At 50.9% G+C, this 230,686-nt stretch carries 201 protein-coding genes, 5 pseudogenes and 1 CRISPR repeat array (2 of these 207 only partly in view); of the genes and pseudogenes, 77 read left to right on the forward strand and 129 right to left on the reverse strand.

The window, feature by feature from the left end; genetic code table 11:
• From HQ50_RS05525 to yihA, 18 genes are all read right to left on the reverse strand, one after another.
• A protein-coding gene (locus tag HQ50_RS05525) for a YgcG family protein (RefSeq protein WP_235317938.1) crosses the window boundary here: on the reverse strand, nt 1–1,096 show its 5' portion. The gene continues 155 nt to the left of window position 1, outside the view; the window shows 1,096 of its 1,251 coding nt (coding positions 1–1,096); its start codon is at nt 1,094–1,096; its stop codon lies beyond the left edge, outside the window.
• Nucleotides 1,097–1,174: 78 nt separating this feature from the next.
• Nucleotides 1,175–1,771, reverse strand: coding sequence for a LemA family protein (locus HQ50_RS05530; protein WP_018964298.1), 597 nt, complete (start codon nt 1,769–1,771; stop codon nt 1,175–1,177).
• A gap of 37 nt (nt 1,772–1,808) precedes the next feature.
• Nucleotides 1,809–2,396, reverse strand: a complete 588-nt coding sequence (locus HQ50_RS05535) for a flavin reductase family protein (protein ID WP_018964297.1) — start codon at nt 2,394–2,396, stop codon at nt 1,809–1,811.
• Between the two features lie 28 nt (nt 2,397–2,424).
• Nucleotides 2,425–2,880, reverse strand: a complete 456-nt coding sequence (pyrI, locus tag HQ50_RS05540; protein WP_039418896.1) for an aspartate carbamoyltransferase regulatory subunit — start codon at nt 2,878–2,880, stop codon at nt 2,425–2,427.
• 12 nt (nt 2,881–2,892) lie between these two features.
• On the reverse strand, nt 2,893–3,807 hold the full coding sequence (pyrB, locus tag HQ50_RS05545; protein ID WP_018964295.1) for an aspartate carbamoyltransferase: 915 nt from the start codon (nt 3,805–3,807) through the stop codon (nt 2,893–2,895).
• Nucleotides 3,808–3,850: 43 nt separating this feature from the next.
• Complete coding sequence (locus HQ50_RS05550) at nt 3,851–4,588, reverse strand: SIMPL domain-containing protein (RefSeq protein ID WP_039418897.1); 738 nt, start codon at nt 4,586–4,588, stop codon at nt 3,851–3,853.
• 28 nt (nt 4,589–4,616) lie between these two features.
• On the reverse strand, nt 4,617–5,543 hold the full coding sequence (locus HQ50_RS05555) for a hypothetical protein (RefSeq protein WP_200880428.1): 927 nt from the start codon (nt 5,541–5,543) through the stop codon (nt 4,617–4,619).
• 1,276 nt (nt 5,544–6,819) lie between these two features.
• Nucleotides 6,820–7,176 carry a hypothetical protein gene (locus tag HQ50_RS05570; RefSeq protein WP_039428937.1) on the reverse strand — a complete coding sequence of 119 codons (357 nt, stop codon included), beginning with the start codon at nt 7,174–7,176 and terminating at the stop codon, nt 6,820–6,822.
• A gap of 120 nt (nt 7,177–7,296) precedes the next feature.
• Nucleotides 7,297–7,695 carry a hypothetical protein gene (locus HQ50_RS05575; RefSeq protein ID WP_039428940.1) on the reverse strand — a complete coding sequence of 133 codons (399 nt, stop codon included), beginning with the start codon at nt 7,693–7,695 and terminating at the stop codon, nt 7,297–7,299.
• Nucleotides 7,692–8,825: a hypothetical protein gene (locus tag HQ50_RS05580; protein ID WP_039428943.1), complete on the reverse strand. Its 1,134-nt coding sequence runs from the start codon at nt 8,823–8,825 to the stop codon at nt 7,692–7,694. The genes HQ50_RS05575 and HQ50_RS05580 overlap by 4 nt, the downstream gene beginning before the upstream one ends.
• 12 nt (nt 8,826–8,837) lie before the next feature.
• Nucleotides 8,838–9,281, reverse strand: a complete 444-nt coding sequence (gene tssD / locus HQ50_RS05585) for a type VI secretion system tube protein TssD (RefSeq protein WP_200880429.1) — start codon at nt 9,279–9,281, stop codon at nt 8,838–8,840.
• On the reverse strand, nt 9,266–9,691 hold the full coding sequence (gene tssD, locus HQ50_RS05590; RefSeq protein WP_039426152.1) for a type VI secretion system tube protein TssD: 426 nt from the start codon (nt 9,689–9,691) through the stop codon (nt 9,266–9,268). Before tssD (HQ50_RS05590) ends, tssD (HQ50_RS05585) begins: the two co-directional genes overlap by 16 nt.
• 332 nt (nt 9,692–10,023) lie before the next feature.
• The gene (locus tag HQ50_RS12560; RefSeq protein WP_152566883.1) at nt 10,024–10,116 is read right to left on the reverse strand and encodes a DUF1661 domain-containing protein; all 93 of its coding nucleotides are present in this window, start codon (nt 10,114–10,116) and stop codon (nt 10,024–10,026) included.
• Between the two features lie 161 nt (nt 10,117–10,277).
• The gene (locus tag HQ50_RS05600) at nt 10,278–11,786 is read right to left on the reverse strand and encodes an exo-alpha-sialidase (RefSeq protein WP_039428948.1); all 1,509 of its coding nucleotides are present in this window, start codon (nt 11,784–11,786) and stop codon (nt 10,278–10,280) included.
• Nucleotides 11,787–12,068: 282 nt separating this feature from the next.
• Nucleotides 12,069–12,839, reverse strand: a complete 771-nt coding sequence (locus HQ50_RS05605) for an HAD family phosphatase (RefSeq protein ID WP_039428950.1) — start codon at nt 12,837–12,839, stop codon at nt 12,069–12,071.
• Nucleotides 12,839–14,935, reverse strand: coding sequence for an ATP-dependent DNA helicase RecG (recG, locus tag HQ50_RS05610; RefSeq protein ID WP_039428953.1), 2,097 nt, complete (start codon nt 14,933–14,935; stop codon nt 12,839–12,841). Before recG ends, HQ50_RS05605 begins: the two co-directional genes overlap by 1 nt.
• A 42-nt stretch (nt 14,936–14,977) precedes the next feature.
• Nucleotides 14,978–16,006 (reverse strand): UDP-glucose 4-epimerase GalE, encoded by a 1,029-nt coding sequence (galE, locus tag HQ50_RS05615; protein ID WP_039428955.1) that lies wholly within the window; start codon nt 16,004–16,006, stop codon nt 14,978–14,980.
• 9 nt (nt 16,007–16,015) lie between these two features.
• On the reverse strand, nt 16,016–16,621 hold the full coding sequence (gene yihA, locus HQ50_RS05620) for a ribosome biogenesis GTP-binding protein YihA/YsxC (protein ID WP_018964287.1): 606 nt from the start codon (nt 16,619–16,621) through the stop codon (nt 16,016–16,018).
• A 102-nt stretch (nt 16,622–16,723) separates the two neighbouring features.
• Between yihA and HQ50_RS05625 the strand changes: the two genes are divergently transcribed.
• The 3 genes from HQ50_RS05625 (at nt 16,724) to megL (ending at nt 20,151) form a co-directional block, all read left to right on the forward strand.
• Entirely contained in the window at nt 16,724–17,317 is a 594-nt protein-coding gene (locus HQ50_RS05625; RefSeq protein WP_039428958.1) for a hypothetical protein, read from the forward strand.
• Nucleotides 17,318–17,319: 2 nt separating this feature from the next.
• A complete protein-coding gene (locus tag HQ50_RS05630) occupies nt 17,320–18,789 on the forward strand; it encodes a metallophosphoesterase family protein (protein ID WP_039428961.1) in 1,470 nt (489 codons plus the stop codon).
• Nucleotides 18,790–18,951: 162 nt separating this feature from the next.
• On the forward strand, nt 18,952–20,151 hold the full coding sequence (megL, locus tag HQ50_RS05635) for a methionine gamma-lyase (RefSeq protein WP_039418905.1): 1,200 nt from the start codon (nt 18,952–18,954) through the stop codon (nt 20,149–20,151).
• Nucleotides 20,152–20,276: 125 nt separating this feature from the next.
• Here megL and HQ50_RS05640 read toward each other — a convergent pair whose 3' ends face one another.
• From HQ50_RS05640 to HQ50_RS05665, 6 genes are all read right to left on the reverse strand, one after another.
• A complete protein-coding gene (locus tag HQ50_RS05640; RefSeq protein WP_081960052.1) occupies nt 20,277–21,116 on the reverse strand; it encodes a T9SS type A sorting domain-containing protein in 840 nt (279 codons plus the stop codon).
• A complete protein-coding gene (locus HQ50_RS05645) occupies nt 21,113–21,673 on the reverse strand; it encodes a hypothetical protein (RefSeq protein WP_152566884.1) in 561 nt (186 codons plus the stop codon). Before HQ50_RS05645 ends, HQ50_RS05640 begins: the two co-directional genes overlap by 4 nt.
• Nucleotides 21,674–22,686: 1,013 nt before the next feature.
• Nucleotides 22,687–23,644: a CRISPR direct-repeat array (repeat unit 36 nt; unit sequence GTTGTGTGTACCCTTCAAATAGAGGGTAGATCCAAC).
• Nucleotides 23,645–23,853: 209 nt separating this feature from the next.
• Nucleotides 23,854–24,399 (reverse strand): CRISPR-associated protein Csx28, encoded by a 546-nt coding sequence (gene csx28 / locus HQ50_RS05650; protein WP_018964283.1) that lies wholly within the window; start codon nt 24,397–24,399, stop codon nt 23,854–23,856.
• Nucleotides 24,400–24,403: 4 nt separating this feature from the next.
• Complete coding sequence (gene cas13b / locus HQ50_RS05655) at nt 24,404–27,931, reverse strand: type VI-B CRISPR-associated RNA-guided ribonuclease Cas13b (RefSeq protein WP_039428968.1); 3,528 nt, start codon at nt 27,929–27,931, stop codon at nt 24,404–24,406.
• Between the two features lie 262 nt (nt 27,932–28,193).
• Complete coding sequence (locus HQ50_RS05660; protein WP_039418913.1) at nt 28,194–28,931, reverse strand: glycosyltransferase family 32 protein; 738 nt, start codon at nt 28,929–28,931, stop codon at nt 28,194–28,196.
• Entirely contained in the window at nt 28,928–30,571 is a 1,644-nt protein-coding gene (locus HQ50_RS05665) for a lipopolysaccharide biosynthesis protein (protein ID WP_039446249.1), read from the reverse strand. The genes HQ50_RS05660 and HQ50_RS05665 overlap by 4 nt, the downstream gene beginning before the upstream one ends.
• 153 nt (nt 30,572–30,724) lie before the next feature.
• Here HQ50_RS05665 and HQ50_RS05670 point away from each other — a divergent pair, with 153 nt between their 5' ends.
• The 3 genes from HQ50_RS05670 to HQ50_RS05680 are packed head-to-tail and all read left to right on the forward strand — an operon-like array spanning nt 30,725 to nt 33,227.
• Entirely contained in the window at nt 30,725–31,294 is a 570-nt protein-coding gene (locus tag HQ50_RS05670; protein ID WP_039419795.1) for a hypothetical protein, read from the forward strand.
• 19 nt (nt 31,295–31,313) lie between these two features.
• Nucleotides 31,314–32,216, forward strand: a complete 903-nt coding sequence (miaA, locus tag HQ50_RS05675) for a tRNA (adenosine(37)-N6)-dimethylallyltransferase MiaA (RefSeq protein WP_039428972.1) — start codon at nt 31,314–31,316, stop codon at nt 32,214–32,216.
• 51 nt (nt 32,217–32,267) lie between these two features.
• Nucleotides 32,268–33,227, forward strand: a complete 960-nt coding sequence (locus HQ50_RS05680) for a glycosyltransferase family 2 protein (protein ID WP_039428976.1) — start codon at nt 32,268–32,270, stop codon at nt 33,225–33,227.
• A 10-nt stretch (nt 33,228–33,237) separates the two neighbouring features.
• Here HQ50_RS05680 and HQ50_RS05685 read toward each other — a convergent pair whose 3' ends face one another.
• Both HQ50_RS05685 and rho read right to left on the reverse strand, forming a co-directional pair.
• A complete protein-coding gene (locus tag HQ50_RS05685) occupies nt 33,238–34,146 on the reverse strand; it encodes a DMT family transporter (protein WP_039428978.1) in 909 nt (302 codons plus the stop codon).
• Between the two features lie 227 nt (nt 34,147–34,373).
• Nucleotides 34,374–36,347, reverse strand: a complete 1,974-nt coding sequence (gene rho / locus HQ50_RS05690) for a transcription termination factor Rho (protein ID WP_039428981.1) — start codon at nt 36,345–36,347, stop codon at nt 34,374–34,376.
• A gap of 675 nt (nt 36,348–37,022) precedes the next feature.
• Between rho and HQ50_RS05700 the strand changes: the two genes are divergently transcribed.
• The 9 genes from HQ50_RS05700 to HQ50_RS05740 all read left to right on the forward strand — a co-directional run bounded on the left by HQ50_RS05700 (nt 37,023) and on the right by HQ50_RS05740 (nt 45,982).
• Nucleotides 37,023–37,541, forward strand: coding sequence for an HU family DNA-binding protein (locus HQ50_RS05700; RefSeq protein WP_039428988.1), 519 nt, complete (start codon nt 37,023–37,025; stop codon nt 37,539–37,541).
• Nucleotides 37,542–37,573: 32 nt separating this feature from the next.
• Complete coding sequence (locus HQ50_RS05705) at nt 37,574–38,569, forward strand: DUF6624 domain-containing protein (RefSeq protein WP_039426188.1); 996 nt, start codon at nt 37,574–37,576, stop codon at nt 38,567–38,569.
• A gap of 40 nt (nt 38,570–38,609) precedes the next feature.
• Nucleotides 38,610–39,512: a glutamate formimidoyltransferase gene (ftcD, locus tag HQ50_RS05710; protein WP_039428991.1), complete on the forward strand. Its 903-nt coding sequence runs from the start codon at nt 38,610–38,612 to the stop codon at nt 39,510–39,512.
• 100 nt (nt 39,513–39,612) lie between these two features.
• Nucleotides 39,613–40,884 carry an imidazolonepropionase gene (hutI, locus tag HQ50_RS05715; RefSeq protein WP_039419801.1) on the forward strand — a complete coding sequence of 424 codons (1,272 nt, stop codon included), beginning with the start codon at nt 39,613–39,615 and terminating at the stop codon, nt 40,882–40,884.
• Between the two features lie 94 nt (nt 40,885–40,978).
• The gene (locus HQ50_RS05720; protein ID WP_039426196.1) at nt 40,979–42,133 is read left to right on the forward strand and encodes a nucleoside recognition domain-containing protein; all 1,155 of its coding nucleotides are present in this window, start codon (nt 40,979–40,981) and stop codon (nt 42,131–42,133) included.
• A gap of 19 nt (nt 42,134–42,152) precedes the next feature.
• Nucleotides 42,153–43,301, forward strand: a complete 1,149-nt coding sequence (locus HQ50_RS05725; protein WP_039418928.1) for an OprO/OprP family phosphate-selective porin — start codon at nt 42,153–42,155, stop codon at nt 43,299–43,301.
• 24 nt (nt 43,302–43,325) lie between these two features.
• Nucleotides 43,326–43,955, forward strand: coding sequence for a cyclodeaminase/cyclohydrolase family protein (locus HQ50_RS05730; protein WP_039418930.1), 630 nt, complete (start codon nt 43,326–43,328; stop codon nt 43,953–43,955).
• A gap of 2 nt (nt 43,956–43,957) precedes the next feature.
• Nucleotides 43,958–45,451, forward strand: coding sequence for a histidine ammonia-lyase (gene hutH / locus HQ50_RS05735; RefSeq protein WP_039418931.1), 1,494 nt, complete (start codon nt 43,958–43,960; stop codon nt 45,449–45,451).
• Between the two features lie 201 nt (nt 45,452–45,652).
• The gene (locus HQ50_RS05740; RefSeq protein ID WP_005874159.1) at nt 45,653–45,982 is read left to right on the forward strand and encodes a cupin domain-containing protein; all 330 of its coding nucleotides are present in this window, start codon (nt 45,653–45,655) and stop codon (nt 45,980–45,982) included.
• Between the two features lie 122 nt (nt 45,983–46,104).
• Here HQ50_RS05740 and HQ50_RS05745 read toward each other — a convergent pair whose 3' ends face one another.
• The 5 genes and pseudogenes from HQ50_RS05745 to HQ50_RS12110 all read right to left on the reverse strand — a co-directional run.
• Nucleotides 46,105–47,283, reverse strand: a complete 1,179-nt coding sequence (locus tag HQ50_RS05745) for a dicarboxylate/amino acid:cation symporter (RefSeq protein WP_039428994.1) — start codon at nt 47,281–47,283, stop codon at nt 46,105–46,107.
• A gap of 28 nt (nt 47,284–47,311) precedes the next feature.
• A complete protein-coding gene (gene meaB / locus HQ50_RS05750) occupies nt 47,312–48,418 on the reverse strand; it encodes a methylmalonyl Co-A mutase-associated GTPase MeaB (RefSeq protein WP_018964266.1) in 1,107 nt (368 codons plus the stop codon).
• Between the two features lie 75 nt (nt 48,419–48,493).
• Nucleotides 48,494–49,582, reverse strand: coding sequence for a DUF1573 domain-containing protein (locus HQ50_RS05755; protein WP_039428996.1), 1,089 nt, complete (start codon nt 49,580–49,582; stop codon nt 48,494–48,496).
• A gap of 31 nt (nt 49,583–49,613) precedes the next feature.
• Nucleotides 49,614–49,997 carry a DUF1573 domain-containing protein gene (locus HQ50_RS05760; protein WP_039428998.1) on the reverse strand — a complete coding sequence of 128 codons (384 nt, stop codon included), beginning with the start codon at nt 49,995–49,997 and terminating at the stop codon, nt 49,614–49,616.
• A 190-nt stretch (nt 49,998–50,187) separates the two neighbouring features.
• Nucleotides 50,188–50,241: pseudogene (locus HQ50_RS12110) on the reverse strand (hypothetical protein); the annotation flags it as partial.
• Nucleotides 50,242–50,248: 7 nt separating this feature from the next.
• Here HQ50_RS12110 and HQ50_RS11705 point away from each other — a divergent pair.
• Both HQ50_RS11705 and HQ50_RS05765 read left to right on the forward strand, forming a co-directional pair.
• Nucleotides 50,249–50,401 (forward strand): DUF1661 domain-containing protein, encoded by a 153-nt coding sequence (locus tag HQ50_RS11705; protein ID WP_161780803.1) that lies wholly within the window; start codon nt 50,249–50,251, stop codon nt 50,399–50,401.
• A gap of 150 nt (nt 50,402–50,551) precedes the next feature.
• Nucleotides 50,552–53,212 (forward strand): DNA alkylation repair protein, encoded by a 2,661-nt coding sequence (locus HQ50_RS05765; protein WP_039429002.1) that lies wholly within the window; start codon nt 50,552–50,554, stop codon nt 53,210–53,212.
• A gap of 12 nt (nt 53,213–53,224) precedes the next feature.
• Here HQ50_RS05765 and serS read toward each other — a convergent pair whose 3' ends face one another.
• The 3 genes from serS to rplU form a co-directional block, all read right to left on the reverse strand.
• The gene (gene serS / locus HQ50_RS05770) at nt 53,225–54,496 is read right to left on the reverse strand and encodes a serine--tRNA ligase (RefSeq protein WP_039426211.1); all 1,272 of its coding nucleotides are present in this window, start codon (nt 54,494–54,496) and stop codon (nt 53,225–53,227) included.
• A gap of 98 nt (nt 54,497–54,594) precedes the next feature.
• Entirely contained in the window at nt 54,595–54,852 is a 258-nt protein-coding gene (gene rpmA / locus HQ50_RS05775; RefSeq protein WP_018964261.1) for a 50S ribosomal protein L27, read from the reverse strand.
• A 27-nt stretch (nt 54,853–54,879) separates the two neighbouring features.
• Complete coding sequence (rplU, locus tag HQ50_RS05780; protein WP_004584799.1) at nt 54,880–55,197, reverse strand: 50S ribosomal protein L21; 318 nt, start codon at nt 55,195–55,197, stop codon at nt 54,880–54,882.
• Between the two features lie 381 nt (nt 55,198–55,578).
• On the opposite strand from rplU, the pseudogene HQ50_RS12565 reads away from it, so the two are divergent.
• The 4 genes and pseudogenes from HQ50_RS12565 to HQ50_RS05795 all read left to right on the forward strand — a co-directional run.
• Nucleotides 55,579–55,692: pseudogene (locus tag HQ50_RS12565) on the forward strand (hypothetical protein); the annotation flags it as partial.
• Between the two features lie 355 nt (nt 55,693–56,047).
• Nucleotides 56,048–58,075, forward strand: a complete 2,028-nt coding sequence (locus HQ50_RS05785) for a transketolase (RefSeq protein ID WP_039429005.1) — start codon at nt 56,048–56,050, stop codon at nt 58,073–58,075.
• 86 nt (nt 58,076–58,161) lie between these two features.
• Nucleotides 58,162–58,599, forward strand: coding sequence for a ribose 5-phosphate isomerase B (gene rpiB, locus HQ50_RS05790; protein WP_018964259.1), 438 nt, complete (start codon nt 58,162–58,164; stop codon nt 58,597–58,599).
• Nucleotides 58,600–58,634: 35 nt separating this feature from the next.
• Nucleotides 58,635–59,072 carry a hypothetical protein gene (locus HQ50_RS05795; protein WP_018964258.1) on the forward strand — a complete coding sequence of 146 codons (438 nt, stop codon included), beginning with the start codon at nt 58,635–58,637 and terminating at the stop codon, nt 59,070–59,072.
• A gap of 226 nt (nt 59,073–59,298) precedes the next feature.
• On the opposite strand, the gene HQ50_RS05800 is transcribed toward HQ50_RS05795, so the two are convergent.
• The 5 genes from HQ50_RS05800 to HQ50_RS05820 form a co-directional block, all read right to left on the reverse strand.
• The gene (locus HQ50_RS05800; protein WP_235316832.1) at nt 59,299–61,581 is read right to left on the reverse strand and encodes an NADP-dependent malic enzyme; all 2,283 of its coding nucleotides are present in this window, start codon (nt 61,579–61,581) and stop codon (nt 59,299–59,301) included.
• 338 nt (nt 61,582–61,919) lie between these two features.
• Entirely contained in the window at nt 61,920–63,248 is a 1,329-nt protein-coding gene (locus HQ50_RS05805; protein ID WP_039423215.1) for an ABC transporter permease, read from the reverse strand.
• 21 nt (nt 63,249–63,269) lie between these two features.
• Entirely contained in the window at nt 63,270–64,556 is a 1,287-nt protein-coding gene (locus HQ50_RS05810; RefSeq protein ID WP_235317795.1) for an ABC transporter permease, read from the reverse strand.
• 310 nt (nt 64,557–64,866) lie between these two features.
• Nucleotides 64,867–65,538, reverse strand: a complete 672-nt coding sequence (locus HQ50_RS05815) for an ABC transporter ATP-binding protein (protein WP_004584758.1) — start codon at nt 65,536–65,538, stop codon at nt 64,867–64,869.
• 78 nt (nt 65,539–65,616) lie between these two features.
• Complete coding sequence (locus HQ50_RS05820) at nt 65,617–66,867, reverse strand: HlyD family secretion protein (RefSeq protein ID WP_039429010.1); 1,251 nt, start codon at nt 66,865–66,867, stop codon at nt 65,617–65,619.
• Between the two features lie 262 nt (nt 66,868–67,129).
• On the opposite strand from HQ50_RS05820, the gene HQ50_RS05825 reads away from it, so the two are divergent.
• The 9 genes from HQ50_RS05825 (at nt 67,130) to HQ50_RS05865 (ending at nt 76,583) form a co-directional block, all read left to right on the forward strand.
• Entirely contained in the window at nt 67,130–68,635 is a 1,506-nt protein-coding gene (locus tag HQ50_RS05825) for a TolC family protein (protein WP_039429014.1), read from the forward strand.
• 188 nt (nt 68,636–68,823) lie between these two features.
• Nucleotides 68,824–69,045, forward strand: coding sequence for a DUF2795 domain-containing protein (locus HQ50_RS05830; protein ID WP_005874189.1), 222 nt, complete (start codon nt 68,824–68,826; stop codon nt 69,043–69,045).
• 81 nt (nt 69,046–69,126) lie between these two features.
• Nucleotides 69,127–70,068 carry a type IX secretion system membrane protein PorP gene (porP, locus tag HQ50_RS05835; protein WP_039429017.1) on the forward strand — a complete coding sequence of 314 codons (942 nt, stop codon included), beginning with the start codon at nt 69,127–69,129 and terminating at the stop codon, nt 70,066–70,068.
• A 56-nt stretch (nt 70,069–70,124) separates the two neighbouring features.
• Nucleotides 70,125–71,600, forward strand: a complete 1,476-nt coding sequence (locus tag HQ50_RS05840; RefSeq protein ID WP_039418951.1) for an SUMF1/EgtB/PvdO family nonheme iron enzyme — start codon at nt 70,125–70,127, stop codon at nt 71,598–71,600.
• A 40-nt stretch (nt 71,601–71,640) separates the two neighbouring features.
• A complete protein-coding gene (gldL, locus tag HQ50_RS05845) occupies nt 71,641–72,570 on the forward strand; it encodes a gliding motility protein GldL (protein WP_026292049.1) in 930 nt (309 codons plus the stop codon).
• A 3-nt stretch (nt 72,571–72,573) separates the two neighbouring features.
• Nucleotides 72,574–74,124, forward strand: coding sequence for a gliding motility protein GldM (gene gldM, locus HQ50_RS05850; RefSeq protein ID WP_018964249.1), 1,551 nt, complete (start codon nt 72,574–72,576; stop codon nt 74,122–74,124).
• Nucleotides 74,125–74,132: 8 nt separating this feature from the next.
• Nucleotides 74,133–75,224, forward strand: a complete 1,092-nt coding sequence (gldN, locus tag HQ50_RS05855; RefSeq protein WP_039429021.1) for a gliding motility protein GldN — start codon at nt 74,133–74,135, stop codon at nt 75,222–75,224.
• Between the two features lie 189 nt (nt 75,225–75,413).
• Entirely contained in the window at nt 75,414–75,971 is a 558-nt protein-coding gene (locus tag HQ50_RS05860; protein WP_039423230.1) for a chromate transporter, read from the forward strand.
• Nucleotides 75,972–75,989: 18 nt separating this feature from the next.
• Nucleotides 75,990–76,583, forward strand: coding sequence for a chromate transporter (locus tag HQ50_RS05865; protein ID WP_039423231.1), 594 nt, complete (start codon nt 75,990–75,992; stop codon nt 76,581–76,583).
• A 129-nt stretch (nt 76,584–76,712) separates the two neighbouring features.
• Here HQ50_RS05865 and HQ50_RS05870 read toward each other — a convergent pair whose 3' ends face one another.
• Complete coding sequence (locus HQ50_RS05870) at nt 76,713–77,291, reverse strand: glycoside hydrolase family 108 protein (protein ID WP_039429024.1); 579 nt, start codon at nt 77,289–77,291, stop codon at nt 76,713–76,715.
• Between the two features lie 153 nt (nt 77,292–77,444).
• The gene (locus HQ50_RS12570) at nt 77,445–77,651 is read right to left on the reverse strand and encodes a DUF1661 domain-containing protein (protein ID WP_152566894.1); all 207 of its coding nucleotides are present in this window, start codon (nt 77,649–77,651) and stop codon (nt 77,445–77,447) included.
• On the opposite strand from HQ50_RS12570, the gene HQ50_RS12115 reads away from it, so the two are divergent.
• From HQ50_RS12115 to HQ50_RS05915, 9 genes are all read left to right on the forward strand, one after another.
• A complete protein-coding gene (locus HQ50_RS12115; protein ID WP_235317940.1) occupies nt 77,584–77,790 on the forward strand; it encodes a DUF1661 domain-containing protein in 207 nt (68 codons plus the stop codon). The two genes, HQ50_RS12570 and HQ50_RS12115, sit on opposite strands and share 68 nt — an antisense overlap.
• A 5-nt stretch (nt 77,791–77,795) precedes the next feature.
• On the forward strand, nt 77,796–79,088 hold the full coding sequence (locus HQ50_RS05875) for a lipopolysaccharide assembly protein LapB (protein ID WP_039429026.1): 1,293 nt from the start codon (nt 77,796–77,798) through the stop codon (nt 79,086–79,088).
• A 351-nt stretch (nt 79,089–79,439) separates the two neighbouring features.
• Entirely contained in the window at nt 79,440–79,862 is a 423-nt protein-coding gene (locus tag HQ50_RS05885; protein WP_018964242.1) for a SoxR reducing system RseC family protein, read from the forward strand.
• A gap of 9 nt (nt 79,863–79,871) precedes the next feature.
• A complete protein-coding gene (locus HQ50_RS05890) occupies nt 79,872–80,744 on the forward strand; it encodes a Fe-S cluster domain-containing protein (protein ID WP_018964241.1) in 873 nt (290 codons plus the stop codon).
• A 35-nt stretch (nt 80,745–80,779) separates the two neighbouring features.
• On the forward strand, nt 80,780–82,111 hold the full coding sequence (rsxC, locus tag HQ50_RS05895) for an electron transport complex subunit RsxC (protein ID WP_039418963.1): 1,332 nt from the start codon (nt 80,780–80,782) through the stop codon (nt 82,109–82,111).
• A 15-nt stretch (nt 82,112–82,126) separates the two neighbouring features.
• Nucleotides 82,127–83,110 (forward strand): RnfABCDGE type electron transport complex subunit D, encoded by a 984-nt coding sequence (locus HQ50_RS05900; RefSeq protein WP_018964239.1) that lies wholly within the window; start codon nt 82,127–82,129, stop codon nt 83,108–83,110.
• On the forward strand, nt 83,107–83,784 hold the full coding sequence (locus HQ50_RS05905) for an RnfABCDGE type electron transport complex subunit G (protein ID WP_039424791.1): 678 nt from the start codon (nt 83,107–83,109) through the stop codon (nt 83,782–83,784). Before HQ50_RS05900 ends, HQ50_RS05905 begins: the two co-directional genes overlap by 4 nt.
• Nucleotides 83,781–84,371 carry an RnfABCDGE type electron transport complex subunit E gene (locus tag HQ50_RS05910; protein ID WP_039418969.1) on the forward strand — a complete coding sequence of 197 codons (591 nt, stop codon included), beginning with the start codon at nt 83,781–83,783 and terminating at the stop codon, nt 84,369–84,371. The genes HQ50_RS05905 and HQ50_RS05910 overlap by 4 nt, the downstream gene beginning before the upstream one ends.
• Nucleotides 84,372–84,392: 21 nt before the next feature.
• Nucleotides 84,393–84,965 (forward strand): electron transport complex protein RnfA, encoded by a 573-nt coding sequence (locus HQ50_RS05915; RefSeq protein WP_039429031.1) that lies wholly within the window; start codon nt 84,393–84,395, stop codon nt 84,963–84,965.
• 289 nt (nt 84,966–85,254) lie between these two features.
• Here HQ50_RS05915 and HQ50_RS05920 read toward each other — a convergent pair whose 3' ends face one another.
• From HQ50_RS05920 to HQ50_RS05935, 4 genes are read right to left on the reverse strand one after another with little or no spacing between them, the layout of a single operon-like run.
• Nucleotides 85,255–86,268, reverse strand: coding sequence for an FAD:protein FMN transferase (locus HQ50_RS05920; protein WP_039429034.1), 1,014 nt, complete (start codon nt 86,266–86,268; stop codon nt 85,255–85,257).
• Nucleotides 86,265–86,804: a nitroreductase family protein gene (locus HQ50_RS05925; RefSeq protein ID WP_052074899.1), complete on the reverse strand. Its 540-nt coding sequence runs from the start codon at nt 86,802–86,804 to the stop codon at nt 86,265–86,267. The genes HQ50_RS05920 and HQ50_RS05925 overlap by 4 nt, the downstream gene beginning before the upstream one ends.
• A complete protein-coding gene (locus HQ50_RS05930) occupies nt 86,804–87,754 on the reverse strand; it encodes a glycosyltransferase family 2 protein (protein ID WP_039429234.1) in 951 nt (316 codons plus the stop codon). The genes HQ50_RS05925 and HQ50_RS05930 overlap by 1 nt, the downstream gene beginning before the upstream one ends.
• Complete coding sequence (locus HQ50_RS05935) at nt 87,754–88,293, reverse strand: DUF4199 domain-containing protein (protein ID WP_039429038.1); 540 nt, start codon at nt 88,291–88,293, stop codon at nt 87,754–87,756. Before HQ50_RS05935 ends, HQ50_RS05930 begins: the two co-directional genes overlap by 1 nt.
• Nucleotides 88,294–88,663: 370 nt before the next feature.
• Between HQ50_RS05935 and HQ50_RS05940 the strand changes: the two genes are divergently transcribed.
• Nucleotides 88,664–89,275 (forward strand): nitroreductase family protein, encoded by a 612-nt coding sequence (locus HQ50_RS05940; protein WP_039419819.1) that lies wholly within the window; start codon nt 88,664–88,666, stop codon nt 89,273–89,275.
• 99 nt (nt 89,276–89,374) lie between these two features.
• Here HQ50_RS05940 and HQ50_RS05945 read toward each other — a convergent pair whose 3' ends face one another.
• Both HQ50_RS05945 and HQ50_RS05950 read right to left on the reverse strand, forming a co-directional pair.
• Complete coding sequence (locus HQ50_RS05945) at nt 89,375–89,773, reverse strand: DoxX family protein (RefSeq protein WP_039418976.1); 399 nt, start codon at nt 89,771–89,773, stop codon at nt 89,375–89,377.
• A gap of 43 nt (nt 89,774–89,816) precedes the next feature.
• On the reverse strand, nt 89,817–90,536 hold the full coding sequence (locus tag HQ50_RS05950; protein WP_039418978.1) for a pirin family protein: 720 nt from the start codon (nt 90,534–90,536) through the stop codon (nt 89,817–89,819).
• Between the two features lie 234 nt (nt 90,537–90,770).
• Between HQ50_RS05950 and mfd the strand changes: the two genes are divergently transcribed.
• Nucleotides 90,771–94,133 carry a transcription-repair coupling factor gene (gene mfd, locus HQ50_RS05955; protein ID WP_039429041.1) on the forward strand — a complete coding sequence of 1,121 codons (3,363 nt, stop codon included), beginning with the start codon at nt 90,771–90,773 and terminating at the stop codon, nt 94,131–94,133.
• Here mfd and lpxE read toward each other — a convergent pair.
• The 3 genes from lpxE to pheS form a co-directional block, all read right to left on the reverse strand.
• Nucleotides 94,110–95,447 carry a lipid A C1-phosphatase gene (gene lpxE, locus HQ50_RS05960; protein ID WP_039429043.1) on the reverse strand — a complete coding sequence of 446 codons (1,338 nt, stop codon included), beginning with the start codon at nt 95,445–95,447 and terminating at the stop codon, nt 94,110–94,112. The two genes, mfd and lpxE, sit on opposite strands and share 24 nt — an antisense overlap.
• 61 nt (nt 95,448–95,508) lie before the next feature.
• The gene (gene nth, locus HQ50_RS05965) at nt 95,509–96,183 is read right to left on the reverse strand and encodes an endonuclease III (protein ID WP_039418981.1); all 675 of its coding nucleotides are present in this window, start codon (nt 96,181–96,183) and stop codon (nt 95,509–95,511) included.
• Nucleotides 96,184–96,201: 18 nt separating this feature from the next.
• On the reverse strand, nt 96,202–97,224 hold the full coding sequence (pheS, locus tag HQ50_RS05970; protein WP_018964230.1) for a phenylalanine--tRNA ligase subunit alpha: 1,023 nt from the start codon (nt 97,222–97,224) through the stop codon (nt 96,202–96,204).
• Between the two features lie 125 nt (nt 97,225–97,349).
• Between pheS and HQ50_RS05975 the strand changes: the two genes are divergently transcribed.
• A complete protein-coding gene (locus HQ50_RS05975) occupies nt 97,350–97,946 on the forward strand; it encodes a hypothetical protein (protein ID WP_235314671.1) in 597 nt (198 codons plus the stop codon).
• A 155-nt stretch (nt 97,947–98,101) separates the two neighbouring features.
• Here HQ50_RS05975 and HQ50_RS12120 read toward each other — a convergent pair whose 3' ends face one another.
• The 5 genes from HQ50_RS12120 to purN all read right to left on the reverse strand — a co-directional run bounded on the left by HQ50_RS12120 (nt 98,102) and on the right by purN (nt 102,048).
• A complete protein-coding gene (locus tag HQ50_RS12120; RefSeq protein ID WP_369794171.1) occupies nt 98,102–98,209 on the reverse strand; it encodes a DUF1661 domain-containing protein in 108 nt (35 codons plus the stop codon).
• A 326-nt stretch (nt 98,210–98,535) separates the two neighbouring features.
• Nucleotides 98,536–98,859 carry a hypothetical protein gene (locus HQ50_RS10715; RefSeq protein WP_080732478.1) on the reverse strand — a complete coding sequence of 108 codons (324 nt, stop codon included), beginning with the start codon at nt 98,857–98,859 and terminating at the stop codon, nt 98,536–98,538.
• A gap of 4 nt (nt 98,860–98,863) precedes the next feature.
• Nucleotides 98,864–100,405 (reverse strand): YifB family Mg chelatase-like AAA ATPase, encoded by a 1,542-nt coding sequence (locus HQ50_RS05980; RefSeq protein ID WP_039429050.1) that lies wholly within the window; start codon nt 100,403–100,405, stop codon nt 98,864–98,866.
• A 24-nt stretch (nt 100,406–100,429) separates the two neighbouring features.
• On the reverse strand, nt 100,430–101,470 hold the full coding sequence (locus HQ50_RS05985) for a redoxin domain-containing protein (RefSeq protein WP_039429053.1): 1,041 nt from the start codon (nt 101,468–101,470) through the stop codon (nt 100,430–100,432).
• Nucleotides 101,467–102,048, reverse strand: coding sequence for a phosphoribosylglycinamide formyltransferase (gene purN, locus HQ50_RS05990; protein ID WP_039419639.1), 582 nt, complete (start codon nt 102,046–102,048; stop codon nt 101,467–101,469). Before purN ends, HQ50_RS05985 begins: the two co-directional genes overlap by 4 nt.
• Nucleotides 102,049–102,217: 169 nt before the next feature.
• Between purN and HQ50_RS05995 the strand changes: the two genes are divergently transcribed.
• Genes HQ50_RS05995 through rnc form a run of 3 tightly spaced genes read left to right on the forward strand, consistent with a single transcriptional unit; the run spans nt 102,218 to nt 104,518 of the window.
• Nucleotides 102,218–102,454 carry an acyl carrier protein gene (locus tag HQ50_RS05995; protein WP_004584733.1) on the forward strand — a complete coding sequence of 79 codons (237 nt, stop codon included), beginning with the start codon at nt 102,218–102,220 and terminating at the stop codon, nt 102,452–102,454.
• A gap of 10 nt (nt 102,455–102,464) precedes the next feature.
• Nucleotides 102,465–103,721 carry a beta-ketoacyl-ACP synthase II gene (gene fabF, locus HQ50_RS06000; protein ID WP_018965481.1) on the forward strand — a complete coding sequence of 419 codons (1,257 nt, stop codon included), beginning with the start codon at nt 102,465–102,467 and terminating at the stop codon, nt 103,719–103,721.
• A 20-nt stretch (nt 103,722–103,741) separates the two neighbouring features.
• Complete coding sequence (rnc, locus tag HQ50_RS06005; RefSeq protein ID WP_230587852.1) at nt 103,742–104,518, forward strand: ribonuclease III; 777 nt, start codon at nt 103,742–103,744, stop codon at nt 104,516–104,518.
• A gap of 131 nt (nt 104,519–104,649) precedes the next feature.
• Here the strand turns inward: rnc and secDF are convergent, their stop codons facing one another.
• The 5 genes from secDF to rpsO all read right to left on the reverse strand — a co-directional run bounded on the left by secDF (nt 104,650) and on the right by rpsO (nt 110,350).
• The gene (gene secDF / locus HQ50_RS06010) at nt 104,650–107,595 is read right to left on the reverse strand and encodes a protein translocase subunit SecDF (protein ID WP_039429055.1); all 2,946 of its coding nucleotides are present in this window, start codon (nt 107,593–107,595) and stop codon (nt 104,650–104,652) included.
• Between the two features lie 301 nt (nt 107,596–107,896).
• Nucleotides 107,897–108,451 (reverse strand): GNAT family N-acetyltransferase, encoded by a 555-nt coding sequence (locus HQ50_RS06015; RefSeq protein ID WP_230587171.1) that lies wholly within the window; start codon nt 108,449–108,451, stop codon nt 107,897–107,899.
• A complete protein-coding gene (locus HQ50_RS06020) occupies nt 108,399–109,028 on the reverse strand; it encodes a metal ABC transporter ATP-binding protein (RefSeq protein ID WP_018965477.1) in 630 nt (209 codons plus the stop codon). Before HQ50_RS06020 ends, HQ50_RS06015 begins: the two co-directional genes overlap by 53 nt.
• Entirely contained in the window at nt 109,018–109,965 is a 948-nt protein-coding gene (locus HQ50_RS06025) for a metal ABC transporter solute-binding protein, Zn/Mn family (protein WP_039429058.1), read from the reverse strand. Before HQ50_RS06025 ends, HQ50_RS06020 begins: the two co-directional genes overlap by 11 nt.
• 115 nt (nt 109,966–110,080) lie before the next feature.
• Nucleotides 110,081–110,350, reverse strand: coding sequence for a 30S ribosomal protein S15 (gene rpsO / locus HQ50_RS06030; protein WP_004584741.1), 270 nt, complete (start codon nt 110,348–110,350; stop codon nt 110,081–110,083).
• Nucleotides 110,351–110,623: 273 nt separating this feature from the next.
• On the opposite strand from rpsO, the gene HQ50_RS06035 reads away from it, so the two are divergent.
• The 3 genes from HQ50_RS06035 to HQ50_RS06045 all read left to right on the forward strand — a co-directional run bounded on the left by HQ50_RS06035 (nt 110,624) and on the right by HQ50_RS06045 (nt 113,189).
• Complete coding sequence (locus HQ50_RS06035; protein WP_039429060.1) at nt 110,624–111,655, forward strand: hypothetical protein; 1,032 nt, start codon at nt 110,624–110,626, stop codon at nt 111,653–111,655.
• A gap of 255 nt (nt 111,656–111,910) precedes the next feature.
• Nucleotides 111,911–112,003: a DUF1661 domain-containing protein gene (locus HQ50_RS12575; protein ID WP_158487791.1), complete on the forward strand. Its 93-nt coding sequence runs from the start codon at nt 111,911–111,913 to the stop codon at nt 112,001–112,003.
• Nucleotides 112,004–112,307: 304 nt separating this feature from the next.
• Nucleotides 112,308–113,189: a fructose bisphosphate aldolase gene (locus HQ50_RS06045; protein WP_004584745.1), complete on the forward strand. Its 882-nt coding sequence runs from the start codon at nt 112,308–112,310 to the stop codon at nt 113,187–113,189.
• Nucleotides 113,190–113,331: 142 nt separating this feature from the next.
• Here the strand turns inward: HQ50_RS06045 and HQ50_RS06050 are convergent, their stop codons facing one another.
• From HQ50_RS06050 to HQ50_RS06070, 5 genes are all read right to left on the reverse strand, one after another.
• Nucleotides 113,332–115,857 (reverse strand): prolyl oligopeptidase family serine peptidase, encoded by a 2,526-nt coding sequence (locus HQ50_RS06050; RefSeq protein WP_039429063.1) that lies wholly within the window; start codon nt 115,855–115,857, stop codon nt 113,332–113,334.
• Between the two features lie 18 nt (nt 115,858–115,875).
• The gene (selD, locus tag HQ50_RS06055; RefSeq protein WP_039429065.1) at nt 115,876–116,922 is read right to left on the reverse strand and encodes a selenide, water dikinase SelD; all 1,047 of its coding nucleotides are present in this window, start codon (nt 116,920–116,922) and stop codon (nt 115,876–115,878) included.
• The gene (locus HQ50_RS06060; RefSeq protein ID WP_018965470.1) at nt 116,919–117,143 is read right to left on the reverse strand and encodes a DUF3343 domain-containing protein; all 225 of its coding nucleotides are present in this window, start codon (nt 117,141–117,143) and stop codon (nt 116,919–116,921) included. Before HQ50_RS06060 ends, selD begins: the two co-directional genes overlap by 4 nt.
• The gene (locus HQ50_RS06065; protein WP_039429068.1) at nt 117,127–118,257 is read right to left on the reverse strand and encodes an aminotransferase class V-fold PLP-dependent enzyme; all 1,131 of its coding nucleotides are present in this window, start codon (nt 118,255–118,257) and stop codon (nt 117,127–117,129) included. Before HQ50_RS06065 ends, HQ50_RS06060 begins: the two co-directional genes overlap by 17 nt.
• 144 nt (nt 118,258–118,401) lie before the next feature.
• Nucleotides 118,402–120,225, reverse strand: a complete 1,824-nt coding sequence (locus tag HQ50_RS06070; RefSeq protein WP_039429071.1) for an alpha-L-fucosidase — start codon at nt 120,223–120,225, stop codon at nt 118,402–118,404.
• A gap of 415 nt (nt 120,226–120,640) precedes the next feature.
• On the opposite strand from HQ50_RS06070, the gene HQ50_RS06075 reads away from it, so the two are divergent.
• The 5 genes from HQ50_RS06075 to carB all read left to right on the forward strand — a co-directional run bounded on the left by HQ50_RS06075 (nt 120,641) and on the right by carB (nt 130,598).
• Nucleotides 120,641–122,260 (forward strand): CTP synthase, encoded by a 1,620-nt coding sequence (locus tag HQ50_RS06075; protein WP_039429073.1) that lies wholly within the window; start codon nt 120,641–120,643, stop codon nt 122,258–122,260.
• A 127-nt stretch (nt 122,261–122,387) separates the two neighbouring features.
• Nucleotides 122,388–124,271, forward strand: a complete 1,884-nt coding sequence (gene yidC / locus HQ50_RS06080) for a membrane protein insertase YidC (protein ID WP_039429076.1) — start codon at nt 122,388–122,390, stop codon at nt 124,269–124,271.
• A 90-nt stretch (nt 124,272–124,361) separates the two neighbouring features.
• On the forward strand, nt 124,362–126,245 hold the full coding sequence (locus HQ50_RS06085; RefSeq protein WP_039429079.1) for an amidophosphoribosyltransferase: 1,884 nt from the start codon (nt 124,362–124,364) through the stop codon (nt 126,243–126,245).
• A gap of 33 nt (nt 126,246–126,278) precedes the next feature.
• Complete coding sequence (gene carA, locus HQ50_RS06090; protein ID WP_039420461.1) at nt 126,279–127,352, forward strand: glutamine-hydrolyzing carbamoyl-phosphate synthase small subunit; 1,074 nt, start codon at nt 126,279–126,281, stop codon at nt 127,350–127,352.
• A gap of 18 nt (nt 127,353–127,370) precedes the next feature.
• Nucleotides 127,371–130,598 (forward strand): carbamoyl-phosphate synthase (glutamine-hydrolyzing) large subunit, encoded by a 3,228-nt coding sequence (gene carB, locus HQ50_RS06095; RefSeq protein ID WP_039429081.1) that lies wholly within the window; start codon nt 127,371–127,373, stop codon nt 130,596–130,598.
• A 194-nt stretch (nt 130,599–130,792) separates the two neighbouring features.
• Here carB and HQ50_RS06100 read toward each other — a convergent pair whose 3' ends face one another.
• The 3 genes from HQ50_RS06100 to HQ50_RS12580 all read right to left on the reverse strand — a co-directional run bounded on the left by HQ50_RS06100 (nt 130,793) and on the right by HQ50_RS12580 (nt 133,937).
• Nucleotides 130,793–132,736, reverse strand: a complete 1,944-nt coding sequence (locus HQ50_RS06100) for an NAD(+) synthase (RefSeq protein ID WP_039420465.1) — start codon at nt 132,734–132,736, stop codon at nt 130,793–130,795.
• A gap of 108 nt (nt 132,737–132,844) precedes the next feature.
• Entirely contained in the window at nt 132,845–133,693 is an 849-nt protein-coding gene (locus HQ50_RS06105; RefSeq protein WP_039420468.1) for a VanW family protein, read from the reverse strand.
• A gap of 154 nt (nt 133,694–133,847) precedes the next feature.
• Nucleotides 133,848–133,937, reverse strand: coding sequence for a DUF1661 domain-containing protein (locus tag HQ50_RS12580; RefSeq protein WP_369794172.1), 90 nt, complete (start codon nt 133,935–133,937; stop codon nt 133,848–133,850).
• Between HQ50_RS12580 and HQ50_RS12130 the strand changes: the two are divergent.
• Nucleotides 133,897–134,022: pseudogene (locus tag HQ50_RS12130) on the forward strand (DUF1661 domain-containing protein); the annotation flags it as partial. The gene HQ50_RS12580 and the pseudogene HQ50_RS12130 overlap by 41 nt on opposite strands.
• A 12-nt stretch (nt 134,023–134,034) precedes the next feature.
• Here the strand turns inward: HQ50_RS12130 and mnmD are convergent.
• The 8 genes from mnmD to HQ50_RS06140 all read right to left on the reverse strand — a co-directional run bounded on the left by mnmD (nt 134,035) and on the right by HQ50_RS06140 (nt 143,034).
• Complete coding sequence (gene mnmD / locus HQ50_RS06110; protein WP_039429083.1) at nt 134,035–134,721, reverse strand: tRNA (5-methylaminomethyl-2-thiouridine)(34)-methyltransferase MnmD; 687 nt, start codon at nt 134,719–134,721, stop codon at nt 134,035–134,037.
• A 30-nt stretch (nt 134,722–134,751) separates the two neighbouring features.
• The gene (locus HQ50_RS06115) at nt 134,752–135,399 is read right to left on the reverse strand and encodes a polysaccharide deacetylase family protein (protein WP_018965459.1); all 648 of its coding nucleotides are present in this window, start codon (nt 135,397–135,399) and stop codon (nt 134,752–134,754) included.
• Nucleotides 135,400–138,699, reverse strand: coding sequence for a DUF2723 domain-containing protein (locus HQ50_RS06120; RefSeq protein WP_039429086.1), 3,300 nt, complete (start codon nt 138,697–138,699; stop codon nt 135,400–135,402).
• 51 nt (nt 138,700–138,750) lie between these two features.
• Nucleotides 138,751–140,064: a ribosome biogenesis GTPase Der gene (gene der, locus HQ50_RS06125; protein WP_018965457.1), complete on the reverse strand. Its 1,314-nt coding sequence runs from the start codon at nt 140,062–140,064 to the stop codon at nt 138,751–138,753.
• A gap of 64 nt (nt 140,065–140,128) precedes the next feature.
• A complete protein-coding gene (gene era, locus HQ50_RS06130; protein WP_018965456.1) occupies nt 140,129–141,028 on the reverse strand; it encodes a GTPase Era in 900 nt (299 codons plus the stop codon).
• A 79-nt stretch (nt 141,029–141,107) separates the two neighbouring features.
• Nucleotides 141,108–142,115: a beta-ketoacyl-ACP synthase III gene (locus HQ50_RS06135; protein ID WP_018965455.1), complete on the reverse strand. Its 1,008-nt coding sequence runs from the start codon at nt 142,113–142,115 to the stop codon at nt 141,108–141,110.
• A gap of 175 nt (nt 142,116–142,290) precedes the next feature.
• Entirely contained in the window at nt 142,291–142,476 is a 186-nt protein-coding gene (rpmF, locus tag HQ50_RS10730) for a 50S ribosomal protein L32 (RefSeq protein ID WP_080637703.1), read from the reverse strand.
• A 6-nt stretch (nt 142,477–142,482) separates the two neighbouring features.
• On the reverse strand, nt 142,483–143,034 hold the full coding sequence (locus tag HQ50_RS06140; RefSeq protein ID WP_039429089.1) for a DUF177 domain-containing protein: 552 nt from the start codon (nt 143,032–143,034) through the stop codon (nt 142,483–142,485).
• Nucleotides 143,035–143,293: 259 nt separating this feature from the next.
• On the opposite strand from HQ50_RS06140, the gene HQ50_RS12375 reads away from it, so the two are divergent.
• Nucleotides 143,294–143,419, forward strand: coding sequence for a hypothetical protein (locus HQ50_RS12375; protein WP_255327689.1), 126 nt, complete (start codon nt 143,294–143,296; stop codon nt 143,417–143,419).
• A gap of 456 nt (nt 143,420–143,875) precedes the next feature.
• On the opposite strand, the gene HQ50_RS06150 is transcribed toward HQ50_RS12375, so the two are convergent.
• The 8 genes from HQ50_RS06150 to HQ50_RS12585 form a co-directional block, all read right to left on the reverse strand.
• Nucleotides 143,876–145,315 (reverse strand): DUF3868 domain-containing protein, encoded by a 1,440-nt coding sequence (locus tag HQ50_RS06150; protein WP_039429092.1) that lies wholly within the window; start codon nt 145,313–145,315, stop codon nt 143,876–143,878.
• Between the two features lie 39 nt (nt 145,316–145,354).
• Complete coding sequence (locus tag HQ50_RS06155; protein ID WP_018965451.1) at nt 145,355–145,948, reverse strand: DUF3575 domain-containing protein; 594 nt, start codon at nt 145,946–145,948, stop codon at nt 145,355–145,357.
• 455 nt (nt 145,949–146,403) lie between these two features.
• Complete coding sequence (locus tag HQ50_RS12135) at nt 146,404–153,012, reverse strand: T9SS type A sorting domain-containing protein (RefSeq protein ID WP_039429095.1); 6,609 nt, start codon at nt 153,010–153,012, stop codon at nt 146,404–146,406.
• 125 nt (nt 153,013–153,137) lie between these two features.
• Nucleotides 153,138–154,445 carry a fimbrial protein gene (locus HQ50_RS06165; protein ID WP_081960055.1) on the reverse strand — a complete coding sequence of 436 codons (1,308 nt, stop codon included), beginning with the start codon at nt 154,443–154,445 and terminating at the stop codon, nt 153,138–153,140.
• 8 nt (nt 154,446–154,453) lie between these two features.
• Nucleotides 154,454–155,791 carry a FimB/Mfa2 family fimbrial subunit gene (locus HQ50_RS06170; RefSeq protein WP_039429098.1) on the reverse strand — a complete coding sequence of 446 codons (1,338 nt, stop codon included), beginning with the start codon at nt 155,789–155,791 and terminating at the stop codon, nt 154,454–154,456.
• A gap of 195 nt (nt 155,792–155,986) precedes the next feature.
• Nucleotides 155,987–156,943, reverse strand: coding sequence for a fimbrial anchor subunit Mfa2 (mfa2, locus tag HQ50_RS06175; protein ID WP_039429100.1), 957 nt, complete (start codon nt 156,941–156,943; stop codon nt 155,987–155,989).
• 121 nt (nt 156,944–157,064) lie between these two features.
• Nucleotides 157,065–158,045 carry an Mfa1 family fimbria major subunit gene (locus tag HQ50_RS06180; RefSeq protein WP_161780804.1) on the reverse strand — a complete coding sequence of 327 codons (981 nt, stop codon included), beginning with the start codon at nt 158,043–158,045 and terminating at the stop codon, nt 157,065–157,067.
• Nucleotides 158,046–159,893: 1,848 nt separating this feature from the next.
• Nucleotides 159,894–160,010 (reverse strand): DUF1661 domain-containing protein, encoded by a 117-nt coding sequence (locus HQ50_RS12585; protein ID WP_152566886.1) that lies wholly within the window; start codon nt 160,008–160,010, stop codon nt 159,894–159,896.
• Here HQ50_RS12585 and HQ50_RS10745 point away from each other — a divergent pair.
• The 3 genes from HQ50_RS10745 to HQ50_RS06195 all read left to right on the forward strand — a co-directional run bounded on the left by HQ50_RS10745 (nt 159,955) and on the right by HQ50_RS06195 (nt 163,196).
• Complete coding sequence (locus tag HQ50_RS10745) at nt 159,955–160,077, forward strand: DUF1661 domain-containing protein (RefSeq protein ID WP_152566887.1); 123 nt, start codon at nt 159,955–159,957, stop codon at nt 160,075–160,077. The genes HQ50_RS12585 and HQ50_RS10745 overlap by 56 nt on opposite strands.
• Before the next feature lie 253 nt (nt 160,078–160,330).
• Complete coding sequence (locus HQ50_RS06190; RefSeq protein WP_039429108.1) at nt 160,331–162,772, forward strand: FAD-dependent oxidoreductase; 2,442 nt, start codon at nt 160,331–160,333, stop codon at nt 162,770–162,772.
• Nucleotides 162,773–162,815: 43 nt separating this feature from the next.
• Nucleotides 162,816–163,196 carry a winged helix DNA-binding protein gene (locus tag HQ50_RS06195; protein WP_196246896.1) on the forward strand — a complete coding sequence of 127 codons (381 nt, stop codon included), beginning with the start codon at nt 162,816–162,818 and terminating at the stop codon, nt 163,194–163,196.
• Between the two features lie 58 nt (nt 163,197–163,254).
• Here the strand turns inward: HQ50_RS06195 and HQ50_RS06200 are convergent, their stop codons facing one another.
• From HQ50_RS06200 to HQ50_RS06225, 6 genes are all read right to left on the reverse strand, one after another.
• On the reverse strand, nt 163,255–164,037 hold the full coding sequence (locus HQ50_RS06200; protein ID WP_039429111.1) for a 3'-5' exonuclease: 783 nt from the start codon (nt 164,035–164,037) through the stop codon (nt 163,255–163,257).
• The gene (locus HQ50_RS06205; protein ID WP_039429114.1) at nt 164,037–165,806 is read right to left on the reverse strand and encodes a bifunctional UDP-sugar hydrolase/5'-nucleotidase; all 1,770 of its coding nucleotides are present in this window, start codon (nt 165,804–165,806) and stop codon (nt 164,037–164,039) included. The genes HQ50_RS06200 and HQ50_RS06205 overlap by 1 nt, the downstream gene beginning before the upstream one ends.
• A 28-nt stretch (nt 165,807–165,834) precedes the next feature.
• Nucleotides 165,835–167,877, reverse strand: coding sequence for a methionine--tRNA ligase (gene metG, locus HQ50_RS06210; RefSeq protein WP_039429115.1), 2,043 nt, complete (start codon nt 167,875–167,877; stop codon nt 165,835–165,837).
• Between the two features lie 582 nt (nt 167,878–168,459).
• A complete protein-coding gene (locus HQ50_RS06215) occupies nt 168,460–169,068 on the reverse strand; it encodes a YigZ family protein (RefSeq protein ID WP_039429121.1) in 609 nt (202 codons plus the stop codon).
• Between the two features lie 3 nt (nt 169,069–169,071).
• Nucleotides 169,072–169,620 (reverse strand): DUF4924 family protein, encoded by a 549-nt coding sequence (locus HQ50_RS06220; protein WP_039429122.1) that lies wholly within the window; start codon nt 169,618–169,620, stop codon nt 169,072–169,074.
• On the reverse strand, nt 169,617–170,852 hold the full coding sequence (locus HQ50_RS06225; protein WP_018965254.1) for a nucleotide pyrophosphatase/phosphodiesterase family protein: 1,236 nt from the start codon (nt 170,850–170,852) through the stop codon (nt 169,617–169,619). The genes HQ50_RS06220 and HQ50_RS06225 overlap by 4 nt, the downstream gene beginning before the upstream one ends.
• An 885-nt stretch (nt 170,853–171,737) precedes the next feature.
• Here HQ50_RS06225 and hemH point away from each other — a divergent pair.
• The 3 genes from hemH to HQ50_RS06245 are packed head-to-tail and all read left to right on the forward strand — an operon-like array spanning nt 171,738 to nt 174,922.
• A complete protein-coding gene (hemH, locus tag HQ50_RS06235) occupies nt 171,738–172,775 on the forward strand; it encodes a ferrochelatase (RefSeq protein ID WP_039429145.1) in 1,038 nt (345 codons plus the stop codon).
• 7 nt (nt 172,776–172,782) lie between these two features.
• Nucleotides 172,783–173,757 carry a lipopolysaccharide kinase InaA family protein gene (locus HQ50_RS06240; RefSeq protein ID WP_039429147.1) on the forward strand — a complete coding sequence of 325 codons (975 nt, stop codon included), beginning with the start codon at nt 172,783–172,785 and terminating at the stop codon, nt 173,755–173,757.
• Between the two features lie 16 nt (nt 173,758–173,773).
• Entirely contained in the window at nt 173,774–174,922 is a 1,149-nt protein-coding gene (locus tag HQ50_RS06245; RefSeq protein ID WP_039429149.1) for a glycosyltransferase family 1 protein, read from the forward strand.
• A gap of 138 nt (nt 174,923–175,060) precedes the next feature.
• Here the strand turns inward: HQ50_RS06245 and gpmA are convergent, their stop codons facing one another.
• Together gpmA and HQ50_RS12140 are read right to left on the reverse strand one after the other, a co-directional pair.
• Nucleotides 175,061–175,807, reverse strand: coding sequence for a 2,3-diphosphoglycerate-dependent phosphoglycerate mutase (gene gpmA / locus HQ50_RS06250; protein ID WP_005875265.1), 747 nt, complete (start codon nt 175,805–175,807; stop codon nt 175,061–175,063).
• 13 nt (nt 175,808–175,820) lie between these two features.
• Entirely contained in the window at nt 175,821–176,000 is a 180-nt protein-coding gene (locus HQ50_RS12140) for a hypothetical protein (RefSeq protein WP_369794173.1), read from the reverse strand.
• 42 nt (nt 176,001–176,042) lie between these two features.
• On the opposite strand from HQ50_RS12140, the gene HQ50_RS12145 reads away from it, so the two are divergent.
• Nucleotides 176,043–176,132 (forward strand): hypothetical protein, encoded by a 90-nt coding sequence (locus HQ50_RS12145; protein WP_235317943.1) that lies wholly within the window; start codon nt 176,043–176,045, stop codon nt 176,130–176,132.
• On the opposite strand, the gene HQ50_RS06260 is transcribed toward HQ50_RS12145, so the two are convergent.
• Genes HQ50_RS06260 through rsmA form a run of 4 tightly spaced genes read right to left on the reverse strand, consistent with a single transcriptional unit; the run spans nt 176,091 to nt 181,085 of the window.
• Nucleotides 176,091–177,401 (reverse strand): hypothetical protein, encoded by a 1,311-nt coding sequence (locus tag HQ50_RS06260; RefSeq protein WP_039429151.1) that lies wholly within the window; start codon nt 177,399–177,401, stop codon nt 176,091–176,093. The genes HQ50_RS12145 and HQ50_RS06260 overlap by 42 nt on opposite strands.
• On the reverse strand, nt 177,398–178,903 hold the full coding sequence (locus HQ50_RS06265; protein WP_039429154.1) for a polysaccharide biosynthesis C-terminal domain-containing protein: 1,506 nt from the start codon (nt 178,901–178,903) through the stop codon (nt 177,398–177,400). The genes HQ50_RS06260 and HQ50_RS06265 overlap by 4 nt, the downstream gene beginning before the upstream one ends.
• Before the next feature lie 20 nt (nt 178,904–178,923).
• Nucleotides 178,924–180,276, reverse strand: coding sequence for a magnesium transporter (gene mgtE, locus HQ50_RS06270; protein WP_039429157.1), 1,353 nt, complete (start codon nt 180,274–180,276; stop codon nt 178,924–178,926).
• 32 nt (nt 180,277–180,308) lie between these two features.
• Nucleotides 180,309–181,085: a 16S rRNA (adenine(1518)-N(6)/adenine(1519)-N(6))-dimethyltransferase RsmA gene (rsmA, locus tag HQ50_RS06275; protein WP_039429158.1), complete on the reverse strand. Its 777-nt coding sequence runs from the start codon at nt 181,083–181,085 to the stop codon at nt 180,309–180,311.
• Between the two features lie 130 nt (nt 181,086–181,215).
• Between rsmA and HQ50_RS06280 the strand changes: the two genes are divergently transcribed.
• The 3 genes from HQ50_RS06280 to fabD all read left to right on the forward strand — a co-directional run bounded on the left by HQ50_RS06280 (nt 181,216) and on the right by fabD (nt 184,738).
• Nucleotides 181,216–182,265: a lysylphosphatidylglycerol synthase transmembrane domain-containing protein gene (locus tag HQ50_RS06280; RefSeq protein WP_052074900.1), complete on the forward strand. Its 1,050-nt coding sequence runs from the start codon at nt 181,216–181,218 to the stop codon at nt 182,263–182,265.
• Between the two features lie 30 nt (nt 182,266–182,295).
• The gene (locus HQ50_RS06285) at nt 182,296–183,750 is read left to right on the forward strand and encodes an aminoacyl-histidine dipeptidase (protein ID WP_039426933.1); all 1,455 of its coding nucleotides are present in this window, start codon (nt 182,296–182,298) and stop codon (nt 183,748–183,750) included.
• A gap of 106 nt (nt 183,751–183,856) precedes the next feature.
• Nucleotides 183,857–184,738 carry an ACP S-malonyltransferase gene (fabD, locus tag HQ50_RS06290; RefSeq protein ID WP_004583782.1) on the forward strand — a complete coding sequence of 294 codons (882 nt, stop codon included), beginning with the start codon at nt 183,857–183,859 and terminating at the stop codon, nt 184,736–184,738.
• 182 nt (nt 184,739–184,920) lie between these two features.
• Here fabD and HQ50_RS06295 read toward each other — a convergent pair whose 3' ends face one another.
• The 16 genes and pseudogenes from HQ50_RS06295 to HQ50_RS11845 form a co-directional block, all read right to left on the reverse strand.
• Nucleotides 184,921–186,267, reverse strand: coding sequence for a lytic transglycosylase domain-containing protein (locus tag HQ50_RS06295; RefSeq protein WP_039429159.1), 1,347 nt, complete (start codon nt 186,265–186,267; stop codon nt 184,921–184,923).
• Nucleotides 186,268–186,285: 18 nt separating this feature from the next.
• Nucleotides 186,286–186,993 (reverse strand): DUF5683 domain-containing protein, encoded by a 708-nt coding sequence (locus HQ50_RS06300; protein WP_039429160.1) that lies wholly within the window; start codon nt 186,991–186,993, stop codon nt 186,286–186,288.
• 19 nt (nt 186,994–187,012) lie between these two features.
• On the reverse strand, nt 187,013–187,882 hold the full coding sequence (locus tag HQ50_RS06305) for a ParB/RepB/Spo0J family partition protein (RefSeq protein WP_039429163.1): 870 nt from the start codon (nt 187,880–187,882) through the stop codon (nt 187,013–187,015).
• Nucleotides 187,883–187,890: 8 nt separating this feature from the next.
• Complete coding sequence (locus HQ50_RS06310) at nt 187,891–188,667, reverse strand: ParA family protein (RefSeq protein ID WP_018965238.1); 777 nt, start codon at nt 188,665–188,667, stop codon at nt 187,891–187,893.
• Between the two features lie 215 nt (nt 188,668–188,882).
• On the reverse strand, nt 188,883–189,761 hold the full coding sequence (locus HQ50_RS06315; RefSeq protein WP_039429165.1) for a carbon-nitrogen hydrolase: 879 nt from the start codon (nt 189,759–189,761) through the stop codon (nt 188,883–188,885).
• 17 nt (nt 189,762–189,778) lie between these two features.
• Nucleotides 189,779–190,804: an agmatine deiminase family protein gene (locus HQ50_RS06320; protein WP_039429167.1), complete on the reverse strand. Its 1,026-nt coding sequence runs from the start codon at nt 190,802–190,804 to the stop codon at nt 189,779–189,781.
• A gap of 350 nt (nt 190,805–191,154) precedes the next feature.
• Nucleotides 191,155–191,541 carry a preprotein translocase subunit SecG gene (gene secG / locus HQ50_RS06330; RefSeq protein ID WP_018965234.1) on the reverse strand — a complete coding sequence of 129 codons (387 nt, stop codon included), beginning with the start codon at nt 191,539–191,541 and terminating at the stop codon, nt 191,155–191,157.
• A gap of 2 nt (nt 191,542–191,543) precedes the next feature.
• Nucleotides 191,544–192,251 carry a hypothetical protein gene (locus HQ50_RS06335; RefSeq protein ID WP_039429169.1) on the reverse strand — a complete coding sequence of 236 codons (708 nt, stop codon included), beginning with the start codon at nt 192,249–192,251 and terminating at the stop codon, nt 191,544–191,546.
• Nucleotides 192,252–192,263: 12 nt separating this feature from the next.
• Complete coding sequence (lptE, locus tag HQ50_RS06340) at nt 192,264–192,803, reverse strand: LPS assembly lipoprotein LptE (protein WP_039419580.1); 540 nt, start codon at nt 192,801–192,803, stop codon at nt 192,264–192,266.
• Nucleotides 192,790–194,043 (reverse strand): sigma-54-dependent Fis family transcriptional regulator, encoded by a 1,254-nt coding sequence (locus HQ50_RS06345; RefSeq protein WP_039419582.1) that lies wholly within the window; start codon nt 194,041–194,043, stop codon nt 192,790–192,792. Before HQ50_RS06345 ends, lptE begins: the two co-directional genes overlap by 14 nt.
• 27 nt (nt 194,044–194,070) lie before the next feature.
• Nucleotides 194,071–195,339 (reverse strand): LysM peptidoglycan-binding domain-containing protein, encoded by a 1,269-nt coding sequence (locus tag HQ50_RS06350; RefSeq protein ID WP_039429171.1) that lies wholly within the window; start codon nt 195,337–195,339, stop codon nt 194,071–194,073.
• A gap of 36 nt (nt 195,340–195,375) precedes the next feature.
• Nucleotides 195,376–196,680: a 30S ribosomal protein S12 methylthiotransferase RimO gene (gene rimO, locus HQ50_RS06355; RefSeq protein ID WP_039429173.1), complete on the reverse strand. Its 1,305-nt coding sequence runs from the start codon at nt 196,678–196,680 to the stop codon at nt 195,376–195,378.
• Nucleotides 196,677–197,630: a signal recognition particle-docking protein FtsY gene (gene ftsY / locus HQ50_RS06360; RefSeq protein ID WP_039429176.1), complete on the reverse strand. Its 954-nt coding sequence runs from the start codon at nt 197,628–197,630 to the stop codon at nt 196,677–196,679. The genes rimO and ftsY overlap by 4 nt, the downstream gene beginning before the upstream one ends.
• A 26-nt stretch (nt 197,631–197,656) precedes the next feature.
• Nucleotides 197,657–198,793 carry a carboxynorspermidine decarboxylase gene (gene nspC / locus HQ50_RS06365; RefSeq protein WP_039429178.1) on the reverse strand — a complete coding sequence of 379 codons (1,137 nt, stop codon included), beginning with the start codon at nt 198,791–198,793 and terminating at the stop codon, nt 197,657–197,659.
• Between the two features lie 9 nt (nt 198,794–198,802).
• Entirely contained in the window at nt 198,803–200,566 is a 1,764-nt protein-coding gene (gene aspS, locus HQ50_RS06370) for an aspartate--tRNA ligase (protein WP_039429180.1), read from the reverse strand.
• Between the two features lie 185 nt (nt 200,567–200,751).
• A pseudogene (locus tag HQ50_RS11845) lies at nt 200,752–200,898 on the reverse strand (hypothetical protein); the annotation flags it as partial.
• A gap of 43 nt (nt 200,899–200,941) precedes the next feature.
• Between HQ50_RS11845 and HQ50_RS12150 the strand changes: the two are divergent.
• Nucleotides 200,942–201,043: pseudogene (locus HQ50_RS12150) on the forward strand (hypothetical protein); the annotation flags it as partial.
• Here the strand turns inward: HQ50_RS12150 and ribD are convergent.
• Nucleotides 200,997–201,989: a bifunctional diaminohydroxyphosphoribosylaminopyrimidine deaminase/5-amino-6-(5-phosphoribosylamino)uracil reductase RibD gene (gene ribD / locus HQ50_RS06375; RefSeq protein ID WP_039429183.1), complete on the reverse strand. Its 993-nt coding sequence runs from the start codon at nt 201,987–201,989 to the stop codon at nt 200,997–200,999. The pseudogene HQ50_RS12150 and the gene ribD overlap by 47 nt on opposite strands.
• Before the next feature lie 24 nt (nt 201,990–202,013).
• On the opposite strand from ribD, the gene prmC reads away from it, so the two are divergent.
• Genes prmC through HQ50_RS06390 form a run of 3 tightly spaced genes read left to right on the forward strand, consistent with a single transcriptional unit; the run spans nt 202,014 to nt 204,101 of the window.
• Complete coding sequence (prmC, locus tag HQ50_RS06380) at nt 202,014–202,895, forward strand: peptide chain release factor N(5)-glutamine methyltransferase (protein WP_039429186.1); 882 nt, start codon at nt 202,014–202,016, stop codon at nt 202,893–202,895.
• A complete protein-coding gene (locus tag HQ50_RS06385; RefSeq protein WP_039420032.1) occupies nt 202,892–203,377 on the forward strand; it encodes a regulatory protein RecX in 486 nt (161 codons plus the stop codon). The genes prmC and HQ50_RS06385 overlap by 4 nt, the downstream gene beginning before the upstream one ends.
• A complete protein-coding gene (locus HQ50_RS06390; RefSeq protein WP_039426903.1) occupies nt 203,361–204,101 on the forward strand; it encodes a ComF family protein in 741 nt (246 codons plus the stop codon). The genes HQ50_RS06385 and HQ50_RS06390 overlap by 17 nt, the downstream gene beginning before the upstream one ends.
• 118 nt (nt 204,102–204,219) lie before the next feature.
• On the opposite strand, the gene HQ50_RS06395 is transcribed toward HQ50_RS06390, so the two are convergent.
• From HQ50_RS06395 to HQ50_RS12590, 10 genes are all read right to left on the reverse strand, one after another.
• Nucleotides 204,220–206,289 carry a M13 family metallopeptidase gene (locus tag HQ50_RS06395; RefSeq protein WP_052074901.1) on the reverse strand — a complete coding sequence of 690 codons (2,070 nt, stop codon included), beginning with the start codon at nt 206,287–206,289 and terminating at the stop codon, nt 204,220–204,222.
• 18 nt (nt 206,290–206,307) lie between these two features.
• Entirely contained in the window at nt 206,308–207,210 is a 903-nt protein-coding gene (locus HQ50_RS06400) for a nucleotidyltransferase (RefSeq protein WP_039429190.1), read from the reverse strand.
• Nucleotides 207,211–207,391: 181 nt separating this feature from the next.
• Nucleotides 207,392–207,526 (reverse strand): hypothetical protein, encoded by a 135-nt coding sequence (locus tag HQ50_RS12380; protein WP_255327691.1) that lies wholly within the window; start codon nt 207,524–207,526, stop codon nt 207,392–207,394.
• A gap of 105 nt (nt 207,527–207,631) precedes the next feature.
• Nucleotides 207,632–208,213, reverse strand: coding sequence for an RNA polymerase sigma factor (locus HQ50_RS06405; protein WP_039420030.1), 582 nt, complete (start codon nt 208,211–208,213; stop codon nt 207,632–207,634).
• A gap of 146 nt (nt 208,214–208,359) precedes the next feature.
• Nucleotides 208,360–210,009, reverse strand: coding sequence for a diphosphate--fructose-6-phosphate 1-phosphotransferase (locus HQ50_RS06410; RefSeq protein WP_039420029.1), 1,650 nt, complete (start codon nt 210,007–210,009; stop codon nt 208,360–208,362).
• A gap of 195 nt (nt 210,010–210,204) precedes the next feature.
• Nucleotides 210,205–210,519: a DUF1905 domain-containing protein gene (locus tag HQ50_RS06415; RefSeq protein WP_018965216.1), complete on the reverse strand. Its 315-nt coding sequence runs from the start codon at nt 210,517–210,519 to the stop codon at nt 210,205–210,207.
• Nucleotides 210,494–210,931 (reverse strand): RNA-binding S4 domain-containing protein, encoded by a 438-nt coding sequence (locus tag HQ50_RS06420; protein ID WP_018965215.1) that lies wholly within the window; start codon nt 210,929–210,931, stop codon nt 210,494–210,496. Before HQ50_RS06420 ends, HQ50_RS06415 begins: the two co-directional genes overlap by 26 nt.
• A 6-nt stretch (nt 210,932–210,937) precedes the next feature.
• On the reverse strand, nt 210,938–211,495 hold the full coding sequence (gene pth, locus HQ50_RS06425) for an aminoacyl-tRNA hydrolase (RefSeq protein WP_039425115.1): 558 nt from the start codon (nt 211,493–211,495) through the stop codon (nt 210,938–210,940).
• Nucleotides 211,496–211,636: 141 nt separating this feature from the next.
• Entirely contained in the window at nt 211,637–212,215 is a 579-nt protein-coding gene (locus tag HQ50_RS06430; protein WP_018965213.1) for a 50S ribosomal protein L25/general stress protein Ctc, read from the reverse strand.
• 296 nt (nt 212,216–212,511) lie between these two features.
• Entirely contained in the window at nt 212,512–212,643 is a 132-nt protein-coding gene (locus HQ50_RS12590; RefSeq protein WP_369684642.1) for a DUF1661 domain-containing protein, read from the reverse strand.
• Here HQ50_RS12590 and HQ50_RS12155 point away from each other — a divergent pair.
• Nucleotides 212,615–212,740 carry a hypothetical protein gene (locus tag HQ50_RS12155; RefSeq protein ID WP_235314710.1) on the forward strand — a complete coding sequence of 42 codons (126 nt, stop codon included), beginning with the start codon at nt 212,615–212,617 and terminating at the stop codon, nt 212,738–212,740. The genes HQ50_RS12590 and HQ50_RS12155 overlap by 29 nt on opposite strands.
• Before the next feature lie 112 nt (nt 212,741–212,852).
• Here HQ50_RS12155 and bioA read toward each other — a convergent pair whose 3' ends face one another.
• From bioA to HQ50_RS06455, 4 genes are all read right to left on the reverse strand, one after another.
• A complete protein-coding gene (gene bioA, locus HQ50_RS06440; RefSeq protein WP_039429193.1) occupies nt 212,853–214,133 on the reverse strand; it encodes an adenosylmethionine--8-amino-7-oxononanoate transaminase in 1,281 nt (426 codons plus the stop codon).
• Nucleotides 214,123–215,115, reverse strand: a complete 993-nt coding sequence (bioB, locus tag HQ50_RS06445; RefSeq protein ID WP_039429194.1) for a biotin synthase BioB — start codon at nt 215,113–215,115, stop codon at nt 214,123–214,125. Before bioB ends, bioA begins: the two co-directional genes overlap by 11 nt.
• A gap of 191 nt (nt 215,116–215,306) precedes the next feature.
• Entirely contained in the window at nt 215,307–216,839 is a 1,533-nt protein-coding gene (locus HQ50_RS06450; RefSeq protein ID WP_018965208.1) for a peptide MFS transporter, read from the reverse strand.
• A 25-nt stretch (nt 216,840–216,864) separates the two neighbouring features.
• Nucleotides 216,865–217,956, reverse strand: a complete 1,092-nt coding sequence (locus tag HQ50_RS06455; protein WP_039429196.1) for a DUF4831 family protein — start codon at nt 217,954–217,956, stop codon at nt 216,865–216,867.
• Between the two features lie 973 nt (nt 217,957–218,929).
• On the opposite strand from HQ50_RS06455, the gene trpS reads away from it, so the two are divergent.
• The 7 genes from trpS to folB all read left to right on the forward strand — a co-directional run bounded on the left by trpS (nt 218,930) and on the right by folB (nt 224,956).
• Nucleotides 218,930–219,913, forward strand: coding sequence for a tryptophan--tRNA ligase (gene trpS / locus HQ50_RS06465; protein WP_039429199.1), 984 nt, complete (start codon nt 218,930–218,932; stop codon nt 219,911–219,913).
• A gap of 55 nt (nt 219,914–219,968) precedes the next feature.
• Nucleotides 219,969–220,388, forward strand: coding sequence for a DUF3127 domain-containing protein (locus HQ50_RS06470; protein ID WP_018965790.1), 420 nt, complete (start codon nt 219,969–219,971; stop codon nt 220,386–220,388).
• Nucleotides 220,388–220,861, forward strand: coding sequence for a 23S rRNA (pseudouridine(1915)-N(3))-methyltransferase RlmH (rlmH, locus tag HQ50_RS06475; protein ID WP_039429200.1), 474 nt, complete (start codon nt 220,388–220,390; stop codon nt 220,859–220,861). The genes HQ50_RS06470 and rlmH overlap by 1 nt, the downstream gene beginning before the upstream one ends.
• A 92-nt stretch (nt 220,862–220,953) precedes the next feature.
• Complete coding sequence (gene msrA / locus HQ50_RS06480) at nt 220,954–221,991, forward strand: peptide-methionine (S)-S-oxide reductase MsrA (protein WP_018965792.1); 1,038 nt, start codon at nt 220,954–220,956, stop codon at nt 221,989–221,991.
• Nucleotides 221,992–222,048: 57 nt separating this feature from the next.
• Nucleotides 222,049–223,236: a hypothetical protein gene (locus HQ50_RS06485; RefSeq protein ID WP_052074903.1), complete on the forward strand. Its 1,188-nt coding sequence runs from the start codon at nt 222,049–222,051 to the stop codon at nt 223,234–223,236.
• Nucleotides 223,237–223,651: 415 nt separating this feature from the next.
• On the forward strand, nt 223,652–224,560 hold the full coding sequence (locus tag HQ50_RS06490) for a cation diffusion facilitator family transporter (protein ID WP_018965794.1): 909 nt from the start codon (nt 223,652–223,654) through the stop codon (nt 224,558–224,560).
• A gap of 42 nt (nt 224,561–224,602) precedes the next feature.
• The gene (gene folB / locus HQ50_RS06495) at nt 224,603–224,956 is read left to right on the forward strand and encodes a dihydroneopterin aldolase (protein WP_018965795.1); all 354 of its coding nucleotides are present in this window, start codon (nt 224,603–224,605) and stop codon (nt 224,954–224,956) included.
• Nucleotides 224,957–225,026: 70 nt separating this feature from the next.
• On the opposite strand, the gene HQ50_RS06500 is transcribed toward folB, so the two are convergent.
• Nucleotides 225,027–226,286, reverse strand: coding sequence for a DUF5103 domain-containing protein (locus HQ50_RS06500; protein WP_039429202.1), 1,260 nt, complete (start codon nt 226,284–226,286; stop codon nt 225,027–225,029).
• Nucleotides 226,287–226,398: 112 nt separating this feature from the next.
• Nucleotides 226,399–230,686 carry the 3' portion of a translocation/assembly module TamB gene (locus HQ50_RS06505; protein WP_235317944.1) on the reverse strand. 230 nt of this gene lie beyond the right edge of the window, so only the last 4,288 of its 4,518 coding nucleotides appear in the window; the start codon falls outside the window, past its right edge; the stop codon is at nt 226,399–226,401.

A 230,686-nucleotide genomic window follows, 5' to 3' on the forward strand; every position in this document is an offset into this window, starting at 1 on the left:
GGTACTGTTGGGTATGATTCTCTCCGCAGTACAGACAGCGCCATTCCTTGCGAATCATCATCCCCCTATCGGTACGCACACGCTTTTCTCCCATGTAGCGCAGGGCAACCGTTCCGCAGTTAGGACAACGCTTGTAGGAGGTAGCCGGACGATCGTAGCCTATTACCTGCGCATGGTCGCAAGAAGAGCAAGCGTAGATCCTGAACTCCCGACTCTTGAGCTTATGCTCCATCTGCTGCGAAGAAGTCAGATAACGGTCTTCCTCCAAGCTCCGTTCGAGCAGATGCACCGTGTGCTGATGGCAGCTCGGACAGAGAGTCATCTCTTTCTTCAGCTTATTCTGTCTCGATTTGACGATGGCCATCACAACGATAAAACCCGGGGGAAAGAGTAGTAAGAGCAGACATCCTACCATCGACACCCGCCTACGAAGGAATTCATACTCCTCCACAGCCGTTGCACGCGGATGTTGCCTGCGATATGAAGTCAGTTGATAGAGTACCGAGGCAGAAGCCAAGAGCATAAAGAAGCAATAGAATATAAATATGGTACCCCAGCTCACATTGGAAACAGCAGACCGATCTCCACCGTCAGGCTTCACATCATAAGATCCGTCCAACACCTGCTGAACAGCAACAACTCCCTCGGATAAACCTTCGGCATAGTTCCCCGATCGAAAATGAGGGATCATGCGATCATGTATGATACGGCTCAGCAAACCATCGGGCAAGTAACCTTCCAGACCATAGCCCGTCTCGAAGCGTACCCGTCGCTGATCCAGCACGAGTACGAGCAAAAGGCCGTTGTTGTTCTTTTTATTACCGACTCCCCATTGACGCGCCAGCTTCAAGGTAAAATCCTCCAATGGAGCATCACCGATAGACGGGAGAGTAACGACGGCAAACTCGACGGCATAACTGCTGCGGATGGCTCGTAGCCGTCCGTTCATGACCTCCTCCTGGGCATTGCTGAGCAAACCCGCTTCGTCCGTCACGAGCCGAGTGCTATCGGCAAGTTGGACGTTGGGTACATCCTCCGGCTTATATACCCGCTGTGCCGATACACTGGAATGCATCAGAAAGAAGAAAAAGGCCATTAGGAAAAAAGGCCACTCTGCAAGGCTCCGTAACCTGATCTTTGACGAACGCATCATTCGCAAGAGCGAAAAAGAGGATTAGAATTTTACTTGAGGAGCCTTCTCTGCACCTTCATCAGCCTTGAAATAGGGACGCTGATCGAAGTTCATCATACCGGCAATGATATTGGCCGGGAATCTGCGCACAGCCACGTTATATGTCTTGGCTATGGCATTGAAGTCCTGACGTGCTACCGTGATTCTGTTTTCCGTACCCTCAAGTTGCACTTGCAGATCGCGGAAGTTCTGGTTAGCCTTGAGATCGGGGTAACGCTCTACTACGACCATCAAACGGGACAAGGCACTCGATAGCTGATCCTGCGACTGCTGAAACTTGGCCAAGTTCTCTTCCGTCAGATTGTCGGCATTGATATTGGTAGCAGTGGCTTTGCTACGTGCTTCGATCACGGCAGTAAGCGTTTCGCTCTCGTGAGCGGCATAGCCTTTGACGGTCTCTACGAGATTCGGGATCAAGTCCAAACGACGTTGATATTGGTTTTCCACTTGACTCCAAGCCGTATTGACGGCTTCCTGCTTGTCCACAAAACTGTTGTATTTGACCACACCCCAGCTAAATAGCAGTACAAAAACTGCAATAATGGCAATGATGATTACTGTTCCTTTTTTCATATTCATTCTATGTTTACGTTACTATTAGGTTTATCAGAATGTGCTACTTACGACGTCTGACAGGCGTTTTGTCTTTCTTGACCGACCAGCCGAAATAGCCGAGAAAGTCCCCAAGTGAGAAGTATTCGCCATGCGAATATGCCAGCAGGTTTGCTTTCTCCATATCGAAAGAACCTGTCTCCGGGTCGATATATTGTTGGTCGGCACGCACATTGACCACATCGGCCATAAACATGTCATGGCTACCGAGTGGAATGATCTGTCGTACCTTGCACTCTATGCTGACCGGCGATTCGGCCACCAGAGGAGCTTTGATCAGCTTGGCAGGTTCCACGGTAAGGCCTGTCTCGGCAAACTTGTCATAGTCCTTGCCCGAACGAACACCGCACCAGTCCGTCTGTCTGGCCATGCCGACCGTAGTCAGGTTCAGACCGAACTCGCCACTTTCCTTGACGAGAGCATGGGAGTGACGTTCCGGACGAATACTGACATAGCACATAGGTGGCTGGCTGCATATCGTCCCCACCCAACTGGCCGTAAGCAAATTATAATCCTCCGGCCGAGAGCCGCAACTCACCAATATGGCCGGTAGCGGATAGATAAGTGTGCCGGGTTTCCAATCTTGTCTCATTGTTTTGTTCTTGGAAAAGTTACGCGAACTATAGCAGTTCGATACGTTCATTGGAGAGCTTTCGCTCACAATAGTCGCATCGGAGCGTACACTGTTCGGCATCGATCACACGGAATCGGGTTTGCATCAGTTCGTTGTTCGTAATACACTTCGGATTCGGACAACGGACAAGGCCTACCACCTCCTGTGGCACTTCCACCTGACGTTTTTCTACAACTTCATAGTCCCGAATAATGTTCAGACGTACATTCGGGGCAATAAGGGCGATACGGTTCAATTCCTCCTCGTCGAACGTTTTATCCTCTATCTTGATAACCCCCTTCGACCCATGGCTCCGACTGCGCAGATTGTTGCCGATAGTGATCCGCTTGTCCAAATCATCCAGCTGCAAGAGCGTAGCCACTTTGAACAACTTTGTCGGGGGGATATGGTCTATCACGATGCCGTTTCTAATCGCGGCGACGAGCATTTCTTCCTTTTTCATCACAATATCTGCTTAGTTTGCAACGTCTATGCCGAGCACTTCACAAATAATGGACTGCCTCGTATAAAGTCCGTTCAGTGCTTGCCGGATAAAGTAGGCCTTAGGATTGTCATCCACATCGTAGGCAATCTCCCCCACACGAGGAAGTGGATGCAGTACGCGCAGATTCGGACGGCTGTCGGATAGCATATCGTTGGTCAGCACATAGACATCTTTGACCCGTTCATATTCCTCCATATCCGTGAATCGCTCGCGTTGTACACGCGTCATATAGAGAATATCGCAGTTATTGATCACCTCCTCGTCGAAATGTTTGGTTTCCATATAAGGCAGATCATGCTCTCGACAAAACTGCTTGTATTCTTCAGGAAGAGACAGCTCTTCGGGAGCAACGAAGATAAAGCGAGGACGGAAGTGCGACATACCCTCTATCAGGGAGTGGATGGTGCGCCCGTACTTAAGGTCACCTACCATAGCTATGGTCGTATCGTAGAGAGTGCCCTGCGTCTTGCGAATCGAATAGAGATCGAGCAAAGTCTGTGAAGGATGCTGGTTGGCTCCATCGCCGGCATTGACTACCGGCACACGGCTTACCTCCGAAGCATAACGAGCCGCCCCTTCCAGATAGTGGCGCATAATAATCAGATCGGCATAGTTGCCCACCATGGAAATGGTATCCTTGAGCGATTCGCCTTTCGTAGAGCTGGAGGTGGATGCATCCGAAAAACCGATGATACGGCCTCCGAGACGGTTCACAGCCGTCTCAAAGCTCAGGCGTGTACGGGTCGAAGGCTCAAAGAAGAGAGTGGCTACGACCTTACCTTCCAAAAGGTGCCGATTAGGATTCTTTTCGAATAGCTCTGCCCGATCGAGAATGCGAAGAATGTCCTCGGCCGAACACTGGTCAATAGATACGATATGCTTCATTTTTTATGGAATATAATTGAATGATGTGGACGGGGAATAAAGCTCACCTCAAAGCGAAAGAAGCCTTAACCGTTATGCTCGCTGTCTTCATCTTGGAAGATGTATTGAACGAACCGCCCCAGCTGTAATCTTCGTTCGAGTTGAGTCCCACTATCTGGAACACACCCATCGAAGAAGATAGCATCTTGCCTACGGAAGAACCGCTCCCTTCGGCAATAACCGAAGCACGATTGAAAGCGTCTTCGGAAGCATTGCGCAGCATCTCCACCTTCAGATCATTGAGCTTGGTGTAGTAATAGGCCGGATGGTTGGAGGTAATCTCTACCCCCTGATTGATCAGCTCCGTTATATCGCGAGATATTTTCTCCACATGTTCGATGTCCTGTGAGGTCACCGTAGCTGTCTGGCTGAGCAGATATCCGGCAAAGGTCCTGACGTTTTGTTCCTGCCGCGGATCGTAATAATAGTTGTACTCTTTAGAGATGGCTACGCTTGAGAAGATATAAGACGAATCCGGCAGCTGCTTGCTTTTCAAATAGTCTGCCACCAATATCTGTTTTTCCTTCAAAGCCTTGTAGGCCGATTCGATATCCATCATCTGGAGCTGGTACGAAGCACTCCAAACGATCAGATCGGATTTAAAATTACGCTCGGCCATACCGGTCACAGTCACCGAAGGCTGAGAGCGACGTAGCTGAGCGACACTGCGGCCAAGAGCATAAAGGCCCAATACGAAAGCCAATCCGGCGACGATCGTAATCCAAAGTTTTTCTTTTTTCATCACAAAGCACTGTATTGATTGTATATTACTACTTCTTATCACCATAGAATACGGGATAAGCAAAGTAATGCGTTTCCCACCGGCGAGTCCAGATATTGTATTCGCGCTCTGCCCCGACGGCAAAACCGAATCGTTCGGAGACCTTCAGCTCGATCGAACCACCGTACTGAGGGCCGAATCCATGCATCGGCACCGCCATATTGAGTCCTGAGCGCGTACTACTGTAGAGAGGATAAGTGCCGAATCCATTGATAAAGACATTGTCTATCAATTCGTATCGAGCAGTGCCCCCGAGCGAGAGCGTTCTATTATCGAAAGCATTCCACTGCACCTGTCGATAATCGACACCGGTGGTAAAACTCAACCTATCGGTGGCTTGCCAGCGGAATTGACCACTGACAGTCCTCATAGGCATAAAACCGAAGTTCTGCTGCCAACCGCCTTGAATATGCGCCGTAAGATTTTGACTCAGCAAAAAATCGGCACCGGCATTCCATCCAAAGTCCTTGCGTACACCGGTCAATAAATCATGACCAAGACCGATATTGCCGGATGTATAAAAACGCATCCGGTCGGTCGGTCGCCAAGAAAAGACACCGGCAGCGTGGCGAGTTTGCAAGAGGGGGGATACGAAATCCCGGCGTTCTGCCGTGAAGTCGAGCTCATCGTTCAATCGCAAAGATGAGCGATGAGGCTTCAATCCATTGAGCAAAGCATCGGAAAGATGTTTGTCTCTAAACCCTTTCAGCGTACGGGTATTCTGAAAGGAAGCGGGCAGGACAGGACGATCGATGGAGAGAAGAGGGCTTTGCTCCACCATGCTGCTATTCGGCACAGGCTGAACCGTGGAGAGACTATCCTTTTTCTCTTGCGCCATCGCAGAGAAAAGACCTGCCACGAATATCAACCCGAACAGGACGGTTCTCGGCCGACTGATAAGACACCGGATTATCATGAGTCTTGCATAATTTGATATACCGCAAAGATAAATTATTATAGGTACAACAGACACACCGTACAGGTCCTAGGTTATCCCTAATCTACAAGACCAAGCAGACAGAAGGAGGGAAAGAAAGATCAAGCCTACAAAAGAGCAGGATACATCATCTTATATCCAGCTGGTTTTCAAACCGAAATTTTGCATTTACTGTCCAAAAACATAGCACTAAAACAACCTAAAAACTATTTTTTCCAATCAGACAGTTACAAGATGATAGCAAGCTAACAGTTCAAACCCACTAATTATCTGAAGTAAAATCATCTAAACAGCCCCTATCTTCTGAAGAACCAATCTATCATAGATGCCAAAACAATACAAACTAAAAAGCATGAGAAACATGCTGTAATTATCAGCCATCCCTTTATTTTTTTATTGTTTCTGCTTTTTCTAAACTTGGGACTTAAAACTGTGTTGATATACTTCTCTGTATATTTCCTCTTGACACGCCAATAAACCAGTCCATAAATGCTAAACATATAGATCAAAAGAGGTATACGAGAGCCATCTGGAGTTATATCATGCGCCGAAATTCCAAAAATGATTCGTAACACAAGAATACTTATGAATACCCAGAAGGCACCCATGGCCAATATCACCAAAGATGTAGCTGTAGCTAATGGAGCCGGGTCTCTATGCAGGTAAATATTATATAGTCGGTAGACTATGTAGTCGATTAAGCGTTTCACCTTATAATATCAAAAAATGCCATCACTCCTCGAAAGTCCACCTTCGATTATAATTCCTAAATTACTATCGAAGGGACTCACTTTCTCAATATTATGCTTAGTATTTCTTCTCTCCCAATTACCTAAATAATGGAGGACGGTTAATCCCAAAACAAATGAAATTAGCAGATACAGCACTACTAAATATCCATTTCTTCTCTTTTTATATTTAGATTCTGACTTCCATCTATTGTGTAATTTATCATAATTAGTAATCTTCCAAAAATAGATTGCATTGCAGGTTGTGAAGCCGATATGTACTATCATCCACGACAATTTAGAGGGAAGAAAATTGATTCCCAATGCATAGCAGATTGGAATTATAACTGTATTAAGATTTAATAATTGAGCGATGGAAAGTATGAAAAGTGCATAGAGTCCGGCAATATCGCTCTTCCACTTTATCTGGTAAGTTGAATATATTCTGTAGTATATGTAAGAGAACATAACACTTGGTCATCCTTTCTAAACATACCATAAAACGACCAAACCCAAAATAGGCAGAATTATAACGAAGAAAAGAGTAACAAAAGTCTTTTGTTTTTTTCTTTGGAGGAATCGCGATCAAATTTATCAATGAGACCTTGATAATTAGCGTCTTTTACCCCAAACACATAACGAGTATTTATTGCCAACATTATATATCCAATCAACAACGCCAACAACTTTCCCAAAATGGAATTTTCAAAAAACATCTTTAACGCTGGGAACAAGCCAAAAGGGTAAAGAAACCCCACAAAAAAAGCAAGATGAATAAATTTTACTGCTGTCGTCACACAAACTGCTGCGAATGCCGGATTTGGAGTTTTTATTTTTACCCCAAATTTGTAAGACAAATAAAATGTATATTTGTAAATATTCATAGTATTTTCAATTCCATTCCTCTTGACAACACCTCTTTATGGAACATCATCCAGCAATTCGACATATAAAAGAAGCCTGCATTTATTTCCCCGGAAAGCATTCCACACTTGCACCTCGCACTAACTTATTATTGAAGCCAAAATCATAAAGGCAAGAAACCATATGGGTATTAGGACAATAAGCATCCATCCCTTTATCTTTTTATTGTACTTACTTTTTTCAAATCTTGGTGTTAAGTTTTTTGTTATGTATATTTCTGTATATTTTTTCTTGATACGCCAATAAAAAATCGCAAAAACAAAAAAGACATAGATCAAAACAGACAGATGAGGTGCATCCGGATTAATTTCCCGCACAGAAACATTAAAAAATATCCGCAAGATTAAAGCTCCCAAAAACACATAAAAAGAGGAAACAACAATGATTGTAAAAGCAGTAGCACTTGCTAATGGATCTGGGTCTTTATGTAGATAAATATTATATAGTCGGTAGACTATATAGTCGATTAAACATTTCATTTCTTTCTCAATAAAGATGGATCAAAGTTCGGTTTAGCGACACGAGTCTTATCTTGTTGTATAATAAATGGTGAAGGAGGAAAGTCGATCGGATCCACTCGTTGAGAAGATTTGAACACATGTGGATCCTTTTTTTGATGCTTCCACTCTAATATCTCTCCATTTTCTGTTTTCAGAACCTCATCGGATAGGCTATCCAAATGCCCCCCGATAGTTTCTCCCGAGACAATTAAGGAGATAATATCGGCAGCAAAAGCCGTACCTCCGATAATCCAACCGACGGCAGGAATAGCTGAAGCTCCCAGAATCACACTATTATATACGTGAGACACTCTGAAAGAGTGGGAATTCATTATGTCTGCTCCTATAATTGCAATCGACAGTATTCCTAAATTACGGCTGGTTCTTGTTAGTTTACTCGGAATATATTCTTTCCTAACTACACTGGGTTTTATCTTGATGCCTTTTGCTTTCAGTTTCTTGGATAGTTCATGCGCCTGCTTGTGGCGTTCTGAATTTTTCATCAGTCCGCGCGACCAAAGCTCGGTCTTTCTCACCATAGGCACTTTGCGCCATGCGCGTGGCACCTCCACACCCCAGCGAGCAGCATCGAATCCGGCTTTGGCACCACGTGCTGCTACGCCCAGATTTGTCCAGTCGATGATTCGCTTCACCGGATCTACTTCATGGTATGAGGTTTCGCGATAGTCGTTTGTTTGTGTATTCTTAGCAGAAATTTTCAGGAATACACTGAATTCATCCCTTTGGTAGGCAATTTGGACTTCACTGTGCTTCTCGGGTAGGACGTAGTAGTCATTCTCTCCCATCTGCACTTGGATCATACCCCCGGGAAGTCTCTTGACCAAGCGGTCGTATATATCCGGTTCTACCTTGCCGAGACTTTTGCGGAAAGCTTCTTCAGTGGTTTCTATCTTTTGCCATTGTAGTACGTCGTACGCCGAGGTCGTTGTGGCAAACCTATTTCTTGCTCCTACAAGTTCCGGAGGTGGTACGGCTACCGTATCGAAGTAGGCATACCCCACTCCCTCAACGAACCCTTCATAAAGCACGCCTCGCTCCATGCGTGCCAGATAATCGTCTTGGCTAATATAGGATTCAAGATATGCCATGGCCTTTCGTCATTATTCTACCCAGTTGTTGTTCATTGTGAAGCCATTGAGCGAAATCTCCTCGGGAGAGATGAGCAGAGAGGTCTTCAAGCCGCCCCCTGTACAATCTATTACTCGCTCGAAGTGTACACAATATCCTCTTTTGAACGATATTTTAAGAGGAGAGCTTCCTGTTTCTTTGGAGAATATTACTTCTCCATCCTTTTGCATCCATCGGTTCATAGCCCAATTATAGATTTCGTCACTCACGGTTTGCCCCAAAGTGATCATCAGGCGTCCGCCTCTTATCTCGGCCTGTGGTTCGCCTTTTTCGTCTGTCGGCTGTGTAAAACCAAGATTGAACTGAAAGACTTCATAGGTCTGTCCCATCACCCGAAACGTGACGGTTATTTCGCTATCCAATATATCTGAAAAGTCCATGCCGTATTCTTCTCTTGCGGTTAGATATTTTTCCATTCATTGTCCAAAACAGCACTGCCCACAACCAGTTTCTGCGCCTGAATGGTTATTTCCGTGCCTACATAGCTCTTTCCACGGCGAGTATAACTCAAGTTAATACCCGTGCAAGCAGCCTTCGTAAAGTAAATTTTCTCCAATGGCTCATCGTCCATATTACAGATTACAATCGCCCCATCCTTATACTTGCGAGGATCGAGCATCCAATCGATAATCTCATCGGAGGGGGTATTGGGGAAAGTCATGCAAATGCTTCCTCCCCTTACTTCGCCCTGTGCTTTCCCCTTGCTGTCCATGGGCTGACTGAACGAATAACGGCAATTCTCCAGCTCCATGCCTTCCGAGAGCAATCCTTTTATACTTGCATCATCCAGCGAACCGATGCGTAAAAAACTTCTGTGTCCAAACATAATTAGTCAAATCTTAAGGGAACCATATCCCAAATTTTCGCATTTCTCAGCAGGAGCCACCTTTCTATATACCGGTTTTATTTCTAACCTGTATATGCACTCCTTCCAAAGCTTAAAACTCCGCAATTGTACAAACAATCTCTCGAATACCAAAAAACAGATCTTTGTATTTCTCTGTCCCCTCTACTGCTGATTCCATTCGAGGAGTCTATCGAGCCCGTCGTTGCCCTTGCTATTGGGGAATACGTACTACGAGATGAAGTGGAGACGATGACGATGGAAAAATCAATCCGCTGAAAAGTGTAGCAGGCATCGTCTCACAGCCGATTGGTTTACGTGCCGGAATTTTTGTGTTTGCAGTCTGGAAAAACGTGGCGCGTAAACTTTTTCGTTCCGGTGCGGGAAGTAAAAAAATCTCGAACCAAAACGAAAAAATTCCGGCACCACCTTCTTCAGAAAAGACGCGCCACAATCAGAGGTTTTTTGGCTCGTATCGGTGGGATAGCGGTTGATGGATATTGACTCGATAGTAGAGCTGTCCTCCAACGGCAGCCCTAAGAAAAACTCGATAAAAAATGCACCATTCTCATTGTCCGGCATCAAAGAGATCGTCCAGGGCGAACCGAATGAAAACCAATGAGATCTCATCGTCTTCTTCGACGAAATAGCCGATCGTTCCATCCGCCAGTAGAGTCATATCCGAGTAGGCACTCGATCCCGAATTGACGACTACGGGGGTAGACCAGCGGCCGGAGGTATGATCGAAGAGATAGACCGCTCCATCGCGACGTCCATCCGGGCCGAGAGGCAGGGAGTGCAGCATTTGATTCCTTCCGCTCCGCTCCACCTGAAGCATGGCACCATTACAGCCGGGGTCATGGATACTCTCGAATTGCTTGGCCCTCTCCCAAGTGAGGCCATCGTCAGAGGAGAGAGCGAAAAAACGCTGCCGTTCCTCCTGCCGACCCTGATTGCGCACACTCATCAGCACTCTGCCATCGGGCATGAGTGAAAGCTTTGCCTCATCACCTCGGCGGTACGCACAGTCGGACAGGTGCCAAGTGCTGCCCTCGTCATCGCTATAGAGGACATAGTTGTTCAGGACGTACTCCTGCCCTGATTCGCGGATGGCGGCTACAAACATAATACGACCGGATGGCAGCAAAAGCCCTTTTCCCGATGCACAGAAGGAAGCCAACCAGCGACTGCGTCCCGGATCGGCACAATCCTTGCCGAAGATGAAACGGGTAATATCCCGAGGAGGAGACCAGGTGAGGCCTTCGTCCCGACTCTCCGACACATAAGTTCGTTGGGGACGATCGGGGGTGGACTGCCAGAGTCCTACTCCGCCGACGAAGATCATCAGGAGCTTTCCGGCCTTGGTCTGTACGAGAGCTACATCGCCAAAGCCATGATTGCGCCCCTCTCCCTGTACGATGATTCGTGGATCGCTCCACGATCTCCCTCCGTTCGTACTGCGCCGCATGACTATGTCTATATCCTCCGGCAGATCCGTCTGATTATACTTCCGTCTGTCAGCCATGGCGATGAGCGTCCCTTTAGCTGTTTTCAAAATGGCCGGAATACGGTAGTTGCGCGAACCGCCATCACCGGGCACAAATAGAGCTTCATACCCTCTATACAGCCTACGGGAAGCAGGCGAAACCTCTTTGAACGGCAAAGGGCGACCATCGACAGCCACCTCTTCCACACGGGCAGTCAGCGTATCGGATGGGGAAAAAGAAGCGACAGGCCCTATATCGGCAGCCAGATAAAAGAAACGGCGGCCGGCAACAGAATCGGCAGAAAGAGTGATGACGCAGTCTTCCTTTGAGATCGGGAAGCTATCGTAGGAGACTCGCCCTTTATAGTCCGGCAGATCGCGTACTGCCAAAGAATCACTCACAAGGAGATACAGGGCAGTGACTTTGTCTTTTGTATCTTGTGGAAAGGAGTACCTGATTCGGATCTGTTTGGCATTCGGCGGCAGAGGTTCGCTCAGTGCTATTTTCACCAAAGTTCGATGTGCCTGATCGGGTGCCACACCATGCTTGTCTCCCCACACTGCGACCTCCTGTGCAGTAAGGCGCAACATCGCCACAAGACAACAAAAAACGACAAGGCAGACAGAACGCCGAGTCCTCGCCAAAAGAGTATTATTAGCCATCGAAAACAATTTTATACCATTTTGGGAATCAAAGTTATGAAATCATAGCAGTTGCGTCCGCGCAAGGCATTGGAACGAACATTGTAATCCTTTCCGGATTCTTCTGATCGATTCACCAAGCCTCAGCACAAGCCGTTCCCACTCCTGTCGATGGCGACCGCTCATGGGGCAAAAAGAGACCAATGTGGAGTGTAAAATCAAAGAAAAAAATCAGGCCATAGAGGTCCAAGATTCAGCAAGCAATGCTCCCAATAGCGAGCGAAGCACAGCCATAGAGGGAAGGACAAGTGATGCACCGGCATCCCACAAATCGGCATCGGGCAAGCAACCTGTATTTACCGCAATGGTAAAGATACCGGCATCGACAGCTGCACGAACTCCCAGCGGAGCATTCTCTACCACAAAAGCCTCGGAAGGCGACATCCCCACACATTCCAACGCTTTGAGATAAGGCTCCGGATGAGGTTTTCCACGGTGTACATCGGCACCTGTCACCATATTCGCAGGCCCGAAGCTGTCACCATAACCTCTTTGCAAACGCTGCAATATATCGGTCTGGGACGAACCCGTCACCAGCATGATACGCAAGCCCTGTCTACAGACATCCGACACCAGAGCCGGAGCACCGTCGATCACGTTTCCCGAATTATACAAAGCGAAGAGTTGGCTCTTGCGTCCGTACATATCGGCTATTTCTTTTTCTGTCGGCTGCCGTCCGTATCCCCGCTCGAACAGGATCTTGATGGTATCGCTACCCTTCTGCCCTTCCCAGCGATAGAAATCCAGTGGCTCCGCAGCGATACCGTATTCTCCGGCAGCCTCCACCCAACTGCGTGCATGCGCGGGCATGGAATCGAACAGCACTCCGTCCATATCGAAAAAGCACGAACGGAAAGGGGCATGCCGGTATGCCTTCTCTGTTCGGAATGTCTGCAATGCTTCCGCTATATTATTGTAGTCCATCGATTCTTTTCTCTCCATTAACTTATGACGCTCCAGTCTTCCTCCTTGGGGAAGAGTTTATTCAGACGAAGAGCGAGCATTTGATTGTCAGGGTGGCGAAGTTCGGGGTCGCGCTCCAGTAGTCGCTCCGCTATACTTCGGGAGAGGGCTATCAGCTCCGTATCTCGTGCAGGATTGGCTATCCGAAGGCTGATCTGACGACCGCTCTGGCGCGTACCCTCCAAGTCGCCGAAACCACGAAGGCGCATATCTTCCTCTGCTATTTCGAATCCATCGTTCGTCTCCACCATCACCTGAATACGCCGGCGCGAGTCCTCACCGATTTTTGTCCCTGTGATCAGGATGCAATAGCTCTGCTCTCCACCGCGGCCTACACGTCCTCTGAGCTGGTGTAGCTGCGACAGGCCGAAGCGATCGGCATTCTCCACCACCATCACCGTAGCATTGGGGACATTCACGCCGACTTCGATAACCGTCGTAGCCAACAGGATACGGGAGCGACCGCTGACGAAGTCTACCATACGTGCCTCCTTTTCCTTGGCTTTCATCTTGCCGTGTACCATCGTCACACCCTCATCGGGGAAAATGGAAGAGAACAGCTCGAAGCCATCCTCAAGATTTTTCAAATCGGTCGTCTCCGATCCCTCGATCATCGGATACACCACATACACCTGCCGGCCGGCAGCAAGCTGAGATCGCAGGAAACGAAAGACCGGTGCCATATCGTTGTCGAAGTGGTGGAGCGTCTGTATGGGCTTACGGCCGGGAGGCAATTCGTCGATGATGGAAATATCCAGATCGCCGTACAACGTCATGGCCAAGGTACGCGGTATGGGGGTGGCACTCATAATCAGAATATGGGGCAGAGTGTCGAGGTTCTTTTCCCACAGACGTGCTCGCTGCTGTACACCAAATCGGTGCTGCTCGTCTATGACGGCCATTCCCAAACGGTGAAAGAGCACTCCCTGCTCCAATAGGGCATGCGTGCCGACGACGATGGAGAGCGAGCCATCGGCCAGAGACGGGAGTAAGCGTTCTCGCTGACGTGCAGTACAGCTTCCGATGAGCAAGCCAACCTCTACGCCAAGCGGTCGCAGCAGCTCGGACAGGGTATGATGATGCTGTCTGGCGAGAATTTCGGTCGGAGCCATCAGGCAAGCCTGACAGCCATTGTCCAGAGCCAACAGCATGGACAGCAAGGCTACCAAAGTTTTACCGCTACCCACATCGCCCTGCACCAGCCGGTTCATTTGATGTCCGCTGAGGGTATCCTGCCGGATCTCCCGTACCACCCTTTTCTGTGCGCCGGTCAGTTCGAAAGGCAGATGCTCCTTGTAGAATGTATTGAACAAGGCTCCTACTTGGGCAAAAACAATTCCCTGAAAGCGAGCCTTGCGTTCCAGCTTGCTGCCGATCAGATGCAGTTGTACATAGAACAGCTCTTCGAACTTGAGTCTTGTACGGGCAGCTTCCAGCTGTGCCACCCCCTGAGGGAAATGAATCTGTCTGATGGCCTCCTGATAGGAGACGAATCCATAAGAAGAAAGGATGTAAGGCGGCAGTGTCTCTGTCAGTGTAGCCGACACCTGATTGAGGAGTATGTACAGGAGTTGCTGGAGTTGTTTGCTGCCCAGCCCCATACTCTTCATGCGCTCTGTGGTGTGATAAATCGGAGTCAGTCCGCCGGCTACCTGCTCTGCCTTCTCCTCCGCATCTATTTCGGGATGTGCTATGTTATAGCCGGAAGCGAAGAAAGCAGGCTTGCCGAAAACAATATATCGCCGACCTTCCTGTAGCTTGTCGCGTATGTACTTGATCCCCTTGAACCAAACCAGCTCTATGCTTCCCGTACCGTCAAAGAAGGTAGCCGTCAGCCGCTTGCGCCGTCCTTCGCCCACCTCGGAGAAGTTGCGAAGGACACCGCGCAGCTGGATATAGGGCATATCGGAGCGTATCTCCCGTATGGCATAAAACCGACTCCTATCGACATAGCGAAAGGGGAAATAATGAAGAAGATCCAGATAGGTACGTACTTCTATTTCCTCTTTCAGCACTTCCGCCCGCTTCGGCCCTACGCCGGTCAGGTAAGTGATCTTGGTCGATAGCATATCCATCTGCCAGAAGATAGGGTATCGCGTACGTTAATGCGCCGGGGATTACTTCTCCGACAAGCGTTGCTGCCAACGCCATGCACTCAGCAGTGTGTCCTCCAACGACTCCAAAGCCTTCCAACCCAACACCTCATTGGCTTTCTTCGGCTCGGCCCATACCTGTTCGATGTCGCCTTCGCGCCTTCCTACTATCCGATGAGGAACGGCAACGCCTGTCACCCGTTCGAAGGTGCGGATAAGTTCCAGCACACTCACTCCCCTACCCGTACCTACATTAAAGACTTCGAGCGAATCGCTCGCTTTCTCTTCGTTCAGCATCCGTTCGATGGCAGCCACATGCGCTTTGGCCAAATCCGCCACATAGATATAGTCCCGGATACAGGAGCCATCGGGCGTGTCGTAGTCATCGCCGAAGACGCTCAATTCGGTTCTGATGCCTGCCGCCGTTTGAGTCAAATAGGGGATCAGATTCTGAGGCACCCCGTTAGGAAGCTCTCCGATATGCGCTGTGGGATGTGCCCCGATCGGATTGAAGTAGCGCAGGAGTATGGCCTTGTATCCTGCTCCGGCATGGATGGCATCGCGGATAATCTCCTCGTTGATTTGCTTCGTATTGCCATAGGGAGAGAGAGCTTCCTGTATCGGAGCCTCTTCCGTTACGGGCAATACCTCCGGCTGTCCGTACACCGTACAGGATGAGGAGAATACGATCCCACGAGTGCCGAATCGCCCCATCAGTTCGAGGATGTTCAGTAGAGAGAGGATATTGTTCCTGTAGTACAAAAGCGGCTTCTGCACCGATTCGCCTACGGCCTTGCTTGCAGCAAAATGAATGACGCCTGCTATATCGGGATGCGCCGTAAAGATGCGCACCATCGCCTCCATATCGTTACAATCGGCCTCATAAAAATCGGGGCGAACCCCTGTGATCCGGGCTATACCGTCGAGCACAGCAGCATGGGAGTTGGAGAAGTTGTCCACACTCACGACCCGATAGCCTGCCTGCTGTAGCTCCACAGTCGTATGGGATCCTATATATCCTGTCCCGCCGGTAACGAGAATCTTTTGTTTCATTTCGGTTTTTTATTTCGTAGCTAATTCTTGATTGATCGAGTCGATATAATCCAGCAATTCTTCTTTGCCTGTTTTCTTTTCGGAAGAGGTAATAAATACCGGAGGAAGCTCCTCCCACGTTTCCAGCAGTTTTTGCTTGTAGGCCTCCGTATTCTCTTTCAATCGGCTGAACGAGAGCTTGTCCGCCTTGGTGAATACGATGCTGAACGGAATCCCGTTCTCACCCAGCCATTGGAGAAACTCCAAGTCGATCTTCTGCGGTTCGTGCCTGCAATCGATCAGGACAAAGAGACTCGAAAGCTGCTCGCGACAGAGGATGTACGTCTCGATGATCCTGCGCAAGGACTCCCTGTTGGACGCGCCCAAACGGGCATATCCGTAGCCGGGCAAATCGACCAAATACCACGAATCGTCGATGATGAAATGGTTGATCAGCTGCGTCTTACCCGGCTTTTGGGAGGTCATGGCCAGTCCCTTTTGGCCGGTAAGCATATTGATCAGAGAGGATTTGCCCACATTCGAACGGCCGATGAAAGCATATTCGGGGAGCTTCGTATCAGGACATTTGCGCACATCGGTATTACTGATTACAAATGCCGCCTTTTTTATTTCCATTCGGTTCTGTCGTTATTTATTACGGATAGCCGTACAATAATAATTATATCTTTGTGACATACAAAGATAGCTTTCTTTTACCGGTTAAGCCTCAATTAGAATATGAACAAATCGCTTACAATTCTTATCTATACCCTCGTTTGGGTTTTGCTCATTGTCTTGCAAAGTCTGGCATTGGAGAGCACCAACCCGGGTACCCCCTCCTTTTGGAATACGCCCTCCGCCTACTATGCCGTATGGATCGTGGATGCTTATATCATAGCCCTGTATTATATCAATTACTTCCTGATAGCTCCGGCCATGATCAAGAGACTCCTCTTCCGTCCCTATATCGTGCTGTCGCTGGCCTTGGGAGGAATAGGCATGTTGCTTCCCGTCATCTTCCACCACGCTTGGCAATGGACCATACCGGGCACAGCCGAGGGGCAGATGCCCCTTTACGGAGAGGGCTTCATAGCCGCCATAGCTGCCATAGCCGTAGGGCTGTCCGTCCGTGGAGTGCGTGAGTGGGTGCGTCTGGCTCGACAGAATACCAATCTGGAGATAGCACTCAAGAACAAGTCCATCGCATACGATCGTGCCGAAGCACGGCTCCGTTCCTTGGAACAGCCGGTTTCCTTCCGCGACCTCGGTACGGGAGCGAAGGTGGAAAATGCACCTTCCTCCACACCTGTCAGTCCTCAAACAAACGAATAGCCATGCGAAAGAAACGCTCCAATCCCTACTACCAAGTCAGCAGGCGGAAGTTCAGCAAACGAAATTCCGGACGCAGATATTCGAGAAAGAGGAGAAGAAACGGAAGGCGATGGGGGCTGATGATCAGTCTGCTCCTGCTTGTCGCCCTCGGCATCTGGGTAGCCAAGCGGTACAGAACTTGGTTCGTTTCTCCGGCCGAAGTCGCCTACACCGTACCGCATACGATAGACAGGCTCACCCTGACGCCGGGTGAGGATTTCCTCACCCAAAGGACGGTCAGCTGGCGGTGCGACACCCTGCCGCAAGACTCTTGGCTGGACTATCGCTCTTTGGACGGAACGGATGCAGATACCCTGCTGATCTCGCTGCCGGCCGAGGGGAAAGAAGTCGTCACCCGTGCAGGACGCAACTACTATTACCACGCTAAGATAAACGGGCTCAAGCCCGGCCGCACTTATACCTACAGGGTCAAGACGGGAGAGCAAACATCGCCCTGGTACCGATTCTCCATTCCCGATAGTTCGGCTGCCACCGACTTCATCTACATCGGAGACGTTCAGGATCCGGGCAACGGAGGCAGTCAGGCACTGCTCCAACGGCTGCGTTCCCTGCATCCCGACCCTGATTTTCTGACTTTGGGTGGGGATCAGATCGAGGGCCCCACGGATTTCTATTGGGAAGTATGGCATCGTGCCATAGGCGACTGGACGGCATCGACACCCGTCATCGCCGCCACCGGCAACCACGAGTATATCAAAGGACTGAAAAGACAGCTCGATCCCCGTTGGGTACCTCAGTACAACTATCCGGCCAATGGCCCCAAAGGCTTCGAGCAACGTTCGTACTACATAGACTTCCCCTATATGCGGCTCATCGTCATGGACTCCAACGACATCCAATGGCCGGCATCCGTATTCAACCACCGCACGTGGTTGAAAAATGCACTCGAAACCACCGTACAGCCGTGGAAGATAGTCATGTTCCACCACGGAGTATACTCGGTGCGGCAGGGACGCATGAATCCGATCATCCACTACGGCTTCCGCTCCATTCTGGAGGAAGGCGGTGCCGACCTCGTCCTGCAAGGACACGACCATGCCTACTCCCGCATCACCACGAAGACGGAGTCCGGCACGAAGACTACACCCGTATATATCATCAGTAGCGCATCGCCCAAGCACTACCGCAACGGATTCTCCGACCGGCACGACAGGATCGGCTCCGGTCTCTACCTCTATCAGACCATCCACGTCACGCAGGGAGAGATCCGCTACCGCTCCACCACCTTCGACAATCGCCCGTACGATGACCTCCACCTGAAGAAGGTGGGAGGCCTAACCACGGTCAAGGACAATGCCGAGGACTGGAAAGAGATCTTCGCTTTCGACAACTTTGCCGACAGCAAAAAAGGCCGTAAGAAGCGTGCCGACTATCGGCAGGCAGCCCAAGAACGAGCAGCCGGCCATCGGTAAGCGGACGATCGGTGGCGCGTAAAATCGGATCAAAAACGAACGAACAGCCACACCACCAACAACTTTTCACTACCTTCGTTGCCGTAACCACAGAATAGAAACATAGACGATACTCGGCCGAAAGGCTGTGCGATCGTCGATTTTTCGATTAACTAACAAACAATGAAAAAAGAAGACCTTATGCGTAGTGGCTTTGCCACACGTGCCATCCATGGAGGCGCTATCGAGAACGCCTTCGGCTGCTTAGCCACCCCCATCTACCAGACATCGACTTTCGTTTTCGACAGTGCCGAACAGGGAGGCCGCCGCTTTGCCGGAGAGGAAGGCGGATATATCTATACCCGTCTGGGCAACCCCAACTGCACCCAAGTGGAAGAGAAACTGGCCATGCTCGAAGGCGGAGAAGCCGCCGCATCGGCTGCATCCGGTATCGGAGCCATCAGCTCTGCCATCTGGGTATGCGTGAAGGCCGGCGACCATATCGTAGCCGGCAAGACGCTCTACGGCTGCACCTTCGCCTACCTCACCCACGGACTGAGCCGCTACGGTGTGGAAGTCACCCTCGTGGATACCCGCAATCCGCAAGAGGTGGAGGCCGCCATTCGCCCGAATACGAAGCTCGTCTATCTGGAGACTCCGGCCAACCCCAATATGTACATGACCGACATCAAGGCAGTCTGCGACATCGCTCACAAGCACGAAGGCGTACGTGTCATGGTGGACAATACCTACTGCACGCCCTACATCTGCCGTCCGCTGGAGCTGGGTGCCGACATCGTCGTACACAGCGCAACCAAGTACCTGAACGGACATGGCGACGTCATCGCCGGATTCGTCGTGGGTAAAGAGGACTACATCAAGGAGGTGAAGCTCGTCGGCATCAAAGACCTCACGGGTGCCAATATGAGTCCGTTCGATGCTTATCTGATCAGCCGCGGTATGAAGACATTGCAGATACGTATGGAGCAGCACTGCCGCAATGCTCAGACCGTAGCCGAATTCCTCGAAAAGCATCCGGCCGTAGAAGCAGTCTATTTCCCCGGACTTCCGAGCTTCCCCCAATACGAATTGGCCAAGAAGCAGATGGCACTGCCCGGAGCCATGATCGCCTTCGAAGTGAAGGGCGGTTGCGAAGCCGGCAAGAAGCTGATGAACAGCCTGCACCTCTGCTCCCTCGCCGTGAGCCTGGGCGATACGGAAACCCTCATCCAGCATCCGGCCAGCATGACCCACTCACCCTACACACCCGAAGAGCGTGCTGCCAGCGACATATCCGAAGGATTGGTACGCCTGTCCGTGGGTCTGGAGAATGTGGAAGACATCATCGCCGACCTCAAGCACGGTCTGGACAGCCTGATCTAAACGCGCCAAAGGCTGCATAAAAGCCTGACAACAAACAGCATGAACCCCGAAAGTCTTTGACGGACTTTCGGGGTTCGCTTTTATATATCTACTCTGTCTATTTTCTGTCACGAGCTGTGCGACAACTATTCTTTTATTATTTTTCTAAACTCAAAGGTTTTACCATTTCCGAACTTGACGACATATACCCCCGGAGCAAAATCACCTGTCCGAACAACTTGTTTTTCAATTAAAGACCCTTTGAAGACAATCCGGCCTTTCGTGTCCAAGATATAAAAATCAATTTCACTATCATTCCCCTCTACTTCAATAACCAAATTATTCAAGACCGGATTGGGGTATACTTTAATGTTGTCCGAAACATCTCCGGCATTTACAGGCAGAAGATCTGACGGGGTAACAGACAGTCTATTGGTATGTGTCCATTTATGTTTACCGCCTGAAACGACCCAACTGTAATCAGCTATTTTGAGTCCTTCACCATACCATGGATCCATATAATACATTTTATCCCCGACAAGACCATGCCCAACGACAAAATGCCCACCTCCGGTGGACCAACCCCAACGGATAACGAATAACCTGTTTTTTTGGATGTCGGATGCCACTTGCTCTTGGGTGAGTGGCGCACTCACTCCGAAATTCAAAATGCTACCAAAATGAACCAATATATCCTGAACACTTCCTTTACCTCCCCAATTATAATTCCAATGATTACAAGAAGGAGCCGACATACAACAGTCTATATTTCCCAAATCGACATCAGGGAATGTCTCCACAGTTCTTGTGTACTCTGCGATTTCGCACTGCGATACAGAAATAGAATAATAGTCCAGAATACAAGCCGAAACCCCGGCCCAGCACCATTCAGATTGTAGTTGAGTTATTTCAGTTACAGGCAGAACCTGTGATCTCAAATGGCCGGTAGCTATTAAAATCAACAGCCATAAAAACACACGTCTCATAAACCTTCTCGCTTTATCATTTCGATTATTTCATCCATTCTGTATCCCTTTTCTTTGCTGCTTGGAACAGGATAAAATAGATATTCACCGGCCCTTTTCGAGGAAATAAAAAAATCTTTTCGCAGCTCATATACCCGAAGCATCGCTGAAAAATCATGTTCTTTTTCAAACTTAAAAAACTCCTCTGCCAATAGCACGGCTCCAAATTCAACGATTTTATATTCATTATTACAGCTCTTAAACACCGTGAAAAGGGCTCTATACTCGTCATCGACGATCAATGGGATTCGCCATGTGTCTGTAAACGACAAAGCACCTTGCTCAAGGGTGTAAACCGCGATGGGTCTACCGATAGTCGATTTTCTTATTTCATCCCTGTTTTTAATTCCATAATCAGGCAAAACATCATCGGGTATATCTTCCAAAAATGGCATTATATAGCCCTCTATCACCTCGATGGGAAAGTCTTTTCGTATTTCCATGTTTTGAGAAAAAGCGAGATTAGTCCCAAAAACAATTACCGATAGAAAAAAGACCCAAATTCTTCTTTGATTCATATTTTTCCTCATTAAAATTATAATAAATACCTCGGTCGATCATCGACCTCTCTTTGTAAAGATAAACATAAATACCCATTAGCAACGTTTTTCACTATCTTATTTTGCGTAGTATCGGCTCAACTACCGCACAGAAAGCAACCCTGTAAAAAAGCACTTATCCGTCATCCGCATTACTCGCAGCATCGGGTTCGGGATGAGGCTTTCCGTTTCCCTTGAGCCGATGTCCGTCTCTTCTCGATTTATCAGGAAGTATAAAGTATTTCATTGTTACCCGATCGGCTGCCGCTGTCTTTTGCGTGGTCGTTTTTGGAGGTGAAAACAGGCGCGAAAAAAGTTTTCAACAACGAAGATGAGTTTGGAATCATTCCAAATAAGCACCTGTGAGAGAGTGGATCCTGAAGCAGAGGAGATCGGAAAGCTGGGTCTTTCCGATCGGGATTCGCTTTTCCAAGGGTCGAATTACGATTTATATACAAAGCATTTTCGATTTGTATATATATAGTTTTCATTTTGTATATAAATCGTTTTTGATTTATATATAAATCGATTGCAATAAATATATAGATTACAAGCCGGTTTGATATAAATCGGACATTTCAAAAAGCCTTTAGCGGAGGTATAAATAAAGAGGCACCCACCAAGTTCGTGCAGGAACTTGGCGGGTGCCTCATCTATTTCGAAGGGGTACGAAACGGCTCTCAGGCTCTACCGCTCATACAGCAGGTTTGCATCAGCCATACGCAATGCCGGCATATAACCACACAGGCCGAACGAAACCGGCCGAATAAGAATGCAGGAAAGAGAGGGATCGGAGCACATATCTATCATTCATTTAGTCGTTTACAAAGTCATTCCATAAAAAGGGAAAGCACTCCCCGACACAAATTCACCGAAGAGGGGAGCACCTCGTCCGCCTGCAAATGTAGCGAAAAAGCCCCAACACGGAAGAATCCCCATGCGCTACTCTCTCCCTCTACACTCCAACGCCCAAGCCACCAATCAAGAATCATGTTGTGTGTACCCTTCGAATAGAGGGTAGATCCAACCACGATAAGACTAACGTCTTCCAACATGCCGTTGTGTGTACCCTTCAAATAGAGGGTAGATCCAACACGAGATAATTAAAGGGCAACCGATTGCCAGTTGTGTGTACCCTTCAAATAGAGGGTAGATCCAACCACGAAGCTAAACAAAACCTTTCTAATAAAGTTGTGTGTACCCTTCAAATAGAGGGTAGATCCAACACCTAAAAATCCCAGCAAAAACACCTATATGTTGTGTGTACCCTTCAAATAGAGGGTAGATCCAACAAGTATAACTTTACAAGATAACGTACAACAGTTGTGTGTACCCTTCAAATAGAGGGTAGATCCAACACTATGAGAGAAATCGAATTTAGAGGGAAAGTTGTGTGTACCCTTCAAATAGAGGGTAGATCCAACAATAACAATGATATAACTATAAGAAGAGAAGTTGTGTGTACCCTTCAAATAGAGGGTAGATCCAACCTTCTACGGAGATATAATCTCCAAGGCTGTTGTGTGTACCCTTCAAATAGAGGGTAGATCCAACAGGTATATTATCTGAAGTATCGCCGTTCAGGTTGTGTGTACCCTTCAAATAGAGGGTAGATCCAACTCTTCAGGAAGCCGTTCTCCCATTTGTGCTGTTGTGTGTACCCTTCAAATAGAGGGTAGATCCAACAGGGGTTCTACAGAGGAACAGTGCGCTCTGGTTGTGTGTACCCTTCAAATAGAGGGTAGATCCAACCCGATGAGTACAGCCATGATGGCACCGGCCGTTGTGTGTACCCTTCAAATAGAGGGTAGATCCAACCGTGTACGAGTTCTTTCCAAGGCTTATGCTGTTGTGTGTACCCTTCAAATAGAGGGTAGATCCAACTGAAAAGTTTTCCGAAATAATTTTATAATAGTTGTGTGTACCCTTCAAATAGAGGGTAGATCCAACCTACCCCCATCGAATTTGAGACCGATTGAGAAGTCATCATTCCACAGAAAGTGAGTGACGGTAAGGCTTTGGAGCCACTGCAAGCCGGTGAAAAACAGTCTGTCATCATCATTTTAGTGGGATATTAGGATTGAAAAAATGACTCTCTACGGTCGGGTTTATGCTATTTTCTCTCAAAAAATCATTCCTACGTTCCTGCCGGTTCGCACTCAAAAGTTCAAAGTTCGCCCCTTCAGTGCGATGGCTTCTCTAACGGTTTGGGTAAGCTCCTGATGAATACGGATCATCCGTTCGGCCGTTTCGGGCTTGTTCATCACAATCCTCTCATCCGAGCTATCCCTCTCCGAAAGCAAAAGGCCGTAAACGATACTTCTATACTCAAAGATACGGGAAATAATCTCTTTAGACAAGAAAACACCGTTGCCATTCTTATAAAATTCGTCCGTCAGTTCGGACAAGAATCCACGGATGCAGGCCGGCCTGAAATAATAGGTTTTCGCTCCGCTCCCTTTGGCTTTCTGCCATACCAATATGCTATCGGCATTCTCCGTATCGGTGGTGAAGCGCAGCAGCTTGTAGAAACTCCGGTGCGCCTCCAGCACGGCTTGGTATTTGCAGCGTTCGATATTCTCTATGCTCTCTTTGGAGAGCTTGCGCACGGCATAGCGATATGCCAGATATGCGGCAATGAAGATACCCGATAGCTCGATCAGCTGTACGCATATCGGTGTCCAACAAATAGTCATCGTCATCATTTTCTTATGCTTGTATGATTCGTTCTACCGTTTCTTTTGCCTGCTTCACTTCCTCGCTCAACCGGTGCGCGATGTTCAGCCCCATCCTTTCCTCTATGGCATCGGGGGAAGAGGGGTCGTACTTCCGAATGGACGAAAAGACGGCCTCATCGTACATGGGATACTGATTGTGCGAGAAGGCATTGCGCACAGCGATCAGAAGCCGGACTTTCCCGTGCAGCTCCGGCCACTTGGCCAAGAGAGGATCCGACCAGCTTTCGAGCATCTCTCTGAAGCTCTCATCCGGCAAGTGAGGATACCGGCTCAGCAGACTCTCTTCCAGCCTGAGCGTCAGCTCGAAGACACAGACCCTTGCCGTCTGATACTTGGCCAGCTCGTACTCCACCCTGAGCTTGCTGATCGGGTACTGCTCCATCGCGAGTCCGCCGGTATCGACGAAAGAGAAAAGGCCGTTGAGCCGGCGATCCTTGACAAAGGATTTGAAATTGCCCTGCTTCAGCAGCTTGGTGTCCCTCTCTTCGATATAGACCGTCGCCAGAGGAGCCTCCTCCTTGTGCACATGGCCCCGGCTGTCGGCTCTGTACACGACCACAGGCAAGCGCATCGGCTTCACGCGGTTCAGCACATTGAGGCTCCCCTGCTCTTGGACGTTGGGCCGAATATCTTTCAGGTAGAGAGTACCGGTATCCAATCCCTCCACCTTGTTCTCTTCCATGAGATCCCGGCACATCATCCAAGTGATAATATCCTGATTCTTGACAAGTCGCAGTTCGCGCTCGAACTTCTGCCACGACTTGAAGTCGTGATAGGGGTGTTCTTGGGCTTCGAGTATTTCCTTTTTCAGTTTGGCGAGATTGATCTTGTCTGCCCTGACTTTCAGCTTGCTCTCAAAGGCTTCCCAAAGGGAGAGATCCCGCAACAGCTGTTCGATTTTCTTCTTATTTCCCGGACTTGCATACTCGATTCCGGCAAAAGCATCTTTTATCCGACGAGCAGCACTGTGCGACCAAGCCTCAAGGTCTCGGAACCGCTCCTTACCTCTCTCCCACTCTTCGGCTCGGTCTTCTTTGCTCAGGAAGCGTCCTTTCTTGGGCTTGAGGCTGTTGCCTACATTGAAGGGGCTGTCATAGAAAGGCTGTACCCGGTCTTCACAAGCCCGCTCGAAATACAGCGGAACGGCTTTGGCCATGAATCCGACTTCCCTGTATGACCCGACTTCATCGTACCCCATCTCTATCAGGCAGTCTCTGACCGCTTCGGTAAAAATCCCGCGTGGCAGATGAAATTCGCCCTTCCAGCCTGCCACCAATGTCTGCCGATCAGTTTTGGGTTCCTTGAGCAGGAGGAAGGGGCAATTCTCCACCCGATCGCTTCGCCCTATGCGTTCGAGGAAAGCCTTTCTTGCTCTCAGATAGCTGCGATAGAAGGACAGGATATTGGTATGGCTCTCCCACCGGGTCTCGTGCAGGAAAGGATGGGGATTGTTCCCTCCCGTCAGATTCATCTGGCGGAAATACGGGGTCAGACGTTCCTTCTCTCCACCGAAAAGGGCGAGGGCGCGCTGTAGCATCCGGTATTCGGTGCTGTTGGCCTTGCTATTGTTCAGGGGCTTGCCGCTCGTGTCTTTCGCCACGGGCTGAAAGCGCATCATATCCCGTACCAGCCAGTCGGCTATGACGCCCGACTTGGGCAGGCCAGCATTCTTTCGGCCGATCCTGATCTTTCGGTCGGTCTGCCGATCCAGCATATCCAGACGGTGATCCGTATCCGCTATCATTTCCTGAAGTTTCTTGCGGACTTTCTCCTCCATATCCTTACGCTCTTGGGACAATATGCCGATCATTTGCTTGGGGAGATGTCCTCGCCGAATACCCTTGTCCGCCAAACAGGCATCCAACTCCTTGAGCGTATTGATTTCGTCTCGGGCGAAAGCATCGTATATAGCGTACACATCCTCTATCACCCTCTTGATTCTTCCTTGCACCTTCTCGGCACTTACCTCCTCGGAATACTTCTCCCTCAGCAGGAAGTAGTAGAACATCATGGGCATCAGCTCATGCACGCTCAGGAATGCTTCTGCCGTGAGCCGTTTGTCTTGGGCGTATTTGCTTCGCCCCGTTCGGGTCGTTCCTACCTCCGGCGACGGCCAAAGATGCTGCCCTTCCGGCACGAACCTCAGCCCGATCTTGCCTTTCTCGATATGATAGTGCGGAGTGGTTTGGGAGATATAGGGCTTGTCGCCGGTCTCGAAGTAGTCCAAATCCCGCACCAAACGCTTCCACTCTTCGGGTCTATGCTCCTCGGCGAAATCCTGTATTCGGCCGAAGCCGTACAGGTTGCGCGTCAGATGGCGGTCTTCCGGCTGCTCGCCGATCATCTTCTTGTATATGGCGAAGTGGTAGGTGCCCAAATCTATATGGAAGCGGAGGGAAGTGAAGACTTTCTTCAGATCGAAGTATCGCAAGGCGAAGTAGGGGAAGCGATCCTGATGCCTGACCAGCGTGTTTTTGAAGGGGTCTTCTCCCCCACCGTCCGTATCGTCCTCATCGGGCAGAATATCGACGGGCACTCTGAAACACGCTCTATCGTCTTCGCGAAGACGATCGTACAACGGCTTGGGACAGCGAACCAGTTCGTTCAGCATATCGAGCAGCATCCAGTCGTCCGTGCGCAGGCTCTCCAGTTTGAGCTTCGGCAGGGAGATCCGGCTCCGGCAGAAGACTTCGTTGGTCATCTGCTGGTAGGTTTCGGTGCCACCCTTGAAGCCTCGGATCTTCTTTTGCATCCAGATGGCATCCCTTTTCTCAAGAAAGAGGGAGACGAAAAACAGCAGTCCGGCTTCCGTGACCATCCCCTCACTATCGACAAAATGGTGCTTGAAGGAGGGATTGTCATTATGGCCGTATCTGTCCTTCTTGCCTTTCCTGACAAGGTGGTTGAAATGGCGGTGGGGATCGACCTTGTCGTTGTGCTCGTGATCTCTTTTCACCCGTTGGACACTCACATCGAAGACGTTGTACAGTCTCTGAAGCATGTTTCCATCGAACAGGGGCAATTCCGAAGATTCGGAATGTCGATAGTGGGAATAGTAATTCCTGAAATCCTTGAGCTTTTGTAGAAAGTCGAACAGGATGCTCTTCAGATTGTCCAAGGAGAGTGCATTGGCTTGCAGCTCCTCCTTTTCTTTTTTTGTCAGTTCTTTATTCTTGGAGGATTTGTTTCCAGAAGATTTGCTTTCGAAGAGTTTCTTTCCGTATGCCGCTCCTTCCAAAAAGGAGAAATGCTTCAGGATCAAACTTCTCAGCCGTGACTTCCTCTCCAGATCATTGTCGAAGTTTTTCCATAGGGCTTTGAAGGAGAGTACATCCTGATCGTTGGTTATATCGGCCTTGCTGTAGGCGAGCTGTCTGTCGATATGGGTGAGGGTGATGTAGGCATTGTGACGTGCCAGATTGAGGAAGGCTGCCCAGAAATGTTTGTCCTCCAGTGTGTAGTAGGTACCGTTGTACGGTCTCTCGCTTTGTTCTGTCATATTCTAATAAGTGGTGTGGATCGATAAGCAGGTCTATCGGGTTTCATAATGTGCCGAGTGCCTGCCGTTTTTATTTCATGGCTATAAAGTTACAACCATATTGACGAATATTCACATGTCAAAACCCAGCTTACTTTCAGCTCGCCGGAGTGGCACCAAATACAACTACTTCCCCAAAAACCGGTCCGCAAAGGAAAAAAAAGGGCGACTACTTCGGAAATGAAATAGTCGCCCCATAGGATTCGCTTTTTACGCCCTATTCCTACGAAAAAATTAGTTTTTTCACCTTCACAAGTAATTTACCGACCGGCCCGAGGAAGAGAACAAGACGGTCTTTGAATTTCTGAGCAGGAGGCATCCACGAAGCAACGTAATGATGTATGCTATAAGTATGATCGGTAATAGTAGTAACTCGCGTATAATAGTTCTTCGGACAAAAATATTCTGTCGGATAGATATGCACATCCTCGATCTGTTGGTAGCTATTGTCCATGCTTAGTCCCTTCTCTTCGAGCATGTCGGTTACCACATGCACGATTGTAACGACAGAACTCTTATCGTTCGGGTCAGGGAAATCCATACGATCATATATATCCAACAGCTCTTTAAGCCATGGATGTTCCTTCGGAAGAGCAAAACCGAGTCCCAAGTTTACGGGATATTTGTCGGGGGCACCCCACCCGGGCAGCTCCCGTCCTATCCATCCTCCATGCTGACAAAGATCATCAACAGAGCGAATTAGCTCCACGTCCGTATCAAGATATACACCGCCATATCGGTACAAAGCCCAAAGGCGAGCATAATCGCTGACAAAAGCATATTTGCCATGACGGTATGCATCCCGTACAAAGGGGATGCTGTTGACATCGAATGTATCCTCCGACCATAACCTGATTTCATAGTCGGGCATATAGCGCTGCCACGACTCCAGACATTGCTGTGCAAGCGGAGGGAATGGTTTGGGGCCAAACCAGCAATAATGAATAATCTTAGGTATCATCGCTTTCTAAAAATAAGAGAGAACTTGTTTTTGAGCCACAAGAGTGCCATCGTGCGCTCATTCGACCGGATGCCCAGCACCCATATAATAACCATATTAGCCAAAGTGGACAGACAGACCAAAAGCATAAGCCCCCAAAGTCCATCGGGAACGAGTCGGTGCAGACCGAAGCAGGAAAGAGTGGCTATTGCAGAAACGGCCAAAACAGGGCCTATTACCTCCTTGATATATGCCTGCCAATCAAGTGCAGAGACAAAGCGGCACAAAACCTCATAACCTCCAAGCACATACAATACTCGTACAGCCGCAAGAATTTTGATAGCCCACAAGGCTTCCAATCCGAAAAGAAAAGCTACATACATGGCCGGCAGAGCAAGCATGGAGATAATGCTTCCTACAATAATAAACCGGCGGATATGGCCTACTGCCTGCATACCGAACCAGGGAGGAGAACTGAGCACATTGACAAGGGCATAAATGAGTATCCAAATAGCAAAATCGGAAGCCTCGGCAGGCACATCGTTCAACCACAGCTTCAGGACATAATCCATCCTCAACATCAACGGCAAAGAGAGCATCAACATCAAGTAATAACCGAAACGGGAACTGGAAAAGACCAACCGCTTGAAGTAGGGGATATTGCCATTGGCGTAGCTCTTGACGATTTGAGGATGCACAGCGGAGAAGAAATTGAAAGTAAAACTCCCGACAGCACTATTGATTTGGTTGGCAATACCTCGTGCGGCATTGACTATAGGTCCGAAAAAAATGTTCAGGACAACGTCCGTACCCTGATTGTTGATAGACCAGACAAGCGTGGCAAAACCGTTCCAGCCGATGAAACTTCCCATACGGGCAAGGACAGCTTTGTCCTTAAAGATCCAAACGCGCGCTTCAGGATACAGCCGTCGCACCAATAGCACCAATACGCCTTTCAAGATCAGCACCGTACCGATGAATAGCGCGGCATAAAGCTCCAACTTATCCCCGGGCAGGACGAACAAAAGTGCTGCAAGAACGAGTTTGAGCAATGCTTCAAGGATGCCCAGATAGGCATAAAGGCGCATATTCTCCCGAGCTATCAATATCGATTCGTACACAGCTCCCACCAAATAAAAACTCAGCGAAAGAATGGTAAGGTGATATACCCATAGAGCTGCCGTAATACGTTCGGGAGGGATCTTGAGACTGTGATGGATCAGGTATAAACCCACAGCTTCTCCTACAATCATAGCGATGACGGCAAGAGAGATATGGATCAACAAGGATGCTCCTACGATCCTTTTGGCTTCTTCTATATCATTTTGGCCGATGGCATAGGCCAAGAACCTCTGGGCTGCATTGGAAAGAGAGGAAGAAAAGAAGATAAAAGACAAGCCCAGCCCCCCTATCAGCACATATATACCGTAATCTTCCACACCTAACGCCTCGTATATAAGCCTTGAGGTATAGAATGTAACGGCCATTACCAACAACAGACGAATAAATAAGAAAGCGGCATTGCGTGCCACTTGCTTACCTCCACTGATGTGCCTGTCTTTTTCCATGCGGCAAAGATATGTAGAAACCGTGCTGTCTATGCACTGTTGCAGAGCCGGAATAGGGAAAAACACAAGAGATATAGAGAAATGGAATATCATTGAGCTATATTTTTAGGTTTTATACAATTTTCGAACAGTGTTGAAAGGGCTAATCGCGTGTTTATACCGCACAATGAAAGACGAGGGCGACAGAGGTCGCCTGTGTTTTTTTCCTACTTTTGGATTGCATAATCGATAAGCACAAACTGCAATATGGTATTCAACTTTCTGATAGTTTCCGATGAGGTGGAAGATTTCCGCCGAGAGATAGCGATCGACTCCGAAGCTACCTTCCTCGACCTCCAAAATGCAATTCTGGACTCGGTGGGCTATTCGCACAGCGAGCTAACGTCTTTCTTCCTCTGCGATGAGGACTGGCGCAAGGGGCAGGAGATTACACTGATGGAGATGGACACAGCCTCGGATGAGGACTCGTATGTGATGGAAAATACACGCTTGGAAGAGTTCATCGAGGACGAACACCAACGTCTCGTCTTCGAGTTCGACTTGATGACGGAGCGTTACTTCTTTATCGAAGTGATGGATATAGTACCGGGCAAATCGCTCTCGGAGGCTAAGCTCCTCACATCGGAAGGATTGCCTCCGCGCCAAAGCTCTCTGGACGATCTGATGGATCCGACTGCTGCTCCTGCCAAGCAGGCCAAAGGATTGGATCTGGAAGAAGACTTCTTCGGCGACAGCGAGTACAATGAGGACGAGATAGACCGCGAGGGATTCGAGGGCTTCGATGAGATAACATCCGACCTGTCCGATAACTATTGACCCCGATACGTCCGGCGCATTGGAGACTCAGGATCATACGCTATACGTCCTCCTTGGCCCCACCGGTGTGGGCAAGACGGATCTGAGCCTCGACATAGCCGAGCGTTTGGGCAGCCCGATCATCTCGGCCGACTCCAGACAGATATTTCGCGAACTGCCCATAGGAACAGCGGCACCCACTCCCGAACAGCGGGCGAGGGTGCCGCATCTTTTTGTCGGTACGCATAGCGTGAGGGACTATTATAGCGCGGGAATGTACGAGGTGGAAGTGCTCGAAGCTCTGAAAGGACTCTTCCAAAAGTATAGAGGGGTGCTCCTTACGGGCGGTTCGATGATGTATATAGATGCGGTTTGTCGGGGGATAGACGATATTCCCGACCCCTTTCCGGAGGTGAGGGAAGAGCTTTACGCCCGATACGCAGCGGAAGGATTGGACGGGATACTGGCACAGCTCCGACTACTGGATCCCGATTACTACGCCAAGGTGGACAGACGGAACTATAAGCGAGTGATCCACGGTTTGGAGATATGCCTCTCGACCGGCCGGCCGTTCTCCTCGTTCCACCGACACGAGGCCAAGGAGCGTCCGTTCCGAATCGTCAAGATCGGACTTCACAGAGAGCGCGAGGAACTATGCAGACGGATAGACGCCCGTGTATTGGCGATGATGGAGCAAGGTCTGGAGGAAGAGGCTCGTGCCGTCTATCCCCTGCGCCATCTGAATGCGCTCAATACGGTCGGCTACAAAGAAATGTTCGAATACTTCGACGGCTCGATCGACCGGGCAGAAGCCGTAAGGCGGATCCAACGCAACAGTCGTGTATATGCCCGCAAGCAAATGACCTGGTTCAGGCGCGACAGTACGATCCGCTGGTTCCATCCCGAAGCGGACAGAGAGGCTGTCCTGACCCTTGTCACCTAAGCACTTGATTTTCCCCTGAGCGTGCTGAAAACAATCTAAACGTCAATTCCTATGGATGTCAATACGACTTATACGAAGGAGCTTTCCATCGTCGTACCGATCTATAATGAAGAGAAGGAACTTCCCGAGCTGGTGCGGCGGTTGAGTGCGGCGGCGGCTTCGATAACGGAGGACTACGAACTGATCTTTGTCAATGACGGCAGCCGCGATGGTTCGATGGAGCTATTGCGCAGCCTGTGCAAGGATGATGACCGTTTCTTCTATATCAATCTGAGTCGCAACTTCGGCCACCAGATAGCCGTGTCGGCAGGATTAGACCATGTGAGGGGAAAGGCTACCGTGATCATCGACGGCGACTTGCAGGATCCGCCGGAATTGATACCGGAATTGTATGCGAAATACTGCGAGGGCTACGAAGTGGTCTATGCACAGCGGAAGCATCGCGAAGGCGAAACGTGGTTCAAGAAGGCGACGGCCAAGGGGTTCTACCGGACGATGCGCAAGATCACATCTATCGATATGCCGCTGGATACGGGCGACTTCCGGCTGATCGACCGGAAGATCGTGCAGTGCCTCAGAGAGATGCCCGAGCAGAACAAGTTCCTGAGGGGGCAAATCGCCTGGATGGGATTCCGCCAGACAGGGGTGCTCTTCGACAGAGACGAAAGAAAATACGGCCAAACGAACTATCCGCTCAGGAAGATGCTTGCCTTGGCCATCGACGGCATCACGGGATTTTCCAGCAGGCCGCTCGAATGGGTGGCCAAATTAGGTGCCTGGGTTTCCCTGCTCTCGTTATTCGTGATCGTCTATGCCCTCGTCTCCCACTTCCTACTGGATAAGACGGTGAGCGGATGGACGTCCGTCATCGTAAGCTCCATGTTCTTGGGAGGAGTGCAGCTGATATGCCTTGGGGTGATCGGTACCTATATATCCAAGATCAACAAAAATATAGTCGGGAGGCCCCTCTACTTGGTGGCCGAAAGCAATATAGCGGCAGACGAACGGTAGCGAACGGCCGCTATCGTCTCCTCCTCCGGAGCATCAGTTCGAGCGGTTCGGAGAAAACGATAAGCGCAACGGCTATAAGGATACAGCCCATACCAACTATAGCGGAGGCCCCCAACACCTCGTCGAAGACCCACACACCGACCAATACGGACGTAAGCGGCTCCATAGCTCCCAGTGCAGAGGTGAGCGTGGAGCCGATGTTGCGTACAGCCACTACCAAAGCCAGATTGGAAATTACCGTCGGCACCAAAGCCAAGAGCAGGATATTGCCCCATGAAGCCGCATCGGGAAGAGGAGCCACTTCGCCCTGCGTGACGAGGACGTTGATCAGGCAAAAACCTGCCGCAGCCACGAAGACGTAGAACGTCAGCCGCCGTCCCGGCATGGTTCGGATCCGGCTCCGATTGACAAAGACGATATAGAGGGCATAGCAAAGTGCCGAGATGGCGACTATCACAAAGCCGGTAAGCCCTACCCGATCGCCCCCTCCCGTGAGACCCATCAGCAAGCCCACGCCTATCAGGGCGATGAGAATGGCCGTCAATGGCACGGGCGAAAGTCTCTCCCGAAAGAATAGAAGCATCAGTGCCGAGACGAACAGCGGATAGAGGAAGTGGATGGTGGTGGCTACTCCGCTGGCCATATAGCTGTAGCCGTGGAAGAGGAAAAGTGCCGAGCCGGTGTAGAGCAAGCCCAGCAATACCAGCGGACCTATATCTGCGCGGCCGACTCTGAAACTGCCGCCCGATAGGCGATGCAGCAGACCGATGGCGATGGCAGCGAAGAAGAAGCGATAGAAAAGAATAAGCTCGAACGAAGCCCCCTTAGCCGAAATCGGCAGCGTGAACAGGGGGATGAGTCCGAACGTGGCGGACGACAGTACACCGACCGCAAGACCGTAGAGGCGTGAAGATGTCATGAATGCTGCCGTAACGAATCGAGATTGATACTTATAATAATAAGGTATAGCAGAGCGAAGTGCTCAGCCAAGTACGGAGAGAGATCGAAGGACGATGCGCTCGGCTCTTCGACCTCTCTCCCACTTGTCTGCCGGTCTGCTGCCGGATAGAGGGCGGCTTGTCTCTCACAAGCCTGTCTGCCACCCGCTCTCCTCTTGTGGAGGGAGGGGGCGAGGCAGCGCGGTTATCAGTTGCTCATCGAGGCGAGGAACTCCATATTGGTATGCGTATTCTCCAGCTGCTTGCGGACGAACTCCATGGCCTCGACAGGATTCATGTCGGAGAGATACTTGCGCAGGATCCACATACGGTTCAGCGTGGTCTCGTCCTGTAGCAGGTCGTCGCGGCGCGTACTGCTGGACATGATGTCTACCGCGGGGAATATCCGCTTGTTGGACAGGCGGCGATCGAGCTGCAGCTCCATATTGCCCGTACCCTTGAACTCTTCGAATATCACTTCGTCCATCTTAGAACCTGTGTCGGTCAGTGCCGTGGCCAGAATAGTCAGACTACCGCCGTTTTCGATGTTACGAGCGGCACCGAAGAAGCGCTTGGGCTTCTGCAGGGCATTGGCATCGACACCACCTGAGAGCACCTTGCCCGATGCCGGCTGTACGGTATTGTATGCACGTGCCAGACGGGTGATGGAGTCGAGCAGGATGACCACGTCATGACCGCACTCGACCATTCTTTTGGCTTTGTTCAGGACGATCTCGGCGATCTTCACGTGACGCTCTGCCGGTTCGTCGAAGGTGGAGGCGATGACCTCGGCGTTCACACTTCGCGCCATGTCGGTGACCTCTTCGGGACGCTCGTCGATGAGCAGGACGATCATATAGACTTCGGGGTGATTGGCTGCGATGGCATTGGCAATATCCTTGAGGAGCATCGTCTTACCCGTCTTGGGCTGCGATACGATGAGGCCGCGCTGGCCTTTGCCTATGGGGGCGAAGAGGTCTACGACGCGGACGGATATTTTGTCGTTTACGGCACGCACGCCCGGAGCTTCGAGGGTAAACTTCTCTTCGGGGAAGAGGGGTGTGAGGTGATCGAAGGGCACGCGGTCGCGGATCTCTTCGGGGCTACGTCCGTTCACACTCTTGAGCTGAACGAAGGGGAAGTACTTCTCGCCCTCCCGGGGCGGACGGATATGTCCTGCCACGACGTCGCCCGTCTTCAGTCCGTTCTGCTTGATCTGCTGCTGGGACATGTACACATCGTCCGGAGAGGACAGGTAGTTATAGTCCGAGGAGCGGAGGAATCCGTAGCCGTCGGGCATGATCTCCAGTACTCCCATGCACTCAAGGATACCGTCGAAGTTGTAGAGAGATTGCTGAGGTTCGCGGCGGAGAGTCGGCACGTTGGCCGGCTGTCGCTGCCTGATGGGGCTGCTGCCGACCGGAGCTGTGGCAGGCTTCGGCCTCTGCTGGGGCTGGGGAGAGCTGTACGGCAGCACCTGATCCAGCACCGAAGAGCTGTTCTTGTGCCTGAATACGAGGCGGCGAGCACCGCCCTCATCGACGGCTCCCGTAGTCGATGCCGTGGTGATGGACTCGATGGCAGGGGGAGGAGCAGGCGTCTCCGCTCTGGTCTCCTCTTCTACGGGCTTGACGGCAGGCAATACGGCAGCGGCGGCAGGCTTAGTCGCAGCCGGCTGCTTCTCCTGTGGGAGGTCGCTCTCGGCCGGGACATCGACGGGTGCCGGCGCAGCCGGTTTCGGAGCCGGCTTCCTGTCCGTCCTCTTCTTCTCCGTGGCGTTTATCTCTTCGGCAGCGGCCAGAGCCACCAGTTGCTGGGCGTCCTCCTGAGTCTCGATCGCAGTCTCTTCCGACTTGCGAGGACGTCCGCGCCTGCGCTTGGTCTGAGCGTCTTCCGCTGCCGGCTCGGCAGGAGCCGTCTCGGCGTCTTTGCTTTCGGGAGCTTCCTCCCCGGCGTCCTTGCGAGGACGACCCGGCTTGCGCCTTTCGGTGCGTTGTCCTTCTTTTGCTTTTTGTTTTTCCTTCTGAACGCCGGCTACACTGATAGCCTGTTCATCGAGTATCTTGTAAATAAGTTCTTGTTTGGGCATTGAGCCGGCATTGGCAATACCCAACTCACCGGCGATAGCGGCGAGTTCAGCTTCAGCCTTTTCGTTCAGATCGACGATCGTGTACTTCTGCATAAAAAATGATGATGAGTTTTAGGAAATAAGATGATGAGTTGAATCGGGAAACGGTATCAGGGATGAGGCTTTTCAGAGTACTCGATACCGTCGGGACGAAAGGATAGAGAATAGGTGTCTATCTCATTTTCCGTCGTGCAAATGTAAGAAATAAATCGAAAAACGGTCTCCACCCTCCCCTCACATTCATCACGAGAATCTCCACCACCGCATGCCGCCGGCCTGAGAGCCCGTGAAGAGAGGCCGCCGCGGACGACAGCAGAGCGGCTCGCTTCGGTACCCTGAGGGGTGGGACAAGTATTTGGTTTTCGCTATCGGCCGAATCGAACTATTTGGGTACCTTTGTCGGCAGTTTGCAGACCGCACCGACAAGTCGTGGCCGCCCCCTCGGTCAGCCGCATGCGGAAGGAGCCGCAGCACTCCGCCGGAGGAAGGCCGAGAGCCACCGACCCGAACGTCAGGACGAGGCCGTGGCCGTCTGCAATACTCCCTCGAAAAAACGTCTAGACGTTTTGCCCGAAACGTCTAGACCTTTTGCTCGAAACGTCTAGACGTTTTATTCGGAACGTCTAGACGTTTTCCTCCGAACGTCTAGACGTTTTTTTTCGGAGCACTTGAGGGATGTATCGGGCATGAATAGTCATCGAAGAGTAAGAAACTAATAATAAGTAAGTTATGTCCCTAAAGTATGTAATCAAAAAGTCTGTCGCCAAGATCGGCCCCAAAGCCGGACAGACCATCTATTATGCCCAGCCGGCGGCACAAGACTCGGTAACCTTCCACAGCCTCTGCAAGCGAATAGCCGAGGAGTCGTCTCTGACCTCTGCCGACGTGAAAGGCATCCTCGACCGCCTGGTCAATATCCTCACCGAGGAGCTGCCCAACGGCAAGACGGTTCGCATCGGCGAACTGGGCAGCTTCCGCCTCTCGTTCGGTTCTAAACAATTGGACGATCCCAAGAGTTTTTCAGTAGATCAGATCCAGAAGCACAGGCTCGTCTTCATCCCCTCGGCAGAGCTCAAGAGCATCCCCGCGCGCGGCAAGCTCCGCCCGGGGTCTTCCGCCTTGGCCTTCGACTACGAGCGTGTGGAGCCGCAGCCTAAGAAGAAACCCGGCACAAGCGACAGTCAGACGCCCTCTCCCTCCGCACCCGATGGCGGCGGCGAACAGGGCAGCACCGGCGGCGGACTGTAACGAATCATCACACGACAAAATACAGTTTGGAAATGTTTCGGATAAGTAGACTTGGCATTGTATTGCTTGTTTCTCTGATTGCTTGTAATCTTTCGAAAGCACAGAATACGACTAAAGACTTGATCAACCTGTCTATAAAGTATTTAGAACAGAACGACAGTACTGCTTTCAGAAAGACTTATCAGGACATTTTCATGCAGTACGTTACTGAAGCTTTATGCGCTCCCTTTGACAAAGCCATTCAGGATCGGGATCAAACATATATCCAAGCCCAATTGGATAGTTTGACATCCGATCCTGAAGAGGATGCCTTTACCTATCATCTTCTCTCAAAGCCCGAATATCAGGCTTTCTATTACACTTTGCCACGATGGGAAGTATACAAGAGTTGGATCGACTCGGTCGAAAGGAATCCGCACGCGGATATGCGTAATGAAATCTGGCAGATTCAGCGCGAAGATCAAGGCATCAGAATTCTATGGCTCCGACTCCCTAACGAAACCGGCGATAACATTCGAAAGAAGGTACGAGACGAAATACTCCTCGTCGATAGGCAAAATACGGAACGAGCCATACATATTATAGACACATTCGGCGAGTGGCCGGGAGCAAATAGATTAGGATGTTCTGCTGACCAAACGCTTTGGCTCTGCATCCAACATGCCGATCAAAGGCCGGAAGTAGCTACTCGCTATCTGCCTATGCTCCAAAAAGCTGTCGAAGAAAAAAGAACAGACCCCATGCATTATGCCTACCTTGTGGATCGTATTCGAATGCACGAATGCAAGGAGCAGATCTATGGGACACAAACCTACCACGTTAAGGAGGAGAACGGTAATAAGTTCTTTTTCGTCATTCCCATTGAAGATATAGACCATGTGGACGAACGTCGTGCAGGCATCGGGATGGATTCTCTTTCCGATTACGTCAATTCGATGGGATATGATTGGGATATAAGACAGTACAAGAAAGACTTGCCTAAGATATGGAAGTATTACAGGCATTCATGCGAAAAAAAGAAGAATTAAGTAGTAAAAACAATCAACCAACCCAAGCAATAATACAGACATGGCATTATCAAGAATCATGGAGTGCGTGCCCAACTTCTCGGAGGGACGCGACAAAGAGAAAATCGAGAAGATAGTAAACCCCTTCCGCACGCGCGAAGGCGTCAAGCTATTGAACTATAGCAACGATGAGGATCACAACCGTCTCGTCGTGACCGTAGTGGGCGAACCTGAGCCCCTGCGCGATGCAGTGATCGAAGCCGTAGGTATCGCCGTAGAGCTGATCGACCTGACCAAGCATTCGGGTCAGCATCCCCGTATGGGCGCAGTGGACGTGATCCCCTTCATTCCCATCAAGAATGTGACTGCCGAAGATGCCGATGCCCTCGCCAAGGAAGTAGGCCGTACGATAGGTGAGAAGTACGGCGTGCCCGTATTCCTCTATGAGAAATCGGCTACCGCTCCCCACCGTGAGAACCTGGCCAAGATCCGCAAAGGCGAATTCGAAGGCATGGCAGAGAAGATACACGAAGCCGACTGGCATCCTGACTTCGGCCCGGCCGATCGTCACCCGACAGCCGGTACCGTAGCAGTCGGTGCCCGTATGCCGCTCGTCGCTTACAACGTGAACCTCAATACGAACGACCTCTCCATCGCGGACGCCATCGCCAAGAAGGTACGCTTCCTCGGCGGCGGTCTGCGCTTCTGCAAGGCCATGGGCGTAGAGCTTACCGACCGCGGCATCGTACAGGTGTCCATGAACCTGACGGACTTCACCAAGACGGCCGTCTATCGTGCTCACGAGATGGTACGTATGGAAGCCGCACGCTACGGCGTATCGGTAGTGGGCAGCGAAGTGATCGGACTCGTGCCCATGCAGGCACTGATCGACTGCGCCGAATACTACCTCGGCATCGAAAACTTCTCCATGGATCAGATCCTCGAATCTCAGATCATGGAGTAAACGTCATCATGTTTGTTGTTTGAAGGATAGAGATACCACCCGCCTCCCTCTATCGGGTGGCGTGGTGGTGCTCTATTTGCAAGCTTCTTTCCGACAATACATGCCTAACACCCCCGACACAATGAATCTCTACATCAAGAATATCGCCCAGCTCGTCACCTGTCAAGGCACCGAAGCCAAACACGGCCGCGAAGCCATGCGGCAGATACACACCATCGAAGGCCCTGCCGCAGTGGTCGTCCGCGATGGCATCATCACCTTTGCCGGTCGCATGGCGGACGTAGCCCCCTCCATGACCCAAGGCTGCCAAGAGCTGGACGCCACGGGACGCTGCGTACTGCCGGGCTTTGTCGATAGCCACACGCACGTAGTCTTCGGCGGCTACAGGGAAGATGAGTTCCAATGGCGGCTCGCCGGCGACAGCTACATGAGTATCATGGAGCGCGGCGGAGGGATCGCCAGCACCATGCGCGCTACACGTGCCGAATCGGAAGACCAGCTCAAAGCCTCCGCCCTCCGACACCTCTCCAATATGATGAAGATGGGCGTCACCACCGTAGAAGCCAAGAGCGGCTACGGGATGGACCTCGAGACCGAGCTGAAGCAGCTGCGCGTAGTGCGCGACCTTCAGGACGAACAGCCCCTCGACCTCTACTCCACCTTCATGGGAGCGCATGACACCGCCCCCGAATACAAAGGACGTCCCACCGAATTCATCGAGTACCTCTGCCGCGAAGTGCTGCCCGAAGTCGTGCGGCAGGACTTGGCCGAGTGCTGCGACATCTTCACCGAGAAGGGCGTATTCGATCACGAACAGACCCGACGCATGCTCACGGCCGCCAAGGAAGCAGGGCTCTCCGTCAAGATGCATGCAGACGAGATCGTGCCATTCGGCGGAGCTGAGCTGGCTGCCGAACTGGGATGCCTCTCGGCAGATCATCTGCTTCAAATATCCGACGCGGGAATTAAGGCCTTGGCCGAAAGCAACACCGTGGCCACTCTGCTACCGTGTACCGCCTTCAGCCTCCGTGCCGACTACGCTCCCGCCCGTAAGATGATCGACTCCGGCTGTGCCGTAGCTATCGCCAGCGACCTCAATCCGGGCAGTTGCTTCTCGGCTTCCGTCCCCCTGATGTTTGCCCTTGCCACCCTCTACATGGGCATGACCGTCGAAGAAGCCATCACGGCCCTCACCATCAACGGGGCTGCTGCCATAGGAAGAGCCGATACGATCGGCAGCATCGAGCCGGGCAAGAAGGGCGACCTCGTCGTGCTCCAATACCCATCGTACAAATTCCTCTCCTACCACTTCGGCATGAACCTCGTGGAGCATACCGTCAAAGGTGGCAGGGTCATATACACCAACGCATAAACCACAAGGCAAAGACCGGAGCGAAGGCACTAAACGAAGTCCCGCTCCGGCCTTGTCTTTTCCCACCAAAAAACCACCGCATACATTATTATAAATGGAGACAAGATCTCAGCACAAGCAGCGGACGTTCAGGCGTCATCTCTTCGAAGCCCTCGGCTTCGTCATTCTCTTCTTCGCCATATTCGGCTACGTAGGGCATGTCATGGGTCTGCCCAATATGCTCAATACGATCATGCAGACCTCCTACCACCTCCTGCTCGAGACCGTATTCTATATCATGGGTATCACGGTACTGAGTGGTGCCTTGGGCAGTCTGCTCGTGGAGTTCCATGTCGTGGATATGCTCGAGCGCATCCTACGGCCCCTGATGAAGCCCCTCTACAACCTGCCGGGCGTGTCGGCACTCGGAGGCATCCTCACCTTCCTTAGTGACAATCCGGCCATCATCTCTCTGGCACAGGATCGCAAGTTCTGCTCCTACTTCAAGAAATACCAGCTCGTCAGCCTCACCAATTTCGGTACGGCCTTCGGCATGGGTATGGTCGTTATCATCTTCATGGCAGGACAGGGCTATGGCGGCGGTGCCGTGGTAGGCCTCTTCGGAGCCATCGTCGGCAGCGTAGTCAGCACTCGTCTGATGCAGCGCAGCACGCTCCGCCGCTATCCGGAGATGGACAGTCCCGTCAATGTGGAGGAGATGGAGCACGAGGAAACGAAAGAGCATAAGGAGAACCTCTTCCTTCGTATGCTCAATGCCATACTGGACGGCGGCAAGACGGGTGTAGACCTCGGCATAGCCATCATCCCCGGCGTGCTCATCATCAGTACGGCCGTTATGATGCTCACCAACGGACCTGCCGGACCCGACGGCACCTTCGCCGGCAAGGCATACGAAGGCGTCGGCCTGCTACCGGCCCTTGCCGACAAGGTGGACTTCCTCTTCCACTGGCTCTTCGGCTTCACCGATTCCCGCCTCATCGCCTTCCCGATCACCGCGCTCGGAGCAGTCGGTGCAGCCCTCGGACTGGTACCCAACTTCTCGGCCCAAGGTATTCTGGACGGCAATGCAGTAGCCGTCTTCACTGCCATGGGTATGTGCTGGAGCGGCTTCCTCAGTACGCACACGGCCATGCTCGATAGTCTCAAGTACCGCCGCCTCATCACACAGGCGATCGGAGCACACGCGATCGGCGGACTCGTCGCCGGCGTATTCGCCCACTGGCTCTTCGTCCTCGTCTCACTCATTTGATCCCATCCACGACCAACGTATGAACAAATCGCTATTATCATTGGCATGCCTCATCCTGTTCGGTATGCCGGCCATCGCCCAACAGACAGGACCGGCCGAACGCAACGGCGAGCCTTCTCTGGCCGAACGTGTATTCGGTCTGGAGCAGAAGCAGAAAAAGCTGAAGGTGTACTTAGGCATACAGTCGTTCTACGACCAGCCGCTCGTCGATGACGAATCCCACATCGGACGCTTCAAGGTACACGAGCTGCGGATGTCTGCTCATGGCGAACTGAACCGCTATCTCAGCTTCGACTGGCGACAACGTCTCAACCGTGCGGCCGACGGCTCTTCATTTGCCGACAATCTCTCCGATGCCATCGACATCGCAGGTGTGGACTGGCACCCAAGCGACAAGGTGTCCTTCTTCTTCGGACGTCAGTACGCACGTTTCGGAGGGATAGAATACGACATGAACCCCGTAGAGATCTACCAGTACAGCGACCTTGTGGACTACATGACATGCTATACTTCGGGCGTGAACTTCGCATGGAACTTCCACCCCGAACAGCAGCTGCAGCTACAGGTACTCAATGCTTACAACAATCGCTTCGCCGACCGCTACCACGTGACACCCGATGTCGCTACCGCCACGAGCTACCCGCTCCTCTACTCGGCACAGTGGAACGGTACCCTCCTCGGAGGAGCACTGCACATGCGTTACGCCGTATCAATGGCTCACCAAGCCAAAGAGCGTAATATGTGGTACTTCACGGCGGGCAATCAGTTCAATCCGGGCAGACGGATCAACGGATACCTCGACCTCACCTACTCGATCGAGGGATTGGACGACAAAGGCATTATGACTGCTCGCTACGGCAAGGGCAAGACCCTCACGGACGTCAAGTACTATGCTCTGGTATCGAAGTGGAACTTCCGCCTCCTCGATCAGGTCAATCTCTTCGTCAAAGGCATGTACGAGAACGGCTACGCGCCTGCCCAATACGGCGAAAGCAGCCACACGCGCCACTCCTACGGCTATATGGGAGGGGTGGAATATTACCCCACGGAGACCAACTTCCGTCTGTTCGTCACCTACATAGGACGGCACTACCGGTACAGTGCGACCGAGACGGAAAGCACCAATGCTCTTCGCGCCGGTCTGATCTATCAGATACCTTTCTTATAATAATCACCAAACATTCACGTAATAATGATTCTAACAGATCTTACAGTAAAAGGCTTCCTCGCCGAGACAGCAGGCCAGGAACCCGTACCCGGAGGAGGCAGTATCTCCGCTCTGAACGGCTCTATTGCAGCAGCATTGGCCGAAATGGTGGCTAACCTGACTATCGGTAAGAAGAAGTACGCCGAGGTGGAAGCCGAGATGCAGACTATCGCTACCGAAGCAGCCGCTATTCAGAAAGAACTGGTACTGGATATAGACCGCGACAGCGATGCTTATAATAAGGTATTCGCCGCCTTCAAACTCCCCAAGGAAACGGATGAAGAGAAGGCCGTTCGCTCGGCTCAGATTCAGGAGATGACCAAATATGCAGCATCCGTACCTATGGAGGTGGCTCGGCGTGTACACAGTCTGTTGCCGCTGATCGAAGCAGTCGTAGCCAAAGGCAATCAGAATGCCATTACGGACGGATGTGTAGCCATGATGTGCGCTCGCACGGCTATCATCGGTGCCCTGCTGAATGTTCGTATCAATCTGACGTCTATCAAGGACGAGGATTTCGTCAAGACGCATACGGAAGAAGCCAATGCGATCGAAGCCGATGCCGTACGTCGCGAGGCCGAGGTATTGGCTATCACCAAAAAAGCATGCGAATAACGATGGCACGTACTTCTTTTCAAGTCGGTTCCGAACCGCTCTCTCTGGATCTGCTTCGCGAATATCTGGATAGTCGCTTCAAGCTGGAGCTATCGGCCGATGCCGTAAGACGTATCGAGCATTGCCGCCACTATCTGGACGAGAAAGTGAAGCAGTCGGACAAACCCATATACGGCGTGACCACCGGCTTCGGCTCTCTCTGCAACAGGACAATTACACCGGATCAGCTCACCGCCCTACAGGAGAACCTCGTCAAGAGTCATGCCTGTAGCTGCGGCACGCCCGTTCATGAGGACATCGTGCGCCTGATGCTTCTGCTCAAAGCTCATGCCCTCCAGTTGGGACACAGCGGCGTACAGCTATGCACCGTGCAGCGTATTCTGGACATGCTCAATAACGATGTGCTCCCCATCGTTTACGATCGCGGTTCGCTCGGCGCATCGGGCGACCTCGCCCCTCTGGCCAATCTCTTCCTGCCGCTTATCGGTGAGGGAGAAGTCATGTACAAGGGTGAGAAACGCGATGCCTGCGATGTGATGCAGGAGTTCGGCTGGGAGAAGATCATCCTCAAGAGCAAAGAAGGCTTGGCTCTGCTCAATGGCACACAGTTCATGAGCAGTCATGGCGTCTACGCCCTCCTCAAGGCGCACCGTCTCGTAGAGGTAGCAGACTGTATCGGTGCACTCTCGCTCGAAGCTTTCGATGGCTTGGATGCCCCCTTTACCGACAACCTCCACATCATACGTCCTCACCCCGGACAGTTGGCCGTAGCTCGTCACCTGAAGGAAGTACTGAAAGGCAGCGAGCAGATAGCCCGCCCGAAGAAGCAGGTACAGGATCCGTACAGCTTCCGCTGTATGCCGCAGGTTCACGGAGCCAGCCGCGATGCCATTGCCTACGTTACAGAGGTAGTCATTCGAGAGATCAACTCCGTGACCGACAATCCCACGGTCTTCCCCGATGAAGATCTTGTCGTATCGGGTGGTAACTTCCACGGCCAACCTCTTGCCATCGTATACGATTTCCTGGCTATAGCCTTGGCCGAACTGGGCAATATCAGCGAACGTCGTACGGCTCAGCTCATACTCGGCCTGCGCGATCTGCCTGAGTTCCTCGTGGCCAATCCCGGTCTGAACAGCGGATTCATGATACCGCAGTACGCAGCCGCAGCGATGGTGAGCAAAAACAAGATGTACTGTTTCTCCGCAGCCAGCGACAGCATCGTCAGCAGCAACGGGCAGGAAGACCACGTTTCTATGGGAGCCAACGCAGCAACGAAGCTGCTTCCGATCATAGAAAACTTGGAGATGATCTTTGCTATCGAACTCCTCGATGCAGCCCAAGCCTTCGAATTCCGCCGTCCGACCAAGACGTCTCCGTACTTGGAGAAGATGCTCGGCGAGCTGCGCAAGGTAGCTCCCAAGGTGGAGGACGATGTAGTCATGTACAAACAGATACAGGCAGCCACGGAGTTCGTTCGCGAATATGCTTTCTAACGAACCACGTTTCTCCCGCTGATTCCTTACGCTGAGGGGGAGGGAGATACAGGCTTTCCGAATGCAAGAAAGAGAGGGTGTGCCACGAAGTATTTTCGTTTGGCACACCCTCTTCTCGTATAGGCTCGCTCCGACGCAATAAGGGTAATGCCATGCCCGTTTACAAGACATGAGATCAGACTAAACAATCGAAAACAAACAATGACAAAAGAAACATACCCCAAAGCTACTGTTCTCGACATATCGGCATCAGTAGAGTATTCCGACGGCGGAATCATCAGCAAACAAGTACTTAAGAACGAAGTAGGCAACATTACTCTCTTCTCCTTCGACCAAGGGCAGGGACTGAGCGAACACACAGCACCTTTCGATGCCTTCGTACAGATATTGGAAGGGGAAGCGGAAATAAGAATCGGAGGCCAACCTCTTCTCCTCAAAGCCGGCCGGTCCGTCATCATGCCGGCCAACGTCAGCCATGCACTCCATGCTACGAAACGCTTCAAGATGCTCCTCACCATGATCCGCGGCTGAAAACGTGCAGACATATACTGCGCCATCCTGGGGACGTAAAGCCTCCAACAAATAAACAAAGGAGAGGAGATCTGTACATGCCGACAGTCTCCTCTCCTTTCTTTTTCTTCCTAACCTCTTGTCTACCTTGCGACTGCCTGCCTCTTGCGCATCATGAGTTTGTCCACGATCAGCGAGATAGCACCGTCGCCTGTGACATTACAAGCCGTACCGAAGTTATCCATGGTTATATACAATGCTATCATGAGTGCCTGTAAGGACTCATCGAAACCGAGCATACTCTGCAAAACACCCAAAGCTGCCATGATGGCTCCACCCGGTACTCCCGGAGCTGCCACCATCGTAATACCGAGCATAAAGATAAAGCCGGCAAACAGACCTGCATCATAAGGCATCCCCTGCATGGTCATCAGTGCCAAAGCACAACAAGTGATCTTGAGCGTGCTACCGCTCAGGTGGATCGTAGCACAGAGAGGGACGGTAAAGCCTGCTATCTCTTCCGATACGCCACACTTCACCGCACTCTTGAGCGTGACGGGAATAGTGGCTGCCGAAGACTGCGTACCGAGAGCAGTGAAATAAGCCGGCATCATCCGCCACAGCATTCTGAAAGGATTCTTCTTGGTTATAAATCCTGCCACAGCGTATTGGAAGATCAGCAGGATGATATGAAGGCCGAAAATAATACCGATGATACTAAGGAAGACGGATAATACCTTCACCACTTCGCCCTGATGGGTCATGTTCAGAAAGATCCCGAAGATATAAATAGGTAGCAAGGGGATAATAACTTTGGCGATCAACTTGGTGATAATCTCCTGAAAATCCTGCATCATTCCCTTCATACCACGGCTTTCCATGCCGGCCAAACCCAAACCGAGTACAAAGGAAAGGACAAGAGCTGTCATCACGCTCATCATTGGCGGTATGGCGATAGAGAAGTAAGGCTCTACTCCTTGCGACTGAGTGACATCGCTCATACCCGTACCGGGAGAAATCAAAGACGGGAAGAAAGCATTGCCGGCGAAGTAGGCGAATAGGCCTGACAACACCGTAGCCATATAGGCTATCAGCACAGTGATAAGAAGCATCCTTCCGGCACCTTTCCCGATGTCGGCAATAGCCACCGTCACCAATCCGAGGATAATCAGCGGAATGGAGAAGCCGAGCAGTTCGCTAAAGAGAGTATTGAAAGTGACGAAGATCCGAATAAACGGGAAGCTGAAGAGGTTGCCGAAGCCGATACCGAGGATAATGGCCAATATGATCTTGGGCAAAAGGCCGATCCGTAGTTTACGCATAAGGGTTAAGGTTGCTTGATCAAGAAGATTATTTGTTGGAAATATAGCGGAAGTAGGCATCCAGTAGACGACGGGCAGCAACGAAACTCGTGGCACGATCTTCCAACACGGCCTCTTCGACCTCTGGTATGAGGCTCTGAACCTCTGTACTGTTGTAGAACGAATCGCGCAGTTCGTCGTTGATCGTCTCGTACATCCACCACTTGGCCTGACGCTGACGCTTCATCCGGAAGAATCCGTTATCCGTCGTAAAATGGCGGTACTCGTCGATCATATCCCAAATATCCTTGATGCCGATGGCATAATAGCCCGAATAGGTAAGGACGCGCGGCTTCCATCCCGACTCCGCCGGTGGGAATAGCCGAAGAGCATTCCGATAATGCGAAGCCGCCAGATTGGCCTTGTCGATATTGTCTCCGTCCGCTTTATTGACGATGATACCATCGGCCATCTCCATGATACCGCGCTTGATACCCTGAAGTTCATCCCCCGTACCGGCCAGCTGGATCAGCAGGAAGAAGTCCACCATCGAATGGACAGCCGTTTCGCTCTGTCCCACGCCTACCGTCTCTACAAAGATCGTGTCGAATCCGGCCGCTTCACACAGCACGATGGTCTCACGCGTCTTGCGCGCCACACCACCCAGTGAGCCGGCAGCAGGACTGGGACGAATAAAGGCATTCTTCTCTCGGGAAAGCTGCTCCATACGGGTCTTATCTCCCAGAATACTCCCTTTGGATCTCTCGCTGCTGGGATCTATGGCCAGCACGGCGAGCTTCCGCCCCTGCTTGATGAGGTGCATACCGAAAGCATCGATCGAAGTACTCTTGCCCGCTCCGGGTACTCCGGTAATACCGATACGCATGGAACGGCCGGCATGAGGCAGGCACTGCTCTATGATCTGCTGCGCCGTATCCTGATGCATGGGCAGGAGACTTTCCACCAGTGTGACAGCACGACTCAGGATGGTAATATCGCCCGCCAAAATGCCATCCACATAGTCCTTGACCGTCAGTTTCTTGCGTCTTGTTCTGTGCAGGTAGGGATTGATGATGGGCATATTGGAAACGCCCTTATTCACTTTCAGTCCCTTGTAGCAATCATCATTTTCGGGATGATGAAGTAGTTCGTCCATAGTTATTGTTCAGTTTATCAGATCTGCTGTAATCTCGCTTGCAATAACGCTTGGCAGCAGCTCCACGGGGGAAAGTTACAGTTCGGCTTTGACCTTGATACGACGTAGCGGAGCCTGCGGATCGTTGCAAATGATGGAAACATCGGCTGCTATACTCTGCCACCCCTCAGCCTTCATCACCTGCGAATCCACGGCGATGCGCAATAGTGTGCTTCCGCCGGGCTTTATCTCCGTCCGGTCGGGTACGGCTGTCAAGGCTGGATTGCGTGTGGTGACGCTATGCAGTCGGAGAGGGCCTGCGCCGACGTTGCGAATGTCTATCGCAACCTTTGTCGTCTCTCCATCCAACTGCCCCATGTCCAAATAGGTGCTAAGTTCCATAACACCTGTTTGGGCTGCGGTGAGGGCTGGGAAATTGTCCACGAGCGGCAAGGATACCAGGACAGAATCAACGGTTTTTATTCCTGTTTCGGAAGATATTACCTCTAAAACAAGCGGTTCGTCCTTCATCCCCGGAGGCATATTGCGAGGTACGGCAAGCGAAAGATTCAGCTCTCTGGGTTCACGAGCTTGCAGCCGGAATGCCCGATCGTCCAGCGATACAAATGAAGGCAGCGATACGACAGCAACTTGCAGGTCGGACTCATCCGTATTGTTCACCACCAACCGTACCACCCCCTCATCTTCAGGCATGGAAATAGGGAAAAGCAGGCGAGCATTGCTCACCTGTAACGGCCCTATCGCCAAGGCATAGGCATGCGGCATGGCACCACCAAGGGTCGTGACCGTACCGCTTATACTGAGTTCAAGAGGGGAAGAGGGAGCATTGGAGAAAACACGAATCCGCTTGACGAAAGCCCCTGCCCGACCGACGGGATCGAAGAGGACGCGAATCTCGGCTTCCGCACCCGGAGCGATGGCGTCCTCCGGCCACGTCGGAGTGGTACAGCCACAATCGGCCGTCACACGAGTGATCACGAGAGGAGCCGTACCGCTATTGCGAAACTTGAAGCTATGCCCCACGGATCCTTTTTCCTCCGGAATCAGGCCAAAGTTAAAGGACTGCTCCTCGACCTGTATTTCCGGACTCTCTTGAGCTGTCAGCGACAGAGGAGTCAATAGGAAAAGGAAGAAGAGCAGCCCTCGGAATGTACTGACGATCATACGCCTTGTACTACGTTGCAGAGCTATGCTATTATTCTACAACCCCTTTGATGCGTAGCGTAAAGGTACCATCCTTACCATTGCTGTACACGGCTATGGTCTTTACGAACTGGCCGGGACGGCCTGCAGGATTATATGCGACGTCTATTTTGCTTGTCTGACCCGGAGCAATAGGCTCTTTGCTGAACTGGGGTGTCGTGCAGCCGCAAGATGCCACTACGCGAGTGATCACCAAGGGAGCATCTCCCGTATTCTTGATAACGAATGTGTGCGACACACTGCCATCAGCTTCTTTGATCGTACCGAAGTCATGCTCCACATTGTCCGAAGAGATGACTGCTTTCTTTGCATTTTGCGCCGTAGCTACTCCTATTCCGATAAGGAGTGCGATCATTACAAAAACAATTCGTTTCATAGTTCTATTCTTTTTGAAATAAGATTTTACACTCTAAAAATTCAAACCGGCATCCTCGACATTCCACCGGAATTTTCGTATGCCTATGGGAACAAAGGTACATTTTTCTTTTATTGTAAAGGTCTATTTAGCATTTTTAGCAGGCATGCAGATTTCATCTATAAATGCAACACTAAGGCAACAATCGAGTTTACATTCGGGAATTGTTTCGCTCTACGTCCCTAAAAACGTGGCGCGAGATTTTTTTCGTTTTGGCGCGAGAAGCAAAAAATTTACGCGCCGGAACGAAAAACTTTTGGTTCGTGTTTTCAGGAAAATACGCGCCACAATCTGCTCATTTATGGTTCGCAAATAGTGAACGAAGATATGCGAAGGAAAAGAATGTCCACTACTCTATGTATTGATTTTTCAGTCGGCTTTTGGGTATGCCGTATCGGATTGGTCTGCAGCTATGCTCGGCTTTATTCTTTGCCTTTGTCCTAAATTTGCACCACGTGGTTTTATACGGGAGAGAACTACTCCCCTCTCCTACTGACTCAAAGCCCCCAATCACAATGACAAAAGAAGCAATCGAACACCGATCGGGAGAGCGCATAGCCCGATTTGCAGATATAGAAGTACTCAGCTATCGAGCCGACCTCTTCGGCACATTGACCCCTAAGCAGCGGATGCTTTGCTACCACCTCTCGGAAGCCGCCCTGCGTGGGCGAGACATTACGACCATACAGAACTGCCGCTACAACCTCTGGGTACGCAGCCTGATGGAGCATATTTACATCCATCTTAGCCAATCGGAACAAACCGACGACTTTGCTCTGCTGGAAGAATACCTCTTCTGTATCTGGTTTGCCAATGGCATTCACCACCATTACAGCGGAGCCAAATTCATAGCCCGTTTCAGTCCGGAGTTCTTGAGGGACTCCCTGAGAGAGGCAAGAGTGGAGCTGGAGCCGGAAGAACAGGTGCTTTTGGAGCGCGTATTGTACGATGCCGATTTTCTACCCAAACAGACGGAGCAGAGCGGTGAAGAGGATATTATCAAGGCTTCTTCGGTCAATTTCTATGCACCGGGTATCACCCGATCCGAAGCGGAAAGCCATTACAAAAACCTGATAGAAGCTCTTCCCGAAAAAGAGAAAAGTTATCCACCGAGCTTCGGGCTGAATACACGTCTGATTCGTTCGACTTCGGGCGAATTGAAAGACGAGGTTTGCAGCACAGACGGATTGTACGGTCCGGCCATAGAAGCCGTAGTCGCTTCTTTGAAGGCTGCCATACCATACACGGAGAACGAGGAACAGGCTACGTGCATACGACTGCTGTGCGACTATTACCGCACAGGAGACGTCAGGCTGTACGACCGGTTCTGTATCCGCTGGGTGGAAAACAATCGCACGCGGATCGACTTCATCAACGGATTCACCGAAGTATATGCCGATCCGATAGGCATACACGGCAGTTGGGAGGGATTGGTACACATGCAGGACGAAGAAGCCGGCAGACGTACGCGCATCATCAGCAAACATGCCGGTTGGTTCGAAGCTCATTCGCCTATCAATGCACGTTTCCGCAAGAAGAATCCCCGTGGTATATCGGCTACGGTGGTCAATGTGTTGACCATAGCCGGCGACAGCTATCCTGCCACTCCGATAGGGATCAACCTTCCGAATGCCGACTGGATTCGTGCCGAACACGGATCCAAGTCCGTCACCATCGACAATATCACAGATGCATACAACCATGCTGCACGAGGGACGGGTCTGTACGAGGAGTTTATCCCTGACGAGGAAGTACGCAGACACGTAGAACTGCATGCCGACCTGACGGACAGTCTCCACACCGACCTGCACGAATGCCTCGGACATGGCAGCGGACAGCTACTCCCCGGTGTATCGGGCGATGCACTGGGAGAACATGCCTCCACGCTGGAGGAGACGCGCGCCGACCTCTTTGCTCTCTATTTTCTGGCCGATCCCAAAATGATCGAATTAGGCCTTTTGACCGATCCTCACGCTTACAAAGCCAATTATTACAAATACATGCTCAACGGTCTGATGACCCAACTCGTGCGTATCAAGCGAGGAGAGGTGATAGAGGAGGCGCACATGCGCAACCGTGCGCTCATAGCCCGTTACGTCTTGGAGCATGCCGAGCGACCGGGGGCTATGTCGCTGGTTTGCCAAGGGGGCAAGACGACACTCGTCATCGAGGACTATGAAGCGGTGCGCACAATCATTGCCGGTTTGCTGGCCGAGGTGCAACGCATCAAGAGCGAGGGCGACTATACCGCCGGCAAGGCGTTGGTGGAGCGTTATGCCGTCCATGTGGATCCGCTCTTGCACGAGGAAGTGCTGACGCGCTATGCCAAGCTGGATATTGCTCCGTATAAGGGATTTGTCAATCCTCGGATGAGACCCGTATATGATTCGGAGGGCAGGCTTACGGATGCAACGATAGAATACACGGAAGACTATGCCGAACAAATGCTTCGCTACAGCGCGGAATATGGCTTCCTGCCTACAGACAGTCCGCTCTTGCAGGAGGCAAGAAGATTGCGCTCGCACCTCCGACGGGCGATGGATGGTGTACTATCGGCCAGTATGCGAGAGAAAGGACTCCACTACGGCATCAACTTCGGAGTCACTCGCGAACACCTGCTCCGGCTGGCTCGCACGGCCGACGCATCCGCTCCATTGGCCGACTATCTGTGGAGACGGGATGTAAGGGAGACGAAGATACTCGCCACGATGATCTATCCGGCCGAAGAATTGACTCACGAGCGGGCAACGAGATTCCTCCGAGAGGCCGACAATGTGGAACTTCGCGAGCAACTGACAGCCAATCTGCTGGAGCGAATGCCCGAAGCAATGCAAAGCATCATTCGATGGATCGAGAGTGAAGCGACTACCCCTGACATGATGACGGGAGCACTGATGCTTGCAGCCCGATTGTTTACACGCGGCATCTTTCCGGAAGACGTGCCGGCAGAGAAACTCTTAGCACCGGCCATTCTCTACCTCTCCGACGAGGAACAAAAAGCGGAGCTTCGGCGCGCTTCTGCTCTTCTGCTCAAGCGATATGGGCGAGGCTCTGCAGAGCGGACAAAAAAAGTGCTGTGCCTATTGCCCGAATCGAGCCAAGACACAGCACCGGTTTTGTACGAATTATGCGAAGATATTCGCTTCGAACTCGACTTCTACCCAAAGGGCGAGTAAGGGAAGCGGCTATCAATCGATCATCGAGAAGCCTGTATAAGGCACCAGACAGTCGGGGATGCGGATGCCCTCGGCTGTCTGATTGTTTTCCAGCAGAGCAGCCACGATACGAGGCAGAGCCAAGGCACTACCGTTGAGCGTGTGGCAAAGCTCCACTTTCTTATCCGCATTTCGATAACGGCACTTCAGACGATTGGCTTGGAAGCTCTCGAAATTGGATACGGAGCTAACCTCCAACCACCGCTCTTGAGCAGCCGAATAAACTTCGAAGTCGTAAGTCAATGCCGAAGTGAAGCTAATGTCTCCGCCACAGAGGCGAAGGATACGCCACGGAAGTCCCAGCTTATCTACAAGGCCTTGGACATAGCCGACCATCTGATCGAGCTGTTCGTAGGAGTGTTCGGGCTTGTCGATGCAGACGATCTCCACCTTGTTGAACTGATGGAGGCGATTCAGACCGCGAACATCCTTGCCGTACGAACCGGCTTCGCGTCGGAAGCAAGCCGAGTATGCAGTCAAGCGAATGGGCAATTCGTCCTCGGAGAGAATCACATCGCGGAAGATATTGGTCACCGGCACCTCTGCCGTGGGGATCAGATACAGGTTGTCCGCCGTGACATGGTACATCTGCCCTTCCTTGTCGGGGAGCTGTCCCGTACCGTATCCGGAGTCCTCATTGACCACATAGGGCGGCTCTATCTCCGTGAACCCGGCGTTGCGAGCTTCGTCCAAGAAGAAGTTGATCAAAGCTCGCTGCAGGCGTGCTCCTTTGCCCTTATAGACGGGGAAACCTGCTCCCGTTATCTTGACGCCGAGTTCGAAGTCGATCAGATCATATTTCTTGGCCAGATCCCAATGCGGCAGCTTGTGCTCTCCAAGCTCCGGCACTGTACCGCCTGTCTTCACGCAGACATTCTCCTCTGCAGTCTTACCCGTAGGGACAGACTCATGCGGCAGGTTCGGGATAAGCAGAAGCTGCTGTCGAATAGCATTCTCCAGATCTGCTTTCCGCTCTTCCAGATGGTGGCTCTCGGCTTTCATATCGGCTACTTTCGCACGGATAGCCTCTGCCTCGTCTTTCTTGCCGGCTTTCATCAAAGCTCCGATCTCCTTGGCAATGGCGTTTTGCTCCGCCAATCGAGCATCCAAGCTCTGTTGAGTTTCGCGTCGCTGTCTGTCGAGAGAGATGACTTCATCGAGGATAGCGGCTGCATCGAAGTGCTTCACCGCCAGGCGACGGATCACTTCTTCCTTGTTTTCTATGATTTGCTTGAGTGTCAGCATAGTATATCGAAAAAACAAAAGGCAAATCTCCAAGGCGGTTACAGCCTGTAGAGATTCGCCCCCTATTTACCTAACTGCTTATTAGCGTTCTGCTTTCTTTATGATTCGGCCTTGATCGAAACGTATGAACGGTCGTTTTTCTTGCGAGTAAATACTACCACGCCCGACTTCAGTGCATACAAAGTATGATCCTTACCGATACCTACGTTTTCACCCGGGTGGTGAACGGTGCCACGCTGACGAACCAATATGTTGCCGGCCTTAGCCATTTCTCCACCATAAACTTTCACGCCAAGACGTTTGCTTTCCGATTCACGACCGTTCTTGGAACTACCTACACCTTTTTTATGTGCCATGATTGTGTTTCTGTTTTGTGGATTTGATTATGCAACGACTTCTTTCACCAGAATTTCCGTAAACTGCTGGCGATGGCCATTCAGCTTGCGGTATCCTTTTCTTCTCTTCTTGTGGAATATCAGCACCTTATCCCCTTTCACAAGAGGAGTCAATACTTCACATACCACTTTAGCACCTTCCACCAAGGGAGAACCCACGGTGATAGCACCATTATTATCGACGAGGAGCACCTTGTCGAATTCTACACTTGCACCACTCTCTACGTCTTTGATGTGATGCACGAACAGCCGACGGCCTTGCTCTACCTTCATCTGCTGTCCCTGAATGTCTACGATAACGTACATTACTTTCTTTCTACTAAACTTGTTAGCCCCGTATGGTGGACGCACGCGTATTCGGGTCACTTTTATGACCATACATAGGAATATCGACCGCAAAGATAGTATTTCTTATTGATATAGAATACAATGTAATAGAATGAAAATCCAATGATCATACCCTATAGAATCCAAGACGAAGGATAAAGATCTTCCTCTCCCCCTCCCCAAGAACGCAAACCGCTTTCCCAAAAGTCTTAGAACAGCGGAGGGACATTCAACAGGAGCGGAAAAAGAGAAAACGAATTTACGAACCATTTTCCTGGAAAAACTCGAACCGCTTTTCGGGAAAAACGGAACGAAAAAAATTTCGTTGCGGCGCGAGAATTTTTCCGTTCCCGCGCCAAAGCGAAAAAATTCTCGCCCCACGTTTTTCGGCACCATGTCTTCTTATTTTCTCAGCCGGTACATGCCGTCTGCACAAAAGAGGATGAGAAGGGAGGAGACTCTTTCGAGTTTTGAGGAGTATCTCGAATTTAGATAATTTTGTTAGCCTTATAAAAACGGTTTGACCGGGGCACCGCATACGCCAAGGCCTGTGTCATGAGTAATGGCAAACCGGCTCCCTTTGTGATGATAAGAGAGTACCGAGAGAAGCACTCTTCAGTCATTTGCGAATAGAAAGACGGGATGATTCTATCTATATCGTGTCTTTAAGGGGAGAGGAGCAGGGCTTGACCTCCGAAAAACCATCTATTTAATATAGTAAGCCACGTGCTCTGAACGGAACTTCTTACCTTTGCCGGAAAAGATGTCTTCGGGGTCACAGGACAATCATAATTTAAGACATAATCTCACCTCAACATAATTAGAAGGAATGAACGACAAAAAGCTGATGAACAAGGCTGCGGACAATATTCGAGTGTTGGCCGCTGCAATGGTGGAAAAAGCCAAAAGCGGTCACCCGGGCGGAGCCATGGGCGGAGCGGACTTTGTAAACGTACTCTTCTCCGAGTATCTGATCTTTGACCCGAAGAACCCGCAATGGGCAGGTCGCGATCGCTTCTTCCTGGATCCGGGACACATGTCCCCGATGCTGTATGCTCAGCTGGCATTGACGGGCAAGTACACCATGGATGACCTCAAAGCATTCCGCCAATGGGGCAGCATCACACCCGGACATCCCGAAGTAGATGTCATGCACGGCGTGGAGAATACATCCGGTCCCTTGGGACAAGGCCACACCTATGCTGTCGGCGCAGCCATCGCAGCTAAATTCCTCGCTCATCGCTTCGGCTGGATGATGAGCCAGACGATCTATGCCTACATCTCCGATGGGGGAATACAGGAGGAAGTATCACAGGGAGCCGGCCGAATCGCCGGACACCTTGGGCTGAACAATCTGATTATGTTCTACGACTCGAACGACGTACAGCTCTCTACAACGGTAAAAGAGGTGGCAAGCGAGGACGTAGCCATGAAATACCGTGCATGGGGCTGGAAGGTAATAGAGATCGCAGGCAATGATGCGGATGAAATTCGCAAGGCCTTGAGCGAAGCCAAGGGAGAGGGCGAACGCCCCACACTTATCATCGGTCACACCCTTATGGGCAAAGGTGCCGTAGGCGAAGATGGCAGCTCGTATGAGAATATGGTGAGTACGCATGGACAGCCGCTATCGGCTGCCGGAGCATCATTCGCCGAAACGGTCAAGAACCTCGGAGGCAATCCCGACGAGCCGTTCGCCATCTTCCCCGAAGTTCAGGAGATGTATGCCGCTCGCTTGGCAGAGCTGGAGCAGATCATGGCAGAGCGTCGCGAAGAAGAACAACGCTGGCGCAGCACCCATCCCGATTTGGCAGCCAAGTTCGATGCCTGGTTCGCCGGCCAAACGCCCCAAATCGACTGGAAAGCCATAGAGCAGAAACCCAATCAGGCTACCCGTTCCGCTTCTGCCACCGTGCTGGGTACTCTTGCCGGAGAAGTGGAGAATATGATTGTAACCTCTGCCGACCTTTCCAATTCGGACAAGACTGATGGTTTCTTGAAGAAAACCCACGCCATGAAGAAAGGGGATTTCAGTGGGGCATTCTTGCAGATCGGTGTATCGGAGCTGACCATGGCATGTCTCTGTATCGGTATGGCTCTTCATGGAGGCGTCATTCCGGCTTGCGGTACCTTCTTCGTGTTTTCCGACTACATGAAACCGGCCGTTCGTATGGCTGCCCTGATGGAATTGCCCGTCAAGTTTATCTGGACGCACGATGCTTTCCGTGTGGGCGAGGATGGTCCTACTCACGAACCGGTGGAACAGGAGGCACAAATCCGCCTGATGGAGAAGCTGCACAACCACAGCGGCCGCCGCTCCATGCTGGTACTTCGCCCGGCCGATGTACAGGAGACTACCGTCGCTTGGAAGATGGCTATGGAGAATACGCATACTCCTACGGCTCTGATCCTCTCACGTCAGAATATCACCGATCTGCCTGCCAACGGCAGCCGGTACGAAGAAGCCTTGCAGGCTGAAAAGGGAGCTTATATCGTCAATACGGATCAAAATATCGAGGTAGTTCTTTTGGCCAGCGGATCTGAGGTGTCCACATTGGTCGAAGGAGCAGAGCTGCTGCGCAAACGCGGCGTAAAACTTCGTATCGTGTCGGTACCTTCCGAGGGGCTTTTCCGTTCGCAGAGTGCCGAATATCAGGAGGAAGTGCTTCCCACCGGTATCAGGCGTTTCGGTCTGACAGCCGGATTGCCCGTCAATCTGGAAGGCCTTGTGGGCGAAAGCGGTGCCGTCTGGGGATTGAACTCTTTCGGATTCTCCGCCCCGTATAAGGTGCTCGACGAGAAACTCGGCTTTACGGCAGAGAATGTGTACGAACAAGTGTTGAAAATACTCCACTGATAACCAACCACAGGTTGCCCGAAAGCGACTTCCAAATCGGAATATGGCTTTCGGGCAATCTGTTTTTACAAACCACAGCTCAGACAATGGAAACAATCGGTATTTGTAGCGACCACGCCGGATATGAATTGAAAGAACGCGTAAAGGCATGGCTTGCAGAGCAAGGCATCACGACAAAAGACTTCGGATGCCACTCTTCCGAAAGCGTCGATTACCCTGATTTTGCCCACCCATTAGGCTCCGCCATCGAACAGGGCGAGCTGAATCGTGGCATATCGATCTGCGGTTCGGGCAACGGCATATCCATGGTGATGAACAAATATCCCCACGTACGTGCCGCTCTTTGCTGGACTGAGGAGATCGCTCGTTTGGCTCGCCAGCACAACGATGCCAACGTCCTCTCGCTGCCTGCACGCTTCATCTCGGACGAACAGGCCAAAACGATCTTGAAGACCTATTTGGAGACGCCTTTCGAAGGGGGACGCCATAAGGCCCGAATAGACAAAATCCCCATCCGGAAATAGTACTTAACCCGACAAAAAACTCAAGAAATAAAGTAATGAATATCACTAAGTCTTCCACGACGATTCAGGGAAAGACCATCGTCGTGTCGCTCATTATCATTGTCCTTGCTATTGTAGGGCTGATGTTCGGGCTGCCTATGTACAACGTTTGGCGAGCCGAACAGGCAGGAAAAGCAGAGTTCTCCAAAGCAGAACAAAACAGAAGGATCAAGATCGAAGAAGCAAAAGCCAATCTCGAAGCAGAGAAGCTCAATGCCAAAGCTGAGATCGAACGGGCAAAAGGAGCCGCAGAAGCCATCAGGATAGAAAACAACAGTCTTACGCCCACATACATTCAGTATCTGTGGGTGCGTCAGCAGGGCAGTCTGAATGACAAGACCGTGATCTACATCCCGACTGAAACCAACCTGCCACTCTTGGAAGCCGGCCGAACCACCGGCGGACTCAAGCGCGTAGAACGTCCTACCGAGTAAAGTCAGTCCATCGGATTTAAGCACGATAAAAGGCGACCTATCGGGAACTCCTCCAAAGGATAGAAACCCCAAATACAAAGAGGCTGCTCTGCACGATTTGCAGAGCAGCCTCTTTGCTTTTTAGCCTTAGCATTTTCCGTTAGGCTTTCGTTTGGCTGCAAGAAACAAATAGAGGCTGTTTCTATGGTGAAACAGCCTCTATTTGTTGTACGGATTTATACTCGAATCAAATCAGACAGGCGTGGCTGTCCAGTACGGCCATGGCCGTGATATTGAGGATGTCCGACACCGTAGCATCATGATCGGCAAAGTAGACAGGCTTAGCCAGACCGATCTGAATAGGGCCCAGCACCTCCTCGGCATCGTCCGCTTCGCGAAGCAGCTGGTAACATGCATTCGCTGCCGAAAGACGCGGGAAAATCAAAACATTGGCATTACGCCCCTTAATCTTGTTCTGCGGATACTGCTTATCTCTCTTTTCGGCATGGAGAGCCAAGGATACCCGCATCTCTCCATCCACGGGAATATAGGGGTATTTCTCATGCAATATGGCCACAGCCTTCGCAGCCTCCACCGTACTATCCGCATCGCCGTCGGCTCCGAAGTCAGAGAATCCGACTATCGCCAGTACAGGCTTTACGCCGAAACAGTGTGCTTTCTCATAGGCCATCACAGCGATGTCCACAAGAGCCTCGGCCGAAAGGTTGTGATTGATCAGGGTATCGGCCAGAAAGAGTGGCCCGTTCTTCAGGCTGACCATATGCATAGTGGCAAAGTGACTGACGCCCTCCTGCAGGCCGACAGTCTGCTTGGCCACCTCCGCCAGATAGCTATGCTTGCTGTATATGCCCGTGATCATAGCATCGGCATCCCCCAAGCGCACCATCATCATACCGAAATAGTTGGGGTCGAACATCTTGTCCAGTGCTTCGGTATGATTGCCTCCGCGCCGCCAGTTCTGCTCGGCAAAGACACGGGCATAATGATGACGGCGAGCCTTTTCTTCATCGGAGCGGTAATTAACAATCTCGATACCCTCCAAAGACAAATCCAACTCTACGGCAAAATCCCGTATTTGCTTCTCATCCCCCAACATGATCGGTCGGGCTATTCCATGTGCACGTGCCGATACGGCAGCCTTCAGCACCGAAGGATTCTCGCAGGCTGCATAGATCACGCGATGAGGATAGAGCTTGGCAGATTCGTGAAGACGACGGGTAAGGTGACTCATCAGTCCCACCCGTCCCAGCAATTCGGCCTCATAAGCAGCCCAATCCGCAATAGGATGCTCTGCCACACCGCTCTCTACTGCCGCACGTGCTACGGCTGTAGATACGCGAACGATCAGGCGAGGATCCACCGGCTTGGGGATGAAGTAGTCCTTCCCGAAGTGCAACTGAGCATTGCCATAGGCACGCAGCACTTCGTCGGGGACAGCCTCCCGTGCCAAATCCGCGATAGCCATCGTAGCAGCCCGTTTCATTTCCTCATTGATAGCCTTGGCACGAACGTCCAAAGCTCCACGGAATATATAAGGGAAACCGATCACATTGTTGATCTGGTTGGGATAATCCGAACGCCCCGTAGCCATGATAATATCCTCACGAGCGGCTGTAGCCTCCTCATAAGTAATCTCCGGATTGGGATTGGCCAGTGCAAATACAATGGGATTGGGAGCCATCGTCCGCACCATATCCTGTGTGAGCACATTGGGACGGGACAGACCGACAAAGACATCAGCACCGGCAATGGCCTCGGCCAGCGTGTGCACATCGGTACGTTCGGTGGCAAAGTAGCGTTTCTGTTCGGTCAGATCCGTCCGATCCGCTGTGATTACCCCTTTGCTGTCGAGCATCAGGATGTTTTCTCTTCTGGCACCGAAGGATTCGTACAGTTTGGTGCAGGAGAAAGCCGATGCCCCTGCACCGTTCACTACGATACGCACATCCTCGATCTTTTTGCCTGCTATCATCAGCGCATTGATCAGGCCGGCGGAAGAGATGATCGCAGTGCCGTGCTGATCGTCGTGCATGACGGGTATATCCAATTCTCGCTTCAGCGTCTCCTCTATCTCGAAGCATTCGGGTGCTTTGATGTCTTCGAGGTTGATGCCTCCGAAGGTCGGGGCAATAGCCTTGACCACTTCGATGAACCGCTTCGGATCCGTCTCGTCTATCTCAATGTCGAACACATCTATACCGGCATATATCTTGAAGAGCAGTCCTTTCCCCTCCATAACCGGCTTGCCGGCCAAAGCACCTATATCCCCCAGTCCCAAAACGGCGGTACCATTCGAGATCACGGCCACGAGATTGCCTTTGGCCGTGTATTTGTATGCAAATGCCGGATCCTGTTCGATGTCCTTGCAGGGCACCGCTACTCCCGGACTATATGCCAGCGTCAGATCGTGCTGAGTAGAATGAGGCTTCGTAGGCCTGATTTCGAGTTTGCCGGGCTTACCTTCGGCATGGTAGGCTCGTGCCTGTTCTTCGAGTTTGCTGTTCATCATTATAATAGGTAGTATCGTTTCTGTTTTGTCGGGTTTATTTCCCAAGCAATAGCACACGAAATGTCTGAGAAGAAACAAATTCCGACAAATCCGTATGGAGCTATTGGCACACAAAGGTAGGGAAGCCGAACCAAAATCTCCTATTATGAATGGAGGTTTTGTCTCTTTTCCGGTTTGCAAACTGCAAATAAAGGCCTGACGACAAAGGGACAGGAGGCCTGTATCGGCTCCTGCCCCTTCGAGCTTAGGCGGATCGTTGTACTACGATACGGCCGTTTTGTCGCTGCTATATATAATAAGGTATAGGGGGAACGTGGGGGAATGGATCCCATCCTCCCCTACTCGCTGCGGATAGCCTCGGTCGGAGGCACACGCAAAGCACGCAGTACGGGAATGAATGTGCCGAGAAAAACCATCAGCAGCATCTGCAAATAAGTACACCCCAATCCGAGCAAAAGACGTCCCCAACCGACAGGAAACACCTTGATGTCGCAAAGATCGGTATGGAACATGACGTACCATGCGGCTACGGCAGCAGGCAGGGAAGCCAGTGTCATCAGTATAACCCCTTCGCCGAACATGAGCGAGAATACGCTCCTGTTCGTGGATCCCACTACACGGCGGATTCCTACTTCGGCGCGTCGCTGCTCGGTTCGCACCCAGAAGGTGCCGACGATGCCGAGGAATATATTGAGCAGGAGGAAGAAACCGATGGCCAGATGATTATTGATCTGCCGGACAGGATCGGCCAATATCCTTGCCCGGTCTTCACTGACGGCGTTCATCGTCAGTACAGGATAGGTATCGTCCTTGGTCACGGCTTTCATCCTTTTCATAAACCGCTCTTTGAAGTCCGGCGTATCCGCTTCGGGAGAGACACGCAGATAGACTGAGTAAGATGTTAGCTCGTTTTGCGAAATGTACTCTTCGGTGATGGGCTTCAGGCTGACATAGCCGGTCTTTTCGGCTTCGTTTCTGGGCTGATCCGGTATGAGTCCTCGCAGTGTCTGATTGTATCGGATACTCTTTTCGCTTTGGACGCCATCGACAATGGATACCATGTTGTAGTTGATGCTATCCGACATGCCTATGTAGCGGCGGTCGCTTTCTCGTCCTTCGCCATTGACTTTCTCCACATAGTCGAGGGCATTGCGCGAGAGATAGTAGTCCCGTTGGAGATCGTTCATGTGAAGTTTGCCGAAGCGTTCCGCCATCTCTTCCGGCGAAGAACCATCGGCTCCGTAGACACGAAACACACGGAAATAATCCGGCGAAACCATTCGTTCCTCTACATTCATGAGGATTACAGTGTCCAGATGGAAGCCGTTGTAGCTCGACCAAGAAGAATAATGACCGCCCCACTGTTGGAGACAAGCCGCCTCCACTCCGGGATATGCAGCGATCAGATCGAGGGTTTGCATCATGGTTTTTCCCTGATCGGCGGACATCTCTTTCCGTTTTCCGTCCTTGTCTTTTTGTACAGTTGCAAGGGTAAGGCGGTACACGTGTTCTATATCGTAGTTCAACGGGCGTGTCCAAGCACGCAGGGCTGCCAGGGCATAGTCCGTGACGAACCAAAGCAGGCCGCATACGACGAGCATCTCCAGCCATATCCAGAGGTTGGCACGACGTTCGGCGCGGATGATCTTGATAATATGATGTAGCATGATAATATCTGTATGATGAGGTTAGTGGGAGAGGGATTCTACGATGGGAGTCTTGGATATGCGCCAGGCAGGGATAAAGGCACTGAGCAGATTGATCAGCACACAAAAGATCAGAGCTATCAGGAAAATGACGGGATTGAACATGGCTCCGTTGATGTCGCCCTGCATCATTCCCCAGCTCCCCACGCTGAGGAGCCACGAGGGAAAGAGGGCCATGACCAGATAACTCAAAAGCAATCCGAAAGCCCCTCCTATCAGACTGATCAGCATATTCTCTGCCAGTACCTGGCGGACTATATCGGATCGGACAGCTCCGAAAGAGCGTCGTACGCCCAATTCGGCCAAACGGCGGCGCATACGGCTAAGAGTCATGCCCGAAAGATTGATGGCCGGGATGCACAGAAATAGCGACAGGAGGAGAATGAAGCGACGCCGATACTCCGAGGCTTCGGTTTCATCGCGGCGGAATTTGCGGTGCATCGTCGTGAACTGATCGGCAGGTTGGCCGGGAAAGCTGATATCGAACTTCTCCTGCACACCGTTGCACTTGGCAGTCAAGGCCCCGACTTCTTCCTTGATGGCATCGAAGTCCTTCGGGCTTTTGGCCAGACAGATTACATTGAAGTTAGAGAAAAGATTGTTCTTCTCTCTTTCTCGATACAGACTGGATATGGGCATCCATACATCGCCGTAGGCGAAGCTGCAGAAAGGGGTCACATGGCGCACCACTCCGCAGACGGTGTATTTGCGCCCATTGATCAGAGCTTGCCGGCCGACAGCCTCACTCGAAGAGCCGAAGAACCGGCGCGCCAACCTGTCGGTAATGACTGCCACGGAGATATTCGATCGGGCATCCGCCTCGGTATAATGCTTGCCGGCGACGAAAGAAAAATCGAACACCTGCCAGAAAGCCTCGTCCGTATATCTCGTCGTGACGGGGACTTCCTGCTCGCCTTCGCGCACGCAGAACCGTGGTTCATAGCCCGGCTCAGGCATGGAAAGCTCCTCGAAAGCGGTCACGGCTTCGGGGGTTTCGAGCTTGCGGAATATCTCTAATACCTGATACCCTCCCAAATTGGTATTCATGGTCATGTTTCTCGTTGTGTCCTTCGTCGTCATGGTGGCACCTCGGGTCACCAACCAGCGCGAACGATTGCTTTCGGGCGAGAACCTTCCCACCTTCATATACTCTTGCTGCACCAGTACCATGACCATACAAATGGCAAAGGCCGTACCGATAATGCCGATAACGCTGAGCACCGGATTCTGCCGGATGATTTGCCACGATTGTCTGATATATCTTTTCATTGTTTCTGTCTCTTGTGCGGTTGTTTCGATGGATGCGGAAGGCGTGCGAATGGGAAGGGGGAAACCTCTGTCCCGAACCTCCGATACCATCTTTGCGATATGCTTTTTCTATCCTTTTGGAAGGGCCGAATCAAACTATATACTTTGGTCTGACTAAACTATATAGTTTGGTCTGACTGAACTATATACTTTGGTTGAACCAAACTATATACTTTGGTTTGGTCAAACTATATAGTTTGGTTTAGCCCCCTTTTGAGGTCGATCCGGGCATCTCTCAAGGATGATCATTAAAACCCTGTATTTCACCTGATTAGCCCACCTGATGCCCGTCAAACATTCGGATGGTCCGACTCGTCTCCCGGGCTTGCAATTCGTTGTGAGTGACCATGACGATGGTACGTCCGTCCTCTGTATTGAGCCGATGAAGGATACTCATTACTTCCGCCCCCATTTTGGAATCGAGGTTACCGGTAGGTTCGTCGGCGAGGATAATCTCGGGATTGCCTACAATGGCGCGGGCAATGGCCACGCGTTGGCATTGACCTCCGGAGAGCTGTTGGGGATAATGGCGCAGCCGATGCGTCATTTCCATGCGCTCGAGGACTTCGTATGCCGCCTTCCTCCTTTTGCTTTCGCTCATGCGGCGATAGAGGAGCGGCAGCATGGCGTTGTCCAGCACATTGAGCGTATTGACGAGATGAAAACTCTGAAATACGAATCCCAGCTTTTCATTGCGGAAAGCGGCCAAAGCTTTGTCGTTCATGGAGTGTACCGTTTGTCCGAGGATTTCCACTGTCCCCGTGGTAGGACGGTCCAGCAGACCCATGACGTTGAGGAGCGTACTCTTGCCGCATCCGCTCGGTCCCATGACGGAAAGGAACTCGCCGCCGTTTACGCTGATGTTGATATCCTCCAAAGCGGCCGTTTCCATCAGGCCGGCACGGAAGATGCGACTCACGTTGGTCAGTTTGATTGCATCCATATTGTTCTGTTATGTTTCGTTATGGTTTCTTCTTATCATTCTTCCGGATGGAGGGCAGACTCCCGGACTCGTACGTCCTCAGTCTTTCAGCTTGATCTTCTTGCTATTGCGGAATGCTGCATCCAGGGTCTGGAGTACGACCTCTTCGCCGGGTTCGATACCGGACATGACCTCCACGAACGACTCGCCGCTTCCGCCCAGACGTACCTCCCGACGTACCAGCGTACTGCCTCGGCGCACGTACATTTCATACAGGCCTTCGCCGTGATAGTAATTGCCGAAGGGGATTCGCACACATTCGTTTCTGAGAGCCGTGAGCACATAGACGCTGACTTTCAAGCCCGAACGCAGTGCGTGCGTCTCATCTGCCGACAATCCCACATAGAAGCGTACCACTCCGTTCTTGGCAGCAGGCGTGATGTTCGTCACCGTTCCTTCTATACGACGGCCGTCGATATTTACCACCGCTTTGGCACCGACCGAGAGGCGTTGGGCATAGTCGTCCGCTATGTCGGCCTGAATGCGGAAGTGCTTCGGATCGCTCACGGTGGCCACTTGAGAGCCTGCTCCGATAAGCGTACCCACCTCGCTGAGTACAAAGGTGAGCACTCCGTCACGAGGAGAAGCGATCCGGGCATCATCCAGCTGACGGCGTTTCTCCTCCAAAGTCTTCCTGAATATCTCTATTTCCAGCCGGGAAGTAGCCTGTTCGGCAGCAGCCGTGGCCTCACGATCGCGCAGGTTTTCCACCATACCCTCGTATTCGAGTGCCGCCACACGATTGGCCAGCTCTATCTCGCGTACCTTATCTGTTGTACCTGCTCCGATGCTATCCAAATATCTTTCGCTCTGGAGCTCTGCTCTTCGGCGGTCGTTCTGCATGGCTTTGACCTTGAGTTCACGTCGCTTGGCATTGAGTTCTCCGCGGAGTTGTACTTCCTGCCGATGCAGTTGGGTCTGCTTCATCCGCAGTTCGTCCTGCAATTTTTCGAACTCCGTGCGCACGGACTGCAAGTCCAGTTCCAACAAGGGTTCACCTCGGTGTACCGAATCGCCTGCATGCCTAAGCACAGCTATCAGACGTGCCTGCACCGGCGAAGTGATGATCTCCTCGAAAGCCGGCACCACTTCGCCGGAAGCTGAGGTAGCGATCTGCACTTCTCCTTTGTCCACCCGCCCCAAACGCAGAGAGGCTGCGGATATGGAGCCTTGCATGGAGGAGAGCAACCACCATCCCCCGAAGAAGAGAATGACTGCCGAAGCTGCTATGATGAGGTAACGTCTTTGCTTTTCACGTTTGAGCCGTTCGGGCGAAACTTGTCTGTCCATGAATCGTTTTCTTTTTTCCGGTGCGAGCTTCGTTGCTCACCGCCTTCCGAGGAGCAAATGCCATGCCAAACAATCCCCCGTCCTCATTATCAGTCACTTATTCGATCGACCGAAGTGTCCACTGTCCGTTTTCGGACAGTTCGGGTGTTCGTTTCCGAACAGTCGGACACTTCGCCATCGGAGAAAACCTGCATATTATCAGCCTTTTAAGGGTGGTGGCATAAGCTTTGCCGTCGGAAAGGTGCAATAAAACGAAAGAAAAATGAAGAAAAAAAGCCTTTTCGTCCTCTCCCTCTGCTTTGCCTCCCTGAGCCTGACTCCGTGGAGCGAGGTTTCGGCACAGCAGGTTGCCGCTACGGATCCATCCCCTTTGTCCCTCACGGAAGCCATCCGGCTGGCACGAAAGCAGAGTGTGGATGCAGCCGTGGCACTGCAAGAGCTTCGGGCGGCCTACTGGCAGTGGCGCACCTATCGGGCGGAACTGCTGCCCGGAGTGAACCTGACAGCTACACTGCCGGACTACAGGCGTGCCTATTCGCTCTATCAGCAGCCGGACGGCTCTTACAGCTTCGTCCGCTCCAATGCGCTGCGCCTGTCAGGGCATATATCCGTGGATCAGAATATATGGCTTACGGGCGGCAAACTCTCTCTGGTGAGTTCGCTCGAGCATATCAATCCGCTCGGCACGGAAGGTGCCAACAGGCATTTCATGAGCGTACCGATAAGCCTGACCCTGAGCCAACCGCTCTTCGGACTGAACGAAATGAAATGGAGTCGCCGCATAGAACCTGTGCGTTACGAAGAGGCTCGCCGGCGATTCGTGGCCAATACGGAGGAAGTGAGCGTAAGCTGCATAGATCATTACTTTTCGGCCCTGCTGGCACGGGAAGAGTACAACAATGCCGAGACCAACCTCCGCAACACGGCGAAGCTGGTCGAAGTGGCGCGCGCCAAAAAGAAGATAGGGAAGCTATCCGAAAACGAATTGCGAGCCGTGGAGATCAGCTATGCTTCGGCTTCTTCGGCAATTCTTTCGAGCCGTACAGCCCTGCGCGGAGCGGAGATGTCCCTGAGCATTTTCCTCGGTTTGCAGCCGGATGAAGTCCTCTCACTCTCTATACCGGCCGATACGGTCTTCACACCCGTAAGCTATGAACGGGTGATGGGGCTGGCCGGACGCAATCATCCGTTCGTCGGAGAGATGAAGCGCAGAATGCTCGAAGCCGATCGTTCTCTGGCCCGAGCCAAATCCGAACGCTTCTCCATCGAACTGATGGCCCAAATCGGATATGCCGGACAGGCGGACAATCTGCACGATGCATACGGCGGACGTCTGAAGGACAACAGCTCTGTCTCCGTAGGCGTGCGTATCCCTCTCGTAGATTGGGGGCGCGGACGCGGTCGGATACGCTTGGCCGAGAGCAACCGCCGTCTCGAAGAGCATCGACTGCGACAGGAAGAAGAGCGTTGGCACCGGCAGATATTCCTGCTGGTAGAGAACTACAACAACCAGCTTCGCGTCCTCGAATTGGCGCGTCGTACCGACAGTATCGCTCAGGCACGCTATCATACTGCCGTGGAGACTTTCACCGTCGGAGCTATTTCCACCCTCGATCTGAATGTGGCACAGGATGCCAAGGACCTGGCACGCACCTCGCTCGTCAGAGCACTGCATCACTACTGGAGCTACTACTACAATCTGCGTAGCCTGACGGCCTATGATCCGGTACGCGATGAGGAGATCGATATACCCATGGAAGAGCTATAGGTACAAAGGAATCGGACGATCATAGCAATGGGAGGAAACCGACCGATACCCGATTGACCTGAAAAGGTATATGCTGGCAAACCGGAGAATTCTTCTATTTTTGCGCATATTTTTGCGCGAAGTCGGTTAGAAATCTTTCCGACTGAGGTGAAATGCTAAGTATTATTGGACAAAAAACTCTAACCATTATGTACTGGACATTAGAATTAGCCTCCAAATTGGAAGATGCTCCTTGGCCTGCAACCAAAGATGAGTTGATAGACTATGCACAACGTTCGGGTGCTCCTCTTGAAGTCATCGAGAATCTGCAGGAAATGGAAGATGAAGGAGAAATCTACGAATCGATAGAAGATATTTGGCCGGATTATCCGAGCAAAGAGGATTTTTTCTTCAACGAAGAAGAGTACTAAAATGTAATCTCCTTAAACGAATATGCCCCGTATGTGCAATAATAGCACTCGGGGCTTCGTTTTACCACCGTGGCATCAGTCTTGCATAAATCTTTCCGTTCGCTCATTCTGCTCCTGCTCCTGACCGTGGCCGGAGGAGAAGATATTTTCGCTCAGGGCGATTTATTGCTGGCTCAGTACACCCGTGCATACGGCTACTACAATCCGGCTTATGCCGGCATGCGCAAAGAGATTTTCATCACTGCGCTGCACAATAGACAATGGGAAGGCATGCCCCGAAGTCCTAAGAGCTTCGTCGTACTGGCCGATACGCCTATTCGCTTCTTCGACAGAGAGCATGGAGTAGGAGTTCGGGTAGTGACCGAAACGAGAGGACTCTTTGCCATCAATGAGCTGATGGGGCAATATGCCTTCAAGCAGAAACTCTTCGGCGGAGATCTGTCCGTCGCCCTCCAAGCCGGACTCGTCAATACGGCTTTCGATGGCACCAAGGTGGAGCTTGAGACGGAGAATGATCCGGCCATACCCCTTACCAAGGTGAGCGGAAAGGCCTTCGACATCGGTGCAGGTATATACTACCGCCGCAAAGAATTGTACGTCGGATTCAGCTCTAACCATCTGACCGCTCCGGCAATTCCGCTCAATGAACAGTACATATTAGATCTGACAAGGCATTATTATCTCCTTGCCGGATACAATATCCGTTCCATTTATTCGTTATTTGCATGGCATCCTTCTATCTTTGCAGCTACCGACGGGCATAGCTCTCGTTTGGATGTGACGATGGGAATGTCATACAACAACCGCTTCTTTGGCTCACTGATGTATCGTCCCACACAAGCCGTGGGAGTGAGCTTAGGGATGCAGTTGGGCAAGTTCTATGCCGGCTATGCTTTCGAATGGCCGACATCAGCACTGGCTAAAGCCTCATGGGGAAGCCACGAATTGCTGGTCAGCTATTCTTTCCCATTGAGCAATACGAAGAATAGAGATGCAAAGTATAAAAGCATTCGTTTCCTCTGAAAACTGCCTTAGCGCAAGATTCGGGGAGAGCAGCGAAGCAGATATATAAATAATGTATGTGTAGAAAGAACAGGTTTTTCGCTCTTGCAGGCTTTTTTCTGTTTGGAGTTTTCACTATTTCGTCGTGCGGCTCTTCCAAACGGGCTGTCGGCGGTGAACTGACCGGTGCCAAGCTATCTTCATGGAATGAGCCATCGCCTTTCGGGATGATACAGGTTCCCCGAGGGAGTATCGTGTTGGGAAACAAAGAGGCAGACAGCCTATGGGGCATACCTGCCGAATCGCGCCCTATATCTGTGGATGCTTTTTGGATGGATCGGACGGAGATCACCAATGCCCAATACCGGCAGTTTGTCTACTACGTTCGGGACTCTATCATCCGCGAACGTCTGGCCGATCCTGCATACGGCGGCAACGAAGAATACAAGATTACCGAGAATAAGTTCGGCGAACCCGTAACTCCTCATTTGGATTGGAGCAAACCTATTCCTTCCGAAAAGCGGGCTACCGAGGAAGAAATAGCTGCCATCAACAGCGTTTACTATACCAATCCCGTCACTCGTGAGCGAAAGCTAAATCCGGATCAAATGGTCTACCGGTACGAAGTCTACGACTATCGTTCGGCAGCTCTGCGCGAGCATCAGCTCAAGGCTGCAAAGCGCAATCTGAATACGGACATCAAGGTAGACCCCAACGCCGTAGTGATGATATCGAAAGACACGGCTTTCATAGACGAAAGCGGCAATATTATCAGCGAAACCATCACGCGTCCGCTCAGCAGCGAATACGATTTTCTCAATACATACATCGTGCCGATCTATCCCGATGAGACATGCTGGGTAAATGATTTCCCCAATGCTCGTACCGAGATCTATACGAGAATGTATTTCAATCACCCGGGCTACGATGACTATCCCGTAGTGGGTATTTCATGGGAACAGGCTCAGGCGTTCTGTGCATGGCGGTCGGAATTCTTCCGCAAAGGTGTTCGCCTGCCTGAAGGACAGATCATGGACGACTTCCGTCTGCCCACTGAAGCCGAATGGGAATATGCTGCTCGAATGGGCGATTCCAACAACAAATATCCCTGGAGTACCGAAGACTTGAGGACGGGACGGGGTTGTTTCTTGGGCAACTTCAAGCCCGGAGAGGGCGACTATACGGCTGACGGCCATTTGATACCGTCCCGCGTATCCAGTTTCTCGCCCAATGATTTCGGCTTGTACGATATGGCGGGCAACGTAGCCGAATGGACCAGCACGGCATTTTCGGAGTCCGGACTCAAACAAATGTCGGATCTGAATCCCGAACTGGAATACAAAGCTGCACTGACGGATCCGTACATCCTGAAGCAAAAGGTAGTACGCGGTGGTTCGTGGAAAGATGTGGCTCGCTTCATCCGCTCGGCTACCCGTAGCCATGAATACCAGAACGTAGGTCGTTCCTATATCGGATTCCGTTGTGTACGTACTTCCATCGCCTTCTCTTCCGGCAAGGCTCCTAAGAGTTCGCGTCGCAGCAAAAAGAAATAAGTATCGCCAATCTATATTCAAAACAAGAAAAACAAGTATTATGGGTCATTATAGAAGATACAAGAACATCCTTGAGATGTATTTGGCCAGTCACAAAGGACGCCGACTTCTCAATATCGTTTATAGTTGGGGAGCCGCTGTGGTGATTTTGGGTGCTCTCTTCAAGTTGCTCCATTTGCCGATGGGCAACGAGATGCTTTTCGTGGGGATGATCACAGAATTCTTGGTGTTTTTTATCTCCGGATTCGAAAAACCCGCAATGGAATACCGCTGGGAAGAAGTCTTCCCTGAACTGGACTCGAAGAATCCGATGGACCGTCGGGAGATGGAGCAGCGTCGGGAGTATCTTCGCGAAAAGGCCAAAGAAGCAGCTGCATACGCGGAAAGACCATCTTCTGTGCGCCTTGCCTCTGCCTCTTTGGGTACGCAGCCACAAGAACAGCCTAAGCCTGCCGCTCCTTTCCAGTCCCAACTGACCGGAATACTGCCGGAAGAGCAGATCCAACGTCTGAGCGAAGGCATAGACAAACTGGCTGAAGCAGGCGAACAGCTTGCCCGTATCGGCCGGACTGCAGCCGCCATGACGGAGAGCTACGAGCAGATGCAAGCGGATCAGGAAGGCTTGCGCCTCAATTCGCAATCGTATATCCAGCAGATGGAAAACCTCAGCCGCAACATCTCTGGCCTGAATACCATATACGAGATACAACTCAAGAGCATCAGCTCCCAGATCGACACCATCGATCGTATCAACCGCGGATTGGCTCATATCCGAGATATGTATGACAATAGTGTCATCGACAGTTCTTCATTCCGCAACGAAAACGAGCGTATGGCACGCCAGCTGACCCAACTCAACGAGGTGTATGCTCGCCTGCTTCAAGCCTTGACAACGAATGTAGGTCTACCCGGTATGCCCGGCAATTTTGGTGCTTCTAATCCTTCATCATCCGGCAGCTCACCCTTATAAGCCATGGCAGTAGGTTCTAATGGGAATGCCAATAGGCAAAAGATGATCAACCTGATGTACCTCGTGTTCATCGCCATGATGGCTTTGAACGTATCGAGTGAGGTACTGGATGGTTTCGACAAAGTGGATAAGAGCTTAGCCTCTTCCATCGACGGCTCCGACAAGCGTAACAATCTGGTGCTGTCCGAGCTGAATACGGCTTATCGCACCAATCCCGAAAAGGTGAAGGTATGGTATGAGCGTAGCCTTGTCCTACAGAAAGAGGCGGATTCGCTCTGTACCTTTATAGATGATCTGAAGCTGGCCATTGCCCGTGAGTCGGATGGAAAAGATGCAAAAGTCAATGATATAAGACGAAAGGACAATCTCGATGCTTCTTCCGTAGTAATGCTGAATCCGATCAACGGTAAAGGCAGCACGCTTCGCAAGGAGGTGGACAAGTTCCGCGAGCTGGTCGCTACGCTCATGACCGATAAGGCGAAGTTGAAGCTCATAGAACAAGCCCTTAACACAGAATCCGGTACCAAAGGCAAATCATGGGAAAGTTCTTTGTTCGAGAATATGCCCACCGTAGCAGCTATTACGCTCCTGACCAAGCTCCAAAGCGATGTGCGTTATGCTCAGGGCGAAGTACTTGCCGATCTGGTAAAGAGTGTGGATGTGGGGGATTATCGTGTGAACAGTATCACAGCACAAGTGATCCCACAGAGCCAGATCGTCATGTCGGGCGATACATATAAGGCCAATATCGTTCTCTCCAGTGTGGATACCACGCAAAGACCGGACGTATTTGTAAACGGTAAGCTCCTTTCGCCGGAGAACATGGGCTTATTTACGGCTACGGCAGGTGCACCGGGCACATATCCGGTCAAAGGATATATCGAAATGATAGGCAACGATGGGGTTAAGATTCGTCGTGACTTTGAAAGCGAATACTTCGTTACGGAACCAATGGCTTCCGTCGCTCCGACGATGATGAACGTACTCTACGCCGGTATAGACAATCCGATCAATATCGCCGTACCGGGTGTAGCTCAGCAAAACGTTTCTGCAACGATCAACAATGGTACCCTTACTCGCCGCGGCAATCTCTGGATAGCACGGCCGACGAAAGTAGGCAGCGAAGCCATCATTTCCGTCACCGCTCAAACAGGAGGTCGTACCATCCAAATGGCAAAGACTACATTGCGTGTCAGAGCTCTGCCCGATCCTCTTCCCTATATCGAATATAAGGATGTGCAGGGGAACACGAAACGCTTCAAAGGTGGTCGCTTGGGTAAGCGAGAAATCCTGGCAGCAGGCGGCATTAAAGCTGCTCTTGACGACGATTTGCTGGAAGTAAACTACACAGTGGTGAAGTTCCAACTCGTGTTCTATGATTCGATGGGCAATTCGATCCCCGAAGTTTCTGACGGAGCTTCATTCTCTGAGAGACAAAAACGACAAATACAGAATCTGGCCAGAGGCAAACGTTTCTACGTAACGGAAGTAATTGCACGCGGTCCGGATGGTATCGAACGTAAGATTCCGGCCATTGAAGTAATTGTGAACTAATAGCGTTTATGAAAGTATTCAAAGCAGTCATAGGAGCGATCCTTGCAGCGACGGTCAGTATCCCGTCCGTTGCACAGGAAAATACGAACAACCGCTCTCCGCAAGTAGGTCGAGCACCGCGCAACACCGAGGTGGAACAGATCACTACTCTATCCAATCGTGCTCAGGAATTCAACAGACGTCTGACACAGAAGACCGACAATGCCCCTTGGAGACGAGTCGTGTACCGACGCGTAGACCTGATGGAAGAGTCCAATGCGGTACTCTATTACCCACCCCGTCCTATTGGTGATCGCAAGAATCTCTTCAGCACGATATTCGGACTCATCAATTCCAACAGCCTCGATGTGTATGAATATCTGGATGGATTCGAAGCCTTCACAGACCGGTACAAGATCAAGTTCCAAGAGTTTATGGACAGGTTTGGCATCTATTACCAGCCGAGTACGAACAAGAATGCGGAGCTCTTCAAGGTGGCTGATAGCGACATTCCCTCGGCAGAAGTCAAAGCCTACTACGTAAAGGAGGAATGGTACTTCACTCCGACCAATAGCGATGTGGACATTAAGATTCAGGCCATTTGCCCGATCATGACCGGCCAGGACGAATTCGGCGAAGTACGCAATCAGCCTTTGTTCTGGATTCCTTACGAAAATATCCGCCCCTATATCGCTCGTGAACGAGTGATGCTTAGCAGTCTGAACAATACGCGCAATTCGACGATAGACGATTTCTTCCGTCTCAATCTCTACGAAGGCGACATCGTTAAGACAGAAAATCTGCACAACCGAGCTTTGGCCGAATACTGTCCTACGCCCGACTCCATGAAGATGGAGAGCAAACGCATCGACAAGGAATTGCAAGGCTTCCGCGATGGACTCTATGTGACACAAGATACCACATGGATGAAGCAGGCGGAGACAAAGAAAACCAAGGGAAAGAAACGGGAAAAGACCCGCGGCAAAAACATCACCAGCCGAACACGCGGACAAAGCGAGGGAGCAGCTGATAATACAGAGGCCGTCGAGCCCAAAAAGCAGAAAGCTGCCAAAGCTTCTAAAAATAAAGCTGCGACTCGGTCGGTTCGTCGCCGCAAGTAATACAGGAACAATTATTCGGGGATGTGTCAAAAACAAAATTTGGCATATCCCCTTTTTGTTTGAAGAAGCAAGTAACGTGCTAAAGGCTTAGACCAAGAGTATTCGGACTGCACATATATTGCGACCTATACTCGTAATCGAACATAACCCGGTAGACTGTCCGTTTTATCAAGCTGTCTCTCTTCTGTCGTGAATCCATATCTATCCCTCTTCCTCACTTTTTTCCGTATCGGCGGATTCACCTTCGGTGGAGGTTATGCCATGTTGCCACTGATCAAGGCCGATATAGTGGATAAGCACCACTGGCTATCGGAGGAGGATTTTCTGGATCTTTTTGCCGTGGCACAATCCCTGCCCGGAGTCTTTGCCGTCAATATATCCATCTTCGTAGGCTATCGCCTCAGAGGATATGCCGGAGCAGCCGTTTGTGCCTTGGGGACTATTCTTCCCTCGTTCCTGATCATTCTGGCTGTAGCCATGTTCTTTGCACAGATGAGGGACAACAAGATCGTTGCGGCCATTTTCCGAGGATTGCGTCCTGCTGTCATCGCTATGATCGCAGCTCCGGCCATCTCTACATGGAAAGCCATGAAGATGAAAACCGTTTCGCTCTGGATCCCGATCCTTGCTGCTATTCTTGTCTGGTATGCCGGAGTATCTCCCGTGTGGATTATCCTCGTTGCTGCAGCTTTGGGTATCCTCTATAGTCGTTATATCCGCTTTCGTATTCGGAATATGCATTCCTGATCAAACTCTTTCGAGCCGATGATTTATTTGCAACTTTTCTGGGTGTATATCAAGATCGGGCTATTCGGTTTCGGTGGAGGCTATGCCATGCTCTCGCTGATTCAGGATGAAGTGGTAAACCACTACGGTTGGATCACGGCACAGGAGTTCACGGACATTGTTGCCGTCAGCCAGATGACACCCGGCCCCATCGGTATCAATAGTGCCACATACATAGGCTATACCGTCACAGGCAACGTATGGGGATCCGTCTTGGCTACGGTAGCCGTCAGCCTGCCATCTTTCGTTTTGGTATTGATTATTTCGGCCTTTTTTGCACGATTCAGACGCAACACCTATGTCGATGCCGCCTTTACTATGGTACGTCCTACTTCTGTTGGCTTGATCGCAGCTGCAGCACTGTTGCTCACGTTCCGTCCGGATTTCATTTCTGCTTTGTTCACCACAGGCTCGGCAAGCCTCGATCAGGTAGTCGTACAGGAGAACTTCACCGATCTTTGGAGCATCCTCCTGTTCCTGCTTTCCTTCCTCGTCACCGTCAAGAAGTGGCTCCATCCTATCCTCACGATACTGCTTGCCGGTCTCGCCGGTTTGCTGATATACGGCTTCTGAAAAAAGCTGTGCCATAAAAGCGAATTATGACACAGCCCGTCTGACCGATTCAGTATTTCACAAACAAACTCTATCCCAACGGAGATCTACAAATGATGATATCCGTTGAAAGGAAACGAACCTACAGGTTTAGAGCTTCCTAATATCTTCAAGACGGTTCATCCAACCTCTCAGGAAGCGTTTGTTGGTATGCCTTAGCAATTCGCGTTCGGTAGCCTTGCGTCCGATGCGATCCTCGTATCTTTTAATGCTTCTTGTCGTAATGTCCTCTAAGAACTTACGACGTGCATCGAAGATGGACTCAAACAGCTCATCGGGATCTGCACTATTGACAGCCTGCAAAGTCTTTTTGCCCACCATTCCATCAGCTTTCACACCGAGTATCCTTTGAGGAATAACAATACCATGCTTACCTGAACCCCAAACCCAATCGACAAGGATGTTAGCCACCTTTTGAGACTCGATTAAATCTGCTTTCCAACGATCCCAATAAAATGGTTTCAAGACACGATTCAGGACATCGTCATTGGTTAGCAACTTGAGATCCTCGACATCTATATCCTCATCGCCATCCTTGTCATAGCCGACTCTTCTCCAAGTCGCTATCGTTACGCCTTTGTTTGTTGCTCCTCCTGCATCGGCAGGATCATGGACAAAACCGCCTTCCCATTTCAATATATATGGGAGCAATAACTTGACATTTGCCATCTTTCTTTAACCTCTTTGTGTTCAACATAAATCAACTTCCAAAAGCCATTCGGCATCGTCTCTCAAAAAGCTCGTTCCACAGTCCTCCCGTCATTCCACCGACTGCATGAACCTTCATTTTCAGAACCTTATCCCTAAGGCTCTATTTCTCCCTTAAAGATAGCGATTATCTATCTTAAAGACAAGCAAGAATTCTTCTAACGGATGGAAAGCCGGAATCAAAAAGCGGAACCGGAATCGAGCCAATCGTGGTGCGTGTTTTCGAAAATTTACGAACGAGAATTTTCTCACTTTGGCGCGTAAAATTTTTACTTCTCGAACCAAAACAAAAAAATTCCCGCGCCACGTTTTCCAGAACACCAAACAGCTATTTTCTCGAACGAGAACGAATGAGGACTCCAGCACAAAAGAAACAGTTGCAAGACTCAACTCAGGAAAGAAACATTTTCAGAGCCCCAATCTACGGAAATATCGTATATTTTTGTATTCAAAGACATAAACTCTATGAAACGCCCCCTACTCTACCTCATTGTCGTTGCTCTGACCATCCTGTCTTCAACAGCTCAGACCACAGATGATTTGGGCCGAATGCAGACCCTGATTGATCGTATGGCTTACACGGAGGCTCTGGCATGGGCAGACAGTTGCGGTCTCGAAGACGAGCAAGCCCTACACCTCCGAGCCAAAGCTCTCAGCGAACTGGGACGGCATCCCGAAGCCTTTGCCGTCTACCAAAGGGTCATACGGATAGATCCTCTCGATGCGGTAGCTTATCGTTTGGGTGCAGCGTTGCAGGTCGATATGCAGGACTATGCCACAGCAATCGAAATGCTACATCAAGGCTATGAACGCACATCCGATATTCCCACGGGGTACGACTTGGCCAAACTGCTCGTTCTCATCGGACAGGACTCCACGGCATTGGTCATCACAGACAGTATCTTACGACAAGATTCGCTCACTCCCGTCATTCGCCTTAGGGCAAAAGCCCTCAACAAACGACAACAACCTTCTCAAGCGATAGCACTATTGGAAGAGCAGATACTTCGAGACTCTACCGATTTCCTTACCCTGATCGATCTGGCTACCCTGTACGGACAGGTGGGAGAAACGCGCCGACAGGAACGGGTGACAGCACGCTATCTGCAAACCGACTCGCTGAACACGGCCGTACTTCTGGCCCATGCCGAATCCATGATGATGCTACAGGAGGCGGACAGTGCCCTGCATGACTATGAGCGGATCATCGGTCGAGGCCATTTCCCCACCTCTTTCAAGGATCTCTTCTATTGCGGTTTGGCATACTACAAAGCCGATAGGTGGACCATAGCCGAAGAGTGCTTCAGACGAGCCGACGAATCCGCCTACGAACAAAACTACCTGACCAAATACTACTTGGGCATGTGTGCCTATCGCCAAAAGCTGTGGGAGGAAGCGCAAAGGCGGTTGCAGAAGGCACTCGATCTGGTCGAACCGAAAACGGACAGACTCACCGATGTACATACGATGCTGGGTCAATGTGCCAATGAACAAGGGCGAACGGAAACAGCCATATCCCATCTGCGCTATGCCATAGAATACGATAGCGGCAACAGCGAGGCCTGCCTGCTCCTCGCCCAATGCTTCGAAAAGACCGGCAACCGCACCGGTGCAATCCACATGTACCGACGTGTCCTCGACAAGGAAAGAGCAAGTACAGCGAAAAACGACATCAAGGGCTTCCGCCGATTGGCAGAAGCTCGGAGCAGGCTATCCCTCCTGAAAGCCAACAATTCGGAGGACGAGGAAACGCTATAAACATGGCGTATATACATTGTTCGGAACGATCCGAAAGGGAAATGATCATTCGCGATCATATTGTTTCGGGCTCATTGCCAAAATTTCACATCCCCATGCAGCCATTTGATTCTTAGATGTTTCGGCTGAGATCTTCGTGCCGTTTCTTCTCCTCCGACAACTTCCGATAACGGCCCATTCACACTCCTCAAAAAGGGAGCACGGAATCCCCATTTTTGGGGAGAATTATTGTGTTTTGGGGCTACTTTATTACCTGAGTTAGCAAGATTTGTGTATTTTTGCCGCGTCATGAGTATTGTTCGCCTTAGACAATCAATCAAAAAGACAACCACATTTGCCTAACTATTTGAAATGGGCGAGATTATCAGTCATAGCGGAGTTGTCAGCCGAGTGGAAGCCGACAAGATAACGGTATGTGTGCAGCAGAAAAGCGCATGCGCCGGTTGTCATGCCGCCGGCTATTGCTCCTCTACAGACTGCAAAGATCGATATATCACCGTAATGGGACCCGCACCTGACATCCGCGAAGGTGATCGGGTTTTGCTGGAAGGTCATAGTGCCATGGGACGCCTTGCTGTCGTCCTCTCTTTCATTGTTCCTTTGATTTTGTTGCTGCTTATGCTCGTCCTGACCATCAGTATTCTGAGGCTTGACGAGGGCATGAGTACGCTCATCTCACTGGGGGCTTTGGGGGTGTACTACCTGATCCTCCGGTTATTCAACGGCAAACTGAGCCGACGTTTGGTATTTACTATTCGAAAAAATAATCAGTAACAAACAAATATGATACTTACTACTGTGATTGTTTTGGCCACAATCGGTGCCATTGGTGCACTGGTTTTGTTTTTGGCCGCAAAGAAGTTCGAGGTCAAGGAAGATCCACGCATCGGACTGGTTGCAGAGGTACTCCCTCAAGCCAACTGTGGGGGATGTGGCTTCCCCGGATGCTCCGGTTTTGCCAATGCCTGCGTCAAAGCCGAAAGCCTCGAAGGACTGCTCTGCCCCGTAGGGGGAGCAGCGGTGATGGGGCAGATAGCCGACATCCTCGGCATGGCTGCGGCTGCTCAGGATCCGAAGATTGCCGTGGTTCGTTGCAATGGCAATTGCGATGCTCGTCCGCGTACGAACCTGTACGATGGAGCCTCCAGCTGTGCAGTAGCCGCTTCGCTATATAGCGGAGACACGGGCTGTAGCTTCGGCTGTCTGGGATTGGGCGACTGTGTGGATGCCTGCGGATTCGATGCTATCCGCATCAACCCGACAACTTTGCTGCCGGAAGTGGTGGAGGATGCTTGTACGGCATGTGGTGCATGTGTCAAGGCCTGTCCCAAATCGATCATCGAGCTCCGGAAGAAAGGGCCTAAGAGCCGTCGTATCTTTGTCAGCTGCGTGAACAAGGACAAAGGCGGTGCCGCCAAGAAAGCTTGTAGCAATGCTTGTATCGGCTGCTCGCTCTGCTTGAAGCAATGTCAGTTCGAGGCTATCACTATCGAGAACAACCTCTCGTACATAGACCACACCAAGTGCCGCATGTGCCGCAAGTGTGTGGACGTATGTCCCACGAATGCCATCCACGAGCTGAACTTCCCACCGAAGAAGAAAGTGGAGCCGGCTGTCGCCACAGAAGCTGCCGCACCGGCACAAGAGACTGTCTAAGGAATAAATAACAACAAAGACCACATAGAATTATTATGTTGAGGACTTTCCGAATCGGTGGTATTCACCCCCCCGAAAACAAGTTATCGGCAGGCAAGCCCGTAGAGGTGTTGCCTATCCCCTCACAAGTAGTCATCCCTCTTGGTCAGCACATCGGGGCACCGGCAACTGCCACGGTCAAGAAAGGGGATGAAGTTAAGGTCGGGACTATCATTGCTCAGGCCGGAGGATTCGTATCAGCCAATATCCACTCATCTGTGTCAGGTAAGGTGCTGAAGATCGATAACGTATACGACTCAAGCGGCTATCCCAAGCCCGCAGTCTTCATTAACGTAGAAGGCGACGAATGGGAAGAGGGCATCGATCGCTCACCGGCCATCGTCAAAGAATGCAATCTGGATGCAAAAGAAATCGTAGCCAAAATCTCTGCTGCCGGCATCGTGGGTCTCGGTGGTGCTACCTTCCCTACCCATGTGAAGCTATCCCCTCCTCCGGGCAACAAAGCCGAGATCCTGATCATCAACGCCGTAGAGTGCGAGCCCTATCTGACGAGCGACCACGTCCTTATGCTGGAGCACGGCGAAGAGATCATGATCGGCGTGAGCATCCTGATGAAAGCCATTCAGGTAAACAAGGCCGTTATCGGAGTTGAGAATAATAAGAAAGACGCTATCGCTCACCTCACCAAACTGGCCGCTGCATATCCGGGCATAGAGGTAATGCCGTTGAAGGTGCAATATCCTCAAGGTGGTGAGAAGCAGCTGATCGACGCAGTGATCCGCAAGCAGGTAAAAAGCGGTGCCCTGCCTATCAGCACAGGTGCCGTAGTACAAAACGTGGGTACGGTATTCGCCGTATACGAAGCGGTACAGAAGAACAAGCCTCTAGTCGAGCGCATCGTGACGGTCACAGGCAAAAAATTGTCTCGTCCGTCTAACCTCCTCGTTCGTATAGGTACTCCTATTGCGGCTCTGATCGAAGCAGCAGGTGGCCTGCCGGAGAATACGGGTAAGATCATCGGTGGAGGTCCGATGATGGGACGCGCCCTGTTGTCACCCGATATACCTGTGACCAAAGGCAGCTCCGGAGTATTGATTCTCGACAGAGAAGAGGCAGTCCGCAAGCCTATGCGCGACTGTATCCGATGCGCCAAGTGCGTCGGAGTGTGTCCGATGGGACTCAATCCGGCTTTCCTGATGCGCGACACCTTATATAAGAGCTGGGAAACAGCGGAAAAAGGCAACGTGGTTGACTGTATCGAATGCGGTTCGTGCAGCTTCACCTGTCCGGCCAACCGTCCTCTGCTGGATTATATCCGCCAAGCCAAGAAGACTGTGATGGGTATCCAAAGAGCACGTAAGCAATAAGAAAGGAAATAAGCGATGGAAAATAAAATTATCATTTCTCCTTCACCGCACATCCACAGCGGAGACAGCATCAAAAAGAATATGTATGGCGTGCTGATTGCCCTCTTGCCAGCCTTGGCCATGTCGGTATATCAGTTCGGGATCGGTGCGGTGATCGTAACGGCAGTGTCCGTTCTTACCTGTTGCATCGTGGAATTCCTGATCAGCAAATATATGCTGGGCAAAGAGCCGACCATCATGGACGGCTCAGCGATCTTGACCGGCGTATTGCTGGCTTTCAACCTGCCGAGCAACCTGCCCGTTTGGATCATTATCATCGGTGCAGTAGTAGCTATCGCATTGGGCAAGATGTCCTTCGGCGGCTTGGGGAACAACATCTTCAACCCCGCCTTGGTCGGTCGTGTATTCCTCCTGATCTCTTTCCCTGCCCAGATGACTCTCTGGCCTACCGAAGGACAGATGACTTCCTATCTGGATGCCGAGACGGGTGCTACCCCCCTCGGTCTGATGAAAGCGGCGATGAGTGGCGACACCTCGGCTTTGACCAATATCCCCACCGACCTGCACATGTTTATCGGTGAAGCCGGTTCTTTGGGTGAAGTCAGTGCTATCGCGCTGCTTCTCGGATTGGTCTATATGCTCTACAAGAAGATTATCACGTGGCATATCCCCGTGTCTATTTTCGCATCCGTGATCGTATTGGCAGGCATTCTGCACTTGGCCAGCCCGACATCTTTCCCCGCTACTCCGTGGTTCCACCTGTTCTCCGGTGGTATGATGCTCGGAGCCATCTTCATGGCTACGGACTATGTGACTTCGCCGATGACCAAGTCCGGACAGATCCTCTATGGCTGTCTGATCGGCTTGCTCACGGTTGTGATCCGTACATTCGGGGCTTATCCGGAAGGGATGTCATTCGCCATCCTGATTATGAACGGCATGACGCCTCTGATCAATACTTATATGAAACCTAAACATTTTGGAGGAAAGAACAAATGAAAAAGCTAAAATCGTCACTCCCCAATATGTTGCTCTCTTTGACGGGCTTCTGTATCGTTGTTTCCGCCGCCCTCGGCATGATGAACGAAATAACGAAAGAGCCCATTGCAAAAGCGGAAGTGGATGCCAAAGTGGCTGCTATCAAACTGGTAGTTAATGCCTTCGACAACAATCCGTACGAAGAGAGATTCGAAGTTGATGTAGATGGAGCCAAACTCACCGTATTCCCGGCAAAAAAAGGGCAGGAAGTAGTGGGTTACGCAGTGGAAAGCTATACGGACAAGGGCTTTAGCGGTAAGTTCACAGTGATGTACGGATTCGATATGGACGGCAAAGTCCACGATTTCTCCGTACTCAGCCACAGCGAAACACCCGGCCTCGGAGCCAAGATGCAAGAGTGGTTCCAGACTCCTGCCAAAAAAGAAGGACTGATCCAAGATGTACGTGGCGTACAGATGAGCGATACGCCTCTTGCCGTTACCAAAGACGGCGGTAAGGTAGATGCCATCACAGCCGCTACGATCAGTAGTCGTGCCTTTTTGGATGCTATGGATCGCGCCTACAGAGGTTTCAAAGCCGCTCAAGGCAGTGCCGGACAGACTGAGGCAACTGTCGATACTACTCAGGCTGATTCTACGATGAATACTAACACAGATAATACCGAAGCGCAATGAGTAAGAATTTGAGTGTTATTATAAACGGCATTGTTAAGGAGAATCCGATATTCGTACTTCTCCTTGGTATGTGTCCCACGCTGGCCACCACAACGTCGGCCATCAATGGTATGAGTATGGGATTGGCTACCATGTTTGTGCTTATTTGCTCCAACATAGTGGTATCCTTGGTCAAGAATCTCATCCCCGATATGGTACGTATTCCGGCCTTTATCGTGATCATTGCCGGCTTCGTGACGGTATTGCAGATGCTTATCAAGGCTTATATGCCTGATTTGGACAAGAGCCTCGGTATCTTCATCCCGTTGATCGTAGTAAACTGTATTGTACTTGGTCGTGCCGAAGCCGTTGCTTCCAAGAAAGGCCTCGTTCATTCTATATTTGACGGTATAGGTATCGGATTAGGTTTTACCCTCAGTTTGACGCTTTTAGGTACCGTCCGCGAACTCCTGGGCAGTGGCAAGCTATTCGACTTTACGATCTTCAATGAATCCTACGGAGCATTGGTTTTCGTATTGGCTCCCGGAGCTTTCATTGCATTGGGCTACCTGATTGCCTTAGTGAACAAGTTGAAGAAAAAAGCATAACCCACTTAAGTAATTGGCATTATGGAATTTTTCATGTTATTCATAGCGGCGGTTTTCGTTAATAACGTCGTGCTGTCGCAGTTCCTCGGTATATGCCCGTTCTTAGGCGTATCGAAGAAGGTGGACACCTCAATCGGTATGGGTGCTGCCGTGACTTTCGTGTTGGCACTGGCTACATTGGTTACATTCCTGATCCAGAAGTTTGTTTTGGATCGTTTCGGATTGGGCTTCATGCAGACCATTGCATTTATTTTGGTTATTGCCGCCTTGGTGCAGATGGTGGAGATCATACTCAAGAAGGTATCTCCTCCTCTCTATCAGGCATTGGGTGTATTCCTGCCCTTGATCACAACGAACTGCTGTGTGCTCGGTGTGGCTATTCTGGTTATCCAGAAAGATTATACCCTGCTCCAAAGCTTTGTTTATGCAATTTCCACGGCTATCGGTTTCACCCTGGCGATGGTAACCTTCGCGGGTATCCGTGAGCAGCTCGAAATGACCAACCTCCCCAAAGCCATGAAGGGAATACCTTCGGCTCTCTTGGCTGCCGGTATATTGGCTATGGCTTTCATGGGCTTCAGCGGTATCGCTTAACGAGCAAAGGACAATAAGAAATAAGAGAGAGGGTATGCCCATCGCGGTGCATACCCTCTCTCTTGTTTTTTATTGTGACTTAGTCGCCGTATGGAGAACCTACCCGAACACTGTCTGCTAAATCTTTCTCGTTCAGCTGTGACAAACGTAAACCATCAGTGAGAATATCGGCCGAAAGATCGTAGTGACTTTCTCGTTCAGTTGCGAAAAAAGTAAACCCGTTCCGAAAGATTGTACCGACCTGAAGAGAAAAAGACGGAGGCTTGGAAGGATTACGGATGAGGCACGACTACTTGGCTACTCGCTTTCGGAAGCCTTCGCTCAACACAGTCTTGTAAGAACCATCTCCATCGGACAAAATAAGCATATAGTCCACACCTGAGAACTCGGCAGCAATAGCAGCTACTCGCTCCGAACCGACCACCATAAAAGTAGTAGCCAAGGCATCAGCCGTCATACAGTCAGGAGCAACGACTGTGGCACTCAGCACATCTGTCTGCACGGGATAGCCGCTAAGCGGATCGATCGTATGCGCATACTTCTTGCCATCCCGGACATAGAAGTTCCGATAGTTGCCCGATGTCGCCAAGCCCCCTTTTCCACTAAGCTCTACGATGAGTTCGAACTCCTGCATCGCCACTCCCAGACTGTCATCCTGCGGTTTACTTACTCCTATGCGCCAAGGCTTGCCTTGAGGATTGAGTCCGTTGAAAGCAACCTCTCCTCCGATCTCCACCATATAGTCCCCGATCCCATGAGCGGCCAAGGCTTCGCCCACCAGATCCGAAGCATATCCTTTGGCAATGGAAGAAGTGTTCAGCGTAATGCGCGGATCATCCTTCACAACCGTCTCGCCCTCCAATCGCACTCTTCGGTAACCGACAAAGGCCTTGATGCTGTCGATCAACTGTGCAGTCACGTCCTCTTTATGTTCGAAACCGAATCCCCAAGCATTGATCAGCGGAGAGCAAGTAATATCGTAAGAACCGCCGGAAATGGCTGCAATCTCCTGCGCCCGACGAAATACCCGGCGAAACATACTGTCAGTCCTGACCGAAAGATTCCGATTCACTCCGGCGATGATACTGGTACTGTCGAACGGATTAAGGGAATGATTGAAAGCTCTGAATACGCTATCCACTCGCTGTGAATGATCTGCCTCTCCCTTATATTTGATATGATAATAGGTATGGAATATCTCCCCTTGCAATACCGTATAGGCAGGTGCTTTCCGGCAAGAAAAAAAAGCCGCACCGAGAACGATCATTCCCGGAACGGCCACTAAACCTAACCAACGTTTCATAATTTCTCGAAGCTGACTACCTCTTCGATGGATTTGCGATTGAAATCCTCACGCGGAGGCACAGTCCGATCGCCATAGCCGAGAGCCAATATGGAAACAGGTGTCATGTGCGAAGGGATGTCGAAGATCTCCGAACAAAGAGCTTGATCAAAAGCACAGACCCACGTACATCCGAGTCCCAGACTATGTGCTTCCAGCATCATATAAGTCATGGCAATAGAGGTATCGATGTCTACGGAATCACCTGCTCCTCGCTTCCATGCCCTTTGATGATCGCCAAGCGTAATGATATAGATAGGTGCACCCGGGAACCAAGGTTGTTGGGAACAGGGAGCCAAACGTTTGCGACCCTCTTCTTCCCGAACCACGAGGAAATGCCACGGCTGGTAATTATGCGCCGAAGGAGCTATGCGTCCGGCTTCGAGGATGGCCATCAACTTCTCTTCCTCCACAGGACGATCAGTAAACTTGCGTACGGATCTGCGTGTGCGGAAGAAATCTTCTATCAAACGAAAATCTTGAGGAATCTGTTTCATTATATCTCTTTCTCTATTTTATAGTTGTTTCTGTCCGAAGCCTGACGGCTGATCATCTCACCGACAAATCCGGTCAGGAACAGTTGTGTGCCGATAATCATCGCCGTCAGTGCGATGAAGAAATAAGGCCGATCCGTCACCAAAGGTGCCTGCGTATGCATGATTATAGCGGACAACTTATTGACAAGGACAACGGCCAAAGCTATGAAGCCGATCAGGAACATACCCGACCCGAGCAACCCGAAGAAATGCATCGGCTTGCGTCCGAACTTGCTGATAAACCAAAGCGTAAGCAAATCCAGATAGCCATTGAAAAAACGGCTGATACCGAACTTGCTCGAGCCGTATTTGCGCGCCTGATGCCGTACTACCTTCTCGCCGATACGTCCGAAGCCGGCGGATTTGGCCAAGTATGGAATGTAACGGTGCATATCGTTGTACAACTCGATATTCTCCACGACCTCGTGCCGGTATGCTTTCAGGCCGCAATTAAAATCGTGCAGCTTGATGCCGGACAGCTTTCGGGCTGTGGCATTGAAAAGCTTCGAGGGCAGATTCTTACTGAACAGGGGATCGTACCGCTTGCGCTTCCAACCGCTTACCAAGTCGTATCCTCCTTCTGTCACCATCCGGTACAGCTCAGGGATTTCATCCGGGCTATCCTGCAAATCGGCATCCATCGTTATGACTACCTGCCCTTGTGTACGGGCAAAACCACTTTGGAGACCAGCCGACTTGCCATAGTTGCGGCGGAACTTGATTCCTTTGACCTCGGGATGCTCCGCTCGCAGACGTTCGATCACACTCCAAGAGCCGTCCGTACTCCCGTCATCTACGAAGACGACCTCGTAGGAATAGCCATGCTCATTCATTACACGCCTGATCCAGGCAAAAAGTTCGGGGATCGACTCGGCCTCGTTCAGCAGAGGGATTACTACAGAAATATCTATCATAACGAATGCATATTGTCCGACGCAGCCTTTCTTTTCAGGATCAGCCCTACCGGAATGGAGAACAAAGCTCCCCAGAAGAAATTCGAAGAGATGTCATTGATCACACGCGACATGGGGCGTACCCTGAGCATCTGCTCCATCACCTCGCGCCACTCATCGGTACCGAAGACTTGCGTCATAAGGTCGGAGGACTGCTCCAGCTGTGCCATAATATCGGGCATGTGTGCCGGCATTATCTCGGCATAGAAATAGTAGTGAGGAATGGAAACCAATACAGTGGCGAAGAGATAGAGCAAAGTGGAAAACTGCCATCCATGCATAAAGCTGAAACGCATCTCTTGCGGCAGCACGTTCCGATAACGCTTAGTCAGTATATAAGCCAGAAAAGGGACAAAACAGGTGAGCGGAATATACAGCAGCAGCAAGAAAGGAATCCGGAATGCCAATATCACGCAGATGTACTTTAGACACCAGAATGCACCAAAGATCAAACCCATCAAAGCACTGAGGCGAAAAAGATTGCTTCTATCTTCCATATACTATTACATTAAAAAACGGCTTTCCATGCGCCAAAAATACAACATTAGTCCGACTCATCTGCCCCTGCAGCCTCCTTATAGTCAAAATAGCTTTTGCAGATTCCACGAAATATCTTGCATAAAAGAAAATCGACTTAGTACCAAACAGAGAAATGGAAGAGAAAACTTATGAACTTTTTATAAGACATCCATTCGATGTAAAAGATCGGGAAATCGGAGCAATTATAGTTCTTGAACAAAGTTTCATCTAATACCAAATAGTTGAAATTCTTGATCCGCTAAATCGAATTAGTTGAGGTAAAACAATAAATAAGAACTCTCTGTTATAAAATTACAAGGCACCTCAAATCGTGCCAGACAAAACATTATGAATACAAAAATAGAAACACTAAAGGATGCCCTTGCGCATCGTCACTCTCACTATGCTATTCACCCAGAATGGGTGGTTTCGCGTGAAGTCGTCGAAGAATTTCTCGGCCACGTACTGCAAACAGTTCCTTCTGCTTTCAATTCCCAACCTGTACGGATGGTATTGCTTACTGGTGAAGCTCATGATACCCATTGGAAACTTGTTGAGAATGCCTTGATTTCCATAATGGGGCAGGAAGCCTATGAAGCGAATACAGCATCTAAATTACGTCAGGCTTTTGCAAATGGGATCGGCACTATTCTCTTTTTTGATGTGCCATCCATAACAGAAAATCTTCAGGCCTCTTTCCCTGCTTATGCCGGAAATTTCCCTCTTTGGGCACAACAAACGCAAGGCTCACACCAGCATACGGTATGGATGGGTCTCGACTCGCTCGGCTTCGGTGCAAACTTACAGCACTATATCGGTATGGTTGACAATGACATCAAAGCTCTTGCCGGCGTCGATCCTTCTTGGATCTTGACTGCCCAAATGCCTTTTGGCAAACCTATCACAGAAGTCAAAGCTAAAGACAAATTACCCCTTACTGAGACGTTAATTATCAAGTAAAAACGAGGATTCTCCTCGTTTTCTTCCCTTTTTAGAAAAACGAAAATAAAAAAGCGAAACATTCCAGTTTCGCTTTTTTTATTTAGATCGTAGATTGTGTTAGTCCCATTTGTCTGTGCTTGATACTGCATATTTTCCTCCTCCGGTGAAGAACAATGCCAATGCTCCAAACAGGAATAGTCCGGGAAGTTCTGCCGCCCATCCACCATATTGAGTTAAGCTGACAATAGAGTGCCCTCCTAACCATATAATAGCTACACAATTAAACACAAATGCAAGTGCGGCTAATCTAGTCCTTACACCCAGGACCAAGAGCAAAGGGGCGATTACCTCTCCAATATAAACTCCATAGGCTATAAATGGAGGCAACCCCTTTGATGTAAGCATCCCTTGTATAGGATCTATGCCTCCGGTAATTTTTGCTATTCCATGCAACAACATCATTAAGCCTAATGAAAAGCGTAAAATCAAAATCCCCAGTTCTTTATTCTTATCCATCTTCGCGCATTAATTTCTAAAATGATTCTTACGTTTAATACTCTCAAAATTTCATAGGCACCTCCATTAGCAGTATCTCTGTGCCGGGGGTGTCTGATGTAACAGACAAGCTATCCACATCCCAAATACCGAAACCATCTCTAGAACTAAGTTCTTGTCCGGCAATAGTAGCTTTTCCGTTTATGATGAAAGCATATATACCATTCCCTTTAGATTTTATCTTATATTCAGTAGTAATGCCTTCATCGAATTTTCCCAGATGGAACCATGCATCCTGATGTATCCAGACTCCTTCGTCATTCTCGTTCGGAGATAGTATTTGTCTGAATTGATTGAGCATGTCATCTGTTCTTAGTGTCCTTTGGTCATAACGAGGGGCTACGTTCTGTTTGTTGGGGAAGATCCAGATTTGTAAAAATTTTGTCAGACGATCCTTGTTTTTGTTGTATTCGCTGTGTTGAATACCGGTTCCCGCGCTCATAACCTGAATGTCGCCTTGCTTGATCACGGCAATATTTCCCAATGTATCCTTATGCTCAAGATCACCCTCTAATGGAATACTAATGATCTCCATGTTGTCGTGAGGGTGCTTATCGAAACCTCTGCCTGCAGCCACAGTGTCATCATTGATTACTCGAAGAGCACCGAAATGAATACGTTCGGGATCATAATAATTGCCGAAGCTAAATGTGTGAAAGGATTGCAACCAGCCAAAATTGACCCTGCCACGAGTTTCTGATTTATGAATCACATAGTTTTTCATCTTACCAATCGTTTTTGTGTTGTTATTTTGATTTCAGCGTTGGCTCTAACGACAGACTTCCGAGTTATATCACGAGGAGTACAACAGCCGAATTAGCAGCCCCTGTGTTATACACTCTGTATGTGAAATAAGCAGCCTAACGCAGTTAAAACATGCATTATGAGAAAAAAGTTTTAACCGGACTCCCTGATTGAAAGAGAAAACGAATTCAATTAGACCGCTTATTTTTGTCTCATGATCAAATCTTCCCAAGCAATCGATATTCTTTCCCTCTTTCGCCGGCACAACGGCGTTCAGGCTTTGATGAAAGCCCTCGGCCGAGAGAAGTACGTAGCTCTCGACGGGCTTTGCGGCTCATCGGCCGCCCTTATAGTGAAACTGCTGCACGAATCCGGTCGCCCTGTCCTGTGCATTGCTTCGGATATGGAAGAAGCGGGCTACCTCTTCTCCGATTTGGAGCAACTCGGAGGAGAGGGAAGCGCACTTTTTTTCCCCTCTTCCTATAAGCGAGCCATCAAATACGGGCATACCGATGCGGCACAACAGGTACTTCGTGCCGAGGCTTTGGCCGCTCTTTCGATGGACGGTAGCTGTCCGCTTGTCGTCTCTTATCCCGAAGCCGTGGCCGAACGCGTGATCGCCGGCAGCATACTGGAGAAAGAGATGCACAGCATCCGTCAGGGAGACCGGTTGGATCGGGATTTTCTCAGAGACCTTCTATTGGAATGGGGCTTCGAACGAACCGATTACGTCTATGAGCCGGGGCAATTTGCCGTGCGAGGCAGTTTGCTGGACGTGTTTTCTTTCAGCCGCGAGCTGCCGGTACGCCTCGACTTCTTCGACGACGAGATAGAAAGCATCCGTCTCTTCGAAGTGGAGAGTCAGCTCTCGGTGGGGACGCTGTCCGAAGTCGTACTGATGCCTGATGTGGCAGGAGATGCTCGTGCCGAGGAGTGTCTGCTCGGCTTATTCCCGAAGGATACGATCATCGTATTGCCGGACAGGCCGTTTCTGGAGGATCGTCTGCAAGCGGTGTTTACCGATGCTCCGCTCTTCGATGACGGCGAAGGATTCGGATCGCTCGAAGCCATGCAGGAGCGGCTCACATCGCCCGGGGAGCTGATGGACAAGCTGAATGGCTTCACGACCATCGCCACCGGCAGCGGCAGGAGCGGCAATTACCGTATCGGCTTCAAGACGCAGCCGCAACCTCTCTTTCACAAGAATTTCGATCTGCTCATCGACCAACTGGAACAATGGCGAGATGCCGGCTACAGACTGCTTTTGGCCACAGCCTCGGATAAGCAGTACGCCAGAGTGGAAGAGATCCTTTCCGAGCGTGGAAGCTCCTCGCTCCTTCCGGAAAGGGTATCGCTCACCTTACACGAGGGTTTTTCGGACGAAGCTCTTCGGATCGCTCTGCTTACGGATCACCAGCTTTTCGATCGTTACCACAAGTACAACCTCAAAAGCGACAAAGCCCGTTCGGGGAAAGTGACCCTCTCGCTCAAGGAGCTGAACCAATTCTCTCAAGGCGACTATATCGTGCATATCGATCACGGTATCGGCCGCTTCGGAGGCCTTATCACGACCGATGTGGGAGGGAAGCGGCAGGAAGTAATCAAACTCATTTACCGCAATAACGATATTATATTCGTCAATCTGCACAGCCTTCATAAGCTGTCCAAATACAAGGGCGGCGACAGCGATGCGCAGGTAGAACTGAGTCGCCTCGGCACGGGAGCCTGGCAAAAGCTCAAAGAGAGGACCAAAAAGCGAGTCAAGGATATTGCTCGCGATCTGATCCGCCTCTATGCCCGAAGGAAAGAAGAGCGAGGCTTTGCATTCAGTCCGGACAGCTACCTACAGCACGAATTGGAAGCCTCTTTCCTGTACGAAGATACGCCCGATCAGGAGCGTGCCACGGCAGAGGTAAAAGCCGATATGGAAAGCGATCGTCCGATGGATCGGCTTATCTGCGGCGATGTCGGTTTCGGCAAGACGGAGGTAGCTGTTCGTGCTGCATTCAAAGCCGCCACAGACGGCAAGCAGGTGGCGATACTCGTGCCCACCACCGTACTGGCCTATCAGCACTATCAGACGTTCAGGGACAGGCTGCAAAATTTCCCCGTGCGCATCGAATACATATCCCGCGCCCGTTCGGCCAAGGATATTAAAGCGATTCTGCACGACTTGGCAGAAGGACGGATCGATATCATTATAGGGACGCACCGCCTCGTGAGCAACGACGTCAAATTCCACGACCTCGGCCTGCTGGTAATCGACGAAGAGCAGAAATTCGGTGTGGCAGTGAAAGAAAAACTGCGCAAACTGCAGGTCAATGTCGATACGCTGACCATGTCTGCCACGCCTATCCCCCGTACTTTACAATTCTCTCTGATGGGCGCACGCGACCTCTCGAACATCAACACTCCTCCGCCGAATCGCTATCCCGTTGCCACCGAATTGGCACGGTTCAGCCCCGACATTGTTCGGGAAGCTGTCAATTTCGAGATGTCACGCAACGGACAGGTCTTCATCGTTCACAACCGAATAGACAATATAGAAGAGATCGCCGGCATAGTACAACGCGAAGTCACCGATGCACGCGTGGCAGTGGGGCATGGCCGTATGTCGCCCACAGAACTGGAACGGCTTATCCTCGATTTCGTCCATTACGAGTACGATGTATTGGTCGCCACTACAATCATAGAAAACGGTATCGATGTGCCTAATGCCAATACCATCATCATCAACGATGCCCACCGATACGGTCTGAGTGAGCTGCACCAGCTTCGCGGACGTGTGGGACGGAGCAACAGGAAAGCCTTTTGCTATCTCTTGAGTCCGCCGCTCAGTGTCCTGAGCGACGATTCGCGCCGTCGCCTCCAAGCTATCGAAAACTTCAGCGACCTCGGCAGCGGTATCCGTATCGCTCTTCAGGATTTGGATATACGTGGTGCCGGCAATGTGCTCGGAGCCGAGCAGAGCGGATTCATTGCCGACTTGGGATATGAGACGTATAGCAAGGTTTTCAATGAAGCCGTTTCCGAACTCAAAGCGGACGAGTTTGCCGATCTTTATGCAGAAGAAGCTACTCCTTCGGCTTCCCGGTTTGTAGTGGAGACAACTGTCGAAAGCGATTTGGAGCTTTCCTTCCCCGAAGAATATGTGCCCTTGGATTCGGAACGCATTCTCCTCTATCGGGAGTTGGACAATCTCTCCACGGACGAGGAGCTCGAAGCATTCCGACGCCGTATGCAGGACCGTTTCGGCAAGATTCCGCGCGAGGGAGAGGAGTTGATACGAGTGCCCCGATTACGCCGGCTTGGCCGTTCGCTCGGTATAGAGAAGATCGTATTGCGTGGAGGACAGATGAGCTTCCATCTGGTCGGCAAGGAAGACAGCCCTTACTATCAGAGCGAAGTATTCGGTATGCTGTTGGATTATATCGCAGCGCACACACGTCGGTGCGAGATTCGTCAGTCCGGAGGAAAGAGGATCGTTCGCTTGCGCGAGGTGCCCGATGTGCTCACCGCTTGCGAACTCTGTACGGCTATTTCCGCCCAATCGTCAGCGGAAAGGATAGAACTGTAGTCCGACTGCAAACTCAAATCCCCGGTAAGGTACGGTAGCTCTCTTTTTGAGAATTGACCAACCGGACGTCTCTTCGACAAGGTGATAGACTGCCTCGCCGAGCTGGTACCCTGCATGTGCTTCTACTCCCATACGGTGAGATAATTCGTGCGCCACTCCTATACGGAACGCCGGTTGGAAACTCGAACGCCGGCGTAGCTTCAAGAGCATTTCTCCCTGCTCGTCTTGAGCAGCAGTAAAAACGGTACGAAACAGTATTGAAGGAACTGCCTCCGCCCAAAGGAAAGCTCTCTGCCAGGGGTGCCATTGCACGCCGGCGGAAAGACCGACTGAGATCGCCGGAGCTACGCAGACCTTTGCCGACCGTTCTCGCGTAAAGACTTTCAGCTTCTCTGTCGAGACGCTGAACTGCGATCCGATTCGTACCCAGCGAGCAAAGCTTGGATTGAAGGTCGTCTTCAGGTTCATGCCGAAAGCGTTGGTACGTTCCACTGTCTTGCCATCAAAGTCCATATGCCGGCTGATGTATCTATTCCCGGTAGAAAGAGAAATAACCATGCTTTCCAGAGTCCCTTCCTGTTTCTCTGTCAGCTTGTAGTTGTAACCCGTAGGGTCGCGGAAGATCAGATCGCTGATCCAATAACCTAATTCTCCGACCAATATCCCTACGGCAGCTCCACAAAGCACATCGCTGGCCCAATGCCGATTGTTCACGATGCGACTGATCCCCGTAAGGGAGGCTACAGTATAGCCCGCCACGCTATACCAAGGGCTTCGGGAGCCGTATTCGAGATGAAAAAGAGTGGCGCAGGCGAAAGCCGTTGCCGTATGTCCCGACGGGTATGAATTGGCAGCGGTGCCATCCGGACGCAACCGTCCGAACGAATACTTTCCGGCATTGACCATTCCACCCATAAGTGCCATACCCAAAGCATCCGATACAAGCATCTTTCCCCATGATTTACTACGTCCCTTATAGCCCAATCCCCTCATCGTAAGTTGTGCCATAAGGGGAATGAGCTGAGTCACGTTGTCTATCTTGGTATGAAAACTGCCGGCACCGGTAAAGCGAAGCTCTCGGATATTGTCATCCACGTTGAAAGTAAAGAGAGACGCAGCCACAAGAGGCAGGGAATGCCGCAACGTGTTTTTCATCGGTTTTACATGGTAAATACCGATGGCAGGAGGAAACATTTTGGTCGAATCGGATATGCAAGTCGTATCTGCCATGTTGTCGGATGGAGACGATGCTTGCAAATGGAATGGGAGAGCAAGTAAGAGAGCAAGCAGGAGTATAAAGCTTTCTCGATTCATAATGCCTTCGGAATTAAGGCATGGAGCGTTTGTGCGGATATTATTCGCACAGCAGGCCTTATCATTCCCCTTTTTTCGGAAGAGCTGTACTATCCTTCTTAAAAACTTTCGAGTAGTAGCGGCAGAATGGTGCTATGCCACAGTCTGCACACTTGGGCTTGCGAGCCAGACAAACGTACCGTCCATGCAGGATCAGCCAGTGATGGGCTTTCGGTATCAGTGCATCCGGAATATAGCGAACCAATTCTCGCTCCGTCTCCAGTGGCGACTTCGAGCCGGTAGTCAGGCCTATCCTTTCGGATACTCTGAATACGTGCGTATCTACGGCCATGGCCGGTTTGCCGTAGACAACGGAGGCTATCACATTGGCTGTCTTACGGCCTACGCCGGGCAGTTTGGTCAGCTCCGACACCTCGTCCGGCACCACTCCTCCGAAATCGGAGCAAAGCTTCTGTGCCATCCCGACCAGATGTTTCGCTTTGCTGTTCGGATAGCTGATACTTCCTATATAAGACAGCAAATCCTCTGCCGTGCTCCCGGCCATATCCTTTGCTGTCGGATAGGCAGAGAAGAGAGCCGGCGTCACCATATTGACACGCTTATCGGTACATTGTGCCGAGAGGATAACGGCCACCAGCAACTGGAAAGGATCCCTGTAATGCAACTCCGTTTCGGCCACCGGCATATGCTCGGTGAACCAATCAATAACAGCTTTGTATCGCTCCTCCTTGCGCATCCGATACCGGTCAAAGGGTTAGTGTACGCTCTTGAACTGTTCCAAGAAGTTGAGGTCGTTCTCAGAAAAGAAGCGGAGGTCCTTGACGCGATACTTGAGATTGGTGATACGTTCGATACCCATACCGAGTGCATAGCCGCTGTATTTCTTGCTATCTATGCCGCAGTTGTCCAATACGTTGGGATCCACCATGCCGCATCCGAGTATTTCCACCCATCCCGTATGCTTGCAGAAGTTGCAGCCTTTGCCCCCACATATATTGCAGGAGATGTCCATCTCGGCAGACGGTTCGGTAAAGGGGAAATAAGAAGGGCGAAGGCGTATTTTGGTTTCGGCTCCGAACATTTCCTGCGCGAAGTAGAGAAGCACCTGTCGCAGATCGGCGAAAGAAACATCCTTGTCCACATACAGTGCTTCCACCTGATGAAAGAAGCAATGCGCCCGATAGGAAATGGCTTCGTTTCGGTAGGTGCGCCCGGGGCAAATGACACGAATCGGCGGTTGTGTCTTTTCCATCACACGGCTTTGGACACTGGATGTATGCGTACGAAGGATGACATCGGGGCGATGCTCGATGAAGAATGTATCCTGCATATCGCGGGCGGGATGGTCTTCGGCGAAATTCATCGAAGAGAATACGTGCCAGTCATCCTCTATCTCCGGCCCGTCGGCGATACTGAAGCCGAGTCGGGCAAAAATCTCGCAGATCTCCTGCTTCACCAGAGAGATCGGATGGCGTGTGCCCAGTCTCGTCGGATATGATGTTCGTGTCAGGTCGGTTTCTTCCGAAGCCTGTGCAGAGCCTGCCTGTGCCTGCTCGCGAAGGGAGTTGATGTGCTCCTGAGCCTTGTTCTTCAGCTCATTGAGCAATTGTCCTATTTGTTTTTTCTCTTCGGATGGCACCAGTCGGAAGTCATCGAACAGACGGGATATTTCTCCTTTCTTGCTGAGATACTTGATTCGCAGGGCTTCGGCTTCCTCTACAGTGGCTGCCACACACTGACCGATTTCTTGTAGGAGTTGATTGATTCTTTCTTTCATATCGTTGGCGATAGAAGTGCTGTTTGTATGTATAGGAAAAACAAAGGTATAGGATTTTCCATTACCTTAGTTCCGATAATTTACAGACGAGAAATCAGATTCTCTTCACTAATACCGAACAGAAAATGAGAAGTAAAATCTTTTTCTCCCTCTTGATGGCCATCGTTTTCTCGAGTGGGGGATGCAAAACGAATCGGACCAACAGTCCCACAGAAATGACGCAGACTCATAACCAGAAGCCCCAAAACAATTTCCCGAAACCCATCCTCATCGGAGGTGAAGACCGCCACGACCAAGATGGCTTAGCCCCCATGACACCGGCCATGGCATTGGCTCCGATCATCATCTACAAGACGCGAGGCGACTATCGCAATCTCGTGCCTATTACCCTCTCGACTGACAAAAAGGATGTGGTGGCACGTCCTGCCCCTTCCGATCTTCGGTGTGGCGATGGTCTCTGCACTCCGGTGGAGCTGGCTGACGGCTATCTGCTCGACCGCCGTGGCGTAGGCCCGACTTCGGCTTTCGTCGAATACACGTATGAGCAGTACTTTGCCATCAAAGGTATTCCCTCCCAGAGCGACCTTTTGCAGAGGATCGTGGATGCGGATCCTTTCACGGAACTCTACCGCTGCGACCGTAGCCGCTGCAACCCGAACGACATTAAATCCATGAACGCCTACATCAAAGCCGGCAAACCCGGAGCCGTATCGCTCAAATAAAGAAGTCTGCGGGATTTTTTCTTCAAGAGAAAACTCTTTTGGGCTTTTGGCAGAAACTCACAATCAGTACGGCGTTGATGTATCGGAGAGCGGCTTTTCGCCGATAGATCTCGCCTCCGCTATGGTATCATTTAGGAGTTGCCCTTCCGATCATCCTAAACTTCCCTTTTCGAGAACACGAGCGAAAAATATCCCGATTGCGGTTCGTGATTTCTGGGAAAGTGGCACGAGATTTTTTTCGTTGTGGCGCGTAAACTTTTCACTTCCCAAACCGGAACGAAAAAGTTTACGCGCCACGTTTTTTCGACCGATGTTCTGCGTTTTTTCGGTCTGTGACGTGTAACATCGTCAAGTCTGTCCCAAAGTATGCCACCTCGAATATCTTATTTGCCGACAACATCATTATGGCCAACAACGAACACTGTCAATCGCTTCTTGATATTCTTCAAACAGTGAAGTCCCGTTCCTTCGATTAACTTTCCGGCAAACGTCAGTCGATGAGAGTTTCATTACTGTGAAACTACTCTTGGCCGACTATAGACGGGAAAATTCGGAGAAGGGACGCACTAGTCCTTCCCTATTCGAGACGTTAGCGGAGGAGATGAGCGGGAGAGGAAACAGAGAGGAAGTGGTAGAGACGCACGGGAGCGGTCTGTAGCAAGTGGAGCCGACTTTGTATTTCAGGAAGTGTGATACTTTGTGTATCAGCAGGGAGGTGAGGCGACAGATCAGCCGGACAGAGCAGAAGACTCCCCGACAGAAAAACAACGGCCTCGGATTCGTGAGAAAAAGAGCTTAACTCCCAGCATCCGGATGCAGCATCAAACCGGAGAAGAGGGTAAGGGTAGCTCGTTTCGCCGATAATCAGGCGATGGGCGGCGAATGAGGGCAGGCGTGTGTGTGGGCTTTCCATTGTCTCAAGCCTTACCCCAGTTTTCTCGGTCGAGATTGCGGTAGCCGATGGCTTCTGCTATGTGTTCGCCACCCACATCTTCGCTGCCTGCCAGATCGGCAATGGTGCGTGCCACTTTCAAGATACGGCCATAGGCACGAGCGGAGAGGTCGAAGCGTTCCATAGCGGTCCTCAATCGTTGAAGTCCCTTTTCGTCGGGCAGTGCATAGCGGTTCATCAATTTGTCGTCCATCTGGGCATTGCAATGGACACCGGGGTAGTCGGCGAATCGTTTGCTTTGGATTTCGCGTGCTGCCACCACTCGCTGACGGATTTTCTCACTGCTTTCGGCCGGCCGGCTGTCGGATATTTTCTCAAAAGGAACGGGTGTAATCTCTACCTGTATATCGATCCGGTCCAAAAGAGGCCCCGATATGCGGCTGAGATACTTCTCCACCTGTCCAGGTGCACAGGAGCAAGCGCGTGTGGGATGGTTGTAGTAGCCACAAGGACAGGGATTCATAGCAGCTACGAGCATGAATCCGGCAGGATAGTCCACGGTCATTCTGGCTCTCGAAACGGTGATCCGCCGATCTTCCAAAGGCTGCCGCATCACCTCGAGAACGGAGCGGTTGAACTCGGCCAGCTCGTCCAAGAAGAGCACGCCATTGTGAGCCAGACTGATCTCTCCGGGCTGCGGATAAGTGCCGCCACCCACAAGGGCTGCGGAAGAGATGGAATGGTGGGGCGAACGGAAAGGGCGTTGGGTCAGGAGCATGGAATTGACCCCCAACTTACCGGCCACGGAGTATATTTTGGTCGTTTCGAGCGATTCGCCAAGTGTAAACGGAGGAAGGATTCCGGGCATTCGCTTAGCCATCATGGATTTCCCACTGCCGGGACTCCCCACCATGATCAGATTGTGTCCGCCTGCAGCCGCCACTTCGAGGGCGCGCTTCACCTTCTCCTGTCCCTTCACCTCCGAGAAGTCGAAAGATACCTGCTGCTGATGGTCGAAAAATTCCCTGCGGGTATCGACTATGGTGGGCTGTAGCTGATCGCCTCCGTTGAAATGGCTGATCACCTCTGCTATATGCTTCACACCATAGACATTGAGGTTGTTCACGACGGCTGCTTCACGTGCATTTTCCGCCGGGAGGATCAGTCCGTCGAATCCTTCGGCCCGTGCTTGGATGGCAATGGGCAAGGCTCCTTTGATCGGACGGAGCGATCCGTCCAGCGAAAGCTCGCCCATAATCATATAGCGCGGCAGGGAGTCTGCTCCGATAATGCCATCTGCAGCCATGAGTGCAATGGCAAGGGGCAGGTCGTAGGCAGTACCTTCTTTTTTGATATCGGCCGGACTGAGATTGATCGTAATGCTCTTTTGGGGAAAGGCGATATTCAGGCAGTCGTATGTGGAGCGGATTCTATCCAGACTCTCACGAACTGCTGCATCGGGGAGTCCTACCATGCTGAGATAGCAACCTCGGGTGATATTGACTTCGACGGTAACGGTAAGAGCATCTATGCTGTGCAGAGCAGCGGCAAAGGTCTTTACTAACATAAATACGGGGAAAGTGCGTGCGAACTATGGGAGACTGTGACCGGCATGGCGGCTGCGGATGTATCCGGCAGTGTCGATATGGACAGTATATGGGAGGCTGTCTATGCCGTATCGTTCAAGAAGTGTCGATACCTGCCCGACACTGTCCGACACGACGCGCAACGGCATGGCCAATCCTGCGGTCAGCTTTCGGAGCGATGAGTCCGGTGCAAAAAGTGCGAGGGTCAGGACTTCCGGCTTTTTCATTCCTGTTTTATTTTTCCAGGCTTTCAGGCATGCGACAGTAGCGGAGTCCGGCTTATTAGCAAAGTGCAAAAGGACATCTTGCCCCTTGTACCAGGAAAGCGTAAAGGATCGCTGATCGATATCCTTGACAAGGAAGTCCGGTGCCAAACGGCCGATTGCATACGACTCGTTCTTTCTAAGGACGGAATCAAGAGGTGCGGGGAGCCGGTGCATCGAAATACCGGAGCGACGAACGAATGCCGCATCGAAGAGATCGTATTCCTCCACCAATCTGTTTATACCGGGGGCATCGGAATGGGAGAGATAGAAGCGGAGGGCTTTGAGTCGCAGATCTGCGAAGGCTTCTGCCTTGGAGGGAAAGTCGGTCGTTCGGAGATGATCCTGATAGCTGCGGATCTCATCATCCGCTGTTTGCATGAACTCATTCAGTGTAGCATGGGTGCTTCCTCCTTTTATTTTAGGCAGGAGAGGTTGGTCGGCATCAAGCGTGATTGTGAGATCCTCTCCCCTTTCAGGATAAAGCCGAAGCACATTATTGCCTTCGTTGAAATAGAGCAAAATGCGATTAACATCGCCTTTGACTTTGTGTCGGATCCGGGCTTTGGGTGGCGTGACTCGTATTTCTTCTGTGCTAAAGGAGCCTCCTCCTTCCAGTCGAAGGACTAAAACAGAATCGCCACTGCTGAGATTGCTCAGCTTAAGTTTGAGGTGGCAAACATCGGATTCTCTACTGCATGAAAGCGTGAGGAACAGAATAAGCCCTATTACTATATAATATAGTATGCTGGATAGAGTGCGCATGGGGAAGGAGTGTTTCATGATTCTGCCGGAAGCCGGAGCAAGTATTCCTCTATGGCCTCAGGATAGTGTGCATATTCCAGAGCATGGATCCTTTCGGCAAGCGTATCGGGCGTATCTTCCGGAAGAACCGGACAGACAGCCTGACGGAGGATTCTACCATGATCATAATGTTCATCGACGAGATGAATGGTGATACCGCTTTCTTTCTCCCCCGCAGCAAGTACGGCTTCGTGTACATGATGGCCGTACATTCCCTTTCCACCGAACTTGGGCAGCAATGCCGGATGGATATTGACGATCCTGTCGGGGAAAGCCTCCAAGTAAGGAGGGGTGATATAACACATGTAGCCGGCCAGAACGATCAGTTCTATTCCCAACTCTTTCAGTAGGGCAATAGGCTTGGTTCCTTCGTGCATTTCTTTCGTAGTAAAGGCATAAGCCGGAATTTTCAGCCGTTCTGCTCGTGCCATTACTCCCGCATCGGAGTGATTACTAAGGATGACAGCCAAGCTTGCCAAACCTCTTTGGGAAAAGAAATGATACAGATTTTCTGCATTTGAGCCATTGCCGGAGGCTAAAACCGCTACTTTTCTCATTTTATTTACTATTTTTGCTGCACACAAAGAGTGCGATTGTGCAGATTTCACGGCGTCAATAATGGAAATAACACAGTATTTTCTGTACCGAATCCGCTAAACGACGCAGAATGAAACACAAAGATAAATAAGAAGATTATTAGTAATAACCATTTTAAAGAACAAGACTATGTCTGAAGTAGAAAAAAAAGTAATCGACCTCGTAGTTGACAAATTGAATGTAGAAGCTTCTGAAGTAACGCGTGAAGCCAGTTTCTCAAACGACCTTGGAGCAGACTCTCTTGATACAGTTGAGTTGATGATGAATTTCGAAAAGGAATTCAACATGTCTATTCCTGACGACCAAGCACAGGAGATCAAGACAGTCGGCGACGCCATCGACTATATCGAAAAAAACCTGAAGTAATAATACTCCGATGGAACTGAAAAGAGTAGTAGTAACAGGGTTAGGCGCCATTACTCCGCTCGGCAACACCGCTCCCGAAACATGGGAAAGCTTAGTGGCAGGCAAGAGTGGAGCCGGACCTATCACGCTCTTTGATGCCTCCAAGTTCAAAACGCAGTTCGCCTGCGAAGTGAAGGGTTTTGATCCTTTGCAACATTTTGACCGCAAGGAGGTGCGTAAGTTAGACCGCTACGCGCAACTTGCACAAGTAGCGGCCGATGAGAGTGTAAAAGACTCCGGCCTCGATTTGGACCAATTGGACAAGAATCGTGTGGGAGTGATCGTTTCTGCCGGAATCGGTGGTCTGACGACTTTCGAGAGTGAAGTGCGCGACTATAATCCGGAGAACGGGCCTCGCTTCAATCCGTTTTTCATCCCCAAGATGATCTCCGATATTGCAGCAGGCCAAATCTCAATCAAATACGGCTTCCATGGCCCGAACTACTCCATCGCATCGGCATGTGCGTCTTCTACCAATGCTCTGATCGATGCTTGTCATCTGATCCGCTTAGGTAAGGCCAATGTAATCATCGCAGGAGGCTCTGAGGCGTCGATTTGCGCTGCCGGAGTGGGAGGTTTCAATGCTATGAACGCTCTCTCCACGCGCAACGATGCTCCGCAAGAGGCCAGTCGTCCCTTCAGCGCCAGCCGCGACGGATTCGTTATGGGCGAAGGAGCTGCATGTATGGTTCTCGAGGAGCTGGAGCATGCTCTTAAGCGTGGTGCCCGTATCTACGCCGAATTGGTGGGAACAGGTCTTTCAGCCGATGCATATCACCTGACGGCAAGTCATCCTGACGGGTTGGGAGCCAAGCTGGTTATGACAAACGCCATCGAAGACGCAGGCCTGAAGCCGGAGGATGTTGACTACGTCAATGTGCACGGTACCTCTACTCCTGTCGGAGACATTTCAGAAGCGAAAGCTATCAAAGATGTCTTCGGAGAGCATGCTTATAAGCTGAACATCAGCTCTACAAAGAGTATGACGGGACACCTTCTTGGAGCTGCCGGTGCCGTAGAGGCTATGGTATGCGTGAAATCCGTACACGAAGATATCGTTCCGCCTACTATCAACCATCAGGACGACGATCAAGATCCGGAAATCGATTATAGCCTGAACTTTACTTTCAACGAAGCACAAAAGCGTCAGGTACGTGTAGCCCTATCCAATACGTTCGGATTCGGAGGACACAATGCCAGCGTTGTATTCAAGAAGTTCGAGAAATAATAGATTGATAGATAACTGCAATGTTGTCTTTGAGTACATACTTATCAAGACTCCCTTGGCGAAAGCCGAGGGGGTCTTTTGTTTTGCTTTCGGATACTCTTGGTTTCAAACCAAGGCAGATTCCTTTATATGAGCTGGCTTTTCGGCATAGCTCATGTAGTTTGATAGATGACGAGGGACACAGGCTGAACAACGAACGTCTGGAGTTTCTCGGCGACTCGGTTCTTGCCACTGCGATCAGTGGTTATCTGTATCGCCAACATCCTCATTGGAATGAAGGAGATATGAGTCAGCGGCGCAGCGCGATTGTCAAAAGACAGATCAACAACATCGTGGCGCAAAAGCTCAGACTGGACCGATTCCTGATCGTTCGCGGCGAAATATCTCAGATGAGTCCTGATATTATGGGCAATACACTGGAAGCCCTTATCGGAGCAATATATATGGACAAAGGATACCAAGCAGCGGAAAAGTTTGTCCTTACACGCTTCATTCCCGTCTTTCATGAATTGGAAGACAGCCTGACGGACACTACTACGAATTACAAATCCCTTCTACTTGAATGGGCACAGAAACACCACTTGAATCTGGAGTTTCGTCTCATTTCCGAACCTAAGCGTGCTCACGGAAATTTCAATTACGCTGTGTTTGTGGATGACCATCGTATCGGTAGCGGAATCGGCATGAATAAAAAAGAAGCTCATCAGAATGCGGCACACGATGCTCTGGAAAAGTTGAAGCGTGCACGCGATTACCGACAGAAAAAGAAATTCTCATCATCTTCAGAGTCGGAATAAAGACACAAACCCTGTACACAATAGCTTGTGCAGCAGTTTCTTATTGCATTTTCAGAAAAAGAAGCAACCCCAACGACACTCCATTTCGTGTCGTTGGGGTTGTTGCTTTAGAAGTAAGCGAAGCGATCGAATTATTTCTTAGCTGCTTTGTTGAGCTTGCGCTTTTGGATCTCGTAGGCAAGCGGTGTAGCAACAAAGAGCGTAGAGTATGTACCGATAACGATACCGAGAAGGATCGAGAACGTGAAGCTACGCATCGTAGCACCTCCAAAGATGAAGATAACCAACATCACGATGAAGGTGGTCAAAGAGGTATTCAGCGTTCGAGCCAATGTTGAGTTAAGAGCATCGTTGATTACTTGGTAGCGATCTCTGTTAGGATACAACTTCATCGTTTCACGAATACGGTCAAAGACAACCACGGTGTCATTGAGCGAGTAACCGATGATAGCCAAGATGGCAGCGATAAAGTTCTGATCAATCTCCATCGTGAAAGGAAGAATCTTCCACAGCAACGCATACAGAGCGATAATCGAGAATGTAGTAGAAGCTACAGAAACGAATACCCCGGCAGAGAATGAAATATCACGGAATCGAATCAGAATATAAATTGCCATGAAGATCATCGACAACAACACAGCCCAGATAGCACCTCTCGTGATGTCGCTCGACATGCTGGGGCTTACCTTTTGAGAGCTAACGATGTTGTCCAAGAACTGATCGGCCGCAGGCTCTTGTGCATAGAAGCCTTTCAGACCCTGATACAGTTTGTCTGTAATCTCAACTTCTATCTCTTCGCTTTCTTCCTGAATCTTATAGTTCGTAGATATACGCACCTCTGTTCCATCTGTACCAATCGATGTAACCAAGACTTTCTCTTGCAACGGAGAAGACAAGGCGGAACGGACAGCCTCGGAAGAAACAGGCTGATCGAATTTAACTACATAGTTACGACCTCCCGAGAATTCGATACCCCTGTTGAGACCGATCGTAAAGGAAGCCACAAGACCCAATGCGATGATAACCATCGGGATGATAAAGCCCACCTTACGCTTGCCCAGGATGTTGTATGTCGGATTGACAAGAACGTTGCGAGTAAGACTTGTCGTAAATGTAACCTTATCCAAACGACCTTTTTTCGCCAGTCTCTCGAAAACGATACGAGTCAAGAAGACAGCCGTGATAAAAGAAGCGATAAGACCGATAATCAATGTAGTGGCAAAACCACGAATCGGACCCGTTCCATAGAGGAATAGGATGATACCGGTAATGATAGTCGTAACGTTGGAGTCGAAGATGGCAGAGAAAGCGTTGCCATAACCATCCGTAACGGCACGAATCGGAGTCTTACCGGCACGAAGTTCTTCCTTGATACGTTCGAAGATAAGCACGTTAGCATCCACAGCCATACCAAGCGTCAGCACCAAACCGGCAATACCGGAGAGAGTAAGCACGGCATGGAAAGATGCCAATACCCCCAATGTAAAGAAGCTGTTTACGATCAATGCACCATCAGCAATGAGGCCCGGCAAGAAACCGTAAGCAAGACACATGTAGCACATCAGAATGACCAAAGCAAGGAGGAATGACAAGAATCCGGCTTTGATGGACTCAGCACCGAGCGTAGGACCAATCACGTTTTCCTGCTCGATACTTACAGTAGCATCCATTTTACCGGAGTTGAGTACGTTGGCAAGGTCGCCCGCTTCCTCCACAGTAAAGTTGCCGGAGATCTGAGAGCGACCGCCCGTGATCTCATCGTTCACATTCGGTGCGGAATAAACCACTCCATCCAAAACGATGGCGATAGAGCGGCCTACGTTATCCTTTGTGATACGCGCCCATTTGCGAGCACCTTCCTCGTTCATCGTCATCGAAACGATTGGTTCGGAACGACCGAAGTCATTCTGGATGTCACTCTTGGCAGAAGTCACCACTTCACCACCCAAGTCAGGGTCTCCCGTACGATTGGTGCGAATAGCATAGAGCTCATAGAGGTCCGTTTCCTTTTTGGTTTCGGGATCTTCGATTGCTTTAGCGCCCCAGAGGAAAAGTACGTCTTCACGCGTAACCTTCAAGTCGTGAGCTTGCTCGAGCATTTCGGAGATCTGAGCCATATTGGCACGACGGGCCACACCCACTACAGCACCACCACGATTCACGGGCGTGAGCAAAGAGAAGAGTACATCTTTACGAGTAGCATCCTTGGCCTCGTCTTGCACTACTGCAGCAGAATCAGCTACAGCTTGTACGGCGGCAGAGTCTGCAGTTGCGGCTACAGAGTCAGTAGCTGCAGGCACCGTTTCGGGTGTAGCGTCTGTGCTGTTCATAGCCAACTCGCTCAGGCGAGCATTAGCAGCGATCAAGTCTCCACTAACCTCGTCGAATTTGTATGTACGCCAGAACTGCAGATTGGCACTGCGCTGCAAAAGAGAGCGAACACGCTCCGGATCTTTCACACCGGGGAGCTCCACCAGGATACGTCCCTGCCCTTCCAATCGCTGCAGATTGGGAGCAACCACACCAAAGGCATCGATACGAGCGCGGAGCACATTGAACGAAGCCTCTACAGCACTGTTATATTTTTCTTTGAGCAGATGCACTACGTCTGCATCCGTAGACTTTGCGGTAATCTGGTCGCGAAGGTCACCCGAACCGAAGATAACGGCCAAGCGTCCGTTGGGGTCGAGCTTGCGATATTCCTTCACGAAAATATCGATGAAGTCGGATTGTTCCGTGCTCTTGGCAGCATTCTCCAGGGCTTTGTTGAAGTTGGGATCCAAACTTTTGTTAGAGAGGTTGCGAAGCAGATCGCTTGCGTTAAGTTTCAAGATAACGTTCATACCCCCCTTTAAGTCAAGGCCAAGACCGATTTGCTGGGCTTGAGCTTCTTTCAGCGTGTAGCCGAACCAGACCTTCTCATTCGACATGGAATCAAGATAGGCCATTCCGGCAACATCGCCCATCGCCTTAGCCTTCTTTTCGTAACGGTTCGTAACGAAAGAGAATGACAGGTAAAACGCACAGATGATGGCCAGAGCCGATGTGATAACAATCACAAATCCTTTGTTTTGCATTTTGTCTGTTACTTATTTTATTGTTAGATTTTTTTCATCTATACAAGCATATTCATAGGGCGCAAAGTTACGTTTTTTTTTACACCATCTCTCACTTTATATATAGAAAATAGCCGACGAATCCGATCATCGGCAGCAAAAACAGTGTCACTTTGCCTCAGTTCGGGCAGTGAACCGGATCCTACAGGATTCCCCCTGTCATACCAACCAAGTAGAGCAAAAGAGGCTGTTCGCCAAATGACTCAGCCGAACAACCTCTTCCACACCGAGGATCAGATCGGGAGAGTCGGAGCAGCTGCTTTCAGAGCGATTTTTCGAAAGCGATGTATGGCAAAGGCTTCTGCTTCATATGGAAAGAGCAAACCTGCCGGTAGCCAAGGCGACGGAAAAGGCTCTGTGCAGCCGTATTGGGGCTATACGTATCTATGTGTATGCAGGTGCCCCCTTGTTCGCGCGCTATCGTCTCGGCAGAGGAAAGCATGGCAGCGGCATACCCCTTGCGAAGCAGAGAGGAATGAATGCCCAGGCGGTGTATCGTATAGGCTTTCCCTTCGGTCTGCCACGGCAACGAGTCGTATTCGGCCGGCATCTGATCGTTCACGGCCATTACCCCCAAAGGGATGCCCTCTATCTCCAGCAAATAGGCTTCTCTCCGGGCTATATCCTCCCGAGCTTCCGGTTCTCCGGGGTATGCTCCCTGCCACTGAGGATTGCCGGAGGCAAGCATGGTTCGGCGAGCATCCTCCCACAGGGCAAGAATGCTGTCGTAATCGGACGGAAGAGCCTGACGGATGAGATAAATATCAGTCGAGGGACAATATCCTGTCTGCCTGCTGCCAAATGGATTCTCTATCATGTGAAATCAATAAGATGGTTGCCCCCTCTTTGTGTCTTTGGGATACGGTCTGTTGTACAAGTGCTTCGGCCAATTCATCCAAGTAACTGTTGGGTTCGTCGAGCACAAGAAGTTCGGGACGGCTCACAATGGCTCTGGCCAATAGGACACGCTGGAGCTGCCCTCCACTCAAGTCCGAAATAGGCCGCTTGAGCAAGTCGCTTATCCGAAGATCGGAGGCTGCACGGACTAAAAGCTCTTGGTGCGAACCACGATTGCTCTCTCCGAGCAAACCCGATCGAATGACCTCCTCCACACGAATGGGAAAAGCCCTATCGATACGATTGAGTTGAGGCAGATAGCCGATCGAAGGCTTCGCACAAGGCTCCCCCTCCCGGTCGTAGAACGTAAGACTCCCTGATCGTAGTGGCAGCAACCCGATTATTGCCTTCACGAGGGTGGACTTGCCCCCACCATTGCGTCCTACGATACCGAGAAATTCGCCACGAACAACATCGAGCGAATAGTCCCTGAAGACATTTTTCTGTCCATAGCCGAACGAGGCCGACTTCAGGCTGAGCAATAAGCTACCGTTCATGAGCCAAAGTGCGAGCAATATGTAAAATTTCCTCCTCCCACGAGCTGCGCAGAGGATTGATCCTTACCGGACGAGCACCGATCTCGCGCGCAATGTCTTCCGCCTGACGCGTTTCGAATTCGGGTTGGATAAATACGATTCTGACACCATCGGCACGTGCCTGATCGATCACACTACGAAGGTGGGCAGCCGTAGGCTCTTTCCCATCCTCCTCTATGACGATCTGCCGCAGGCCGAATTCTTGGGCGAAAAAGCTGAGCGATGGGTGATATATGACGAAGGCTTTGTCTGCCTTGCCATTGGCAAACATGGTATCGACGAGCCTCTTCACGCTGTCGATACGTGCGTTGAGACGGTCGTGCCCTTTGTCCCATTTGTCTTTCTCGTTCGGATAAAGCTCCACAAGTGCATCGTATGCTGCACGACTGAGTGCCTTTGCTCCTACCACACTGCTCCAATAGTGCGGATCGTGGGCATGCAGATCTGCATGTGTATGATCTGTGCAGGAGTCGTGGAGATCCGCGCCTCCGGCATCCGTCAAGGCTTTGCCCATTTCAAAAAGAGGAAGCTTAGGGTTATTGTCCCGAATGGCCGAGAGATTTCTCTGCTCAAACCCCAATCCGCCTATATAGAGGTACGCATCTGCTTCGGACAGACGCTTCATCACGGCAGGCGAAGGGTCGTATTCCTCCGGATTGCTTCCGGCCGGCACCAATGCCACCACCTGCACCGACTTATCCGCAATGGACTCGATGAAGTATTTCTGCGGGTCGATGGTCACAGCCAGCGTACGATCGAAACCTGAAGCAGTACCCCCTCCACAAGCCAACAAGGCAATACATGCGGAGATAAAACCGAGAAAAAGTGGCAAAAAAAGAGTAGCTCCCCGACCCCAAAAGTTCGAGGATACATATCGTGAAAGTATCGTCCTGATCATAGATTGCAAATCTACCAAAAAGAAAGGCTGTGCCCTAAGGTTTTACCCTTATTCGACACAGCCCGTAGGCAACTTTTTTATTCAGGCAAATGCTCTTTGAGGCACTCTGCGAGAATTAGCGACGGATACCGAGTTCCTTGATGATGGCACGGTAACGCTCGATGTCTACCTTGATCAAGTAGTCGAGCATACGACGACGCTTACCTACCAGCATCTTCAAAGAACGCTCCGTAGCAAAGTCTTTCTTGTTCTGACGCAGGTGCTCAGTCAGATGCGCGATGCGAAACGTGAACAAAGCGATTTGACTTTCGGGGCTACCCGTGTCCTTCACTGACTTACCATACTTCTCGAAGAGTTCTGCTTTTTTAGCTGAATCCAAGTACATTTTCTTCCGTTTTTTAACGTGTTAAACAATAACTACTTCCGCTACTACGGTCGTAGATCTGGTCGCAAAGATAATATAAATACCTATATCACAGCACGAATCTGTTTCCTTCGCTCACACCATAACGGTGCCGTTGGACGTATGGATCCACATTGGGCCAAGCATTCAAGGAAAGGCGAACTCGCCCTTCTTTGCATTTTTGGCTCCAAAAACAAGCCAAGCAAGCCGAGATTCTATATACTTTCGTGCACTCTTTGAACAAAAAGACAGCTTATGAAAAAGTTATTCTCTCTGAGTGCGGTCATCGTACTCTTAATTTCCTTGCATTCTTGCGCGCCTCGCATCATCACCGAGCTGAACAAACAGTACCCTCCTTTGCCCGAGGGAACACCTATTGCGGTCTACGAACTCGAAAACGGTAAGCGTCCCCCTTCGGAGGCTGAGCTGGTAGGGAAAGTAAGGATCGCCGAATCCGGCATATCCCGGAGTCTCTCCTACTCGGAGGCCGTGCAGATTGCTCGCGAAGAAACCAGAAAAAGCGGTGCCAATATCCTGTACGTGATCAATCACCAACGACCCTCTATCTTCGGCAGCTCCATGCATCAGATAGGCGGACTGATGCTCCTGTCAGATTCTGTCGTGAGGAACGAGGGAGAAGGTTATCCCGACTCGCTCCTGTACGATTCGGGTCAAAGGGGGAAAATCGGCTCTCGGATCAAGGCACCCGTACACGACCTTTCATTCCATTTCGGCCCCTCTACCATCACGAATCGGACAAAAGGGCTGTCTTATTCGGAGCAGCAGCTGGAGAAAAAGCTAAGCAACGGACTTTCGTTCGTACTCCAATATAAATGTCACCCGAAAGGGAACCTCTACGGATTCGGTCTGATCGCCTCTCGATATGAAGCCGACATCACTAAGAAAATCGAATACCAGGGTACCGGATTCGCCAATCGATTGGACTATATCGCTCCCTTATTCAGCATGAGTACTGCTCTTTCGGAGCGGTGGTTGCTTGGGATGAGTTTCGGCTTAGGTTATTTGGGCTTCAAACAAACACTGACCGATATTTCCGATCCGAAGAGGGAAGGATACATCTCCGGCAGCACAGTCGGAGCAAATACGGCACTCAACATAGGATACAAGCTGAACAAACATTTAGGCATCGGGGGAGAGATCATGATGGTCGGTGGCGTTTTCCATCCGGATAACATAAAGACGACGAACATATCAGCACCCAAACCAAAAGAAAAGATGGGAGCCAATCGGTTCGACTTCACTATCGGTTTGCACGTTTACCTGTAGATCGGGATCTATCCGCAGTCGGCTGTGTACGGAAAAAATCGCCGCACACAGCCGATTGCCGTCTTACAGTGTCACCTCTTTATAGACCTTCATGAATCACACGCTCGGACAGGACGGACACGACACGTCGTGTCAATGATTCGCCATCACCCCTTTGGAGCAATACCCGTAACTCACTCATTCGAAAACACGAACCCAAAACGCTAAAATTGCGGTCTGTGTTTTTCCCAAAAGTGGCACCGGAATTTTTTCGTTGTGGCGCGTAATTTTTTCACTTTCCACGCCAAAAGCAAAAAGTTTTCGCGCCATGTTTTCAGCGACCACAAGCGCAAAAATTTTGGCGTGTAAACCTTTCGGGTACGAGATATAGTGTATCCGATACTTTGATGCGCGTTGTTAATCAGTGAGATCATCGCATTTGTCAGTATCAGCCTTTCAAGCATTTATCCTTGCTAAGAGACCTCTCCGAAGCAGCAATCATGAGTAGATATTCGAGAAGGCTGATTTTCCTCAGACCTTTAGCCCTCAAGATCCCTTCCTCCGAATCAATTATTCATGTGCGAACCGTCCCCTCTCACAAATAATCTCTACCTTTGAGGAAAACAAGAAAAACCACAAGCTATTTCGCTAATCTTATTAAAATAGACAAGCAATGAACAAAGAACAATTGCAGCAGATGCGTCAGGCTCCCGGCTTTGTAGGAGCATTGGATCAGAGTGGTGGCTCGACCCCTAAAGCTCTGAAGGCATACGGTATCCAACCCGATGCATATCAGTCCGAAGAGGAGATGTTCGATCTCATTCACCAAATGCGTACTCGGATGATTACTTCTCCGGCTTTCGCTACGGGCAAGATCATCGGTGTGATTCTCTTCGAACGTACCATGCGCGGCAAGATCGAAGGAATGCCTACCGCAGACTTCCTTTGGGAGAAAAGACACATCGTCCCCTTCCTGAAAGTGGACAAAGGGCTTCAGGACGAAGCCAACGGCGTACAGCTGATGAAGCCGTTCCCCGAACTCGGTAAGCTCTGTGAAGAAGCTGTCGGATACCACGTTTTCGGCACCAAGATGCGTAGTGTGATCAAGCAGGCCAACGAGCAGGGCATTCGCGACATCGTAGAGCAGCAATTCCAATGGGGAAAAGAGATTCTTTCTCATGGCTTAGTGCCTATCCTCGAACCGGAGGTAGACATCCACTGCCCCGAAAAGGCTAAGGCAGAAGAGATCCTCAAGCGAGAACTGCTGGCACAGTTGGACAAGATGACGGAGCCTGTGATGCTCAAGATTACGATCCCGACAGTGGACAACTTCTACAAGGAAATCATCGAACACCCGATGATGCTGCGCGTAGTAGCGCTTTCGGGTGGTTATTCCCGTGAGCAAGCCAATGAGTTGCTCAGCCGCAACCATGGCGTTATCGCTTCGTTCTCTCGCGCTTTGGTCGAAGGTCTCTCCGCCCAGCAGACCGACGCCGAGTTCAACGCTATGTTGGAAGCGTCTATCGAAGACGTTTATCAGGCTTCCATCAAGTAAAAAGCTTGGAGAGAGGAAAGCCGTAGAAGCGTAAAGACTTCTTTCGGGTTTTCCCGAATAGCGCAGGGGCTGTGTCGAGGTTTTATCCTCAGCACAGCCCCTGTTCTATTCGGTTGTTAGCAGGCGATACAATGCTTTCGCCTTAGAGATTCACAGGAGGATAGAGTTCGTTCCACCAGGTGGGATCGTCCTGCAGCCAACGGGCAAACCAAGCACAGATACTGTTCGTCCAGCGAATGCGTCGCTCCGGTTCGAGGATGAAATGATCCTGCTCGGTAAATTCGATAAACTCTACCTCGCGTCCGAGTATCTTCAGAGCATTGTACAGATTCACACTCTCCGCCGTAGGCACATTCGTATCCACAGAGCCGTGCAGGAGCAAGAGCGGAGTATGGATCTTGTCTGCCCTGAAGAGAGGACTGTGTCCGGCATACAGATCCGGATTGTTCCAAGGATAGCTATCGGTACTGGCCACAGTGCTGTAACCCATTCCCCAATATCCGCTCCCCCAATAGTTGCTGATCGAGCTGATACCCGCATGGCTGACTGCTGCGGCAAAAATATCGGTCTTCGTCTGAAGATACTGTGTCATGAAGCCTCCATAACTGGCTCCGAAGCAACCGACCTTCTTACCATTGACAAAGCTATGCGTGCGGATAAACTCTTTTGTTGCCCCGATGATCTCATCGGCTGTCCGATCGCCCCAGGCATTGACGTGACGAGCTGCATACTCCTGTCCATAGCCGGTAGTACCGCTGGGATTGAGCGTATAGACTACGTAGCCCTGAGCAGCATACATCGCCAGCGAGTAGTGTCCTTCCAGTGTCCTATTGATCGGGCTGGTTCCTCCATAGTAATAGACCAGCATAGGATATTTCTTGGAAGGATCGAATTGCGGAGGCAGGTAGTACCAACCCTCTACGACTGTGCCATCCGGAGCCGTATAGTTCCAGTCGCGTGCCGGTGTGAAATCGATATTGGCCAACTTCTCGGCGGACAGATCCCATACGAGTTTTCCTTTGGTCCCATCGAGCCGATAGAGTCTGTCAGCATTGTTGGCACTCTGGCCGCTGTACCAGACAGCACCATTATCAGCTGCCACACCGAACCATTGTACTACATCCTCTCCGGTCTGAATCTGACTGATCTCAAGGGTTTTCAGATCCAACCGATAGAGCTGCTTGCGCGATCCGTTTTCAGCCCTGAAGTAATAGTAGTTGTTTTTTTTGTCGAATCTCCCTGCCGATACACTGGGGTTGAAATTCTTGGTCAAGGCTGTTGCTTTCCGTGTGGAGAGATCGAACAGGAAGAATTGCTTGTCGTAAGAATTGGGAGTGACTCCCGATTTCAGGTTCAGTCCTATATTGCCGAAAGCATCTGCCGAACCCATTACGATCAGATGTTTGCCGTCGGGTGTATACTGGATTGCGTCGATGGAAGGATCGCGAGTGATAAGCGTATCCGCCTTGCCCGTCTCCATATTGTACTCCATGATAGTGGCAAAGCGGAAAGGACGGCGCGTCCAGTCCGTGGAGAGCGTACCGATCAGAGCACGCTTACTATCCGGTGCAATATCATATATATAGGTGGTAGAATAGCCGAATGTCAGCGGACCGTACACACCGCTCTCAGCATTCAATAGATAGATCTGCGAACGATCCCGCCAATCCGACTGTCTGTCGTCCGGATCCAGATGACGGATAAAGAGAGGATCTTTTCCGGGGCCTTTCTCTTGTTTGTAGAAAAGATAATAGCGCGCATCGGGCGACATCCTGAACTGCGATTCGGGTAGATTGGACACCAAGGTTTTTTCACCTTTCCCCATCGGATCGAAAGCCACCAAACGCTTCGCATTTCCTTCCTTGCGAATCACCATCAGCATATCTTCATGCGGCATCCAACCAAGGGCCTCTTTTTCGTTCAGATTGAGCAGGATATTTCCTTTGGCATCGCGCAGCTGGTTATAGGTTACAGCAGGCTTATTATCCCTGCTTACCCGATAAGAAGTAAGTACATACTTGCCCGTTGGAGAGAGACTCCCTCCCGATAGAAATGTGCCGCTCATCATGTGTTTGAGGCTCAGTCGCTCCTTACCCGTATAGTTGGGATAGAGAGCCGACGAATCGCGAGCGGTCTTCGGTTTTAGGACTACGCGCACATCCGTAGCAGTGGTATCGCCTTCGAGAAGCAGGCTCTTGAGCAGCAAACGATGTGTGCCGGGAACCAGCGAAAGGGATGCAGAGAAACGCAGCGTCGAGTCGCCCTTGGGATCCGGACTGTCAGCTATCCCTATCTGCTTGTCGTCCAACCAAAGAGACATTCGCCCCTGTCCGAATACCTCTATATCACCCTTTGCAAAATGTTCTGCCGTGAGGGCAAAGGTATAGACCGACATTTCCGAGCGTTCTGTCTTGGATCCGGCTTTTCTTGCGGCGATACGTCCGTTCTTGTCGGCCGACACGTTGCACAGATCTTGATCCGTCGCATCGTAAACTTGACGTAGCAAATCGGCAGGATTATACTTGGAGCCGTTCATCCCCACGGTATCCGTCTTAAAAGCAGTACGCACCGGCCACGGGCCTCCGGCCTTCATCTGCTGTATCGTCTGTGCCTCGAGGGAGGACAGAGCCGCAGCAGAGAGCAAAAGCATGAGTAATGATTTTTTCATCTCTTTATTCTATATGATTTAAGTTACGATCAGTTTTGCGGCTTCCTCCGCATCGGTGGCATAACCGATAATGGCAGCAAAAGGATGCAGACCTGTCCGATGGAAATCCGCCACGAGATCTTCCGCCCGATCGGCATCGACGGCCATCAGCAATCCGCCCGATGTCTGTGCATCAGCCAAAAGCATTTTGTGCTCTGTGGGACAATCCGCCCGAAGCATATCCCCCACGAAGCGAAGATTGCGGAAGGCAGCACCGGGTATGCAACCATCCCTCAACAGAATGAGGCACTCCGGCAAAGCCGGTACCGATCGGCTGTCGATATGTAAGCATACGCCCGAAGCCTCTGCCAGCCCCTTGGCATGTCCGAGCAAACCGAAGCCTGTAATATCGGTGGCACCCCTTATCCCGTATTTCTGCATCAACTCTGCCCCTGCTCTATTGAGCAGACACATCTGCCCGATGGCAGCTGCATAGGCTTCACTGCCGATCAGCTCCAAACGGTGGGCCGCCATCGCTACGCCTGTCCCCAGCGGTTTCGTCAGGACGAGACATTGCCCTGCACGTACACCGGCATTCGTGACCAAATGCTCCGGATGCACTGTGCCCGTAACGGCCAGTCCGTACTTCGGTATGGGATCGTCTATCGTATGCCCTCCCATCGTAAAAGCACCACTCTCGTCTATCGCCTGCTGTCCTCCACGGAGAATATCGGCCAAAACCTCTACGGGAATCCCTTCGGAAGGGAACATGGTCAGATTGAGTGCCAACAGTGGTCGCCCTCCCATGGCATACACATCCGAGAGAGCATTGGCAGCAGCTATGCGACCGAAGATATAAGGATCGGAGCAAACCGGCGGGAAGAAATCCGTGGTTACGATCAGGGCGGTATCGTCATTGAGCCGGTACACACCGGCATCGTCGTGCGTACTCACATCCACCATGATACGGCTATCCACCGGCAAGGGTATATCGCGCAGGAGTTCGCTCAGTTTGGCCGGATCCAGCTTAGCCGAACAGCCACCGTACTCGACCGTAGAGAGCAGATCGAAGGAAGATTGGTTCATATTCCTATAGTATATGGAATGGAAATTCGTTTCAAAATAGTTTCGAGCAATTCCTCTTGAGCCGACGAAATGTGCAGACACATCCCACATTCGGCACTCAAATGAGTGGGAACCGCGATAACGCGATGAGTCAGTTCGGCTTGCTCGGCAGCCTTCATAGCCCGAATGAAATCGCGAGTGGTAGAGAAGAGGAAAAAACGACTGTCAGCTTCGTAAGACATGGCTCAAAGCATTTAGGAGATACTCCAGATCAGCCTCTTCGTGATAGGGAGAGAGCGACAAACGTACCGTTCCGGTAGCAAAGGTACCGATCGACCGATGCGCCAATGGTGCGCAGTGAATCCCCGTGCGAGTGACGATGCCGAATGCTTCGTACAGCGCATCGCCTATACGTGCAGGCGTCAGCCGGTCATGCGTCAGCGAGCATAGATAGCCCTGCTCGATCGGGTTGGCAGCAGCATACACCCGCAGTCCCGGGAACCGCTCCATCTGCTGCATACACTGTCTCCACGCGTCCCGACCGATACGAAAGGGTGGAAGTTGGCGAACGGAAGCCAGCAAAGCGGTAAGCCCAAGCACATTGACCGTACCGGCCATAAACCGCTCAGGCATCTCCTCTCTCACTGTCCAGTCAGCCGAATGCAAGCCATTGCCACCTGTGGTCAGAGGGCGGACGCTTCGTGGATCACGGATATAGAATCCGCCCGTACCCGAAGGCCCCAAAAGTCCTTTGTGACCCGTAAAAGCCACGTAGGCCAATCCCAGTTCATCAGCTTTGAGTCGTGAAGCTCCGAGGTACTGTGTAGCATCGGCCAAGATAGGGATGCCACGCTCCTGTGTGAGCAAACGGGCTATCTCCTCTATGGGCTGAACCTGCCCATTGACATTGCTCTCCAGATTGACCACAGCAAGAGCCGTATCTGCAGGAATGGCATCGACCAGCCGATCGGTATCGACTCGTCCGTCAGGCATCGAAGGCATCAGGGCAATCTTTATGCCGACGGTATCAGCCAGACATTGGAGCGGACGCATCACAGCATTGTGCTCCATCGGGCTGACCAGCACGCTACAGCCATCCTGCAAGGAGCCTTGCAGGATGGTATTGATACTTGTAGTGGCATTGTCCGCAAAACAGATATGAGCCGGCTCTGATACACCGATCAGATCGGCCAAAGCATCGCGCAACTCTTCTACTTCCGAAGTAACGCGCAGAGTCTCACTGTCGCGGCTACGGCCATAACTCCCCACCGGCACATCGTAGAAATGTGCCAAAGCCTGACGCATGGCATCGGGCTTAGGATAAGAAGTGGTGGCGTTATCGAAATATGTATTCATCCGCAATGCGGCAATTCATCAAGAGCAAAAGGGAGGTATTCCTCGTTACGGGAGACATTATACTGCCGACTCCGAACTGCCCGAATCCAAACAGCTGTCAAAGATAACCACAATTTACCGACGTTCTCGGAGACTTGAGTGCCTCTATTCCACAGTTACGCCGATCTCCTGCATCGTGATCACGGCCTTATCTCCCGATGCGGTAGTAGCATCCAAGCGGATGAAACGTGCCCTGACGGTCTGATTCAGATCCACGGTTTGAGGTACAGGATTATTGATCACATTGGCAAACTCTCCCATAGTCGGGATCTCTCGCCACTGCACGCCATCCTCACTCACAGCCAGCCGATAGCGGACAGCTGTCGTAGGCTTGGCTTCGGCTTTATACGGCGCATAAGTAAAAGCGCGCAACACGACCTCCCGACCCAAATCGATAGTCAATGGATCGTCCGAAAGTTGCTTCCAGTCCGCACGAGGAATATCGTTCCACGACTCATCGGCAACGGCCTGCTCCGGTGGCTCGGCATAATACGTAGCTACGCGACACAGATTGACCGGCAGACGACACTGTTCTATACGCACCCGTATCCGATCCGTCTCTACCGCAGGAATGCGAAGAAGTCGCTTATAGCCGATGGTCGTACCACGGCCGATCTCCTGCCATGCTCCATCCACCCATGCCTCCACAGCGAAAGCCTCGGTTCGCTGCCCCTTGGTAATATCCTCTTGGAGCATCAGTATATTGATGCGTGCCTTCGACTCGAGTGCATATTCCTCGATGGCATGCTCTTGAATAACGGCATAGCGGGCCGAATCCGCTACCCGGTCATGAGCAAAGGCCTGACCGAGATAGTCAGCCCACTCCTTCAGTCGCGAGGCATCGGCTTCGTGAATCAGGCCTCGCCTATCGGGTGGCACATTGAGCAGGAGTACCGAATTATAACCTACGGACCGGAAGTAAATATCCACCAACTTGTCCAACGACTTGACCTTCTTGTCCTCCGCAGCATGGTAAAACCAACCCGGACGGATCGAAACGTCCACTTCGGACGGATACCAAAAGAGTTCGGCAGCGTCTTTCAGCACCTCTCGGCTGCCCAGATCCGGAGAGTTCTCCCGAATCCCCAGGCGACTGCGTTCTGCCTCCGAACGGGAATAAATACCCGGCGTAAGCACTGTGGCACTCCATTCGGTGGTTCGCCCCAGTCCACGCTCATTGCCCACCCATCGCACATCGTCTCCCATGATAGCCATAACGGCTTGGGGTTGCAGTCGGCGGATAGTGTCGTAGAATGCTTCCCAATCATATTCCTGCCGCTTGCCGTTGGGGCCTTCGCCATTGGCTCCATCGAACCAAACTTCGTGTACCTCCCCATAGTGGGTGAGCAGCTCGGTGAGCTGACTGACAAAAAACCGATTGTAACGGGGCGAATCGCCATAGCACTCTGCATTGCGATCCCAAGGAGACAGATAAACGCCGAACTTCATACCATACTCTTCGCACGCAGCTCGGACTTCTTTCACCACATCGCCTTTGCCCTCTCGCCACGGAGATGAAGCCACCGAGTGGTGCGTGGTGGCTGTAGGCCAGAGACAAAAACCATCGTGATGCTTAGCCGTAAGGATTACCATGCGAAAGCCTGCTTCGCGCAGCGTTCGCACCCATTGCCGAGCATCCAGCTCCACCGGATTGAAGAGCGCAGGATCTTCTTTCCCATCACCCCACTCACGGTCTGTAAAAGTATTGATACCGAAATGCAGAAATGCAGTCAGCTCCATCTTCTGCCAAGCCAACTGTTGCAGTGTGGGGACAACCCTTGCCGCCATCTCCACCTTCTGCTCCAAAGTGGCATCGACAGGAAAATCCACAGACTTCGGGTAGTAGACTTCTTGCTCCTGTCCAAAAACGGGAATGGCAGTAAGCAAGAAGAAAAACAGCAAGAAACGATTTGTTGTCAGGATTTTCATGTATCGTATGTTTTTTGATTGCCCAAAGGTTGGGTGGACTGCATCCTGTAGTCCTGTTCACATGTGAGAGGAGTAACTCAACGATAGAAATCCGACACAAGCTCCCCGATACTCGCGAGAAAAAAGAACGTCAGCCTTCCGCCATCATGCTACCACCAAAATCCGATTTAGGAACCAAATATACGGAAAAAGCTGACGTGTAAGTTTGCCTCGGATAGCCTTATCGCCGTTCGTCGGATGCCTCATTTCTCATTTTGATGCACCGGCATCGGGCAAGAGCTGTCGTATTTGCCTCTTTTAGCAGGCGTTCTTTTTGTATATTTGCGCACGAATCGAAGGAGGCTGGTCCGTTCGGGGTAGCTTTCGTACCCCTGATTTATCGATCAAAGTATTAACAATACTATCTTTTCGCGCTATGGCAGATACTAAGTATATCTTCGTGACCGGTGGTGTGGTTTCCTCTCTTGGAAAAGGCATCGTAGCAGCATCTCTCGGCAAACTCCTCCAAGCTCGCGGTTTCAACGTAGCTCTTCAGAAGTTCGACCCCTATATCAATATCGATCCCGGTACGCTCAACCCCTATGAGCACGGCGAATGCTATGTCACCGAAGACGGGCATGAGGCCGATTTGGATCTCGGCCACTATGAGCGTTTCCTCAATACGCCCACTACTCGTGCCAATAATATCACGACAGGCAGGATCTATCAGAACGTAATCCGCAAGGAACGCAAGGGCGAGTACTTGGGCAAGACCGTGCAAGTGGTGCCTCATATTACGGATGAGATCAAGCGCAACGTCAAACTTCTGGGACAAAAGAGTCAGTACGACTTTGTGATCACGGAGATAGGCGGTACGGTAGGGGACATCGAGTCCCTGCCTTTCCTTGAAAGCGTGCGCCAGCTCAAGTGGGAGTTGGGGCAGAATTGCCTCTGCGTTCACTTGACCTATGTACCCTATATCGCTGCTGCCGGTGAGGTGAAGACCAAGCCGACTCAGCACTCTGTGAAGCAGCTGCAGGAAGTGGGTATTCAGCCTGACATCCTTGTCTTGAGGACGGAGCATGAGCTTCAGCCCGATATTTTGAAAAAGGTTGCCCTCTTCTGCAACGTGGCTCCCGATTCGGTGGTACAGAGCGTGGACGTGCCTACTATCTATGAGGTGCCCCTGGTTTTGCAGCAGCAGCACATGGACGAGACAGTACTTCGGAAGGTGGGGCTGCAAGTGGGCCCTGTCCCCGAGATGCGTCAGTGGCACGAATTTTTGGAAATGAAGCATACGGCCCAAGAAACGGTTACGATCGCTTTGGTGGGTAAGTATGTGGAGCTTCAGGATGCGTACAAGTCCATAGACGAATCGCTGATGCAGGCGGCTATATATAATAGGAAGAAGCTGAACCTCATATCCGTTCACAGCGAAAAGGTGACGGAGGCTAACGTGGCCGAGACCCTGAAAGATATGGACGGCATCGTGATCGCCCCCGGATTCGGTTCCAGAGGGGTCGAAGGCAAGCTCATAGCACTGAAATATGCGCGTGAGAACGATCTGCCCACGCTGGGGATCTGTCTGGGTATGCAGTGTATGGTGATCGAATATGCTCGCAATGTACTGGGCTTCAAGGACGCCAATACGACGGAGATCGAATCCAATATCGAGCACAAGGTCATCGACCTGATGGACGAACAGAAGACGGTTACGGATATGGGTGGCTCCATGCGTTTGGGCGCATACGACTGTGCTCTGCGCAAAGGATCGAAATTGGCTGCTGCCTATGACAAGGAATTCGTGCGCGAACGCCATCGCCATCGCTTCGAATTCAACAGCCAGTATCGCGAAGCTTTCGAAAAAGCCGGTATGCAATGTGTGGGAGAGAATCCGGAGACGGGCTTGGTAGAAGCCGTGGAAGTGCCTGCCTGCCGCTGGTTCGTGGGGGTACAGTTCCATCCCGAATACAATAGTACGGTGGTCAATCCCAACCCCTTGTTCATGGCTTTCATCCGTGAGGCAATCAAAACGAGAAAAAAAGATAAAGAATAATTGCTTTGCCTGTCGGTTCTTTGGGGGGGTGTGAAATTTTTCCTCCCCTCTGACATACCGTAGCGAACAGGCAACAAGATAGGGGTGCCGATGTCGGTGCCGAAGAATCCCTACGCAACGAAAATATATGGATAAAAATACAGTTATAGGTTTAGTTCTGATCGGACTGGTGATCTTTGGGTTTTCATGGCTCAATCGTCCCGATCCGCAGGAAATAGAAGCGCAGCGTAAGGCTGCGATAGAAGCAGCTCGGCAGGATTCCATAGCGAAAGCCGAAGCCGAACTCCTTGCAGCCCGAACCCAGGGGGCCACGCCCGATTCGATCAAACAGGCAGCCGGATATAATCAGTATGGACTATTGGCAGCCGCGACAGCCGGTGCAGAGGAGCAGGTGGAGCTGGCCAACGGCAAGATCGCTCTCAAGCTCAGTACCAAGGGGGGAGCTATCCGGGAAGTTTTGCTTCGGGACTATAAAACGCACGATGGCAAGCCTCTCTATCTTTTCCGAGAAGGAGAGTCGGATTTCAACCTGCCTCTGCGAACCGTGGACAACAGGCTGGTCGATACACGCGATCTGTACTTTTGTCCCGTCAGCCGAACGGATTCCTCCGTTGTGATGCGTCTGGCCGTGGACAGTGCTTCCTACCTTGATTTGGCCTACGTCCTCCTTCCGGATGACTACCGTTTGCGGATGACAGTAAGCGGACAGAACTTGCAATCGCTTTTCCCTGCCAATATGACGATGCAGGACATAGAATGGTCGCAGCGCATTCGCCGTCAGGAGAAATCATGGAAGTTTGAGAATCAATATACCTCTATTTATTATAAGTATTCGGGCGATGAGGTGGATCGTCTGAGCGACAGTAAGCAGGAAGACAAGAAGACTTTGGAGGAACCGTTGCACTGGGTGTCTTTCAAGGATAAGTTCTTCGCCTCTGTTTTGGTGAGCGATGGATACTTCGAAAACAATAAGCTGGCGCAGAAGACGGCAGCAGCCGAGTCCGACTATCTGAAGGATTGTACCATGTCCGCTACTTTCCCGTTGGATGTTCGCCCGGGAACAAAAGCCAGATTCACTTTCTTCTTCGGCCCGCTCAAATACAATATGCTACGCGCTTACGACAAAGGGATGAAAGCCGAGGACAACCTCGATCTCGATCACTTGGTTTACTTGGGTGCCAGTATCTTCCGATGGATCAATCGTTATATGATCATTCCGGCCTCCACATTCCTGCAGCAGTATTTTAGCAACTGGGGGCTGATCATTCTTTTGCTCACGCTGGGGATCAAACTCCTCATCTCTCCTCTCGCTTATAAGGGGTATCTCTCTTCTGCCAAAATGCGATTGCTCCGCCCGCAGGTACAAGAGATCAATGCCAAGTACCCGGGCAAGGATCAGGAATCCATGATGAAGCGGCAGACTGCTACCATGAATCTCTATCGTGCGGCCGGTGCAGGTCCGATGAGTGGGTGCTTGCCTATGCTCTTGCAGTTCCCCTTCCTCATAGCCATGTACATGTATTTCCCTACGACTATCGACATTCGTCAGCAGAGTTTCCTCTGGGCGGAAGACCTCTCCTCCTATGATGCTATTTTCAGCTGGACAGCCGATATTCCTTTGTTGTCTCAGTTCTATGGCAATCATGTCAGTCTCTTCTGTCTGCTCATGTCCATTTCCAATATCCTCTATATCCGCTATACGATGAATCAGTCGGATACGGGACAGGAGGGTATGGCTATGCTCAAATGGATGCCTTATATCACTACGGTGATGTTCCTGTTCTTCTTCAATCAGAATGCATCGGGGCTTTGCTACTATTATTTCCTCTCTTCTATTATTACTGTCATCCAGTACATGTCTTCACGTTTTATCATCAACGAAGAGAAGCTGATGGCTAAGTTGGAAGCGAACAAGACGAAGCCACGAAAGAAATCGAAATGGATGGCAAGACTCGAAGAGGCACAGCGGCAGCAGGAAGCGATGCGACGCCAACAACAAAAGAGAAAATAGACAGAACGATATGGAATTGGCAACAGAGATCATGACTTACGATATGGGTAGGTATGGCTGTTGCCAATTTTCTCATATAGAACAAACAAGATGGAACCTCTGAAACATGAATGCGGTATCGCCATGGTGCGATTGCGCAAACCGCTGAGTTATTATCACGATAAGTATGGCACATGGATGTATGGCCTGAACAAGCTATACCTCCTGATGGAGAAGCAGCACAATCGAGGTCAGGAAGGTGCCGGGCTCGCTGTGGTGAAGCTCAACAGCCGTCCCGGAGAAGAATACCTCTTCAGAGAAAGAGCACTTGGGGCAAATGCCATCTCGGAGATATTCGACTCGGTACACAAGGATTTTCAGGCTTATTCTCGAGAAGAGCTGGGCGATGCCGAATTTGCTGCCTCTCAGATACCGTATGCCGGAGAGTGCTACATGGGACACTTGCGCTACAGCACTACCGGAAAGAGCGGTCTGACTTTCGTCCATCCGATGATACGCCGCAGCAACTGGCGTGCCAAGTGCTTGTCCATTTGCGGCAATTTCAATCTGACCAATGTGGATGGCATCTTCGACGAAATTACCTCTGTCGGACAGCATCCGCGCAATATGTCCGATACGCATATCCTGCTGGAGCAAATCGGTCATCGTCTGGATCGCGAGGTAGAGCGTTTGTTCCGTATCGGGAAAGAACAGAATCTGAAAGGAATGGACATCACGCATTTTATAGAAGAGCGTATCGATTTGTCCAATGTGCTCAAGAAGTGTAGTCCCTTCTGGGATGGCGGATATGTCATGTGTGGCCTCACCGGAAGCGGAGAGAGCTATGCCGTGCGCGATCCTTGGGGCATCCGACCTGCATTCTATTATATAGACGATGAGATCGTGGTCACGGCTTCGGAGCGTCCCGTTATCCAAACTGTGATGAATCTGCCGGCAGAGGCCGTTCGGGAGTTGATGCCCGGAGAAGCTATCTTTGTCAATAGCAAGGGAGAGCCTCGTATCGAGCGTATCTTGGAACCCAAGAATTATCAGGCTTGTTCGTTCGAGCGTATTTATTTCTCTCGTGGCAGCGATCAGGATATATATCGTGAGAGAAAGGCTCTGGGCTATCTGCTTTCGGAACGTATCCTCCGAGCGATCGATTACGACATCCCCCATACCGTCTTTTCATTCATCCCGAATACGGCCGAAGTGGCATATTACGGTATGCTGGAGGGCATCGATCACTATTTGGATGAGTGCAAGATTAGAGAGATTCGTGAGAATCCGAATATGAGCGAAGCCAAGTTGCGTGAGATTTTGGGGCGAAAGGTTCGGTCGGAGAAGGTGGCGATCAAAGACATCAAGCTCAGAACTTTTATCACGGAAGGCAATAGCCGCAACGATTTGGCGGCTCATGTCTATGATATTACCTATGGCACGGTGCAGGCCGGCGTAGACAATTTGGTCGTGATCGATGACAGTATCGTCCGTGGGACTACTCTGCGGCAGAGCATCATCGGTATCATGGACAGGTTGCAACCCAAGAAGATCGTCATTGTTTCCAGCTCTCCGCAGATTCGTTATCCGGACTATTATGGTATCGATATGCGTAAGATGCGCGAATTCGTCGCTTTCCGCTCTGCTGTGGCACTGCTTCAGGAGCGTGGTATGGAGCAAGTGTTGCACGATGCCTATGCAAAAGCGTTGGAGCTTCGCAAGTTGAGCTTCGGACAAGAGGTCGAGAATGTCGTTAAGACTATCTATAAGCCTTTCACCGCCGAGGAGATTTCTGCCAAGATGGTAGAGCTATTGAAGCCGGAAGGTGTGCGTGCCAAGGTGGAGATCGTATATCAAAGTTTGGAAGGCTTGCATCAGGCGATACCGAATCATCCGGGAGACTGGTATTTCTCCGGCGATTATCCGACACCCGGAGGGGCCCATTTGGTAAATGAAGCTTTCATCAGCTACATGGAAGAGGACTATGGCAAATAATTATTTCCAGAATCGAAAGAGTATTAAGAACGTATGAGAGAGCAAAGAAAAGCGACATTGATATTGGACGATGGTAGCCGTTTCGAAGGCTATTCTTTCGGTTGCGAACGAGCTGTGGCCGGAGAGGTCGTTTTCAATACGGCTATGACCGGCTATGTGGAGAGTCTGACTGATCCGAGTTATCGCGGACAAATCATGGTTATGACCTATCCTTTGGTGGGCAATTACGGTGTTCCGCCGAAAGCAGTCGAGCCAAACGGCGTGTCTTGCTTTATGGAAAGCGACAGAATACACATGGAAGGAATCGTTGTGTCCGACTATTCCCATTCTTATAGCCACTGGAATGCTGTCGAAAGCCTTGGCGATTGGCTCAAGCGTGAGCAGGTATTCGGTCTGACGGGGATCGACACGAGAGCATTGGCCAAGCATCTCCGCGAACACGGTTCGATGAAAGGAAAGATCATTCTCGAAGGAGGCGAAGACATCGACTTCGCCGATCCTTACACAGTCAATCAGGTTGCAGAAGCTTCTTGTCGCGAAGTGATCACATACGGTTCCGGAAGCAAAAAGGTGGTACTCGTCGATTGTGGCGTGAAGGACAACATTATTCGCTCGCTTCTCCGTGATGATATAACGCTTTTCCGTGTACCTTGGGATTACGACTTTCATCAGATAGCATACGATGGTCTCTTCATCAGCAACGGCCCGGGCGACCCCAATATGTGCGGTGTCACAGTGGAACACATTCGTCGGGCAGTGGCCGGCGACAAACCTATCTGCGGTATTTGCATGGGCAATCAGCTTTTGTCGAAAGCTGCCGGCGCAAGTATCTTCAAACTCAAGTACGGACACCGCAGTCACAACCAGCCGGTACGTGAGGTGGGCACCAATAAGTGTTATATCACGAGCCAAAATCATGGATTTGCAGTAGATCCGGCATCCCTCGGAAGTGATTGGGAGGAACTTTATATCAACCTGAACGATGGCACGAACGAAGGCATCCGCCACAAGAGCAAGCCTTTCTTCTCTGCACAGTTCCATCCCGAAGCATGCGGTGGTCCGGTAGATACGATGTTCGTTTTCGATGAATTCTTGAAAAACCTCTAAGCAAAGTAGCATACGAATATGATAGACAAGAGCAAAATAAAGAAGGTACTGCTGCTCGGTTCGGGCGCACTTAAGATAGGGGAAGCCGGTGAATTCGATTATTCCGGTTCTCAGGCGTTGAAAGCTATTCGCGAAGAAGGTATCAGGACGGTACTCGTCAATCCGAATATTGCCACAGTCCAGACGTCCGAAGGAATAGCCGACGAAATATATTTCCTACCCGTAACGCCTTATTTCGTAGAGAAAGTCATTGAGAAAGAACGTCCCGATGGGATTCTCTTGGCATTTGGTGGTCAGACGGCTCTGAACTGTGGAGTCGAATTGTATCGAAGCGGTGTCTTGGAAAAGTACGGGGTAGAAGTACTCGGCACGCCCGTACAAGCTATCATGGATACGGAGGATCGTGAGCTATTCGTTCGCAAGCTCGATGAGATCAACGTGAAAACGATTCAGAGCCAAGCTGTGGAAAGCGTGGAGGAAGCACGCAAAGCCGCTCGCGAATTGGGCTATCCGGTCATTATTCGTGCTGCTTATGCTTTAGGCGGTCTGGGTAGCGGATTCTGCGATGATGAGGACGAACTGAATATCCTTTGTGAAAAGGCTTTTTCTTTCAGCCCTCAAGTTCTCGTAGAGAAGAGCCTCAAAGGCTGGAAAGAAGTGGAATACGAGGTTGTACGCGACCGTTTCGACAATTGCATCACTGTGTGCAATATGGAGAATTTCGATCCTCTCGGCATCCATACTGGAGAGAGTATCGTCATCGCTCCCTCGCAGACACTCACCAACAGTGAATATCACAAACTCCGCGAGCTGGCTATTCGAATCATTCGCCACATCGGTATCGTTGGAGAATGTAACGTGCAATATGCACTCGATCCCGATAGCGAGGACTACCGCGTCATCGAAGTAAATGCTCGTCTGAGCCGTTCGTCCGCTTTGGCATCCAAGGCAACGGGTTATCCCCTTGCTTTCGTTGCCGCCAAGTTAGGGCTGGGCTACGGTTTGTTCGACCTCAAAAACTCGGTGACACAGACCACTTCGGCTTTTTTCGAGCCGGCCCTTGACTATGTAGTCTGCAAAATTCCTCGCTGGGACTTGGGTAAATTCCACGGTGTAAGTCGCCAATTAGGTTCTTCCATGAAGTCTGTCGGCGAGGTTATGGCCATCGGTCGCACCTTCGAGGAGGCTATTCAGAAGGGATTGCGTATGATCGGTCAAGGCATGCACGGTTTCGTTGAGAATAAAGAACTCGTCATTCCTGATATAGACAAGGCACTGAATGAGCCGACCGACAGACGCATTTTCGTCATAAGCAAGGCATTCCGTCAAGGTTATACGGTAGATAAGATACATGAACTAACCAAGATCGACCGCTGGTTCTTGGAAAAACTCTATGGTATCGTTACCCTTGCGGAGGAAATGGAAGAACTCGACAAGCTCGAAGATCTTTCGCCTGCTCTTTTGGCCGAGGCCAAATTGCGCGGATTTTCCGATTTTCAGGTAGCTCGTGCCGTACTCAAACCGGATGCTACTTCGATGGAAAGCGCAGCCAATCAGGTGCGTGCCATGCGAAAGGAACTGGGCATCCTGCCGGTAGTCAAGCGTATCGATACGCTTGCAGCGGAGTATCCTGCTCATACGAACTATCTCTACCTGACGTATAGTGGCGATCGTCATGACGTAGCCTATGAGAATGACAAGCGTTCCGTAGTCGTACTCGGTTCGGGTGCATACCGTATCGGTAGCTCGGTGGAGTTTGACTGGTGCGGTGTCAATGCCCTCGCTACTATCCGTAAGGAAGGCTACCGCTCCGTCATGATCAACTATAATCCCGAGACGGTGAGTACGGACTATGATATTAGTGACAGGCTCTACTTCGACGAACTGACATTCGAGCGCGTGATGGATATTCTTGAACTGGAAAATCCCCATGGCGTTATTGTTTCCACGGGAGGACAAATCCCGAACAACCTTGCAGTTCGTCTCGACGAACAGCATGTGCCCATCCTGGGTACCTCCGCACAGAGTATCGACAATGCCGAGGATCGTCATAAATTCTCAGCCATGTTGGATAAACTGGGTATCGATCAGCCCCGTTGGCAGGAGCTTTCCTCGATGGACGACATCGACGGATTCGTTGCCGAAGTCGGTTATCCCGTTTTGGTTCGTCCGAGCTATGTCCTCTCCGGTGCAGCTATGAATGTGTGTTCCAATGACGAAGAACTTCATCGTTTCCTCGAATTGGCTGCCAATGTATCCAAGCAACATCCTGTCGTTGTCAGCCAGTTTATCGAGCATGCCAAGGAAGTGGAGATGGATGCTGTGGCACGTGATGGTGAGATTATAGCCTACGCGATCAGCGAGCATATCGAATTTGCCGGTGTGCACTCGGGCGATGCCACTATCCAGTTCCCTGCACAGAAATTGTATGTAGAGACCGTTCGCAGAATCAAACGGATCAGTCGTGAGATAGCAAAAGCTCTGAAAATATCAGGTCCTTTCAATATCCAATTCCTTGCCAAGGGTAACGATATTAAGGTGATCGAGTGCAATCTGCGTGCTTCACGCAGCTTCCCTTTCGTGAGCAAGGTGCTCAAGATCAACTTTATCGAATTGGCTACGCGTATCATGCTCGGCCTGCCGGTAGAGAAACCGAACAAGAGCGAGTTCGATCTGGACTATGTCGGTATCAAGGCCTCGCAGTTCTCCTTCACTCGTTTGCAAAAGGCCGACCCTGTCTTGGGTGTGGATATGACCAGTACCGGAGAGGTAGGCTGTATAGCGGATGATACGGATGAGGCTGTACTGAAGAGTATGCTTTCGGTGGGCTATCGTATTCCTCAGAAGAGTGTGCTCTTATCTACCGGAGGCTATAAGCAGAAAGTGGATATGCTCGATGCTACAGCCATGCTCGCAGCCAAGGGGTATAAGATCTATGCTACGGAGGGAACGCACAACTTCCTTAGAGAGAACGGAATCGAATCGACCAAAGTATTCTGGCCGAGCGAGAACGGACAGCCCCAAGCTCTGGAATTGCTTCACAATCGCGAGATAGAGCTTGTAGTCAATATCAACAAGAATCTTACTGCAGGAGAACTGACCAACGGTTATAAACTCCGTCGTGCAGCCATCGACCTGAATATCCCGCTGGTTACGAATGCTCGTTTGGCTTCTGCCTTCATCACGGCATTCTGCAAACATAGCCCCGAGGATATTCGCATCAAGAGTTGGGCCGAATACAAATAGTAGCTTTTCTTGTTGAGATTGTCGATTGTAAATTCGAGAGAGCCTCTGTAAATCCGGTCATAAGACCGACGCACTTGCAGTATTCTCTTCTCTCTCCCTCCATGCTCCGATAGAGGGAAAAAAGACGGAGGCAGTGTCCAAATACCAAAGACACCGCCTCCGTCTTTTAATTTCCGGTGGATACCTCTGAAAGATCAATCCGTTTCGAACTTGGCTATCTCATCCAACCAGAGTGCACTGCTGGCATCGCTGGCCATACGCCATGCTCCGCGGGGCGACAGACTGATACAGCTTACTTTTGGCCCATCCGGCATGCAATTACGTTTGTACTGCTGAGCGAAGAAGCGACGGAAGAATACCATCATCCATTTCTTGATCTCGACCTTGGTATAGATTCCCTTGAAAGCTACACCGGCAAGGTAGTAGATCTTCGAGGGCTTGTATTCATTGTGGAGGAAATGGTAGATGAAGAAGTCGTGCAACTCGTATGGCCCGACCAGATCTTCCGTCTTCTGGCTGATATTTCCATCCTGCCCCACAGGCTTCAGCTCGGGACTGATGGGAGTACGGACGATGTCCAGCAAAACGGCCGAAGCCGCATCATCCAGCCAGCCGCTATGCGCTATATAATCGACGAGAATCTGTACCGTGGTCTTAGCTATCCCGGCATTGACGGCATACATGGACATATGATCGCCATTGTACGTCACCCATCCGAGAGCCAGTTCGGACAGATCGCCTGTGCCGATAACGGGAGCGTTGTATATATTGGCCAGGTTCATCAGTATCTGCGTCCGCTCACGAGCTTGCGTATTCTCGAAGGTCGTATCCTGCACCTCCGGATCATGCCCTATGGCTTCGAAGTGTCGGAGACAAGCCTCCTTGATGTCTATCTCTTTGATCGTCACGCCGATGGCCTCCATCAGAGCAAAGGCATTCCGATAAGTACGTTCGGAAGTTCCGAAGCCCGGCATCGTAACGGCAATGATGTTCTTACGGGGCAAATCCAGCCGGTCGAACGCTTGTGCACAGACGATCAGTGCCAGTGCAGAGTCGAGTCCGCCTGAGATGCCGATTACGGCGTGCTCCGCACCCATGTGTAGCAGGCGTTGCATCAGGCCGCACACTTGGATATTGATCATCTCGCGCGAACGCTCCTTGAGATCCTTATCCTCCGGCATGAAGGGATTGCGATCCACACGGCGCGTCATCGGGAGAGACTCTTGCCGGCTACGCAGTTTGAAGGGCAGCTGATTGAACTTTTCGTCATGGGTGTGGAAGGTAACGGCAGCCTTGAAGCTGCTATTGATGAGCCGCTCCGTCTGAATGCGCGAAACATCTATATCGCTGATGATCATCCTTTCCTCATAGCGGAATCGCTCCATCTCCTCCACGATCTCTCCGGCCTCGGCAATAAAGGCTTTGCCGGTGAAAACAATGTCCGTGGAGCTTTCGCCGTATCCGCTGCTGGCATATACATAAGCACAGATACCCTGTGACGAAAGGCCGCTGATAAGCGATCTCAGGTAAGAATGTTTGCCTGCATTTTCGTTGCTGGAGGAGAGGTTGAAGATCACTTCCGCTCCATAAAGACAGAGACGTGTACCCGGAGTGAAAGGCGTCCACATATCCTCACAAATCTCTATGCCGACACCCACGGTACCACATTTGAATATGAGGTTCCGCCCGATCGGTACGCTGTGCGGACCGATGCTGATGGTCGAGTACTGCAGGGTATGAGCCGGTGAGAACCAACGAGCTTCCTGAAATTCCCGATAGTTGGGCAGGTATGTTTTGGGGATGGCACCGAGGATCTTTCCCTGCTGGAATACCACGGCCGAGTTGAACAGCTTTTCTTCCACGCGCAGCGGCATCCCCACTATCACCATGACAGTCGTATTGGCGGTCTGCTCCACCAGTCGGCACAAGGCGTCATTGGCTCGCTCTTGGAGGAAAGGCTGGTAAAACAAGTCGCCACACGAATAACCCGTGATGCTCAATTCGGGGAACGTCATTATCTCTACACCCTTGGCATCGGCCTCGTGTACCATGCGGTCGATCCGTTCGATATTGTAGTCGCAATCAGCCACTTTCACAAAGGGAACGGCTGCCGCAACTTTCATAAATCCGTATCTCATAGGGAACTCAGATTATGGGGATTGTGGTTTTTATTCTATTTCCGTACAAATATATGCTTTATTCTCAGTCTTTCTCTGAAAAAGAGCTATCCCAAGAAGCCGCCGAGATCACCGTTCAAAAGCCGTGGTGCCACTGTTTTGCGGTGGGCTAAGTAGCGGGTTGTACATCATGATGGCATGATTCTCCGCAAACGGCTCGGTATATTCGCTTCCATCGGCGCGGGTGACGATACGTACCAGTTTATTGTGCCGCGTATAGCCACCCCAGCTCTGATGCTCTATGCGGTGATCCGTCTCCTCGATGCGATAGCGATCCGTCTGCTCCGTATCGGAACTGATACGTCCGTTCAGGTACGTATCGTCCAGCCAGAGTTCCAGTCGGTAGGTGTGGGGCGTATCGTTCCTGACCCGAAGGTCGATATAGTTGTACGAAAGCGTAGCCCCTGCTCCGAAAGGAATGCTGCGATTGATATCGGGAAAAACATCGAAGCTGTGCCTGTGTCGCTCGACAATGGACAGCGGTGTATGGGCGAACATCCAAAAAAGCAGATTGCCAAGCTGACAGAGACCGCCTCCCACTCCTTTGCCGATCTTCCCCTGACTCAGCACCAGACCTTCGAGGTATCCCTTGCGAGCAGTCGGACGGCCGACATGACGCCAGACGGAGAAGGTCTCTCCGGGGCGTATGATCATACCATGGAGCTTGGAGATGGCCAGTCGCAGATTGGTTCGTTTGTTCTCTTGCAGGTACATGTCCACATCCTTCAGCCGGCGCATAATGAGCGACCGATGCTCCATGACCGGATAGGAACAACCATGAGAATAGTCCCCCTCTGATGGTAAAGCCCATTTGATCGAAGAAAAGCAGTCCGACAGCTTGCGGTGAAGGATGAAGTATTCGCGTCCCAATTTGCGTCTTCGCTCGCTTCGTATGATCGGTTGTATGATACGTATCATATAGGATTTCTAATCATTGGATTGCAAAGCTAACGATTGTCCTATCTCCATGCATAATCCCGTCAGATCGGATCGAAAGATGGACTGATGATTATGATTTTGTGCCATCGGGGCAAACTATCGGTTGAAAATTTACGCACCGGAACCTCGCCGATTACCATTCGTAAAATCGAGAAAAGTGGGACGAGATTTTTTTCGTTTCGGCGCGTAAAATTTTCACTTGCCGAACCGGAACGAAAAAAATCTCGCGCCACGTTTTTCAGCACGGCAAACAGCTATTTTCCCGAACCAAATACACTTGGGAGTCTGCATATGCACTATCGATATGATGGAGCGGTGATTTAGAGGTCGTCCCCTCTATTTTCAACGGAATAAGTGCCACGCAAGATTTCGCGTTTGCCGGGAGGTCCGGGTAGGCGTTCCATACGGAAGCCGGCGCGTGTGAGCCGGCGGCGGATCTCTCCTTTGGCACAGTAGGTAGCCAATACCGCTCCTGAACGGCATGCCCCGGCCATTCGAGTGAAAATCTCTTCGCTCCACAACTCCGGCTGAACTTCGGGAGAGAAAGCATCGAAATAGATGAGGTCGATAGGCTTACGGAATGTAAAATCGGTCAGGTCGGATGCTATCTTGTGCAACGTGAAGCCGGGATATATTTCACAATCCATTCCCCACGGCACATGGTGGAGATCTTGCAGGAGTTTGTCTTCATCGGCCATTCCCACAGAAAAGCGAAGATGCTCATATACATCCCCTTCGAGAGGAAATTTCTCAATGGCAGAGTAATGAACGGAGAGAGCCCGACATCGTTGTTCGCGCAGAGTCAGTAGCGCATTGAGAGCCGTTCCGAATCCGACTTCAAAGAGATATAAAGTACCGGAGGGATCGAAAGATTCCAGACGGTGCAATAATCCCGTATGAACGAATACATGTTCGCTCTCACGACACGCACCGTGTATGGAGTGGTAGTGTTCGCCGTAATGAGACGAAAGGATGGTGGGAGATCCGTCTTCCGTAAGGACAATCATCGGGCAAAAGGGGAAAAACAGGTAAACGGCTTAGTCGGCCGGATCGCCCAGGCACTTGAAGGTGTAGCCCTCATCCAAAAGCCAGCGAACAGCGCGAGGCATGGCCTGCTGCATATTGGGAGTGGCTTTGAGGGAGTCGTGGAAGGTAATAATGGAGCCGTTGCGTGCATAGCGAACTACCGAACCGAAGACGGTATCGGGTGAAAGGCGAGCGTTATAATCACGCGTGATCACATCCCACATAATAATGTCGTAGTGATTGCTAAGCAGGAGGGTCTGCATGAAGCGAAGATGGCCATGTGGTGGTCGGAAGAAGCGAGAATTGATAAGCCGGTCGGCCTCTTCCACATCCTTCAGATAGGTACGCGTACGGACTTTCAGCCCTTGCAGATGGTGGAAAGTGTGATTGCCTACCTGATGGCCACGGTGCTGTATCTCGGCAAAAAGATCGGGATAGCGACGCACATTGTCCGCCACACAGAAGAACGTAGCTTTGACGCCAAGTTCATCGAGCGTATCCAATACCCAGGGTGTTACCTCCGGTATGGGACCGTCATCAAAGGTCAGATAGATGCTTTTTCCTTCTTTGGCAGGAATACGCCATGTGGCACCGGGGAACAAAGCCCGGTACCACATGGGCACGCGACAGATAAGTCGTTCTACGAGTCTGAGCTGCATTTATTGCGGTTTGCTATTACCCTGCTGATCAGCGTAGAGAACCTTATAATAGTTCTGGAATACGGGCAGATATTCGTCCAGCACCTTGCTGTCGTAAGCAGTACTGAGTCGAAGAGCCGTAGCAACCGTATTCATCTCCTGATCGATCTCTCCTTCGGAAAGCATTTGCATGAATTTGGATTCCGACAGGCGGAAGAACCAGTTAAGCGTACGCATCGAAGAGCCTGCCACGGCCTTGACTATCCGATCTGCATCGGCCACCATGTCTGCATCATACAGAGTCTGTGCCAATACCAGCGAGCGATAATCATAGGGTACGACTTCAGGACTGATCTCTTGGAGGCATTTGGTGAGCACCTTGCGGGCACGAACGGTATCGCCTCTTTCGAGCAAGGCCTTTGCCAACGGAGAAAACACAGCTACGCGATAAGTATTGGTGGAATTACGAATATCTGCATCGAAGTACACCTTGGGATTATTGGCTCCTCCGAAGCGGAACTTGGTCATCACGTTGGTATAGGTCTTCTCCACATCGATGTTATCGCCTACGCGACGGGCCTTGAAAGGCACAAACTGATTGGCCATACCGGTCTGACGCAAGTAGTCCGGCAGGTTGGAGAAGGAATTGCTCGGAGACGTAATAGCCCAATAGATAGGACGCTTCCATTCGTTATTGGCTATCAGATCGAGAACGCTCAGGTCGGCCAATGAGAGGATGCCCTTACCGGCCAAAGACAGATCGATGGTCCGACGGACATGCACCTTAGCCGAATCGCCAAACGCCTGTCCCAATGCTTGCGAATCTACCGGCAGGTACAGATTCTCGCTCGGCATCACACCATTACCATAAGTGACGGGGCGAGTAGCTATTTTCATGGCTTCGGACAGCATCATGACGGGCTTGCCATCGGCCGTGAATCCACTACCAGGGAGTGAACGAAGGTTCAGCTCCGGATCTCTGGGAGAGTAATTGGGGTCTATACGGACGAAAGCATTCCGGCTGATGAAGGATTCATTCATATTCTTCAACGGTAGCGGATCGGACTGATAGGCTTGCTGCTTCATCTGGCGTACGTACCAGTCTGCTCCCAAGTAGCTGAGATTGCTCACACGGACATCGGTACGAATGCCTTCCACCTCCTGAGCATACCAGAGCGGGAAGGTATCGTTATCACCATAGGTGAAAATAACGGCATTGGGATCGCAGCTCTCCAGATAATTGGCACCGAAATCGCGTCCCACGTAGCGTCCCGAACGATCGTGGTCATCCCAGTTCTGGCCGGCCATCTGGATAGGCACCAGCACGGCAGCAGCCGTAGCGATGGTAGCCGCAGTGGCGTGGCTGAGTTTGGCCCGACGCAAGAAATCGACCAATCCGGCCACACCGAAACCGATCCAAATACAGAAAGCATAGAAAGATCCCGCATAGGCATAGTCTCGCTCGCGCGGTGGGCCGGGTGTCTGATTGAGATACAATACGATGGCCAAACCGGTCATAAAGAAGAGGAAGAAAGTGATCCAGAAACTCTGTGCCCCTTTCTCCTTTCGCAACAGCTGGAAAGAAATACCGATCAGGCCCAAAAGCAGCGGAAGCATGTAATACACATTGTGTCCGCGATTCTTGGCCATGAAGTCCGGCATATCATCGGTTGGGCCGATAAGAATCTTGTCGATGAAAGGAATACCCGTCACGGCATTGCCACGCAATAGTCCTCCGTCGCCTTGCAGGTCATTCTGACGGCCGGAGAAATTCCAAAGGAAATAACGCCAGTACATATAATTGACCTGATAGTTGAAGAAGAATTTCAGATTCTCTCCGAAGGTAGGCATACTGGCATCCGTTTCGGATCGCCCCATCCAGATATTATAACTTTGCGGATGTCCATCGGTAGTGGAATAGACACGCGGGAAAAGCATCATGGAACCATCTCCGTATTCATACTCGCGTTGTGTATAGAGCGTTTCGTAGCGGTCTTTATCTGTAGGATTTGTCTTGGGCGAAGGCCCTGTTACTTCCTGTCCATCCTTCAAACCGACAGGTTGGGATGCAAAGGAAGGTCCGTAGATCAACGGGGTACTTCCGTATTGTTCGCGAGCAAGGTAGCTACGAAGCGAAAAGGCATTGGACGGAGCATTCTCATTCATCGGCGGATTGGCAACGGCACGAACGAGGATAACACCGTAAGAGGAGAAGCCGACGAGGATAACCAGCATACTCATCAAGGCCGTATGCAAGAACCGCACATTCAATCGCTTGGATGCAAACAGCCAATAAGCTATGACCAGTGTAAGGACTATGCCGAGAAGGATGCCATTGCCGATAAAAGGAATACCCATCAAGACAACACTCAGCAGCACGGCAAAGCGCATGCGCATCGATTTGGTTGTACCCTTCTTATCTCCTTCGGCCTGTGCGGAATAAGTCTCCCTCACAGACCAAATCAATATGGCTGCCAGCAGGAAGAAGTAGAAATACAAACCACTATTGAAGCTGAAGCCAAGAGTATTGACGGCGAAGACATCGAATACGCCGGCAACCTTGGGGATACCCTGTATCACACCGAACATCATCACCCCGATAAGGGCGAAGGAAGCCAAAAGGGCCAACAAGGCACCCTTCCCTGTGGGCTTGGAAGCACGGCGATAGTAATACACCAAAGCCATGGCAGGGATACAGAGGAGATTGAGCAAGTGCACTCCGATGCTGAGTCCCATAAGATAAGCGATCAACACGAGCCAGCGGTCGCTGCGTAGATTGTCGGCACGCTCCTCCCACTTGAGCATCAGCCAGAAAACGGCAGCCGTAAAGAAAGAACTCAATGCATATACCTCAGCCTCGACGGCACTGAACCAGAACGTATCGCTGAACGTATAGGCCAAGGCTCCAACGACTCCACTGCCGAGGATCGTGATTACCCGTGGGACGGATATTTTCCTCGACGGCTCTTCCAATCCGGATACATTGCGTACTGTCGGTACAAGTACGCGGCGGACAAGGTGGGTAATCGTCCAAAACAAAAACAGGATGGTAAAGGCACCGGCCAATGCACTGGTAGCATTGGCAAGCCATGCCACCTGTGACGGATCGCTCGTGAAATGCGATATAATATTATAGACGAGCATGAAGAAGGGTGCTCCGGGCGGATGACCGATCTCCAACTTGTTTACGCAGACTATGAACTCGGCACAGTCCCACAGGCTGGCTGTAGGCTCGATTGTCATCAGATAGACGATAGCTGCAACTGCAAAAACGCCCCAACCGACGACATTGTTCAGAAATCTAAAACGTTTCCATTCCATATCATTGTATTCTTCTATAATGACTTAAACGTATTGAGCAGGGGGCAAACCCTACTTCTCACGGATAAAAATGTTGATGGGAGTACCACAAAAATCCCAGTGGGTACGAATCTGATTCTCCAAAAAACGCTTATAGGGTTCTTTCACCCACTGGGGCAGATTGGCAAAAAAGGCAAATGAAGGCACTGCCGTCGGAAGCTGCATCACATATTTTATTTTGATGTATTTGCCCTTGGTAGCAGGAGGCGGCGTAGCCTCGATAATGGGCAGCATCACTTCATTCAGCTTGTGCGTAGGAATACGAGTCGAGCGGCGTGCATAGACCTGATTGACCGTCTCCAACACTTTGAAGATCCTTTGTTTGGTCATAGCCGATATGAAGAGAAGGGGGAAATCCGTGAAGGGAGCAAAACGCTGCCGGATGGCATTCTCGAACGTCTTGATGACGGCCTGACTTTTATCTTCCACCAAGTCCCACTTATTGATACATACGACCAGTCCCTTGCTATTGCGCTGGATAATCTGAAAGATATTCAGATCCTGCGACTCCACACCTCGTGTGGCATCCAGCATCAGCACACATACGTCGGAGTTTTCGATGGCACGAATGGATCGAATAACGGAGTAGTATTCCAGGTCTTCATTCACTTTACCCCTTTTGCGAATACCGGCGGTATCGACAAGGTAAAAATTGAGTCCGAACTTATTGTACTTAGTGTATATAGAGTCCCTTGTCGTGCCTGCTATATCCGTCACGATATGCCTGTCCTCTCCGATGAAGGCATTCAGCAAGGAACTTTTCCCTGCATTGGGACGGCCTACGATGGCTATTCGAGGGAGTGTTTCGTCCAGGTCCGATTGGCCGCTCTCTGCCGGCAATAGCTCCATCACCCTGTCGAGCAAATCGCCTGTCCCCGAACCGCTGACAGCTGCAACGCAGTAAGGATCGCCCAAACCAAAGGAATAGAATTCGGAAGCAGAATAATGATCTTCGGTATTGTCCACCTTATTGGCTACGACTATAACCGGTTTTTTGCTTCGGCGCAGGATCTCGGCGACTTGTTCGTCAAGGGAAGTCACTCCGGTCTGGTTGTCTACGACGAAGAGGACTACATCTGCTTCCTCGACAGCAATATACACTTGCTTATTGATTTCTTCCTCGAAAACATCTTCCGAATTGACCACCCAGCCTCCGGTATCGACGATGGAAAACTCCCGACCGTTCCAATGCACCCGGCCGTACTGCCTATCGCGCGTAGTACCGGCCTCTTCGGCTACGATGGCTTGCCGGCTTTGGGTAAGGCGGTTGAACAATGTGCTCTTGCCCACATTCGGACGGCCTACGATGGCGACTAATGCTCCCATATCTCTATTTCTATTCTATGATTTCGTTCTGATTGTTGCTTGTCATGCTACGACCGACCAAGGACTAATCCAACTGATAGCCGAAGGCACGAAGCAGATTATCCCTGTTGCGCCAGTCTTTTTCGACCTTCACAAAGATCTCCAAGAAGATTTTCTTTCCGAAGAAACGCTCCAAATCGCGCCGGGCCATTGACCCCACACGTTTGATGGCCGCTCCTTTCGGGCCGATGATTATCCCTTTCTGAGAATTACGCTCTACGATGATCAGCGACTTGATGCGGATAATGGTCTTCTCCTCCTTGAATTCCTCCACGACCACTTCCACCGCATAGGGAATTTCTTTTTGGTAGTACAGCAAGATCTTCTCACGAATGATCTCCGTAACGAAAAAACGTGCCGGCTTGTCCGTGAGCGCATCTTTTTCGAAGTAAGGAGGAGAGGGTGGGATGAGGCTTTCGATGCGTCTCTGCAGCAGCCCGACATTGAAGTTGTTCGTAGCCGAAATGGGGTGAATCTCTGCTTTGGGCAATATGCTACGCCACTCTTCCACCAGTTTTTCCAATGCTTCCTGATTGCTCAGGTCGATCTTGTTGATGACCAGAAGTACAGGGCACTCCATTCGGGATACGCGAGCGAGAAAATCAGCATTCTTATCAGCCTTCTCCACCACGTCCGTCACATAAACCAGTACATCGGCATCCCCGAGAGCAGATTCGGAGAACTCCCGCATTTCCTGTTGGAGTTTGTAATTGGGACGAAGTACTCCCGGTGTATCGGAATAAACGATTTGCATCTCCGGCGTATTCACAATCCCCATGATTCTATGTCTGGTGGTCTGCGCCTTGGAGGTAATGATAGAAATCCGCTCACCGACAAGCAGATTCATCAGTGTACTTTTCCCAACGTTGGGGTTTCCAACGATATTGACAAATCCCGAACGGTGACCGGACTCCCCTACTTGCATTTCGAAGCTTTGTTATATGTACGAATAAGGGGCTGTTTGCCTTCGCGGCGAAGCAGCCCCCTGTTTCTATTGTGTATGATCAACGAACCGTGCTGCCATCGTATGCCCACTTGACATAGACAGCTCCCCACGTAAAGCCGGCACCGAATGAGGTCATGACCAGAACATCGCCTTTCTTCAACTTATGCTCCCACTCCCACAGACAAATGGGGATTGTAGCCGAACTGGTATTGCCATAACGCTCGATATTGACCATCACTTTCTCGTATGGGACTCCCATCCGTCGGGCAACGGCATCGATGATTCGGAGGTTGGCCTGATGAGGTACTACCCAAGTAATATCATCGTGCGAAAGATTGTTGCGCTCCATGATCTCCACACAGCTGTTGCACATATCTACGACAGCATGCTTGAATACTACCTGTCCTTCCTGATACACATAGTGCCAACGATTATCCACCGTTTCGTGTGTAGGAGGACATGCCGATCCACCGGCCTTCATGATCAAATGATCTTTGCCGATACCATTGGAGTGCAGCACCGCATCCATAACGCCTACTTCTTCTTCGGTAGCCTCGAGCAAAACACAACCGGCACCATCCCCGAATAGCGGACAAGTAGCCCGATCAGTATAATCCGTAATAGCCGTCATCTTCTCCGTAGCGATCACAAGGATCTTGGAGTAACGTCCCGAACGGATAAAATTGGCTCCCACTTCAAGAGCATAAATAAACGTGGGACAGGCCGCCTGCATATCGAAAGTAAAGATGTCGCCACAGCCGATCTCATGAGCAACGATGCTGGCCGTGGAAGGGAAATGATAGTCGCCCGAGTTGGTTGCAAGGATCAAGCCGTCGATGCTCTTGGGATCGATACCATGACGGTCGAAGAGGTCTTGTGCCGCACGGATAGCCAGATAGGAAGCCCCTTTATCCTTGTCTCGAAGGATCCGACGCTCCTTGATGCCTACACGGGTCATGATCCATTCGTCATTGGTATCAACCATTTTTTCCAGATCGGCATTGGTAATAACATCTTCAGGGAGATAGGCCCCAACGGCTGTTATAGCCGCGTTTATTTTATTCATAATTGAATTTGTTGCATAATGGACGGGCGTCAGCCTTTTTCAAAGGCCATATCCCGCCGGAAAAGATTATTTGTGGCCGCTAAAATAAAAAAAAAGTCCCAAAGAACAGGTCTAAGGGACTCTTTTGCTCGTTCTTGCCGCCTAAGCGACCGGCATCGACCGAGGGCAAGCAATTTTACACTGCCACTTCTTTTTCGATTGCCAACTTACCGCGGTAGTAGCCACAATCACCACATACTGTGTGATAGATGTGCCATGCTCCACAATTGGGGCACTTGGCCAAAGTCGGCATAGCGGCTTTGTCATGAGTTCTCCGCTTGGCGGTTCTCGTTTTGGACTGTCTTCTTTTAGGATGTGCCATTTTTATTTATTTAAATTGTTCTTTTTGTTCCAATAGTTTTCCAAGAGAATCCCACCTCGAATCGTGAGCGGTCATACCGGATTCTTCTGTTGCTTCATCAGCATCTATCGCCAGCAGATCGGACATTCGATTCATCATCTCGGGGTCGCATTCTCCATCCGAATGCATACGCTGCATCGGGATAGCCAATTCGGAATACTCATAAAGAAGCGAGCTTAGATCCAATGTACCTTCCGACAGAGGGACTACAAGCAGATCGTCGCTCAACTCTTGATAAGAATCGCCGAAACGAACCACCAATTTATTTTCCTCTTTTACCGGCATTTCCACCTCATCGAGACATCGGTCACAAGCAGTCTTGACAATTCCGTCAAGCGCGATGCAAAAATTAAAGACATCGCCATTGCGTTCCACTTCGACCTTTGCAGCCAATGTCCCGCCTAAAATATCGTAACTTCCGGACTGCTCAAAAAAGGAATCATCCAATTCGTAATCGAATCGGTGCTTGCCTTGTGGCAGCGACTTGAGATTCAGTACGTATCTTCCGGATGATGCCATTTCGTGTAAGATGAAAAACTTTGCAAAAGTAACGCTTTAGGATGACATTACAAACATTTTATGTCTTTTGTCTCGTATGTACATAGCACGAACGAAAGCAGCGACGAGGAAATGACAAGAGCTTCGCATCTTCGGAGTCGGCTTTTTTCCTACTTTTGCAGTGCGATAGGAGACCCCACAGGAATGCGGACACCTGTATATCACAAAAAGGGTTGGTCCATCGAACAAAACCAGTTTACTAACGTTTACCAACGACTCAATGACAACAGATATGCACTCTGTTTTCTCTCCTTCCTTTCGGCCTTTGGACGGATTCTACCCTGTCCATACCGGCATATACCGTCACAGCATGCTCACAAAAGAGATCAGTGTCCATGAGGTGTAAAGCCCCATAATCTTCCGATAACCTCACGACATAAGGCACCCGTCCGGTTTCCTCTTGAATCGGACGGGTGCCTCTGTTTTATCACCTTACGAGAAAGCCTTTAGGGGGCTGCGATTTATATACAAACCGTTTTCGATCTGTATATTTATTGAAAATGATTTATATATAAATGGGAAACGGTTTATATATAAATTGAAAATGATTTGTATATGGATTGCTCTTCGACCTGACGAAAAAGAGCTTCCGATCCAAAAAAGTTCATCACAGCATCATTTTCTCCTTGAATTCGGCTTTCATAGAGTCGCTTATTTGGAATGATTCCAAACTCGTCTTCGTTGTTGAAAAGTTTTTTGGCACACAAAACACATCTCTGTACGCAGACTCGATTTGCCACAAAAAAAGTGCACCGAAACAGAAGTCCCGGTGCACCTTAATAATCAATATGGAAAACTCCACTTATTTTTTGCCAAGCAACATATCAAGGTTGCGCTGCGCATTTGTATCTCCTTCTGCAACCGCCTTACGGAAGAAGGTTTCGGCACGAGCAAAATCTCCCGTACGAGCATAAGCAGCTCCAAGGATATTGCTTACACCCTTTTCTGTCTGAATCGGACTCAACAGAGCAATTGCCTGCTGAGCATCTCCACCTTCAAAAGCGGCCACAGCCAAATTGATTCGGCCCGTTACACTTTCAGGGAAATACTTCAGGGTCGTATTCAGAGCAAACAAACGCTCTTGGTCTCCCTTGGGATAAGACATTGCCACACGGTACATTTCGGCCTCACTAAGTTCTTTCGGAGCAGTCTTAATGATTGCGCGAGCCTCTTCGAGCGTATAATCGCGAACGATATATCCCATGGTTATCGTATTGCGACGCAAATTCGGATAGATCTGATCCAAGATATGACGATAAGACGAAAGTTGCTTCAGAGCCTGCTCACGTGCATCATCATCGGCATATTTATCGGAGTTGATTATCTCCAGTACGCGATCACGATCGGCTATATCGCTCTTTTCGATAGCCAGTTTCAGCCCTTTCCAGTCTTCACCGCCGAACTTAGTGGTTATATTCGGCAACGTTTTGCCATACTTGCGCACCAATTCTTCTGCAAGCCTTTTGGCACGACGCTCAGACAAAGCCTTATTGTGGGCTATTGAAGCCTCGGGAGAAGCAAATCCTTCGATGATCATTTTATTGACCGAATAGTTAGGATTAGCCTTCACAGTGCTTACAAATTCTCTGATTTTCTCTAACTCCGCCTTATTGTTACGGTATTCAGGAAGGACATCTGCCTTATTGACTTTGAAATTGATATAAGCATCGAAGCTGGACTCTCGCTGCTTTTCCACTTCTTCGGCCGGGGTAACCTCAGCCAACAGATAAGGAGCTTCCGCAGGATTGAACAAAGGTTCGAAAGGCACAGCAACGTCTGCCAGACCAACGGGACACTTGGCACAACCTCGCACCTCTTCGCGAACTACAAATTTGGCATGCATCATCCAGGGAGCATAAGCATGCTCTCCCATGAAAGCAAACTGCTCGCTCTTCCCATTGTGGCGGCGAATGTATTGGGCTGCATTTTTTGCTTGGGGCAAAGCCGAACTAAATGCGATTTCACGCTTGAGAGCTTTTGTTCGATTGCGACCTGTAATGACTACCGAAGGAAATTCCACTCGGCTCGTACCATCTTCTGAACGAAGAATAGGCGTAACAATGATCATCTGAGTGCTCTTGAGCTTCAAACCACTCATATCTGCCACACCATTTAGTGCGACCTTATTTCCGGTTTTGTCCAACGAAATTTTATATGAAATTGCTCCTTCGTAAGCATTTTGAGCGACCAAACTGGCAACAGCGGCGAAGAGAGCGATAAGAGTTAGTTGTATTCTTTTCATATTAAAAGCCTCTTTTTTTGAGAGTTCATTTATTAGGAATTACTTAAACAGATAGATTAACGAAAGAGTGGCTCGCGTCAGGCCAAAGTAATCGGCCTTCTTGTCAACACCAACTTTCTTCCCACACTCTACACACTGATACTTGTCATAGTCGAAGTGAATATAGCCACCACCGATACTTGCTTCCAGATTCCAATGATTGCCCAAGATCCACTGACGGCCTATACTGATTCCACCACCATAGAACCATCCTTGATAACGATGATACTTGGCATCGTCGAAGTCACTCTTAGGATGAATGGAGCCAACAGGAGGAACTGATATTCCTGCGATATTCATTTGACCGACATGACCATGAAGTCCGATAAACACTCCATTGAATTTCTCACAGAACCAATAACGCAATTCCGGCTGGGCAAGCCAATGCTTCCAATAATGATCATCGCTGATCTTGAAAGGGTTTACTCCTCCCAAGAGGTCTACAGTCATTTTAGGGCCTACACCTATTTCCAAGGCCAAGTTGGGGGTTAGCGTTGCATCATAAAGCAAATTATTCTTAAGAGCCACGCGCTGAGCAGATGCAGCAAACAGTCCGCTCAAAAACAACACCAAGAAAATCAAATTCTTCTTCATACGCTTCCTTTATCTTACACTTTAATTACTTGCATGCCAACATGCACTTTTTTTCGAGAAATTATTTAATATCAAGACACAATAACACTACAGAATGAGAGTCAGCCCCTTCTTTACACAAAGGTGCACAAAAAAAATGAGTCAGAAACCTTATCCATTTAGAAAACGTAGGTTACGAAACATAAGATTCATTATTCGTATTAGCAATGCCTACTACGAACAATCCTTTTTGTCTCCACAAAAAACTGGTCTTTTTAGATAATAAATCCAAATTACCCATTGAAATTTGAAACAAAGAGATTTTAACGGTAGAGTAAGGATGTTAAGAGGGGGTTGGAAAATACTTTACTTCACAACCCCCTCTTACTAACATTTAGAGAGATGTATCAAGTCCGATGTAATTGGATATGCAACGAGCAATCTCATCGTTACAACGGTGCTTTGATTTTTACTCATCAGTTAACGATTACCTTCCTTACGTCAGTAGCTGTAGTAGGACTTTGCAGACTGACAACGTAGGCTCCATCGATCAGAGGCTCCGTCATAGACTTACCGCCGGATTTTACTTCCTGACGGAACAATAGCTTACCATCAGCCGTGTAAACGTGTACTGTATAGTCATGGGCACTGTTGTTGGTAACAACTATTCGCTTCCCAACCGTACCGACCACAACAGACATTTCTTCCGAATCATCCCCGTTCTCATCAAACGAGAGTCGGAATCGTGCACCCGAATCTCCTCGTTTGGCTGCGAAGGAATACGAAGTGGAATTGGTTATACGGTGCTTAGCTTCGGTCTGAAGATCGTGAAGGTAAACTGCTCCTTTCGAAAAATGTTCAGACAGGGCAAACTCCAACGTGTATTGACCATCCTTATCTGCATCGAAGCCGATCAACTGGTTGTTCAATTCCGGAACAGCTGCCACCTGGAATTTATCATTGCCGATGTCCGACAGCGCATAAAGCTGTGAAAGTCCCTTCTCCGGCAGCTTGCGACCATCCCAGCCGTTGTCGAACCCGAATGTCAGACCCGATTCGGTAAAGATCCACAAGCGGTCGGCCGACTCGTTGCCAAGAACATCCATCACAAGAGAAGGCATATTTGCCGATCCGGACTTGCCGGATCGCCATGCGATCTGATCGCCATTACCGTTGTTCACCGTCGTGTTCTTGAGCAGCTTATCATATAAGATCTGCAACGTACAAGAGGCTCCGTTCTGCATCTTCAACAAGAAGGAATGCATCGATGGAATACGATCCGGAAGATTGTTCTGACCCGCTGTATTCTTCGGTACCGAGAGGTACTGACCGGCTTGATAACCCGAAACTGTGCTTCCATTGAGCTTGCGCCACTGGTCACGTGTTCCCGTGTTGAACAGATACACCGTCTGCTCGACTTCCGGCGGGAAGACAATACCCTGCTTGATGTCGATGGCTGCCGTATAGGAGTTACCGACCAAGTTAGATCCGGAGTAGTTCACATTCGGCGTACGAGTCAGGTTAAGGAAGGCGTCACATACGCAAATTATACCCTTGAAGCTGTAAACTCCCGTAGGCTGTGCCTGCACGTCATTCGTGATCTGGTAGCCCTTGAACTTCTGAAGCTTTGTATCAGGTGCATAAGGGGCAGGGCGCCACTTATCCCCATTGAAAGGCTCAACCCATTGGTTCACGGTTTCATTTCCTAAAACATCATTGTATGGGAATAGGGATTCATTAACAGGGATCCCAAAATACTGCCAGCTCCTGCGATACATACCACAGTCTGCACAATCATATCCCTGATTGTAAAACTCGACAGTCCCTCCTACATTCTGATTATCGCCCGGATTCGTAAATATCAGGGTACCAGTCGGTTTGCCAGGGGCGGATTTCACGACGATCGTACCGGCATTCGAATTGTTATCAGATACCACGCCGTTGATCGTCAATTGATTCCCTGTTGTAATGACCAAATCCTTGTCCGAATCATTGATCAGGTTTCCGATTACGCGACCTCCCGTTCCATTCTGAGAGAGATCATCCAAATGCAGGTTCTCTTTCGCCGGGCCAGACTTCGGATTATTCGGATCTGTCGGATTATTCACCTCGGTGGCGAATTCAACATCCTCTGCCGCATCGGGAACACTGTTGTTAGTCCAGTTGTTAGGCTCTTTCCATTCGTTAGGCTTACCTACAGTTCCTCCAATCCAGTAATTCGAAGGAAGATGGGTTAACGTGACCATAGGGGATTTGATCTCACAGTAGCAGCCGTCTTTGGGCAGTATCGTAAGGACCAAATTGCCCGTAAGGGAGGACTCGACCCCTTTTACTTTCAGAGTCTGCGTAAGAGGCGTGGTATCGGTTATTTCTGCCCCCAACACCTGTGTCGCAACAGCAACATCTCCGGCAGAGAACACTTGATTGTTATCCTTATCGCTGAAGAGCGTTACAATGGCACCCGGCTTCAGTGGCTGAGTGGCCGATGTATTGCTGACCTTATACTCAATAGTAAGATTCTCCTTACCACCGCTGTACGAAGAGACAGCAGAAATAACCGTAATGGCCAAATAGGGCTTGTCTAATTGGAATTCAAACTTGTTGGTGCCGGTAGCAACCAGTGTTTCGGCACACTGAACGCCTTCACAGTACAAACCCGGGATCTTCTCGACATTGACTATTTCGAGAACATGCTTTCCACAAATAGGCGGATTATCATCGTTTTCCCGGATATCCAATGTATAGGCAAATGACATACCCGGCGTCAAGCCGCCTTTGACCATAACCTTTATCTTGTCCTCACCATTGGCTGTAGTCGTTACGGTCTCAGAGCCGGCAGGCATGGCATTTGCACCTCCGGCAACCGTATTGTCCGGAGCATAAGAACCCGGAACATACTTAAAGCCCACAGGTACAGTCACTTCGAGATAGGCATTGGGGGTTGTCGTCCCTCCGACAATCGTTTGCACAACTTTCAGCCTCTTGGGAGCCTTACAATCGGAAGCATCTACCGAAGTCGCAACCAGCTGAGTGGCAGCCGAAGTCGAGTAAGGCAGCTCCGCACCCTGGATATTGATGGGAGGCGTACTGACCGCCAGACCCGACCCCTTGGCATTCAGGTTACAAGCATTCAGTCCGTTCGCTCTTACCTTAAAGTTTCGACCCGACACAAATTCGCATTGGGTCTTGATAAAGAACTTGACAACGATCTTTCGCTTATTGACATCATTGCCGGCTTCCTGCAACCCCTTCAGATAACCGATTGCGGCCAAAGCCGGATGCTTCATCAAATCGGCCTTATTGCCTTCAACCGAAATGGTTTGCCAATCACCCGAATTGGCTGGATATTCAACTTTAATCTCATTGGGTGTTACCACCAACCCCAGCTCCGGGAAAATACTGAACGAGGGACTAAAGACGCTGGCATTGTCCGTAGACTGAATACTATAAACATATTCGAGCGTATTACAAAGCGTGGTAGCCTCTGCTGCATTGGGGACTTTTACTTCCGTAAGCTCCATGGCGGCCACAAGGGGCTTCAGCTTCAAGTCGACAGCCTGCGCATTACAAACATAGTCATCGGGGCTCTCGGGATAAGTACTACAGTTCCAGCCGCCCATTGCCTTGAGCGTAATGGGAGAACAGCCTGTGTAGGAGAACTTGATCGTATAGTCAAGAGCTGTCCCCGCTGCGATACCCTCTTGAGACAAGCGGTACATTTTCCCCCCGGAATAATCGGTAGAGAGGACTGCTACTCCTTCAGAAGTAACTACCTCCTTGACAGTAAGACCGGGAGTGGTAGGCAATGCCAGCCAAACATAAGGAGCTTTGGAAACAGAAGGATTGTTGACACGAAGCCTCCACTCTCCTGTTTTGCCCACAAGCTCAACTTCCCCCGACTGATTTACAAGATTGATGGCCGGCTTCTTACTGTATCTCAAAGAGATATTATAGAGATTCAGACCATCAACCAAATAATTACCATTATTATCAGAGTTGATTGGAGCTGCGATATCAAGATTAGCCGGTATCGTAGGTTGCTCAACAGCGTAATAATAATAGTCTACATAATCCAAATAATAGGATATTTTATCATATGCTTGGTCTATATCCGACGATGCACAAGTTGCGGTAACATCGACCTTCAGGCCTGCTCCATAAATATTCTCCACCGTTATATTCATATGAGCTTTCTCATTATCAGGGATCGGATATTTATAGATATTGTGTTCTCCTTGAGATACCACGCCCTCTTGAACAAGCGGTTCATAAGGAACATTCGACGTTACAGTCGTATTCCGATGGTTACGATAAGACACCCGATTCAAGCTGTATGATTTAGGCAGCTTAATATAAATATTCTTAAGTTTTATACCCGGACGATACTCATTCTCATATCGAAAAGCACCTGAAGAGAAACGACGAGCGTAGTTGTTGCTGACAAAACCAAGCTCTGCCGGTTTACACTCACTTACATAGTGGGGATTTATACCATTAACAATGTAAGTACCCATAATGTACACTTCTGGCACCAAAGTAAGACAGGTAACGGGGGTGGCTGTATTCCACACAGGATTCGTATTGGAATTATAGAAGAACCATTGTTTACCGACTTGCGTATCAACACCGTAGCCATACTCGGAAGTAACACGATAATGTGTTACTACTTCAAATGTATCACCACCTAAAAGACCTCCTTCAGGGAGTACAGAAGTGAAATCCCAGTCGATTTGCTGATCAGAACCGACTATTTTCGTATTAAACACAGTGTGTCCGGTAATCGAAACGAGTTCTGCCTGACCTCTCTTAATCTTAATGTCGGCTGACAGTGGCGTCAAAGTCTGATCATTCTTTTTGCCTAACTTCAACAAGAAACGTGCCCCCAACGTAGTGGCAGGACCGTGCTGCGTTCCGGTAGCACTCAGCCGTATCTCATCCATATAAAGAGCTTTGGCCAAGTCATATGCAGATATTTTATCACGACTCTGACGAGCTGTCATTTTATAATCCGTCCACCCGAGCGAATTGTCTTCACGCTCCACAACCGGGCTTCCGGTAGACGGACCAGCCGGACACGGAGGACTACAGCCCAAGACATTACGAACAAACGTACCACAAATAAGAGGGCCTGCGGGACAAATACAATCCGGGAAATGGACATAATTGAACACCTCCCTATAATTGTAAGAGATTTTCATCGTGGGATTGTTGGTACAGTCAAACCTCAGGCCCGATAGCGTAACAAACCCTCTCCTATGGTCCGGAGATACAATGGTCATCTTATTACCGGTGATGGTGATATTTCCATCAGGAATAGCTACAGGAGGATCATAACCAAACTCTCCATCTGGAGACACATGCTCACTTAACTTTGACCACTTAATACTGGAATTCGGCGGCATGGTCAAACCAGCTGGAATATCTATCTCGACTACATAACGAGTATTTTGATTAGAACCAGAAATATTATATGAGCTAGCTATACTATAGTAAGTTGGCATAATTCTCATATCGAAAGGCTTATTCTTCTCAATATTGACCGGTATATAAGAAGCATCTACAACAGATTCCCGAGCTAAGTACAAATTATAGACCCCCATATTCGTATAGACTGCCGGAACTACCCACGTAGATTTGTCGCAGGCCGTACGATAAATCACCCTTGTAAACAATCCTTTATCCCTAAGGTTTTGATTGTTATTACAAGCAGTAAAACTATCGCATTTGACTCTCACCGTATATTTCAATGTCAAGGTAGCACCGACAGGCAGATCATCGAAGTATCCATCGCCATCTACGTCATCCAAACCCACACCGGGACCATCAGGATCTGTCGTAAAATGATTTTCAAAACGCAAGTCAAGCTCCGAGCCATTTGTGACTGAGTTAGGCACAACTTGCCCAGCGGAACCAATCTCGATTTTAACGAATTCGTGTAGTGTGAATGGCCCGGGACCGGTGTAATTTTTACCAATCACGTTTATATCATATGCAGCACCCATTGTTCCACCGGTACCTGTATTTTTACAGGTGTAGGTAAGCGTGAATGGCTCACATATCGAAAAACTTGCATCATGATAGTTCGGACCGGTAAGAGTATACTCTGATATATTTGCCACACCGGCTGCCATCGTAATCGTGGCAGTGGTAGTTTTTACCTCGCACTGACTTTCCACACTGCATCCCCACCCTAAGCTATACACGGTTGAAGGGGCACAGGTCTTGAGTTTAAAAGTTTCTTTGAAATATATTATTTCTCCATTGGTGAGCTCCGAGTCATCCCCCAAAAGCGTACCGGAAAGGGTATATGTACGTACGTTACCGTTAGTGGATGAAGGAGTAAGATCGACATATGCACCTGCAGTACCAACTTTAGCTTGGAGTTTCATTTCTCCCGGAGCGGAGAAATAAACAGAATTACCATAATCAATAGACAAATAAATGTTTTTTGCAGGATTGGCCGAACCGTTAGTCACCGTAAAATCTCTAGTTATGGTCTCTCCGAGCTGTTTGTTGTTCTGGGGAGCTGGCTGCGAGATCGAAAGATTCGGAAATTTGACGGAGTACGTATTGGACTCCTTACTTGCACTTTGTCCATTGACCGTGATCGTGACATTGTCTTTGAATGTAAATCCGGTACCTGCCAAAGTAATCACATTGCTCCAGGCCTTACAAGTTGCCCACCTCTTTACAGAAAGAGAAACCTCTGTCCCTGCCTCAATTTCGTCATTACCATCGGCAGACTTAAGCTTGATGATAGGCTCATTGAGATCCGTTGTAACTTCCTCAAAAGACAATGCATTGGCTGCCGGGGTCGTACTAACAATAGTCGTTCCGCCCGGCACGTATTCGATACCGTCGGCTAACTTGACCTTTACTTCAACACCGGTTGAAGTTGCATTGAGAATTGTAAAATCAATCACTATAGCTTCCTCCCCGGAGCATACGGCAATCGAAGAAGTAGCAGCCGGCGAATGAGTCGGGAAAGTCACCTGCGCATAAAGGTCTTCGTATAATGCTAATGTGAATACAGCACATATAACAAAGACTATATTCAGTAGTTTTTTTGCAAACATTTTCATCATTCTTCTTTAGTTATGAAATTCCTCCAGCATTGTTACCATCAGAAAATTAATGTGAGTCTTTTGATGACCTCCACAACCGACCAGATTCTGAATTAATAATAACAACGTCTGAATAGAAACATCTATCAGATAGTTATATCATACTTATACCAATGGTTTCTCAAGACCTTCTCGGGCAAAGGCAAACGATAAAGTTCAGGCCCGAATTCGGGAGGAGGAAGCTCTCCATCATCCACNTCATACTTATACCAATGGTTTCTCAAGACCTTCTCGGGCAAAGGCAAACGATAAAGTTCAGGCCCGAATTCGGGAGGAGGAAGCTCTCCATCATCCACACGAGGCAATGCGACCTCTACAGCTGCCCCTTTCGTATCTCGCTCATTCAAGTAAGTAATAATCCGCAAACTCGTAATCTTACCCGCCGAATCCATCGTATATCCACTGCCGGCATCGGGAGCCGGGCTCACATTCAAAGATGTACCCCAAGGCATCCACCCGGCGATCTGCGGCCATGCGCCATCATTGGAGCTAACCGGATTATCNCTGCCGGCATCGGGAGCCGGGCTCACATTCAAAGATGTACCCCAAGGCATCCACCCGGCGATCTGCGGCCATGCGCCATCATTGGAGCTAACCGGATTATCTGGCTTCGTGGGCAGGGGTTTTACCACATAGGTATCCTTGTCGAAATTCACATATCTATACCTGTAGTCAGCTAAATTACCTCCGTTGGCAGCAGGCAGTGTCTGAAATTTCTCGCTTAAAGTAATATTGAGCTCTATCTTGGCAACAGCACGCACAAGCTGAACATTATCCAACAGATAATCGGTCGTAAAATCATGGGTTTTATTTCCAGACATCAAGAAAGGAGAGGCCATATTCAAAGACCATGGCTGTGAAATTGTCTTCTTTACATTCTGCAACCCATTTTCTGTGGTTATGACATCAAGTGCNGACATCAAGAAAGGAGAGGCCATATTCAAAGACCATGGCTGTGAAATTGTCTTCTTTACATTCTGCAACCCATTTTCTGTGGTTATGACATCAAGTGCTGTTTTAATCGTATTATCCACGTTGGCCACAACATACACCCGGCGCAAACCGGCTTGATTCTGTGTCATATCCAACTTCACTTTCATTTCCACCGGATTCCACGTACCTCCGGCAAACGTGCTTCCATCGATATAGTACCTGACTGGATTGGTTCCATTATTGTCGAAAAGAAAAAGATAGAGATTCTTGATGATGCGCTCGGCATCGCTTCCCTGATTTCTCTCGATTGTGCGAAAGGCCTCACCGGATTTAGTGAAATCATCCACTCGTAAAGATATTTCAATGCGCTTGTCTTCTGCTGGCTCATCCGAGTTGTTCTTTGAACAGGAAACGAACATGAAGTTCGTTAGGAACAAGGCATAAAGCAAATATTTTTTCATAAGTCTATCTATTTCTTGATGAAAACTTTATCGGGACCGGCTCCTGCTGTCCCCGGAACTTGGTTGTAATAAACCTCCAAATAGGCAGAGCCAACAGGTACGGCATCCTTATTTACTTTGAAGGTCTGAGTGGCTCCGTCTGCTAATTGGGAAAACTCAACCATAGTATGGGTAGCATCTGTTCCGAAATATGCTCCATTCTGAGCCTTCAGTCTAACAATATGGGGATCACAATTCGGAATCGTATTGGTAATAGTAATATTGCCTTCATCATCCACCTCCACATTATATCCGTATCCCATGTATGTGTCGTTGGTCACTACATTCCAGTCCGAAATAGAATATTTCACCTCGATCTTATCCGGCAAATTCTTCACCTGATACTTATAGTGATGGTTCCGATAGATCGTGTAGTCCGGCTTCTGTGACAGCTCAGCCTTGGCAAAAGGCAGATACTGACCGCCCGGGATAGCATTGTCATGTGTTATAATAGGCACATCATACATTATTCCACCCTTAGTCGTAATACGGAAAAAATTGATAGGCTTGTTTTCAATATCTCCGGTATTTCCCCACCAATTCGTTGGTTCAACAATTGCCTCAGGCATATAGGCTAAAAATGTATTCGCATTTTGTACCCGCCTCATTTCTATCGGACCAAAGTATTGAGTAGGTGGGGTTTGGATAGACGACAGAGAGAAATGCCTGTTGGCATTGAAAAGCTCTACCTTCTCAAGGTTGTCTATACCTACTGTTAGATTAATCTCCAACTTACCAACAACACGGATCAATTTAACATTTTCTTCTCCATTCGGTTTGAATGGCATTGGATTAGAGGGGGTACCTCCTATAGCAACAGTCTGATTCCTGTACTCGCGCGCCATCGGAAAACCGCTATTATCGGTTGCTTCCAAATAATGAGTAGCAGCCAATTCGCGAACTTGATTCATAAAGTTGTGCATATCGGTCTTGTTGGCAATAGCACTCATTGCTGCTTGAGAACCCGGCATATTGGCTATAAAGAAGAAATCACGTTGTCCGGGTGTCAATTTTGTCGTAAAGGCGTAAGAAGCCACTCCACTTTCGATCGTCGTGGTAAAATGCTCGGCTATCTTATTTCCGGTTCCCGAATCAAACACTAACATGGAGAGACTGTGCACACGGTCTTCAAAATCCTCCATATCCATATTAATGGATTCTTCGCCATTCGTATGCGCGGCTCTAGCAGTAACAGCCAAATAGACATCCGGCTGTGTATCTGGCTGCGGCTCAACCCCCTTATTGCATCCGAAAAGAACGGATACAAAGGCGGCAAACGCAATATATCTCATTTTAATTAGCATCATATTCCAGATATTATAGTTGTAAGAGAGAAAGATTCTCCCCTCTGTTTCAGAACCTTCTTGTCTTTTTATTCGAACTGAGTAGCGGAATCTGAAATTAGCAGATTCGGACACCAAAGATCAGACCTCCTTTATAATCGTTGTCTTGGGGAAGAGATGTGGATCCAGAGGAAAAGCTCTCAGCCCTTGGTTGTCTCTTTAAAGTTCTATGTCATAGCTATGCACCAGCCAATCATTAACCCATACCTCAACAATGACATAAGTAGCATCAGGACAATTACAATGGTGTGCCACTAATCTTACATCAAAGTCGTTCAAACAGCGTAAGTTAATATTCTGGGCATACTGGCTCGAAAGGATAACACCCACAAGGTCGGTGCGGAACATTTCTCGTCCCGTCGGCTTATGAATTACAGAAAGGGTGTTTTCATGCCCACTCTCCAACTTCAAGGTTGTGAAGAAAGCGCGGCATGTACTATCACCTACGACTTTGGTTTCACCAGGATAGTAGGTGGAGTCTGATTTGGCAACTCGCCCATCGAAGCGATAGGAACCATTGCTCGAAGCCAAATGAATTACATAGTCTTCCGGTTCAGGAAGACTGTCAATCGTCACCGTCACACGATTAGTATACTCACGGAAATTGGCTCTCGTACGCACGTACTGATCACCGGCTTCTTCCATGTCTTTCAGTTCAACAACAGGACTCGTCGCATACCACAGGGTCGTCCCATCTATATTGGTAGCCCATTTCCCCTCCTGTTTCAAGCGCATCAAGATCTCCTGCTTGGTTGTTTCGCCAACCTTAATATCGCCTAAATTATAATGATCACCGATATTCCCCCAGGCCAAAATCGTGTACAAGCCGTTTTCTTTTAAGGGTACAAGCCATTCGTTCGTTTCGGACAGACGGACTTTTTCAAACAAATTAGCGCTGCGAAGAATATCATTCCGATCGAAAGCATAGACATTCAAGCGACCTATCTCCTCCGGATAAGAAGGACTTTCAGCACATTCCGTTTGGGAATAGAAGTTGACATAAACTCCTCTGGGACAATCATCATAATTGTCATAAATCATCTTATCACATGAAGCCAAACTTCCCAACACGGCGAGAACGACCGGCAAAGCAAAAAACAGTTTGCGAATATCCATATGCTTACTATTGTAATAGTTATTAGAACAAATAAAAGAAGAGGGAGAGAGATACTCCCGAAAGAGACAATCTTCAGGAGAAATCCCTCCCCTTCCTGATAAAACAAATCGCTTCTACCTCTTAGAACTCGATATCATAGTTATGCAACGTCCAAGGTGTCACTGTCACGTCCACAACCATGTATGTCTTCTGAACCGGCAGGGGCTCTTCTGGATTCGGAGTGTCAGGGTCTTCGGGGTCCGGAGTATCAGGATTATCAGGAGTATCCGGGTTGTTCGGATCAGGATCCGTAGGAACAAATGGATTACCGGAAAGACCGATGTTGCGGAACTTAGAGATATTCACGTTGTAGATATTGTTACGACGAGCAGGAGACATAGTCCAGGTCGTAGGATCCAACGTGTTCGGGTTCAACCAGGCATAGTAATAAACTGCTGCTCCTTTGTAAGTCACTACTCGAGGATTACCCACACCGCCAGAAGCGGGGTTAGCAGCATTTGCATTGGCTTCACTTGCATAGAACTTACCGGTTACAAGACCCAAGAAGAGGTCATTACCCTCTTGATATGCAGCTTGCTCTCCTTCAGCCCACATGGCAGCGACAGGCTTCAGCTTACCCTTTACGAGGATATAAGTCGTATTACCTTTTCTGTAATCATTGTCGGCATGAGTGGTCTCTGAGACATACTTATAAGGCACANCAGGCTTCAGCTTACCCTTTACGAGGATATAAGTCGTATTACCTTTTCTGTAATCATTGTCGGCATGAGTGGTCTCTGAGACATACTTATAAGGCACAGTGGGGACATCTGTCACAGAATATGGAGCATTCAGCTGGTAAACATCAATTCTATTGGCCAACTGAGAATAGTCATAGTGCTTCATGGCACCATTAGCCCCATTATACTCATCGGTACTTGCAGGCACAAAAGAAGCTGCGGGAGAGAGTGCGTCATCTTTCTGCTGCAGGTAGTACTTCTTTTCGTACTGAGCTACCGACCACTTCAGTTCGGAAACCGTAGCGATGACAACCTCTACATTACCCGGACGAAGGGCCTTGATTTCATAAGCACCATCTACGGGCTGCTGAGTAATGGTCATTGACGCACGTATCGCAGCACGCTTAACGACTATANACATTACCCGGACGAAGGGCCTTGATTTCATAAGCACCATCTACGGGCTGCTGAGTAATGGTCATTGACGCACGTATCGCAGCACGCTTAACGACTATAGAAACCTTGTTCTGCGCAGGAGCATTGGCAGCACTCACATTAGGCAAAATAGTCTGCACTACAGGCTTACCAGACATAATCATCTGATCCTTTTTTTCCTGATTCGGACCGAGAACCAGCGTAGCAATCTCACTGCCGGTATCAGAAAATGCTGCATAGGCCGCCTCATATGCCACCTTGAGGTCAGCAGCATTGGTCGCGGCATTAAGAGCCTCTTCCACCTTAGGAGTGATATTAACAACAGCATAGACAGTCTTTTCACCACTTTTTACCTGGAAAGGTGCTGTCACAATCGTCGTATTGGCTCCCTGATTTACTTGCAGATCTGCTGCAGAAAGCTTTCTGACATCAATCTTGCCATCACCCACAACATAGACTGTCAAATCATTGATCTTGTCTATACCTCCGTACTCACCTACATGATTGTAGTCATTGTCGCCGGCNACATCAATCTTGCCATCACCCACAACATAGACTGTCAAATCATTGATCTTGTCTATACCTCCGTACTCACCTACATGATTGTAGTCATTGTCGCCGGCACGATTGTGCTGAGGCAATGACATAGAAACAGACATGTGAGTATCTGCAACAGAAGAGTTATCAGGTGATGGACCATTACCTTCCTTGCTACATGAAGCAAAGCCCAACGAGAGCATTACCCCAACCAAAAACATCTTGTTTAACTTCATAAGCTAATTGTTTAAAGAATGATTATTATTAAGAACACTAAACAACAAAAGAATCCAGACAGAAAAAGTTCTGAACATTAATCCGATATCGACTTTACATATTTCACACATCTAAGATCTACAATCTATCCGCTCTGAAGCGGTAGGCTGAGCCACACTGCAAGGGTATCCTATCAAAGAAGATCGACCTCCTTTACAGAATTTACAGAACTAAAATATATCGCCCCCTCGGGAGCGACATAAGAAACCGCACTAGTATCGGCCTCATAATGTCTAAAACAATATTCCATCAAACTTTATCTATAGTGCTTTACCCACAAATTCTCGACAAGAGCCTGCATTCAGAGAATAAAAAGGTAAAGAACACAAAAAAAGAGAAGTCGCATAATTCTGCACCTCCTTTTACCTATAGCAAAGTAAAACAAATTTTCCATACTAAAAATTAATTATGACAATAATTTGTTCGTCACTACGTGTTTATACGTAGAGAAAACAAACAAGAAAAGCACAATAGCATAGTGACATAACAGTATTGACCAATGAAACAGATAGTGTTTTGAGCCACACAGCAGTAATGTTTTTTCCGGGGGACTCCGATTTCATCCCATTGATTATTAAATCATAGAGAGAAAATAATCGCTGGATCGGATACCGCGGTTCTTAGCACCCATAGGTTCGTTCCCGAAAAATCTCTCAGAACACGATGAGATCAAAGGTCATCTTAAACTAGCCACCGGTACTATCCAAATGCAAGCGCAACACAGGGCATTACAGAAAGAGTATGCTGAAATTCCTATTTCCAGACATCTTATCTCCAATTTCTCGGCCATTGCTCTTCTCTTCTGTTAAACGTCTATTAGGAGTTTTTGCTTCCTGCTTTTTACTACTTAGAAATCCAAAAATCAACATCCGTCTTAAATGTATACGTCGAATTAGAGAGCATTTAGATTACAGAAGGAATAGCCAGAAAAGGGGCTTCAATCGGCCTTTAAAAGTTTAAGGAGAGGGGCTAACAGGTTGGTTTACGTGCGGGAATTTTCTCGTTTGCGACGCCTGAAAAGGTGGCGCGAGATTTTTTTTGTTTTGGTTCGAGAAGCAAAAAATTTACGCACGAGAACGAAAAAATTCTCGCTCCGCATTTTCAGAAAACACGCGCCACAGTCGAAGCATTTTAGGCGCGTATTTCTCAAACAGCACAGCTTGTAGAATCTGATACACCGAGCAATAATAAAGCATTATACCCCCTCCCCGCATGGGAAACTATACGGCGATCGAGCCTTACTTAGGCACAAATCATACCACCTTGGAATTGCCACTTGGCCGTCTCTATCCAGCTCGCACTCTCTTCTCTATTATACGTTTTCGAGTTTTCGCCTATATATTTTCATCAGAATATATTTTCCAATAGAAATTATTTGTATGTTTGCGACAGAAAACGAACAAAAAAAGAGTAATCAGTATGAGATACGTAATCGTAGGCGGGGTAGCCGGAGGAGCTACAGCAGCAGCCAGACTAAGGAGAATAGACGAAAAAGCAGAAATCATCCTGTTCGAGAAAGGACAGAATATATCGTATGCCAACTGCGGCCTGCCGTATTATATAGGTGGGGTAATCAAAGAGAGAGAAAATCTTTTCGTGCAGACACCCGAAAAATTCGGCCAACTACTGAATCTGGATATTCGGGTACAGAGTGAAGTACTGTCCATCGACCGATCCAACAAGCAGATAAGAGTGCGCGAAGCCAATGGCAGAGAATATAGCGAGCACTATGACAAATTGCTGCTTTCCCCCGGAGCCTTGCCTTTTGTCCCTCCACTGCCGGGGGTAGACAGCCCGGGAGTCTTCACACTGCGCAATGTGGAGGATACGGATGCCATTAAAAGTTATTTGGACACCCACAAGGTCAAGCGTGCCATCGTAGTAGGAGGTGGATTTATCGGCTTGGAAATGGCCGAAAACCTACATGCGCTGGGCATTGCCGTCAATGTCGTTGAGATGGCTCCACAGGTAATGGCACCGGTGGATTTCTCGATGGCAACGATCGTTCATGCCCACCTGCAAGAAAAAGGTATCGGTCTCTATCTGGGAAAAGCGGTGAAAAGCATCGAAAGACAGGGAGAAGTACTGTCTGCTTCGCTTGACTCGGGCGAAAAAATCGAGGCCGAACTCATCCTTCTGTCTATCGGAGTACGTCCGAATACGAAGCTGGCAGCCGATGCACAGTTGGCTATCGGACCGGCACGTGGCATCCAGGTGAATGAATACCTCCAGACATCCGATCCGGATATCTATGCCATCGGAGACGCCATCGAATACCCACACCCTCTTACCGGAAAACCGTGGACCAATTTCCTGGCAGGGCCGGCCAATCGACAAGGGCGTATCGTAGCCGATAATATGCATGGCCAAACCATCCGGAGCTATGAGGGAGCTATAGGAACAGCTATCGCCAAGATTTTCGACCTCACGGTTGCAGCTACAGGGCTGTCGGCAAAGGCTCTCAAGCGCGAAGGCCTTCCCTATGAGACAGTGACGGTACAGCCCAACAGCCATGCCGGCTATTATCCCGATGCCTACCCGCTTACGCTTAAAATCACCTTCCACCCCGAGACCGGTATGCTCTACGGTGCTCAGTGTGTAGGCATAGAAGGCGTGGACAAGCGAATAGACTCCATCGCTCAAATCATCAAGCGCAAAGGCGGAATCACCGATCTGATGCAAACGGAGCAAGCCTATGCTCCTCCATTCTCGTCGGCCAAAGATCCCGTAGCCTTGGCAGGATATGTGGCCGACAATATCATTACAGGTCGTATGAAGCCTCTGCATTGGCGCGAAATGAAAGAGGTCAATCCCAATCGAGTAACCCTCATAGATGCTCGCCCCAGACAGGCCTACGAGGTAGAGCATATCCCCGGAGCAATCAGTATGCCGGTGGAGGAAATAAGGGCACGCGTAGGGGAAATCCCTCACGACAAGCCGATATACGTATATTGCACCGTGGGGATGAGAGGGTACTTCGCCTCGAACATCCTGAGACAGTGTGGCTTCTCAAATGTACGGAACCTGATCGGCGGCTACCGTCTGTATTCTACTATAACGGCAGACTACAGTTCTGCTGCCAAACCTGCGACCGCACAACTTCCAGCGAAGGATAGTCCTTCTTCTCATACACAGGTACTGGAGGTGGATGCCTGCGGCATGTCCTGTCCGGGGCCGATCCTCAAGCTCAAACAATCCATGGATCAAATAGCTGTAGGAGAGCTGCTCTGCATCCTGGCTACCGACCCCGGATTTGCTCGTGATGCTCAGGCTTGGTGCGACACGACCGGGCACAATCTGATCCGACAGGAGACCATAAAGGGCAAATACAAAGTGACCATCGAAAAGACTGCTTGCAAGGAGGAGGGCACTTGTGTGAGCGAGACTCCATCCAAAGGCAAGACATTCATTCTCTTCAGTGACGATCTGGACAAGGCTTTGGCCACATTCGTACTGGCCAATGGAGCAGCAGCGACGGGACAGCCGGTGACCATATTCTTTACATTCTGGGGTCTGAATGCCATCAAAAAGCCTCACGCCGTAAAAGCGAAGAAAGACATTTGGGGCAAGATGTTCGGCATGATGCTTCCGAAGAACAGCAAAGGGCTGGGACTGTCCAAAATGAACATGTTCGGCTTAGGAGCGAAGATGATGCGCATGGTCATGAAAGAAAAGCATGTGGATTCACTGGAGAGCATGCGCAAGCAGGCGTTGGAAAACGGCGTAGAGTTTATCGCCTGTCAGATGTCCATGGATGTAATGGGGATCAGTCGGGAGGAATTGCTCGACGAGGTAAGCATCGGCGGAGTTGCCACTTACATGAATAGAGCGGAAGAAGCCAACGTCAATCTATTCATCTAAATTTGTGCAGTAACAATCAATCGAGGCTACGGCCTTCCAGCCGATGGAAAATGTAGAGTGTATCTGTACGATGAAGAAGCTGATGGTCGCCATCCGAGAATTGGAATCCAATCTTTTGGATTCCACCGGATGCGATCTCAATCAGGCCATGCTCCTGTGCGTGATAGCCGACGATTCGCTATCAGCGTCCGAAATAGCTGCACAAATAGGCGTATTGCCGGCCCAAAATTCCAAGCTGCTTGCGGCAGCAGAAGACAGGGGGTGGGTCATGCGCAGGCTGGGACATGACGACAAGCGAAAGATTTATTTCAATCTGACAGAAGAAGGTCGAAGGCAATTGGAAAAGGTGAAAGCACTGAACATCGATGTACCGGATCTGATCCGCCCCATACTGGATTCATCCGAAAACGAAAGGAGGGAGTAAACTCTCCCTCCTTCTTTTTTTAGCTTTGCTCAAATTGCGCACGCACCAATCGGGGATCTTACTCCAACGAGGGCGTGGTCGGATTCATCCGACGCAGACATGCTCCTACGAGACGTATATCGTTCCGCACCTTCTCGCGATAGGTCGTCCTAACTCCCGGCAATCCGAAATAGAGGGCACCGAACAGCTCGGTCAGGCGTGGCAGCTTCCACGTTCCACAGCTCCCGTACAAGTGGGTAAAATCGACTCCCGCCTCCATCGTACAATAATCATCAAGGGAGAACAAGGGAGACGGATCTAATCCCCTCCGTCTCATATCATAGACCAGAACGGAACGGTGAAAGGCCAGATTGTGGGCAGACAGTACTTTTGCTTTCGATACAGCCCCAAGCAAACGTGCGTACACCTCATGCGGATCATCGCCGTGTAGCGAAGCATCCGCGATGCCGTGCAGAGCTGCAGCCTCGGGTGAAACCGGTTCGTCAGTGGACAGCCGGCAAACGACCTCCTCTATACATCTGAAACGAAAGTCCAGCAACTGCCAGCCGACCGATACAGGTGCCGGCGCATCCGCTCCGGCCATGAACTGCGTTTCGTCCGCAGGCAATCCGGTCGTCTCCGTATCGATAACGAGAAAACAAAGACGGCTATCCGCAGCAGCAGGCACAGGCACCAACAAATGTGAGGCATCGGCATCGATAATTCCCTCGCGGCGAAATTGATCCGAAGAGCCTTCAGACGGCAAGTTGTCAGCCTGCCATGGATCTTTCGGCTTCCATAACGTCATAAAAGCCATGCCTGCGATCAGCACAAGCAGGGCCACAGCCATCCACAGCGTCATCAAGTAGTTTTCTTTCTCTTACCGAAGAGAAACTCCCGATCGCGTGCGATCGCTTCCTTGACCGATCCTGCCGGCACAAATTGCCAATCGCAAACAGGAGGCACCTCTACCCTACCGGTGCGGCGCACATAGCGAATCAGTGCTTGGCGGATATCCACGGCTGTAGAGTTTTGGAGACGAGTGCGCAACTCTTCAGGCGCAATACCTGCCCCTTCCGTCATCAGTCCGCCCCCACCGTTGGCTCGATATGAATTGAGAGCCACCGTGTATACACTATCAAGTGCAAAGGGCTTGTATACCCCATCGCCGGACATCTTGTCCCTCACTCCCGTGATGAGCACTCTCTCCCCTATCGGTTTGGTCACATCTACGGTATAGCGCAGTCCTCCCGCCGCACTGAAGTTGAAGGAAGGATACATCGTTTTGAAGCGGTCGGAAGCAACGACATCCTTTTTCAGCAGGATGAGATGACCATTCTGCCGAGTCGGATCCGCCACCCATCGGGAATAGGAAAACTCCAAATAGTCACGTATTTCGCGGCCCGTCATTTGCATCGTGCAAAGAAAATTCTCGTACGGATAGATGGCGAACATGTGGTACATATAGATCGAATCCGCCGGCAAATCCGTATTGGTGGAGAGAGGAGCTGCAAATGATATATCCGCGCCGGACTCGCTCAGCATCACATGATGAATCAGATCCATGAAAGGAGATGGGCCGAACAGAGCGTCAGCAGAGCTTATTTCGGTGGAGGAAACACACATAGGCTCGTTCACAAACCGGCGAACGGCAGCTTCATCGAAGGAGAAATGCGCCATAAAGGCCGAATCGGGAGTAAGCCGCGATATGTTCGTCAAGCCACCTTCCACTCTTTTGTGCAATACCTTGTCCCCTTTGCGGGTGAGACTGAGCCACACATCGGACACTTTGTCCAAATGATTAGCCGGATTCAGTACGAGAACGGAGTCGGCTCCGGCTCCTTTGACCCTCCGGCTGTACTCCTGATGATCATGTCCCAGCAACAATACATCTATGCCTGCCACTTCGCGGGCGAGGGTCATACCGGCGTCTTCGAGGTAGTTCGCATTGTCGTTCTCCCTACCGGAATGCAGTACGCAGACGACAAAGTCCGGTTTTTCCTCTTGGATCACAAACGGCACCCAGTACTTGGCCGATTCGATTATATCGTCGAATCGCATCCCCGTCCACAGGCTTTGTGGCAGCCACTCAGGAATAGCCGGAGTGATAAAGCCCAACAGAGCCACCCTCAGTCTGTCACGATCGAAAACCGTATAAGGAGCCCAATACGGCTTGTTAGTCTCTGTGTTGATAGCATTCGCTGCTAAGAAAGGGAAGTCACAGCCGGCTACCCATTTATCATAGACGTCATGGCCGGTCTCGATGTCGTGATTGCCCGGTATGGCGGCATCATAGCGCAGGAAGTTCATCGCACGGGAGAAGAGATGAGTACCCGTCGTGTCCATGTAATTATAATAGTAGGCCGTAGGATCGCCCTGCAATACATCGCCACCATCGAAGAGCAGCAGCTCCGATCCGTCCGATCGGGCAGCTTTCAGAAAGGAAGCCAAGCGCGACATTCCACCCGAAGTCGGCCTTAAAGCTTTGAAATCAGTGGGGAACACATTCCCGTGAAGATCCGTAGTGTGGATAATGCGAAGGGAATGCTGCTGCCTGCTTGCACATCCACCGAGGAGAAACACCGCCAGCGGAAGCAGGACGGAAAGTAAACCGAGAAGTCTCTTCTTCATACCGTACGATCTGTAGTACCTCTAAAATCTATTTCACCTGACTACCGGCGGCAACTCCTGCTGCCGGCACAATGACTCTGAGCGATCCGTCCGCATCCTCTGCCGAAAGGATCATGCCCTCGGACTCAATGCCTTTCAGCTTGCGTGGGGGTAAATTGGCGATGAAGCATACCTGCTTGCCTACCAGCTCTTCCGGAGCATAGTGTTTAGCAATACCCGAAACGATCGTCCGGCCACCCAGACCATCATTGATACGAAAACGCAAGAGCTTGTCCGCCTTGGGTACTTTCTCGCACTCCAATACGGTACCCACACGGATGTCCAGCTTGAGAAAGTCCTCGAACGCAATGTCTTCGGCTATCGGAGCAGCCTGATGGGCAGCCTTTTCGTTGGCCAGCTTGGTAGCCTGCAATTTCTGAATCTGTGCATCTATCACACTGTCCTCCAGCTTTTCGAACAGCAATTCGGGAGTGCCCAAGACATGACCTTCGGGCAAGAGATCCGTACTACCCAAACGATCCCAGCCGAAAGGACAGTCGGTGGAGAGCATAGACATGAGCTTTGCCGAGGAGAAAGGCAGGAACGGTTCGAAGGCGATAGCCAGGTTGGCCGTTATCTGCAGGGACAGATTGAGAATCGTAGCCACACGGTTCAGATCCGTTTTTGCCAGCTTCCAAGGTTCCGTATCGGCCAGATATTTATTGCCTATACGAGCCAGATTCATCGCTTCTTTCAGAGCTTCGCGAAAGTGGAACGTATCCAGCTGATGCTCCAAGGCCTGCTTCACGGCTGCAAACTCCTCTATCGTACGGCTGTCGTAATCCGTCAGCTCGCCTTTGGCCGGCACAGCACCACCGAAATACTTATGAGTAAGGACCAATGCCCGGTTCACGAAATTGCCGAATATGGCTACCAGTTCATTGTTGTTGCGAGCCTGAAAGTCGCGCCACGTGAAGTCGTTGTCCTTCGTTTCGGGAGCGTTGGCCGTGAGCACATAGCGCAGGACATCCTGCTTGCCCGGGAACTCTTCGAGGTATTCATGCAGCCAGACAGCCCAGTTCCGACTGGTGGAAATCTTATCTCCTTCGAGGTTGAGAAACTCGTTGGCAGGCACATTGTCAGGCAGGATAAACGAACCTTCGGCACGGAGCATGGCCGGAAAAACGATACAGTGGAATACGATATTGTCCTTACCGATAAAATGAACGAGACGGGTATCTTCCGACTTCCACCAAGTCTCCCAACTATCGGGACACAGCTCTTTGGTATTGGAGATATAGCCGATCGGAGCATCGAACCACACATACAGCACCTTTCCTTCGGCACCCTCCACCGGCACAGGGATACCCCAGTCCAAATCGCGACTCACGGCACGGGGTTGCAGCCCCATATCCAGCCAACTCTTGCACTGGCCGTAGACGTTGCTCTTCCACTCCTTATGTCCATCGAGGATCCACTCTTTCAGGAAAGGCTCGTGCTTGTCCAGAGGCAGATACCAGTGTTTCGTCTCGCGCAGCACGGGAGCACTGCCGGATATCGTACTGCGGGGATTGATCAGGTCAGTGGCATTGAGCGAGGTACCGCAGGCTTCGCACTGGTCGCCATAAGCCCGATCGTTGCTACAGTGCGGACAAGTACCGGTGATATAGCGGTCGGCCAGGAATTGTTTGGCTTCTTCGTCATAATACTGCTCGCTCGTCTGCTCCACGAACTCACCCTTTTCATACAAGGTCTTGAAGAACTCGCTTGCCGTACGGCGATGCATATCGCTTGTCGTACGTGAGTATATATCGAAGGAGATACCCAGCCCCTCGAACGATTGCTTGATCTGTTCGTGGTAACGGTCTACGACCTCCTGCGGAGAGCATCCCTCGGCCTTGGCTTTCAGGGCGATGGGTACGCCATGCTCATCCGATCCGCCGATCAGCAGGCAGTCTCTGCCACGCAGGCGCAGATAGCGTGCATATATATCGGCCGGGACGTAGACGCCGGCCAGGTGTCCGATATGTACAGGCCCATTGGCATACGGAAGGGCCGTGGTGATAAGAGTTCGTTTGAATTGTTTATCCATTATTGTTCAGATTGTTTTTTCGTATCTAATTGCTGCAAAGATAATGATTTGACCACCGTTGATAATTGTCCGAAAGTCTCAATGCTACCGATGCCGCCACGAAGATCAGAATTAGAAAGAAGCCATACGGCGACACTATTTGTATTAGAGCGGCATTCATATCCTGCTTTTTTGTTCCGACTCAGTGCTATTTCCTTCTTGATTCGCCTCTCCCCTCTTTGAGCTTCTTACGTTCCAAAAAATGATCACGCACGGAGCGAAAAAACGTGGCGCGAGATTTTTTCACTTCTCGCGCCAAAAGAAAAAATTTCTCGAACCAAAATGAGATTTTTTAGGCGCGAGTTTTTCAGAAAACACGAACCGCAATTTGTCCGTTTTACGCTCGAAAAGCTCAATTTGCCCTTTCTCGACAAACAGACTTTTCCCAACGGTTGAGAAAAGAGTCGGATGGTGAAGTAGTAACCGGAGGCAACAGGCAGAAGTTCTGCTACGCATAAAACAGCTACCACACAAGTGCTTTCGGAATGAAGTGCATCTGTAGTCGGTTTTATATGCTCTCTTCGGTTCGGAAAAGGGAGTGGATCAATCTTCGTCTTGGAGGAGGGTGACGCCGTAGATGGATGAGAGGCGATTCCTGAGGATGGCAGCATCGTTGCCGCGGAGGCTGACGGTAAGCCTGCAATTCTCGGCAAAATCCTGTGAGCGGATAGAGGCTCCGGCATCTTTCGCCAGTCGCATCACTTCGCCCAGCAAAGGATACTCGAAGGCGATGGTCAGTTCTTCATACAGGATCTCTTCTTTTCGGTCGGCTGCTTCGAGAGCTTCGCGAGCTGCTTCGCGATAGGCAACGATAAGACCGCTCGTGCCCAACTTGACACCTCCGAAGTAGCGTACCACGGCAACGAATACCTGCGTAAGCCCCAGCGATGTGATCTGACCGAGGATGGGTTTGCCGGCAGTCCCCGACGGTTCTCCATCGTCATTGGATCGGGTACGTTCGCCTTTGGCTCCCAGCTTGTACGCCCAGCATACATGGCGCGCATCGAAGTAGCGGCGGCGCAGATCGGCCACAAGCGAAAGTGCCTCCTCTTCCGAATTCACGGGATAGGCGAAAGCCAGGAAGCGGCTGCGCTTCTCCGTGTACTGCGCTTCCGAGGGAGCACCGATCGTGAAGTAGGAATCTTCGGCCATGGTTCAGAGAAGAGCCTCTTCCGCTCCCTGCTCTTGGGCAGCAAACTTTTCGGACAGGACGGAGAGGAGCGTACTCATTTGTTTGATACTGGCGAGCGTCTCTTCGCTCACTTCCTTTTTTTGCAGGCGCAGGGTCAGCAGACCGTATATGGCAGTCAGGCAAGTCTCTATCTCTCCCGTATTGCTGCCTGCGCTCTTGGCTCTAAGCTGTACGATGGCAGGGAGCACCTGATAGTAAAGTCCTTGATAAATCATCTCTTTGGGGTCTGACATCAGCCGGGTATGGATCTCTTCCATTTGCATGATGGCTATGCGGACGATATTGATATGCCCCTGCTCGCGAACGCCCTCGGTCAGCATCATCTCCACCAGCTCGGTATACCAGCGGTCTATCTCGGCGGTCGTCTCCGTATCTTGTCGGTATTGGGCGATGACAGTGGTGCGAAGCCGCTGCATATCCAGTTCGTTGGCACGTATGAGATCCTCTATCTGCCACATGTAGAGGACGTACTCGGCGATATTGTTGCGCCGTTTTTCCCTTGCTATGATCATAGTCGTTGGTCTCGGATGAGGTCGTTCAGCAACGTTTCGTCTGCGTCATTGGGTGCAGGCTCTATGCCCAACAGTCTGCATATCAGCGGATAGATGGTGATATTCGGCAGATTTTCCACCCTGCTGCCCGGACGAAAACCGGGTCCCACAGCCCGGAGTAAAGCCCTCATTTCCGGTGCTTGGTTGTCATAGCCATGTGCCGCTCCCGGACGAACGTCTTCGTCTACTGAGAAAAACACGGTGGAGCCTATGTCCGGGATTACGACCAGTTCGCCCAAGCGTGGATTGGTACCGCAGTGCAGGCGCGCAGGCACATCCCCTTTGCGGTAAACCGATATATGAGGAATGGTCCGCAGGATCTCATAGGCTCGCTCGGTATAGGAGGGCTTCGGGTACAAGTGGGTGAAGGCTCCGGTGGCCATGTAGAGGAAGCTGTCCGCAGGCAGATGATGCGCCAGATTGACGCATTTCTCATTTTCGTATGTAGCCATACCATGATCGGATACTATGATGAAGTCGGTCTGAGCGGCTATGGGAAGAGACTCCAACCGTTTGCGGAAATAGCCGACCACACTGTCCAGCCGCTCTACCATAGCCAGTGTCAGCGGGCTTTCGGGCGTTTGAGAATGGCCGATCATATCCGGCTCCTCGATGTACCACATGAGCAAGCGCGGTCGCTCCTTTTCGGGCAGACTGAGCCACGCGATGACGGAGTCGGCACGGTTACGAAACGGAACGGTGGAGGAGAATTTTTTCCACCGCCACGGCCGAAGCCCATTTACAGCCGTCTCGGATCCTACCCAAAAGTAGACACCGGCACGGATGCCTTGGCGTGCGGCCGTATTCCAAACCGGCTCACCGCCCCAGAATCCGGGAGTCTCCACGGCTTTTCGGTCGGATATACGAAAAACGCCCAGAACCGAATCCACAAACTCATTGGCTACGATGCCGTGATGGTCGGGGTAAAGCCCCGTAGCCATGCTGTAATGATTGGGAAACGTAAGCGAGGGGAAGCATGGCCGGAGCGACCCGCTCAATCCTTCCTGCGCCATCCGATCCAACTCCGGTGTATGTGCCCGATCGGTATAGTCCGGCCGGAAGCCGTCCAAAGACAGGACCACGACGTACCGTTCCGATTGCTTAGGTGTTTGTCTGGCTGTCCGGCAACCGACATAAGAGAAGGCAAGAAGCAGAAACAGGATGAAAGGAAATAGAGGTAAATGCTGTCTCATTTTTATAAAAATCTTTCGATTTGATACGGCCAAAGGTAAGGGATTCCTCTTTTACTACCGTAAGCAGATCGGTTTTTGAGCCGATGATTTTCACATGTCATCGGGAGTGCAAAAATCACAGGCATACCCACAGCCGACCCTTCCGACCTCTCCAAGAGCAGCACGACAGACTTTTTTGGTCGGGAAAATGCCATTGTTCGGCGTGCAAACCTGCAAGTCGCACACGAAATTCGTTCCCGCAATTTGCGGGAAAGCATCTCCGAGCCGAAAACCCTCGCCGCAACTTGCGGGACGACAAGTTCGCGACAAAAAAGCTCCCCGCAACTTGAGGGAAGCTTTTTCGGGTCAAAGATGTATTCCCGCAAGTTGCGGCGACCTTTTTGGTCGGGAAAGTGTCATTGTCCGCCGGGGAATCTGCATTTCGGCTCTGCAATGCAGATTGTTCGGCGTGCAAACCTGCAAATCGGACACGAAATTCGCTGCTCCGACTTGGAGGACGACAAGTCCGCGCCGAAAAACCTTCCTCCAACTTGGAGCATGACAAAGTTGCACCGCAATTGCTCCCTCCAAGTTGGAGGGTGACAAGTCCACACCGAAAAAGCTTCCTCCACCTTGGAGCGACCTTTTTCGGCTCCGCGATGCAGATTTCCTGTCGGACATTCCCTCTTTTGCCGAAAGTACCCGTATATCCTAATTCGGAGAGAGACTCTCGCACGGCATTTTCGTCGGATCCTTTTGCAGCAGAGTCGATCCCTTTATTCATTGCACATCCGAGCTTCGGCCAATATGACTTCCTTACTCCGTTAATGCTCACATTCATTTAGGGAATGGGATCGGAAAAATAAGGGACGCGAACGGAATCTTACCTATCTTCGTCCTGAAATTATGGCAGATAGTAGAAGAACCGATGACAATAAAGGTGCGGAAGAGGTGGTATTGCTGCTGAATATCGGCTCGCCGGACAGCCCTGAGGTGAAGGACGTGGCGCGCTACCTCAATTCTTTTCTGACCGACAGGAGGATCATCACTTTGCCTTTTCTCCTGAGACAGCTGCTCGTACGAGGCATTATCACTCCTTTCAGAAAGAAAAGTTCGGCTCGCAAGTATCGGACTGTTTGGGACGAAGCCTCCCGATCTTTCCCCCTCTTGTCGCATACGAAAGCCATAGCCCGAGCACTGGCACATACGGGCAGAGAAGTCCACATAGCCATGCGCTACGGCAAGCCGGCTGTGGCCGATGTACTGAAGGAGCTGCCGCGCGATCGAAGTCTCGTCGTCCTTCCGCTCTTCCCACACTATGCCATGAGCAGCTACGAGACGGCCGTGGAGCACTGCAAGGCCGAAATCCGCCGCCTTTGTCCGGATCTTTCCTTCCGCATCGTGCAGCCTTTCTACGCACACGAAGCCTATATTCGTACCCTTGCCGATAACATCCGGCCCTATCTGACGAAGCCTTTCGACAAGCTCGTGCTTTCCTATCACGGTATCCCCTACGATCATTTGGACAAGACCACCCGACAGGCTTTAGACCTCCGGCATCCCGAAGGGTGTTGCACGGAGGAGGATCCTACGGCAAGCGTCTGCTACCGCCATCAGACATACAGGACAACGGCACTGATCCGCGAGGCGCTCGGCTTGAACGAAGAGCAGGTAGAACAAGTATTCCAGTCTCGCGTAGGCCATACCGAATGGCTGCGTCCCTATTTGATCGAACGGCTGTCCACGTGGCCGCAAGAGGGAACCAAACGTATCCTCATAGCCTGCCCCTCCTTCGTATGCGACTGTCTGGAGACTCTCGAAGAAGTAGCCGATCACGGACAAAGCATTTTCAAAAAAGCCGGAGGCACGGACTTTACCTACATTCCCTGTCTCAATAGCGAAGCCCACTGGATCGATGCGCTCCGAACCATCTTGAAAGAGTAATTACAGCATGCTCAGTTATCATACCGATATACCGACAGACCTGCCCCTCCTGAAGCAAGCCGTCGAAGCCATCCGCCGGGAAGAATCCGGCGGTGCCGTACCCGATACCGATCCTCCGAGGGTGATATACGAGGCGCGCAACCGGCTCTACGCCATCCGTACCGCACAGGGAGAGCAGGTGGTGAAGAGCTTCCGGATCCCTATTGCCATCCAGCGCGTCGTCTACTCATTTTTCCGTCCGTCGAAGGCAGCCCGCTCTTATCGCAACGCCATACGGCTGGAGCGGTGCGGCATCGGTACTCCGCGGCCGTTGGGCTATGCTATCGAGAGCGAAAAAGGGCTTCTGCGCAGGAGCTATTACGTCTGCGAGAGCATGCACGACTGTCGGGATATTCGTCTCTCCATGCAGGGCGTGGAAGGAGGCGGGGCATTGCTCCGTGCGCTGGCCGGATTCATCGCCCGAATGCACCGAGCAGGCATTCATCACATCGATTTGTCGCCGGGCAACGTACTGTATCGGACAGACGAGAAAGGCGAGTATTCGTTCTACCTCATAGACCTGAACCGGATGAAGTTCTACGACAAGCCGATTGAGGGACGGAAAGCCTATGCCAATTTTGCACGTCTGAGCTTTTGTCCGGCAGTGAGCAAGCAGCTTGCCGAATTTTATGCAGAGGCGCAGGACTTGAATACGGACGGAGTGGTCCAAGGGGTACAAAGCGAATCGGATCGGTTCTTCCGCAGCAAAGTCCGCAAGTATGCTCGCAAGGCATTGGTGCGCGAACAAAAGCGAATGAGCCGCTCCGCTTTCCGTCGGGCATATATCCGCTATCGCTCGGTACGCCTTATCCGAAAACTCACGGGCTGCACCCGTCTCTTCCGTATCGAGAACGATCTGTACACATCCTATCTTGAAGTGGGCGACCTGCGCCATACACTGAAAAGAGCCGAAGGATATTCCTCGCCGAAAAACGTTCAATAAGAAAAAAGGAAACCGAATGAATCGTATAGCTTTTGATGCCAAGAGAATCACATCCAACGCCACCGGGCTGGGCAATTACAGCCGCTTCGTGGTCGAAGCTTTGGCCGCCTTTCACCCCGAACACCGCTACTACCTCTGTTCTCCCGGGAAGGGCAATCCGGCTCTGTACTCCGCCTTGCAGCAACGCGAGGATATAGAATGGCTGCTTCCCGAAGGGCGACGTATGGGAGGAACGTTTTGGCGCAACTTCGGCGTGGTGCCCCGACTGCAAAAAGAGGGCATCGATCTCTTCCACGGTCTGAGCCACGAATTGCCACTCGGTATATACGGCAAGGGTATCGCCACGGTGGTAACGATCCACGACTTGATCTTCATTCGCTATCCCCACTATTATAAGCCTGTGGACAAGCTGCTCTATCGGCTCAAATACAGCCATGCTGCCCGTCGTGCCGACAGGGTGATAGCGATAAGCGAACAGACCAAGCGCGATGTGATGGAGTTTTTCCACGTGCCTGCCGATCGGATCGATGTCGTCTATCAGGGTTGTTCGCCGGCCTTCGGACAGGCTACCGAGGAGGATGAGTCGAGAGCGAGGGAGCGATATGCTTTGCCTGAGCGTTACCTGCTCTATGTGGGAAGCATCGAGACGAGGAAGAACCTCCGACTGGCCGTGGAGGCTCTGGCACACTGTCGCGACCGGCATATTCGGCTCGTCGCTGTAGGGAAGCGCACGCCGTACTGTGCGGAGGTGCAGCAGTGTGCAGAGCGATCAGGTGTGGCAGACCGGCTCGTCATGCTGCACGATGTCCCGTTTGCCTTCCTGCCGGGCATCTATCGCGGAGCAGAGGTATTCGTCTATCCTTCGCGCTTCGAGGGCTTCGGTATCCCGATTGTCGAAGCCTTGGCTTCGGGTGTGCCGGTCGTTGCGGCCACGGGTTCGTGTCTGGAAGAAGCCGGAGGCCCTTCGTCCCTGTACACCGACCCCGACGATGCGGAAATGATGGCATCCATGCTGGACAGCATCCTCTCCGACAGCTCTCTGCGCGAGAAGATGATAGCCGACGGGCGTGCCTATATAGAGCGTTTCTCACCCGAAGCCGTAGCCCAATCCCTGATATGTGTGTATGACAAGGTCTTGCAGGAGAAAGCGCCCCGGAGCAAATAACATCTGCGGCAACCGAGCAAAAAAGATGAAATGAAAAGAGAGCGTTGCACCGCTAACAGTCGTGCAACGCTCTCTTCTTATTTTTTTCTCCTTGCCCTCTGTCGAAAAGCAGAATAGGCAAGGGCCGGCGATGGGGGGTTATTTCTTCTTGCCCTGATTGGCTACTGCCTCCATCAGCTTTTTGATCTCTTCGGGATCGCCGAGGAAATAGTCCTTCACCAGACGGAGATTGTCGTCAAATTCAAAAACGTAAGGCACGGCTGTCGGGAGGTTCAGGCTGATGATGTCTTCGTCCGAAATGTTTTTCAGCACCTTGATGATACCACGCAGACTGTTGCCGTGAGCCGCTACCAATACCTCGTCATGCTCCTTGAGTGTAGGGAATATGGTCTCGTTCCAGTAGGGGAGGATACGATTTACCGTGTCGCAGAGAGCTTCTGTCAGTGGCAGGTCTTTCTCGCACACACCTTTGTAGCGCGGATCCATGAACGGAGAGCGCGGATCCTCTTTCTCCATAGGCGTGGGGGGGACGTCGTAGCTGCGACGCCAGATGAGTACCTGTTCGTCTCCGTACTTCTCGGCAGTCTCGGCCTTGTTGAGGCCTTGCAGCATGCCGTAGTGCTTCTCGTTCAGACGCCAGGTCTTCTCCACCGGTATCCAATCCAAGTCCATTACGTCGAGGACACCGTTCAGGGTCTTGACGGCGCGTTTGAGATAGGAAGTATAAGCTTTGGTAAACTGAAAGCCTTCTTTCTTCATGAGCTCGCCGGCTTTCTTGGCTTCTTCAATACCTTTTTCGGACAAATCCACATCTGTCCATCCCGTAAAGCGGTTTTCCTTGTTCCACAAGCTCTCGCCGTGGCGAATCAATACTATTCTTTTCATAATTACACTGTAATCAAAGTCCGGTGCGAAAATAATGATTAAAGTTCAATGCCATACCTATGGCAAAAATAGCCGATACAAATAGAAGAAAAACGGCATCAAGGCGCAGAGCCATTCGGCCGATCAGGAAAAAACACGAGCCGAAAATTGCCCGAATCGCAAACCAAAAGCTGAAAGGAAGTGGCGTGAGAATTTTTTCGTTCTCGCGCGAGAATTTTTTCATTCCCGAACCAAAATGAAAAAGTTCCCGCACCACGTTTTCGGGCGTGGAGAAGCAAAAAATTTACGGACGAGATGTGAGCAAAGTGTCGATGATGACCTCTGAGGCAGTAGCCCCTCGGGGGGGAAGCAAATAGTCCCGAATGAAGGCACGACGCCTATCGGCTACGGGATCGGGTCTGCGCTCTGCTATCTTTTGTAGAAATGAATCGATGTCTTCCGCAGAATCTGCCATATCGTGCAACGCGAAGGCCTCTTGGGCGGCTCGGTTGAGCCCGTGAGGCAGGCGTCCGTTCTTCCGCATAAAGAGAGACGGACGCCCCACGATCTGATATTCCACGGTGAAAGCACTGCAATCATGCACGAGAGCCGAAGAGCGACAGAAGAGATCGACATAAGTTCCTTCGGCCAATTCGGCATGAGGCATATCTGTCCATTCCCGGTAGTACCGATCCGTTCGTTCGCGTCCCCACGAATCCAGAGCATAGAGTTTGGTCTTGAGTATCGGATGCGGCTTGAAAGCAAAGCGCAATCGGCCTTCGTACTTCCGTGCCAATCGGAGGAAGGTATCCGCATAATCGAGGAAATTGGACAGGCTATATCCCCAAGGTTCTATCGAATGGTGCGGAGCGATGATTACGAGGGGTAGCTCTTCATTATTTTTCTCCGTTCGATCCCTCATTTCGGAGGAGAAAGCATCGAACAAAGGTGCTCCGCTGACCACTCCGTTGCGTCCCTTCGCGCGCGAGAGTCGCGAGTAGATGCGAAGGTCTTCTTCCGAAACTAAAAAATAGTACCCCAAAAGATTGTGAAACAGGAGGTCGTACCAGTCAGGATATTCTTCGAGGGGATAGCCATACAGGCTATAGCAAGTGAGTATATCGGGGAAGGCCCTCTGGCGAAGGGGTGGCGGCAACTGGATGTCGTAAGGTGTGGTATAGAAAATGTAATCCGGTGCAAATTCTGCCCGGATGTCTCTCACCTCTCCATTGTCCCGACAAGCCGGCTGCGGATCGAAGCCTTTGGCTTGAAAGTGGGCAAGTGTCTTTTGCAGGAGTTCGCCCCGTTCGCCGGCCGGCAGATTGTTCGCCGGACAAACGATGAGTACAGGCCGAACGCGCGGATGCCGGAGCATGGCAGCAAACAGGGCATCGTATTTCCACATGGAGTCGTACACGGCAAGGAATACGACATTGATGGTTTCCTTGTCGCATAGTTTCTTTTTTAGCTCGTCGTTGCGCTGCTGTGCTTCGCGAATGAGCCGAGGCTCTACCGTTAGGCGGCGCAGGTGGCGTTTCCCCTCTGTGATGACGTACTGCATCCGTTTGGGAGCGAGGGCATAAAGACGAGATGTGAATCGGCGGAGGAGGTTCATCGGCGACGGAAGTATTTGTCTACGGCTCTATTGAACTCGGGAGACAGGCGCATGGCATAGACAGCAACGAGTGCTCCCACTCCGATAGGGATGGAACGGAGGGGTATGTCGATCCAGGGAGAATCAACATGAGGGATCAAGGCATTGGCACCAAAAAGGAGGGCGAAGAGAGCCAACAGACGGAAAAGGGCCGGAGAAAAGGGCGAAGCATGCAGCTTCCGGCTGATCATAAACTGCTGTACGCCATAGCTCAGCAGTGTGGTCAGGAGCGTAGCGATGGCTGCTCCGTTGATGCCCAAAACGGGGATCAGCCACAGATTGGTGAGCACGGCCAGGATGGTGACGAGGAAAGTATAGTAAAGATTCCAGTGATAATACTTGGAACAGCTCACAATGGGATTGCCATAGTTCAGCGTGATTTCGATCATCTTAGCGATCCCCAAAAAGAAAACCACGTATTTGCCGGCGGCATAGAGGTGACCGTTCGGAAGGATGGAGAAGATGCTGTCGATATTGAACCAAATAAGCAAGAAGATAAGGCCGCCGGAAAGAAGCTGATGCAGCGAGACGCGCTTGAAGAGTTCGTCGGCTTTGACCAGATCGTTCCGTTTCATGGCATCGGCCATCAGGGGAGAAGAGACGCTGAGCAGGGATCTGGAGGGTATTTCCACCACGGCTACCATATAGAAAGCGATAGAGAAAATACCACCCGAATCCAATCCGCCCTTGTCCAGAGAGCTGACCATGAAGAGATCCAAGCGGCTGCTGAGCTTGCTGCCTATACTGGCTACGACATAGAAGAGGGTGTAGCGGAGAAAATTGCGCTTCAGCTCCGGTGTCAGAAAGCCCCGATTGTGACGGAGATTGATCTTGCCGATTCGCCGGATATAAGCCAACATCAACAGCATACATGCGGCGTAGGCGGCAATAAATATGGCGATGAAAACCTCCAGACCGACCCATCGGAAAGCATACAGCAGATAAACGACGATCAGCATTAGCCTGAGCACTACCTCGCGGATCAGCTTCGGCACGGCTATCCGCATCAGTTGTGTGGCATAGAGTTCGAAGACAGACCAAAAGAGCATGAAGACGAACAAGGGAACGATGCTATAGTAAAAGTCCACCAGCTCGGGGCTATTGCGGCTGAACATGGTCACAAAGGGGCCTTTGGCCAGCAGCATCAAAAGGGTCATAAGCACTCCTCCGACGAGGGCTACCGCCATCATATAGTAGAAGTAACCATTGTCCCGAACTCCATCGGGGGAGGCTTCTCCGCTCTCGCTATGGAAGTAGGGGTAGAACCGGAAGGCAGAGGAGTTGAGCCCGAGAAGCGCAAAGCTGCTGATCAGCGTAGCGGCTTCGACTATATTGCGAGTAAGACCGACTTCCTTGGGGGTCAAGAACTCGGTGATAATAAGGAAGGTGGTCAGGAAGCCGATGAAAGCCCCTGCATAGCTGACGAGGGTTCCTTTGATACTCTGGCGTTCGACAATCCCCATAGCTCGCGTCCTGTCCGAAATTACAAAGCCTGAGCAAGCAGCGTAGCTACAAGCATATAGATCATCATCCCGATGAGGTCATTCGTAATGGTGATGAAGGGGCCGGTGGCTATGGCCGGGTCTATCTTCAATCGATCCAGCAGCATCGGCACCATGGTGCCGAATATGCTGGCGAACAATACGACGGAAAAGAGGCTGATGGAGACGGCGGACATGACGAGGACGTCACCGAGGAAAAAATAGTTGAACAGGAAGACGACAAGGCTGATGATAGAGGCATTGATCAGGGCTACGACGACTTCCTTGGCTATTAGAGTCCAGAGTTTGGCCTGCTTCAGGCTGTTGTTTGCCAGTCCCTGCACCACGATGGCCGAAGACTGGATGCCCACATTACCGCCGGTGCCACCGATGAGGGGAATGAAGAGGGCCATCTTGGGATTGGCGGCAAAGAGGGAGTCGAATCCTCCCAGGAGGATGGAGTTGGCCAATCCTCCTGCCATACCGATGAGAAGCCACGGCAGACGTGCTGCGGTCTGCATATAGACCTTATCCGAAGCTTCGATGTCGTGCGAAATACCCGAAGCCAGCTGGTAGTCGCGTTCGTGCTGTTCGCGGATTTCGTCGATCACATCGTCGATGGTGATCCGGCCCACCAAACGACCGATACTGTCCACCACCGGCAGAGCTACGAGGTCGTACTTCTCTATCTTCTCCGCGACTTCTTCGATCGGGTCATTGTCTTTGACGGAGATAGGCTCGGTCTTCATCACATACTTGATCTTCGAGGCGGAAGGGCTGGTGATCAGTTTCTTCAGCGGCAGCACCCCTTTGAGCCGTTCTTCATCGTCGATGACATAGACGTAGTATATCTCGTCCACATCTTCTGCCTGCAAGCGCATCTCTTCGATACACTTGGGCATACTCCAGTTCTCATTGACAGTGATCATCTCGGTACCCATGAGGCTACCGGCTGTGTCGTCTTCGTACTTGAGCAGATCGATAATATCTCCGGCCTGCTCTATATCGGTCACCTGACTGAGAATCTCGTCTTGCTGGTCTTCGTCCAGCTCACGAATCAGCTCGGCCGCATCGTCGGTCTCCATATTGCCGACAAATTTTCCGGCGATGGTCTCGGAAGGAATCCTTTCGAGTACCTTGTTTCGCTCATCCTCATCCAGCTCCAAGAGCACGAGACCGGCTTTCTCTCCATCGAGCAGGAGGTAGAGGTAGACTGCCTCGTCCAGATCCAGCTCGTCATAGAGATCCGCAATATCCTCGGGGTGGAGCTTGCTCATCAGGTCGAGAGCATCCGCATCGCGCTTTTGGTCGATGATCTGGCGAAGATTGTGAAGATATTCTTTCGTGAAGTCCATAAGAATTCGTTGATCAGGGGGAAATGAAAATGCTATTGCTGCAACAAGAGCGTAAGTGCGACGAAATCATCCGGAGACAACTGCTCCGGTCGCTTCGAGAAAACAGGATCGTCGAAACGATCGAATCCGACCGGCAGGATACCGCGAAGAGAGTTCCTGAGCGTTTTCCGGCGCTGTCCGAAAGCTGTTTTCACCACCGTCTTCAGTGCTTTTTCGCTACATGGGAGTTCCTTGCGGTCATTGCGTGTCAGACGTATTACGCCGCTCTGCACTTTGGGCGGAGGATCGAAAACGGAAGCGTCTACGGTGAAGAGGTATTCGATATTGTACCAAAGCTGCAATAACACGCTCAATATGCCATAATCCTTTTTCCCCGGAGGCGATGCCAGTCGCATAGCCACTTCGCGCTGGAGCATCCCCGAACAGCAAGGGATCTGCTCGCGAACGTCCAACAGACGGAAGAAAATCTGGCTGGAGATATTGTAGGGATAATTGCCTATCAGGCAGTATTGTCGTCCTTCGGGGAACAGCTCCGACAAAGGATAGTGCAGAAAATCGCCCTCTATGATCCGGTCGGAAAGCTCCGGGAACTCTTCTCGCAAATAGCTGACGGACTCTCCGTCGATCTCTATGACGCGAACATCATGCCCCTTGCGAAGCAAGAACTGCGTAAGCACTCCCATACCCGGCCCGATCTCCAATACAGGCAATGCTTTATGCTCGGAGAGGGTGTCGGCTATTCGCTCTGCAATACTCAGATCGCGGAGGAAGTGTTGCCCCAGTGCCTTCTTGGCTTTTACTCGCATCATGAAATATAAATTCTTTATATTTGCGTTGTTTAGAAAATGCTAAGGTACGATATTTTGATTGTTATTTTAATGGGATCGTACTAAGGGTAATCTAAATAGCAAAATGATTTGTCAAGATAAGAGCAACTAAATGACTAATAATATAGGGCAAGAAATAATGCCCGCGGATAAGTCTAACAGATGGAAATCAGTAGCTAAGGTCATTATTCCTCTCGCCATAGGCGGTCTGCTCCTCTGGTTGGTGTACCGCAAAATGGATTTCTCCGCCATTGGCAAGATCGTCCGCGACGGTGTCAATTACTACATCATAGCTTTCTCTCTCTTGTTCGGATTGGCTGCCAACTGTATACGCGGTCTGCGCTGGCAACTCCTCATAGAGCCTCTGGCTTCTCCTCATCCACGGAAAATCAATGCCATTCTGACTACTTTGGGCAATTACACGGTCAATATGGCTCTGCCCCGTGCCGGAGAATTTTGGCGATGCGCGGAAGAAAGCCGCTACGAGAAGATACCTTTCCCCCAGCTCCTCGGTACGCTCTTCATGGACAGGATCATGGACTTGGTGATGGTCGGACTCATTACATTGAGTATCATGATGGGCTTTCAGGGCTTTTTCTCCGCTTTCTTTGCTCGCAATCCACAGCTGACGCAAGGCTTTTTCACCATTTTCAGCTCCATCTGGCTATACGTTGCTGTCGTAGGTGTCGGGCTGCTTTTCTTCTTGCTCTATAAATACCTCTCACACGTAGGCCCCGTTCGCAAGATAGCAGCACTCATCGGTAGAATACTGGAGGGGCTTCGGTCTATCTGGCACATGGAGCACAAGTGGCTCTTCATCCTGTATTCCATCCTCTTGTGGGTAGGATATTTCTTTTACTTCTACACCACATTCTTCGCTTTCGACTTTACCCGATCGCTGGGCATGGGAGTGGGGCTGATCAGCTTTGCCATGAGCAGTATAGCCGTAGCCGTACCCGTACAGGGAGGGGTAGGGCCGTGGCACTTTATGGTCATTGCTTCTCTTGTGGCTTTCGGCGTGACGAAGGAGGATGCCGGAGCGTTTGCCTTGGTGGTACACACGACTCAAACCGTTTGGACTACGGCCGTCGGGTTCGTGGCTATCGGCTTGCTTCCTTTTGTCAATAAGAAATACGATCGCATAAAACAGTCAAACAATTAACAACAATCATCCAAAACGCTTTTCACAGTTATGTCAACAGAGATCAAAAACCTCAAACCACGAGCCGTCTGGGAGTACTTCTACGACCTGACACAAATACCTCGACCTACCGGACAGATGGACGAGGTGACCAAGTACGTATTCGACTTCGGCAAGAGACTTGGTCTGGAGACCGAGCAAGACGAGGTGGGCAATGTCATCATTCGCAAGCCGGCCACACCGGGCATGGAAAGCAGACCGATCGTGACCCTCCAATCGCACTTGGATATGGTGCCTCAAAAGAATTCGGACGTCGATCATGATTTCACCAAAGACCCCATCGATGCATATATCGACGGAGAGTGGGTGAAAGCTCGTGGCACTACTCTGGGAGCCGATAACGGTATCGGAGTGGCCTATGCCATGGCAGCTATGGCAGACTCTACTCTCAAGCATGGTCCGCTGGAAGCTCTCTTCACCATCAATGAAGAAGTGGGAATGGACGGTGCCAATGGTCTCAAGCCAGGGTTCTCTCGTGGCGACATCCTACTCAATATAGACTCGGAGGCTGAAGGCAAGCTCTTCGTAGGCTGTGCAGGAGGTATCGATGTCAATGCCACACTGGAATATAAGGAGGAAGAACTCGTTTCGGACGAAGAAATAGGTGTAAAGGTATCTTTGACAGGACTCAAAGGAGGACATTCGGGTGTCGATATTCACCTCGGACGAGCCAATGCCAACAAACTGATGTTCAGATTCCTGAAAGAAGCTGTAGGATTCTACGGTGCTCGCTTGGCATGGGTAGAGGGAGGATCGCTCCGCAATGCTATTCCACGCGAAGCATTTGCCGTTATCACCATTCAGGAAGAAGAGGCCGGAGCTGTATGGGAACTGGTATCCGACTATCAGGATTTGTTCCGTAAGGAGTTCAGCGGCATAGAGGAAAACATCAAGTTCGAGGCCAGTCGTATCGAATGCCCCCGAACGATTATTCCCGAAGAGATCCAGGACTGTCTGATCAATGCCGTGGAAGCCTGTGTCAATGGCCCGCAGTCGATGCTCCAAGACTTCCCCGGTACGGTAGAGTCTTCATCCAATCTGGCGTTGATCACGGCTAAGGAAGGGGCAATCTCCGCTCGTTTCCTGGTACGCAGCTCTTCCGAATCGCGCAAGATGTGGGTAGCATCGGCTATCGAGAGCGTTTTCTCTTTGGCAGGAGCACGAGTGGAATTCGACGCTTCGTACAATGGCTGGCAGCCTAATATCCAGTCGCATATCCTCGAGGTGATGAGTAACGTATTTGAAGAGTATTACGGCCAAAAGCCCGAAGTGCTGGTGATGCATGCCGGCTTGGAGTGCGGTATCATCCAAGGCGTAATGCCGGATATGGACATGATCTCGGTAGGCCCGGAACTCCAATCGCCGCACTCTCCGGACGAGAGGGTTCATATCGAATCCGTAGCTCGCACGTGGGAGGTGCTGGTGAAAGTACTGGAGCGGGTGTAGGCCGAATGTGGAGAAATCGTCCATCGTCTTTTGATGCTCGACTTTAACAGAATAGAGAGACTAATAGAATAATCGGAATCATAATCAAGACTATAACGAAACAGAGATGAAAGCATTTGTATTCCCCGGTCAGGGAGCACAGTTTGTAGGAATGGGAAAAGACCTGTACGAACAGAACCCCGAGGCCAAAGCATATTTTGAAAAAGCCAATGAGATATTAGGCTTTCGCATTACGGACATCCTCTTCAACGGCACGGCAGAGGAGCTGAAACAAACCAAAGTGACCCAGCCGGCGATCTTCCTTCACTCGGTGATTCTGGCCAAAACGATGGGCGAAGACTTCCGTCCCGATATGGTGGCAGGCCACTCGCTCGGAGAGTTTTCCGCATTGGTCGCAGCAGGTGCCATGACCTTCGAAGATGGTCTTCGCCTCGTATCGAAACGTGCCATGGCCATGCAGAAAGCATGCGAAGTACGCCCCTCGACTATGGCGGCTGTACTGGGTTTGCCTGACGAAAAGGTAGAAGAAATCTGTGCCCAAGTGACCGATGAAGTTGTCGTACCGGCCAACTACAACTGTCCGGGACAGATCGTTATATCCGGTTCGGTAGAAGGAGTGGACAGAGCTTGCGAGCTGCTCAAGGAAGCCGGAGCCAAGCGTGCTCTTAAGCTTGCTGTCGGTGGAGCATTCCATTCCCCTCTGATGGAACCGGCTCGTGAAGAGCTGGCAAAAGCCATCGAAGAGACTACGATCAGTCAGCCGATCTGCCCCATCTATCAGAATGTAACGGCTTCTGCTGTCACCGATCCGGCAGAGATCAAGAAGAACCTGATAGCACAGCTGACGGCACCGGTGCGCTGGACACAGAGTGTGCTGAATATGACTGCCGATGGAGCCGACCACTTTATGGAGTTAGGCCCCGGAAATGTATTGCAGGGTTTGGTGAAGAAGATTGCTCCTGAAGCGACAACGGAAGGACGCCAGTAACTGGATCATAAGACTTTCTAAAAGAAGCGGTGTGCCGAGATCGCCCGAACAGCGACTCAAGAGGCACACCGCTTTTCTATTGCCTACAGACTATACGACCGGCTTATTCTCCGGACTTTTCTTGTCATAAGCCTTGGAGAGTATAGACGGTTCGTGCTTATTCGGAAGAGGGTGGCGGAGGATTATTTCCTTCTGCGGGACTTTCGCTTGGCTCTGTACTTGCCCTTTTTCTTGGAGCCGGGGGACGAGCTTTTAGTGATTTGCAGCTTCTGACCGGGTTTGACGGAAGCCGACTTCAAGCCGTTTGCCTTCTGAATGGCTGCCACCGAGGTGCCGTAACGTTTGGCGATGGATGAGAGCGACTCGCCTCGTTTGACATTATGGAAGATGATGGTTCGTCCCGATCCTCCTGAGCGTTGTCCGCCTTGCTCAGGGAAATCCGATACGGAAACTTCCAAGTCGGGGGAATAAAGCGAATCGCGAACCTTGTCCAACTCCTTGATGGCAGTGACGGGAAGGCGTAGTCGGCACAGCTGGGTATTGCCGGGGATGATGCCCCTTCTGTATTGGGGATTGAGCAGCTGCAATTCGTCGTTGGTCACACCGGACAGGCGGCGAATGTGATCGAAGGATACTTGTCGGGACAACATGATCGTATCCGTAGCCAAGGGAACGCCTGTCTCTCCGGCACAGATCTCATGTTCGATATGGTAGTGCATGGCATAGTATGCACCGATGAAGAGCGGGATGTAGTTCCGCGTTTCGCGAGGAAGATAGGGATAGATCTCCCAGAAGTCGGTCTTGCCACCGGACTTTCGGATGGCTTTGTTCACATTGCCGAGTCCGCAGTTATAAGCTGCGATGCAGAGGAGCCAGTCGCGATAGAGGTCGTACATGTCCTTGAAGTAGCGGCAGGCAGCCTCTGTACTTTTCTGCAGATCGAGCCGTTCGTCGATGAGGCTGTTTATAGTGAGTCCGTATATCTTGCCCGTAGCCAGCATGAACTGCCAGATACCGGCTGCTCCGGCCGGTGATACTGCGGTAGGGTTGAGAGCCGACTCCACGATGGTCAGGTACTTCAGTTCGATCGGGAGGTTATGACGGTCGAGCGTCTCTTCGATCTGAGGGAAATACAGGTCGGCCAGCGAGAGCATATAGCGGACAAGGCGACGACGTTCCTCGGTGTAGAGCTTGATGCACTGCTTGACGGCAGGGTTGAATTGTATGGGTACGGCCGATGGCAGGGCGGAAAGCCTCCGGATGTACACGGAGTCCGGAGTATAAGGACCCGTATCGGAGTTGATGCACGGACGCTCGCCACGTTTTGTCTTGGTGGAATATCCTTTATGCCAAGTGCGGAGGAGTCTCTCCAAATCCTTGTCCAAGTCCGAAGAGGGTAGCAGACGACGGGCTGCATTGCGCACGTCCTGAGTAGAGTCCGCCGGAGTGTAACGACCTATGGCATAGGACGATCGGATCGGTAGAAAAGCCAGGAAGGCAATGAGGGCGGGGAGGAGATATTGTTTCATCCGGAGAGTAAGGGGAGGTCAAAAAGTGAGGCCGCAGCTAACTCCATAACGAAAAAGGCCGGACTTATCGTCTGTACCCACCGTCGGACTGAAATGAAAAGAGAGGTCGGGAGAGATGTTGAAGTCGAACAATTCGGCATCCACATAGGCATCCAGCATCGTCAGAAAGTAGACGCCGAGCGTAATGATGATACTCAAATCCCTGTTGCGACGGTAATACTCCGTGCCGCGTTTGAGTCGTGCTCTGAGCTGTTCGCTCTTGACGTAGTCGGCCGGATCGGCCCCGAAGGGAAGGAAGTTGTGCCAAGCCGTCTGCGAAGGATCGCCACTCATGAAGTCGGCATAGGCTTTACGATACTCGGTGTACGTCTTGTTGTTCCAGAGGATGGCATAGCCGCATCCCGTGAATGCACCCCATACGATCGGCAGCTTCCAATACTTGCGGTTGTAGATCTGACCTGCTCCGGGCAGGAGGGCCGAGTAGAGGAGTGCACGGGTGGAATTGGGTTTCCACGCCTTGGCTGTCAGGAGGTCGCGGGGAGATGCAGTAGCGGCCGGCAGGGAAGGCGTCTGCACTCGGAGCGTATCGGGGAGCTTCGTAGTCGCGGTATCGGCCGCACTCGTCGCCGGCCGTGCCAGACTGTCGGGCACGACGCTCTGTGCCGCTGCCTGAGAAAGACAAAGGCAGAGGAACAGGACGACAATTCTCCAACGACTTCCGGACATAACGGCTACGGTAAGAGGATTAGCGGATACGCTCGAGCAAGGCCATGATTCGCTCCAGCTCTTCTTCCGATGCGAAGGGAATGGTCAGCTTGCCTTTCCCCTTGGCGTCGCAGTCGAGCTTGACCTTCGTCCGGAAGAATCGGGACAACTGACCCGTGAGCAGGCGGTACTCTTCCGGCAGAGACTGCTTGGCCTTCTTCTGCTTGGCGGACGAATCGGCTCCCTCTTCGCGGTAACGCGCCGCCAGACTCTCCACGGCACGGACGCTGAGTCCCTGCCTGATGATCTCGGCATAGAGGGCAAGCTGATGCTCGGGATCGGGGATACTGAGCAAGGCGCGGGCATGCCCCATATCTATTTTCTTCTGAGTCAGACCTATCTGTATCTCGCCCGGGAGCTTGAGGAGACGCAGGTAGTTGCTGATCGTGGTGCGCTTCTTGCCCACGCGGGTGCTGAGTTCCTCCTGTGTGAGGTCGTAGGTCTCGATGAGCTTCTGATAGGCCAGAGAGATCTCGATGGCGTTGAGGTCTTCGCGCTGGATGTTTTCGATCAGTGCCATCTCCATCACATGTTCGTCCTCTTCCGTCTTGATGTATGCCGGCAGGGTGGTCATACCGGCCATTCGGGCTGCACGCCAGCGGCGTTCTCCGGAGATGATCATATAGTCGCCGGTGGACTTCTTCAGTAGTGTGATGGGCTGTACCAATCCTATCGAACGGAGGGAAGCGGCCAGTTCTTTCAGGGACTCTTCCTCGAAAGTCCGGCGCGGCTGATCGGGATTGGGGTATATATCGCTGATGGCCACTTCGCTGATGGACGAAGACCCTATGACCTCCGCATCGAGGAGGGAGTCCAGGCCACGACCGAGCGTTTTCTTCGTATGCTTCATAAGTAGAGTCAGGCTCCTTTCTGTTTGTGCTTTTTGATCAGCTCGGCCGCCAGCTGCATATGATTGACCGCTCCGCGGCTATCGGCATCGTACAGCAGTGCCGGGATACCGTGGCTGGGTGCCTCGCTTAGTTTGATGTTGCGCTGGATGACCGTATCGAAGACCAGATCGCGGAAGTGCTTCTTGACCTCTTCGTATATCTGATTGGCCAGTCGCAGGCGGCTGTCGTACATGGTCAAGAGGAAACCCTCTATCTCCAGTGTGGGATTGAGCTTGCCTTTGATAATGCGGATCGTATTGAGCAGCTTGCTGATCCCTTCGAGAGCGAAGTATTCGCACTGCACGGGGATGATGACGGAATGCGCCGCCACGAGCGAATTGACCGTGATAAGGCCCAGCGAGGGGGAGCAGTCGATGAGGACGTAGTCGTACCGATCGGCTATGCCGCGCAGCAGACGGTGCATCACTTTCTCGCGCTCCGGCAGGTTGAGCATCTCGATCTCTGCACCGACGAGGTCGATATGCGAAGGGATAATGTCCAGCCCGTCCACGGGAGTGGGCAGCACAGCTTCGGTCACCGGCAGATTGCACACGAGACATTCGTATATGGTGTTCTGCAGGGAAGCGATGTCCACGCCCAGTCCGGAGGAAGCATTGGCCTGCGGATCGGCATCGACCACCAATACTTTCTTCTCCAACGTAGCGAGCGAAGCTGCCAGATTGATAGTCGTTGTAGTCTTGCCTACACCGCCTTTCTGATTGGCCAGAGCGATTATTTTACCCATATTTCAAGAATATCAATGCGCCAAAACTACGTATTTTCGATCTACTAACGTGGCACATACGTGGAACATTGTATTACAACTGTTGAAAACTCCTCTATATTGTTGATAAAGGTTACACTATATAATAGTAGGAAAACGCCCCACGGAAAGGAACGATCCGGCTCCTTTTCCAAGGGGGAGAAAACGGACGTCATCCCCCCCTCTTGCCTTGACAATCAGCCCCGAAGGAAACGCTCCGTGAGGCCGGAGAAAGCGTCGATCCGCCGATCCCGGAAGAACGGCCACCAGCGGCGCACCTGCTCGGTTCGGGAGGGATCTATATCCACTACCTCCACAGCCTCTTCCGTTGCGCTCAGCTCGGCCAGCAGTTCGCCCTGCGGTCCGGCTACGAAGCCGGAGCCCCAGAACGTGATGCCACCGGTGCGGCCTGAAGGGTCTGCCTCGTAGCCGACCCTGTTCACCGCCACCACGGGGATGCCGTTGGCCACGGCATGTCCGCGCTGTACGATCTGCCACGCTTGGCGTTGGCGGAGCTGCTCGGCAGGCATGTCCGTACTCTCGGTACCGATAGCCGTGGGGTAGATCAGTATATCGGCACCCTGCATGGCCATCAGTCGCGCTGCTTCGGGATACCACTGATCCCAGCAAACCAATACGCCGAGGCATCCGACGGACGTCGGGATGGGGGTAAAGCCCAAGTCGCCGGGCGTGAAATAGAACTTCTCGTAATAGGCAGGGTCATCGGGTATATGCATCTTGCGATACTTCCCTGCGATAGTGCCGTCCCGCTCCAGCACGACGGCCGTATTGTGGTAAAGCCCCGGAGCGCGCTTCTCGAAGAGGGAGAGCACCAGCACGATGCCGGCTTCGCGTGCGATGGTACCGAAGAAATCGGTACTCGGTCCCGGGATGGTCTCTGCCTGGTCGAATACCTGCACGTCTTCCGTCTGGCAGAAATAAAGCCCGTTGTGCAGCTCTTGGAGTACGACCAGCTCGGCACCGCGTCGGGCGGCTTCGCGGATCTTGTCAGCCAGTCGCTCTTGGTTCGAGCGGACGTCCGCGGTGTTGGCTTGCTGAATGAGTGCTACTTTCATAGTCTTATGCGGTGGAATTAGCGTATGAATCCTTGGGGGTACTGCATCGTAACGCAGTGGAGACTGCCATGCTGCTTGACGAGTGCACGGCAGTCGATGCCGATGACCTCTCTATCGGGGAATAGCCCCTGCATCACCGAGAGGGCAACGGCATCGAGGCGCGAATCGTAGGTGGGCAAGAGTACTGCCCCGTTGATGATGAGGAAGTTGGCATAGGTGGCGGGCAGTCTGTCCGCTCCGTCGTATAGGGCTTCCGCCATGGGCAGCGGCACGAGTCGGTACGGCTCTCCGTCCGGGCGGCGCAGCTCCTTCAGCTCCTGCTCCATGGCCGTGAGGTCGGTATGGTGCTCGTCCGTGGGATCTTCCGAGCGGACGTAGACGATGGTACGGGCATCGACGAACCGCGCCAGCGTGTCGATGTGCCCGTCGGTGTCGTCGCCGGCCAAGGCTCCGTGGCGGAGGGAGAGTACACGGCTGACGCCGAGGCTCTCTTTCAGCGTGTCGATAATGGCCGCACGGCTCAGGCCGGCGTTGCGGTTCGGCTCGAAGAGGCAGCTGTCCGTGGTCAGCAAAGTGCCTTCGCCGTCCGTCTCCAGTGCTCCACCTTCGAGGACGAAGGCGAGGCGATTGTCGAGAGTAACTCCCTCGGCGAAGAGACCCAGTGCGTAGAGCCGCCTCGTGATGAGATTGTCGTGATGGGCGGCGAACTTCATGCCCCAGCCGTTGAAGGTGAAGTCGGCTATCATCGGCCGTCCGTCCGAGAGGAGGGAGATGCCTCCGTGGTCGCGCGCCCACGTATCGTTCGAGGGTAGCTCGAAGCAGCTGAGCCGGTGGTGCAGCTCCGGAGGTAGCAGGCCGAGCACCCGTTTGCGATCGGGACAAACGACTATCAGCCGCTGGTGGCGGAGTATGGCGGTGGCTATGCGGACGAAGCAGGTTTCCACCTCTTCGAGCATATATGCCCAGTCGGTCAGGGGGTGAGGCCAGGTCAGTTGTACGGCCTCTTGCGGTGCCCATTCGGGCAGGAATAGTCTCTTTGTCATTGGCTTTGTCGTCTGCTCTCTTGTCGGGGCTTTCCTAAACGTCTAGACCTTTCTCTAAAAACGTCTAGACGTTTGTCTCAATACGTCTAGACGTTTCGGGCAAAACGTCTAGACCTTTTTGTCGAAACGTCTAGACGTTTTTTCGGGGTACGTCCGTTCGTTCCATCAGTAAGGGCTTGTCGCACCCCTCGGAAGCTCTGTCGGTCTGCATGCTGTCCCTCTGCCGAAGGGCGGCGGAGCGGCCACTCCACCAAAGTAAAACGTCTTTGCCCTCAAGCCTCGGCTCAAAGACAAAGACGTCTGTCGATCCCCTTATCTCCTGCAAGGGATATAGAAAGGGCTGATCCTCCTTATTGTGCCTGCCCCTCCTCGGGAGTGGTCTCTCCTGTCGCGGGCTGGGCGGATTCCGTAGCAGCGGCATCTCCGCCGAAGTTGATCACCGCAGAGTTCTTTTCTTCTTTCACCTTCTTGTTCAGGGTTTCCTTCATGACGTTTTGGCTTTCATCTGCTTTCCCTGTGTGGAGGAAGTGAGTAGAAACGATCGCCAGAACGGCAATGATACCGGCCGACCACCAAGTGGCTTTCTCGAGGAAATCGGTAGTCTTGCGGACGCCCATGATCTGATTGCTGGATGCGAAGCCTGCTGCCAAGCCTCCCCCTTTGGAGTTCTGTACCACTACGACCAGAATAAGGAAGAGCGATATGAGCAGAATGAGAATAGTCAGTACGATGTACATCTTTATAGTTTGTTTTTGTCGTTAATAATCAACTTCTCTAAGAATCGAATTTGATCCGCAAAGTAAAGGTTTTTTTCCGGATAATTCAAACTAATGGTACGAATTATCCTCAGTGCCTTATCGTAACGTCCCTGCTTGATGTATATACGCGCGAGGGTTTCGGTGAAGAGCCCTTCGTCCAGCTCGTCCGCCGGGACGATCGGGGCCGGATCCTTGGCTGCCGGAGGCGTGCTCTCAGGCGGTGTGTCGGCTGCCTGCACGGACAAGACCGGTATGCTACGGGACGATTCGGCCTGATCGGCAGGTGCCGTGGCGGCGAAGTAGTCCGAAGCCGAAGCGATACCGCTGTCTCCTCCGTAGGAGATCTCCGAAGGCAGGTCGGCCCCGCTTCGGGTCATTTCGTCGAGGAAGTCATCGATGAGCGAGAAGGCGTCCGGCTCCTTGTCGGCCGAGGCAGGTTGTAGCTGCTCCGGATGCGTATATTGCTCCACGAGCAGGTACAGCTTGCGCCTGTCCGGCAGATAGGGCGCCAGCCGGCGCAGCTCCGAAGCATAGCGCACGTCCTGCACCACATACATATTATATAGGTATAGGAAGACGAAGGTGGAGCAGTAGGGATAGGCCTCGTACAGGGCTTTCATCTCGGGCAGCGTGGCGGCCGAGAGTCGGGAGGGGTGCTCCATGTAGGCATACAGGTCGTTAGTCGTCATAGTGGGGGAGGATTACCAGTTCTCTACCGTAGCGTTATACACCTGCTTCACCAGGTCCTCGACCATATTGGCCAGCAGGGCGTCCTGTACCGTCACCAGATCCTGGCCGCTATCGAAGTCTGTGGAGGAGGTGAAGTCCCGATCGAAGCTCTGTTCGGGGAAAGCCTTGTTCTCGTAGTGCACCTGAATGGATAAGGTTACCTTGGTACGTGCGGCCAGATCGTTGTCCTGCACGGCGAGGGGAGCGAGGTCGTAATTAGTGATCACCACCTCGATGATCATGTCGGCATCGTTGGTTCGTGCCATTTCGAGCTTGGTGCGGCGCGTAAAATGGTTTTGCAGGGCTTCAGTCATATTCTGCGCCAACGGAGGATATACACGGGTGGCCTGATTGGTCACATCCGGCATATAAAGCGTTTTCACGCGGCTATAGTCCAAAGCTCCTCCGTTGAAGCTGTAGGAGATGCTGCATGCCGAGCAGGTCAGCAGGACGATAAGCACCATCGCAAAAGCGGAAAGGCTGTATCGGCCAAGGGTTCTATTCCAGTCCATACTCCTTGATTTTACGGTATAGTGTCCGCTCCGAAATCTTCAGTTCCTCGGCCGTCTGCTTGCGCTTGCCGCCGTGGCGTTCCAGTGCGCGGGAGATCATTTTCCTCTCCACCTCCTCCAGCGAAATCGGATCCTCGGTGTATTCGCTGGCTTCCTGTATCGGCTCCACGGGGTCTACTGCTTCCGCGATGGGGGACGTATGCGTGCTGACGCCCCACTTGGCGTCCGCATTGCGCTTGTCGTCACCGCCCCAGACGTCCGTTCCCACAGACCATGAGGGCTGTTCGTGGTGCGCCAAGCGGTTCATCATTCCTTTCAGATCGGCTATCTCCTTCTTCATATCGTATAGCACTTGGTAGATGATCTCGCGCTCGTAATGGGGGATTTGTTTGTCCGCTTCGGTCGGTTCGTTCCGCCGGATCACCACGGGGTGGAAGTCCTGCATGCCCCCTGCGTCCAGGTAGCGGGTGATGGTCTCTGCCGATACCGTCCGCTCCTCCTCGAGGATGCTCAGCCTGTCGGTTATATTGCGCAGCTCTCGCACATTGCCGGGCCAGCGGTAACGCATCAATATGGTACGGGCTTCGTCCGAGAGGCGCAGCGGAGGCATCCGGTACTTCTCCGCGCTGTCAGCGGCAAAACGGCGGAAAAGCAAGGGCACGTCGTCCGGTCGCATACGCAGCGCAGGCACCTCGATCGGTACCGTATTGAGACGGAAGAAGAGGTCTTCACGGAACTTCCCGTTCGCTACCGCCTCCTTCAGGTTTACGTTCGTCGCCGCCACGATACGGACATCCGTCTTCTGCGACTGGCTGGCTCCTACGGGGATGAACTCGCCCGTCTCCAGCACCCTGAGCAGCCTCGCCTGTGTAGGCAAAGGCAGTTCGCCCACTTCGTCCAGAAAGATCGTGCCGCCGGATGCTTCTTCGAAGTAGCCCTTGCGGTCCGATACCGCTCCGGTGAAGGAACCTTTGCGGTGTCCGAACAGCTCGGAGTCGATGGTTCCTTCAGGGATGGCTCCGCAATTGACTGCAATGTAGCTATGATGTTTCCGGGCGCTGTAGTAGTGGATTATCTGTGGGAAGAACTCTTTCCCCGAACCGCTCTCCCCCGTCACGAGGACGGACATGTCGGTAGGAGCCACCTGTGCTGCCACTCGTATGGCATGTTCCATCAGCGGACTGCTACCGATGATGCCGAAACGCTGTTTGATCTGTTGTACATCTATATTGGTGCTCATGGCCACAAAATTAGAAAAACCCCGACGCTACTGCCGTCCTTCCCTCATTCCTATCCGGAACTGAAGGGACAAAGCTCTTCTCAACGAAGCCGTATCGGCTGCATCTATCCCGTACTTCTCAGGCAAAGGAAGTACCAGCTCCGTACCCAAAGGGATGTTGTTGGGATCTGCGATTTTCTCTTTGTTCTCTTCATATATATAGACCCAGAATACGCGGTCGCCATACTTCTCCAAGGCGATGCGGGCCAAAATGTCCCCTTTGCGGATAACGATCCGGCCGAGATCCGTCGCGGCAGGTACGGTCTTTACCGTATCGGTCGTCTTGGCGGTCGTATCCACGGGTGAAGACATCCGGACGGGAGGTTCTTGTCGGGTCGGCTCTTTTGTCGAGAGGACAGGCATCCGATACAGTAGCAAGTATGCCGCAGCGGCACCCAATATCAGGACTGTCAGGAAGACAATAGCGGTCGTCCTCCTGCTCTTTCGCCCCCTCTCTTTCTTCTCTGCCGGCTCTTCGGTCGGGGCGGAAGGCTCCTTCGCTGCCGGCTGCGGTTCCTCTTCCGTATCGGAAAGCGGCTCCCCCGTCAAGGCTTTCTCCTCGGCAGGAGCAGGAAGTATATCGGCTTTCGTCTGCACCGATCTATCCGTATCGCTTTCGGCAGGGACGGGGATCTCTTGAGGTTCTGCGACTTCCTCTTGGCCCTCCCTCTGCAATGAAACGAACGAAACCCCTTCTTCGACAAGCGGTTTGGTAGCGGTATCGGGTATCTCTCCGGTCGGTAACAAATCGACTCGGGGGAACATGGAGAAAGGTCTGTTGAGCACCTCCGACAGCTCCCCTTCCGCGATGAAGCGGTATCCTGTCAGGTCATCGCCTTCTTTCACCGGCTCGAAGCGTCCGAACTGCGACCAGGAAACGGGATGTCCTCTTCGGAGAAGCTCCGAAAGCAGTTCGGGGATAGCCTTCCACCAGCGCATCACGACTTCCTCCGTATAGGGTACCAAGTCTATAAGGGCATGAGGGATCGTCTCTCGGATGGCGGAGGAACTCGAAGACGTCAGCCGGAGTTCTATCCTCGGTGGCACCAGCACGCGTGAGCCATCCGGGCGGATTCCTACATATTCATCCGCCTTCACAGCCTGCCACAAGCCTATACCATCTTGCCGTACGGCGTCCCCCTTGGAGAGGAACTGACCCATCAAACGACAGTAATGAGACCATAGTTCGTTCGAGGTCGATACATCGACACCTGAGGCCGTGGCCAACTGCGCAATCCAAAGTTCCTGTTGTATCATCCGGTTCTGCTTTTGGTTTCGGTAGGAGGGGTTTTATCAGTCCACTATACGTGCATAGAGATCGAAAGGCTCTGCACCGGTCACTTCCGCCATATAAAACCGTCCGAGTTTCAACTCCTGACCGGAGACGAACGGGATCAGTACCTCAGGATCGACCTCAGGCGAATCGTATTCCGTCCGCCCTACATAGAACCCATCTTCCGCACGGTCTATGATCACACGCAGGCGGCTGCCGATCTTCGCCTCGTTATGAGCGGCAGAGATACGTTCCTGCACGGCCATCAGTTCGCCAAGACGTTCCTGTTTGACAGATTCGGGTATATCGTCTTGATAGTTCTTGTCGCAATAGGTGCCGCTCTCGTGCGAATAGGTGAATGCCCCTAACCGTTCGAACCGGATGTCTCGCACGAACTGCAGCAACTCCTCGAAGTCCTTCTCCGTCTCGCCCGGGTGGCCGGTCATCAGCGTAGTACGCAGATGGATACCGGGTACTTCCGTTCGGATCCTTTCGATCAGACGGTAGGTCTCCGCCTTGGTAATGCGCCTGCGCATCAGCCTAAGCATCGGATCGCTAATGTGCTGCAGAGCCATGTCGAGGTATTTGCAGACGTTAGGCCGCTCACGCATCACAGGCAAGAGATCCAGAGGAAACTGTGCCGGATAAGCATAATGGAGTCGAAGCCACTCGACCCCTTTGATGTCGGACAAACGAGCTGTCAGTTCTGCCAGACGGTTGGCTCCGTACAGGTCGAGGCCGTAGAAAGTAAGATCCTGAGCGATCAGTTGGAACTCCCGAGTACCATGCTTTACGAGCATCCGTACCTCTTCGACTAAGCCCTCCATCGGGCGCGACCGATGCCGGCCGGTGATAATCGGTATGGCGCAGTACGAACAGCTACGATCGCAGCCCTCGGATATTTTCAGATAGGCATAATGCCGCGGCGTGGTCAGTTTGCGCCTGTTCTCCGCCTCGGCATAATAAGACTTCCCCAAATGGGAAATGAGCTGCTTCCAGTCGAACTTGCCGTAGTAAGCATCTACTTCGGGTATCTCTTTCTTCAGATCCTCCCGAAACCGCTCGCTCAAACAGCCCATTACATACAGCTGACCGATCCGTCCGGCCTTCTTCGCCTCCACCATCTCCAGAATGGTATTGACAGACTCCTCCTGTGCATCGCCTATAAATCCGCAGGTATTCACCACGACGATCTCGCCGCATACCGAAGCCGGATCATGATGCACGGTATAGCCGTTGGACAGGAACTGGCGCATCAGCACCTCGCTGTCCACCAAATTCTTGGAGCATCCAAGCGTAATGACGTCTACTCTGTTTCTTCTCATTCGCCAAAGAGAGAGTCCACGAATTCTTTCTTACGGAAGATCTGTAGGTCGTCCATGCCCTCACCCAAGCCGATGTACTTCACCGGTATCTTGAACTGATCGGATATGCCGATGACCACACCGCCCTTAGCCGTGCCGTCGAGCTTGGTTACGGCGAGGGCATTCACTTCAGTCGCTGCGGTGAACTGCCTTGCCTGTTCGAAGGCGTTCTGACCGGTGGATCCGTCCAATACCAATAGAATCTCATGCGGAGCGTCGGGCACTACCTTCTGCATCACACGCTTGATCTTCGTCAGCTCGTTCATCAGATTCACCTTATTGTGCAGACGTCCGGCCGTATCGATGATCACGACATCGACGCCGTTGGCCACGGCCGAACTGACCGTGTCATAAGCCACCGAAGCGGGGTCGCTACCCATCTGTTGCTTGATGATAGGTACTCCAACTCGATCCGACCAGATCTCCAGCTGCTCTACGGCCGCAGCACGGAACGTATCGGCAGCTCCGAGCACGACGCTCTTGCCGACCTGACGAAAGCGGTGTGCCAGCTTGCCGATGGTAGTGGTCTTGCCTACGCCGTTTACGCCTACTACCATGATCACATAAGGTTTGGTGCCGGAGGGTATGTCGAAGTTGTCGCCATCGGCCGATCCGTTCTCCGTGAGCAGCGAGGCGATCTCCTGACGGAGGATAGCCGTCAGTTCGGAAGTGGAAACGTATTTGTCGCGAGCCACTCGTTCCTCTATACGCTTGATGATCTTGAGCGTGGTATCGACGCCTACATCCGAAGTCACCAGCACGTTTTCCAATTCGTCCAAGACCTCATCGTCCACTTTGCTCTTACCGGCTACGGCACGAGTGATCTTGGCGAATACGTTTTCTTTGGTCTTGGACAGGCCTTCGTCCAAAGTCTCCTTTTTCTTCTTCGAGAATAATCCGAATAATCCCATATGGTATATGCTGTTATATCTCTTCCTTAGTTCATTCTGTTCTTGTAATCCTCATAATCGAATCGGCGCAATACCTCTTTCTTCCCATCGGTACGCAGCAGTACGATGTCCGGATGGCGTACCCCGTTGAACATGGTTGTCTTCACGGTCGTGTAGTGGAGCATGTCCTCGAATATCAGCTCATCGCCCACCTGCAACGGCCGATCGAAGCTCCAGTCCCCGATGAAGTCGCCGCTCAGACAGCTGCATCCGCCTATCCTGTATGTGGGCAGTCCGGGTACCGGCTCCTGATGTGCTCCACGAATGACGGGTTTGTAAGGCATCTCCAGACAGTCCGGCATGTGACAGGTGAAGGATACGTCCACGATAGCAATGGCAATGCCCTGATGCTCTACGATGTCCACCACCGTGCTCTTGAGGAACCCCGTCTGCCAGCCGAAAGCACTGCCCGGCTCCATGATAAGATGCAGATGGGGGTAGCGACGGGAGAAGTCGTTCAGCATACGCACGAGGTGCTCCACGTCATAGTCCCGACGGGTCATCAGATGGCCGCCGCCCATATTGAGCCAACGCGCTTGCTCCAGCACGGAAGCGAAGCGATCCTCAATGATCTTGAGGGTCTTCTCCAGTTCATAGCTTGTACTCTCGCAAAGCGTATGAAAGTGCAGGCCCTCGATATCCTCCGGCAGGGTGTCGCCCAGTTCGGAAGCCGATACACCGAAACGCGAACCCGGTGCACAGGGATTGTAGAGAGCGGTCTCCACGGCTGAGTATTCGGGGTTGATCCTGAGTCCGAGCGATACGCCTACGTTCTTCACCATGGGAGAGAGCAGGCGGTACTGGCTGAGGGAGTTGAACGTGACGTGGCTGCTATAGCGCAGTATCTCCGGAAACTCCTGCGGCGTATAAGCCGGGCTGAATGTATGAGCCGGTGCGCCCATCTCTTCGAAGGCAAGGCGGGCTTCCCATATGGAGCTGGCCGTACTGTGGGGTACGTATTCCCTGATGATCGGGAAGGTGCGCCAGAGGGCATAAGCCTTGAATGCGAGGATGATCTCCACACCCGTACGGTCGGCTACGGACGCGATCAGGGACAGATTGCGCCTGAGCAGATCTTCTTCCAGTACGTAGGCCGGAGATGCTATGTCGTGGTATCTTGCCATCTCTCAGGATTAGTTCTCGTTCGGTATCAGTTCCAAAAATAGCTCTTGGAGCTGTGCCTCATCAATGACAGAGGGGGCGTCGATCATGACATCCCGACCGGCATTGTTCTTCGGGAAGGCGATGCAGTCGCGGATGCTGTCCAAGCCGGCGAAGAGCGATACCCAGCGGTCTAAGCCGTAAGCCAGTCCGCCGTGAGGAGGTGCCCCGTATTTGAAGGCATTCATCAGGAAGCCGAACTGCTCCTGTGCTTTCTCCGGTGTGAAGCCGAGCAGCTCGAACATTTTCTGCTGCAGGGCACTGTCGTGAATACGAATGGAACCGCCTCCGACTTCGACACCGTTGATCACCATGTCGTAGGCGTTGGCGCGTACGGCACCCGGATCGGTATCCAGCAGTGGGATGTCCTCCGGCTTCGGACTGGTGAAGGGGTGGTGCATGGCATAGAATCGCTTCGTCTCTTCGTCCCATTCAAAGAGGGGGAAGTCCACTACCCAGAGGCAGGAGAATGTATTCTTATCGCGCAGGCCGAGCTGAGAACCCACTTCGAGGCGCAGTTCGCACAGCTGCTTGCGCGTCTTCATGATGTCGTCTCCGCTCAGGATCAGAATCAGGTCGCCCGGCTCTGCCTCCATCGTTCGGCGAAGCTCTTGGAGCATCTCCTGTGTGTAGAATTTGTCCACGCTGCTCTTGACGCTGCCGTCCGCTTCCACACGGGCATATACCATCCCTTTGGCTCCCACCTGCGGACGCTTCACGAAGTCCGTCAGCGCATCGAGCTGCTTACGGGTGTAAGAGGCAGCCCCCTTGGCACAGATACCTCCGATATAAGCTGCGGAGTCGAATACGCTGAAGCCGTGGCCTTTCAGCACATCCATCAGCTCTACGAAGCGCATTCCGAAGCGCGTATCGGGCTTGTCCGAGCCGTAGTACTTCATGGCATCGTGCCACGTCATACGGGGGAAAGCCTCCGCAATCTCCACGTGGCGGATGGTACGGAAGAGATGCTTGGCCATACCCTCGAAGGTGGATAGCACATCCTCCTGCTCCACGAAGCTCATCTCGCAGTCGATCTGCGTGAACTCAGGCTGGCGGTCGGCGCGGAGGTCTTCGTCGCGGAAGCACTTCACTATCTGGAAGTAGCGGTCGAAGCCGCTTACCATCAGTAGCTGCTTGAAGGTCTGAGGCGATTGGGGAAGAGCGTAGAACTGTCCCGGGTTCATCCGAGAGGGCACGACAAAGTCGCGGGCACCCTCCGGCGTGGACTTGATCAGCATGGGAGTCTCCACTTCGAGGAATCCCTCGCCGTCGAGATACTTCCTCACCTCCAGAGCCATCCGGTGGCGCAGTTCCATATTGGAGCGTACACAGTGGCGGCGCAGGTCGAGGTAGCGATATTTCATGCGGAGGTCATCGCCTCCGTCCGTTTCGTCTTCGATGGTGAAAGGCGGCACTTCGGAGCGGTTCAGCACATCCATTTCTCCGACTGCTATCTCTATATCTCCGGTGGGGATATTCGGATTTTTGCTGGAGCGTTCCATGACGGTGCCCGTGGTGCGGATCACCCACTCACGTCCCAAGTCTTCGGCGCGGTCGCATAGTTCGGCAGGTGCCGAATCACGGTTGAAAACCAACTGCGTAGTACCGTAGCGATCGCGCAGATCTACAAAGGTCATGCCGCCCATGCGGCGCACGCGCTGTACCCAACCGCAGAGGGTAACGGTTTGTTGCAGATGAGAAAGGCGCAACTCGCCACAAGTATTTGTTCTGTACATAATGATAAGGGGTTCTTCTATTTATGATTGATTTTGTGGAACAAAAGTACGAAACAAAGCGGACTTTTCCGCCTAAAACACTCGATGCCGTCTGGGGGTAATACCCTAAAAGCAAAGGCCTTGCAGATTTCCGAAAAGTCCTATGACGAAAGCAGATCTTTGACCCGAATCGGACTTTACAAAGGTTACGTAGAATAAGAGGCACCGTGATCTGACCGCATGTACTCTGCTCCCATCATCCGATAGCTCTCCCTTCGTATAGCAGTTCTCAGACCAAAAATGCATGGGACATCAGTCGAAAAAACGTGGTTCGAGAATTTTTTCGTTTTGGTTCGGGAATGAAAAAAATCTCGCGCGAGAACGAAAAAATTCTCACGCCACTTTTCGGGAAAACACGCGCCGCAATTTTATCGATTGCGGTGCGTAAAATTCAGCGAGAGGGAAGGAGAGGGGCACGAACTCCCTCATTTAAGATAAGGGTGCTGCGTTCGATGCGCACATCGTCGTACAAGCCGCTGTCTATGAAAGACCGGAGTATGCAGGCTCCTCCCTCCACCAACAGCGACTGTATGCCACGAACATGCAGCTCGGCCAGCATCTGCTCCACGGCAGGACGGGAGGGATCGATCCGAACGAAAGAGACGGACGGGGGATAGCCGGAGGGTTGTTCTCTTTCGGTGAAGACCAGTGTAGGTACGCTGCCATCGAAGAGGCTAAGGTGGCGTGGGAGGGCCAGATGACGATCTGTGACCACACGCAGCGGATTTCGGCCGTACCAGTGCCGAACCGTCAGAGAGGGATTGTCCAAAAGAGCGGTACGGAACCCCACCAATATGGCATCGTGCATCATTCGCCTGTGGTGCACAAAGCGTGTGGTCAAGGGAGTACTCAGCCTGACAGGAGGAGTGGAGGCATCGTTGCGCAGGGCATCGATGAATCCATCGCTACTCTCAGCCCACTTGAGCGTGACATAGGGGCGATGCTGCCGTTGGGCTGTGAGGAAATGCCGATTCAGCTCCTCGGCTTCTTCAGCAAGCAATCCGACCTCGACTGAAACACCTCCTTCTCGCAACATCTTGATCCCCCTTCCTGAAACGGAAGGGAAAGGATCGAGCATGGCCACTACTACATGTGGAATGCACTCCCGAAGGATCAGCTCGGCACAGGGAGGTGTTTTGCCATAGTGAGAGCACGGCTCCAAACTGACATAGAGGGTACTCTCTTTCAGCAAAGACCTGTCTCGTACAGAGCGTACGGCCATGACTTCGGCATGGGGCATGCCGGCACAGTGGTGGTAGCCCTCGCCGATGATACGCCCACGAGCCACAAGGACTGCTCCGACAAGCGGATTGGGAGAGGTGAACCCTTCGGCATTCTGTGCCAATTCGATGGCGCGGCGCATATACAGGGGATCGGGAGTCATACCTAATTGCTAATTTTGTTTCTGATGATTACGCTTAACGAAGCCCAACAGCGAATCGAATCGACACTGAACGGCCGATACGACAAGGACGAACTGCGCAGCATCGCGCGAGAGCTGCTGACCGAGGCAACCGGCCTAAGTCGCTCCGCACTTTTGCTTGCAGACAAAGATACGCTTTTATCGACCGAAGCATCGCAAGCTCTATCCTGCTATCTGGATCGCATGAGGACAGGGATGCCGCTACAGTATGCCGTGGGACATGCGCCTTTCTTCGGGCGTGAATTTGCGGTAAATCCTTCCGTACTGATCCCTCGTCCGGAAACAGAGGAACTGGTGGAGTTGATCCTGCGAAAGGAGAGGTCTGCGGCGGCTCCGCTTCGTCTGCTCGATGTCGGCACAGGCAGCGGATGTCTGGCCATCACATTGGCGCGAGAACTTCGAGCCGAAGTATGGGCGATGGATGTTTCACCCGATGCTTTAGCCACAGCTCGCGCCAATATCGGCAAGGGCGACCGGATATTTTTCTTCGAGGGCGATATTCTTTCTCCCGATAATCGTTGGGATATACTCCCTTCCGTGGACATTATCGTCAGCAATCCTCCGTACATCATGCCTGCGGAAAGCACCGGCATGGCGTATCATGTGCTGGGACATGAACCGGCCCTTGCACTCTTTGCGCCCGAGGAGGATCCCCTCCTTTTCTATAAAGCCATTGCCAACCTTTCCGGCAGCGGTAAGCTACGCTCCGGTGGACGGCTCTATGTGGAGCTGAATCCGCTACTGGCAGAAGCCACTTGCGAAGTATTTTCGGCCAAAGAGGGATGGTGTGAAGTCCGATTGCACACGGATCTCTCCGGTAAGAGCCGTTTTCTCTCGGCAAAATATTTACCCGCCAACAAAGCATGAAGACTGAGGAAGAACTACTGAATCGGATGCAAGCCTACTGTGCCCGTACGGAACATTGCAGGTCAGAAGTGGCGGCCAAACTGCGACAGGCAGGGGCAGACGATCGAATGATAGAGCAGGTGCTCCAGCGGCTTGTGGATGATCGCTTCATCGACGAGGAACGTTTTGCCCGTGCATATGCTCGCGACAAGTACCGATTCAATGGCTGGGGCCCCAAGCGCATTGCTTTGGAACTGACCAAACGGCATATTCCGGATTCGATCATCGGTTCGACCTTATCGGATTTGGAGGAGGGAGAAGACAAGATAGAGGATAGTCTGCCACATCTCTTGGAGCGCAAACTTCGGAGCATAAAGGACACGGACGATCGCAGTCGTCTGCACCGCTTGGTGCGCTGGGCAGTGGGACGAGGATTCGAATACGAACAGGTGATGAGGGAGGCATCACGCCTCCTCCGCAAAGGGTATGAGGAAGACTGCTAACGGTACGGGCCGGCATATCCGATTGCTGATTCGTAAGGCGTTGGATCTCTTTTTCCCTCGCTATTGTCCGGTATGCTACAGCTTGCTCGCCGAGACGGAGATTGGGGTCTGTCCTCGTTGCATGGTGAGAATGCCGCGGTATATCGAAGGAATACAATACGGATTAGATCGTCTGAATGGAGATGTCTATATCGACGCGCTGTACAGCCTTTTTATTTTCAAAGAGGACGGGGGTGTAAGGCCTATGATACACGCACTAAAATATGGAGGATACAGTGAAATCGGCGAAATGCTCGGACGAATGGCCGGCCGATCCTATCCTTCCCTGTCCAAGGATTACGATCTGATAGTACCGGTTCCTTTACACCCACGCAAACAACGTAAGCGCGGCTACAATCAGGCACTCCTCATCGCACAAGGATTAAGTCGCGTAACGGGAATACCTGTTCAAGAAGGTTTGCGCAGAAAGGTATATACGGACAGTCAGACCGGACAGTCCTATTCGGAACGAAAGTCAGCCATGAAAGGAAAGTTTGCCCTCTCCCCGAATACGCGCGTGGCAGGTATCCGTATTCTTTTGGTGGATGATGTGCTGACTACCGGAGCTACGGTACAGGCTGCGGCCGAACCATTGGCAGAGGCTTTTGCTGCCAAGATCGGCGTGCTGGTGGCAGCTGTCACCAAACGTCCGTCAAATTGGTCTCATTATTCTGATGAGCGATAGAAAGAACTTATAAAGCTTCTTCCTTTCGATTGGTTCCCCTCTCTAACGAGAGAGGCTGCGCCCCAAGGAATAATCCTCGGAACGCAGCCTCTTTTTCATATGGGAGTTGTTGGTCAGCTTACCAAACGACTACACGCTTTTCAGGCTCCAAATACATCTTATCGCTGGGCTGTATATTGAAAGCTTCGTAGAAAGCATCGATATTGCGCAGTGCTTGATTGACGCGTAGCTCGCCCAAGCTGTGCACATCAATCTGTGTGAGGCGGAGAACCTCTTCCGGACGAATATTTTGTCCCCATAGACGGGCATAACCGATAAAGAAACGCTGGTCGGGAGTGAATCCGTCGATTTCTTCCATTACCTCACCCTTGGCCGCATTGCGGAAAGCCAGATAAGAGACGAGGAGACCACCCTGATCCGCTATGTTCTCGCCAAGTGTCATATTACCATTGGCACGAACACCATCGGCTACATAGATCTCGCTGAACTGATCAGCCAGCTTTCGGGCTGTGGCCTCGAACTTCTGAGCATCTTCAGCAGTCCACCAGTTGATCATATTGCCGTCTTTGTCGAAGTTGCGTCCTTGATCGTCGAATCCATGCGTCATCTCGTGTCCGATCACTACGCCGATACCGCCATAATTGACAGCATCGTCTGCATCCATGTTGAAGAAAGGTGGTTGGAGGATAGCTGCAGGGAAACAAATTTCGTTCGTGGTCGGATTGTAGTAGGCATTGACATCCTGCGGATTCATCAGCCAACGCTCGCGATCTACGGGCTTACCGAGGTCAGCCATATTGTCGTCATGCATCCATTTGGTGGCGCGCTTGATGTCGGCATAGTAACTGTCGCCCTTGATTTCCATCTTGGAATAGTCTTTCCACTTGTCGGGATAACCGATCTTGACGATGAAGGAATTGAGCTTTTCCTGAGCTTTCATCTTCGTGGAGTCGCCCATCCATGTGAGCATATTGATACGTTCTCCAAGAGCCGTCTGCAAGTTCTTAACGAGTTTGAGCATACGTTCTTTTGCTTCGGGCGGGAAGTATTGCTTTACATAGACTTCGCCCAGTGCTTCGCCGAGAAGGCCGCTTACCATACCTACGGAACGTTTCCAGCGAGGATGCATTTCGGTAGTTCCACTCAGCGTCTTGCCGAAAAAGTCGAAACGGGCTTGCTCGAAGTCATCGCTCAGATAGTTTGCTGCACCACTGATCGTGCCGGCGAGGAGATAGTCCTTCATTTCATTCAGATCGGCTTTGGCAAACCAAGAGTCGAACTTCTTGAAGAAATCGAGTTGCTCCACATCCCACTCTTCAAGGGAGGCGAGCTGACGATCGGCGAGGTAAGTGGTCCAATCGAAGCCTTGGTACTTATCCGTAAATTCCTTCACCGCCATCTTATTGTAGTTACGATGGGTATCGCGTAGTTCTTCTTTGCTGTAGCAGATTTGTGCCAGTTCGGTTTCCATCTTCATGGCATTCTCTGCAATACGAGTAGCGGCCTCTTCATCGTAGCCGGCCAGCTTGGCAATCTTATTCAGGTATGCTACATACGCCTCACGTATTTGCTGAGACTTGGCATCCTGCTTGAGATAGTAGTCGCGATTGTCAAGAGCCAAGCCGGTCTGGGTGATATGGAAGATATTCATCTCGCTATTCTTGGGATCGGCATACACATACGATCCGAAGAACGTGCCTCCACCCATATTATCCTTTGCGGCAGCATACTTCACCATGGCTGCTCTGTCGGCAATAGCTTCGATCTCTCGGAGATCTTCCTTGAGAGGAGCAGCTCCGTCTTTATTACGCTTGACGCTATCCATAGCTTGGCGGTAGAGCGTAGCTATACGATACTCGTTAGTGCCCACTTCGTACTGTCCTGCTGCGAGGTTGTCCACAATCAGGTGTACACGCTCGAGCGTGCTGTCGCGCAGGATGTCGAATGAGCCATAGCGACTGTAAGCTGGTTTGAGCGGATTGTTTTTCATCCAATTGCCATTACAGTAGCGATAAAAGTCGTCCTGCGGGCGTACGGATGTATCCATGGCACTGAGGTCGATGGCCGGTACCGGCTCACGCTTCCTGTCAGTACCGTTAGTCTGACCCTTATTGCCATTGCAGCCGGTCAGCACCAATGCGCCGATCATTGCCGGCGTAAGGCAAAGAAACTTGATTGTCCTGTTCATTGTTTGTGATATTTGGCGTTAAAACAATTTCGTTGGGTATTCTCCGGCTTCTGTCAGCTCCCGTAGCTTGGCTACGACATTGGGGCGATCAGCCGAATAAGTGACACCGAACCATTGAGCAGTCGTATCGAGGACTTCGACCGAAGCTCGACCGGTGCTAATAAGATCGTTCACAACATAAGGGATGAAGAACTCGCTCTTCAGCTCCTGTCCATGAGCGTTCAGGAAGTTGATGAACAGTTCTTCCGAATAGTCGAAGTAGTCAGGAGTAAATCCCCACATATTCATCGAAACGGGTGCATCCTCTGCCAGCGTACAGATCTTTCCAGTCTCATCTCGGAATGAGATAGTACCGTCTATGCGCTCGATACCAGTACGCTCCACCACACCGGTGAGCAAATGTTTTTCGTCTACCTGGCATACTCCACGCGAAACGCCGCCGCTTTCGCTCAGGGTATTACCAACACGGTAGCCGACCATGCAGTATTCGCCTTGCTTACCCTCCAGCGTCATGAGCTTACGAGCTAGAACTTCGAAGCCGTTGCGTCCATAGAAATCGTCCGCATTGATGACGGCAAAAGGTTCGCGAATCGCATCCCGTCCCATCAGAACGGCGTGATTCGTTCCCCATGGTTTCTCGCGCCCTTCCGGACAAGAGAATCCTTCCGGCAACCGATCCAATTCCTGAAAGACCAACTCGACGGGGATACGGCCTTCGTACTTGGTCAGGATTTTTTCGCGAAATTCTTTTTCGAACGAATGACGGATGACAAAGACCAGCCGACCGAATCCGGCACGAATGGCATCGTAGACGGAATAGTCCATGATCGTATCGCCACCGGGGCCTATGCCGTCCAGTTGCTTGAGACTACCATAGCGGCTGCCCATACCCGCAGCCAAGACAAAAAGTGTGGGTTTCATCGGTTTCTAAAAACTCTTTTTTATATGTAATGCTGCAAAGTTACGATTATCCACAAAGGGAGCAGCCGAAACTGTACAGGTTTTCATACCTCTGTACAGCTTCGGCCGCTATATCTTTCCAGTAGGGGATGCTCCGAAACGCTATTCCTTATTACTTGTACGGAAAAGGAAACAACTGCTATCACGAGCAACGTGAACGGGCCATAAGTTTGAGCTTGTCAAGGATTTGTTTGTGTCTGAGGCCGCATCGCTCTTCCGCTGCATCGAAAACGATTTGCAGCTTCTTGCGATCAAGAATACGGTAGATGTCTGTCATAAGCATACTCGCCAAAAGAGTTAAGGATGAAAGGAGTCGTTCTCCTTCTTTCCATCCTTTTAGAGAACGCTTACGACTGGTTTATTATTGTATGAGGAATATCGGCTAAGCCGACATGCCCATCATTTTGCGCAGATTGATCAGCGCATACCGCATGCGACCGAGTGCCGTATTGATGCTTACTCCGGTGACATCTGCAATCTCTCGGAAGCTCATGTCCTCCCAGTAGCGCATTCTCACGACTTCCTGCTGCACTTCGGGCAGGACACTCAGATACTGTTCCAACTCTTCGATGGTAGCCAGCTCGATCAGTTGCTCTTCTGCCGTCAGATTGCTGTCCGCCACCTTTTCTACCGGAGCGGCATCGTCATCATCGAAAGACTGTACTCTCGCGCCTTCCCCTTTGACCCTACGATAGTGATCCATGACGAGGTTGTGCGCCAAGCGTAACAGCCAAGCTTTGAATTTACCGGCAGGAATGTATTGTCCGCGACGAAGCGTGTGGATCACTTTGATAAAAGTGTCCTGAAAGATATCCTCCGCCAAATCGGCGTCGTTCACGGAAAAACGGATGTAAGTATGAACTACAGCATCATACCGGGACAGTATGACATCGAAAGCCTCATCGCATCCTTCTGTATAAAGGCCGACCAATTCATCATCGGTCAGCTTGTGGAAACTACTCATAGGAGAATCCTCTTTATTTATTGTTCAGAAGGTAGAGATGCGTCGATAGGCTATTCTTTTAGATGAGACTTATTGCAAAGAAAAACATTTTTTTCAACAACACAAACAGAGACAAGCACTTATTTGGCGGAATAATGTACGTGCCGTCAGCGGCCGTTCTTTTCCAAGCGGAGCGTCATGGTAGGGCTGTCGCACACATGCTCCGGTCCGAAGAACTGTATCGGGCCGGGGTAAACATACTCGGTGCTCAACGCCCATTCGCGACGCATCTCGCGCAATGCTCGGTACGGTTCGCCGTCCATATCCACCAGCGCTTTTCGAATCACGGGCTTCATCTTTCCGCTCCTACGCTCCATATTCATCATCATCGTCATGGGCACGCCACCGGCTTCCCATTCGGATACAGGGTCTGCCGTATTCTTGATCGCAGCCATGTAGCCAGTCTTGCCTGCAGCGATCAGGATAGAAGCTGCACGTCCGAGGCAGTAGCAGTAGTTGGCATCGAAGTTGGAAGGCATGGCACAGCGTCCTTCGTAGCCGAAGAAGTGGGTGAGGGTGCTGAAGCGTCCTTGGAATCGTCCTTCTTCCGCCCATTCGGCCAGCTTCTGAGCCGTCATATCCGCCAAGAGCTTCTCGGTGGCGATGAGCGACACCTGTACATTGCCGTGAGGATCGCGGTCGGCAATCAACTGCCGAGCCACATCTGCCGGCAAGCTGTCGTACAGGCGGGAGTTTTCGGGACTGAGTTTGTTTTTGATATACTGTCTCTGCGCCGAACGTTTGATGAGCTTGAATTCGGCATCATTTTGGGAAAGAAACTCATTCAGCTCCTTGATCAACCTCTTCATGGCCGGCAGGAATTCGATCAATCCCTCCGGGATCAGTACCGTCCCGAAGTTCATTCCTGCCTCTGAGCGACGCACCACGGTCTCGGCGATATAGGTCACCACATCGTCCAGATAGTAATTGTTGGCCTCCACCTCTTCGGATACGATACAGATATTGGGGTGGGTCTGGAGGGCGCACTCCAGTGTAATATGAGATGCCGAACGCCCCATCAGTTTGATGAAATGCCAGTACTTCCGAGCCGAATTGCAATCGCGCTGGATATTACCGATCAGTTCGCTATAGACTTTGGCAGCCGTGTCGAAGCCGAAAGAGGTTTCTATCTGTTTGTTTTTCAAGTCGCCGTCGATCGTCTTCGGACAGCCGATCACTTGTATTCCGGCATCGATCGAAGCATAGTATTCGGCCAGGATACAGGCGTTGGTGTTGGAGTCGTCGCCACCGATGATGACCAATGCCTTGATGTCCAGCTCTCGCAATATCTCCAGTCCGGCTTCGAACTGTTCGGGCTTGTCCAGCTTGGTGCGTCCGGAGCCGATCATGTCGAAGCCCCCCGTATTGCGGTATTCATCTATTACCTCAGCAGTCAGTTCGCGATACTTATGCTCTATCAGACCATCCGGCCCCATAAGAAATCCGAAGAGCCGGCTGTCGGGGTTGAGCAACTTCATCTCATCGAACAGGCCGGCTATCACATTGTGTCCGCCCGGTGCCTGCCCGCCCGAGAGGATAACCCCCACATTCGTAGGAGGATACTCCGTCCGCTCTCCTCCGGATGCGAAAGAAATAAGCGGCAAGCCGTATGTATGGGGGAAAATAGCAGCAATCTCTTCTTTGTCCGAAACCGCCTCCGTAGCTTCTCCTTCTATTATCTTCACTGCTCCCTGCAGAGACGCAGGCATTTTAGGCCGGTAGGACATCCGCGCCAAATGTAGTGCACTCTTTGCCATAATAATAAGCTGAACTTAATGTGACAGTATCTCCGGCGAATAGCATCTACACACAACGGAGACAAAACAAACTTAATCATTTATTTCCGCCTTGCAGTCGAAAGAGGATCCGTATCCATCCATCGTGCAAGGACTATTCTTCACTTCTGCCGACTCCCACAGACAAGCTATCTGCAGGAAGCGATAGCAATCATTTCAGACAGGTAGGAGGGTAACACGCACGCTATCCCCCGGCTGCTTGCCTATGGCTCGCCTAATATCCTGCCGCAGACCGAGTATGTGACAGGGCAAGCCCATACGAACGATAGACCCCGTATAGGGATAACCGTCGAAAGTAGCCTTGACCCTCACACGCCCTTTGCCATATACTGCTTTGACGTCGAATGGAATCTCTACGTATGCGGCATCCATATCGGCCACCTTTCGGATGACGGCCTCGAATTCGATCGGAGAATGCGTGCCGTTATCCTCAGAAAAGGGGGCCTCAGTCTTCGGAAAAATCTTCTTCATCCCAATCGAACGACTCGAATGAATACTGCTGATGCGGCATCTCTTCGCTAAACTGCTCCAGCTCTCGCCTATCCTTTTTGGTCGGACGCCCGGTACCTTTGGCCCTATCCACGAAGCCCGAAATGCGCTGCATCTCGAGTATCTCGTACTCTTCGGGAGGAGTGATATTCTCCAGAAAGTCCTTCACCAGCTTGGCACCCATCCGATTCTGAGCCAAAGCCAGAATGCGAAAGGAGTAGGTCACCGGAGGTTTCCTTACCTGAATGACGTCGCCTACACGTACCATGCGCGAAGGCTTGGCTTGCAGTCCGTTCACCGTCACGCGGCTCTTCTTGCAGGCATCCGTGGCTATCGTTCGTGTCTTGAAGATACGTGTAGCCCACATCCAACGGTCTATCCTTACCTCTTCCATCTCTCTTTAGTTGTACTGGTTCATCGTCCTTTGGATGCCGGCCAAGCAAAAGCTCTTGATGATCTCCACGGCATGCTTGGTCAGCTCCGGCAGCTTCTCCTCCTCTTCGGGGGTAAAACGGCCGAGAACGAAGTCCACCTGCCTTCCTTTGGCGAACTCATGGCCCAAGCCGAAACGCAGACGGGCATAATCGACCGATCCCATCACCTCGGCAATGTTCTTCAGTCCGTTATGCCCCGCATCGCTTCCTTTGGGTTTCAGCCGCAAAGTACCGAAAGGCAAAGCCAAATCGTCCACAAGGACGAGCACCTGTTCGCGAGGGATATTCTCCTGTTGCATCCAGTAGCGAACGGCATTGCCACTCAGATTCATATATGTATTCGGTTTCAGCAGGATCAGCTCCGCATTCTTCACACGCATACGGGCTATCGCTCCGTAACGAGCTTCCACGAACTGCACGCCGCCGTCTTCGGCCAGAGCATTCACCATCCGGAAGCCCACGTTATGTCGCGTACCGTTGTACTCTCCACCGATATTGCCAAGACCGACGATCAGGTATTTCATATGCTATGAGTAAGATAGGACTCTCGAATACGGAAGAGCCGCCTCCGTAGCCCCGCGTCAGGGGTATCAGGGGGCGGCTCTCCTTCATTATGAGAAAGCCGGAACTTCGATCGAAGCTCCGTCTTGCTTCTGTACGTTTTTTTACTGTTTCTTCACGGCTGCACCACGGGCTGCACGAGTCAGCTTCACGGCACATACCACGGCGTTCTTTGCATTCATCAGGGTCAGACCTTCGAAGTGGAGTTCACCCACCTGTATCGTCTTGCCGAGCTGCAAGTTGGAAACGTCGATATTCAGTTTCTCGGGGATCTCGCTGTAGAGAGCTTTCACCTTGAGCTTACGCATTTCCAAGCTCAACTTACCCCCTGCCTTCACACCTTCAGCGTGTCCGGTAAGGACTACAGGTACTTCCATTACCACAGGCTTTTCGTCCGTTACCTGCAGGAAGTCGATGTGGATGATACGGTCTGTCACCGGATGGAATTGTATTTCCTTCAGGATAGCCTTGTATGAGCCACTGCCTTCCACGGTCAGCTCCACGAGGAAGATCTCAGGTGAGTAGATCAGATTGCGCACGGCATCCTGCGATACGATAAGGTTTACGCCTTCTCCTTTTCCGCCATAGAGAACGGCAGGGATCTGATCTTCTTTGCGAATGGCCTTGGCAGCCTTCTTTCCGAATTCGGCACGAGGAGTACCAGTCAGTTGAAATGTTTTCATTTTCTTTTCTTGTTTGTGTTACTCAAAATTAGTCTTGTCCTAATTTCCCATCACACCTGCCGCCTGAAGCCGGAGGCCATGAGTCATCAAAAACGCTGCAAAGATAGGAAAAATAAAGAACCCGCGTATAAACCTTACAAATCCGGAAACAACGAGTAATACTCTTGGAGACAATCAAATGGCCCCTCTTTTGAAGGACATGGCACAGGCCGATCTGCCTTTGAGAGGCTGTGTCGTTTCGGAGGAAATTGTCTGAGAGTTTTTCAGTGGCGGCAGGTTCCTGCCGGTTCGGTCGTTTACGCCCCGGAATTTTCGTGTTTGTGACGTCTAAAAACATGGCGCGTAAACTTTTTCGCGCCGGCGCGGGAAGTAAAAAATTTACGCGCCGGAACGAAAAAAATCTCGAGCCATTTTTCCGGAAAACTCAGACCGCAATCGGCAGATTTTTGGGACGTATGGGCAAGGTTGCGATTGTTCGAATGCTCGTTAAACGGGATCTCAGAAAGAGAAGCCGGCAGGCACTAATCGGCACGCGGAGAGCAAATGTCAAACTCGTACGGAAGTATTGGCATATTCGCCGACTCCCCCCCCCTCGAATCAGGCACAAATCGTGGGGTTATCGGACAAATGACATGGATCAATCCTGACTGAGTACGCGGAGAAGTCCGTGCGTGAGGGTGCGAAGATCTTCCGGCGATATGATGAAGGGTGGCTCCAGATAGCAGAGACGGCCGAAGGGGCGCACCCAGATTCCTTCTCGGACGAATCGCTGCTGTAGCGTGGCCATATCCACGGGCTGCTTCATCTCCACTACGCCGATGGCTCCGAGCACCCGTACTTCGGCCACGCTATCGAACGAAATGGCCGGTGACAACTCTTCGCGCAGCTGTGCTTCGATGGTCTTGACTCGTTCCTGCCAAGGGCTTTCGAGCAGCAGGCGGATGCTTTCGGTCGCTACGGCACAGGCCAGCGGATTGCCCATGAACGTGGGGCCGTGCATGAAACAGCCGGCTTCGCCCGAACATATCGTCCGAGCTATCGCTTCGGTCGTGATCGTAGCAGAGAGAGTCATATAGCCGCCGGTCAATGACTTGCCGAGGCAGAGAATGTCCGGTACCGTAGCAGCATGCCGGAGAGCAAACAGTTCGCCCGTGCGGCCGAATCCGGTAGCTATCTCATCGAATATCAGCAATACGCCGGCTTCGGAGCAGAGTCTGCGAGCTTCGACGAGATACCGGGGATGGTAGAAATACATACCGCCGGCTCCCTGCACGATGGGTTCGAGGATGAGGGCTGCCAGCTCCGCTCCCTTTTCGGAGAGGAGATCTCGGAGCGGCTCCATATCCGCCGGCAGCCATTCGCCTCCGAAGCGGCTCTTCGGCTGTGGCAGGAAATACTGTACGGGCAAGGCTCCCGAGAAAATGCCATGCATACCGGTGACGGGATCGCATACGCTCATGGCGTGCCACGTATCGCCGTGGTAGCCCGAGCGGATCGTGGCGAATCGGGTACGCCTGCTCTGTCCGCAGGCTTGCTGATATTGGAGAGTCATTTTCATGGCTACCTCCACAGCCACGGAACCGCTGTCGGCATAGAAGATTTTATTCAGCTCGGACGGCAGGATGCTCAGAAGCAGTTCGGCCAATTCTACAGCCGGGCGATGGGTGAAACCGCCGAACATGATATGGCTCATCTCCCGAAGTTGCCGTTCTACGGCGGCATTCAGCCGCGGATGATTATAGCCGTGTATGGCCGCCCACCACGAACTCATGCCGTCGATCAGTTCGCGGCCGTCTTCCAGATAGATGCGTACTCCCTCGGCTCGCTTCACGGGGAATACGGGCAATGGATCTATGGTCGATGTATAGGGATGCCAAAGGTGGTTGCGATCCAATTGCAGCATTTCGTCAATGGTCATAGCTTACCTCCCAGTCTGTATCGTTGGTCACTTGAAATCCGCATTCCTTCGCGAGCTGCATATCCTCAGCGGCTTTGCTTCCCGTTGTGGTGAGGAGGTCGCCCGTAATGGCTGCGTTGATACCTATATATATAGCCTTGCGCTGAACGGCAGGGCTTAGTTGTGCCCGTCCTCCCGAAAAGCGAAGAAAAGCTCGAGGATTGATCAGCCGGAACAGTGCCACCGTCGTCAGGTACTCCTCTTCGGTCAGGGGCGGAGTTTTCTCCAGCGGAGTGCCGGGGATCGGCTGCAGGATATTGATCGGGATGGAGTAGACATCGATGCTGCGCAGGAAGAAAGCAAATTCGATCCGCTGCTCCATCGTCTCCCCCATGCCGATGATTCCGCCACTGCATACACGCATTCCCACACGGCGTGCCGCTCGGATGGTGGCGAGCTTTTCGTCCTGCGTGTGGGTGCTGCACAGGGAGGGGAAGAAACTCGGAGCCGTCTCCATATTGCAGTGGTAGGTGGTCACCCCGTTGTCGAATAATATCTGTAGTTTCTCCTCGGAGAGCAGTCCTAAGGAGGCGCAGCATTTGATGTCCGTTCGTTGCTTGATGGCACGATAGCTTTCGGCCATCTGCCTTATCTCGTTCATAGACGCAGTGCGTCCGCTGGCCACAAGGGAGAAGCGCCCGATACCTTGCCGCCTGTTGTAAGCGGCCTGTTCGGCGCAAACCGTGGCCGTAAGAAGTCCGTATCTCTCTATCGAAGTGGCATAATGGTGGCTCTGAGCGCACCATTTACAGTCTTCGGGGCAGTTGCCGCTCTTGGCATTGATGATGGAGCAGGTGTCGAACTTATCACCCATGAAATGTCGGGTGATCCGATGTGCAGTCTCGTAGAGAGTTTCCTTATCGACAGAGGAAGCCAGCAGGAGGGCTTCCTCAAAAGTTAGTTCGCCACCGTTTATCAGTCTGTTTTCGATCGTCTGAATCATATGTGGAAGCGGAGCAGATCCTTTCCGGTCTGCATCCGCGACAAAAGTAGAAAGAAGCTCCGGCAATAGAAACTAATCGCCCTACAGCCACGATGCTATTGCCGCTCAAGCCGAAAACAATAGAATATAAAAGAGGCTGCCTCATCGAGATGAGACAGCCTCCAGGAAGCGTCGGTCTTAACAGACGTATATTACTTCGCTACTCGCTCCAGCCACTTAACCATGGCCAACATCGTGAACATGGAAATGAGACATGCTACCACGAATACAGCCCAAGTAGCCCAGATAGGAATGTTCTCATACATAATCGTACCGATAATGAGAAGCTGATTGCCCAAAGCGGTAGCTCCCAACCAGCAGCCCTGCATCACAGCTTGAAGGTGAGGAGGTGCTACTTTTGACACGAATGACAATCCGAGAGGACTGATGAACAATTCTGCAATGGTAAGGATCAAATAAGTTCCGATCAGCAAGAAAGGTGTAACGCGCTGTGCGTTCGTAAGTCCGCCTAAAGCCTCACGCTCGGCAGAAGTAGGCAGACCTACTGAACCGATGGACATAATCACAAAAGCCAATGCAGCGATTCCCATACCGATAGCAATTTTCTTCGGAGTAGAAGGTTCGATACCTTTAGAGCGTAGCCATCCGAAAATACCGATGATGATAGGCGTCAGGAATACAACGAAGAACGGATTGAATGACTGGAAGATTTCGGCACCTTTGATTCGAGTGAATCCCAAATTGATGTCGATCATACTCAAATCCGTGTAGTCATTTGCAAAGAATGTAAGCGTAACACCATTCTGATGGAATGAGAACCAGAAGAAGATAACTACTGCGAATACAGCAAAGAGAGCATAGATGCGCTGACGTATTTCCGTGCTGCTCATTTGGATTTCCGCTTTGGCTTCTGCCGTAGCTGCTGCTTTCTTGCTGGGGTCGGGAAGTTTCTTCTTATTGGCAATGTAAATTGCAATAGAGATAAACATTGCAACGATTGCTGCAGCAAATGCATAATGGAATCCGGTGTTGAAGATATTGAGATATTCGTTTGCAAAGGCAGAGAAGTCCGTTACAGTTCCACCACTTACCTCTCCTGCAATGCGTTTGAATGTCTCCATCGCTTCGGGAGTAATGGTACCATTGATGAGCTTATGACAAAGGGCAGGTAGGTCCGGGTCATATTCGAATCCATGACTTTGAACCCAACCATTACGGATACCTGTTGCAATCATCGGAGCAAAAAGGGCTCCAACATTGATGAACATATAGAAGATTTGGAATCCGGTATCACGCTTGTCGGAATAACGAGGGTCATCATACATCTGCCCTACCACAGCCTGCAGATTGCCCTTGAATAGGCCATTACCAAAGGCTATAACAAACAAGCCAATACAGGTAAGCGTCAGATAAAGCGCAAAATTAGGCACCGGTGTAGGTGTAGGGATAGCGATCATCGCGTAGCCGAGAGTCATGAGCATAAGACCGGCAAAGATGGTTCCCTTGTACTTCTTCGTTTTGTCAGCAATGTACCCTCCGGCCAAGGCCAAAAGATAAATCAGCGCATAAAAAGTAGCATAGATAGTGGTGGCTTCTGTTTTTTCGAGACCGAATTTGCTCACAAGGAAGAGAGCCAGAATTGCCATCATGATGTAGAAACCGAAGCGTTCGCCCATATTAGAGAGGGCTGCCCCGATCAGTCCTTTAGGGTGATTCTTTAGCATAAGAAATCGTTTTAATGGTTGATTATTATTTGTTTTCGTTGATTTGACGGATGGCTCCCGTATTTTCATCGAATACGACGCGGATAGCCGGACCCTTGTCGCGGAACATTTTGGGAGCTAAGGCCTGTCTACGGCCAAATTGTGTGATAGGAAGCTCTTCATCGAAGAGCAGTTTGCGGTTGTGTTCCAATGTAATGCGAGCTGCTCCGGGCAGATTGTATACGATACCCTTGAGACTCTTTTCATACTTGACCACCTCTTTTTCGTCCATTTCCGGAGCCTTGTCCGTGATGCGAAGGCTGAAGCTAACCGGTTCTCCCGAAAGATCGTCCGAATCGACTACCCCTCTAAGTGGAGAGAATCGAAAAAGGATTTGTCCTTTTATATTGTTTTTGGGTTCAATAGTCCATGATCGTTCTTCCCATGCAATCTCTTCCTTTCCGTAGAATAATTCCAGCAGAGCAGCTTCCTGTGCTTTCAGCTCTTGTGTCATCAGCTGCAAAGCTGCTCCATCCTTGGGCATATTCTCAGCCTGACCGGTCAGCAAATCCATCAGGCTCTCACGTATGCGGAATACTTGGGCTGCGGCGATCTCCGCTTGCTTTCCTTTCGTGCCTGCCACGGTATATTCCTGAGGCAAAGCAGGACGTTTTTCTATGTCGGGCTGTATTATCGGCAAGCGGAAGAGAGTGTCCGGACATGGCGACGGCAGGTCTTGTCTGTCGGCATTGATGCCGACTATGACACCTCTTTTGTTGAGGGTTACGAAGTCTGCCACCGTACCGGCACGGAACTCTACTATATATTCATGATCGAAATCGGGTACCCCCACCGATTGGGCTATCACTCTACCCAAACGGTAATGGATGGTCGGTTCTCCACTCGCCTCCTGTCCGAAGTACCTTTGGGCATAGAGATGGAGCGGTCCGGGCTTGTGGATAGTACGTTCTAATTGTGCCCGTACGACGATGCGAGTCTGTGGGAGGGCATAGACAATCCCTTCTCCATTGTAGCGAACAGGCTCATAGGAAGCAACGTTGGTTTGTGCCGAAACGACTCCTGTGCAAAGGAGCAAAGCAGGCAACAGTAGCTTGAAGAAAAAAGTCTGTGCGGACATTCTCAAAAAACTTAGATTGCAAAGCTACACTATTTTTGCCGAATCTTAAACACCTTTTCACCCTTCACATATCACCAAACAGATAGACCCACGGATAAAATAGGCAGGCCGTTGCTCTTGGCAATGGAATGTACAGATTACGATTCCCTCGGATTTCGACTTTATGCTATATTTGCCGGCCGATAGAGGTTGCTATGGGAAGCTTAATGTTGCGACCGAACGCTCTTTCGAACGAATAGAATTACTTTTCAATAAACGACTAAACGATAATAAATCATGAGTACTGAAATTACCTCCCACACGAGATCCTTCCGGTCGGCATTGTCGCCCCGACAGATACATTCGACATCCCGGCATTTGAATAAAGGGGAGGTTGTCCCAGACAAATAAAAAGGAACAGGTCCTCCATAAAGCACTCATCAAATAAAGAGGCATGCGCCGAGTTCTACAGTGAACTCGGCACAGCCCTCGATAAGGACCTTTTGAGCTATCCGATTTATATACAAATGACAATCAATCTATATATCAATCGAAAAGGATTTATATATAAATCAGAAACAATCTATATACAAATCGAAAACGGTTTATATATAAATCGCAAATCAACCTTCCACAAAGCGAATTGCAAGTCCCAAAAGGTCGCTTTCTTTTCTCTTTCACCTCAAAATCCGCTTCCTTTCGGATGCTTATTTGGAATGATTCCAAACTCAGCTTCGTTGTTGAAAACTTTTTTGGCGCGTATTTTTTCATCGAATAGCGAAGGCTTTCAGACATCCGAAAGGATGGACTTCTGACACCCTCATGGAAATTTCGGAGAGGCTGATGGTTCTCTGTCGGCCGAGCAAGCCTTGCCAGACTTGAAGGTGCATTGCCGGAATGTGCAGGATCTGCAAAATACTCTAACTTACGGACAAAAAGTTTCTTTTTCCCTATCTTTGCGACCATCGGAAAACAAATAAAACAGGATTTGTGTATGGAAACTGTAGTCAGCGGTATCAGGCCGACCGGCAATCTGCATTTGGGCAATTACTTTGGTGCTATTCGGAGTTTTCTGGATATGCAGCATCGATACAATTGCTTTTTCTTTATTGCTGATTGGCATTCGCTGACCACACATCCGCATCCGGATAATATAGTCCGCAATGTGCGTACGATACTGGCTGAATATTTGGCTTGCGGGATCGATCCGGAGAAGGCTACAATCTATGTACAGAGCGATGTGAGAGAGGTACTGGAGCTTTATCTCTATCTGAATATGAATGCGTATTTGGGCGAGTTGGAGCGAACGACATCCTTCAAGGAAAAGGCCCGTAAGCAGCCGAACAATGTCAATGCCGGCCTGCTCACATATCCGACATTGATGGCAGCAGACATTCTGATTCATCGTGCCGTGAAAGTTCCTGTCGGAAAAGATCAGGAGCAAAACATGGAGATGGCACGCAAGTTTGCCCGCCGTTTCAATACGATCTATGAGGTAGACTTCTTCCCCGAACCCGAATCGTTCTCTCTGGGAGCAACGGCGTTGAAGGTGCCGGGCTTGGATGGGTCCGGCAAGATGGGCAAAAGCGAAGGCAATGCCATTTATTTGGCTGACGATGCCAAGACTATCAGCAAGAAGGTTATGAAAGCCGTGACCGATGCCGGTCCCGAAGTTCCTAACAGCGTGAAGCCGGAGCCGGTGAAAAATCTTTTCTCCATGCTCCGTATCGTTTCCTCGGATGAGGTCTATCGCCATTTCGACGACCTCTATAATAACTGCTCTATTCGCTATGGCGATCTCAAGAAGCAGTTGGCCGCTGACATTGTCGCCTTTACTACTCCTATAAGGGAGCGAATCTTGGAGATTCAGGCGGATGAAGCATTTTTGGACAGAGTGGTTCGCGAGGGAGCCGAGCGTGCTCGTGAAAGTGCTGCACGAACTCTTGTCGAAGTACGCCACATCATAGGTTTTCGATAAGGCCATGGCGGAAGCGATGGAAAACCGACGATAACTATTTTAGAACAAAACAAATATGGATATTCAGATTCAAGGGCAGCTTATTCAGATACTGCCGCTCAATTCGGGAGTCGGCAAGGCATCCGGAAAGGAATGGAAAAAACAGGAGTACATATTGGAAACGCTGGATCAATATCCCCGAAAAATACACTTCAGCGTGTGGGGAGATCGCATTGATCCTTCCTATCAGGTAGGCGATCAGGTCACGGTCTGGGTCGATATTGAGAGCCGTGAGTTCAACGGCCGTTGGTACACCGATGTGAAGGCTTGGCGCATGGAGCGCGGATATATCGGGCAGCAAGTTCAGCAGCAGATGCCGCAGGAAATGCCGGCCGCCGGTGCTCCGGCTTTTCCAACGCAACAACCGAGCATACCGTCTCAGCCGGCAACGGGTTGGGCTTCCAACGCCGATGCGGGGGATGATCTGCCTTTCTGATGAAGATCGTACTGCTTGTTGTTGGCAAGACTGACAGTAAACTAATGGCTCAGGCGACGGAGGAATACATTCGTCGACTGAGCCATTATGTTTCTTTCGAAATGGAGGTAATACCCGATGTCCGTCTGGGCAGCAAGCTTTCTGCCGAGCAGCAAAAGGATGCCGAAGGTCGGGAGATACTCGCTCGTTTTCGGCCGTCGGATAGTATCGTATTGCTCGATGAGCGAGGCAGAGAGTATTCCAGCATGGAGTTTTCAGCCTTTTTGCAGAAGAAAATGCTGGCCGGCACCCGTCGGATGGTCTTTGTCATAGGAGGCCCATACGGATTTAGCCCCGCTGTGCAGGAGGCCGTGACCGATAGAATATCGCTCAGCCGAATGACTTTCTCTCATCAGATGATCCGCCTCTTCTTCACCGAGCAGGTGTATCGAGCTATGACTATCCTCAATCATGAACCCTATCATCACGAATAGCCCTGTTGTCTTTTTCAATCTGTCAGTTCCCTATCCTCATGAGAAAAACAATCCAATTTGTTCTAAGGTCCCTTTCTCTTATTCTAATCTGTATGACTGCTTTCAGTTTCTCTCTTAGTGCCGGTAGCTGTACCCCCTCGGCACAGCATAATGATAGTATCCCCGAGACGAAGACAATATACTTTGCCGGTGGGTGCTTCTGGGGTACCGAGCACTTCTTCAAGCAAGTACGGGGCGTCGTAGCTACGGAAGTCGGGTATGCCAACGGCAATATAGAGGATCCTTCGTACGAAGAGGTCTGTTCCCAGGCCACAGGATTCGCCGAGACGGTAAGGGTCGAGTATGATCCGAACGAGGTGTCGCTCTCTCTGCTGCTCGACCTCTTCTTCAAAACCATAGATCCTACAATCCTCAACAGGCAAGGGAACGATGTCGGCTCTCAGTATAGAACGGGTATTTACTATACGGACCAAGAAGATCTTCCTCTCGTTGCATCCGCACTGAGCGAATTGGCTGCGAAATACGATCAGCCCATTGTTGTCGAGAATGAGCCGCTCAAGAATTTCTACCCTGCGGAAAACTATCATCAAGACTATTTGGATCATAACCCTCGCGGTTATTGCCATATCGATCCATCCTTATTCGAATTGGCGAGGAAAGCCAACCCGGATCCTAATGCCAGAGTCTATAAGAAGGCCGATGATACGGATCTTCGTACCCGGCTTACACCTGAGCAGTATGCCGTCACACGCAACAATGCCACCGAACCGGCTTTTGACAACGAGTATTGGAATGAATTTCGAGAAGGTATTTATGTCGATGTTACTACAGGTGAACCGCTATTTCTATCTACCGATAAGTTCGATTCCGGCTGTGGGTGGCCGAGCTTCAGCAAGCCGATAGGGAAAGAGCTGATTTCCGAGCGTATCGATCGTTCTTTCGGAATGACTCGTACGGAAGTGCGTAGTACGACCGGCGATGCCCACTTGGGACACTTGTTCAATGACGGGCCACTGGAGAAAGGCGGACTCCGTTATTGCATCAATAGTGCCTCTCTTCGGTTTATTCCCAAAGAGGATATGAAGAAAGAGGGCTATGGTAGTCTTCTTCCTCTTTTGAACAAACGATGAGGATGCTCTCTTGTAGCATATAGTCATTCCCAATCGTCCCAGATAAAACTAATTCCAATGGCATATCTCGGCACCAAACCCAAGTGGCTGTTACTACTCTCTTCCATCGTACTCCTTCTCGCAATAGTCGGAGTTTGGGTCTTCCGTTATTCCGGTTATGGACAGCGATTCGAGATTGTCGATGAGTTGGGTGGCAACATCTTCCCTTCTGCCATACTGTCCGTAGCCACGACCGATGCGGAAGTAATCAAACCGGTCGAGGGCTTATATGTGGGCAATCCGAAGTCCGTCATAGGGATTCGGGTGCAAACGCGGAGAGCCAACAGCCGCGTGCGTGTGGAAGTGGCCGAAACGCCTTTTTTCTCCCAGTCCGTTTCGGAATTTGTCTTGGATAAGTCAGGCTCCACCTATACCATATACCCCGACATTATATGGAAGTACGAAGCCCTTCGCAATAACAATCAAGCCGAACCGGTCAGTGTGGCGATAAAGGTGGAAATAAATGGTACAGACTGGGGACAACAGGTGCGGACATTCTCTGTCAGAAGTCTCAACGAGTGTCTCTTGGGCTATATGAGTGGAGGGCGGGTATTCTGCGAAACGGGGATCTTCTTTGCCGCCTACGTCAATGAAGAGAACCCTAAAATCGACAAGCTGCTGCGAGAGGCACTCAACACGCGTATCGTCAATCGCTTCTCAGGTTACCAAAGCACCCAGAATCCTGTGGACAGACAAGTGTATGCTCTTTGGAATATATTGCAGAAAAGGCAGTTCCGCTACAGCTCGGTAGCTAATTCCAGCTTGTCCAGCAATGTCGTTCTCTCCCAGCGTGTACGCACATTCGATGATGCATTGGAGTCCTCTCAGATCAACTGCGTAGATGGCAGCGTACTCTTTGCATCTCTGCTGCGGGCTATCAATATCGAACCTATCCTCGTTCGGATGCCCGGCCATATGTTCGTCGGTTATTACACGGATATATCCAAAAAAGAAAAAACGTTTCTGGAGACAACGATGATCGGCGATGTCGATTTGGACGACTTTTTCCCCGATGAGCAGTTGGATTCGACGATGATAGGCAAATCCCAAAATCAAATGTCCAGACTGACTTTCGAGAAATCGAAAGAATATGCCAACAAGAAATATCAGGAAAACGAAGCCGATATTCATTCCGGCAAGTCGGGTTATATGTTCTTGGAGATTTCCAAAGATGTGCGAAGGCGCATCCAATCCATCGGCAAGTAGCATCGTTTTTGCCGAATCGTCCTTTTGATATAAGAATACTGTCCTTATGCCGGATCGCTACGGTAACTTACGGCTATCGCAGGCTACCATCGCTCCTTTCTGACACAAAAAAAGTGTGCCGAAAACGCTGCTGAAGCGATTTTCGACACACTCTCATTCCTTATGCTTATGAAAAGCCGCACTGCGGATAGCGTAAACTCCGAAAGACAGGATTTGAGGATTCCACCACTTTTGTAATCCGCTGTGCAAAGCAGCCCGAAGGTGCGGCCCGCCATCAGCGATGAAATTGTCCTCGGAATAGTTGTTATGATGAGTTTCCCCGATCTAACAGTGCGGCTTATTCCTCGTCTTCTCTGTATTGCAAAGTTAACAACATTGTTTAGATTTGCAATTCTTTGTTTCATCGATTTTGGGTATGGTTACACTTTCGGATCCTAATCGGCGTTCTCGACGTATCAAACGTATTACGATGGTCGGTTGCTTATGTAATTTGCTTTTGACGGTCGGGAAGTTTTTCTCTGGTTTTGTCGGGCATAGCGGAGCCATGATTGCCGATGCGGTACACTCGTTGTCCGATCTGCTGACCGATTTCGTGGTTTTCATTTTTATCTCCATTTCGGGAAAGCCATCCGATAAGAACCACGATTACGGACATGGTAAGTTCGAGACCCTCGCCACTGCGATCATTGCCGTTACGCTGATCATCATCGGAGCTATGCTCTGCTCCGATGGTCTGACCAAGGTATATCGCTATCTCCGCTTTGGGGAGGAATTAGCTCGTCCCGGATCGATAGCCTTGCTTATGGCCTTTGTCTCTATTGTGTCCAAAGAGTGGCTGTTCCGTATAACGCGCTGTGTCGGAAAAGAGGAGAATAGTCGTTCAGTCATAGCCAATGCCTGGCACCACCGTAGTGATGCCTATACCTCTGTGGCTACTTTCATCGGGATTGGCTGTGCTTTTCTTTTGGGACGCGGTTGGATGATCCTCGAACCGCTATCAGCTGCTGTAGTCAGTGTCTTTATCATCAAGGTAGGTTTTCAAATGGCCCTTCCGGCTTTTCGCGATTTGCTTGAGCAGAGCTTGCCAGATGATATAGAAGAAGAGATAGAAAAAATCATTTGTTCGGAGTCGATGGTAAAAGGTGTGCGTCGGATCCGCACTCGCAATATCGGCAATTACTATGCCGTCGAAGCCGATATTTTGATGGATGGCGGCCTCTCCGTATCATTGTCTCATGCTGCTACGCAGAGGGTCGAGAAGCTGCTGCGTCGGCGGTACGGTCAGCCCACACATATAGTCATCCATGTCGAGCCATTTTCATGATATATGTCTCTTGACCATAACCCTTCAAATTCTGTAAGCTTTATGACGACTGAAATCAAATTGGAAGAAATGCGTTTTTATGCCCGACATGGTGTGCTTGAGCAGGAGCGACAAGTGGGGAATTGGTTTGTAGTCAATCTTTGCATGTCCGTGGATGTCACCCAAGCGGTTATTTCAGATACCATTGAAGACACCATCCACTACGGACACGTTTATGAAGCCGTCAAGGAAGAGGTCTTACAGCCCTCGAATCTTATCGAGCATGTCGCCGGACGAATTTTGCAAAGAGTCCGACACGACTTTCCGCAGGTGAACGAAGTCACGGTAAGCCTGAGCAAGCTCAATCCTCCCATTGGAGCAGATATACGATCGGCTACGATCGTCCTGCGAGGGTAGTCCATCCTCTTTTATATCAAGGCCCGAAAGGAAGAGAATCGGTGACATGAAACGTTCGCCGATCGAGCCGTCATTTTACCTCCAAAACGGCTATGAGACTTTCATAAATGTCAGCCGGAGTCTTGGCATAGAGAAAGACGGTATATCTGTTCTCCGTCTCGTAATGATTGCCCTCGGTCAGAGCTGTCCGAGAGAGCAGATTGTCATCCTCCGTTTGAAGAATGTAGAGGTAATTGAAGTATCCCTGTTTCATCATGAGGGTACGAGTGTACATCTGCTCCGAAGCATCATAGAAAAGCTCACGTTCGCTCATCGGGAGAAAATCGAAAGCCTCTCCGGACAAAACGACCGGCCCCGGCAGCTTTCCACTCTCGAAAGAGAAGATAACCTCATAGTAGTCTCCTTCGGTAGCACTATTCGCACCATCGGTAGTGCGAATGATACGTCTCCCGAAGTTGTTTTGTTCGAACTGATAGGGCAATCCGGCTCTGTTTTTGTCGGGATACAACTCCATCACATAGTGCCCATTGCGTGAGTAAGATCGGTACACGCCCATACCGTTGTAGCTATCGCTGAGCATCTCTGCTTTCCTGTAAACATTGGTTGCCGGAAACAAAGCTCCGGCATGCTGATCATATACGATGGTATTACCTGCAATACTCGAAGGTCTCGAGAGCGAACGCATCTCAGTCTCGCGCCCGTTTTGCCCCACGACAAGGGTAAGCTCCTCCGACGGTGAAAGGATTCGTAAGCCCTTCAGATCCACCTCGACATTGACTTGCTGGTGACGACCGTGTATGTCTTCATAAGTAACGGACGTTTGCGAACCCTTGAGGGAAGCCAACGGAGCCACCACGCGAAAGGCAATGGTAAGAAGCGTTTCGTCCGGATCATAAACGTCGAATACGGTCATGAGATAGTTCCCGGAAAGCTTGGGGGTGCAATTTGCATTGGGCAAAGACAGTTCGTAATGAACATAGTTGACCAAAGTAGCTCGGCTAATGGCCGGCGGATCGAATTCGTTCTCCAGAAAACCGGAAACAGCTTCTGCCGGAGAAATCGGACTCGCTAGCCAATCGTGACCACAGTGCTGCAGTCTGTATCCCAGCGTCGTACTCTCATCGCCCATAAGATCAAAACTGATCCGCAGCCCTTCCCCACTATTTATATGGTAGTAGGGATATAGCCTCAACTGTTCTGTGCCTGTAGGAATAACAAGAAGCGACTGCACTCGCGAATCAAAAGCTCGGGTCTGGCCGACAGACGGCACCGACCACAAGAGGAAAAGAAGTAGAAAAAAATGAGACAGGCGGAAAGAAAACTGCTTCATACCTTATAATGCTAAGTCAAACAAAGATAAGGTTTTCTACCCATCAGAGACTCCACGAAAAAGAGCTGCCTGCATGCGGATCGGTATGCAGCCGTAGCATACAACCGTAGGACTATTGCGCTCTTAGGGAATCGGGTCGAGCAAGGGAATCGATACCGATACGGGTTTCTCCGACTGTCTTAGCAGGAAGTCGCCGGCCATCGAAATCATACTTAAAGATAAGGCCAAGGCCTTGCGTCGTCAGGGACTGACGCAGATATTGATAGAGGTTATTGTAGTGGTTGTAGGCCTTAATACGAATGGAGCCGGACGGATTGATTTTATATTCGGCATCGAATTCGCCCACATAGGTATTCTGTAGATTAGGATTGTCCCGATAGCCCACATTCCCGTTAATAAGGAGACGGTTGTTCAGCAAACGACTACTCAAGAGTAGTTCTATATCCGTATCCTGAAAAGAGGTATTGGTCGTCTTGATGCTCGTTCCGATCTGTACTTTGTCACTGAGGCTCCCGAGCATATTGGTGAGTTGCTGCGACAGAGTGGTAGTGGCCACTGCCGTCCAGTTGTCCGTACCGCTTCCCGAATTGTAGACATTCTCCGGCGTATAAAACTTTCCTAAGACAAGAAGATAAACGATCTGCTTCGTCATCGAATCTTCGCTATGGATGAGACTGCGAACCCGACGCTCCAATTCGCTGTCGGAGTTGGGTAGCTTGATGTCGAAGCTGATAGCAGGCTGCAACATGGCACCATTGATCTGAAGCAGACAATTCACCGGAATGGTAGTCCGCCTGACATCGCTCACCAGAGACTCGTCCAGGTCGTTCAGGTTGGCTGTCAGATTGTACTCGGCCGTTACATTCAGAGTCGCGTGCATCGGATTGCCGGCAAAATTCACGCTACTGCCTTCTTTGATGCTGAAACGTTTTTGGACAATCTGCCGGAGGTTGAAATTATAAATGCCCGACAACAGCTCCAGCCCTCCGAATACATTCATATCCCCCAATGTATGGTAATCGATACGCAAGTCTCCAACGGCAGATCCGCGTAAGCCATCGCCGGTCTGCGGATCCAGTATCAAGTCCACCTCTGCATCCGGTGTCACGCCTACATTCATGACCAGATGGAAATCCATTTCCGGATCCCCTCCCGTAGCAGGTAGAGGCATGGGAGGCCGATCAGGAGAAGTTTCCGGTCTCCATCGCTCACGGCTTTTCGGATCTACGAATCGCAAGAAACGATACTCTTCCGCTGTCGTAGGCTGCGTAAAGTTCAACACGATATGGGTTCCTTTTTCAGAAATCAGATTGACGTCGCATCGCATCCCTCCGGGCACATCGCGCAAATATGCAGCACCCGACACATAAACTCGGCCATGTATATTGGGATTGTCCCGCTCCGCCACGTTATAAGCAAGTATATTGCGAGCTTCGCTGACTTTCAGATCCACTTTGATGTCATCGAAAGCGCGATGTGAGATGTGCGCATTGAGTCGGGCCGTATGCCCGTCCGTATCGCTCACCAGCATATTCTCGAAGCGCATCTGAGTAGGAGTGAATACGGCTTTCTGTCCATCGCATTTATACTCCGTATTCAAAGCCTTGACTCCTAAGGTCACCTGCTCGGCCATAACCTCCCCTTCTATGGTCAGATCGCTAAAATCACCGAAGAGCCGCATGTTTCCCGAAGCATGTCCCTCCAGCTTATGGCAAAACTCCGACAGGAAAGGTCCGATGAAGGCCACATCGGCATGCTTGGCATCGAACCGCAGATCCAGACCGGCGTGGGGATTGAACGGGCGGATGTACCCCCAAGCCGACGTACTCGTACCATCGGGGTTATGCACCAGCGCATCCAACAGAATGCTCTGCGTAGCCTTCTCCCATGAGCCGAAGGCCGATATAGGGCCCACGTCGATCCCGTTCACGGTAAAGCTCTCGCCCGTGATCCGCGCCTGCATGAACTGCCGGTCTGCGATGTCGCTCAAGACAGCCTCTCCCGTCATCTCCACATCGAGCATGTCGAAATCCACTCCGGCCAGTTCCAATATATACTTCAGACTGATATGATCCACACGGACACGAAGCGAGTCCGAAGGGGAGTTGCTGAGTACCCCCTCTGCTTCGACGGCTTTGCCTTCGCTCTTGATGGAGAGGTTGCTGACGACCAGCCGTTCCGGAGCCAATATGGCTTCAGCCGAGGCTATCTGCCACTCGTAGCCTCCGATGCGTGCCGTGGAGCGATCCAGACGGATGTGGGTATTCAGCGAAGAATCCTTGTCCCGACGAAAATTTGTGAGCAGGGATACAAATCCATTTTTCGCACCGCGCCTATCCAACCCCATATCCAGCCGGGTACGGATACTGTCGTCTGTCATCAGGGCTTGCAGGCTGAGGTCTCGTATCGAGGGTTTGCCTTCGTGGTACAAGTCCGACCGGCAGATCAGTTCGGCCTTGCCCGAGGATGAGTTCAAATTCACCTCCGTACCCCGAAGTTCTTTGTTCATGGCCATGAGTCGGCCGGCACGAACTTGCAAGTCGAGACTTCGAAGCAATTCCGAATAGTCTCCCCTGATCCTGATGGAGTCGGCTTCGGTAACGGGGAGGCCTAAGAAGCTGCACAACTCTTTGGGCAAAGCCCCCTCCATCGCCAGACTGAGGCGCATATGCTCGGCAGGAGCTTTCTCCTGAGCCTTCTGATCCATGAGGGCGGGAAGATGAGTGCGAACCAGCCTTTGGAAGAGAGCAGGCAGTGCGGAGAGGTCGAACTCGCCACTTAGCTTTCCGTGCAAAAATGGAGAAGAGAGGACGACAGAGCGATGCCCTTCGTCCCTTGCCGTGGACAGCATCACGTCGCGCAGATGAAGCCCTTTGTCCGCTGTCTGCCAGTCCAGCGTATCTATTCTTACGGTACCCGTCAGATTGTCGATCCCGTTTCCGGATAGTTCACCGGAAGATACCAACAGAGCATCGGCAGACGGGATGCCAAAGCCGGGTAGAAGCCGATCGGGATGAAGTTTGTGTGCCGTAAGATTCCACTCGAATCGGGAGGAACCACCGGAGAAAGGAAGTCCTTCGCCGGCAGAAGAGAGGCGGATATGACCGTTGGGGTCGTTCATGCTGAGGATACCCGACCACTTATCTCTGTCGGCCTGTGCGTCGATCGTCAGATCCTCATAGGTATAGCCTCGGTAAGTAAGCAGCGACACACGGCCGGCCAGACTTCCCGACAGGAGATTGCCGGCATCCAGACGCGTCTTCACTTTCAGGTCGAATGCCACGTGTTCCGGCCAGTCTTTTCGGCCTGCCATAAGCTGCGGCTCCAGCCTTTCGGTGGTAGCATGAGCATCCACATGCACCGGTCGCCAGAGAGAATCCAGACCGATTTTGCCCTGTATGGTCAGAGCTCCGGCATCCGTTTCTACACGAGTTTTCAGCCGCAGATCGTCCAGTCGGCCATTGGCAGCCGCCATAATATCTATAGCTCCCAGATCGCGCATTTGCGGGGGAAACTGATCGGGGAAGATACGCTCTGCCAGCATATAGGCTCGGGGGCCGAGCTTAAGCTCATCCAGCCGGAGCCTGACATGCATCCGCTCCTTTCCCCCTATTTCAGCCAAGCCTATGCCCGCCTGTAAGGTCAGTTCATCGCCATAGCTCATGCTGATTTCGGGCATAACGGCCTCGCCTGAACCGACTGCCAGCTCCGGTAGAGAGACTTCCAACAGATCGTCCATCGTATCGAGTGCGGGGAAGCCCCCCTTCAGATCAGAGGGACGGATTCGACCGGCCAAGTCCCTCATGCTTATAGCAGGCAAGCCGGATTCATCGGGGGAAAGGACACAGTAGCCGGAAGCTATCCGCAGATGACTGTTCTGCAAAGAGATATGAAGACGATCCACGCCCAATGTGTCGCCCCGAAGACTGACATCGGCATGTAGCTCTTTGAGGTTGAGAGCGGTACTATTTTCCAAAAAAGAAAGGTGGCGCAGCTGTGCTTTCAGCCCCGTACTATCCACTTCAAAAAGACGCACTTTGGCATTCAAGTCATGCAACCCCAATGTCCCGGACAGAGCTTTGTGCAGCCCCGTAGCAGAGAGACGGCAGTTCCTAAGCAAGATGGTATTGATATTGAGCTGTAGCCGGCTCGGCTCTTCCGGATTTTTGCTTTTGAGGGCATCCAGAATAAACTGGATATTCAATGCCGTATCGGGGCGGGAGCGATATACATCGAATTCGCCCTTGAACAGACGCGCTGAAGAGAAGCTCAGACGCCCTCTCAAAAGGGGGAGCAGATCCAGACCTCCGGTCAAACGTTCGGCAGACACCGCAGGACGACCGGCACGATCGAAGATGACTATGTCGTTGATCTCTGCCTGTCGCCACCAGCCGATACTG

The organism is Porphyromonas sp. COT-052 OH4946, from assembly GCF_000765965.1.
Taxonomy (GTDB): Bacteria; Bacteroidota; Bacteroidia; order Bacteroidales; family Porphyromonadaceae; genus Porphyromonas; species Porphyromonas gulae.

Bases quoted from the DNA above. Each gene is read 5' to 3' on its own strand.
- HQ50_RS06320 (WP_039429167.1), bottom strand. From the start codon at position 190,804: ATGACAAAGAGACTATTCCTGCCCGAATGGGCACCGCAAGAGGCCGTA.
- HQ50_RS05935 (WP_039429038.1), bottom strand. From the start codon at position 88,293: ATGGAAGATAGAAGCAATCTTTTTCGCCTCAGTGCTTTGATGGGTTTG.
- HQ50_RS05785 (WP_039429005.1), top strand. From the start codon at position 56,048: ATGAACGACAAAAAGCTGATGAACAAGGCTGCGGACAATATTCGAGTG.
- HQ50_RS06225 (WP_018965254.1), bottom strand. From the start codon at position 170,852: ATGAGACAGCATTTACCTCTATTTCCTTTCATCCTGTTTCTGCTTCTT.
- rlmH (WP_039429200.1), top strand. From the start codon at position 220,388: ATGAAGATCGTACTGCTTGTTGTTGGCAAGACTGACAGTAAACTAATG.
- HQ50_RS06385 (WP_039420032.1), top strand. From the start codon at position 202,892: ATGAAGACTGAGGAAGAACTACTGAATCGGATGCAAGCCTACTGTGCC.
- HQ50_RS05865 (WP_039423231.1), top strand. From the start codon at position 75,990: ATGATTTATTTGCAACTTTTCTGGGTGTATATCAAGATCGGGCTATTC.
- csx28 (WP_018964283.1), bottom strand. From the start codon at position 24,399: ATGATGACGATGACTATTTGTTGGACACCGATATGCGTACAGCTGATC.
- HQ50_RS06075 (WP_039429073.1), top strand. From the start codon at position 120,641: ATGGCAGATACTAAGTATATCTTCGTGACCGGTGGTGTGGTTTCCTCT.
- HQ50_RS06285 (WP_039426933.1), top strand. From the start codon at position 182,296: ATGTCAACAGAGATCAAAAACCTCAAACCACGAGCCGTCTGGGAGTAC.
- HQ50_RS06190 (WP_039429108.1), top strand. From the start codon at position 160,331: ATGAGATACGTAATCGTAGGCGGGGTAGCCGGAGGAGCTACAGCAGCA.
- HQ50_RS05800 (WP_235316832.1), bottom strand. From the start codon at position 61,581: ATGATGAACAGCAAACTCGAAGAACAGGCACGAGCCTACCATGCCGAA.
- HQ50_RS05975 (WP_235314671.1), top strand. From the start codon at position 97,350: ATGAGAAGTAAAATCTTTTTCTCCCTCTTGATGGCCATCGTTTTCTCG.
- HQ50_RS06215 (WP_039429121.1), bottom strand. From the start codon at position 169,068: ATGGCCGAAGATTCCTACTTCACGATCGGTGCTCCCTCGGAAGCGCAG.
- HQ50_RS05830 (WP_005874189.1), top strand. From the start codon at position 68,824: ATGTACTGGACATTAGAATTAGCCTCCAAATTGGAAGATGCTCCTTGG.
- HQ50_RS06420 (WP_018965215.1), bottom strand. From the start codon at position 210,931: ATGGAAGAGGTAAGGATAGACCGTTGGATGTGGGCTACACGTATCTTC.
- HQ50_RS05575 (WP_039428940.1), bottom strand. From the start codon at position 7,695: ATGAAATGTTTAATCGACTATATAGTCTACCGACTATATAATATTTAT.
- HQ50_RS05720 (WP_039426196.1), top strand. From the start codon at position 40,979: ATGGAGACAAGATCTCAGCACAAGCAGCGGACGTTCAGGCGTCATCTC.
- HQ50_RS06070 (WP_039429071.1), bottom strand. From the start codon at position 120,225: ATGAAAATCCTGACAACAAATCGTTTCTTGCTGTTTTTCTTCTTGCTT.
- HQ50_RS05795 (WP_018964258.1), top strand. From the start codon at position 58,635: ATGAATATCACTAAGTCTTCCACGACGATTCAGGGAAAGACCATCGTC.
- HQ50_RS05570 (WP_039428937.1), bottom strand. From the start codon at position 7,176: ATGAATATTTACAAATATACATTTTATTTGTCTTACAAATTTGGGGTA.
- HQ50_RS06485 (WP_052074903.1), top strand. From the start codon at position 222,049: ATGGCATATCTCGGCACCAAACCCAAGTGGCTGTTACTACTCTCTTCC.
- HQ50_RS06310 (WP_018965238.1), bottom strand. From the start codon at position 188,667: ATGGGTAAAATAATCGCTCTGGCCAATCAGAAAGGCGGTGTAGGCAAG.
- HQ50_RS05985 (WP_039429053.1), bottom strand. From the start codon at position 101,470: ATGAAACACTCCTTCCCCATGCGCACTCTATCCAGCATACTATATTAT.
- der (WP_018965457.1), bottom strand. From the start codon at position 140,064: ATGGGAGCATTAGTCGCCATCGTAGGCCGTCCGAATGTGGGCAAGAGC.
- HQ50_RS05600 (WP_039428948.1), bottom strand. From the start codon at position 11,786: ATGTTGCGCCTTACTGCACAGGAGGTCGCAGTGTGGGGAGACAAGCAT.
- HQ50_RS05915 (WP_039429031.1), top strand. From the start codon at position 84,393: ATGGAATTTTTCATGTTATTCATAGCGGCGGTTTTCGTTAATAACGTC.
- HQ50_RS05910 (WP_039418969.1), top strand. From the start codon at position 83,781: ATGAGTAAGAATTTGAGTGTTATTATAAACGGCATTGTTAAGGAGAAT.
- HQ50_RS06205 (WP_039429114.1), bottom strand. From the start codon at position 165,806: ATGAAGAAGAGACTTCTCGGTTTACTTTCCGTCCTGCTTCCGCTGGCG.
- hutI (WP_039419801.1), top strand. From the start codon at position 39,613: ATGCCTAACACCCCCGACACAATGAATCTCTACATCAAGAATATCGCC.
- yihA (WP_018964287.1), bottom strand. From the start codon at position 16,621: ATGGAAATAAAAAAGGCGGCATTTGTAATCAGTAATACCGATGTGCGC.
- HQ50_RS06305 (WP_039429163.1), bottom strand. From the start codon at position 187,882: ATGAAGCATACGAAGAAAACGCTCGGTCGTGGCCTGGACTCCCTCCTC.
- bioA (WP_039429193.1), bottom strand. From the start codon at position 214,133: ATGACCATTGACGAAATGCTGCAATTGGATCGCAACCACCTTTGGCAT.
- HQ50_RS06240 (WP_039429147.1), top strand. From the start codon at position 172,783: ATGCTCAGTTATCATACCGATATACCGACAGACCTGCCCCTCCTGAAG.
- HQ50_RS05745 (WP_039428994.1), bottom strand. From the start codon at position 47,283: ATGCGTAAACTACGGATCGGCCTTTTGCCCAAGATCATATTGGCCATT.
- HQ50_RS05685 (WP_039428978.1), bottom strand. From the start codon at position 34,146: ATGACATCTTCACGCCTCTACGGTCTTGCGGTCGGTGTACTGTCGTCC.
- HQ50_RS05875 (WP_039429026.1), top strand. From the start codon at position 77,796: ATGAAACGCCCCCTACTCTACCTCATTGTCGTTGCTCTGACCATCCTG.
- rpsO (WP_004584741.1), bottom strand. From the start codon at position 110,350: ATGTACTTGGATTCAGCTAAAAAAGCAGAACTCTTCGAGAAGTATGGT.
- ftcD (WP_039428991.1), top strand. From the start codon at position 38,610: ATGGCATTATCAAGAATCATGGAGTGCGTGCCCAACTTCTCGGAGGGA.
- HQ50_RS06050 (WP_039429063.1), bottom strand. From the start codon at position 115,857: ATGAAAAAATCATTACTCATGCTTTTGCTCTCTGCTGCGGCTCTGTCC.
- mnmD (WP_039429083.1), bottom strand. From the start codon at position 134,721: ATGATTGTCCTTACGGAAGACGGATCTCCCACCATCCTTTCGTCTCAT.
- metG (WP_039429115.1), bottom strand. From the start codon at position 167,877: ATGGATAAACAATTCAAACGAACTCTTATCACCACGGCCCTTCCGTAT.
- rplU (WP_004584799.1), bottom strand. From the start codon at position 55,197: ATGTACGTTATCGTAGACATTCAGGGACAGCAGATGAAGGTAGAGCAA.
- HQ50_RS05810 (WP_235317795.1), bottom strand. From the start codon at position 64,556: ATGAAAAGATATATCAGACAATCGTGGCAAATCATCCGGCAGAATCCG.
- hemH (WP_039429145.1), top strand. From the start codon at position 171,738: ATGGCAGATAGTAGAAGAACCGATGACAATAAAGGTGCGGAAGAGGTG.
- HQ50_RS05940 (WP_039419819.1), top strand. From the start codon at position 88,664: ATGAATACAAAAATAGAAACACTAAAGGATGCCCTTGCGCATCGTCAC.
- hutH (WP_039418931.1), top strand. From the start codon at position 43,958: ATGGCACGTACTTCTTTTCAAGTCGGTTCCGAACCGCTCTCTCTGGAT.
- HQ50_RS06300 (WP_039429160.1), bottom strand. From the start codon at position 186,993: ATGTCCGGAAGTCGTTGGAGAATTGTCGTCCTGTTCCTCTGCCTTTGT.
- rho (WP_039428981.1), bottom strand. From the start codon at position 36,347: ATGCAGAAGTACACGATCGTCGATCTGAACGAAAAGGCTGAAGCTGAA.
- HQ50_RS06265 (WP_039429154.1), bottom strand. From the start codon at position 178,903: ATGGGGATTGTCGAACGCCAGAGTATCAAAGGAACCCTCGTCAGCTAT.
- HQ50_RS06135 (WP_018965455.1), bottom strand. From the start codon at position 142,115: ATGAATAAAATAAACGCGGCTATAACAGCCGTTGGGGCCTATCTCCCT.
- HQ50_RS06295 (WP_039429159.1), bottom strand. From the start codon at position 186,267: ATGAAACAATATCTCCTCCCCGCCCTCATTGCCTTCCTGGCTTTTCTA.
- HQ50_RS06410 (WP_039420029.1), bottom strand. From the start codon at position 210,009: ATGGCAAAGAGTGCACTACATTTGGCGCGGATGTCCTACCGGCCTAAA.
- recG (WP_039428953.1), bottom strand. From the start codon at position 14,935: ATGGATATGCTATCGACCAAGATCACTTACCTGACCGGCGTAGGGCCG.
- rimO (WP_039429173.1), bottom strand. From the start codon at position 196,680: ATGAGAAGAAACAGAGTAGACGTCATTACGCTTGGATGCTCCAAGAAT.
- HQ50_RS05805 (WP_039423215.1), bottom strand. From the start codon at position 63,248: ATGCTACATCATATTATCAAGATCATCCGCGCCGAACGTCGTGCCAAC.
- bioB (WP_039429194.1), bottom strand. From the start codon at position 215,115: ATGATTCAGACGATCGAAAACAGACTGATAAACGGTGGCGAACTAACT.
- carB (WP_039429081.1), top strand. From the start codon at position 127,371: ATGATAGACAAGAGCAAAATAAAGAAGGTACTGCTGCTCGGTTCGGGC.
- pyrI (WP_039418896.1), bottom strand. From the start codon at position 2,880: ATGAAAAAGGAAGAAATGCTCGTCGCCGCGATTAGAAACGGCATCGTG.
- ribD (WP_039429183.1), bottom strand. From the start codon at position 201,989: ATGACTCCCGATCCCCTGTATATGCGCCGCGCCATCGAATTGGCACAG.
- HQ50_RS05665 (WP_039446249.1), bottom strand. From the start codon at position 30,571: ATGATATTCCATTTCTCTATATCTCTTGTGTTTTTCCCTATTCCGGCT.
- HQ50_RS06105 (WP_039420468.1), bottom strand. From the start codon at position 133,693: ATGATACGTATCATACAACCGATCATACGAAGCGAGCGAAGACGCAAA.
- HQ50_RS05900 (WP_018964239.1), top strand. From the start codon at position 82,127: ATGGAAAATAAAATTATCATTTCTCCTTCACCGCACATCCACAGCGGA.
- HQ50_RS05670 (WP_039419795.1), top strand. From the start codon at position 30,725: ATGGTATTCAACTTTCTGATAGTTTCCGATGAGGTGGAAGATTTCCGC.
- mgtE (WP_039429157.1), bottom strand. From the start codon at position 180,276: ATGGACTTCACGAAAGAATATCTTCACAATCTTCGCCAGATCATCGAC.
- secG (WP_018965234.1), bottom strand. From the start codon at position 191,541: ATGTACATCGTACTGACTATTCTCATTCTGCTCATATCGCTCTTCCTT.
- pheS (WP_018964230.1), bottom strand. From the start codon at position 97,224: ATGAAAGAAAGAATCAATCAACTCCTACAAGAAATCGGTCAGTGTGTG.
- HQ50_RS06025 (WP_039429058.1), bottom strand. From the start codon at position 109,965: ATGATCAGGACGATACTTTCACGATATGTATCCTCGAACTTTTGGGGT.
- HQ50_RS06085 (WP_039429079.1), top strand. From the start codon at position 124,362: ATGGAACCTCTGAAACATGAATGCGGTATCGCCATGGTGCGATTGCGC.
- HQ50_RS06120 (WP_039429086.1), bottom strand. From the start codon at position 138,699: ATGGAATGGAAACGTTTTAGATTTCTGAACAATGTCGTCGGTTGGGGC.
- serS (WP_039426211.1), bottom strand. From the start codon at position 54,496: ATGCTGACACTCAAGCAAATCATAGAAAACAAGGAAGAAGTGATCCGT.
- HQ50_RS06405 (WP_039420030.1), bottom strand. From the start codon at position 208,213: ATGAGTAGTTTCCACAAGCTGACCGATGATGAATTGGTCGGCCTTTAT.
- HQ50_RS05730 (WP_039418930.1), top strand. From the start codon at position 43,326: ATGATTCTAACAGATCTTACAGTAAAAGGCTTCCTCGCCGAGACAGCA.
- gldN (WP_039429021.1), top strand. From the start codon at position 74,133: ATGAAAGTATTCAAAGCAGTCATAGGAGCGATCCTTGCAGCGACGGTC.
- HQ50_RS05840 (WP_039418951.1), top strand. From the start codon at position 70,125: ATGTGTAGAAAGAACAGGTTTTTCGCTCTTGCAGGCTTTTTTCTGTTT.
- HQ50_RS05980 (WP_039429050.1), bottom strand. From the start codon at position 100,405: ATGTTAGTAAAGACCTTTGCCGCTGCTCTGCACAGCATAGATGCTCTT.
- HQ50_RS06390 (WP_039426903.1), top strand. From the start codon at position 203,361: ATGAGGAAGACTGCTAACGGTACGGGCCGGCATATCCGATTGCTGATT.
- era (WP_018965456.1), bottom strand. From the start codon at position 141,028: ATGCAAGTAGGGGAGTCCGGTCACCGTTCGGGATTTGTCAATATCGTT.
- HQ50_RS06170 (WP_039429098.1), bottom strand. From the start codon at position 155,791: ATGATGCTAATTAAAATGAGATATATTGCGTTTGCCGCCTTTGTATCC.
- HQ50_RS05920 (WP_039429034.1), bottom strand. From the start codon at position 86,268: ATGAAACGTTGGTTAGGTTTAGTGGCCGTTCCGGGAATGATCGTTCTC.
- pth (WP_039425115.1), bottom strand. From the start codon at position 211,495: ATGAAATACCTGATCGTCGGTCTTGGCAATATCGGTGGAGAGTACAAC.
- HQ50_RS06035 (WP_039429060.1), top strand. From the start codon at position 110,624: ATGAAAAAGTTATTCTCTCTGAGTGCGGTCATCGTACTCTTAATTTCC.
- HQ50_RS05660 (WP_039418913.1), bottom strand. From the start codon at position 28,931: ATGATACCTAAGATTATTCATTATTGCTGGTTTGGCCCCAAACCATTC.
- rsmA (WP_039429158.1), bottom strand. From the start codon at position 181,085: ATGATGCGAGTAAAAGCCAAGAAGGCACTGGGGCAACACTTCCTCCGC.
- HQ50_RS06400 (WP_039429190.1), bottom strand. From the start codon at position 207,210: ATGAAACCCACACTTTTTGTCTTGGCTGCGGGTATGGGCAGCCGCTAT.
- secDF (WP_039429055.1), bottom strand. From the start codon at position 107,595: ATGCAAAACAAAGGATTTGTGATTGTTATCACATCGGCTCTGGCCATC.
- prmC (WP_039429186.1), top strand. From the start codon at position 202,014: ATGATTACGCTTAACGAAGCCCAACAGCGAATCGAATCGACACTGAAC.
- HQ50_RS12135 (WP_039429095.1), bottom strand. From the start codon at position 153,012: ATGATGAAAATGTTTGCAAAAAAACTACTGAATATAGTCTTTGTTATA.
- HQ50_RS05700 (WP_039428988.1), top strand. From the start codon at position 37,023: ATGTCCCTAAAGTATGTAATCAAAAAGTCTGTCGCCAAGATCGGCCCC.
- HQ50_RS05825 (WP_039429014.1), top strand. From the start codon at position 67,130: ATGAAGAAAAAAAGCCTTTTCGTCCTCTCCCTCTGCTTTGCCTCCCTG.
- HQ50_RS06155 (WP_018965451.1), bottom strand. From the start codon at position 145,948: ATGAAGAAGAATTTGATTTTCTTGGTGTTGTTTTTGAGCGGACTGTTT.
- HQ50_RS05765 (WP_039429002.1), top strand. From the start codon at position 50,552: ATGACAAAAGAAGCAATCGAACACCGATCGGGAGAGCGCATAGCCCGA.
- HQ50_RS05945 (WP_039418976.1), bottom strand. From the start codon at position 89,773: ATGGATAAGAATAAAGAACTGGGGATTTTGATTTTACGCTTTTCATTA.
- HQ50_RS06220 (WP_039429122.1), bottom strand. From the start codon at position 169,620: ATGATCATAGCAAGGGAAAAACGGCGCAACAATATCGCCGAGTACGTC.
- HQ50_RS05995 (WP_004584733.1), top strand. From the start codon at position 102,218: ATGTCTGAAGTAGAAAAAAAAGTAATCGACCTCGTAGTTGACAAATTG.
- HQ50_RS06470 (WP_018965790.1), top strand. From the start codon at position 219,969: ATGGATATTCAGATTCAAGGGCAGCTTATTCAGATACTGCCGCTCAAT.
- HQ50_RS05530 (WP_018964298.1), bottom strand. From the start codon at position 1,771: ATGAATATGAAAAAAGGAACAGTAATCATCATTGCCATTATTGCAGTT.
- HQ50_RS06345 (WP_039419582.1), bottom strand. From the start codon at position 194,043: ATGAGCACCAATATAGATGTACAACAGATCAAACAGCGTTTCGGCATC.
- HQ50_RS05555 (WP_200880428.1), bottom strand. From the start codon at position 5,543: ATGATAATCCGGTGTCTTATCAGTCGGCCGAGAACCGTCCTGTTCGGG.
- HQ50_RS06245 (WP_039429149.1), top strand. From the start codon at position 173,774: ATGAATCGTATAGCTTTTGATGCCAAGAGAATCACATCCAACGCCACC.
- yidC (WP_039429076.1), top strand. From the start codon at position 122,388: ATGGATAAAAATACAGTTATAGGTTTAGTTCTGATCGGACTGGTGATC.
- HQ50_RS05645 (WP_152566884.1), bottom strand. From the start codon at position 21,673: ATGAATCAAAGAAGAATTTGGGTCTTTTTTCTATCGGTAATTGTTTTT.
- rpmF (WP_080637703.1), bottom strand. From the start codon at position 142,476: ATGGCACATCCTAAAAGAAGACAGTCCAAAACGAGAACCGCCAAGCGG.
- HQ50_RS06415 (WP_018965216.1), bottom strand. From the start codon at position 210,519: ATGAAGAAGATTTTTCCGAAGACTGAGGCCCCCTTTTCTGAGGATAAC.
- HQ50_RS06450 (WP_018965208.1), bottom strand. From the start codon at position 216,839: ATGCTAAAGAATCACCCTAAAGGACTGATCGGGGCAGCCCTCTCTAAT.
- tssD (WP_200880429.1), bottom strand. From the start codon at position 9,281: ATGGAAAAATATCTAACCGCAAGAGAAGAATACGGCATGGACTTTTCA.
- HQ50_RS06100 (WP_039420465.1), bottom strand. From the start codon at position 132,736: ATGAGATACGGATTTATGAAAGTTGCGGCAGCCGTTCCCTTTGTGAAA.
- HQ50_RS05605 (WP_039428950.1), bottom strand. From the start codon at position 12,839: ATGGAGAGAAAAGAATCGATGGACTACAATAATATAGCGGAAGCATTG.
- HQ50_RS12145 (WP_235317943.1), top strand. From the start codon at position 176,043: ATGAAAAAGTTCCCGCACCACGTTTTCGGGCGTGGAGAAGCAAAAAAT.
- galE (WP_039428955.1), bottom strand. From the start codon at position 16,006: ATGAAACAAAAGATTCTCGTTACCGGCGGGACAGGATATATAGGATCC.
- HQ50_RS06395 (WP_052074901.1), bottom strand. From the start codon at position 206,289: ATGAACAGGACAATCAAGTTTCTTTGCCTTACGCCGGCAATGATCGGC.
- HQ50_RS05580 (WP_039428943.1), bottom strand. From the start codon at position 8,825: ATGGCATATCTTGAATCCTATATTAGCCAAGACGATTATCTGGCACGC.
- tssD (WP_039426152.1), bottom strand. From the start codon at position 9,691: ATGTTTGGACACAGAAGTTTTTTACGCATCGGTTCGCTGGATGATGCA.
- HQ50_RS12585 (WP_152566886.1), bottom strand. From the start codon at position 160,010: ATGCGGAGCGAGAATTTTTTCGTTCTCGTGCGTAAATTTTTTGCTTCT.
- HQ50_RS05725 (WP_039418928.1), top strand. From the start codon at position 42,153: ATGAACAAATCGCTATTATCATTGGCATGCCTCATCCTGTTCGGTATG.
- HQ50_RS06140 (WP_039429089.1), bottom strand. From the start codon at position 143,034: ATGGCATCATCCGGAAGATACGTACTGAATCTCAAGTCGCTGCCACAA.
- selD (WP_039429065.1), bottom strand. From the start codon at position 116,922: ATGAACCAATCTTCCTTCGATCTGCTCTCTACGGTCGAGTACGGTGGC.
- HQ50_RS05740 (WP_005874159.1), top strand. From the start codon at position 45,653: ATGACAAAAGAAACATACCCCAAAGCTACTGTTCTCGACATATCGGCA.
- HQ50_RS06195 (WP_196246896.1), top strand. From the start codon at position 162,816: ATGGAAAATGTAGAGTGTATCTGTACGATGAAGAAGCTGATGGTCGCC.
- HQ50_RS05905 (WP_039424791.1), top strand. From the start codon at position 83,107: ATGAAAAAGCTAAAATCGTCACTCCCCAATATGTTGCTCTCTTTGACG.
- HQ50_RS06200 (WP_039429111.1), bottom strand. From the start codon at position 164,037: ATGACGCTGTGGATGGCTGTGGCCCTGCTTGTGCTGATCGCAGGCATG.
- HQ50_RS06260 (WP_039429151.1), bottom strand. From the start codon at position 177,401: ATGAACCTCCTCCGCCGATTCACATCTCGTCTTTATGCCCTCGCTCCC.
- HQ50_RS05550 (WP_039418897.1), bottom strand. From the start codon at position 4,588: ATGAAAAAAGAAAAACTTTGGATTACGATCGTCGCCGGATTGGCTTTC.
- HQ50_RS06350 (WP_039429171.1), bottom strand. From the start codon at position 195,339: ATGATACAACAGGAACTTTGGATTGCGCAGTTGGCCACGGCCTCAGGT.
- HQ50_RS05625 (WP_039428958.1), top strand. From the start codon at position 16,724: ATGAACAAATCGCTTACAATTCTTATCTATACCCTCGTTTGGGTTTTG.
- HQ50_RS05925 (WP_052074899.1), bottom strand. From the start codon at position 86,804: ATGAAACAGATTCCTCAAGATTTTCGTTTGATAGAAGATTTCTTCCGC.
- purN (WP_039419639.1), bottom strand. From the start codon at position 102,048: ATGAGAAAAGTAGCGGTTTTAGCCTCCGGCAATGGCTCAAATGCAGAA.
- nspC (WP_039429178.1), bottom strand. From the start codon at position 198,793: ATGGCAAGATACCACGACATAGCATCTCCGGCCTACGTACTGGAAGAA.
- HQ50_RS05630 (WP_039428961.1), top strand. From the start codon at position 17,320: ATGCGAAAGAAACGCTCCAATCCCTACTACCAAGTCAGCAGGCGGAAG.
- HQ50_RS05760 (WP_039428998.1), bottom strand. From the start codon at position 49,997: ATGAAACGAATTGTTTTTGTAATGATCGCACTCCTTATCGGAATAGGA.
- HQ50_RS06150 (WP_039429092.1), bottom strand. From the start codon at position 145,315: ATGAAAAGAATACAACTAACTCTTATCGCTCTCTTCGCCGCTGTTGCC.
- HQ50_RS06490 (WP_018965794.1), top strand. From the start codon at position 223,652: ATGGTTACACTTTCGGATCCTAATCGGCGTTCTCGACGTATCAAACGT.
- fabD (WP_004583782.1), top strand. From the start codon at position 183,857: ATGAAAGCATTTGTATTCCCCGGTCAGGGAGCACAGTTTGTAGGAATG.
- HQ50_RS06065 (WP_039429068.1), bottom strand. From the start codon at position 118,257: ATGAATACATATTTCGATAACGCCACCACTTCTTATCCTAAGCCCGAT.
- HQ50_RS05890 (WP_018964241.1), top strand. From the start codon at position 79,872: ATGATACTTACTACTGTGATTGTTTTGGCCACAATCGGTGCCATTGGT.
- msrA (WP_018965792.1), top strand. From the start codon at position 220,954: ATGACTGCTTTCAGTTTCTCTCTTAGTGCCGGTAGCTGTACCCCCTCG.
- rnc (WP_230587852.1), top strand. From the start codon at position 103,742: ATGTTGTCTTTGAGTACATACTTATCAAGACTCCCTTGGCGAAAGCCG.
- gldL (WP_026292049.1), top strand. From the start codon at position 71,641: ATGGGTCATTATAGAAGATACAAGAACATCCTTGAGATGTATTTGGCC.
- HQ50_RS06015 (WP_230587171.1), bottom strand. From the start codon at position 108,451: ATGATAGAGAATCCATTTGGCAGCAGGCAGACAGGATATTGTCCCTCG.
- HQ50_RS12375 (WP_255327689.1), top strand. From the start codon at position 143,294: ATGACAACAGATATGCACTCTGTTTTCTCTCCTTCCTTTCGGCCTTTG.
- HQ50_RS06455 (WP_039429196.1), bottom strand. From the start codon at position 217,956: ATGTCCGCACAGACTTTTTTCTTCAAGCTACTGTTGCCTGCTTTGCTC.
- cas13b (WP_039428968.1), bottom strand. From the start codon at position 27,931: ATGACAGAACAAAGCGAGAGACCGTACAACGGTACCTACTACACACTG.
- HQ50_RS06335 (WP_039429169.1), bottom strand. From the start codon at position 192,251: ATGACGACTAACGACCTGTATGCCTACATGGAGCACCCCTCCCGACTC.
- HQ50_RS06045 (WP_004584745.1), top strand. From the start codon at position 112,308: ATGAACAAAGAACAATTGCAGCAGATGCGTCAGGCTCCCGGCTTTGTA.
- HQ50_RS05870 (WP_039429024.1), bottom strand. From the start codon at position 77,291: ATGGCAAATGTCAAGTTATTGCTCCCATATATATTGAAATGGGAAGGC.
- mfd (WP_039429041.1), top strand. From the start codon at position 90,771: ATGATCAAATCTTCCCAAGCAATCGATATTCTTTCCCTCTTTCGCCGG.
- meaB (WP_018964266.1), bottom strand. From the start codon at position 48,418: ATGGACGAACTACTTCATCATCCCGAAAATGATGATTGCTACAAGGGA.
- gldM (WP_018964249.1), top strand. From the start codon at position 72,574: ATGGCAGTAGGTTCTAATGGGAATGCCAATAGGCAAAAGATGATCAAC.
- HQ50_RS10715 (WP_080732478.1), bottom strand. From the start codon at position 98,859: ATGGAAAGCCCACACACACGCCTGCCCTCATTCGCCGCCCATCGCCTG.
- HQ50_RS05885 (WP_018964242.1), top strand. From the start codon at position 79,440: ATGGGCGAGATTATCAGTCATAGCGGAGTTGTCAGCCGAGTGGAAGCC.
- folB (WP_018965795.1), top strand. From the start codon at position 224,603: ATGACGACTGAAATCAAATTGGAAGAAATGCGTTTTTATGCCCGACAT.
- rsxC (WP_039418963.1), top strand. From the start codon at position 80,780: ATGTTGAGGACTTTCCGAATCGGTGGTATTCACCCCCCCGAAAACAAG.
- HQ50_RS06430 (WP_018965213.1), bottom strand. From the start codon at position 212,215: ATGAAAACATTTCAACTGACTGGTACTCCTCGTGCCGAATTCGGAAAG.
- trpS (WP_039429199.1), top strand. From the start codon at position 218,930: ATGGAAACTGTAGTCAGCGGTATCAGGCCGACCGGCAATCTGCATTTG.
- lpxE (WP_039429043.1), bottom strand. From the start codon at position 95,447: ATGAATCGAGAAAGCTTTATACTCCTGCTTGCTCTCTTACTTGCTCTC.
- carA (WP_039420461.1), top strand. From the start codon at position 126,279: ATGAGAGAGCAAAGAAAAGCGACATTGATATTGGACGATGGTAGCCGT.
- HQ50_RS12380 (WP_255327691.1), bottom strand. From the start codon at position 207,526: ATGACAGACATCTACCGTATTCTTGATCGCAAGAAGCTGCAAATCGTT.
- lptE (WP_039419580.1), bottom strand. From the start codon at position 192,803: ATGGACTGGAATAGAACCCTTGGCCGATACAGCCTTTCCGCTTTTGCG.
- HQ50_RS05950 (WP_039418978.1), bottom strand. From the start codon at position 90,536: ATGAAAAACTATGTGATTCATAAATCAGAAACTCGTGGCAGGGTCAAT.
- HQ50_RS05755 (WP_039428996.1), bottom strand. From the start codon at position 49,582: ATGATCGTCAGTACATTCCGAGGGCTGCTCTTCTTCCTTTTCCTATTG.
- fabF (WP_018965481.1), top strand. From the start codon at position 102,465: ATGGAACTGAAAAGAGTAGTAGTAACAGGGTTAGGCGCCATTACTCCG.
- rpiB (WP_018964259.1), top strand. From the start codon at position 58,162: ATGGAAACAATCGGTATTTGTAGCGACCACGCCGGATATGAATTGAAA.
- HQ50_RS05680 (WP_039428976.1), top strand. From the start codon at position 32,268: ATGGATGTCAATACGACTTATACGAAGGAGCTTTCCATCGTCGTACCG.
- HQ50_RS06315 (WP_039429165.1), bottom strand. From the start codon at position 189,761: ATGAAAGTAGCACTCATTCAGCAAGCCAACACCGCGGACGTCCGCTCG.
- HQ50_RS05535 (WP_018964297.1), bottom strand. From the start codon at position 2,396: ATGAGACAAGATTGGAAACCCGGCACACTTATCTATCCGCTACCGGCC.
- pyrB (WP_018964295.1), bottom strand. From the start codon at position 3,807: ATGAAGCATATCGTATCTATTGACCAGTGTTCGGCCGAGGACATTCTT.
- HQ50_RS06280 (WP_052074900.1), top strand. From the start codon at position 181,216: ATGACTAATAATATAGGGCAAGAAATAATGCCCGCGGATAAGTCTAAC.
- HQ50_RS05640 (WP_081960052.1), bottom strand. From the start codon at position 21,116: ATGAGACGTGTGTTTTTATGGCTGTTGATTTTAATAGCTACCGGCCAT.
- HQ50_RS06060 (WP_018965470.1), bottom strand. From the start codon at position 117,143: ATGTCTTACGAAGCTGACAGTCGTTTTTTCCTCTTCTCTACCACTCGC.
- rpmA (WP_018964261.1), bottom strand. From the start codon at position 54,852: ATGGCACATAAAAAAGGTGTAGGTAGTTCCAAGAACGGTCGTGAATCG.
- nth (WP_039418981.1), bottom strand. From the start codon at position 96,183: ATGCGCAAGGAGGAGCGATACAAAGCTGTTATTGATTGGTTCACCGAG.
- mfa2 (WP_039429100.1), bottom strand. From the start codon at position 156,943: ATGGATATTCGCAAACTGTTTTTTGCTTTGCCGGTCGTTCTCGCCGTG.
- HQ50_RS06500 (WP_039429202.1), bottom strand. From the start codon at position 226,286: ATGAAGCAGTTTTCTTTCCGCCTGTCTCATTTTTTTCTACTTCTTTTC.
- HQ50_RS06020 (WP_018965477.1), bottom strand. From the start codon at position 109,028: ATGAACGGTAGCTTATTGCTCAGCCTGAAGTCGGCCTCGTTCGGCTAT.
- ftsY (WP_039429176.1), bottom strand. From the start codon at position 197,630: ATGGGATTATTCGGATTATTCTCGAAGAAGAAAAAGGAGACTTTGGAC.
- HQ50_RS05705 (WP_039426188.1), top strand. From the start codon at position 37,574: ATGTTTCGGATAAGTAGACTTGGCATTGTATTGCTTGTTTCTCTGATT.
- HQ50_RS06115 (WP_018965459.1), bottom strand. From the start codon at position 135,399: ATGCAGCTCAGACTCGTAGAACGACTTATCTGTCGCGTGCCCATGTGG.
- HQ50_RS05820 (WP_039429010.1), bottom strand. From the start codon at position 66,867: ATGGACAGACAAGTTTCGCCCGAACGGCTCAAACGTGAAAAGCAAAGA.
- megL (WP_039418905.1), top strand. From the start codon at position 18,952: ATGAAAAAAGAAGACCTTATGCGTAGTGGCTTTGCCACACGTGCCATC.
- gpmA (WP_005875265.1), bottom strand. From the start codon at position 175,807: ATGAAAAGAATAGTATTGATTCGCCACGGCGAGAGCTTGTGGAACAAG.
- aspS (WP_039429180.1), bottom strand. From the start codon at position 200,566: ATGTACAGAACAAATACTTGTGGCGAGTTGCGCCTTTCTCATCTGCAA.
- HQ50_RS05815 (WP_004584758.1), bottom strand. From the start codon at position 65,538: ATGGATGCAATCAAACTGACCAACGTGAGTCGCATCTTCCGTGCCGGC.